The organism is Celeribacter indicus, assembly GCF_000819565.1.
Lineage (GTDB): Bacteria > Pseudomonadota > Alphaproteobacteria > Rhodobacterales > Rhodobacteraceae > Celeribacter > Celeribacter indicus.
In genome coordinates this window covers 3,723,125-3,951,208 of sequence record NZ_CP004393.1, presented here as the reverse complement: position 1 = coordinate 3,951,208, position 228,084 = coordinate 3,723,125, and the positions used below count along the sequence as shown (strand labels likewise).

At 65.8% G+C, this 228,084-nt stretch carries 210 protein-coding genes, 1 tRNA gene, 2 pseudogenes and 2 other annotated features (2 of these 215 only partly in view); of the genes and pseudogenes, 101 read left to right on the top strand and 112 right to left on the bottom strand.

Translation table 11 applies throughout. From position 1 onward, the window contains the following. Positions 1-1,212 carry the 5' portion of a protein meaA gene (locus tag P73_RS19425; protein WP_043870870.1) on the bottom strand. Its footprint begins 768 nt before the window's first position, so the window shows 1,212 of its 1,980 coding nt (coding positions 1-1,212); the start codon lies at positions 1,210-1,212; the stop codon falls past the left edge of the window. A gap of 358 nt (positions 1,213-1,570) precedes the next feature. On the opposite strand from P73_RS19425, the gene ccrA reads away from it, so the two are divergent. The 5 genes from ccrA (at position 1,571) to P73_RS19405 (ending at position 6,451) form a co-directional block, all read left to right on the top strand. Further along, entirely contained in the window at positions 1,571-2,851 is a 1,281-nt protein-coding gene (gene ccrA, locus P73_RS19420) for a crotonyl-CoA carboxylase/reductase (protein ID WP_043870869.1), read from the top strand. A gap of 328 nt (positions 2,852-3,179) precedes the next feature. Further along, positions 3,180-3,389 (top strand): hypothetical protein, encoded by a 210-nt coding sequence (locus P73_RS26035; protein WP_082033301.1) that lies wholly within the window; start codon positions 3,180-3,182, stop codon positions 3,387-3,389. Beyond that, positions 3,343-4,056 (top strand): helix-turn-helix transcriptional regulator, encoded by a 714-nt coding sequence (locus P73_RS19415; protein ID WP_043870868.1) that lies wholly within the window; start codon positions 3,343-3,345, stop codon positions 4,054-4,056. Before P73_RS26035 ends, P73_RS19415 begins: the two co-directional genes overlap by 47 nt. 169 nt (positions 4,057-4,225) lie before the next feature. Then, positions 4,226-4,864, top strand: a complete 639-nt coding sequence (locus tag P73_RS19410; RefSeq protein ID WP_043870867.1) for an acyl-homoserine-lactone synthase — start codon at positions 4,226-4,228, stop codon at positions 4,862-4,864. A 48-nt stretch (positions 4,865-4,912) separates the two neighbouring features. After that, positions 4,913-6,451: an ATP-dependent DNA helicase gene (locus P73_RS19405; protein ID WP_043870866.1), complete on the top strand. Its 1,539-nt coding sequence runs from the start codon at positions 4,913-4,915 to the stop codon at positions 6,449-6,451. Here the strand turns inward: P73_RS19405 and P73_RS19400 are convergent, their stop codons facing one another. The 10 genes from P73_RS19400 to P73_RS19355 form a co-directional block, all read right to left on the bottom strand. After that, positions 6,452-7,201: a TIGR02186 family protein gene (locus P73_RS19400; RefSeq protein WP_043870865.1), complete on the bottom strand. Its 750-nt coding sequence runs from the start codon at positions 7,199-7,201 to the stop codon at positions 6,452-6,454. Between the two features lies 1 nt (position 7,202). Further along, positions 7,203-8,111 (bottom strand): sulfite exporter TauE/SafE family protein, encoded by a 909-nt coding sequence (locus P73_RS19395; RefSeq protein ID WP_043870864.1) that lies wholly within the window; start codon positions 8,109-8,111, stop codon positions 7,203-7,205. A 125-nt stretch (positions 8,112-8,236) separates the two neighbouring features. Continuing rightward, a complete protein-coding gene (locus P73_RS19390; RefSeq protein WP_043870863.1) occupies positions 8,237-9,199 on the bottom strand; it encodes an ABC transporter permease in 963 nt (320 codons plus the stop codon). Positions 9,200-9,202: 3 nt separating this feature from the next. Continuing rightward, positions 9,203-10,303: an ABC transporter permease gene (locus P73_RS19385; RefSeq protein ID WP_043870862.1), complete on the bottom strand. Its 1,101-nt coding sequence runs from the start codon at positions 10,301-10,303 to the stop codon at positions 9,203-9,205. Continuing rightward, positions 10,300-11,886, bottom strand: coding sequence for an ABC transporter ATP-binding protein (locus tag P73_RS19380; protein ID WP_043870861.1), 1,587 nt, complete (start codon positions 11,884-11,886; stop codon positions 10,300-10,302). Before P73_RS19380 ends, P73_RS19385 begins: the two co-directional genes overlap by 4 nt. A 12-nt stretch (positions 11,887-11,898) precedes the next feature. Beyond that, positions 11,899-12,888, bottom strand: a complete 990-nt coding sequence (locus tag P73_RS19375) for a BMP family lipoprotein (protein WP_043871968.1) — start codon at positions 12,886-12,888, stop codon at positions 11,899-11,901. A gap of 218 nt (positions 12,889-13,106) precedes the next feature. After that, positions 13,107-13,538: a GNAT family N-acetyltransferase gene (locus P73_RS19370; RefSeq protein WP_052453426.1), complete on the bottom strand. Its 432-nt coding sequence runs from the start codon at positions 13,536-13,538 to the stop codon at positions 13,107-13,109. Positions 13,539-13,549: 11 nt separating this feature from the next. Then, entirely contained in the window at positions 13,550-14,113 is a 564-nt protein-coding gene (locus P73_RS19365; protein ID WP_043870859.1) for a NifU family protein, read from the bottom strand. 83 nt (positions 14,114-14,196) lie between these two features. Next, entirely contained in the window at positions 14,197-14,661 is a 465-nt protein-coding gene (locus P73_RS19360; protein ID WP_043870858.1) for a DUF2267 domain-containing protein, read from the bottom strand. A 1-nt stretch (position 14,662) separates the two neighbouring features. Beyond that, positions 14,663-15,118, bottom strand: a complete 456-nt coding sequence (locus P73_RS19355) for a universal stress protein (protein WP_043870857.1) — start codon at positions 15,116-15,118, stop codon at positions 14,663-14,665. A 388-nt stretch (positions 15,119-15,506) separates the two neighbouring features. Between P73_RS19355 and P73_RS19350 the strand changes: the two genes are divergently transcribed. Continuing rightward, positions 15,507-16,109 (top strand): L,D-transpeptidase, encoded by a 603-nt coding sequence (locus P73_RS19350; protein ID WP_043870856.1) that lies wholly within the window; start codon positions 15,507-15,509, stop codon positions 16,107-16,109. Between the two features lie 176 nt (positions 16,110-16,285). Here P73_RS19350 and trpS read toward each other — a convergent pair whose 3' ends face one another. After that, the gene (gene trpS / locus P73_RS19345; RefSeq protein WP_043870855.1) at positions 16,286-17,302 is read right to left on the bottom strand and encodes a tryptophan--tRNA ligase; all 1,017 of its coding nucleotides are present in this window, start codon (positions 17,300-17,302) and stop codon (positions 16,286-16,288) included. A 76-nt stretch (positions 17,303-17,378) separates the two neighbouring features. Here trpS and P73_RS19340 point away from each other — a divergent pair, with 76 nt between their 5' ends. Next, positions 17,379-18,077: a rhomboid family intramembrane serine protease gene (locus tag P73_RS19340; protein WP_043871967.1), complete on the top strand. Its 699-nt coding sequence runs from the start codon at positions 17,379-17,381 to the stop codon at positions 18,075-18,077. An 84-nt stretch (positions 18,078-18,161) separates the two neighbouring features. Here P73_RS19340 and murJ read toward each other — a convergent pair whose 3' ends face one another. From murJ to P73_RS19325, 3 genes are read right to left on the bottom strand one after another with little or no spacing between them, the layout of a single operon-like run. Next, positions 18,162-19,697, bottom strand: coding sequence for a murein biosynthesis integral membrane protein MurJ (gene murJ / locus P73_RS19335; protein WP_043870854.1), 1,536 nt, complete (start codon positions 19,695-19,697; stop codon positions 18,162-18,164). Further along, positions 19,694-22,516 (bottom strand): [protein-PII] uridylyltransferase, encoded by a 2,823-nt coding sequence (locus tag P73_RS19330; RefSeq protein ID WP_043870853.1) that lies wholly within the window; start codon positions 22,514-22,516, stop codon positions 19,694-19,696. Before P73_RS19330 ends, murJ begins: the two co-directional genes overlap by 4 nt. Beyond that, on the bottom strand, positions 22,476-23,654 hold the full coding sequence (locus P73_RS19325) for a penicillin-binding protein activator (protein ID WP_043870852.1): 1,179 nt from the start codon (positions 23,652-23,654) through the stop codon (positions 22,476-22,478). Before P73_RS19325 ends, P73_RS19330 begins: the two co-directional genes overlap by 41 nt. Positions 23,655-23,768: 114 nt before the next feature. On the opposite strand from P73_RS19325, the gene rsmI reads away from it, so the two are divergent. The 4 genes from rsmI (at position 23,769) to P73_RS19305 (ending at position 27,071) form a co-directional block, all read left to right on the top strand. Next, positions 23,769-24,665 (top strand): 16S rRNA (cytidine(1402)-2'-O)-methyltransferase, encoded by an 897-nt coding sequence (gene rsmI / locus P73_RS19320; protein ID WP_043870851.1) that lies wholly within the window; start codon positions 23,769-23,771, stop codon positions 24,663-24,665. 21 nt (positions 24,666-24,686) lie between these two features. Next, positions 24,687-25,094, top strand: a complete 408-nt coding sequence (locus P73_RS19315) for a YraN family protein (RefSeq protein ID WP_043870850.1) — start codon at positions 24,687-24,689, stop codon at positions 25,092-25,094. A 137-nt stretch (positions 25,095-25,231) separates the two neighbouring features. Continuing rightward, positions 25,232-26,173, top strand: coding sequence for a glutathione synthase (gshB, locus tag P73_RS19310; protein WP_043870849.1), 942 nt, complete (start codon positions 25,232-25,234; stop codon positions 26,171-26,173). A 34-nt stretch (positions 26,174-26,207) separates the two neighbouring features. Then, entirely contained in the window at positions 26,208-27,071 is an 864-nt protein-coding gene (locus tag P73_RS19305) for an alpha/beta hydrolase (RefSeq protein ID WP_052453425.1), read from the top strand. Here the strand turns inward: P73_RS19305 and P73_RS19300 are convergent. The 4 genes from P73_RS19300 to cobU all read right to left on the bottom strand — a co-directional run bounded on the left by P73_RS19300 (position 27,041) and on the right by cobU (position 30,518). Beyond that, positions 27,041-28,552 carry a YifB family Mg chelatase-like AAA ATPase gene (locus P73_RS19300; protein WP_043870848.1) on the bottom strand — a complete coding sequence of 504 codons (1,512 nt, stop codon included), beginning with the start codon at positions 28,550-28,552 and terminating at the stop codon, positions 27,041-27,043. The genes P73_RS19305 and P73_RS19300 overlap by 31 nt on opposite strands. 101 nt (positions 28,553-28,653) lie before the next feature. Next, positions 28,654-29,340, bottom strand: a complete 687-nt coding sequence (locus P73_RS19295; RefSeq protein ID WP_043870847.1) for a glutathione S-transferase — start codon at positions 29,338-29,340, stop codon at positions 28,654-28,656. A 78-nt stretch (positions 29,341-29,418) separates the two neighbouring features. Next, complete coding sequence (locus P73_RS19290) at positions 29,419-29,988, bottom strand: histidine phosphatase family protein (RefSeq protein WP_043870846.1); 570 nt, start codon at positions 29,986-29,988, stop codon at positions 29,419-29,421. Next, entirely contained in the window at positions 29,985-30,518 is a 534-nt protein-coding gene (gene cobU / locus P73_RS19285) for a bifunctional adenosylcobinamide kinase/adenosylcobinamide-phosphate guanylyltransferase (protein ID WP_052453599.1), read from the bottom strand. Before cobU ends, P73_RS19290 begins: the two co-directional genes overlap by 4 nt. A gap of 114 nt (positions 30,519-30,632) precedes the next feature. On the opposite strand from cobU, the gene P73_RS19280 reads away from it, so the two are divergent. The 5 genes from P73_RS19280 (at position 30,633) to P73_RS19260 (ending at position 36,387) form a co-directional block, all read left to right on the top strand. Further along, positions 30,633-31,514, top strand: a complete 882-nt coding sequence (locus tag P73_RS19280; protein WP_043870844.1) for an RNA polymerase factor sigma-32 — start codon at positions 30,633-30,635, stop codon at positions 31,512-31,514. Positions 31,515-31,576: 62 nt separating this feature from the next. Beyond that, a complete protein-coding gene (gene coaBC, locus P73_RS19275) occupies positions 31,577-32,776 on the top strand; it encodes a bifunctional phosphopantothenoylcysteine decarboxylase/phosphopantothenate--cysteine ligase CoaBC (RefSeq protein ID WP_043870843.1) in 1,200 nt (399 codons plus the stop codon). Between the two features lie 21 nt (positions 32,777-32,797). Then, entirely contained in the window at positions 32,798-33,265 is a 468-nt protein-coding gene (gene dut, locus P73_RS19270) for a dUTP diphosphatase (protein WP_043870842.1), read from the top strand. Continuing rightward, positions 33,262-34,314 carry a HesA/MoeB/ThiF family protein gene (locus P73_RS19265; RefSeq protein ID WP_043870841.1) on the top strand — a complete coding sequence of 351 codons (1,053 nt, stop codon included), beginning with the start codon at positions 33,262-33,264 and terminating at the stop codon, positions 34,312-34,314. The genes dut and P73_RS19265 overlap by 4 nt, the downstream gene beginning before the upstream one ends. A 51-nt stretch (positions 34,315-34,365) precedes the next feature. Beyond that, positions 34,366-36,387, top strand: a complete 2,022-nt coding sequence (locus P73_RS19260) for a M3 family metallopeptidase (protein ID WP_043870840.1) — start codon at positions 34,366-34,368, stop codon at positions 36,385-36,387. Here the strand turns inward: P73_RS19260 and P73_RS19255 are convergent. Both P73_RS19255 and P73_RS19250 read right to left on the bottom strand, forming a co-directional pair. Continuing rightward, positions 36,384-37,262 carry a cation diffusion facilitator family transporter gene (locus P73_RS19255; RefSeq protein WP_043870839.1) on the bottom strand — a complete coding sequence of 293 codons (879 nt, stop codon included), beginning with the start codon at positions 37,260-37,262 and terminating at the stop codon, positions 36,384-36,386. The two genes, P73_RS19260 and P73_RS19255, sit on opposite strands and share 4 nt — an antisense overlap. A gap of 268 nt (positions 37,263-37,530) precedes the next feature. Beyond that, positions 37,531-38,106: an SH3 domain-containing protein gene (locus P73_RS19250; RefSeq protein WP_043870838.1), complete on the bottom strand. Its 576-nt coding sequence runs from the start codon at positions 38,104-38,106 to the stop codon at positions 37,531-37,533. 203 nt (positions 38,107-38,309) lie between these two features. Between P73_RS19250 and P73_RS19245 the strand changes: the two genes are divergently transcribed. Then, on the top strand, positions 38,310-39,296 hold the full coding sequence (locus P73_RS19245; protein ID WP_043870837.1) for a 2-hydroxyacid dehydrogenase: 987 nt from the start codon (positions 38,310-38,312) through the stop codon (positions 39,294-39,296). Between the two features lie 119 nt (positions 39,297-39,415). Beyond that, positions 39,416-39,634 carry a CsbD family protein gene (locus tag P73_RS19240; RefSeq protein WP_420836123.1) on the top strand — a complete coding sequence of 73 codons (219 nt, stop codon included), beginning with the start codon at positions 39,416-39,418 and terminating at the stop codon, positions 39,632-39,634. A 57-nt stretch (positions 39,635-39,691) separates the two neighbouring features. Here the strand turns inward: P73_RS19240 and P73_RS19235 are convergent, their stop codons facing one another. The 11 genes from P73_RS19235 to xdhA all read right to left on the bottom strand — a co-directional run bounded on the left by P73_RS19235 (position 39,692) and on the right by xdhA (position 52,657). Continuing rightward, positions 39,692-40,606, bottom strand: a complete 915-nt coding sequence (locus tag P73_RS19235) for a pirin family protein (RefSeq protein ID WP_043870836.1) — start codon at positions 40,604-40,606, stop codon at positions 39,692-39,694. A gap of 369 nt (positions 40,607-40,975) precedes the next feature. After that, positions 40,976-41,800 (bottom strand): 3-methyl-2-oxobutanoate hydroxymethyltransferase, encoded by an 825-nt coding sequence (gene panB / locus P73_RS19230; protein WP_043870835.1) that lies wholly within the window; start codon positions 41,798-41,800, stop codon positions 40,976-40,978. Between the two features lie 17 nt (positions 41,801-41,817). Further along, entirely contained in the window at positions 41,818-42,666 is an 849-nt protein-coding gene (panC, locus tag P73_RS19225; RefSeq protein WP_043870834.1) for a pantoate--beta-alanine ligase, read from the bottom strand. Between the two features lie 179 nt (positions 42,667-42,845). Next, a complete protein-coding gene (locus P73_RS19220) occupies positions 42,846-43,187 on the bottom strand; it encodes a carboxymuconolactone decarboxylase family protein (RefSeq protein WP_043870833.1) in 342 nt (113 codons plus the stop codon). 165 nt (positions 43,188-43,352) lie between these two features. Further along, positions 43,353-44,435: a BMP family ABC transporter substrate-binding protein gene (locus P73_RS19215; protein WP_043870832.1), complete on the bottom strand. Its 1,083-nt coding sequence runs from the start codon at positions 44,433-44,435 to the stop codon at positions 43,353-43,355. 31 nt (positions 44,436-44,466) lie between these two features. Beyond that, positions 44,467-45,381, bottom strand: coding sequence for an ABC transporter permease (locus tag P73_RS19210; protein ID WP_043870831.1), 915 nt, complete (start codon positions 45,379-45,381; stop codon positions 44,467-44,469). Beyond that, positions 45,381-46,466 carry an ABC transporter permease gene (locus tag P73_RS19205; RefSeq protein WP_043870830.1) on the bottom strand — a complete coding sequence of 362 codons (1,086 nt, stop codon included), beginning with the start codon at positions 46,464-46,466 and terminating at the stop codon, positions 45,381-45,383. The genes P73_RS19210 and P73_RS19205 overlap by 1 nt, the downstream gene beginning before the upstream one ends. Beyond that, a complete protein-coding gene (locus P73_RS19200; RefSeq protein WP_052453424.1) occupies positions 46,463-47,977 on the bottom strand; it encodes an ABC transporter ATP-binding protein in 1,515 nt (504 codons plus the stop codon). The genes P73_RS19205 and P73_RS19200 overlap by 4 nt, the downstream gene beginning before the upstream one ends. After that, the gene (gene xdhC / locus P73_RS19195) at positions 47,974-48,888 is read right to left on the bottom strand and encodes a xanthine dehydrogenase accessory protein XdhC (RefSeq protein ID WP_043870829.1); all 915 of its coding nucleotides are present in this window, start codon (positions 48,886-48,888) and stop codon (positions 47,974-47,976) included. Before xdhC ends, P73_RS19200 begins: the two co-directional genes overlap by 4 nt. Continuing rightward, entirely contained in the window at positions 48,885-51,296 is a 2,412-nt protein-coding gene (gene xdhB, locus P73_RS19190; protein ID WP_043870828.1) for a xanthine dehydrogenase molybdopterin binding subunit, read from the bottom strand. The genes xdhC and xdhB overlap by 4 nt, the downstream gene beginning before the upstream one ends. Further along, positions 51,296-52,657, bottom strand: coding sequence for a xanthine dehydrogenase small subunit (gene xdhA / locus P73_RS19185; RefSeq protein ID WP_043870827.1), 1,362 nt, complete (start codon positions 52,655-52,657; stop codon positions 51,296-51,298). The genes xdhB and xdhA overlap by 1 nt, the downstream gene beginning before the upstream one ends. Before the next feature lie 229 nt (positions 52,658-52,886). On the opposite strand from xdhA, the gene dnaE reads away from it, so the two are divergent. Further along, positions 52,887-56,405 (top strand): DNA polymerase III subunit alpha, encoded by a 3,519-nt coding sequence (gene dnaE, locus P73_RS19180; RefSeq protein ID WP_043870826.1) that lies wholly within the window; start codon positions 52,887-52,889, stop codon positions 56,403-56,405. A gap of 7 nt (positions 56,406-56,412) precedes the next feature. On the opposite strand, the gene P73_RS19175 is transcribed toward dnaE, so the two are convergent. Next, positions 56,413-56,625: a SlyX family protein gene (locus P73_RS19175; RefSeq protein ID WP_043870825.1), complete on the bottom strand. Its 213-nt coding sequence runs from the start codon at positions 56,623-56,625 to the stop codon at positions 56,413-56,415. A 138-nt stretch (positions 56,626-56,763) separates the two neighbouring features. On the opposite strand from P73_RS19175, the gene hisS reads away from it, so the two are divergent. Genes hisS through hisG form a run of 3 tightly spaced genes read left to right on the top strand, consistent with a single transcriptional unit; the run spans position 56,764 to position 60,079 of the window. Next, entirely contained in the window at positions 56,764-58,272 is a 1,509-nt protein-coding gene (gene hisS, locus P73_RS19170) for a histidine--tRNA ligase (protein ID WP_043870824.1), read from the top strand. After that, positions 58,272-59,381: an ATP phosphoribosyltransferase regulatory subunit gene (locus P73_RS19165; RefSeq protein ID WP_043870823.1), complete on the top strand. Its 1,110-nt coding sequence runs from the start codon at positions 58,272-58,274 to the stop codon at positions 59,379-59,381. Before hisS ends, P73_RS19165 begins: the two co-directional genes overlap by 1 nt. Continuing rightward, positions 59,381-60,079, top strand: coding sequence for an ATP phosphoribosyltransferase (gene hisG, locus P73_RS19160; RefSeq protein WP_043870822.1), 699 nt, complete (start codon positions 59,381-59,383; stop codon positions 60,077-60,079). The genes P73_RS19165 and hisG overlap by 1 nt, the downstream gene beginning before the upstream one ends. A 28-nt stretch (positions 60,080-60,107) precedes the next feature. Here the strand turns inward: hisG and P73_RS19155 are convergent, their stop codons facing one another. Beyond that, a complete protein-coding gene (locus P73_RS19155) occupies positions 60,108-60,527 on the bottom strand; it encodes a DUF1489 family protein (RefSeq protein WP_043870821.1) in 420 nt (139 codons plus the stop codon). Between the two features lie 124 nt (positions 60,528-60,651). Between P73_RS19155 and P73_RS19150 the strand changes: the two genes are divergently transcribed. Both P73_RS19150 and P73_RS19145 read left to right on the top strand, forming a co-directional pair. Continuing rightward, positions 60,652-62,919 (top strand): adenosylcobalamin-dependent ribonucleoside-diphosphate reductase, encoded by a 2,268-nt coding sequence (locus tag P73_RS19150; RefSeq protein ID WP_043870820.1) that lies wholly within the window; start codon positions 60,652-60,654, stop codon positions 62,917-62,919. 316 nt (positions 62,920-63,235) lie between these two features. Beyond that, on the top strand, positions 63,236-64,333 hold the full coding sequence (locus tag P73_RS19145) for an AAA family ATPase (protein WP_052453423.1): 1,098 nt from the start codon (positions 63,236-63,238) through the stop codon (positions 64,331-64,333). 197 nt (positions 64,334-64,530) lie between these two features. Here P73_RS19145 and P73_RS25180 read toward each other — a convergent pair whose 3' ends face one another. The 6 genes from P73_RS25180 to P73_RS19115 form a co-directional block, all read right to left on the bottom strand. Further along, positions 64,531-65,316, bottom strand: coding sequence for a hypothetical protein (locus P73_RS25180; RefSeq protein ID WP_202966916.1), 786 nt, complete (start codon positions 65,314-65,316; stop codon positions 64,531-64,533). Positions 65,317-65,425: 109 nt separating this feature from the next. Next, a protein-coding gene (locus P73_RS19140; protein ID WP_420836116.1) for an IS3 family transposase occupies positions 65,426-66,648 on the bottom strand; the annotation gives its coding sequence in 2 pieces (ribosomal slippage) (positions 65,426-66,360 and positions 66,360-66,648; 1,224 coding nt in all). After that, positions 66,251-66,367 (bottom strand) — a sequence feature (AL1L pseudoknot). (Overlaps the previous gene by 117 nt.) 713 nt (positions 66,649-67,361) lie before the next feature. Further along, positions 67,362-68,612, bottom strand: coding sequence for an IS256 family transposase (locus tag P73_RS19130; RefSeq protein WP_043870819.1), 1,251 nt, complete (start codon positions 68,610-68,612; stop codon positions 67,362-67,364). A gap of 240 nt (positions 68,613-68,852) precedes the next feature. Beyond that, positions 68,853-70,046 carry an IS91 family transposase gene (locus tag P73_RS19125; RefSeq protein ID WP_043870818.1) on the bottom strand — a complete coding sequence of 398 codons (1,194 nt, stop codon included), beginning with the start codon at positions 70,044-70,046 and terminating at the stop codon, positions 68,853-68,855. Positions 70,047-70,058: 12 nt separating this feature from the next. Then, entirely contained in the window at positions 70,059-70,946 is an 888-nt protein-coding gene (locus P73_RS19120) for a tyrosine-type recombinase/integrase (protein ID WP_043870817.1), read from the bottom strand. Between the two features lie 273 nt (positions 70,947-71,219). After that, the gene (locus P73_RS19115) at positions 71,220-72,071 is read right to left on the bottom strand and encodes a cation diffusion facilitator family transporter (protein WP_007803328.1); all 852 of its coding nucleotides are present in this window, start codon (positions 72,069-72,071) and stop codon (positions 71,220-71,222) included. A 63-nt stretch (positions 72,072-72,134) separates the two neighbouring features. Here P73_RS19115 and P73_RS19110 point away from each other — a divergent pair, with 63 nt between their 5' ends. Further along, positions 72,135-72,485: an ArsR/SmtB family transcription factor gene (locus tag P73_RS19110; RefSeq protein WP_007803330.1), complete on the top strand. Its 351-nt coding sequence runs from the start codon at positions 72,135-72,137 to the stop codon at positions 72,483-72,485. A 198-nt stretch (positions 72,486-72,683) separates the two neighbouring features. Here P73_RS19110 and P73_RS19105 read toward each other — a convergent pair whose 3' ends face one another. The 9 genes from P73_RS19105 to P73_RS19065 all read right to left on the bottom strand — a co-directional run bounded on the left by P73_RS19105 (position 72,684) and on the right by P73_RS19065 (position 80,085). Beyond that, a complete protein-coding gene (locus tag P73_RS19105; RefSeq protein WP_017467736.1) occupies positions 72,684-72,950 on the bottom strand; it encodes a hypothetical protein in 267 nt (88 codons plus the stop codon). Positions 72,951-73,296: 346 nt separating this feature from the next. Next, positions 73,297-74,487 (bottom strand): MFS transporter, encoded by a 1,191-nt coding sequence (locus P73_RS19100; protein ID WP_052453422.1) that lies wholly within the window; start codon positions 74,485-74,487, stop codon positions 73,297-73,299. Next, entirely contained in the window at positions 74,484-74,786 is a 303-nt protein-coding gene (locus P73_RS19095) for an ArsR/SmtB family transcription factor (RefSeq protein WP_043870816.1), read from the bottom strand. The genes P73_RS19100 and P73_RS19095 overlap by 4 nt, the downstream gene beginning before the upstream one ends. A 58-nt stretch (positions 74,787-74,844) precedes the next feature. Then, positions 74,845-75,555: an arsenical resistance protein ArsH gene (gene arsH / locus P73_RS19090; RefSeq protein ID WP_043870815.1), complete on the bottom strand. Its 711-nt coding sequence runs from the start codon at positions 75,553-75,555 to the stop codon at positions 74,845-74,847. Then, on the bottom strand, positions 75,548-75,970 hold the full coding sequence (arsC, locus tag P73_RS19085; protein WP_043870814.1) for an arsenate reductase (glutaredoxin): 423 nt from the start codon (positions 75,968-75,970) through the stop codon (positions 75,548-75,550). Before arsC ends, arsH begins: the two co-directional genes overlap by 8 nt. Beyond that, entirely contained in the window at positions 75,967-76,986 is a 1,020-nt protein-coding gene (gene arsB, locus P73_RS19080) for an ACR3 family arsenite efflux transporter (protein WP_043870813.1), read from the bottom strand. Before arsB ends, arsC begins: the two co-directional genes overlap by 4 nt. Continuing rightward, positions 76,983-78,260: an organoarsenical effux MFS transporter ArsJ gene (gene arsJ, locus P73_RS19075; RefSeq protein WP_043870812.1), complete on the bottom strand. Its 1,278-nt coding sequence runs from the start codon at positions 78,258-78,260 to the stop codon at positions 76,983-76,985. Before arsJ ends, arsB begins: the two co-directional genes overlap by 4 nt. Further along, entirely contained in the window at positions 78,257-79,255 is a 999-nt protein-coding gene (locus tag P73_RS19070; protein ID WP_043870811.1) for an ArsJ-associated glyceraldehyde-3-phosphate dehydrogenase, read from the bottom strand. Before P73_RS19070 ends, arsJ begins: the two co-directional genes overlap by 4 nt. After that, positions 79,252-80,085, bottom strand: coding sequence for an arsenate reductase/protein-tyrosine-phosphatase family protein (locus P73_RS19065; protein WP_043870810.1), 834 nt, complete (start codon positions 80,083-80,085; stop codon positions 79,252-79,254). Before P73_RS19065 ends, P73_RS19070 begins: the two co-directional genes overlap by 4 nt. 174 nt (positions 80,086-80,259) lie before the next feature. Between P73_RS19065 and P73_RS19060 the strand changes: the two genes are divergently transcribed. After that, positions 80,260-80,730 (top strand): CYTH domain-containing protein, encoded by a 471-nt coding sequence (locus P73_RS19060; RefSeq protein ID WP_043870809.1) that lies wholly within the window; start codon positions 80,260-80,262, stop codon positions 80,728-80,730. 389 nt (positions 80,731-81,119) lie between these two features. Here the strand turns inward: P73_RS19060 and P73_RS19055 are convergent, their stop codons facing one another. The 7 genes from P73_RS19055 to P73_RS26335 form a co-directional block, all read right to left on the bottom strand. Next, positions 81,120-81,932 carry a MurR/RpiR family transcriptional regulator gene (locus P73_RS19055; RefSeq protein ID WP_217621808.1) on the bottom strand — a complete coding sequence of 271 codons (813 nt, stop codon included), beginning with the start codon at positions 81,930-81,932 and terminating at the stop codon, positions 81,120-81,122. Positions 81,933-82,044: 112 nt separating this feature from the next. Continuing rightward, a complete protein-coding gene (locus P73_RS19050) occupies positions 82,045-83,067 on the bottom strand; it encodes an ABC transporter ATP-binding protein (RefSeq protein ID WP_043870807.1) in 1,023 nt (340 codons plus the stop codon). Further along, positions 83,064-83,831, bottom strand: coding sequence for a glycerophosphodiester phosphodiesterase family protein (locus P73_RS19045; protein ID WP_043870806.1), 768 nt, complete (start codon positions 83,829-83,831; stop codon positions 83,064-83,066). Before P73_RS19045 ends, P73_RS19050 begins: the two co-directional genes overlap by 4 nt. Before the next feature lie 35 nt (positions 83,832-83,866). Next, a complete protein-coding gene (locus P73_RS19040; protein WP_043870805.1) occupies positions 83,867-84,691 on the bottom strand; it encodes a carbohydrate ABC transporter permease in 825 nt (274 codons plus the stop codon). Further along, complete coding sequence (locus tag P73_RS19035; RefSeq protein WP_043870804.1) at positions 84,681-85,550, bottom strand: carbohydrate ABC transporter permease; 870 nt, start codon at positions 85,548-85,550, stop codon at positions 84,681-84,683. The genes P73_RS19040 and P73_RS19035 overlap by 11 nt, the downstream gene beginning before the upstream one ends. Before the next feature lie 90 nt (positions 85,551-85,640). After that, positions 85,641-86,900 (bottom strand): ABC transporter substrate-binding protein, encoded by a 1,260-nt coding sequence (locus P73_RS19030; protein ID WP_217621344.1) that lies wholly within the window; start codon positions 86,898-86,900, stop codon positions 85,641-85,643. 501 nt (positions 86,901-87,401) lie between these two features. After that, positions 87,402-88,133, bottom strand: a complete 732-nt coding sequence (locus P73_RS26335) for a hypothetical protein (RefSeq protein WP_202966915.1) — start codon at positions 88,131-88,133, stop codon at positions 87,402-87,404. Between the two features lie 782 nt (positions 88,134-88,915). On the opposite strand from P73_RS26335, the gene P73_RS19020 reads away from it, so the two are divergent. After that, entirely contained in the window at positions 88,916-89,254 is a 339-nt protein-coding gene (locus tag P73_RS19020; protein ID WP_043871960.1) for a hypothetical protein, read from the top strand. A gap of 109 nt (positions 89,255-89,363) precedes the next feature. On the opposite strand, the gene P73_RS19015 is transcribed toward P73_RS19020, so the two are convergent. From P73_RS19015 to P73_RS19000, 4 genes are all read right to left on the bottom strand, one after another. Continuing rightward, complete coding sequence (locus tag P73_RS19015; RefSeq protein WP_043870802.1) at positions 89,364-90,536, bottom strand: IS5 family transposase; 1,173 nt, start codon at positions 90,534-90,536, stop codon at positions 89,364-89,366. Positions 90,537-90,694: 158 nt separating this feature from the next. Continuing rightward, positions 90,695-91,231, bottom strand: a complete 537-nt coding sequence (locus P73_RS19010) for a 7-cyano-7-deazaguanine synthase (protein ID WP_245629199.1) — start codon at positions 91,229-91,231, stop codon at positions 90,695-90,697. Between the two features lie 47 nt (positions 91,232-91,278). After that, positions 91,279-92,469: a PfkB family carbohydrate kinase gene (locus P73_RS19005; protein WP_043870800.1), complete on the bottom strand. Its 1,191-nt coding sequence runs from the start codon at positions 92,467-92,469 to the stop codon at positions 91,279-91,281. A gap of 397 nt (positions 92,470-92,866) precedes the next feature. Next, positions 92,867-93,628, bottom strand: a complete 762-nt coding sequence (locus P73_RS19000) for an 8-oxoguanine DNA glycosylase (protein ID WP_139267218.1) — start codon at positions 93,626-93,628, stop codon at positions 92,867-92,869. A gap of 20 nt (positions 93,629-93,648) precedes the next feature. Here P73_RS19000 and P73_RS26790 point away from each other — a divergent pair, with 20 nt between their 5' ends. From P73_RS26790 to P73_RS18960, 7 genes are all read left to right on the top strand, one after another. Next, entirely contained in the window at positions 93,649-93,948 is a 300-nt protein-coding gene (locus tag P73_RS26790) for a helix-turn-helix transcriptional regulator (RefSeq protein WP_043870799.1), read from the top strand. A gap of 140 nt (positions 93,949-94,088) precedes the next feature. Continuing rightward, the gene (locus P73_RS18990) at positions 94,089-94,415 is read left to right on the top strand and encodes a hypothetical protein (protein WP_043870798.1); all 327 of its coding nucleotides are present in this window, start codon (positions 94,089-94,091) and stop codon (positions 94,413-94,415) included. Between the two features lie 442 nt (positions 94,416-94,857). Continuing rightward, positions 94,858-95,484, top strand: coding sequence for a hypothetical protein (locus P73_RS18980; protein ID WP_043870796.1), 627 nt, complete (start codon positions 94,858-94,860; stop codon positions 95,482-95,484). A 130-nt stretch (positions 95,485-95,614) separates the two neighbouring features. Next, positions 95,615-95,854, top strand: a complete 240-nt coding sequence (locus tag P73_RS25760; RefSeq protein WP_139267219.1) for a hypothetical protein — start codon at positions 95,615-95,617, stop codon at positions 95,852-95,854. 251 nt (positions 95,855-96,105) lie between these two features. Beyond that, positions 96,106-96,789, top strand: coding sequence for a PDDEXK family nuclease (locus P73_RS18975; protein ID WP_043870795.1), 684 nt, complete (start codon positions 96,106-96,108; stop codon positions 96,787-96,789). After that, positions 96,786-97,010: a hypothetical protein gene (locus P73_RS18970; protein WP_043870794.1), complete on the top strand. Its 225-nt coding sequence runs from the start codon at positions 96,786-96,788 to the stop codon at positions 97,008-97,010. Before P73_RS18975 ends, P73_RS18970 begins: the two co-directional genes overlap by 4 nt. A gap of 138 nt (positions 97,011-97,148) precedes the next feature. Beyond that, positions 97,149-98,371, top strand: a protein-coding gene (locus P73_RS18960) for an IS3 family transposase (RefSeq protein ID WP_420836116.1) whose coding sequence is annotated in 2 segments (ribosomal slippage) — positions 97,149-97,437 and positions 97,437-98,371 — 1,224 coding nt in all. Because the reading frame shifts where the segments join, the coding sequence is not laid out codon by codon here. Further along, positions 97,430-97,546: a sequence feature (AL1L pseudoknot), on the top strand. It overlaps the preceding gene by 117 nt. 1 nt (position 98,372) lies before the next feature. On the opposite strand, the gene P73_RS26285 is transcribed toward P73_RS18960, so the two are convergent. Both P73_RS26285 and P73_RS26030 read right to left on the bottom strand, forming a co-directional pair. Further along, a complete protein-coding gene (locus tag P73_RS26285; RefSeq protein WP_245629290.1) occupies positions 98,373-99,371 on the bottom strand; it encodes a transposase domain-containing protein in 999 nt (332 codons plus the stop codon). Between the two features lie 56 nt (positions 99,372-99,427). After that, the gene (locus P73_RS26030; RefSeq protein WP_139267183.1) at positions 99,428-99,697 is read right to left on the bottom strand and encodes a hypothetical protein; all 270 of its coding nucleotides are present in this window, start codon (positions 99,695-99,697) and stop codon (positions 99,428-99,430) included. Positions 99,698-99,920: 223 nt separating this feature from the next. Here P73_RS26030 and P73_RS25165 point away from each other — a divergent pair, with 223 nt between their 5' ends. Further along, the gene (locus P73_RS25165) at positions 99,921-100,421 is read left to right on the top strand and encodes a helix-turn-helix domain-containing protein (protein WP_074743350.1); all 501 of its coding nucleotides are present in this window, start codon (positions 99,921-99,923) and stop codon (positions 100,419-100,421) included. Between the two features lie 963 nt (positions 100,422-101,384). Continuing rightward, the gene (locus tag P73_RS18945) at positions 101,385-101,642 is read left to right on the top strand and encodes a hypothetical protein (RefSeq protein WP_043870791.1); all 258 of its coding nucleotides are present in this window, start codon (positions 101,385-101,387) and stop codon (positions 101,640-101,642) included. A gap of 471 nt (positions 101,643-102,113) precedes the next feature. On the opposite strand, the gene P73_RS18940 is transcribed toward P73_RS18945, so the two are convergent. Beyond that, the gene (locus tag P73_RS18940; RefSeq protein ID WP_245629198.1) at positions 102,114-102,884 is read right to left on the bottom strand and encodes a GntR family transcriptional regulator; all 771 of its coding nucleotides are present in this window, start codon (positions 102,882-102,884) and stop codon (positions 102,114-102,116) included. A gap of 123 nt (positions 102,885-103,007) precedes the next feature. Here P73_RS18940 and P73_RS18935 point away from each other — a divergent pair, with 123 nt between their 5' ends. The 7 genes from P73_RS18935 (at position 103,008) to P73_RS18905 (ending at position 111,870) form a co-directional block, all read left to right on the top strand. Beyond that, positions 103,008-103,952 (top strand): ABC transporter permease, encoded by a 945-nt coding sequence (locus tag P73_RS18935; protein WP_043870790.1) that lies wholly within the window; start codon positions 103,008-103,010, stop codon positions 103,950-103,952. A gap of 6 nt (positions 103,953-103,958) precedes the next feature. Beyond that, the gene (locus tag P73_RS18930) at positions 103,959-104,858 is read left to right on the top strand and encodes an ABC transporter permease (protein ID WP_043870789.1); all 900 of its coding nucleotides are present in this window, start codon (positions 103,959-103,961) and stop codon (positions 104,856-104,858) included. Beyond that, on the top strand, positions 104,855-105,823 hold the full coding sequence (locus P73_RS18925) for an ABC transporter ATP-binding protein (RefSeq protein ID WP_043870788.1): 969 nt from the start codon (positions 104,855-104,857) through the stop codon (positions 105,821-105,823). Before P73_RS18930 ends, P73_RS18925 begins: the two co-directional genes overlap by 4 nt. After that, a complete protein-coding gene (locus P73_RS18920) occupies positions 105,820-106,875 on the top strand; it encodes an ABC transporter ATP-binding protein (RefSeq protein WP_074743352.1) in 1,056 nt (351 codons plus the stop codon). The genes P73_RS18925 and P73_RS18920 overlap by 4 nt, the downstream gene beginning before the upstream one ends. Then, positions 106,872-108,434: an ABC transporter substrate-binding protein gene (locus P73_RS18915; RefSeq protein WP_043870787.1), complete on the top strand. Its 1,563-nt coding sequence runs from the start codon at positions 106,872-106,874 to the stop codon at positions 108,432-108,434. Before P73_RS18920 ends, P73_RS18915 begins: the two co-directional genes overlap by 4 nt. A 90-nt stretch (positions 108,435-108,524) precedes the next feature. Further along, positions 108,525-109,838, top strand: coding sequence for an MFS transporter (locus P73_RS18910; RefSeq protein WP_082033299.1), 1,314 nt, complete (start codon positions 108,525-108,527; stop codon positions 109,836-109,838). A gap of 34 nt (positions 109,839-109,872) precedes the next feature. Continuing rightward, entirely contained in the window at positions 109,873-111,870 is a 1,998-nt protein-coding gene (locus P73_RS18905; RefSeq protein ID WP_043870786.1) for a CocE/NonD family hydrolase, read from the top strand. 281 nt (positions 111,871-112,151) lie between these two features. Here the strand turns inward: P73_RS18905 and P73_RS18900 are convergent, their stop codons facing one another. Next, complete coding sequence (locus tag P73_RS18900) at positions 112,152-112,601, bottom strand: Lrp/AsnC family transcriptional regulator (protein ID WP_043870785.1); 450 nt, start codon at positions 112,599-112,601, stop codon at positions 112,152-112,154. A 238-nt stretch (positions 112,602-112,839) separates the two neighbouring features. On the opposite strand from P73_RS18900, the gene P73_RS18895 reads away from it, so the two are divergent. The 4 genes from P73_RS18895 to P73_RS18880 all read left to right on the top strand — a co-directional run bounded on the left by P73_RS18895 (position 112,840) and on the right by P73_RS18880 (position 117,138). Continuing rightward, positions 112,840-114,180: an aminotransferase gene (locus tag P73_RS18895; protein ID WP_052453418.1), complete on the top strand. Its 1,341-nt coding sequence runs from the start codon at positions 112,840-112,842 to the stop codon at positions 114,178-114,180. A 123-nt stretch (positions 114,181-114,303) separates the two neighbouring features. Continuing rightward, on the top strand, positions 114,304-115,257 hold the full coding sequence (gene dctP, locus P73_RS18890) for a TRAP transporter substrate-binding protein DctP (protein WP_074743356.1): 954 nt from the start codon (positions 114,304-114,306) through the stop codon (positions 115,255-115,257). 79 nt (positions 115,258-115,336) lie between these two features. Further along, positions 115,337-115,843, top strand: a complete 507-nt coding sequence (locus tag P73_RS24575) for a TRAP transporter small permease (protein WP_158401959.1) — start codon at positions 115,337-115,339, stop codon at positions 115,841-115,843. Continuing rightward, the gene (locus P73_RS18880) at positions 115,840-117,138 is read left to right on the top strand and encodes a TRAP transporter large permease (protein WP_043870784.1); all 1,299 of its coding nucleotides are present in this window, start codon (positions 115,840-115,842) and stop codon (positions 117,136-117,138) included. The genes P73_RS24575 and P73_RS18880 overlap by 4 nt, the downstream gene beginning before the upstream one ends. A gap of 51 nt (positions 117,139-117,189) precedes the next feature. On the opposite strand, the gene P73_RS18875 is transcribed toward P73_RS18880, so the two are convergent. Together P73_RS18875 and P73_RS24570 are read right to left on the bottom strand one after the other, a co-directional pair. Continuing rightward, positions 117,190-118,914, bottom strand: a complete 1,725-nt coding sequence (locus P73_RS18875) for a thiamine pyrophosphate-binding protein (protein WP_082033297.1) — start codon at positions 118,912-118,914, stop codon at positions 117,190-117,192. Positions 118,915-119,089: 175 nt separating this feature from the next. Further along, on the bottom strand, positions 119,090-120,046 hold the full coding sequence (locus P73_RS24570) for a LysR family transcriptional regulator (RefSeq protein ID WP_158401958.1): 957 nt from the start codon (positions 120,044-120,046) through the stop codon (positions 119,090-119,092). Positions 120,047-120,388: 342 nt separating this feature from the next. On the opposite strand from P73_RS24570, the gene P73_RS18860 reads away from it, so the two are divergent. The 16 genes from P73_RS18860 (at position 120,389) to P73_RS18785 (ending at position 134,635) form a co-directional block, all read left to right on the top strand. Further along, on the top strand, positions 120,389-121,372 hold the full coding sequence (locus P73_RS18860) for a TRAP transporter substrate-binding protein (protein ID WP_043870781.1): 984 nt from the start codon (positions 120,389-120,391) through the stop codon (positions 121,370-121,372). A gap of 12 nt (positions 121,373-121,384) precedes the next feature. Next, a complete protein-coding gene (locus P73_RS18855) occupies positions 121,385-121,912 on the top strand; it encodes a TRAP transporter small permease (protein ID WP_043870780.1) in 528 nt (175 codons plus the stop codon). A gap of 9 nt (positions 121,913-121,921) precedes the next feature. Next, entirely contained in the window at positions 121,922-123,223 is a 1,302-nt protein-coding gene (locus P73_RS18850; RefSeq protein ID WP_052453414.1) for a TRAP transporter large permease, read from the top strand. A gap of 228 nt (positions 123,224-123,451) precedes the next feature. Beyond that, on the top strand, positions 123,452-124,897 hold the full coding sequence (locus P73_RS18845; protein ID WP_043870779.1) for a YfcC family protein: 1,446 nt from the start codon (positions 123,452-123,454) through the stop codon (positions 124,895-124,897). 15 nt (positions 124,898-124,912) lie between these two features. Continuing rightward, on the top strand, positions 124,913-126,142 hold the full coding sequence (locus P73_RS18840; protein ID WP_043870778.1) for an arginine deiminase: 1,230 nt from the start codon (positions 124,913-124,915) through the stop codon (positions 126,140-126,142). 12 nt (positions 126,143-126,154) lie between these two features. Further along, a complete protein-coding gene (gene argF, locus P73_RS18835; protein ID WP_043870777.1) occupies positions 126,155-127,156 on the top strand; it encodes an ornithine carbamoyltransferase in 1,002 nt (333 codons plus the stop codon). Between the two features lies 1 nt (position 127,157). Next, positions 127,158-128,072 (top strand): carbamate kinase, encoded by a 915-nt coding sequence (arcC, locus tag P73_RS18830; protein WP_043870776.1) that lies wholly within the window; start codon positions 127,158-127,160, stop codon positions 128,070-128,072. A gap of 7 nt (positions 128,073-128,079) precedes the next feature. Then, the gene (gene atpD / locus P73_RS18825; protein ID WP_043870775.1) at positions 128,080-129,468 is read left to right on the top strand and encodes a F0F1 ATP synthase subunit beta; all 1,389 of its coding nucleotides are present in this window, start codon (positions 128,080-128,082) and stop codon (positions 129,466-129,468) included. Next, a complete protein-coding gene (locus P73_RS18820) occupies positions 129,465-129,875 on the top strand; it encodes an ATPase (RefSeq protein WP_043870774.1) in 411 nt (136 codons plus the stop codon). Before atpD (P73_RS18825) ends, P73_RS18820 begins: the two co-directional genes overlap by 4 nt. Beyond that, positions 129,872-130,159, top strand: coding sequence for an AtpZ/AtpI family protein (locus P73_RS18815; RefSeq protein ID WP_043870773.1), 288 nt, complete (start codon positions 129,872-129,874; stop codon positions 130,157-130,159). The genes P73_RS18820 and P73_RS18815 overlap by 4 nt, the downstream gene beginning before the upstream one ends. Further along, on the top strand, positions 130,156-130,461 hold the full coding sequence (locus P73_RS18810; protein ID WP_052453413.1) for an N-ATPase subunit AtpR: 306 nt from the start codon (positions 130,156-130,158) through the stop codon (positions 130,459-130,461). The genes P73_RS18815 and P73_RS18810 overlap by 4 nt, the downstream gene beginning before the upstream one ends. Next, entirely contained in the window at positions 130,452-131,156 is a 705-nt protein-coding gene (locus P73_RS18805) for a F0F1 ATP synthase subunit A (protein ID WP_043870772.1), read from the top strand. Before P73_RS18810 ends, P73_RS18805 begins: the two co-directional genes overlap by 10 nt. Continuing rightward, positions 131,153-131,437, top strand: coding sequence for a F0F1 ATP synthase subunit C (locus P73_RS18800; protein WP_043870771.1), 285 nt, complete (start codon positions 131,153-131,155; stop codon positions 131,435-131,437). Before P73_RS18805 ends, P73_RS18800 begins: the two co-directional genes overlap by 4 nt. A 4-nt stretch (positions 131,438-131,441) precedes the next feature. Continuing rightward, on the top strand, positions 131,442-132,209 hold the full coding sequence (locus P73_RS18795) for a F0F1 ATP synthase subunit B family protein (protein ID WP_043870770.1): 768 nt from the start codon (positions 131,442-131,444) through the stop codon (positions 132,207-132,209). A 7-nt stretch (positions 132,210-132,216) separates the two neighbouring features. Next, entirely contained in the window at positions 132,217-133,725 is a 1,509-nt protein-coding gene (locus tag P73_RS18790; RefSeq protein ID WP_245629197.1) for a F0F1 ATP synthase subunit alpha, read from the top strand. Beyond that, positions 133,709-134,635, top strand: coding sequence for a F0F1 ATP synthase subunit gamma (locus P73_RS18785; RefSeq protein ID WP_043871950.1), 927 nt, complete (start codon positions 133,709-133,711; stop codon positions 134,633-134,635). Before P73_RS18790 ends, P73_RS18785 begins: the two co-directional genes overlap by 17 nt. An 81-nt stretch (positions 134,636-134,716) precedes the next feature. Here P73_RS18785 and P73_RS18780 read toward each other — a convergent pair whose 3' ends face one another. The 3 genes from P73_RS18780 to P73_RS18770 form a co-directional block, all read right to left on the bottom strand. Continuing rightward, positions 134,717-135,454: a Crp/Fnr family transcriptional regulator gene (locus P73_RS18780; protein ID WP_052453412.1), complete on the bottom strand. Its 738-nt coding sequence runs from the start codon at positions 135,452-135,454 to the stop codon at positions 134,717-134,719. Between the two features lie 229 nt (positions 135,455-135,683). After that, positions 135,684-136,544 (bottom strand): aldo/keto reductase, encoded by an 861-nt coding sequence (locus P73_RS18775; protein WP_043870768.1) that lies wholly within the window; start codon positions 136,542-136,544, stop codon positions 135,684-135,686. Positions 136,545-136,853: 309 nt separating this feature from the next. Next, positions 136,854-137,633 carry an IclR family transcriptional regulator gene (locus P73_RS18770; RefSeq protein ID WP_052453411.1) on the bottom strand — a complete coding sequence of 260 codons (780 nt, stop codon included), beginning with the start codon at positions 137,631-137,633 and terminating at the stop codon, positions 136,854-136,856. A gap of 176 nt (positions 137,634-137,809) precedes the next feature. Between P73_RS18770 and P73_RS18765 the strand changes: the two genes are divergently transcribed. Beyond that, entirely contained in the window at positions 137,810-139,450 is a 1,641-nt protein-coding gene (locus tag P73_RS18765) for an FAD-dependent monooxygenase (RefSeq protein ID WP_043870767.1), read from the top strand. Between the two features lie 72 nt (positions 139,451-139,522). Here P73_RS18765 and P73_RS18760 read toward each other — a convergent pair whose 3' ends face one another. From P73_RS18760 to P73_RS18750, 3 genes are all read right to left on the bottom strand, one after another. Beyond that, entirely contained in the window at positions 139,523-141,412 is a 1,890-nt protein-coding gene (locus P73_RS18760; RefSeq protein WP_052453410.1) for a TRAP transporter permease, read from the bottom strand. A gap of 134 nt (positions 141,413-141,546) precedes the next feature. Further along, on the bottom strand, positions 141,547-142,488 hold the full coding sequence (locus tag P73_RS18755) for a TAXI family TRAP transporter solute-binding subunit (RefSeq protein WP_043870766.1): 942 nt from the start codon (positions 142,486-142,488) through the stop codon (positions 141,547-141,549). 66 nt (positions 142,489-142,554) lie between these two features. Continuing rightward, positions 142,555-143,568 carry an amidohydrolase family protein gene (locus P73_RS18750; protein ID WP_043870765.1) on the bottom strand — a complete coding sequence of 338 codons (1,014 nt, stop codon included), beginning with the start codon at positions 143,566-143,568 and terminating at the stop codon, positions 142,555-142,557. A 128-nt stretch (positions 143,569-143,696) separates the two neighbouring features. On the opposite strand from P73_RS18750, the gene P73_RS18745 reads away from it, so the two are divergent. Continuing rightward, the gene (locus P73_RS18745) at positions 143,697-144,614 is read left to right on the top strand and encodes a LysR family transcriptional regulator (protein ID WP_043870764.1); all 918 of its coding nucleotides are present in this window, start codon (positions 143,697-143,699) and stop codon (positions 144,612-144,614) included. Positions 144,615-144,630: 16 nt separating this feature from the next. On the opposite strand, the gene P73_RS18740 is transcribed toward P73_RS18745, so the two are convergent. The 4 genes from P73_RS18740 to P73_RS18725 all read right to left on the bottom strand — a co-directional run bounded on the left by P73_RS18740 (position 144,631) and on the right by P73_RS18725 (position 148,704). After that, entirely contained in the window at positions 144,631-145,689 is a 1,059-nt protein-coding gene (locus P73_RS18740) for an AbrB family transcriptional regulator (RefSeq protein WP_043870763.1), read from the bottom strand. 2 nt (positions 145,690-145,691) lie between these two features. Beyond that, positions 145,692-147,206 (bottom strand): tripartite tricarboxylate transporter permease, encoded by a 1,515-nt coding sequence (locus P73_RS18735; RefSeq protein ID WP_043870762.1) that lies wholly within the window; start codon positions 147,204-147,206, stop codon positions 145,692-145,694. A 1-nt stretch (position 147,207) separates the two neighbouring features. Then, a complete protein-coding gene (locus P73_RS18730; protein ID WP_043870761.1) occupies positions 147,208-147,648 on the bottom strand; it encodes a tripartite tricarboxylate transporter TctB family protein in 441 nt (146 codons plus the stop codon). Positions 147,649-147,714: 66 nt separating this feature from the next. Then, entirely contained in the window at positions 147,715-148,704 is a 990-nt protein-coding gene (locus tag P73_RS18725) for a tripartite tricarboxylate transporter substrate binding protein (RefSeq protein WP_043870760.1), read from the bottom strand. A 176-nt stretch (positions 148,705-148,880) separates the two neighbouring features. On the opposite strand from P73_RS18725, the gene P73_RS18720 reads away from it, so the two are divergent. From P73_RS18720 to P73_RS18710, 3 genes are read left to right on the top strand one after another with little or no spacing between them, the layout of a single operon-like run. Then, positions 148,881-149,567, top strand: coding sequence for a GntR family transcriptional regulator (locus P73_RS18720; protein ID WP_043870759.1), 687 nt, complete (start codon positions 148,881-148,883; stop codon positions 149,565-149,567). Continuing rightward, entirely contained in the window at positions 149,564-150,733 is a 1,170-nt protein-coding gene (locus P73_RS18715; protein WP_043870758.1) for a 2-methylaconitate cis-trans isomerase PrpF family protein, read from the top strand. Before P73_RS18720 ends, P73_RS18715 begins: the two co-directional genes overlap by 4 nt. 16 nt (positions 150,734-150,749) lie before the next feature. After that, positions 150,750-151,622, top strand: a complete 873-nt coding sequence (locus P73_RS18710) for an isocitrate lyase/PEP mutase family protein (protein ID WP_043870757.1) — start codon at positions 150,750-150,752, stop codon at positions 151,620-151,622. A 70-nt stretch (positions 151,623-151,692) separates the two neighbouring features. Here P73_RS18710 and P73_RS26550 read toward each other — a convergent pair whose 3' ends face one another. Continuing rightward, on the bottom strand, positions 151,693-151,974 hold the full coding sequence (locus tag P73_RS26550; RefSeq protein WP_052453409.1) for an OmpA/MotB family protein: 282 nt from the start codon (positions 151,972-151,974) through the stop codon (positions 151,693-151,695). Between P73_RS26550 and P73_RS26545 the strand changes: the two genes are divergently transcribed. Beyond that, positions 151,973-152,335 (top strand): Hint domain-containing protein, encoded by a 363-nt coding sequence (locus P73_RS26545; protein ID WP_052453408.1) that lies wholly within the window; start codon positions 151,973-151,975, stop codon positions 152,333-152,335. The two genes, P73_RS26550 and P73_RS26545, sit on opposite strands and share 2 nt — an antisense overlap. A gap of 16 nt (positions 152,336-152,351) precedes the next feature. Here the strand turns inward: P73_RS26545 and P73_RS18700 are convergent, their stop codons facing one another. The 5 genes from P73_RS18700 to P73_RS18680 all read right to left on the bottom strand — a co-directional run bounded on the left by P73_RS18700 (position 152,352) and on the right by P73_RS18680 (position 158,668). Continuing rightward, entirely contained in the window at positions 152,352-153,971 is a 1,620-nt protein-coding gene (locus P73_RS18700) for a Na/Pi cotransporter family protein (protein WP_043871945.1), read from the bottom strand. 557 nt (positions 153,972-154,528) lie between these two features. Next, positions 154,529-154,603: transfer RNA gene (locus P73_RS18695), tRNA-Gln, on the bottom strand. A 145-nt stretch (positions 154,604-154,748) separates the two neighbouring features. Continuing rightward, positions 154,749-156,557 carry a KpsE/RkpR family capsule polysaccharide export protein gene (locus P73_RS18690; RefSeq protein ID WP_043870756.1) on the bottom strand — a complete coding sequence of 603 codons (1,809 nt, stop codon included), beginning with the start codon at positions 156,555-156,557 and terminating at the stop codon, positions 154,749-154,751. Beyond that, on the bottom strand, positions 156,541-157,194 hold the full coding sequence (locus tag P73_RS18685; RefSeq protein WP_043870755.1) for an ABC transporter ATP-binding protein: 654 nt from the start codon (positions 157,192-157,194) through the stop codon (positions 156,541-156,543). Before P73_RS18685 ends, P73_RS18690 begins: the two co-directional genes overlap by 17 nt. 193 nt (positions 157,195-157,387) lie before the next feature. Next, positions 157,388-158,668: a Na+/H+ antiporter NhaA gene (locus tag P73_RS18680; protein WP_043870754.1), complete on the bottom strand. Its 1,281-nt coding sequence runs from the start codon at positions 158,666-158,668 to the stop codon at positions 157,388-157,390. Between the two features lie 186 nt (positions 158,669-158,854). On the opposite strand from P73_RS18680, the gene P73_RS18675 reads away from it, so the two are divergent. Continuing rightward, the gene (locus tag P73_RS18675; protein WP_043870753.1) at positions 158,855-159,433 is read left to right on the top strand and encodes a uracil-DNA glycosylase family protein; all 579 of its coding nucleotides are present in this window, start codon (positions 158,855-158,857) and stop codon (positions 159,431-159,433) included. After that, complete coding sequence (locus P73_RS18670) at positions 159,430-160,218, top strand: hypothetical protein (protein ID WP_043870752.1); 789 nt, start codon at positions 159,430-159,432, stop codon at positions 160,216-160,218. Before P73_RS18675 ends, P73_RS18670 begins: the two co-directional genes overlap by 4 nt. Before the next feature lie 35 nt (positions 160,219-160,253). On the opposite strand, the gene P73_RS18665 is transcribed toward P73_RS18670, so the two are convergent. From P73_RS18665 to P73_RS18630, 8 genes are all read right to left on the bottom strand, one after another. Next, entirely contained in the window at positions 160,254-161,189 is a 936-nt protein-coding gene (locus P73_RS18665; protein ID WP_043870751.1) for a 2-hydroxyacid dehydrogenase, read from the bottom strand. After that, a complete protein-coding gene (gene rodA / locus P73_RS18660) occupies positions 161,186-162,334 on the bottom strand; it encodes a rod shape-determining protein RodA (RefSeq protein ID WP_043870750.1) in 1,149 nt (382 codons plus the stop codon). Before rodA ends, P73_RS18665 begins: the two co-directional genes overlap by 4 nt. Continuing rightward, positions 162,331-164,250 (bottom strand): penicillin-binding protein 2, encoded by a 1,920-nt coding sequence (gene mrdA, locus P73_RS18655; RefSeq protein WP_043870749.1) that lies wholly within the window; start codon positions 164,248-164,250, stop codon positions 162,331-162,333. The genes rodA and mrdA overlap by 4 nt, the downstream gene beginning before the upstream one ends. Next, on the bottom strand, positions 164,247-164,786 hold the full coding sequence (locus tag P73_RS18650; protein ID WP_043870748.1) for a hypothetical protein: 540 nt from the start codon (positions 164,784-164,786) through the stop codon (positions 164,247-164,249). Before P73_RS18650 ends, mrdA begins: the two co-directional genes overlap by 4 nt. Continuing rightward, a complete protein-coding gene (gene mreC / locus P73_RS18645) occupies positions 164,779-165,717 on the bottom strand; it encodes a rod shape-determining protein MreC (protein WP_043870747.1) in 939 nt (312 codons plus the stop codon). Before mreC ends, P73_RS18650 begins: the two co-directional genes overlap by 8 nt. Before the next feature lie 53 nt (positions 165,718-165,770). Then, complete coding sequence (locus P73_RS18640; protein WP_043870746.1) at positions 165,771-166,808, bottom strand: rod shape-determining protein; 1,038 nt, start codon at positions 166,806-166,808, stop codon at positions 165,771-165,773. A gap of 235 nt (positions 166,809-167,043) precedes the next feature. Further along, a complete protein-coding gene (locus P73_RS18635; protein ID WP_043870745.1) occupies positions 167,044-168,621 on the bottom strand; it encodes a 2-isopropylmalate synthase in 1,578 nt (525 codons plus the stop codon). 329 nt (positions 168,622-168,950) lie between these two features. Beyond that, positions 168,951-170,423 (bottom strand): MORN repeat-containing protein, encoded by a 1,473-nt coding sequence (locus P73_RS18630; RefSeq protein ID WP_052453598.1) that lies wholly within the window; start codon positions 170,421-170,423, stop codon positions 168,951-168,953. 297 nt (positions 170,424-170,720) lie between these two features. On the opposite strand from P73_RS18630, the pseudogene P73_RS18625 reads away from it, so the two are divergent. Continuing rightward, positions 170,721-171,332: pseudogene (locus tag P73_RS18625) on the top strand (nitrilase-related carbon-nitrogen hydrolase); the annotation flags it as partial. Between the two features lie 227 nt (positions 171,333-171,559). Here P73_RS18625 and P73_RS18620 read toward each other — a convergent pair. Then, positions 171,560-172,981 (bottom strand): IS1380 family transposase, encoded by a 1,422-nt coding sequence (locus P73_RS18620; RefSeq protein ID WP_074743528.1) that lies wholly within the window; start codon positions 172,979-172,981, stop codon positions 171,560-171,562. 104 nt (positions 172,982-173,085) lie between these two features. Here P73_RS18620 and P73_RS18615 point away from each other — a divergent pair. Then, positions 173,086-174,138, top strand: a pseudogene (locus P73_RS18615) (NAD+ synthase); the annotation flags it as partial. Positions 174,139-174,144: 6 nt separating this feature from the next. Here the strand turns inward: P73_RS18615 and P73_RS18610 are convergent. Further along, positions 174,145-174,384, bottom strand: coding sequence for a hypothetical protein (locus P73_RS18610; RefSeq protein ID WP_043870743.1), 240 nt, complete (start codon positions 174,382-174,384; stop codon positions 174,145-174,147). A 344-nt stretch (positions 174,385-174,728) separates the two neighbouring features. Here P73_RS18610 and P73_RS18605 point away from each other — a divergent pair, with 344 nt between their 5' ends. The 4 genes from P73_RS18605 to P73_RS24560 all read left to right on the top strand — a co-directional run bounded on the left by P73_RS18605 (position 174,729) and on the right by P73_RS24560 (position 178,507). Next, positions 174,729-176,828 carry a TonB-dependent receptor domain-containing protein gene (locus tag P73_RS18605; RefSeq protein WP_052453407.1) on the top strand — a complete coding sequence of 700 codons (2,100 nt, stop codon included), beginning with the start codon at positions 174,729-174,731 and terminating at the stop codon, positions 176,826-176,828. Positions 176,829-176,965: 137 nt separating this feature from the next. Continuing rightward, complete coding sequence (locus tag P73_RS18600; RefSeq protein WP_043870742.1) at positions 176,966-177,694, top strand: M48 family metallopeptidase; 729 nt, start codon at positions 176,966-176,968, stop codon at positions 177,692-177,694. Between the two features lie 234 nt (positions 177,695-177,928). Next, the gene (locus tag P73_RS18595; RefSeq protein ID WP_043870741.1) at positions 177,929-178,198 is read left to right on the top strand and encodes a DUF6455 family protein; all 270 of its coding nucleotides are present in this window, start codon (positions 177,929-177,931) and stop codon (positions 178,196-178,198) included. A 27-nt stretch (positions 178,199-178,225) separates the two neighbouring features. Continuing rightward, complete coding sequence (locus P73_RS24560) at positions 178,226-178,507, top strand: DUF6455 family protein (RefSeq protein ID WP_052453406.1); 282 nt, start codon at positions 178,226-178,228, stop codon at positions 178,505-178,507. A 72-nt stretch (positions 178,508-178,579) separates the two neighbouring features. On the opposite strand, the gene P73_RS18585 is transcribed toward P73_RS24560, so the two are convergent. Next, entirely contained in the window at positions 178,580-178,894 is a 315-nt protein-coding gene (locus P73_RS18585) for a hypothetical protein (protein ID WP_043870740.1), read from the bottom strand. Between the two features lie 135 nt (positions 178,895-179,029). Between P73_RS18585 and P73_RS18580 the strand changes: the two genes are divergently transcribed. Further along, positions 179,030-179,392: a diacylglycerol kinase gene (locus P73_RS18580; RefSeq protein ID WP_043870739.1), complete on the top strand. Its 363-nt coding sequence runs from the start codon at positions 179,030-179,032 to the stop codon at positions 179,390-179,392. 18 nt (positions 179,393-179,410) lie between these two features. Then, positions 179,411-179,761, top strand: coding sequence for a YigZ family protein (locus P73_RS18575; protein WP_043870738.1), 351 nt, complete (start codon positions 179,411-179,413; stop codon positions 179,759-179,761). Here P73_RS18575 and P73_RS18570 read toward each other — a convergent pair. The 4 genes from P73_RS18570 to ku form a co-directional block, all read right to left on the bottom strand. Next, the gene (locus P73_RS18570) at positions 179,743-180,150 is read right to left on the bottom strand and encodes a rhodanese-like domain-containing protein (RefSeq protein ID WP_043870737.1); all 408 of its coding nucleotides are present in this window, start codon (positions 180,148-180,150) and stop codon (positions 179,743-179,745) included. The genes P73_RS18575 and P73_RS18570 overlap by 19 nt on opposite strands. 85 nt (positions 180,151-180,235) lie before the next feature. After that, a complete protein-coding gene (locus P73_RS18565; protein ID WP_043870736.1) occupies positions 180,236-180,712 on the bottom strand; it encodes a DUF421 domain-containing protein in 477 nt (158 codons plus the stop codon). A gap of 119 nt (positions 180,713-180,831) precedes the next feature. Next, positions 180,832-183,270: a DNA ligase D gene (ligD, locus tag P73_RS18560; protein WP_043870735.1), complete on the bottom strand. Its 2,439-nt coding sequence runs from the start codon at positions 183,268-183,270 to the stop codon at positions 180,832-180,834. A gap of 3 nt (positions 183,271-183,273) precedes the next feature. Further along, positions 183,274-184,182 carry a non-homologous end joining protein Ku gene (ku, locus tag P73_RS18555; RefSeq protein ID WP_043870734.1) on the bottom strand — a complete coding sequence of 303 codons (909 nt, stop codon included), beginning with the start codon at positions 184,180-184,182 and terminating at the stop codon, positions 183,274-183,276. A 485-nt stretch (positions 184,183-184,667) separates the two neighbouring features. Between ku and P73_RS24555 the strand changes: the two genes are divergently transcribed. After that, on the top strand, positions 184,668-189,341 hold the full coding sequence (locus tag P73_RS24555; protein ID WP_052453405.1) for an autotransporter-associated beta strand repeat-containing protein: 4,674 nt from the start codon (positions 184,668-184,670) through the stop codon (positions 189,339-189,341). Positions 189,342-189,343: 2 nt separating this feature from the next. After that, positions 189,344-189,847 carry an invasion associated locus B family protein gene (locus P73_RS18545; protein WP_043870733.1) on the top strand — a complete coding sequence of 168 codons (504 nt, stop codon included), beginning with the start codon at positions 189,344-189,346 and terminating at the stop codon, positions 189,845-189,847. A gap of 100 nt (positions 189,848-189,947) precedes the next feature. Here the strand turns inward: P73_RS18545 and P73_RS18540 are convergent, their stop codons facing one another. Next, positions 189,948-190,343 (bottom strand): response regulator, encoded by a 396-nt coding sequence (locus tag P73_RS18540; RefSeq protein WP_043870732.1) that lies wholly within the window; start codon positions 190,341-190,343, stop codon positions 189,948-189,950. A 257-nt stretch (positions 190,344-190,600) separates the two neighbouring features. On the opposite strand from P73_RS18540, the gene P73_RS18535 reads away from it, so the two are divergent. Next, positions 190,601-191,572, top strand: a complete 972-nt coding sequence (locus P73_RS18535) for a response regulator (protein WP_082033292.1) — start codon at positions 190,601-190,603, stop codon at positions 191,570-191,572. 38 nt (positions 191,573-191,610) lie between these two features. Next, positions 191,611-191,976, top strand: coding sequence for an Hpt domain-containing protein (locus P73_RS18530; protein ID WP_043870731.1), 366 nt, complete (start codon positions 191,611-191,613; stop codon positions 191,974-191,976). Positions 191,977-191,995: 19 nt separating this feature from the next. Here the strand turns inward: P73_RS18530 and P73_RS18525 are convergent, their stop codons facing one another. The 8 genes from P73_RS18525 to P73_RS18490 form a co-directional block, all read right to left on the bottom strand. Then, a complete protein-coding gene (locus P73_RS18525) occupies positions 191,996-193,159 on the bottom strand; it encodes a sensor histidine kinase (RefSeq protein ID WP_139267125.1) in 1,164 nt (387 codons plus the stop codon). Between the two features lie 187 nt (positions 193,160-193,346). Then, positions 193,347-196,214, bottom strand: a complete 2,868-nt coding sequence (locus P73_RS18520; protein WP_043870730.1) for a sensor histidine kinase — start codon at positions 196,212-196,214, stop codon at positions 193,347-193,349. Positions 196,215-196,712: 498 nt separating this feature from the next. After that, positions 196,713-197,036 carry a hypothetical protein gene (locus tag P73_RS25755; protein ID WP_139267124.1) on the bottom strand — a complete coding sequence of 108 codons (324 nt, stop codon included), beginning with the start codon at positions 197,034-197,036 and terminating at the stop codon, positions 196,713-196,715. Positions 197,037-197,489: 453 nt separating this feature from the next. Further along, positions 197,490-198,287 carry a heme ABC transporter ATP-binding protein gene (locus P73_RS18510; RefSeq protein WP_043870729.1) on the bottom strand — a complete coding sequence of 266 codons (798 nt, stop codon included), beginning with the start codon at positions 198,285-198,287 and terminating at the stop codon, positions 197,490-197,492. Between the two features lies 1 nt (position 198,288). Then, positions 198,289-199,362: a FecCD family ABC transporter permease gene (locus tag P73_RS18505; RefSeq protein WP_043870728.1), complete on the bottom strand. Its 1,074-nt coding sequence runs from the start codon at positions 199,360-199,362 to the stop codon at positions 198,289-198,291. Between the two features lie 3 nt (positions 199,363-199,365). After that, positions 199,366-200,208 (bottom strand): heme/hemin ABC transporter substrate-binding protein, encoded by an 843-nt coding sequence (locus tag P73_RS18500; protein WP_043870727.1) that lies wholly within the window; start codon positions 200,206-200,208, stop codon positions 199,366-199,368. Continuing rightward, the gene (locus tag P73_RS18495) at positions 200,205-201,263 is read right to left on the bottom strand and encodes a hemin-degrading factor (RefSeq protein WP_043870726.1); all 1,059 of its coding nucleotides are present in this window, start codon (positions 201,261-201,263) and stop codon (positions 200,205-200,207) included. Before P73_RS18495 ends, P73_RS18500 begins: the two co-directional genes overlap by 4 nt. Positions 201,264-201,339: 76 nt before the next feature. Continuing rightward, positions 201,340-203,406 (bottom strand): TonB-dependent receptor domain-containing protein, encoded by a 2,067-nt coding sequence (locus P73_RS18490; RefSeq protein WP_043870725.1) that lies wholly within the window; start codon positions 203,404-203,406, stop codon positions 201,340-201,342. A 175-nt stretch (positions 203,407-203,581) separates the two neighbouring features. Between P73_RS18490 and P73_RS18485 the strand changes: the two genes are divergently transcribed. From P73_RS18485 to P73_RS18455, 7 genes are all read left to right on the top strand, one after another. Then, positions 203,582-204,061, top strand: coding sequence for a YbaK/EbsC family protein (locus tag P73_RS18485; protein ID WP_043870724.1), 480 nt, complete (start codon positions 203,582-203,584; stop codon positions 204,059-204,061). Positions 204,062-204,192: 131 nt separating this feature from the next. Continuing rightward, positions 204,193-205,254: a Hint domain-containing protein gene (locus P73_RS18480; protein WP_043870723.1), complete on the top strand. Its 1,062-nt coding sequence runs from the start codon at positions 204,193-204,195 to the stop codon at positions 205,252-205,254. A gap of 250 nt (positions 205,255-205,504) precedes the next feature. Next, positions 205,505-206,125, top strand: coding sequence for a 30S ribosomal protein S4 (rpsD, locus tag P73_RS18475; RefSeq protein WP_043870722.1), 621 nt, complete (start codon positions 205,505-205,507; stop codon positions 206,123-206,125). Positions 206,126-206,277: 152 nt separating this feature from the next. Then, entirely contained in the window at positions 206,278-207,309 is a 1,032-nt protein-coding gene (locus P73_RS18470) for an endonuclease/exonuclease/phosphatase family protein (protein WP_043870721.1), read from the top strand. A 112-nt stretch (positions 207,310-207,421) separates the two neighbouring features. After that, positions 207,422-208,510, top strand: a complete 1,089-nt coding sequence (gene hisC, locus P73_RS18465) for a histidinol-phosphate transaminase (RefSeq protein WP_043870720.1) — start codon at positions 207,422-207,424, stop codon at positions 208,508-208,510. A 56-nt stretch (positions 208,511-208,566) separates the two neighbouring features. After that, positions 208,567-209,430, top strand: coding sequence for a prephenate/arogenate dehydrogenase family protein (locus tag P73_RS18460; protein WP_052453597.1), 864 nt, complete (start codon positions 208,567-208,569; stop codon positions 209,428-209,430). Continuing rightward, on the top strand, positions 209,427-210,248 hold the full coding sequence (locus P73_RS18455; RefSeq protein ID WP_074743193.1) for an extensin-like domain-containing protein: 822 nt from the start codon (positions 209,427-209,429) through the stop codon (positions 210,246-210,248). The genes P73_RS18460 and P73_RS18455 overlap by 4 nt, the downstream gene beginning before the upstream one ends. Here P73_RS18455 and P73_RS24550 read toward each other — a convergent pair. Continuing rightward, positions 210,245-211,246 carry a DUF2125 domain-containing protein gene (locus P73_RS24550; RefSeq protein ID WP_052453402.1) on the bottom strand — a complete coding sequence of 334 codons (1,002 nt, stop codon included), beginning with the start codon at positions 211,244-211,246 and terminating at the stop codon, positions 210,245-210,247. The two genes, P73_RS18455 and P73_RS24550, sit on opposite strands and share 4 nt — an antisense overlap. Positions 211,247-211,316: 70 nt before the next feature. Between P73_RS24550 and P73_RS18445 the strand changes: the two genes are divergently transcribed. The 3 genes from P73_RS18445 to P73_RS18435 all read left to right on the top strand — a co-directional run bounded on the left by P73_RS18445 (position 211,317) and on the right by P73_RS18435 (position 214,767). Further along, a complete protein-coding gene (locus tag P73_RS18445; protein WP_245629196.1) occupies positions 211,317-211,889 on the top strand; it encodes a gamma-glutamylcyclotransferase in 573 nt (190 codons plus the stop codon). 85 nt (positions 211,890-211,974) lie between these two features. After that, complete coding sequence (locus tag P73_RS18440; RefSeq protein ID WP_043870718.1) at positions 211,975-213,141, top strand: hypothetical protein; 1,167 nt, start codon at positions 211,975-211,977, stop codon at positions 213,139-213,141. 3 nt (positions 213,142-213,144) lie between these two features. Continuing rightward, complete coding sequence (locus tag P73_RS18435) at positions 213,145-214,767, top strand: peptidoglycan -binding protein (protein ID WP_043870717.1); 1,623 nt, start codon at positions 213,145-213,147, stop codon at positions 214,765-214,767. A 16-nt stretch (positions 214,768-214,783) separates the two neighbouring features. Here the strand turns inward: P73_RS18435 and P73_RS18430 are convergent, their stop codons facing one another. From P73_RS18430 to gloB, 3 genes are all read right to left on the bottom strand, one after another. Then, positions 214,784-215,776 carry a M23 family metallopeptidase gene (locus P73_RS18430; protein ID WP_043870716.1) on the bottom strand — a complete coding sequence of 331 codons (993 nt, stop codon included), beginning with the start codon at positions 215,774-215,776 and terminating at the stop codon, positions 214,784-214,786. A gap of 98 nt (positions 215,777-215,874) precedes the next feature. Beyond that, the gene (clpA, locus tag P73_RS18425) at positions 215,875-218,205 is read right to left on the bottom strand and encodes an ATP-dependent Clp protease ATP-binding subunit ClpA (RefSeq protein WP_043870715.1); all 2,331 of its coding nucleotides are present in this window, start codon (positions 218,203-218,205) and stop codon (positions 215,875-215,877) included. A gap of 250 nt (positions 218,206-218,455) precedes the next feature. Continuing rightward, on the bottom strand, positions 218,456-219,226 hold the full coding sequence (gloB, locus tag P73_RS18420; protein ID WP_043870714.1) for a hydroxyacylglutathione hydrolase: 771 nt from the start codon (positions 219,224-219,226) through the stop codon (positions 218,456-218,458). A 62-nt stretch (positions 219,227-219,288) separates the two neighbouring features. On the opposite strand from gloB, the gene P73_RS18415 reads away from it, so the two are divergent. The 7 genes from P73_RS18415 (at position 219,289) to P73_RS18385 (ending at position 225,850) form a co-directional block, all read left to right on the top strand. After that, the gene (locus P73_RS18415) at positions 219,289-220,038 is read left to right on the top strand and encodes a class I SAM-dependent methyltransferase (protein WP_043870713.1); all 750 of its coding nucleotides are present in this window, start codon (positions 219,289-219,291) and stop codon (positions 220,036-220,038) included. Positions 220,039-220,420: 382 nt separating this feature from the next. Beyond that, positions 220,421-220,981 (top strand): F0F1 ATP synthase subunit delta, encoded by a 561-nt coding sequence (locus P73_RS18410; protein WP_043871933.1) that lies wholly within the window; start codon positions 220,421-220,423, stop codon positions 220,979-220,981. Next, positions 220,981-222,519 (top strand): F0F1 ATP synthase subunit alpha, encoded by a 1,539-nt coding sequence (gene atpA, locus P73_RS18405; protein WP_043870712.1) that lies wholly within the window; start codon positions 220,981-220,983, stop codon positions 222,517-222,519. The genes P73_RS18410 and atpA overlap by 1 nt, the downstream gene beginning before the upstream one ends. Before the next feature lie 17 nt (positions 222,520-222,536). After that, the gene (locus P73_RS18400; RefSeq protein WP_043870711.1) at positions 222,537-223,412 is read left to right on the top strand and encodes a F0F1 ATP synthase subunit gamma; all 876 of its coding nucleotides are present in this window, start codon (positions 222,537-222,539) and stop codon (positions 223,410-223,412) included. 18 nt (positions 223,413-223,430) lie between these two features. Next, the gene (atpD, locus tag P73_RS18395) at positions 223,431-224,855 is read left to right on the top strand and encodes a F0F1 ATP synthase subunit beta (protein WP_043870710.1); all 1,425 of its coding nucleotides are present in this window, start codon (positions 223,431-223,433) and stop codon (positions 224,853-224,855) included. Positions 224,856-224,879: 24 nt separating this feature from the next. Then, a complete protein-coding gene (locus P73_RS18390) occupies positions 224,880-225,290 on the top strand; it encodes a F0F1 ATP synthase subunit epsilon (RefSeq protein ID WP_043870709.1) in 411 nt (136 codons plus the stop codon). A gap of 212 nt (positions 225,291-225,502) precedes the next feature. After that, positions 225,503-225,850: an H-type lectin domain-containing protein gene (locus tag P73_RS18385; RefSeq protein ID WP_043870708.1), complete on the top strand. Its 348-nt coding sequence runs from the start codon at positions 225,503-225,505 to the stop codon at positions 225,848-225,850. Positions 225,851-226,004: 154 nt separating this feature from the next. Here P73_RS18385 and P73_RS18380 read toward each other — a convergent pair whose 3' ends face one another. Further along, a complete protein-coding gene (locus P73_RS18380; protein WP_043870707.1) occupies positions 226,005-227,021 on the bottom strand; it encodes a ribose-phosphate pyrophosphokinase in 1,017 nt (338 codons plus the stop codon). Between the two features lie 115 nt (positions 227,022-227,136). Here P73_RS18380 and P73_RS18375 point away from each other — a divergent pair, with 115 nt between their 5' ends. Further along, entirely contained in the window at positions 227,137-227,736 is a 600-nt protein-coding gene (locus P73_RS18375) for a 2-hydroxychromene-2-carboxylate isomerase (RefSeq protein ID WP_043870706.1), read from the top strand. A 12-nt stretch (positions 227,737-227,748) separates the two neighbouring features. Here P73_RS18375 and P73_RS18370 read toward each other — a convergent pair whose 3' ends face one another. Further along, positions 227,749-228,084, bottom strand: the 3' end of a protein-coding gene (locus tag P73_RS18370; RefSeq protein ID WP_043870705.1) for a threonine aldolase family protein. The gene runs 702 nt beyond the window's last position; only the last 336 of its 1,038 coding nucleotides appear in the window; its start codon lies off the right edge, out of view; it ends in the stop codon at positions 227,749-227,751.

Below are 228,084 nucleotides of genomic sequence, written 5' to 3'. Positions count from 1 at the left end.
CCAGCGGTTCACGCCCACGACCACGGTCTCGCCCTCCTCGATCCGGCTGATCCGCTCGGCATTCGCCTCCACGAGGCGCGATTTCATGTAGTCGATCGCGCCGATGGCCCCGCCCATCCCGTCGAGCGTGTCGAGCTCGGCGCGCGCGCCCTCCTTCAGCGCCGCGACCTTCCGCTCCACCGCCGGATTGTCCTCGAACAGGTCGTCATATTCAAGCAGGTCGGTCTCGTAGGCGAGGATCTGCTGCATCCGGAGCGACCATTGCTGATCGAAGGGGCGCGGCAGGCCCAGTGCCTCGTTCCAGGCCGGAAGCTGCACCGCGCGGGCGCGGGCGTTCTTGCTGAGCGTCACGGCGAGCATCTCGATCAGGATGCGGTAGACGTTGTTTTCCGGCTGCTGTTCGGTCAGGCCGAGGCTGTTCACCTGCACGCCGTAGCGGAAGCGGCGGAACTTCGGATCCTCGACGCCGTAGCGGTCGCGCGTGATCTCGTCCCACAGCTCGACGAAGGCGCGCATCTTGCACATTTCGGTGACGAAGCGGATGCCCGCGTTCACGAAGAAGGAGATCCGCCCGACCATGGCGGGGAAGGCCTCGGCCGGCACCTTTTTCTTGAGATCGTCGAGAACGGCGATGGCGGTGGCCAGCGCGAAGGCCAGTTCCTGCTCCGGCGTCGCGCCGGCCTCCTGCAAATGGTAGGAACAGACGTTCATCGGGTTCCATTTCGGCAGATGTTCGCGCGTATAGGCGGCAACGTCGGTGATCATCCTGAGCGAGGGGTGCGGCGGACAGACATAGGTGCCGCGCGAGAGATATTCCTTGATGATGTCGTTCTGGACCGTGCCCTGAAGTTTCGAGACATCCGCGCCCTGTTCCTCCGCCACTGCGATATAGAGCGCGAGGAGCCATGGCGCGGTCGCGTTGATCGTCATCGAGGTGTTCATCTGTTCCAGCGGGATCTCATCGAACAGCATCCGCATGTCGCCCAGATGCGCGACCGGCACGCCGACCTTGCCGACCTCGCCCCTGGCAAGCTCGTGATCGCTGTCGTAGCCGGTCTGCGTCGGCAGGTCGAAGGCCACGGACAGCCCGGTCTGCCCCTTGGACAGGTTGGTGCGATAGAGCGCGTTCGAGGCCTGTGCGGTCGAATGACCGGCATAGGTGCGGAACAGCCAGGGCTTGTCCCGTGCGATCTCCGTTTTCGCGTCCGACATGGCAGATCTCCCCAGATTGGCGAAGAAACAATATTTCTCGATTTGAGTTATGCGTAAAATATTGTGGCATTGTCAATTCGCCGCAATGCGGCGGGGGCGCTGAATGTCGGGCCGTCGGGGAATGACGCAAGGAAATTTCTGCGGGATTTTGGGATTTTTCTCTTTCCAGCCCCCCGCTTGGATAGGAATTTTGAAATCCATGAGATTATTTAATTTCAAAATATGATGAAAAATAATTGAAATATTGCGCACGAAATTATATTACCAAGCCAAGGCGACGCGATTCTGCGTCGCGGCACGGACATGACCCCAAGGCCCGGCCACTCCCGGAGCGGGGGCCGAAACGGAGGAAGACGCGATGGCGCTCGACACGAACCAGCCGGCCTACGCGGCCGAAGAAAAAGAGCTCTACGAGATCGGCGAACTGCCCCCGATGGGCTATGTGCCGCCGAAGATGTACGCCTGGGCGATCCGCCGTGAGCGGCACGGAGAGCCGGAGCAGTCCTTCCGGCAGGAGGTTGTCGACACATGGAAGATCGACAGCCATGAGGTTCTGGTGCTCGTGATGGCCGCGGGGGTCAATTACAACGGCGTCTGGGCCGGGCTCGGCAAGCCGATCTCGCCCTTCGACGTGCACAAGCAGGACTATCACATCGCGGGCTCCGACGCCTCCGGCATCGTCTGGGCCGTGGGCGACAAGGTGAAGACCTGGAAGGTCGGCGACGAGGTGGTGATCCATTGCAACCAGGACGACGGCGACGACGAGGAATGCAACGGCGGCGATCCGATGTATTCCCCGAGCCAGCGGATCTGGGGCTATGAAACCGGCGACGGCTCCTTTGCCCAGTTCGCCCGCGTCCAGGCGCAACAGCTCATGCCGCGGCCGCAGCACCTGACCTGGGAAGAAAGCGCCTGTTACACGCTGACGCTGGCGACGGCCTACCGCATGCTGTTCGGCCATGCGCCGCACGAGCTGCGTCCGGGGCAGAACGTGCTGGTCTGGGGCGCGTCGGGCGGGCTCGGCTCCTACGCGATCCAGCTTGCCAACACGGCGGGGGCGAATGCGATCGGGGTGATCTCTGACGAGAGCAAGCGGCAGTTCGTGATGGATCAGGGCGCGAAGGGCGTCATCAACCGCAAGGATTTCAACTGCTGGGGCCAGCTCCCGGTGGTCAACAGCCCGGAATACAACGCGTGGCTCAAGGAGGCGCGCAGGTTCGGCAAGGCGATCTGGGACATCACCGGCAAGGGCGTGAATGTCGACATGGTCTTCGAGCATCCGGGCGAGGCGACCTTTCCCGTCTCCACACTCGTGGTGAAGAAGGGCGGCATGGTGGTTATCTGCGCCGGCACCTCCGGGTTCAACTGCACCTTTGACGTGCGCTATATGTGGATGCACCAGAAGCGCCTCCAGGGCTCGCATTTCGCAAATCTCAAGCAGGCCGCCGCCGCGAACCGCCTGATGTGCGAAGGCCGGCTCGATCCCTGCATGTCCGAGGTGTTCGGCTGGGCGGAGATCCCGGCGGCGCATACGAAGATGCTGCGCAACGAACACAAGCCCGGCAACATGGCCGTGCTCGTGCAGGCGCCGCGCACCGGGCTGAAGACCCTCGGGGATGTGCTCGCCTCCGGCAGGTGATGCCGGCGCGGGATGCTGTCCTCGGAGGGTTTCCCGCCCATCGGACCCGCGCCGCTCTCCGGTCGGAGAGCGGTTTTTTCGTTTCTGTTGACATTATGCAACTATAGGTTGTAATCAGGCGCGCGCACTCCCGTATGAAATGACGGGCGGCGCAAAAGCGCAAGTCCATATGTGCGGGATCAATGAAATCAATGAGTTATTAGAAATCATGCAGTTGCTCTGCATGGCCTCGCCATTTATGGGGAGGGCAAAACCGCGAATTTCAAAATGCGAACCGCATGTCTAAAGTTGAAAAGGTGTCGAAAAGGACAGCGGAAAAGAGGTTTACATGCGCAACGATTGGATACTTGATGTTCTCACTGACCTGCGGTCGTTCGCTGAACAGAACGGCCTCAAGGCGAGTGCGGAGCAGTTGGGAGACACATGCCTCGTCGTCGCCGCCGAACTGGCCAATGCGGGTTCAGAAAAGAGGTCGCAGCAGGCGGAAGCGCATGACAGCGGATTTGCAGAGCTTTCTGGAGGATATCCAGCAAGTTAAGACATTCGGGGATTTCCAGGGCGCGACAGAGAAGCTGCGCGACCTGCTCGGCATTTCGCATGTGGTATATCATTGGGTGAACAGTGTGGGGGAACGGTTCGGCGCCGGAACCTATTCCTCCGAATGGGTCGACCGCTATCTCGAAAAGGATTACCTGCGCATCGACCCCGTCATCTTCGGCTGCTTCCAGCGGTTCACTCCGGTCAACTGGAAACAGCTCGACTGGTCGGGCAAGGCCGCGAAGGCCTTCTTCTTCGATGCGCTCGACCACGGCGTCGGCAATCAGGGCTACACCATCCCGATTCGGGGACCGAACGGACAGTTCGCGCTTTTCACCCTCAACGGCACGGTGCCCGATGACGCCTGGGAACGGCTGATCTCCCGCCATGAACGGGATCTCGTGATCGTCGCCCATGAGTTCAACAAGAAGGCCCTCGCCTTCGAAGCGGTGGACGAGACGACGGCGAGCCCGGCGCTGTCGCCGCGGGAGCTGTCGGCGATCACCCACGTGGCGAAGGGGCTGAGCCGCGCGCAGGCGGCGGTGGAGATGGGGATCTCGGAACACACGCTGCGGGTCTATATCGAATCAGCGCGCCACAAGCTCGGGGCGATGAACACGACTCACGCGGTGGCGCGGGCGCTGTCGATGGGGCTTATCATCGTCTGAAATGCTCAAATCTTCAACTCTCCCTGCGGGTGAGAGGCCGCGCCTCACGGTTGTGCGGTGAACGCAGGGTGAACATCCCCGAAACTGTCGCGTTCCGCTTGATCAGAACATGGTTAATACTTGCACCTTAGCGTCATCAACAGTTGACCGAAACAGGAGCTTCAGACCCATGCTACGCTACATCTACGCCGACGATCTCGCCTATTTCCCGCGCCTGCGCGACACCATGTTCCGCGACCGCGCCGACCAGTTCAAACGCCGCCTCGGATGGGAGGTGAAGGTGAACGAGGCGGGCGAGGAACGCGACGAATACGACGCGATCAACCCGCTTTATGTCATCTGGCAAAAATCCGACGGAACCCATGGCGGTTCGATGCGATTCCTGCCGACCACCGGGGACACGATGGTCAACGACCATTTCTCCCATATCAACGACGGCAAGCGCATCGAGAGTCCCTTCATCTGGGAATGTACGCGCTTCTGCCTCGCGCCCGGCGCGGATCGCCGCGTGACGGCGGCGCTGACCGTCGGGGCAGGGGAGATCATGGACGAATTCAACCTGCGGCATTTCGTGGGGGTCTTCGACCCGCGGATGGAGCGGATCTATTCGCTGATGGGGCTCAATCCCGATGTGCTCGGCCGCGTCGGAGAGGGCCGCAATACGATCGGCGTGGGCCTTTGGGAGATGCACGAGGACGTCTTCGCACCCACGCTCGAGAAGGCGGGGTTCGACCGCGCGACCTCGAAGCGGTGGTTCCGGGAAGCCTTCGATCGCTCGGTCCTCGGGGACACGCGCGCCATCGCCTGATACGCTTGCCTCTGGTCCCCGTGGCGGCGTCCCTGTAGGGTCGCCGCCATGAGCCGCACAGTCCTGTCCCTTTCCGACGATCAGGCCGAAGCCTTCGACGCCGTCAGCGAGATGCTGAGGGGCGTGGGCGTCGATCTCGACGCGGGTGTGCTCCTGCCTCCGGGGCAGGGCAAGAGCGCCGTGCGCGCGGTCATCGGCAAGGCCGGGTCGGGCAAGACGCTGCTCCTGGCGCAGCTCTACAAGGCGCTCGAGGAGGCAGGCGTCGAGGTCGTGTCCGGCGACTGGGAGGGAAAACGCCGCAAGGAACGGCGCACCCTCGCCATTCTTGCGCCGACGAACAAGGCCGCCTCGGTCCTGCGCCATCGGGGGGTGCCGGCGACGACGATCCACCGCATCCTCTATACGCCGGTCTATGACCCGCTCTACGAGGATCTCGCCGAGTGGCTCGCGGGCAACGGCGAGCGGCCGCAGATCGAGGGGCTGACCGAGGAGGCGCTCGACCGCGCCCATGCCTTCTACCAGACGCATAAATCCGTGCCGGGCGCCTTTGCCGCGGCGGGGCTCAGGGGGTCGGATTTCATCACCGGCTGGAAGCGGCGCGAGGATCCGCTCGACATCGGGTTCATCGACGAAAGCTCGATGCTCGACAAGCGCCAGTTCGAGGATCTCCAGGAGATCTTTCCGACCCTCGTGCTGTTCGGCGACCCGGCCCAGCTCGCGCCGGTCAACCAGGCCGGCGAGATGATCTTCGACGCGCTGCCGAAGGCGCAGGTCCACAGCCTGAGCCGCATCCACCGGCAGGAGGCCGACAACCCGATCCTCGACCTCGCCCATGCGCTCGCCGATCCTGAGGTCGATTTCCATCGCTTCGAGCGCATGGTGGAGGAGGCCGCGGCACGGGACGAGCGGGTGGTCTTCGCCCCGCGGGTGGAAGCGGACCTGATGGCGCGCTCGCCCGTCCTCGTGTGGCGCAACGCGACGCGGATCCGCCTTATCCAGGCATTCCGCGGCGCCTTCGACGCGCCAGCCGACGCGCTTCTGCCCGGCGAGCCGCTGATCTGCGACGGGATCGAGCTGCCGATGAAGCACCGCAAGAAGCGGCTCGACCTGGAGGCGCGGGGGCTCATCAAGGGCGCACAGGTGGTCTACAAGGGGCCGGGGCGCAAGCCGGGATTTTCGCGGCTCTACGTGATGGGGGCGGAGGATCCCGACCTGTCGGCGGCCTCCATCGTGAAGATCGAATTTCCCGGCGAGGAGGAGCCGTTCATCCCTTATGCCGCGCGGATGGGCGCGACCTTCCTGCATGGCGCGGCGGTGACGATCCACAAGGCGCAGGGCTCGCAATGGGAGAATGTTCAGGTCTTCGCCCCCGACATCTACGCCGCCGCGCGGGCGGGCCGGGTGGAGGCGGGCACGCCGCTCTGGAAGCGGCTGACCTATGTGGCGATCACGCGGGCGGAGACGCGGCTTCTCTGGGTGACGCGGGCGATGCTGGCCAAGCCGACCGCGCCGCTCTCGGTCGAGGATCTGAAGCCGAAGGTGGCCGTGCCGCTCACGCTCGAGGCGGAGGAGGACGGCTTTCTCTGATCAGCGGCGGATCAGCCGGAAGATCGCGGAGGCCCCCCAGCCGCAGAAGGCGGCGACCGCCAGCGCCATCACGCCGTAGAGGAAGGCATTGCGATAGGCGAGATTGTAGAGCCAGCGTTCGAGCCCGACCTTCTCCACGTCGATCGAGGTGCCGTAGCTGTCGATCACCTTGCCGTCGCGCAGCAGGAAGATGCGCGTGGCATAGCCGCCTTCGACGATATTGGCGGGCAGGGCGATGGAGGTGCGGAACAGCGTGTCCTCCACCAGTTCGACCTCGCCCTCGCGCGTGCGGTAGAGATCCGCGTTCCGCCGCAGCCGCAGGATCGCGTCGCGGGCGGGCAGGCCGCGCAGACCGGGCAGGATGCGCTTGTCGGCGGTGATCTTCCACAGGCTGTCGGTGAGCGGCGGGAGGATTTCGTCGAGTGCGCGGGTGGAGGCGACAGTGTAGAACACGGGCGTGTGCCCGACGACCTGCGCCTCCACGTTGATCCAGATGCCGAAACGGCGGTCCTTGCGGCGGATCGTCTCGACCTGTTCGGGGCCGGCGACGGTGACGATCACGTCGAGATTGCTGTCGCGCGGGATGGTTTCCTCGCGCTTGATTGCGCCGAAGACGAGGATCTCGGAGCCTTCGAAATTCGCGTTCACCGAAACCTGCGTCTGGCTCAGGGCGGCGACGACCTGTTCGGCGGCGCCGGGCAGGGGGGCGAGGCCGAGGGCGAGGGTGAGGAGCGCGAGGAACCGTCTCATGTCAGAACCCGATCGAATAGACTTCGCGCGGCGGGATCAGAAGGTCGATGCCGAGCTTGAGACAGACCGCGAGGACGAGCAGCGCGAGCAGGATGCGGAGTTGTTCGGCCTTGAGCTTCAGCCCGATCTGCGTGCCGATCTGCGCGCCGATGACGCCGCCCACGAGCAACAGGAAGGCGAGCAGCACGTCGACCGTGTGGTTGGTATAGGCGTGCAGCATCGTGGTGAAGCCGGCGGTGAAGATGATCTGGAACAGTGACGTGCCCACCACGACCTTCGTGGGCATGCCGAGAATGTAGATCATCGCGGGCACCATGATGAAGCCGCCGCCCACGCCCATGATCGCGCCGAGCATCCCGACCATCATGCCGACGCCCACGGGCGGAATGGCGGAGATGTAGAGGCCGGAGGCGCGGAATTTCATCTTGAAGGGCAGGGTATGGACCCAGAGGTGTTTCTTGCGCTCGGGCCGCCCGGCCGGACGGCCCCTCGCGCGCCTGATCGCCTTGAGCGACTCGATGAGCATGAGAACGCCGACGATGCCGAGGAAGACGACGTAGCAGAGCGTGACAAGCAGGTCGACCTGCCCCAGCGCCTTGAGCATGTTGAAGATCTGGATGCCGAGCGCGGAGCCGACGAGCCCGCCGGCGAGCAGGACGGCCCCCATCTTCAGATCCACTGTCCGGCGCTTGAAATGCGTCAGGACGCCCGAGACGGAGGAGGCGACGATCTGGTTGGCGGAGGTGGCGACGGCGACCGCGGGCGGAATGCCGACGAAGAACAGCAGCGGGGTGATGAGAAACCCGCCGCCGACGCCGAACATGCCGGAGAGGATGCCGACGATACCTCCGATGCCGAGGAGGATGAACGCGTTCACCGAGACTTCTGCAATGGGGAGAAATATCTGCATGTGCTGGGCTCTCGCGGCGTCTTTTCTCAGGAATGCCTTGAAACGCGGCGGGCGTCAAATGCTCTGCCGCAGGCGCGAAGGAAAAGCCGGGCCGCAGCCCCGCCGTTCCGACCGGCCGGATCGGATCACCGTTCCTTCACATAGGGCTTTCCGCCCGCGCGCGGCGGGATCGCCTTGCCCACGAACCCCGCGAGGATGATCACCGTGAGGATATAGGGCAGGGCCTGCATGAACTGCACCGGGATCACGATATCCCCGAGCGCGATCGACTGGTAACGGTTGCCGATCGCCTCCAGCAGCCCGAAGAGCAGCGTTGCCCAGAGGGCGTACCACGGCCGCCATTTTGCGAAGATGAGCGCGGCGAGGGCGATATAGCCGCGGCCGGCGGACATGTCCTTGACGAAGCCGGCGGCGAGCGAGGCGAGGTAGGTGCCCGCGAGGCCGCAGAGCACGCCCGCGATCACGAGCGCCGCATAGCGCAGCCGCACCACGGAGACGCCTGCCGTGTCGACGGCGCCGGGATTTTCCCCGACGGCGCGCAGGCGCAGGCCGAAGCGGGTGCGGTAGAGCACCCACCACGACAGCGGCACGGCCGCGAGGGCGACATAGGTGAGCGCCGTGTGGCCGGAGATCAATTCGTCATAGGCGGGACCGATGACCGGCACTCTCGCCATCGCGTCGGAAAAGGGCAGGTTCCAGGATTCGAACCGCCCGCCGCCGAACAGCGAGGGCGTGCGCCCGCCGAGGGCGAACCAGCTCTGCCCGACGACGATGGTCAGGCCGGCGGCGAGGAAGTTGAGCGCGACGCCGGAGATGAGCTGGTCGCCGTTGAAGGTGATGGAGGCGAGCCCGTGCAGCATCGAGAAGGCGAGCGATCCCGCGACGCCCGCGAGCAGCCCGAGCCAGATCGAGCCGGTGACGGCGGCCACGGCACCGGAGAGGAAGGCGGCGGCGAGGAGCTTGCCCTCGAGGCCGATGTCCACGATGCCCGCCCGTTCGGAGAAGAGCCCCGCGAGACATGTGAGCAGCAGCGGCGTCGCGAGGCGCAAGGAGCTGTCGAGGATCTGGATGACGGTGAGATAGTCCATGGCTCAGGCGTCCTTCCTGCGGCGACTGAGGGCGAGGAACAGTTTTTCGAGCGGGATCCTCACCATGTTGTCGAGCGCGCCGGTGAACAGGATGACGAGCGCCTGGATGACCACGACGAGTTCGCGCGGGATCGATTCCCAGAAGGCGAGCTCCGCCCCGCCCTGGTAGAGAAAGCCGAACAGGAGGGCGGCGAGCACGATGCCGACGGGATGGTTGCGCCCCATGAGCGCGACCGCGATCCCGATGAACCCCGCGCCCTCGACCGCGTTGTCGATCAGCCGCTCGGCCTCTCCCATCACGTTGTTGATCGCCATGAGCCCCGCGAGCGCGCCGGAGATCAGCATGGCGATGATGACGATGCGCACCGGGTTGATGCCCGCGTATTTCGCCGCCGTCTCCGACTGGCCATAGGCGCGGATCTCGTAGCCGAGCCGCGTGCGCCAGATCAGGACATAGAAGGCGATCGCGGCGAGGATCGCGACCACGAAGGAGATGTTCGCGGGCGCGTTGCGGTTGAACCCGATCCCGAAGGGGGCGAGCATCTCGTGGAAGGTCGGCAGGTGGGCGCCGGCCCCGAAGCGCGCGCTCTCGGTCGCCATGGCGCCGGGAACCTTCAGGTGGTTCAGCAGGATATAGCCGACGAGCGCGGAGGCGATGAAATTGAACATGATCGTCGTGATCACGATATGGCTGCCCCGTTTCGCCTGGAGCCAGGCCGGGATGAACGCCCAGGCGGCGCCGAACAGCGCGCCGCCGATCATCGCGCCGGGCAGGGCGAGCGTCCAGTGCGGCCAGGGCACGTTGAGGCAGACGAGCGCGACGCCGAGCCCGCCGAGCATCGCCTGGCCTTCGGAGCCGATGTTGAACAGCCCCGCGTGATAGGCCACCGCCACCGACAGGCCGGTAAAGATGAAATTCGTCGTGTAATAGAGCGTGTAGCCGAGCCCGTTTGTATTGCCGAAGGCGCCCTGAACCATCGTGCGGATCGCCATGAAGGGATCCTTGCCGATCGCCCAGATCACGAGGCCGGAAAAGAAGAAGGCCAGCAGGATGGAGATCAGCGGGATGAGGACGGCATCCGCCCATTTCGGCATTTTCGTCATTGGTCGTCCCCTCCGGTGATCCCGGCCATCAGGAGGCCGAGCTCGCCCTCACTCGTCTCCGCGGGCAGGCGCTCGCCCATGATCCGCCCGTCGAACATCACCGCGATGCGGTCCGACAGGGACAGGATCTCGTCGAGCTCGACCGAGACGAGGAGGATGGCCTTGCCCTCGTCGCGCAGTTGCACGATCTGCTGGTGGATGAATTCGATCGCCCCGATATCGACGCCGCGCGTCGGCTGGCCCACGAGGAGCAGGTCGGGATTGCGGTCGATCTCGCGCGCCAGCACGATCTTCTGCTGGTTGCCGCCGGAAAAGCTCTTGGCCTCGAGCCGCGGGTCGGGCGGGCGGACGTCGAACTTCTCCATCTGCCGCCGGGTCATCTCGCGGATGCCGGCATTGTCCATCAGGAGGCGGTTCTTCTGGTATTCCGGGGCGTGGTGATAGCCGAAGACCATGTTCTCCCAGGCCTGGAATTCGAGGATCAGCCCCTCGTCATGGCGATCCTCGGGAACGTGGGAGATGCCGCGCCTGCGCCGCGACTGGCCGTCGGAATGCGCGCCGGTGAGGTCGATCTCCTCGCCGTTCACGCGGATCGTGCCGGTGCCGGCCATGTAGCCGCCGAGCACCTCGAGCAGTTCGGTCTGGCCATTGCCCGCGACGCCCGCGATGCCGAGGATCTCGCCCGCGCGCACGCTGAGGTCGATGCCCTTCACCCGCTCCACGCCCTGGTCGTCCACGACGTGCAGGTTTTCGATCTCGAGCGTCGGCTTGCCGGGGCGCGCGGGTTTCTTGTCGACGCGCAGCAGGACCTTGCGCCCGACCATCAGCTCGGCGAGCTCCTCGGGCGATGTTTCCGCCGTCTTCACCGTCGCCGTCATCTCCCCGCGTCGCATGACCGACACGGTGTCGGTGATCTCCATGATCTCGCGCAGCTTGTGGGTGATCAGGATGATGGTCTTGCCCTCGTCCCTCAGCCCCTCGAGAATGCGGAACAGGTGGTCGGCCTCCGCAGGCGTCAGCACGCCGGTCGGTTCGTCGAGGATCAGGATGTCGGCCTGCCGGTAGAGCGCCTTCAGGATCTCGACCCGCTGCTGATGGCCGACGGAGAGATCCTCGATCAGCGCGTCCGGTTCGACCGAGAGCTCGTATTCGTCGGAGAGCTGTTTCAGCAGCCTGCGGGCCTTGGCGAGCGACGGTTTCAGGAGCCCGCCCTCCTCGGCGCCGAGGATGACGTTCTCAAGCACGGTGAAATTCTCGACCAGCTTGAAATGCTGGAAAACCATGCCGATCCCGGCGGCGATGGCCGCCTGGCTGTCGGTGATCTCCACCCTGCGCCCGTCGATCAGGATCTCCCCCGCGTCGGCCTTGTAGAACCCGTAGAGGATGGACATGAGCGTGGATTTCCCCGCGCCGTTCTCGCCGATGATCCCGTGGATGGACCCCTTGGCGACGGAGATGGAGATGTCCCTGTTGGCCTGCACCGGGCCGAACGCCTTGGAGATCCCGCGCAATTCGATCGCGGGGGCGGCGGATGCGGTGGGGGCGGCAGTTGCCTGCCGCCCCGTATCCGTCTGGGCGCTCATCGCGACACCGCCTCAGAACGCCGGGCAGGAGTCGTCGGACATGTAGTCGTGCACAACGATTTCGCCGGAGACGATCTTCTGCGTCGCCTCGTTGATCGCGGCCTGCATCTCCTCGGTGATGAGATCGGCATTGTATTCGTCCATCGCCAGCGCCACGCCCTCGTTCTCGAGCCCCATCACGATCAGCCCGGTCTGGAGTTCCTCGCCCTGGGTGAAGGCGTCATATACGGCATTGTCGACGCGCTTGACCATCGAGGTCAGCACATGGCCCGGCTGGAGATAGTTCTGGTTGCTGTCCACGCCGATGGCGAGCATGTCCTCGTCGGCCGCTGTCTGGAGCACGCCGAGGCCGGTGCCGCCCGCCGCGGCAAAGACCACCTCGGAGCCGGCCGCCTTCTGCGCGCGCGTCAGTTCGCCGCCCTTCACCGGGTCGTTCCAGGCCGCCGGCGTGGTGCCGGTCATGTTCACGATCACCCGGCCCTCGGGTTTCACCGACTTGAACCCTTCGGCATAGCCGCAGGCGAACTTGGAGATGAGCGGGATGTCCATGCCGCCGACGAAGGAGACGGTATTGCCCTCGGCCGCATAGGCCGCCGCGATCCCCGCGAGGTAGGAGCCTTCCTCCTCCTTGAAGACCACGGAGCGGACGTTCGGCGCTTCCACCGCGCCGTCGATGATGGTGAATTTCGTGTCCGGGAAGTCGGCCGCGACGGTTTCGAGCGCGCTCGCGAAGGAGAAGCCGGCCATCACGATCGGGTTGAAGCCGTTCTCGGCGAAGCGGCGCAGGGCCTGTTCGCGCTGCGCGTCGGACTGAAGCTCGACGTCGCGATAGGAGCCTCCGGTTTCCTCTTTCCAGCGTTCGGCCCCGGTGAAGGAGCTTTCATTGAAGGATTTGTCGAATTTCCCGCCGAGGTCGAAGATGATCGCCGGTTCGGCAAGGGCCGCCCCGGAAGTCAGGGCGAGGGCGGCCGCCGCGCCGAGGAAAGTCGTCTTGAGGGTCATGGTCATCTCCCGTCAGGTCCTTGTCTTGGGGCCGTCCCCACGCTCCGGCGCGTCTGCCCGAAGCCTGGTCACATGCCCATGGAGCGGGCAGTTTTTCCCGCCGATAAGAGGGATTAGGGCGTGTCGCCGCAGGAGGGTCAATAGGGTTTTTCGGGAATTTGACCGTTTGGTCGTCCGATGCGCAGAGATTGGACATCCGTGCGCGCCGTTCCGTTGGGTCACATCTCCCCGATCCGCTTTTCGAGGAGAAGCGCGTCGATCCGGTCGCCGTCGGGGGTGACGTAATAGCCGCCGCGCCGGCCGGATTCGCGATATCCGGCGGAGCGGTAGAGCGTGATCGCCGGGAGGTTGTCCTCGGCGACCTCGAGAAAGGACATGCGCGCCCCCGCCGCCTGCGCCGTCGCCTCGTAGTCGCGCAGGAGCCGCCGTCCTGCCCCCTGCCCGCGGGCGTCGGGCATCACCGCGATGGTCAGAAGTTCCGCTTCCCCAGCCACCGCGCGTCCGAGAGCAAAGCCGGGGCCGCCGCAGGTGACGAGGAACACGCCGCGCAGGGGAAGGAGTTCCGCGAAGTCCCGTTCGGACCAGGGGCGGGGCGTCGTGAAGCTGGCCGTGTGGATCTCGGCCAGGCGGGCAGGGCCGAAGGCCGACACTCCGGCGCCGGTCAGGCGGCGACGGGGCGCACTTCGAGCACTTCGGGGATGTAGTGGCGCAGCAGGTTCTCGATGCCCATCTTGAGCGTCAGGGTCGAGGAGGGGCAGCCGGCACAGGCACCCTGCATATGCAGGTAGACCACGCCGCGGTCGAAGCCGTGGAAGGTGATGTCGCCGCCGTCCTGCGCCACCGCGGGCCGCACGCGCGTATCGAGCAGTTCCTTGATCTGCTGGACGATGTCGCTGTCGGGTCCGTCATGGGCGGCATGGCCGGCGGGAACCGCGCCTTCGCCTTCCATCACCGGGGCGCCGGACTGGAAATGTTCCATGATCGCGCCGAGGATCGCAGGCTTCACATGATCCCAGTCGGTCGCCTCGTCCTTCGTCACGGTGACGAAGTCGGAGCCGAAGAACACGCCCGCGATATTGCCCACCGCGAAGATGCGGCTGGCGAGGGGAGAGGTCTTCGCGGCCTCCTCGGTCGGGAAATCGGCGGTGCCGCTGTCGAGAACCGCCTGGCCCGGCAGGAATTTCAGCGTTGCCGGGTTCGGCGTGGATTCGGTCTGGATGAACATGGCGCGTATTCCTTACTGATGAGGTCGGATATGCGCTTTCGCGCGCCGAAAGTCAAGTTTTAGAACGGTTCTAAATATTAGCCTCAGATAATCCTTTGTTCAAGCTCCTTGGCCGAAACGCCCGGAACCGTCCAGAAGGCGACGGCCTCGGGGCTGATGCCCGCGAGGACGCGTTCCAGATCGTGATGCGAAGAATGACGCCACAGCGCATAGGCCGTGGCCTCGATCACGTTCAGCGGCGTGATATTGTGGGCCTTTCGCAGCGATTGCGCTTCGCGGATCATCTCCGCGCGGGTGCCGAAGGGCAGGGGCACGGCGTCGACGCGCCAGTTATAGACGAGCATCGCCCGGAGAAGGGAGGGGATCGCATCGCCGAAAGCGATCACCTGCGGCGGGGTGAGCCGGCGCCGGAAGACCTGAAGAACGCCGTCGACCGCCGTATAGGTCATATTGTCGCTCTCCATCACATGTCCCATCCGGCCCTTCGCATCGGCAAGGAAGGACCGGAACTCCTTCTGGGCGTGGCGGTAGGTCCATGGCATGGTCATGTCAGGTCACGCTTTCGAGCTTTTCCTTCGACATCTCGCCGGGCACCAGCGTCATCGGGATCGGCAGGTAACCCGCCTGTTTCGACATGGCGTTCACGAGCGGACCGGGGCCGGATTTCTCCGTCCCGGCGCCGAGCACGAGCACGCCGATCTCGGGATCCTCGCGGATCTGGGAGAGGATTTCATGCACCGCCTCGCCCTCCCGGATCACCAGATCCGGCTCGACGCCCTGGCGGTCGCGCATCCATTTGGCGAAGACCTCGTAATGGGCGACGATCCGTTCGCGGGTCTCCTCGCGCATCAGGTCGGCCACGCCGATCCAGTGGTTGAACTCCTCTGGCGGGATGATCGACAGGATCGTCACCCCGCCGCCTGTCTTCGCCGCGCGCATGGCGGCAAAGCGCATGGCGTTGAGGCATTCGCGGCTGTCGTCGAGGATGACGAGGAACTTGCGCATGGTCGATCTGTCCTTTGTCCCGGCATTCGGGCGGGTCCGGCGCGATGATGACCGAGGCGCGCCGTCAAGGCAACAGCTTGCGCGATGTGTCGCGGGGGCCGTCCCCTCCCGGTCGCACGGGAGGGGACGGGATCTGATCCGTCGGGGAAGACGATCAGCCCGCGCGGGCGCATCTGCGCAAGGGCACTGCGCGTCAGCCGGGGGACAGGGCCGAACGGGAGGCGCCGCGGGAGGACCCTAGCGGCGCAATGAAACGCGCGTGTGACATCGCTGCCGCAATCCGCGGCGCTCTCCGTGCACGCACCTTATCGTGAATTGCGAATATGTCCGGGCGCCGCATGGTGGGCGCGACCCTGGAATGAGAACAACGCACGAGGACCGACCCGTCATGATCCCCCTGAGCAAGCGCGGCTTTCTGAAACTCGCCCTCTCCGCCCCCCTCCTTGCGACCCCCTTCCTTGCCTCCGGAGCAGGGGCGCAGGAAATCGGCCTGACCCTGCCGGAGGAATTGCAGGGGAAGAAGGAGGCGCGCCGCAACATCTCGAGCTTCCGCCGCGCGGACTGGCGCGAGCATTTCAGCGAACTCGGCCAGGGTGCGATCGTCGCCGACACGGTGAGCCGCGCGCTGCATTTCTGGAGCGGGGACGGGGCGACCTACAAGCTCTATCCGACCTCGGTTCCCATCTCCGAAGATCTGACGAAACGCGGCTATACCGAAGTGATCCGCAAGGTGGAGGGCCCGACCTGGACACCGACGCCATCGATGCGCGAACGCGATCCCTCTCTCCCGAAGGTGGTGCCCGCGGGGCCGGACAATCCGCTCGGCACCCATGCGCTCTACCTGTCCTGGCAATATTACCGCATCCACGGCACCCATGACACGCGCAAGATCGGCCGCCGGTCGTCGGACGGTTGCATCGGCCTTTACAACGAGATGATCGCGGATCTCTATCCCCGCGTCGCGCTGGGCACGCAGGTCAAGCTGATCTGAGTATTTGGGGCACAAAGGAAACGCAAAAGGGCGCCCGGCGAGGCGCCCTTTCGTGATGGGGGTTTCGGGCCGCGTCAGCGGACGAAGCCCATGTCACACCGGAGGTGTGCGGCCACTCGGACGCGTCAGCGGACGAAGCCCATGTCGCACCGGAGGTGTGCGGCCACTCGAACGCGTCAGCGGACGAAGCCCATGATGTCGAAGGTCTTCTCGAGGATCGGCTGGGCGATCTCGCGGGCCTTTTCCGCGCCCTTTTCCATGATCCGGTCGATTTCCGCCGGATCGTCCATCAGGCGCTTCATCTCGCCGGAGATCGGGGCGAGCCGTTCGACCGCGAGTTCGGCCAGGGCGGGTTTGAACCGGCCCCAGCCTTCGCCGCCATATTCCGCGAGCACGGAGTCGGCGGTCATGTTGGCAAGGCCGGCGTAGATGTTCACGAGGTTGCGCGCCTCGGGCCGGCTGTCGAGCCCGTCCATCTCCTCGGGGAGCGGTTCGGGATCGGTCTTCGCCTTCCTGAATTTCTTCGCGATGGAGTCGGCATCGTCGGTCATGTTGATGCGTTCCATGTCGCTTTCGCCCGATTTCGACATCTTCTTCGTGCCGTCGCGCAGGTTCATCACGCGCATCGCGGGGCCCTCGATCACCGGCACCGTCTCCGGGAAGAAGTCCACCTTGTAGTCGTGGTTGAACTTCGCCGCGATGTCGCGGGTCAATTCGACATGCTGTTTCTGGTCCTCGCCCACGGGGACGTGGGTGGCGTGGTAGAGCAGGATGTCGGCGGCCATGAGCGAGGGATAGGCGTAGAGGCCGAGGGAGACGTTCTCCGCGTTCTTGCCCGCCTTGTCCTTGAACTGGGTCATGCGGTTCATCCAGCCGACGCGGGCGACGCAGTTGAACAGCCAGCCGAGCTCGGCATGGCCGGAGACGCGGGACTGGTTGAACAGGATCGAGCGGTCGGGATCAATGCCGGAGGCCAGATAGCCGGCGGCGACTTCGCGGGTCGCGTGGCGCAGGTCCTCGGGGCTTTGCCAGACGGTGATCGCGTGCATATCCACCACGCAATAGATGGTTTCGAACTCACCGCCCTGCATATCCACGAAACGCTTGATCGCGCCGAGATAGTTGCCGAGGGTGAGCCCGCCCGAAGGCTTGATCCCCGAAAAGACGCGGGGCGTAAAGGCAGGCTTGTCCATCTGGAACTCCGTCACTGGATTAATGGGTGGTCATCGCTTACCTATGGCCGGCGAAAGCGTCAAGGAAAGCCCCGAAATGTCAGATCACCAGAGCGACACCCGCCCCGAACTTCCCTTCAACGCGCTGCCGCCGATGGTCGTGGCGATCGCGCTCGTGCTGGGCGGGATCGAGCTTGTCTTCCAGCTCGGCACGCTTGGGCTGATCGGCGGGGCCGATGCGGTCGGCTGGCGGATCGCGGCGATGGAGGATTACGGCTTCTTCGACGTGATCTTCGAGGCGATGCGCGCCCAGGGGCAATGGCCGCTCGAACATCTCCTGCGCTTTCTCTCCTATGCCTTCATCCACTATTCCTTCACCCATGCGCTGATGGTGCTCGTCTTCATCCTCGCGCTCGGCAAGATGGTGGGGGAGACCTTCGGCAACCTCGCCGTGCTCGTGATCTTCGCCGTCGCGACGGTTGCCGGTTCGCTCGTCTACGGGCTGGCGGTGAACACGCAGGTGCAGCTCGTCGGGGCCTATCCGGCGGCCTACGGCTTTGTCGGGGCCTATACCTTCATCCTCTGGATCGGGCTCGGGCGGATGCAGGAGAGCCGGATCCGGGCCTTCACCCTCATCGGGTTCCTGATGGGGCTCCAGCTCGTCTTCGGCCTGATGTTCGGCGGCACGCCCGACTGGATCGCCGACCTGTCGGGATTCGTGGCGGGCTTCGTCACCGCCGCGCTGCTGGTGCCGGGCGCCTTCGGGCGGATCGTCGCGCGGTTGCGCGCGCGGTGAAAAGTTGCGCGGTTGCGCGCGCGGTGAAAAGTTGCGCGGTTGCGCGTGCGGTGAAAAGTTGCGCGGTTGCGCGTGCAGAGCGGGTCAGCGCCGCACCGATCCCCTAAGCTCGGCAAAGCGGGTGGCGCCGATGGCATGGGCGATCGCGAAATAGCCGATGATGCCCACGGAGACGAGGAGCAGCGTGGCCAGGCCGCGCGAGAGCTCGAACACCGGCGCGAGGGCGAGGTTCGTGCCGTAGAGCAACAGCCCCATCAGCACCGCCGCGGCGAGGATGCGCGGGGTGCGGCGGACCAGCCGGGGATCGGCCGTCACCTCCTCGCCCATTCCGGATTTTCCGAACCACAGGAGCGCGACCATGGCCCAGGCGGCGACGGTCGTGGCGACGGCGGCGGCGAGATAGCCGATGACGAAGGCGAGGCCGATCGCGACGGCGGCGTTGATCACCATCGCGAAGACCGCGAAGCGGAACGGGGTGCGGGTGTTCTCCCGCGCGAAATAGAGCGGCTGGAGCACCTTCTGCATCACGAAGGCGGGCAGGCCGAGGCCGTAGATCATGACCGCCACCGCGGTCTTGTGGGCGTCCTCCGCGGTGAAGGCGCCGCGCTGGAACAGGAAGGAGATGAGCGGCTCCGGGATTACGACGAGCGCGACGGCGGCGGGCACGGTGAGCAGGAGCGCGAATTCGAAGGCCCGGTTGTAGGCGTCGCGCGCGCCCTTGCCGTCGCCCGCCTGGAGCCGGCGCGAGAGATCGGGCAGCAGCACGATGCCGATGGCGATGGCGACGACGCCGAGCGGGAGCTGGTAGAGCCGGTCGGCAAGGTTGAGATATTGCAGCGCGCCGTCCTGGGAAAAGGAGGCGACCTGCCGTCCGATCAGCAGGTTGATCTGCACCACGCCGCCGGCGAGCGCGGCGGGGGTCGCCAGCACGAGCAGGCGCCGGATTTCGGGCGTGAAGCGCGGGCGGTGCGGGACCAGCGGGAAGCCGGCCTTCGCGGCCGCGCGCCAGACGACGGCGAGCTGGGCGATCCCCGCGACGGGCACGGCCCAGATCAGGGCGCGCTCGACCGGAATGCCGGTCTTTGCCGCGCCGATCATGGCGAGCGACAGGATGATGTTCAGGAGCACCGGCGCCGCGGCTGCGGCGGCGAAGCGTCCGGTGGCGTTCAGCACCCCCGAGAACAGCGCGCCGAGCGAGATGAACAGCACGTAGGGAAAGGCGATGCGCCCGTAGTCGACGGCAAGGTCGAACCGTTCGTCCCCGATGAAGCCGGCGGCCATCGCCGTCACGAGCAGGGGCATGAAGATCGTCGCGACCACGGTCAGCACGAGGAGTGCGAAGGCGAGGGCGGAGAGCGTGTCCTCGGCGAAGCGGCGCGCGTTCTCCCCGGCCTCGACCTTCTTCGAGAAGATCGGCACGAAGGCGACGTTGAGAGTGCCTTCCGCGAAGAAACGGCGGAACATGTTCGGCAGCGAGAAGGCGACGACGAAGGCTTCTGCCGCAGGGCCCGCGCCGAGATAGGCGGCGACGAGGGCATCGCGGACGAAGCCCAGGAGGCGGCTCAGGAAGGTCCAGCCGCCGACGGTCACGAACCCCGTCACGAGACGTGCGGGCTTCATTCGGAGCGGGCCCTCTCGGCGCCGAGCTCGATCGCCTCGCGCAGTTTCTTTTCAAGCGCCCTGCGCTTGGGTTCGGCGTGGAGCTTCATTCCGAACATGTCCTTCACATAGAAGACGTCGACGACCTGGGCGCCGTAGGTGGCGATCTGGGCGGTGACGATGGAGATATTGTTGCCGGCGAGCACTCGCGTGAGATCGAACAGCAGCCCCGGCCGGTCGCGGGTGTCGACCTCGATGATCGTGAAGATCTCGGAGCCCTCGTTGTCGAAGATGATCGAGGTGGGCACGTTGAACTTGCTTTCGCGCTTCTTGATCTTGTCGCGGGACTTGAGCGCGTCGCGGGCGACGATCTCGCCGCGCAGGGTCTTGCCGATCATCTGGCGCAGGCGGGGCAGGCGGCTTTCCTCGTAGGGATTGCCGTCGTTGTCCTGGATCCAGAAGACCGCGGTGGCATAGCCGTCCTTGGAGGTATAGGTGCGCGCGTCCACCACGTTCGCCCCCACGAGGGCGAGCGCCCCGGCGAGGCGGGAGAAGATCCCCGGATGGTCGGAAAGGGCGAAGCAGGCGCGGGTCGCGTCGCGGTCCTCGTCGGGATGCAGGTCGATGCGGATCTCGTCGTCCCGGATGTCGCGCAGGAGCCGCGCGAAGACCTCGTGTGCGGAAAAGGGCAGGCCCTGCCAGTAGGTGCCGTAATGGCGTTGAAGCTCGGCGCGGCGGTCGGCGGGATCCCAGTCCGACAGCGCGGCGCGCAGCACCTTCTTCGCCTCGCCCTCCCGCGCGTCGCGGTTGATCTCCTCGAGCCCGTGCTCGAGCGCATGCGCGGTCTGCGCGTGCAGCGAGCGCAGGAGGACCGCCTTCCAGTTGTTCCACACGCCCGGTCCCACGCCGCGGATGTCGCAAACCGTCAGCACGGTCAGAAGATCGAGCCTTTCACGCGTCTTCACCGCCTTGGCGAAATCGCGCACCGTGCGCGGATCGGCGATGTCGCGTTTCTGCGCCATGTCCGACATCAGGAGGTGATAGCGCACGAGCCATTCCACGGTCTCGCATTCGGCGGGTTTCAGTCCCAGCCGCGGCGCGACGCGCCGCGCGATCTGGGCACCGATCACCGAATGGTCCTCGGTCCGGCCCTTGCCGATGTCGTGAAGCAGGAGCGCGACATAGAGCACCCGTCGGTTGACCCCCTGGGCGAGGATCGAGGAGGCGAGCGGCAGGTCCGCGGACAGCTCCCCGCGCTCGATCTGCGCGAGGTTGGAGATGCACTGGATCGTGTGCTCGTCCACCGTATAGCTGTGATACATGTTGAACTGCATCATTGCCACGATATGCTGGAATTCCGGGATGAAGGCGCCGAGCACGCCGAGCTCGTTCATGCGACGTAGCGAGCGTTCGGGATTGCCGTGTTTCAGCAGCAGGTCGAGGAAGATCCGCTGCGCCTCCGGATCCTCGCGCATCTCCCCGTCGATCCGGTCGAGGTTGGCGGAGATGAGCCGCATCGCATTCGGATGGATGAGATAGCCGGTGCGCAGCGCCTCCTCGAAGAGGCGCAGGATATTGACCGGATCGGACAGGAACGCCTTCGGATCGGCGATGTCGAGCCGGTTGTTGACGAGCTCGTAGGGCGCGGCAATCTTGCGGCGGCGCTTGAAGAGGCGCTGGAGCGCCGGGCCCTGCTTGACATGCTGCGCCTCGAGAGACGTGAGGAAGATGCGGGTCAGTTCCCCCACGCGGGTGGCATGGCGGAAGTAATCCTGCATGAAATGTTCCACCGCCCGGCGGCCGCCATAGTCGACATAGCCAAGGAAGTCGGCCACCTCCACCTGCATGTCGAAGGTGAGCTGGTCCATCGGACGCCCGGCGATCAGGTGAAGCGCATTGCGCACCGCGTGCAGGAAGGTCTCCGCCTCCTCGAACTGGCGGTATTCGTCGGCGGTGAAGACCCCCGCCCGCACGAGATCGGCGGTGTCGCGCACGCCGTGGACGTATTTCGCGATCCAGAACAGCGTGTGCAGGTCGCGCAAGCCGCCCTTGCCCTCTTTCACGTTCGGTTCGACCACGTAGCGCTGGCCGCCCTGCTTGCGGATCCGTTCCTCGCGCTCGGCCAGTTTCGCCTCGATGAACTCCCGCGCCGTCCCCGAGAAGAGCTCGTCGCGCAGCCTGACATGCAGATCCCTCGCGAGGCGGCGGTTGCCGGCGAGGAAGCGCAGCTCGAGCAGGGCGGTGCGGATCGTGAAATCCTCGCGGCCTAGGCGGATGCAATCCCCGATCGTGCGCGTGGAATGGCCGATCTTCAGGTGCAGGTCCCAGAACATGTAGAGCATGCTCTCGACGAGGCTTTCGATCCAGCCGGTGATCTTGTGGGGCGCGAGAAACAGCAGGTCCACGTCGGATTCGGGAGACATCTCGCCGCGCCCGTAGCCGCCGACCGCAAGCACCGCGATCCGTTCGCCCTCCGAGGGGGTCGGGTTCGGATGCAGCTTCGTCAGGGCGGTGTAGAGCACGGATGTCACGATGCAGTCGGTAAGCCAGGCATAGGCGCGCACCGCCGGACGGGCGTTGCGCGGCGCCTCGGCGATGGCGGCGGCGATCGTCTCGCGCCCCGCCTTTTGCACCGCGGCGAGTACGCCGACCGTCGCCTTGCGCAGCGCCGCCGCGTCGGTCGCCTCCGCCCATGCGGCTTCGAGTTCGGCGGCCACGGCGGCGACGTCGAAGATGGCGGTTTCGGCGCAGATCAGGGATCCCGGAGCGGCCGGGACGAAACGGGCGAGTCCGGCTTCCTCAGAAACCGAAGCCGCCGAAGGCTCTGGGTGCAGGGTCAATCTCGATAACCTGGTTGTTCTGGATCGTGGCGACCGACAGGGCGCGTTCGTTCGTGCCGTCGGACATGAGGCGGAAGACGCCGTTCACGCCGACGAAGCCGTTGCGCCGGGTCAGGGCCTGTGCGCTCAGGGTGCCGGTGTTGCCTTCGGAGGCGAGCGCGCCGATGGCCGCGATGCCGTCATAGGCGAGCCCGGCGAGCGCGTGCGGCTGGCTGCCGTAGCGGGCGGTATAGCGGGAGGAGAAACTGGCGGCGAGCTGCTGGTCGGGGATCGCGAACCAGCTGTCCTGGAGGCCCGGCAGGCTCAGGGCCGAGGGCGGGATGTTCCAGCGCTGAAGGCCGATATATTGCGGGTTGGGCGAGCGGATGCCGTTTTCCGGCAGCATCTGCGCCAGGAGCGGCATCGCCCCGTCGTTGCCGGAGGTGAAGAAGATCGCGTCCGCGCCGGAGGACCGTGCGGTGGAGGCGATCGGCTGGATCGCGCTCACCACGCCCTGCTGGCTGAGTTCGAAACTCTGCTGTCCGGCCAGGGTCGCGCCCTGCCGCGCGATGGCGCCCCTGATCGCCTCCGCTCCGGCCTGTTCCGCCGCGGCCTGGCCGTTCACGACCATGATCCGGGACTTGCCGTTGGCGCGGGCATAGGAGACGAGGCGGTTCGCCGTGTTGTCGAAGGTCGGGCCGAGGATGAAGACATTGCCCCCGGCGACGTCCGGGTTGTTGGAGAACGAGAGCACGTTCACCCCCGCGCGCCCGGCCGCGAGCCCCGCGAGCTTCGCCGAGCCGCCATAGACGGGTCCGAGGATGACCTTCGCCCCGTCCGCGACGGCCTGGGAGGCGGCAGAGGAGGCGCGTTCGGCCTGGCCGCCGGTGGGATAGACCCGCAGGTCGATCTGCGCCCCGTCGAGATCCGCGATCGCCATGCGCGCCGCGTTCTCGAGCGAGGTGGCGAGCGCGACGTCGCCGCCCTGGGTCGATTCGTAGGGCACGAGCAGCGCGACGGGGACCGGGCCTCCGCGGCTGATCGCGGGACCGCCCCCCATCTGCATCGCACCCGGATCACAGGCGGCGAGGGCCACGAAGGAAAGGCAGAGCGCAAGTTTCCCGAGGGACTTGCGGGCGGCACGGAGAACAGCGAACATGGGAAACCTCACTCCTGTCGGCGAACGTTGGGGGGCGACGCGCGTCGCGTGATTTTGCGGCGAGACTATGCGACGCGTCCGAAAGAGTAAACGCCGCAAAACCCTGAGAGAGACGTGACCCATATTCCCAAGCAGCTTCCCGCCGGCCTCTATTTCGTCGCCACCCCGATCGGGAACGCACGCGATATCACCTTGCGCGCGCTCGATATTCTTGCCTCCGCCGATGTGCTGGCCGCCGAGGACACCCGCTCGCTGCGCCGGCTCATGGAGATCCATGGCCTGCCCCTGAACGGCCGTCCTCTCATCGCCTATCACGATCACAACGGCGCCCGCATCCGGCCGAGGATCATGGCGCTGCTCGCGGAGGGAAAATCCGTCGCCTATGCCTCCGAGGCGGGGACGCCGCTCGTCGCCGATCCCGGATTCGCGCTGGGCCGGGAGGCGCTCGAGGCGGGCGTGGCCGTGACCACCGCCCCCGGCCCTTCCGCGATGATCGCGGCGCTCACCGTGTCGGGCCTGCCGTCGGACCGTTTCCTGTTCGCGGGCTTCCCGCCGGCCGCGCAGGGCGCCCGGCTCAAGACCTTCCGCGCCTTCGCCTCCGTGCCCGCCACGCTCGGCTTCTATGAGAGCCCGAAACGGATTCACCGAACGTTAAATGAACTCTGCGAGACTCTGGGGGAATCGCGGCCGGCCGCGCTCTGCCGTGAACTGACGAAGAAATTCGAGGAGGTGCGGCGCGGCACCCTGCGCGAGCTGGAGGTGGCTCTGCGGGACGCGCCGGTCAAGGGCGAGATCGTGCTGCTCGTGGGGCGCGGCGGACAGGAGGAGGTGAGCGCGCCGGATCTGGAGGCCGAGTTGCAGCGCGCGCTCGCGACGATGACGGTGAAGGACGCGGCCGCGGAGGTGGCCGCGCGCTACGGGATGAAGAAGCGCGAGGTCTATCAGAAGGCGCTCGCGATGGATGCGAAGGCACGGGACGACGAGGACCCGGAACGGGGACGGACGGGATGACGGACGGAAAGGACGCTGAACATGCCACTTGATTTTACGGACGATCTCGCAGGCGCCGGTCCGCAGGAGGCGCGGCAGGCGCGCGGGCGGCGTGCCCATGACTTCGGCCGGGCCGCGGAAGCCTCGGTCGCACGCGATTACGGGGCGCGGGGATATGCGCTCGCGGAAACGCGCTGGCGCGGCGCGGGCGGGGAGATCGACCTGATCTTTCGCGACGGGACGGGATTCGTGTTCGTGGAGGTGAAGGCGTCGAAAACCCACGCACGCGCAGCCGAAAAGCTCGGCGCGGGACAGATCGCGCGGATCTGCCGGAGCGCGGAAGACTATGTCGGCCGCCAGCCTGACGGGCTGCTGACAGACATGCGCATCGACGTGGCGCTGGTCGACGGCCAGGGGCAGGTGGCGATTCTCGAGAACGCGCTGGTCTGAACGCCCTGGCCCGAACACAACCAACCTGAACGCACCGGCCTGAACGCCCTGTGTGTGACTTCGCACAGGACATTTCCGTTGAATGCCTTCCGGGGCTGGTCCATCTAGGGAGAAACTGCCTCAGCCGGAGATGAGCCTTGCCCCTGAAAGTCGCGATCCAGATGGACCCGATCGGCCCGATCAACATCAATGCCGACAGCACGTTCCGCATCATGGAAGAGGCGCAGGCGCGCGGCCATGACCTTTTCTACTACACGCCGGAGCATCTCGCCTTCCAGGAGGGCCGGGTCACCGCGCGGGGCTGGCCGGTCGAGGTGCGCCGGGTAGAGGGCGATCACTACAGTCTCGGCGAGATGACCGAGGTCGACCTGTCCGATTACGACGTGGTCTGGCTGCGGCAGGACCCGCCCTTCGACATGGGCTATATCACCACGACCCATCTTCTCGAGCTTCTCATGCCGGGCACGCTCGTGGTGAACGATCCCTTCTGGGTGCGCAACTATCCGGAGAAACTTCTGGTCCTGCGCTTTCCCGACCTGACGCCGCCGACCGCCATCGCGCGCGACCTGTCGACGATCCGCGCCTTCAAGGAGCGGCATGGCGACATCATCCTCAAGCCGCTCTACGGCAATGGCGGGGCGGGGGTGTTCCGGCTCGACCCGAACGACCGCAACCTGTCCTCGCTGCACGAGCTGTTCACCGGCATGTCGCGCGAGCCGCTGATCGTGCAGAAATTCCTCCCCGATGTCGCGAAGGGCGACAAGCGGGTGATCCTCGTCGACGGGGAGGCGGTGGGGGCGATCAATCGCGTCCCCCAGGCGGGGGAGACGCGCTCGAACATGCATGTCGGCGGCCGGCCGGAGAAGGTCGGGCTGACGGCGCGCGACCGCGAGATCTGCGCGCGGATCGGGCCGCTCCTGCGGGAAAAGGGACAGATCTTCGTCGGGATCGACGTGATCGGCGACTATCTCACGGAAATCAACGTCACCTCGCCGACGGGCATCCAGGAGCTCGAGCGGTTCGACGGGACCAATGCCGCGGAGGCCATCTGGATCGCCATCGAGGCGAAACGCGGCTGAGATGAGCCGCCGGGCCCGCCTATTGAGCGCCTGGATGCGGTTTCACGAAAAGCCCGCGCTGGCGCAGGCGCGGTCCCTGACGCGGCAGCGCCGGCGGTTCGAGCGGCAGGCCTGGCTGTTCCAGCGCACCCGCGGCGTGGCGGAGGAGCGGATCCTCGCCGGTGGCGTGCCCTGCCTGCGCCTGCGTCCGGGGGGCCGGGCGCGCGGGCGTCTGCTGTACCTGCATGGCGGCGCCTATGTGATGGGCTCGAGCCGGACCCACCGGCCGCTTGCCCGGCGCCTCTGCGCCCTGACCGGGCTCGAGGTCGTGGTGCCGGACTATCGCCTCGCGCCCGAACATCCGTTTCCGGCCGCCTTCGAGGATGCGGAGGCGGTCTGCCGGAGCCTGGGCAGCGACCTGCCGCTGCTGCTTGGGGGGGACAGCGCGGGTGGTGCCCTGTGCCTCGCGCTGCTCTCCGGCCTCTGCGTCGCGGGACGCCCGCCGCGCGCCGCCTTCGCCTTTTCGCCCTGGACCGATCTCACGCTGACGGGTGGGACGCTGCGGAGCAATGCGCGTTGCGAGGCGCTGCTGCCGGTGGAGCGGATCGCCGAGGTGCGGGACGGGTATCTGTGCGGCGCGCCCGCCGACGATCCGCGCGCCTCGCCGCTCTTCGCGCCCTTTCCGGCCTGCCCGCCGGTTCTGTTGCAATTCGCCGGGACCGAAATCCTTGCCGACGACACCCGGCGCATGGCGGCACGGCTGGAGGCGCAGGGGGCGCAGGTGACGCTCGAGAGCTGGCCCGATCTGCCGCACGTCTGGCAGATCCTGCACGGATGGCTGCCGGAGGCGGATGACGCGCTCGAGGGCGTGCGCCGTTTTCTCGACCGTCAGTTCGGGGCGCCGGAGACGACGCGGTAGCTCAGCGCCTCGGCCACATGCGGGCGGCGCACGGCGGGGTCCTGCGCGAGATCGGCGATGGTGCGGGCGACGCGCAGCACCCGGTGATAGCCGCGGGCCGAGAGGCCGAGCTTTTCGGCGGCCTTCACGAGCAGTGCCTTGCCCTCGGCGTCGGGCTCCGCCACCTCCTCGAGCATGCGCCCCTCGATCTGGGCGTTCGTGCGCAGGCCCGTCCCCTCGAGCCGGTCGGCCTGCCGGGAGCGGGCCTGCGCGACGCGGGCGGCGACGGTTGCGGAACTGTCGCCGGAGGCCGGGAGGCCCAGGTCGAGAAACTGGACGGGCGGGACTTCGAGCCGCAGGTCGAACCGGTCCATGAGCGGACCGGAGATGCGTCCGAGGTAGTCTTCGCCGCAGAGGGGCACGCGGGCGCAGGCCCGCGCCGGATCCGGCAGATAGCCGCATTTGCACGGGTTTGCGGCCGCGACCAGCATGAACCGGGCGGGATAGCGGATATGGGCATTGGCCCGCGCGACCATCACCTCGCCCGTTTCGACCGGCTGGCGCAGGGTTTCGAGCACGGCGCGGGAAAACTCCGGCAATTCGTCGAGAAACAGCACGCCGTTATGGGCCAGGGAGATCTCGCCGGGCTGTGCACCGCGACCGCCGCCGACGATGGCCGCCATGGAGGCGGTGTGATGCGGCTCGCGGAACGGGCGGGCGCGGGAAATGCCGCCCTCGTCGAGGAGGCCCGCGAGCGAATGGATGATCGAGGTTTCGAGCGCCTCATGTGCGCCGAGCGGCGGCAGGATCGTCGGCAGGCGGGCGGCGAGCATGGATTTGCCGGAGCCGGGCGTGCCGACCATGAGGAGGTGGTGCGCGCCGGCGGCGGCGATCTCCATCGCGCGTTTGGCCCGTTCCTGTCCCTTCACGTCGCGCAGGTCGCGGTGATGCACGGGGGCTGTGACCTCGCCCGGTTCGGCTTCGTGGAGTGGACGGTCGCCGGTGAAATGGCGCAGGAGATGGGCGAGGCTGGCAGCGCCGTAGACCGGGGTGGCGCCGACCCAGGCAGCTTCGGCGCCGCAGGCGACGGGGCAGGCGAGGACGCAGCCGGTCTCGGCGGCCGTGAGCGCGGCGGGCAGCGCGCCGGTCACTCCGACGAGCGAGCCGTCGAGCGCGAGCTCCCCGAGCGAGAGCGTCTTCTCCGCCGCCTCCTCGGGAATGAGGCCGGTGGCGGCGAGGATCGCGAGGGCGATGGGAAGGTCGAAATGCGAGCCCATCTTCGGCAGGTCGGCGGGGGAGAGGTTGATCACGAGTTTCTTCGAGGGCAGCGCGATCTGCATGGCGGCGAGCGCGGCGCGGACCCTTTCGCGGGCTTCCGACACCGCCTTGTCCGGCAGGCCGACGATGGTGAATCCCGGCAGGCCCGGAGAGATGGCGCATTGCACCTCGACCCGCCGGGCCTCCACGCCTTCGAAGGCGACGGAAAAGGTCCGTGCCACCATGCCCGATATCCTTTCGCGCCCTGCGCGCGCTGATCAGCCTCCTGCCGTGCTACGACAGCGCTGGTTAGCAACCGGTTAACGGCGGCGTGCGGCGCGCCTTTTCAGGCGGGCTCCGGCCAGTCCCGGATCGGGAGGTCGCGTGCGTAGGGCATGGGATCGTAGCTCATGGCGATGCCTTCGGAGCGCCAGGAGCGGAAGGCCGGATCGGAGAGATGCGCCGCCACGTAGCGGGCGAGGCGGTCGGACACCGGCAGGTCGTAACCGGCGATGCGGGCCGCGACCGGCGCGTAGAAGGCGTCGGCGGCGCTGTAGCGCCCGAACAGCCACGGCCCCCCGTCCGAGAAGCGGGCGAGGGCCTGTCCGAGGATCTCCTCGAGCCGCGCGAGGTCGGCGGAGACCTCCGGCGTCACCTGAAAGCCCCGGTACTGGTGGAAAAGCTGCATCGGGCAGGCGGTGCGCAGCGCGGCGAAGCCGGCGTGCATCTCCGCGACGATCCACCGCGCAAGGATCCGCGCCTCCGGCTCTTCGGGCCAGAGGCCGGCGTCGGGATGGCGTTCGGCCAGCGTTTCGGCAAGCGCGATGCTCTCCCCGATCACCCAGCCCTCCGGCGTGCGCGCCGTCGGGACGAACCGGGCCGGCGCGAGCGGGAGGAGATCGTCGGAGAGCGTGCCGGAATAGAGGCCGAGCACATGCGTGCGCACCGGGATCCCGAATTTCACGAACAGGAGCCAGCCGCGGAGCGACCAGCTCGAGAAGGCCCTGTCACCGATGAAGAGGTCGTAGCTCATGCCCTTTGCTCCCGCTGCCTGTCGTGATGCTAGCGAAGGAACGGTCATCGCGACACGGAATATGCGTCATGAGATGGATCAGTAAATTTGATTGATCGCTGCCGCTCGCCAGTGCCCCTGCGCGCCGTCGGGACGCTCGATGCAGGTGCAGGAGAGCGGGTCTATGCGATGCGCCAGCGCCTCGTAGGCGGTGACGCCGAGCGCCCTTTGCAGAACGGCAAGGACCACGCCCATATGGGCGACCACGATGGTCTCGCCGTCGAGCGCGTCTATGGCGGCATGGACACGGGCGGAGAAGGCGTTCCAGCTTTCGCCCCCCGGCGGTGCGGCGCTGCCCGGCGTCTCGAACACCTCTCGTGCCAGTGCGGCGTCGGCCTGTTCGATCTGTGCCCAGCTGTGCAATTCCCACGCGCCGAAATGGGTTTCCCTCAGGCGGGGATCGTGGGCGAGGCGCGGGCGCGGGCCCTGAAGCGCGGTGGCCGTGTCCACGGCGCGCCGCAGGTCGGAGGAGATCACCGGCACCTGCGGCAGCGCGGCCTCGAGACGCGCGAGCGCGGCACGATCCGACAGATCGGCAGGCAGATCGCTCCAGCCGACGAAACAGCGGGCATGTGTCGGGCCGTGCCGGACAAGCCACAGCCGGTTCAAGCGACCCCCTCCGGCAGCGCGCCCTTGAGCGGGAAGGGCAGCCCGGCCATCACGCCGATGACGCGGGCGGCGTGTTCGGCGAGGCGGCGGTTGAGCGTGCCCTGTTCGATGCGGAACCGGCGGGCGAGCGCATTTTCCGGAACGATGCCCATGCCGGTCTCGTTCGTGACGATGACGATCTCCGCCGCGCTCCGGGCGCAGGCCGCGAGCAGGCGGTCGGTTTCCGCCGCGAGCGGATGATCCGCGAGCAGGTGGTTGGTCAGCCACATCGTCGCGCAGTCGAGCAGGAGAATTTCACCCCGGCGGGCGGCGATCACGGTCTCGTCGACACGAAAAGGTTCCTCGATCGTGCGCCAGAGCTCGCCCCGATCTGCGCGATGACGCTCAACCTTTGTGCGCGTTTCGTCGTCGAGGATCTGCGCCGTGGCCAGGTAGACGAGAGTCAAGTTACTGTTAACGCACAATTTTTCAGCAATATTCGTTTTCCCGGAAGACGCGCCGCCTATGACCAGCGTGAGATTTTTGCACATGTTCGTGAAACCAAATGTCATTCGAATTGGTTAGGCTTTCCGTAACAGGAGTAGCCGCCGCTCGCAAATGGCCGGTTTTATCGGCCGTGCAACCGAAACACCGGGAGGTTGACAATGGCACTCGATGTGACTGCATCGGAACACAGCTTGCCGCGTCGCGCCATGAAGGCAGAAATGCTCGACGCGGACACGGAAATCGCACTTGCCCGCGCCTGGAGGGATTATCGCGACGAGGCCGCCCTCCATCGTCTCGTCACCGCCTATATGCGCTTAGCTATCTCGATGGCCGCGAAATTCAAGCGCTACGGCGCACCGATGAACGACCTCATCCAGGAGGCCGGTCTCGGCCTGATGAAAGCGGCCGACAAGTTCGACCCGGATCGGGGCGTCCGGTTCTCCACCTACGCGGTGTGGTGGATCAAGGCCTCGGTCCAGGATTACGTGATGCGCAATTGGTCGCTGGTACGGACCGGCTCCACCTCCGCGCAGAAATCCCTGTTCTTCAACATGCGCCGCGTTCAGGCCCGTCTCGAACGGGAGGCGACGGCGCGGGGCGACAATCTCGACCACGCCCAGCTCCTGCAACTCATCGCGATGGATCTCGGGGTGCCGCTGCGCGATGTGGAGATGATGGACGGGCGGTTGTCGGGCTCGGATTTCTCGCTCAACGCGCAGCAGTCGACCGAGGACGAGGGCCGCGAATGGATCGACACGCTCGCCGACGAGGGCGAGACGACGGCCGAGCTCGTGGGCGAGGCGCACGATCAGCTCCAGCTTTCCGGCTGGCTCCAGGAGGCGATGGGCGAGTTGAGTGAACGCGAGCGCTTCATCCTGCGCGAACGCAAGCTCTCCGACGATCCGCGCACGCTCGAGAGCCTCGGCGAGGAGCTGTCGCTCTCCAAGGAACGTGTGCGGCAGCTCGAGGCGGGCGCATTCATGAAGATGCGCAAGTCGCTGGAACGGCACGGTGAGGCGCTGACCTCGCTTCTGAGCTAAGGCTTGAGTTCACCGGGCGCGCGCCCTACACCTTCTGCTGTCTGGAAGGCGAAGGGCGCGCGATGCTGAACGGCAAGACCATTCTTCTCATCATCGGCGGCGGGATCGCCGCCTACAAGTCGCTCGACCTGATGCGGCGGCTGCGCGATCAGGGCGCGCGGGTCGTTCCCGTGCTGACCCGTGCGGCCGAGGAGTTCGTGACGCCGCTGTCGGTCTCTGCGCTCGCCGCCGAAAAGGTGTATCGCGATCTCTTCGATCTCACCGACGAGGCGGAGATGGGGCATATCCAGCTGAGCCGCGCCGCCGATCTCGTGGTCGTCGCGCCCGCGACCGCCGATTTGCTGGCGAAGATGGCGAACGGCTTCGCGGGCGATCTTGCCTCCACGCTGCTCATGGCCACCGACACGCCCGTGCTCGTCGCGCCCGCGATGAACGTGCGGATGTGGGAACATCCGGCGATGCAGCGTAACATCGCGACGCTTCGCGGCGACGGCGTGCGCGTCGTCGGGCCGGAGGAGGGAGCGATGGCCTGCGGCGAATTCGGACCCGGACGGCTGTCGGAGGTGCCGGATATCCTCGGCGCGATCCGCGCCACGCTCGCCGAGGGGCCCCTTTCCGGCCGGCATGTCCTCGTCACTTCGGGCCCGACCCATGAGCCGATCGACCCGGTCCGCTACATCGCCAACCGTTCCTCCGGCGCGCAGGGCGCGGCGATTGCCGCCGCGCTGCGCGATCTGGGCGCGCGGGTGAGTTTCGTGACCGGCCCTGCGCGCGTGCCGCCGCCCGCGGGTGTCGAGGTGATCGCGGTGGAGACGGCACGGGAGATGAAGGCGGCGGTCGAAGCCGCGCTTCCCGCCGATGCCGCCGTCTTCGCCGCCGCCGTGGCTGACTGGCGGGTGACGGCGGAAAAGGCCGGGAAGATCAAGAAGGAGCAGGGAAAGCTCCCGGTTCTGGACTTTTCCGAGAACCCGGACATCCTCGCGCAGGTGAGCCGGATGGCGGAGGGGCGTCCGCGCCTCGTCATCGGCTTCGCCGCCGAGACCGACGATGTCATCGCCCATGCGACTGCGAAACGCGCGCGCAAGGGCTGTGACTGGATCGTCGCGAACGATGTCTCGCCCGCGACCGGGATCATGGGCGGGACGGAGAATGCGGTGACGCTGATCACCGAACGCGGCGCGGACGCCTGGCCGCGCATGACGAAGGAGCAGGTCGCGCGCCAGCTTGCGCTCCGGATCGCCGACCACCTGTCGCAACACTGACCTGACGAGCCGAGGAGCCGCATGACCGTCGCGATCAAGATCAAATGGCTGGAGGAGGCGGACCGCACCGTCGCCTTGCCCTCCTATGAGACCGCACATGCCGCGGGGGCGGATCTCCGCGCGAACCTGCCGCCCGAACTGCGTGCCGAGGGGATTGTGCTCGCGCCCGGTGCGCGGCGCCTGGTGCCGACGGGCTTCGCGATGGAAATCCCGCCGGGCTATGAGGTGCAGGTGCGCCCGCGCTCCGGCTGGGCGTTGAAACACGGCATTTCCATCCCGAACGCGCCGGGCACGATCGACGCGGATTATCGCGGTCCGGTGGGAGTCATCCTGATCAACCTCGGGAGCGAGCCTTTCCCGATCTCCCATGGCGACCGCATCGCGCAGATGGTCGTGGCGCCGGTGGTGACGGGGCGTTTCGCGGTGAGCGAGACGCTGAGCCCGACGGCGCGGGGCGGCGGCGGCTTCGGCTCGACCGGGCGGTCATGACCCTTTTCCTTCTCGTCGCCGCCGCCCTCTGGGGAACCGGCTATGCGATGGGAGCGCCTTCGCGGGCGCGATGGGCGATGATCGGCGTGCTCTACCTCGCCGTCCTGCTTGCGCTTCTTGTCCTGCCGCCGGGCAATGCGTTTCGCGCGACGCTGGGGGGCGGTGCGGGAGAATGGGCGCTGCTCGGGATCTTCGCCGCCGTGGTGGTCGCCTATCGCTTCGGCCTGCGGGCCCTGCGCGCCCGCGCGACGGAGCCGCAGGACGGGGCGGGCGCGCCTGCGCCCGGAGGTCCGTTTCGCGAGGCGGAACTCGAGCGCTACATGCGCCATATCCTCCTGCGCGAGATCGGTGGGCCGGGTCAGCGCAGCCTGAAGGAGGCGAAGGTGCTCGTGGTCGGCGCGGGCGGGCTCGGCGCGCCGGTGCTGCAATATCTCGCGGCCTCGGGCGTCGGGGTGATCGGCGTCATCGACGACGATGTGGTGGAGCCGTCGAACCTGCAACGCCAGGTGATCCACAAGGACGACAGCCTCGGCATGCCGAAGGTGTTCTCCGCCGCGGCGGCGATGCGGGCGCAGAATCCCTTCGTCGAGATCCGCCCCTACAACCGCCGCTTCGACGAAAGTTGCGCGGTGCTCCTCGACGAGTACGATCTCGTGCTCGACGGCACGGACAATTTCGATACCCGCTATCTCGTGAACCGGCTCTGCGTTGCCGCGAAAAAGCCGCTGATCGCCGCCGCGATCACACAGTGGGAAGGCCAGATCAGCACCTATAAGCCGCATGAGACCGGCCCGTGCTACCAATGCATCTTTCCCGAACGGCCCGCGCCCGGCATGGTGCCGAGCTGTGCCGAGGCGGGGGTCGCGGCGCCCCTGCCGGGCATTCTCGGCACGATGATGGCGATGGAGGCGGTGAAGGAGATCACCGGCGCGGGGCAGGGGCTGGCCGGGCGCCTGACGATCTATGACGCCCTCTATGCGGAGTGCCGGACCATCGCGGTGAAAAAGCGCGCCGATTGCCCGGTCTGCGGAATGCAAAATCACCACTGACCCTTTTCTCCGGACGGGCGCGGGCATAGCTTGGCCTCAAAGGAGACGCCGATGAGCAACGCATATCTGTCCGACTGGACGTCCGAATTTTCTCTTCCGCCCTTCGCCGATCTGGAGGATGCCGATGTCATGCCCGCGGTCGAGGCGGCCCTGACGGAGGCACGCGACAACGTGACCGCGATCGCGGAAAACCCGGAGCCGCCGAGCTTTGCCAACACGATCGAGGCGCTGGAACGGGCGGATCGCCTGTTGTCGAGGGTGCTCGGCACGTTCTACGGCATGGCCGGCGCGGATACGAACGAGGCGCGCGATGCGCTGATGCGGGATCTCTCGCCGCTGCTTGCGGCCTATTCGTCGGAAATCACCGCCAACGCCGCACTCTTCGCGCGCATCGAGACGCTCTGGCAGGCGCGCGACAGCCTCGGCCTCTCGCCCGAACAGGCCCGCGTGCTGATGCTCACCCGCCGGTCCTTCGTCCGGTCGGGGGCAAAGCTCGAGGGCGCGGAAAAGGAGCGGATGGCAGCAATCAAGTCCCGGCTCGCGAGTCTCGGCACGCAGTTCACCCAGAACCTTCTGGCCGACGAGCGCACATGGTTCATGGACCTGTCCGAAGGCGATCTCGAGGGCCTGCCGCAATTCGTCGTCGATGCGGCGCGCGCGGCCGGAGAGGAAAAGGGCGCCGCCGGGCCGGTCGTCACCCTGTCGCGGTCGCTCATCGTGCCGTTCCTGCAATTCTCCCCGCGCCGCGACCTGCGCGAACGGGCGTTCAAGGCCTGGATCGCGCGCGGCATGAACGGCGGCGAGACCGACAACCGGGAGATCGCCGCGGAGATCCTGAAGCTGCGGGAGGAACGGGCGAAGCTTCTGGGCTACGAAAGCTTCGCGGCCTACAAGCTCGAAACCGAGATGGCGAAGACCCCGGAGGCGGTGCGCGAGCTGCTGATGCGGGTCTGGGAGCCGGCGAAGGCGGCGGCGCTGCGCGATGCGGAGGTGCTGACCGACATGATGGCGCGCGACGGGATCAACGGCGCTCTGGAGCCGTGGGACTGGCGCTATTATTCAGAGAAACGGCGCAAGGCGGAACACGATCTCGACGAGGCGGAGCTGAAGCCCTACCTGCAACTCGAGCGGATGATCGAGGCGGCGTTCACCTGTGCCAACCGTCTCTTCGGTCTCGAATTCTCTCCGCTCGACGTGACCACCTATCACCCGGATGCGCGCGCCTGGAACGTGACGCGGAACGGTGCGCATGTCGCGGTCTTCATCGGCGACTATTTCGCGCGCGGCTCGAAGCGTTCGGGCGCGTGGTGCACCACGATGCGCAGCCAGCAGAAGCTCGAGGGCGACATTCGCCCGATCGTGCTCAACGTGTGCAATTTCGCCAAGCCGCCGAAGGGCGAACCGGCGCTCCTGTCCTATGACGATGCGCGCACGCTGTTCCACGAATTCGGCCACGCGCTGCACCAGATGCTGTCGGACGTGACCTACGAATCGATCTCCGGGACGTCGGTGGCACGCGATTTCGTGGAACTGCCGAGCCAGCTCTACGAGCATTGGCTCGAAGTGCCGGATGTCTTGGCGGAATTCGCCACCCATGCGAAGACCGGCGCGCCGATGCCGCGCGAGATGCTCGAGCGGCTGCTCGCCGCGCAGACCTACGATCAGGGCTTTGCGACGGTGGAATATGTCGCCTCCGCACTCGTCGATCTCGATTTCCACGACGGCGCCGCGCCCGCCGATCCGATGGCCGCGCAGGCGGAAACGCTCGGGCGGATCGGCATGCCGAAGGCGATCACGATGCGCCATGCGACCCCGCATTTCGCCCATGTCTTCTCAGGCGACGGCTACAGCGCTGGGTATTACAGCTACATGTGGTCGGAAGCGATGGATGCCGATGCGTTCGAGGCGTTCGAGGAAAAGGGCGCCTTCGACCCGGCGACGGCGCAGAGTCTCGAGGCGCATATCCTCTCGCGTGGCGGATCGGAGGATGCGGAAGATCTTTACACCGCCTTCCGTGGGCGGATGCCGGGGGTCGGCGCGCTCCTGAAGGGGCGGGGGCTTGTCGAGGCCTAATCGGCCTCGCCCGCCACGTCCTTGTGCACGATAACGTCGGCGGTGGGATAGCTGTCGAGGATCTGGCGCTTGAGGCCCGCGGAGATCGCGTGAGCCTCGCGCAGCGTCTGGTCGCCATCCACCTCGATATGGATGTTGACGAAGGGTTTCGATCCGGCCATCCGGGTTTTCAGGTCGTGATAGGCATGCACGCCCGGATATTCGGTGGCCATGCGTTCGATGTCCTGCACCATCTCCGCGGGGGCGGAGCGGTCCATGAGCGCGTCCCAGGCGGATTTCCAGATCCTGAGCGCGCCGAAGGCCATGATCGCCGCCGCACCGAGGGCCACGACGCTGTCGATCTGCGCCAGGCCAAAGGCGCGGGAGGCGAAGAGCGCGACGATGGCACCGATATTGGGAATGAGATCCCCGAGGTAATGCAGGCTGTCGGCGGAGACCACCTTCGACCCGGTGCGGCGGGCGACGCGCCGCTGCCAGAGGACGAGGCAGACGGTGAGCACGATGGAGACCCCCATGACCGCGATGCCGCCGAGTTCGCTTTCGACGCGGACCGGCGTGTCCGACAGCAGCCGCCGGGCGGAGGTGACGGCGATGATCCCCGCGGAGACGAGGATGAAGATCGACTGGCCGAGGGCGGCGAGATCCTCCGCGGAGGTATGGCCGAAGGCATGATCCTCGTCGGGAGGGCGGGAGGCGTAGAAGATTGCGAGCAGCCCGCCGAGCGACACCATGAGGTCCACGCCGCTGTCGGCAAGCGAGGCGGCGATGGAGAGCGAGCCGGTCGCGCCGAGCGCCCAGAGCTTTGCGATCACGAGCACCATTGCGACGGAGACGGAGGCGAGGCCAGCCGAGAGATTGAGGCGCGTTTCGGTCATGAGGCAAACTCCTCCTTCGGGCGGATCGGTCCGGCATCGGCTTGTCGCGGATCCGCCTCCGGGCGCGGCGGGGATTCGGGACATCGCCTTTCAAGGAGCCAGAGGTCATAGCCCGCAGAGTCGAAACTGTCCATCGTTTCCGTCCGCCGCGGGTGTCGGTGGCCGTTGCGTTCCAGGCGGCGTCGGGTCGGGTCGGGTCGGGGGAGCGGCCTCAGGTCATCGGGACGGCCGCACGCCACGGCGATGGCCTGATCTGCCCCGTCCTGCGTCACTCGAGGATTTCGTCCGCCCTGACCCCCCAGAGGGCGGATTTCAGCGCCCAGCCCTTCTCGCCGGAGGCCGTCACCTTGCACCAGGAGATGCTGCATTCCTGGAGGCGCAGGATCACGCCGCGTTCCGCCTTCGCATTGACGCGGGAGGAGGTGTCGGCGCGGGAATAGAGATCCGCTTCCTCCTCCTGCACGAGCGCGGTGCGCACGCCGGAAATCAGCGAGTAATGGAGCCATCCCGTCGCGCCCTCGACATCCCGCACGCGCCGCCAATGGCCGTATTCCGCGATGACCTCGAGCGGATAGCCGCGTTGGGTGAAGATCCAGTCGATCCGGTGCGACAGCGAGGGGCCGCGGCGCGCATTCGCCTCGTTCGCCTTCAGCGAGACGAAACGCGGCAGCGGCAGGTTGGTGACCGAGCCGCGTTTGGGCCCCGTGTAATCCGGGGCGGGCGTTTCCGGTTTCGGCGCCGGGGGCGCCGTCGGGACCGGCGCGTCCTGCGCGCGGGCGTGGCCGGCGAGCAGCGCGCACGCCAGGGCGACTGCCCCGAGGCCACAGGCAGCCTTTCGCCGCATTGACTGAAGACACGGGACTCCGCGCACCATCGTTCCGTCCGATCTGCTCCGCAGCGGTTTTTCCGGGGCCGCGCCGACCGCAGGTGTCACGTCGGTCCGCCGCGGCCATTCCGTCCGCCGTCGCGCTTTTTATCCGTTACGCCTTGCCGGGATGCAATCGGGTTTGCAGTATGCGCGGGAAAAAGAAGCCGAGAGGTGCGGGAATGGCGCAGAACCGTCTGAAGGTGGTTGTCACGCGGGCTTTGCCGGAGCCGGTCGAGACGCGGATGAAGGAATTGTTCGACGTCACGCTGAACATCGGGGACAGGAAGCTCGCGCGCGAGGACCTGGCGCGGGCGATGCAATCCTGCGATGTGCTCGTGCCCTGCATCACCGACCGGATCGACGCGGATCTTCTGGAACGGGCGGGGCCGCGGTTGAAGCTCATCGCGAACTACGGCACCGGGATGGATCATGTCGATGTGGCCGTGGCGGCGCGGCGCGGCATTCTCGTGTCGAACACGCCGAGCGTGGCGACGGAGGACACGGCCGATATCGTCATGGCCCTCGTCCTCGCCGTCACCCGCCGCATCTCCGAAGGCCAGGCGATGATGCAATCGGGGGCGTGGGAAGGCTGGGCGCCTACCGCCTTTCTCGGACGACGGCTCACCGGCAAGCGGCTCGGCATCCTCGGAATGGGCCGGATCGGACAGGCGGTGGCACGCCGGGCCCGCGCCTTCGGCCTGTCGGTGCATTACCATAACCGCACGCGCGTGGCGCCAGAGATCGAAGCGGATCTGGAGGCGACCTGGTGGGACAGTCTCGACCAGATGCTGTCGCGGGTCGACATCCTGTCGATCAACTGCCCGCATACGCCCTCCACCTATCATCAGATCAACGCCCGGCGGCTGAAGCTCATGAAACCGACGGCGGTGATCGTGAACACTTCGCGCGGCGAGGTGATCGACGAGAACGCACTTACGCGGGGGCTGCGTGCGGGGGAGATCGGCGGCGCGGGGCTCGACGTCTTCGAGGGCGGGCATCACATCAACCCGCGCCTGCGCAAGCTTCCGAACGTGGTGCTTCTGCCGCATATGGGATCGGCCACGGTCGAAGGGCGTATCGAGATGGGGGAGAAGGTCCTGCACAACATCCATGCCTTCGCACAGGGGGATCCGCTGCCGGATCTGGTCGATCCCGCGAAGCTCTGAGCGGTGGCGGGCCGGGTGGTTTTCTCCTGCGGCCACGGCTGTGATCCCGGCGGCATTTTCGCCTGTGGAGGGAACTTCCCGCCGGGGGATCGGCGTTATGTTGTCAAATCGAACTGACAATGGAGGATCCCATGGCCTGGGACGTCATCGAAGGTAAATGGAAGCAGTTCCGGGGCAAGGCCCAGGAGGAGTGGGGCAAGCTCACGGATGACGACCTCGACGTCATCAACGGCAACCGAGATCAGCTCGAGGGCAAGATCCAGGAGCACTACGGGAAGACCAAGGACGAAGCCCGTGAGGCCGTGAATTCCTGGAGCACCCGCGTCTCCGCGATGTGAACGCAGCAGAAGCAGGAGCGGATGCGGGGTCCCGACAGGGGCCCCGCATTTTTTCGTTTATTGCCGTCCGTCCCGGATGAACGTGCCGTTCCTCAACTCCTGCATCGCCTGAAGGAGCTCCTCGCGCGTGTTCATCACGATCGGCCCGTGCCAGGCGACGGGCTCCTGAAGCGGTTGACCGGAAATCAGCAGGAAGCGCAGGCCCTCGGGACCCGAATTCACCACGATCTCGTCGCCAGTGTCGAAGTTCACCAGCGTCCGATTGCCGGACATGTCGCGAATGTTCACCTCCTCGCCCTTCACCTCCTTCTCCACGCGCACGCCATAGGGGCGCGACGCGTCCCGGAAGGCGCCGCTGCCGGCAAAGATATAGGCGAAGGTATTGGCATGGGTGTCGACCGGAAGCACCTTGCGCGTGTTCGGCGGGACGGAGACGTCGAGATAGAGCGGATCGGCGGCGATGCCATCGACCGGCCCACGTTGTCCCCAGAAACTGCCTGTGATGATCTTCACGCGCGTGCCGTCGTCGTCGACGATCTCGGGAATGTCGCTGCCCTGGATGTCCTGGTAGCGCGGCGCGGTCATCTTCAGCGCGGAGGGCAGGTTCGCCCAGAGCTGAAACCCGTGCATCTGGCCCGCGGCGCTGCCGCGCGGCATCTCCTGATGCAGGATGCCCGAGCCCGCGGTCATCCACTGGACCGATCCCGCCCCGAGCACGCCCCTGTTGCCGAGGCTGTCGCCGTGCTCGACCTCGCCCTCGAGCACATAGGTGATGGTCTCGATCCCCCGGTGGGGATGCCAGGGAAACCCGCCCGCGAACTTCTCGGGGTCGTCATTGCGGAAATCGTCGAACAGCAGGAAGGGATCGAATTCGCGCGGCTTGTGAAAGCCGAAGGCGCGGTAGAGGTGAACGCCGGCGCCTTCGAGGGTGAAGTCGCCTTCGGAGAGGGACTTGACGGGTCGGAATGTCATGAGGGGTCTCCTTCGACAGGATTTCCTCCTCATGTGGGGCGCGGGGAGCTGTGCGCAAACATCCACGGACGAACGTCCTCTGTGCACTGTCGCGCAGGGCCAGGCGTCGCAGGAGTATTTTGGGCACAAAGGAAACAGGCGCGCGTTAGGAGCGCGTCAATCTTGTCATGTCATGCTGTGCCTGCGGTACAGGCTGGAGAGCCGATGACCGTGCACGAAGGAGACGCCCTGGCCCGTGGGCCTGGAACCCTTCCGGAGACGCCACAGTGCCATGCACCGGCGGCCAGGGCGCATTTCCCTCCGGGGCAGGCGCGTCCCTGTCTCCTTTGTGCCGGAAATACTCGAAAAGCGCCCCTGGGGGCGCTTTTCCTATTTCTTGTTCACGCTGTAGACATTCTCCGGCGTGGGGAAGGCGCGGGATCTGACGTCCTCGGCATATTCCGCGATGGCTTCCTCGATCGCCGCGCCGACCGCGCCGAATTTCTTCACGAATTTCGGCACCCAGTCGTTCAGGCCCAGCATGTCCTCCATCACGAGAATCTGCCCGTCGCAGCTCTTCGAGGCGCCGATGCCGATGGTGGGCACATCGATCGCCTGGGTGATCTTGTCGGCGAGCGGTTCGACGACCCCCTCGACGACCACGGCGAAGGCGCCGGCCTCGGCCACGGCCTTCGCGTCCTCGATATGGAAATACCAGCTGTCTTCCTCGCGGCCCTGCGTCTTGAACCCGCCCATGATGTTGGTCGATTGCGGGGTGAGGCCGATATGCGCCATCACCGGAATGCCGCGTTCGGTGAGGAACCTGACCGTCTCGGCCATGCGCGCGCCGCCTTCGAGCTTGACGGCCTGGCACTGCGTTTCCTTCATGATCAGGGCGGCGTTGCGGAAGGCCTGCGACGGGCTCTCCTCATAGGAGCCGAAGGGCATGTCGACCACCACGAGGGCGCGTTTCGTGCCGCGGACCACGGCCTTGCCGTGCATGATCATCAGTTCGAGCGGCACGCCGACGGTGGATTCCATCCCGTGCATCACCATGCCGAGGCTGTCGCCCACAAGCAGGAAATCGCAGTATTTCTCCGCGATGGCGGCGGTATGCGCGTGATAGGCGGTGAGCGAGACGATCGGCTCGCCGCCCTTGCGCGCGCGGATCTGCGGCACGGTCACGCGGCGGATGGTTTCGGTCTGTGTGGACATGGTTTCCTCCTTCGGCCTCAGGCCGGATTGGCGACCCGTTGGTCAATGAGTAGCACATCGCCGAAGCGCGCCGCGAGAAGGATCACCACGGGGCGGGTGATCTCCCCCGGCACGGGCTCGAGCGTCGCGGCGTCGCGCACGTCGACGCTTTCGATCGTCGCGCGTGGCTCGCGGGCGATGAAAGCGCGGATCTCCGCCTCGAGATCGGGCGCGCTGCGCCCGTCGGAGACCTCGTAGTCGGCGAAGGCCAGCGCCTTGTTCAGGACGAGTGCGGCGGTGCGGTCCTGAGGCGAGAGGCGCACGTTGCGCGAGGACATGGCGAGCCCGTCCGGCTCGCGCACGGTCGGGACGCCCTGGATCTCGACGGGCATGTCGAGATCGCGCACCATGGTCCGGATCACGAGGAGCTGCTGGTAGTCCTTTTCGCCGAAGAACGCCCGGTCGGCGCCGGTGATGTTGAAGAGCTTGGTGACGACGGTGCAGACGCCCTTGTAGTGGCCGGGGCGCAAGGCGCCCATCAGCATGGTCGCGAGATGCTCGGTCTCGACCGTCGTCTGCTTGTCTTCGTGATACATCTCCGCCACGTCGGGGGCGAAGACGGCATCGACCCCGGCCGCCTCGAGCATGGCGAAATCGCGCGCCTCATCTCGGGGATAGGCGTCGAGATCGGCCGCCTCGCCGAATTGCGTGGGATTGACGAAGATCGAGACGACCACGCGGTCGCTGCTGGCCCGCGCGGCCTGCACCAGCGTCATGTGGCCCTCGTGCAGGAAGCCCATCGTCGGGACGAGGCCGACATCCTCCCCGCCGGCATGCCAGCCACCGACCTCCGCACGGATCTCTTCCTTCGTCCGGCAGATTTTCATCGCTTCCCTCCCAGCGCCGCTCGCGAACTGGCGCGACCATACTCAGACCGCGGCGAGGCGGCAAGCGAGGCGGGCTGTGCGCCTTTGCAACGGACGGGGGCGGAGCGGCGCAGCGCCTGCACCGAAATTCCGTGGGGTTTCCGCGCTGCCGGCCGCCGGCGCGGCGGGCGGGACATGACCTATGCCACAGCCGCCAGCTCGTCCCAGCACTCGAGCGCCTTGGCTGCGTACATCAGCACGGGACCGCCGCCCATCTGGATACACATGGCGAGCATTTCGGCGAGTTCCTCGCGCGTGCCTCCCTGCCTGATCAGCGCCTCGACGTGAAAGCCGATGCAGGCTTCGCAGCGCAGGCCCACCGCGACGGCGAGGGCGACCATTTCCTTGGTCTTCCCGTCGAGGTGGTTGCCTTCCATCGCCGCCTTCGACATGGCGCCGAAGCCGGCGGGGATGCTGCGGTTGGCCTTGTTGAGGGTGCGCAGCGCCTCGCGCATCGTCTCGTTCTTTTCGACCCAGCCCATTGATGTCTCCTTCTCTCCGGTGTGCTTCGTTGCAGCTTTCCTGCCACGGGCGCGGGAGCGGGGCCTTGATCGGGATCAATGAAATCAAATTATTGAATGTATCGGTGCAACATGGGAAAGGCCCGCGGAGGGCGAGCCTTTCTCCTGAACGGTTCCCAGGGGCGCTTATTGCGGGATCTCGCCCGTCAGCCCCTCGATGTAAAAGTTCATCCCGACGAGGGTGGCGTCATCGGCCACTTCGCCCTCGGCGAGCCAGGCGGAGCCGTCCTGCTTGTTGATCGGGCCGGTGAACGGATGGTAGGAGCCGTCCGCGATGCTGTCGCGCAGGGCTTCCGCCTCGGCCTTGATGTCCTCGGGCACGGCGGAGGAAATCTCGCCGATGCCGACCATGCCGTCGCCGATTCCCGCCCAGGTGTTGTCGCTTTCCCAGGTGCCGTCGATCACGGCCTGCACGCGCTCGATGTAATAGGGCGCCCATTCGTCGATGATCGAGGAGATCCGCGGCATCGGCGCGAATTCAGCCATGTCGGCGGCCTGGCCGAAGGTATAGACGTTGCCGGCCTTCTGCGCGGTGATCTGCGGCGCGGTGGAATCGGTGTGCTGGAGCACCACATCCACGCCGTTGTCGATCAGCGCCTGCGTGGCGTCGGCCTCTTTCGCCGGGTCGAACCAGGTGTTGAGCCAGATGACGGACATCTCGACCTCGGGATTGACCTTCTTCGCATGGAGATAGGAGGCGTTGATCCCGCGGATGACCTCGGGGATCGGGAAGGAGCCGATATAGCCGATCTTGTCGCTTTCGGTCATGTGGCCCGCGAGGAAGCCCTCGACCGCGCGTCCCTCGTAGAAGCGGGCGGAATAGACGCCCACGTTCTCGGCGGTCTTGTAGCCGGTCGCGTGCTCGAATTTCACATCGGGGAATTTCTCCGCCACATTGATCGTCGCATCCATGTAGCCGAAGGAGGTGGTGAAGATGATGTCGGCCCCCGACAGGGCCATCTGGGTCATCACCCGTTCGGCATCGGGGCCTTCAGGCACGCTTTCCTGTTCGACGAGCTCGACTGCGTCGCCGAAATGCTCCTTCATCTCCATGGCGCTTTCGTGGTGGTGCTGCGACCAGCCGCCATCGTTGCGCGGGCCGACATAGATGAAGCCGACCTTCACCGGATCCTGGGCGAAGGCGGGCAGGGCTGCGCCGAGCGCGAGCGCCGAAGCGGCGGCGGCGGTCAGCAAGGTTCTGCGTTTCATGGTGTTACTCCCCTGTTGAATGAGATGCGCCTCAAGAGGCATGGAAAACCCGCCCCAGCATTGCGGGTGCGTTGGTGGCACCATGACGCCGGGCGGAAATGACGACAAGGACAAGGATGGTCGCAAGGAAGGGCGACATGGACAGAAGCTCCACCGGCACCCGCGCCCCTGCGGCCTGAAGGTTGAGTTGCAGGACGGTGATGCCGCCGAAGAGATAGGCGCCGATCAGGACGCGGCCGGCGCGCCAGCTTGCGAAGACGACGATGGCGAGGGCGATCCAGCCGATGCCGGCGGTGATCCCGTCGGTCCATTGCGGCACGCGCACCAGGCTGATGTAGGCGCCGCCGAGCCCGGCCATGGCGCCGCCGAAGCCGATCGCGGCAAGGCGCACGGCCTTGACCTTGTAGCCGAGCGCGTGGGCGGCGGCATGGTTCTCGCCCACCGCCCGCAGGATGAGGCCCGCGCGGGTGAATTTGAGGAAGGCCCAGACGGCGATCACCGAAAGGAGCGAGAGATAGACGATCGCGTCGTGGCGAAAGAGGATCGGGCCGAGGACCGGAATCGCCTCGAGCACGGGGATGTCGAGATCCGGGACGCGCGGCGGGGTGCGGCCCTGGTAGTTCTGTCCGAGCAGGGAGGCCAGTCCGGTTCCGACGAGGGTGAGCGCGAGCCCCGCGGGCACCTGCGTCGCGAGGAAGACCTGCGTGAGCAGGCCGAAAAGCATGGAAAGCGTCGCGCCGCCGAGGGCGGCGGCGAGGAAGCCGAGCGTCGGGGAGCCGGTTTCCACGGCGGCGATGAAGCCGCAGACGGCGCCGGTGATCATCATCCCCTCGACGCCGAGGTTCAGGACGCCCGATTTCTCCGTCACCATCTCTCCGAGCGCGGCGAGCAGGATCGGGGTCGAGGCGACCATGAGCACCACGATGTTGATTGAGCCGAAATCCATCACGCGGCCTTTCCCTTGCCGATCACGAGCCGGTAGTTCACGAGGATGTCCATTCCCAGGAGCGTCATCAGCAGCATGCCCTGAAACACCTGGATGGCCGAGGACGGCAGGCCGAGCATGAATTGCGCGAGTTCGCCGCCGATGAAGGTCAGCGCGAGCAGGAGCCCGGCAAGCAGGATGCCGACCGGGTGCAGCCGGCCGAGGAAGGCGACGATGATCGCGGTGAAGCCATAGCCCGCGTTGAAGTCGATGGAGATCTGGCCCGCCGGTCCCGTCACCTCGAAAAGCCCGGCGAGCCCCGCCAATGCGCCGGCGGTGCCGAGGCAGAAGACGACGAGCCGGGCGGCGTTCACGCCCGCGAAGCCCGCGGCGCGGGGGCTTTCGCCGGTGAGCCGGATCTGGAAGCCCATGAGGTGCCGGTTCAGCAGGACATAGGCCGCGACCACTGCGCCGAGCGCGGCGACGACGCCCCAGTGCGCGCCGGTGCCGGGGATCAGCTCCGGGTTCGACAGCCAGTCGATGCGCGAGAGGTTGCGCGAGCCGGGAAAGCCGTTGCCCTCCGGATTGCGCAGCAGGCCGAGGGAGGCGGAGGCGAGAAGCTGTTCGGCGACATAGACCAGCATCAGCGAGACGAGGATCTCGTTGGTGTTGAACCTGGTCTTCAGGAGCGCCGGGATCAGCGCCCAGAGAAAGCCGCCGACCGCGCCCGCGACCACCATGAGCGGAAAGATCCACCAGGCATCGAGCGGGTAGAGCGCGAGCCCGACCGAGGCGCCGGCGAGCGCGCCCATGATATATTGCCCCTCGGCCCCGATGTTCCAGATCCCCGCCTTGAACCCGAGCGACAGGCCGATGGCGATGAGGATGAGCGGGGCGGCCTTCACCAGAAGCTGCGGGCGGGAATAGCCTGCGAATTGCGGGTTGAACAGCGGATCCCAGAAGATCGTGCGGATCGCCTCCACCGGGTCCTTGCCCATCAGCGCGAAGAGGATACCGCCGAGGATCATGGTGACGATCACGGCAAGCAGCGGCGTCGCGAGCATCCAGGCGCGGGAGGGCTGCGGGCGTTTCACGAATGCGATCACGGTTCGGCAACCTCCATGTCATGCGCCCCGCCCAGCATCAGGCCGATCTCCTCCACGGTGAGCCCCGTGGTGGAGCGCGGCGGGCTCAGGCGGCCCTCGTTCAGGGCGGCGAAATGATCGGAGATCTCCATGAGCTCGTCGAGGTCCTGCGAGATGACGACAACGCCCGCGCCCCGCGCCGCGAGGTCGAACAGCGCCTGCCGGATCGCGGCGGCGGCCGCCGCGTCGACGCCCCATGTGGGCTGGTTGACGACGAGCACCTTCGGGTCCTGCAACACCTCGCGGCCGATGACGAATTTCTGGAGGTTCCCGCCCGAGAGCGACCGCGCGGCGGCCTGCGGTCCCGGCGTGCGCACGTCGAAATCCGCGATGACCTCGCGTGCGAACTCCTCGGCCCGGCGCCAGTTCAGGAACCTGTTGCGGCTGAGCCTGCGCCGGATCGTGCCGGTCAACGCGGCGTTTTCCGTGAGGCTCATGTTGGGTGCGGCGGCATGGCCGAGACGTTCCTCCGGCGCGGTGAGCAGGCCCAGCCTGCGGCGCGGGTTGGGCCCCAGGGCGCTCACATCCGTGCCGGCGAACCGCACCGAGCCCTTCGCCGTCGTCGCCTCTCCGGAGAGCACGGAAAGCAGTTCGTCCTGTCCGTTGCCCGCGACCCCGCCGATGCCGAGCACCTCGCCCGCGCGCAGGCTGAGCGAGACGCCCTTGAGCCGGGTGCCGAAGGGGTTGGCGGGCGCGAAGTCGAGCGCCCGCAGTTCCAGAAGAACCTCCCCCGCCTGCGCACTCTCGCGCGTGGGGACGTGCAGCGTCCTGCCGACCATGAGTTCCGCCATCTCGCGTGCCGTCGTCGTCTTCGGATCGCATTCGCCCACGACCTTGCCGAGGCGCAGGATCGTCGCCCCGTCGCAGAGCGCGCGGATCTCCTCGAGCTTGTGGGAAATGTAGAGGATGGAGGTGCCCTCGGACTGGAGCTTGCGCAGGGTCTCGAAAAGGATCCCGACCTCCTGCGGCGTCAGAACCGAGGTCGGCTCGTCCATGATCAGGAGTTTCGGGTTCTGGAGCAGGCAGCGGATGATCTCCACCCGCTGTCGTTCCCCCGCAGAGAGATCTCCCACGATCCGGTCGGGATCGAGGGGCAGACCGTAGGTTTCCGACACGTCGCGGATCGCGCGGGCGAGATCGCGGCGCTTCGGCGGGTTCTCCATGCCGAGGGCGACGTTCTCGGCGACGGTGAGCGCCTCGAAGAGCGAGAAATGCTGGAACACCATCGCCACGCCCGCCGCGCGCGCGGCCTGCGGGCTGGCGGGCGCATAGGGCGCGTCGTGCAGCGTCATCGTGCCCGAGTCCGGCTTTTCCAGCCCGTAGATCATCTTGACCAGGGTGGATTTTCCCGCCCCGTTCTCACCCAGGAGCGCGTGGACCTCGCCCGCGCCGATCTCGAAGGACACATCGTCATTGGCGCGCACGCCGGGATAGTCTCGGGTCAGGCCATTGACGGAGAGAAGGGCAGTCACGCGGATCTTTCCTGTGTCGCTCGGGCGCGGATCGCGCGGGTGATGAGGTCGGCCGCCACGCCGATGGCGATGGCCTGCGGGTGCTTGCCCAGGGCCGGATCGCCGATCGGGCAGGTGATACGGTCGATCTGATGCGCCGAATGGCCGAGAGAGGCAAGCCGCGATCTGAACCGCGCCCATTTCGTCTTCGACCCGATGAGGCCGGCAAAGGCGAAGTCCCGGTCCAGCAGCCGGTGGCACAATTCCAGATCGAGCGCATGCGAATAGGTCAGGATCAGGTGCTCGGCCTCCCGTGGCGCATAGGCCACGAACTCCGCCGGATTTTCCGCGATGAGCCGTGTGACGGTGTCATGGGGGAGAGGATCGGGAAAGCGTTCCGCCGCCGTGTCCACCCAGGTGATCGCGAGACCGGGCAGGGGGGCGAGCGTGGCGACGATGGCCCGGCCGACATGGCCCGCGCCCCAGACCCAGACCGGGCGCGTGGGGCGCGTGACCGGCTCGACCATCCAGTCCCCGAGGAGGCGCGGGGCGACCGTCCCTTGCCCGCGCGCCGCTGCGAGCGCCTTTTTCACCGCGAAGGGCATGGGGCCAGGTCCGCGGGCGAAGATGTCGGACGGGATCGTGTCCACGGTCTCGAAGACTTCCGTCAGAAGCGTCACGGCGCCGCCGCAGCATTGCCCCATGGCGGGGCCGAGCGGCAGGCGGCGCAATCGCGGCGCGGTGAAGGCCGTGCGCGCCGCCTCGTATTCCAGCGTGCCGCCGCCGATGGTGCCCTCCTGGCCGCCCGGCCAGACGAGCATCGCGGCGCCCGCTTCGCGGGGGGCGGAGCCGTGCACTTCCGCCACGACGATACGCGCCACACGACCGTGGGCGGCAATGGCGCGGGCAAGGGCGTCGCGATCAAAGCTCATGCGGCCTCTCCCCGCGCGCGGGCGATGGCCGCGAGGCATTCCTCGGGCGTGGCGGGCGCATTCAGGGCCGGGTAATGCGGACCGCAGGCGGCGGCCGCATCCGACAGGGCGAGGAAGGCGGAGATCCCGAGCATGAAGGGCGGTTCGCCCACGGCCTTCGAGCGATAGATCGTCTCCTCCCGGTTCTGCCCGTCCCAGAGCGTGATGTTGAACACATCGGGCGCGTCCGAGGCCGCCGGGATCTTGTAGGTGGAGGGCGCATGCGTCCTGAGCCGTCCCTTGGCGTCCCAGACGAGTTCCTCTGTGGTGAGCCAGCCCGCCCCCTGCACATAGCCGCCTTCGATCTGGCCGATGTCGATGGCGGGATTGAGGGAGTTGCCGACATCATGGAGGATGTCGGCGCGCAGGATGCGGTTCTCCCCCGTCAGCGTATCGAGGACGACTTCGCTGATCGCGATGCCATGGGCGAAGTAGAAGAACGGCCGCCCCCGCCCGGCGATCCGGTCCCATTCGATCTTTGGCGTCTTGTAATAGCCGGTGGCCGAGAGGCTCACGCGGTTCATGTAGGCGAGTTTCACGACCTCCTCGAAGCTCATGTCGTGATTGCCGAACCGGACGCGGCCGTCCTGCCATGTCACGTCGCTGTCGCCGAACCAGTCGAGCAGGAAGACCTCGAGCCGGGTGCGGATGCGGTCGCAGGCGTTCTTCACCGCCATGCCGTTCAGGTCCGAGCCGGAGGAGGCGGCGGTGGCCGAGGTGTTGGGCACCTTGCCCGTGTCCGTCGCGGTGATCTTCACCCGCTCGATCCCGATGCCGAATTCGGAGGCCGCGACCTGCGCGACCTTCTGGAACAGGCCCTGTCCCATTTCGGTGCCGCCGTGGTTGAGATGGAGGGAGCCGTCGCTGTAGACATGGACGAGCGCGCCCGCCTGGTTGAGATGGGTGAGGGTGAAGGAGATGCCGAACTTGACCGGCGAGATGCCGAGCCCCTTCTTCAGGATCGGATTGCGGGCGTTCCACTCTGCCACCTGTCTGCGCCGGGCGCTCCAGTCGGCCTGCGACAGGAGGCGTTCGGTCATGCCGTGGAGGATGAAATCCTCGACCTCCTGCCCGTAGGGGGTGAGCTTGCCGCGCGGGCTGTGCCGCCCGCCCGAGAGCCGGGCATGGCCGGTGTCGTGTTCCTCGCCGCCGCGCGACAGCGGGTCGTAGTCGACGGAGACGATATGGTCCTCGGGCACGCCCTCGCCTGCCACGGGAACCACCATCTCGTCGTAATAGTTGAGCCGCCGCACCTCCGCCGGATCGCGTCCGAGCGTATGGGCGATATGGTCGATCACACGTTCGATGCCGAGGACGCCCTGCGGCCCGCCGAAGCCGCGATAGGCGGTGTTGGACTGGGTGTTGAGCCGCAGGCGATGGCTCTCGATCCGCGCGTTCGGCAGGAAATAGGCGTTGTCGGCATGGAGCATCGCCCGGTCCGCCACCGGCAGCGTGAGGTCCATCGACCAGCCTGCGCGGGTGAGTTGCAGGAAGTCGATGCCGAGGATACGGCCCTCCCCGTCGAAACCGCAGGTGTAGGAGATGCGGAAATCGTGGCGCTTGCCGGTGACGATCATGTCGTCGTCGCGGTCATAGCGCATCTTGCAGGGGCGGCCCGTGGCGCGGGCGGCGACGGCGCAGGCGATGGCGAGCCAGTTGCCCTGGCTCTCCTTCCCGCCAAAGCCGCCGCCCATCCGCCGCGTCTCCACCCGCACGGCGTGCATCGGGACGTGGAGCGCGTGGGCGACCTTGTGCTGCACTTCGGAAGGGTGCTGTGTCGAGGAATAGACGATCATGTCGCCGCCTTCCTGCGGCAGCGCGGCGGCGGCCTGTCCCTCGAGATAGAAATGCTCCTGTCCGCCCATCTCGATCGTGCCTTCGATCCGGTGCGGCGCGCCGGCGATGGCCTTCGCCGCGTCGCCGCAGCTGTAGATGCGCGGACCGTCCTCGAAATGCGATTTCTCACGCAGCGCGGTGTCGTAGTCGAGGATCGCGGGGCGTTCGTCATAGTCGATCTTTGCGAGGCGGACGGCGCGGCGGGCGGCGAGATGCGAAGTCGCGATGACGAGGAAGACCGGCTGGCCGACGTAATGCACCACGTCGGAGGTCAGAAGCGGTTCGTCGCCGAGAGAGGGCGAGCAGTCCGGCACCTCGCCGTCGAAATCCTCCGCGGTCATCACCGCGACGACGCCCTCGGCTGCGCGCACCGCGTCGAGTTCCATCGCGGTGATGTCGCCATGGGCGACGGAGGACAGGCCGAAGGCCAGGTGCAGCGTGTTCGCGGGCATCGGGATGTCGTCGATGTAGCGCGCCTGTCCGGTGACATGCAGCTTCGCCGCATCATGGGGGAGGGGGGAACCGACCGCCATCACGCGCCCTCCCTGACGGAGAGCACCGACACGCCCTGGCCCTCGCGCTCCGCGAAATAGCGGCGCAGCATGTTGCGCGCGGCGGTCAGGCGATAGGCGCTCGAGGCGCGCATGTCCGAGAGCGGCGTGTAATCCTCGGCAAAGGCGGGGAGCGCGGCCTCGATCGCGGCCTCGCTCCAGGGCTTGCCGGTCAGCGCCGCCTCGACCGTGCGGGCGCGCAGGGGCGTTCCCGCCATGCCGCCGAAGGCGATGCGCGCCGCGGTGATCCTGCCGTCTTCCACGGTCAGGTTGAACGCGCCGCAGACCGCGGAAATGTCCTGGTCGAAGCGTTTCGAGAGCTTGTAGACCCGCAGGTCGCGCAGGCCCGCCTTCGGCACGGTGATGCGCTCGACGAATTCGGAGGGCTGGCGGTCCTGTCTGCCGTATTCGATGAAGAATGCCTCGAGCGGGAGGCTGCGCCGGTCCTCGCCCTTGCGAAGCGTCAGCGTCGCGCCCGCGGCGATCAGCGGCGGCGGGCTGTCGCCGATGGGGGAGCCGTTGGCGATATTGCCGCCGAGCGTCGCAGCGGCACGGATCTGGACGGAGGCGAAACGGCGATACATTTCCGCAAGCGAGGGGCAGAGCGGGCGGAACAGTCCGACCAGATCCCCGACCGGGGTCATGGCGCCGATCTCCAGCGTGTCCGGCGTTTCGGTCACGCCCCGCAGATCCTCGATCCCGCCGAGGAAGATGACCTCGTCGAGATCGCGCAGCTGCTTGGTGACCCAGAGCCCCACGTCGGTCGCTCCGGCGATCAGCACCGCATCCGGGCGCAGTGCGTAGATCGCGGCAAACTCGTCGGCGCTCTCGGGTCGTTCGACGATGGCCGGAGCGGAAAAGGCGACGTGGTCGAACCCCTCCGGCACCGGGTCCTTCGCTGCCTTCGCCGCCGCGCGCAGGATCGGCGCGTAGCCGGTGCAGCGGCACAGGTTGCCGGCGAGCACGTCCTCGTGGTCGGTCCGCCCCTGCGCATGGGCGGTGGCAAGCGACATGACGATTCCGGGCGTGCAGAAGCCGCATTGGCTGCCGTGCTCCTCGATCATCGCCCGTTGCACCGGGTGAAGCACCTCCCCGTCCGACAACCCTTCGACCGTGACCACCGACTTGCCGTGAAGCTGCGGCAGGAACAGGATGCAGGCGTTGAGCGGCTTCTTTCCCTGCGCATCCTCGACCATCACCGTGCAGGCGCCGCAATCGCCTTCGTTGCAGCCCTCCTTCGTGCCGGTGAGGCCGCGGGTTTCGCGCAGATGATCGAGCAGGGTACGTGTCGGCGTCTCCGTGACCGTCACGACCTCGCCGTTGAGCCGAAAGGTGATCTCCATATATCAGGCCGGCCGCTTTCTTGTCTCTTCGACCACGCCCGATGCGGCGGAAAGCGTGGTCCCTGTCCTAGAGAGCAAAGCCGCCCCGGCCTGGATTTGCAAGGGATTCTCGCAGGGCGTTTGCGCATAAATTGCCCGAATGATTAAAAATCGGGCGCGACAATCCCTGTGGAAAACGTGTTTTTCGCCCTTGGCGCGGTGCCATGGGGTGAGATAGCCTTGTCCGGCCATGAGCAGACCCGGTTTCATCCATCTTCGCGTCCATACCGAATACTCCCTTCTCGAGGGGGCGATGCGGCTCAAGAAGCTGAGCGGCATGGTTGCGGACATGGGCATGCCGGCGGTCGCCGTGACCGATACGAACAACCTGTTCTGCGCGCTCGAATTTTCCGAATATGCCAAGGGGGCGGGCATTCAGCCGGTCATCGGCTGCCAGGTCGACGTCGCCTATTGGGAGCCCGAGCCGGGCGGGAAGCCGAAGCCGCCCGCGCCGGTCGTGCTGCTTGCGCAGAACGAACAGGGCTATGAGCATCTGATGAAGCTCAATTCCTGTCTCTATATCGACAAGCACGGCGCGCTGCCGCAGGTGAGCCTCGAGGAACTGGAGCGCTATTCGGGCGGCCTGATCTGTCTCAGCGGCGGGGCGGAGGGGCCGGTCGGAAAGCTCGTGCAGGACCATCACCCGCGGGAGGCGCGCGCGCTGCTCGAGCGGCTGAAGGCGATCTATCCGAACCGGCTCTACGTCGAGCTCCAGCGCCATCCGGGCGAGGACGGAACCTATACGGTGGGGGAGCGTGCGACCGAACGGCCCTTTGTCGAATGGGCCTATGATCTCGGCCTGCCGCTCGTGGCGACGAATGACGTCTACTTTCCCAAGGCCGACATGTACGAGGCGCATGATGCGCTCATCTGCATCGCGGAGGGCGCCTATGTCGACCAGTCGGAGCCGCGCCGCCGCCTCACGCCGCAGCATTATTTCAAGAGCCCGGCCGAGATGGCCGCGCTCTTCGCCGATCTGCCGGAGGCGATCGAGACCACGGTGGAAATCGCCCGCCGCTGTGCGTTCAAGGCCTACAAGCGCGACCCGATCCTGCCGAAATTCGCCGATGACGAGGTGGAGGAACTGCGCAAGCAGGCCTGGGAGGGGCTCGAGAAGCGCCTCGCCGTGATCGAGCCCGCCGCGCCGCGCGAGGAGTACGAGGACCGGCTCAGGTTCGAGCTCGGGATCATCGAGCAGATGGGATTCCCCGGCTATTTCCTCATCGTTGCCGACTTCATCAAATGGTCGAAGGACAACGACATTCCGGTCGGGCCGGGGCGCGGTTCGGGTGCGGGGTCGCTCGTGGCCTATGTGCTTACGATCACCGACCTCGACCCGCTGCGCTATTCGCTGCTGTTCGAACGCTTCCTGAACCCCGAACGCGTGTCCATGCCGGACTTCGACATCGATTTCTGCATGGACCGGCGCGAGGAGACGATCCGCTACGTCCAGGAGAAATACGGTCGCGACAAGGTCGGACAGATCATCACCTTCGGCGCGCTCCTCTCGAAGGCCGCCGTGCGCGATATCGGGCGGGTGTTGCAGATGCCCTACGGGCAGGTGGATCGCCTGTCGAAGCTCATTCCGGTCGAGGGGGTCAAGCCCGTCTCCATCGAGCAGGCGCTGAAGGACGAGCCGAAGCTGCGCGAGGAGGCACGCAACGAGGAGGTGGTGGACCGGCTCCTGACCTACGGCCGCCAGGTCGAGGGGCTGTTGCGCAACGCCTCCACCCACGCGGCGGGCGTGGTGATCGGGGACCGGCCGCTCGACGACCTCGTGCCGCTCTACCAGGATCCGCGCTCGGACATGCCCGCCACCCAGTTCAACATGAAATGGGTGGAGCAGGCGGGGCTCGTGAAATTCGACTTCCTGGGGCTGAAGACGCTTACCGTCGTGCAATCGGCGATGAACCTGATCTTCAAGAACGGCCGCCCGCTCCATGTCGCGCCGGACGGCACGCGGCTCTACGAGCCGGCGGCGGGGGCCGAGAACCAGATCAACCTCATCCCGCTCGACGACGCGAAGACCTACAGGCTCTATTCGGACGCGAAGACGGTCGCGGTGTTCCAGGTGGAAAGCTCGGGCATGATGTCCGCGCTGCGGCAGATGAAGCCCACCTGTATCGAGGATATCGTGGCCCTCGTGGCGCTCTATCGTCCGGGGCCGATGGAGAACATCCCGACCTATTGCGACGTGAAGCACGGGCGCAAGGATCTCGAGAGCATCCATCCGACCATCGACCATATCCTCGAGGAGACACAGGGGATCATCGTCTATCAGGAACAGGTGATGCAGATTGCGCAGGTCATGGCGGGTTACACGCTTGGCGGCGCCGACCTTCTGCGCCGCGCGATGGGCAAGAAGATCAAGGAGGCGATGGACGCCGAGCGCCCGAAATTCGTCGAGGGCGCGAAGAAGAACGGTGTGGACCAGAAGAAGGCCGAGGAGGTCTTTGCCCTTCTGGAGAAATTCGCCAACTACGGCTTCAACAAATCCCATGCGGCGGCCTATGCCGTGGTGTCCTATTACACCGCTTGGCTGAAGGCGAACCACCCGGTCGAGTTCATGGCGGGGGTCATGAATTGCGATATTCATCTCACCGACAAGCTCGCGATCTATGCCGAGGAGGTGCGGCGGGGCCTCGATGTGGAGATCGTGCCGCCCTGCGTGAACCGGTCGCTCGCCACCTTCGACGTGGTGGATCAGAAGCTGGTCTACGCGCTGGGTGCCCTGAAGAACGTCGGCGGCGAGGCGATGCAGCTCATCGTGAACGCGCGCGAGGAGGGGGGCAAGCCCTTCGTGACGCTGTTCGACTTCGCCCGCCGCGTGGACCTGAAGAAGGTCGGGAAGCGTCCGCTCGAGATGCTCGCGCGCGCCGGCGCCTTCGACCAGCTCGACGGCAACCGCCGCCGCGTCTTCGACAGTCTCGAGGCGCTGGTGCAATATTCCGCGGCGATCCATGAACAGAAAGCTTCCTCCCAGGTGTCGCTCTTCGGCGATGCGGGAGAGGATCTGCCGGAGCCGCGCCTGTCCCCCGTGGGCGACTGGGTGGCCTCCGAACGGCTGATGGAGGAGCAGAAGGCCATCGGCTTCTTCCTCTCCGGCCATCCGCTCGACGACTATGCGGGCGCGCTCCGGCGCAAGAAGATCGCGACCCTCGCCGACGCCCAGGCCAGGGCAGAGGCCGAGGGCGGTGCCATCGTCAAGGTCGGCGTCATGGTCTCCGGCTTCCGTCCGATGAAATCGGGCAAGGGCACGCGCTATTTCCGCATGAACGTCTCCGACGCCACCGGACAGCTTGCCGGCATCGCGATGTTCCCCAAGAAGGACGAATATGACGCGGCCTATGCCATCTTCGAGGCACACGACAAGGTGGTGATCACGCTCGAAGGCCGGTTCAGCGACGGTCAGTTCGACCCGACGATCCGCTCCGTCGCGCCGATGGAGGCCATCGTGGCGGATGCGGGCGGGGCGGGGCTCAGGATCTTCTGCGACGATGTCATGGCGGTGACGCAGGTGAGCGAGCTTCTCGCCCGCGTCACGCGGGAGGCGCGGCAGCCCCCGCGCGGCGCGGTGTCCTTCTGCATCATGGCGCCCGACTATCCCAACGAGGTGGAGATCGACATTCCCCAGCCCTTCGTCGTCACCCCGGAGGTGAAGGGCGCGATCCGCTCCTTCGACGGGGTGGTGATGGTCGAGGATATGTAAGCACCGCTTACCAGTGCGGCGGGCGCTGGTCGACGAGCGGCACCGTGCCCTCCGTCTCCGACTGGCGCGCGGCCTCGGCCTCCATCAGCAGGCCGAGCCGGCGCTCCGCCGCCTCGATCACGCGTTCCTGCCGCGCAACCACGTCCGACAGCTCGTCCACGACCTTCGTCAGATAGGCCACCTGTTCCTCGAGTGTGACGATACGGGTTTCGTTTTCCATCTCTGCCTCCCATCGGCTGACACCGGGTTTGCCTGTCCATCATAGCGGGGATTCGCGACGCTTTCACCCGCGCGCGCTTGCCCCGCACCGCCCCTTGGGCTATGCCGCCCCCGAGTTCGAGACCAAAAGGGATCCGACATGGCCAAGCCCAAGAAGACTCCGCGCCCCAAGGCCATCACGCCCAAGGGCTTTCGCGACTATTTCGGCACCGAGGTGACCGAACGCAAGGCCATGCTCGATCGGATTGCCGAAGTCTACCATCTTTACGGCTTCGAGGCGCTGGAGACCTCTGCGGTGGAAACGGTCGAGGCGCTGGGCAAGTTCCTGCCAGATGTGGACCGCCCGAACGAGGGCGTCTTCGCCTGGCAGGAAGAGGCCGAGAGCGACCGGCCCGGCGACTGGGTCGCGCTGCGCTACGACATGACCGCGCCGCTCGCCCGCGTCGCCGCGCAATACCGCAACGACCTGCCCGCGCCCTATCGCCGCTACGCGATGGGGCCGGTCTGGCGTAACGAGAAGCCGGGTCCGGGGCGGTTCCGCCAGTTCTACCAATGCGACGCCGACACGGTGGGGGCCGCCTCCGTCGCTGCCGACGCGGAGATCTGCGCGATGCTCTCGGACACGCTCGAGGCGGTGGGCATCCCGCGCGGCGACTATATTGTGCGGGTGAACAACCGGAAGGTGCTGAACGGCGTGATGGAGGTCGCGGGCGTGCTCGACCCGGCCGACCCGTCGAAATTCGAACACGAACGCGGCATCGTGCTGCGCGCCATCGACAAGCTCGACAAGTTCGGGGAGGAGGGCGTCCGGCTCCTGCTCGGCAAGGGACGCATGGACGAGAGCGGAGATTTCACCACTGGCGCGGGCCTGTCGGAGGCGCAGGCCGACACGGTGATGGGATTCATGGCCGCGCGGCGCGACACAGGTGCCGAGACGGTCGAACGGCTGAGGACCCTCGTGCAGGGCTCGCAAACCGGCCTCGACGGTGTCGCGGAGCTCGAGACCATCGCGGATCTTCTCGCGTCCCAGGGCTACGGCCCGGACCGGATCGTCATCGACCCTTCCGTGGTGCGGGGGCTCGGCTATTACACCGGTCCCGTCTTCGAGGCGGAACTGACCTTCGAGATCCTCGACGAGAAGGGCCGTCCGCGCCAGTTCGGTTCGGTGGCGGGCGGCGGGCGCTATGACGATCTCGTCAGGCGCTTCACCGGACAGGAGGTGCCGGCGACCGGCATCTCCATCGGCGTTGACCGCCTCCTCGCCGCGCTGCGGGCGAAGGGCCGCGTCGGCGCGCCGGCGCAGGGGCCGGTGGTGGTGACGGTGATGGACCGCGACCGGATGGGCGATTACATGGATATGGTGGGTGAGCTGCGCCGGGCGGGCATCCGCGCCGAGGTCTATCTCGGCAATCCGAAGAATTTCGGCAACCAGCTCAAATATGCCGACAAGCGCGAGAGCCCCGTCGCGATCATCCAGGGCGGCGACGAGAAAGAGCGCGGCGTGGTGCAGATCAAGGATCTGGTCCTCGGGGCGAAGATCGCGGAAAACGCCTCCCTCGAGGAATGGAAGGATCGCCCGAACCAGTACGAGGTGCCGCGCGAGCAGATGGTCGCGAAGGTGCGCGAGATCCTCGGGAGCTCGTCCTGATGCCCCCGTTCAGACCCCGGAGCGATGTTCCGAAGGCCGAGGTGCGCGCGGAGGCGGCGCGCCTGCGCGCCCTGTTCGAGGAGCGCGGCGCCCTTGCCGTCGATCCGGACATCCTGTTGCCGGCGGAAGTGCTGCTCGATCTCTATGGCGAGGACATCCGCGCCCGCGCCTATGTGACGACCGATCCGGAACGCGGCGAGATGATGCTGCGCCCCGACTTCACCGTGCCCGTGGTGCAGAGCCACATGTCCAACGGCGCGGAGCCGGCGCGCTATACCTATGCGGGCGAGGTCTTCCGCAAGCAGGAAGACATGCCGGAACGGGCGAATGAATATATCCAGGTCGGCTACGAGGTGTTCGACGGCTCCGATCCGGCCGGGGCGGATGCCGAGGTCTTCGCCCTGTTTTCCGGGGCGCTCGCCGGCCATGGCCTGCATGCCGCCACGGGCGATATCGGCATTCTCAAGGCGGCCGTCGCAGGCCTCAGGACGACGGAGCGCCGCCGCGCGGCGCTTTTGCGCCACATCTGGCGGCCGCGCCGGTTCCGCGCCCTGATGAGCCGCTTTTCGGAGGCGGGGAAGGCGCTGCGCGAGCAGAACCTCGCGCGGGTGCGGGCCAACCTCGGCGAGGCGGAAGCGCCCTTTATCGGGCTGCGCACGCAGACGGAGATCGACGCCCGGATCCGCGCGCTCGAGGAGGACGCCGCCGAGCCGCCGATTTCCGGCGCGGAGATCGGGCTGCTCGACGACATCCTCTCGCTGAAGGAAACCCTGCCGCACGTCCTGTCCGCGCTGCGCGACATCGCCGTCGACCTGCCGGCGATCTCCGAGGCGGTGAGCCGCCTCGACCGGCGCTGCCAGGCGCTGTCGCGGCGGGGCGTCGATGTGGATCATCTCGATTTCGAGGCCTCCTACGGACGCACCTCGATGGAATATTACGACGGCTTCGTCTTCGGCTTCTACGCCGAGGGCCGTCCCGACCTTCCGCCCGTGGCGACCGGCGGCCGCTATGACGCGCTGACCTCGGTCCTGGGGCAGGGGCGGTCGATCCCGGCGGTGGGCGGGGTGATCCGGCCGGGGCTGATGCTGTCGCTGAAGGGAGAGGCGTGATGGCCGTCAAACTCGGCGTGCCGTCCAAGGGACGGCTGATGGACAAGACCTTCGAATGGTTCTCCGAGCGCGGCATCGTGCTGTCGCGCGCGGGGGCGGAGCGGGAATACTCCGGCGCGGTCGAGGGGATCGGCGGCATGGAACTCGTGCTCCTCTCCGCCTCGGAGATCCCGCGCGAACTCGCCGCCGGGCGCATCCACCTCGGCGTCACCGGGTCCGATCTGGTCCGCGACAAGCTGGCGGCATGGGACAGCAAGGTCTCGGAACTCGCGCGCATGGGCTTCGGCCATGCCGATCTCATCATCGCGGTGCCGAAGGTCTGGGTCGATGTGGACACGCTCGACGACCTCGACGCCGCCGCGGCCGCCTTCCGCGCGCGCCATGGCTTCCGCCTCAGGATCGCGACGAAATACCACCACCTCGTGCGCGAATATCTCAAGGCGCATGGCGTCGCGGATTACCAGCTCGTCGACAGCCAGGGCGCGACCGAGGGCACGGTGAAGAACCTCACCGCCGAGGCCATCGCGGACATCACCTCGACGGGCGAGACGCTGCGCGCCAACCACCTGAAGATCCTCGATTGCGAGCCGGTGCACCGCTCGCAGGCGACCCTCTTCAAGTCCCGCCAGGCACCCTGGACGGACGAGACGCGGGCGACGCTCGTGACACTTCGGGACATGCTGGGGCTCGGAGACTGAGCTCCCGTTTCCTTTGTGCCGGAAATACTCAGATCACGCCGATCTCCGCCAGAGCCTGCGCCAGCTCTCCGGGCAGGTCCGGCTCGTTCTCCCGCCCCTTCGGCAGGTCGGCGGGCGCGTCCTCGGGCTTGAGGTAGCGCCAGCCCTGGAACGGGCGGCGTAGCGCATTCGCGGTGCGGATCAGCGGCTTTCGGAGCAGGATGCGGCAGCGCCGCACGCCGTCGGCGCCGATCACTTCCTCGAGACCCGCGATCTCCTGCCGCGCCTGGATGACGCCCTTGATGACCCAATAGAGCGATCCGCCGTTCAGGAGCTTCTCCTCCTGCTTCGGCCACATGCGCGTGGTGTGCCCCCGCGTCTCTCCCGGCGCAGCCTCGATATAGGCCGCAAGCTGTTCGACGCTGTCCACGCCAACGCAGAGCTTCACAAGATGGATGTGGTTTGTCACAATAGCCCCCAAGGTCTTGTGCGTTACTTAGGCAGAATCTTCGCCGGATCAAGATTGCTCTCCGACGCACAGCTCTTTACAAGCCACGCTCCATTCCCTTCGTCAAACCGACTCGAGAGACGCCATGACCCGCTTTGCCGCCCCCATCGCCGAACAGATCTGGGATATGAAATACCGGCTGAAAGAGGCCGACGGCACGCCGCGGGATCTTTCCGTCGAGGACAGCTGGCGCCGGGTCGCACGATCGCTCGCTGAGGTCGAAACCGACGCGGCGGCATGGGAGGAGAAATTCTACCATGCGCTCGAGGATTTCAAATTCCTGCCCGCCGGGCGCATCCTCGCCGGCGCGGGGACGGGGCGCACGGTGACGCTGTTCAACTGTTTCGTCATGGGCACCATCCCCGACAGCATGGCGGGCATCTTCGACATGCTGAAGGAGGCCGCGCTCACCATGCAGCAGGGCGGCGGGATCGGATACGATTTCAGCACCATCCGGCCCAGGGGCGCGGATGTGACGGGCGTGGCCGCCGATGCCTCCGGCCCGCTCAGCTTCATGGATGTCTGGGACGCGATGTGCCGCACGATCATGTCGGCGGGCTCGCGCCGGGGCGCGATGATGGCCACCATGCGCTGCGACCACCCGGATATCGAGCAGTTCATCGAGGCGAAACAGGACAGCGCGCGCCTGCGCATGTTCAACCTTTCCGTGCTCGTCACCGACGCGTTCATGGACGCGGTGAAGGCCGACGGTCCCTGGGAGCTCAAGTTCGGCGAGAAGGTCTATCACACCGTGGGCGCGCGCGACCTGTGGAACCGGATCATGCGCGCGACCTATGATTATGCCGAACCGGGCGTGATCTTCATCGACCGGATCAACGAGATGAACAACCTCGCCTATTGCGAGACGATCTCGGCCACGAATCCCTGTGGCGAACAGCCGCTGCCGCCCTATGGCGCCTGTCTCCTCGGCTCGATCAACCTCGCGCGGCTGGTGACAGATCCCTTCGGCGCGGGCGCGAAGTTGGACGAGGCGGCGCTGTCCGAGCTTGTCGCCACCGCCGTGCGCATGATGGACAATGTGGTGGACGCCTCCCGCTTCCCGCTGGAACAACAGGCGCAGGAGGCGCAGGCGAAACGCCGCATCGGCCTCGGCGTCACCGGGCTCGCCGATGCGCTCCTGATGATCGGCCAGCGCTACGGTTCGGAGCAGGCCGCCGCGACCTGCGAGGCATGGCTGAAGGCGATCGCCCGCGCCGCCTATCTCGCCTCGGCGGATCTCGCGAGGGAAAAGGGCGCCTTTCCGCTCTTCGACGCGGAGAAATACCTGGCCTCCGGAGCGCTTGTCCATATGGACGAGGACGTGCGCGCGGCCATCGCCGAACACGGCATCCGTAATGCGCTTCTGACCTCCATCGCCCCGACCGGCACGATCTCGCTCTACGCGGGCAACGTGTCCTCCGGCATCGAGCCGGTCTTCGCCTATGCCTATACGCGCAAGGTCCTCCAGAAGGACGGATCGCGCACAGAGGAAGAGGTGGTCGATTACGCGGTGAAGCTCTATCGCGACAGGTTCGGCGTGGAGGCCGAGCTGCCCGAGTATTTCGTCAACGCCCAGACGCTCGCCCCGCTCGACCACGTCCGGATGCAGGCCGCCGCGCAGAAATGGGTCGACAGCTCGATTTCCAAGACGATCAACTGCCCCGAGGACATTTCTTTCGAAGCGTTCAAGGACGTCTACATGGAAGCCTACGAGACCGGGTGCAAGGGCTGCACCACCTACCGTCCCAACGACGTGACGGGCTCCGTGCTCTCCGTATCGGAGACCTCCGAGGCCGCGCCCGAACAGGACGAGGGCGCCGAGGTTGTCTATCTCTCCGAACCGCTCGACCGCCCGCAACAGCTCGAAGGCAACACCTACAAGCTCAAATGGCCCGACAGCGGGCATGCGATCTACGTGACGATCAACGACATCGTCATCGGCGGCCATCGCCGGCCCTTCGAGATCTTCATCAACTCGAAGAACATGGAGCATTTCGCCTGGACCGTCGCGCTCACGCGGATGATCTCCGCGGTGTTCCGGCGCGGCGGCGACGTCTCCTTCGTGGTCGAGGAACTCAAGGCCGTCTTCGACCCGCGCGGCGGGGCCTGGATGAAGGGCAAATACATTCCCTCCATCCTGGCGGCCATCGGCGGCGTGATCGAAACGCATCTCGTCGAGATCGGCTTCATCGCCGGCGAGGGCATGGGGCTCAAGACCGATCCCTCCGCCGAGCTTGCCGTGATGGGCGAAAAACCCCACGGCAAGGCCTGTCCCTCCTGCGGCAGCTACGACATGCGCATGATCGAAGGCTGCATGACCTGCGCCTCCTGCGGCTATTCGAAATGCGGGTGAGGGGGAGGTGTGGGGTGTAGGTGTAGGACCCACTAAAACTTGTCCATTTCCGGGGTAATTTGTCCATTCCGGCACAGGATTAATGACCATCGGCTGCGCTGCAGCCGGTGGTTTCTTTTTATATCAATGGCTTGCGCGTCTGGCTGATTTTCGACCTTTGATGCGCCGTAGCAGGGCTCCACCCTGGTGGGCGCCGTTGACGGTCAGTCGTGCTTTCGGCATCTCTCAGAGCCAATCCGGCCGGGTTCTTCCCAACCTCCCCCTCCAGCAGAGCCTCTGCCCGAGGGCATGGCGCAACGCGCCAGAAAGGACTTCCGTGACGAAGATCAAGTTCATCGATGCCCGCTTCGCCGATCCCGACGAAAACGAGTTCGCCCTCAAGCGCCGCTTCGAGTGGCATCTGCGCAAGCTCCGTGCCCTTCAGGACGGGGTGTCCCCAAAGGTTCCGGGAGACTTTGAAGATAAGTTGCGCTGGAACGAGGACCTCATCGCGGTGCATCTCTCGGAGAAGGACCGGAACAAGGTGCTGCGCCGTGCGCGCCGGGTAATGGGCGCGCGCGCCAAGGCTTCCGGGCTCAGCCATCTCAGCGCGGATGACCGGCGCGCGCTCGAGGTGTTCCGCAGCGGTGCGGATCTAGTCGGCATCGACAGCGAGCACCGCGCCGATGAGATCGCCGCGGCCATTCATGCCGAGATGCCCTGGATGGCGGCCGCCACTGACTTCCTCTGGAAGGCAATGCGCCGCTCGGTGCGGGTGGGGGAGCCTGGATTCCGTCTGCCGCCCGTGCTGCTCGACGGCCCGCCGGGGATTGGCAAGAGCGTGTGGTCACGTGAGCTCGGGCGCCATCTCGGGGTGCCGCGTTGTGGCATCGAGGGAACCGCAGAGCAGGCCTCGTTCGTCGTCAATGGCTCGCAACGCGGCTGGGGCTCGGCCTTCCCTGGGCGGCCCCTGCAGACCATCGTGCAGAGCCTCTGCGCGAACCCGATCGTGGTGATCGACGAGATCGAGAAGGCCGGGACGCCGACCTCGACCAAGGGGCAGGCCTACGGCCTAGCCGAGGGGTTGCTGCCGCTGCTGGAGCGCTCGTCTGCCGTGGCATGGAAGTGTCCCTATTATCAGGTCGGCTTCGACATGTCGTGGATCAGCTGGGTCCTGACCTCGAACAGCCTGAGGACGCTTCCGGCCCCATTCCTGAGCCGCCTGGACATCCTGCGCCTCGCCGGCCCCGGCAAGAGTGATCTCATCTCCTTCGCGGAGCGCGAGGGCGCACGACGGGGGCTATCTGATGCTGCCCTGGGCGCCATCTGCGAGGTGATCGACCAGATTGCTGAGGCGCATGAGATCAATCTGCGCCACGTGTCCAGGATGCTGGCGAGGGCGGAGGCCATGGCAAGCAGCCCGCTGTCGCATTGAGTGGTTGATGCGAGCGCGCCTTAGGTCGGCCAAGACCAAAGTAGTCGCTTGGGCTGATGGCAGCAGCTGGCGGGTGGCAGCCCAAGCGGCATTCCTGCAAGGCGCAACTTTACGTCAGGCGCCGACACGAAGGGCGGAGAGCAGGAGTTCGCTGCGAACCTCATGAATGACCGCCGTTGCGAATCCTAACGAGTTTATCAGGCTGCCGCGGTAAGCTTCACCAAGCGAGAAAACCCACCTGATCTCCGTCCCTCTCTCTCGGTCAGCGCCCTGTAATCGAGCGACAGTGAAATACAGAAATCGACCACCACGAAGGCTGTGGCGAAAAACCTCTCTAGCTCATTGCCCTCCAAAGTCGGCCTTCCCAAGTCTACGTCGCCAACTCTCCAGCCGCGTACTCTTCCAAGCAGATTTTCGAATGAAGGAGTGGCCTTTGAGAAGGGGAACCATACACCCTCCAAGGACTTGTAGTTGACTTCATTTCTAACACTTGAGAGCCAGTTCCCAGAGGGAAACTGACCTCGATTGGTCAAGGCTTCCTTCAAATCGAGGAAGTGTGCGGAGAGCTCTTGAAGGCGTTCCTGAGACGCTCGAAGTGTAAGGACCTGCTGCTCCAAGTCGGCAATTAGATCCAGAAAGCACTTCCAGAGATCCTTGTGACTTTCTCCATATCTGAAAAAATTTACATCATGCGTCTTCGGATTCGATTCGATCAGATAGTACGATGATGGGAGGCTGGGCGCATAACCCGCTTCGCTCTTGCAACGCCCACTAAGGAAGCCGACATGGCCACGCTCCAGGTGTGAGAAGGACTTTCCAAAGAAGCGCAACACGGCGTGGGCGGAGAAATATGCTGCGTAGTAGGCTTGAATTACTCGCCATGACGTAAGCTTGTCATATGCTGTTGTCTTCTCCAGCTCATGAACCGTTTGTGCGGCGTGCGATGAAAATCGAAATGCATCAAGTGAAAGGCATTTCTTCAAATCATCGCCACTCAGACAATAAAGAGAAAGATCAGGCGGAGCGTTGTTGATGTAGTAATTTCCGTCAGAATGAACCGCTCCGGGTTTGCCGGAGGCTGTTTGGTTTAAGTTATGCGGCTATGGTCTTAGTTACCAGAGCTGCGTAGAAGTTTGCCTCTGCTTCCGCTGGTGGGATGTTCCCGATGGGCTCGAGGAGGCGGCGATTGTTGAACCAGTCGACCCATTCCAGAGTGGCGTATTCCACGGCGTCCAGACTGCGCCACGGGCCACGGCGGTGGATGACCTCCGCCTTGAAGAGACCATTGATTGTCTCGGCCAAAGCGTTGTCATAGCTGTCACCGACGCTGCCGACCGAGGGTTCGATTCCTGCCTCGGCCAAGCGTTCGGTGTATTTTATCGCCAGGTATTGCGATCCGCGGTCTGAGTGATGGATCAGTCCCACACCAGGCTGCCGCTGATGAACAGCCTGTTCCAAAGCGTCGAGAACGAAGCCTGTGTGAGCCGTGCGGCTGACGCGCCACCCAACGATCCGGCGCGCGAACGTGTCGATCACGAATGCCACATAAACGAACCCTTGCCAGGTGGCGACATAGGTGAAATCGCTGACCCAGAGCATGTTCGGTGCCGGCACCCGGAATTGCCGGTTTACCTTGTCCATCGGGCACGGCTGCTTCTTGTCAGGGATCGTCGTTTTATGCGGCTTGCCCCGGATGACGCCCTGCAGGCCCAAATCCTTCATCAACCGGGCTATCGTGCATCGGGCCACATCAAATCCTTCCCGCCGCATCTGGCGCCAGACTTTGCGCACGCCATAGACCTTGTAATTCTCATCGAACACGCGCTCGATCTCGGGGCGAAGCTCGTCGTCGCGCTTGAACCGATCCGAGCGCAGATCAGGGTCGGCCCGTTTGGCCAGATGATCGTAGTATGTGGACGGGGCAATCGGCAGGTGCTTGCAGATCGGCTCGACCCCGAGCTCTCCACGATAATCGTCGATAAAGGCGATCATGACTTCGGTCGGCGGTCGAGCTCCGCCATCGCAAAATACGCCGACGCCTTCCGCAGGATCTCATTCGCCTGCTTGAGTTCGCGGTTCTCGCGCTCCAGCGCCTTCATCTTCTCGGCCATCTCGGTACTGACCCCAGCACGGTCGCCACGATCAATCTCTGCCTTTTTGACCCAGTCATTCAGCGTGTTCGTCGAACAGCCTATCTTCGCCGAGATCGATACGATCGCTTGCCAGCGGCTCTCATGCTGACCGGCGTTGTCCAAAACCATACGAACCGCTCGCTCGCGCACTTCAGGGGAATATTTGTTCGTTGTCTTGCTCATGATGCTCCATCCTACTCAAGAGTTGGAGCCTCCGGCAAACCCGGAGCGGTTCAGTAGAAACGGTGTTCTCCCTGCGTAAGCAGAACTGCTGAGTAGCTTTCTCTCGCCATCTTGTCTCCGTGTGCCAATCCTGAATTTAGTAACACTCTGTCGATTGTTTACCTTCGCTGCAAGGAGCACTTCGATCAACATAGAGCACTTCTCGTGCTCTCCTCGATTGACGAGGAGAGTTGCGTCCGTCGGCTGTAAGCCAACGCTCAAACCTGATTGGTCATCTATCTCTTCTGACCAATCTACGTAGCATCGAAGCGCCTCATCGGTCGCCCGAAATGTCGGGCGACAACTTTGCCGACAGTGGGGGTATCGTATGAGGGCCGCCCACTCGGGACTAGACCTTGCTTGAGGCCGTGCCCCAGGCCAACTGACAGGGTCGAGCTGGTTCAAAGCAGCCATCCGCTGTGCAACGCACGAACGTCAGGTTTGGTGAAGGATTTTCGACGCGGGCCGTGGTGCAACATTTCCTGGCGGTGCTTCGTCGGCCCGCGTTGGAAATCCTCCCAAGGTGGAAGCCGCGGTGGCCAGGTGCTGTCTATGGGGAAAGTGCGCTGAGGTTTCCAGCGCCGGTGCAGCGTGGTGTGCGGTTCGAAGGCTGTAGACCGTTCCCAATGGCGCCCTGATCCGCCGAGATATGCGCGAAAGTTGGTGACGCTTGATCAGGCGGCAGCTTGAATGTGGCGGACGCCGTCGCGGAACTCAACCCCGCTGATGACCTCCGGCAGGCGGTTCCGACCGTCGAGCCTCCGCCATTTCTTCTGCGCCGACATCATCAGCCGGAAGGCCATGGCGAGTCCGGTCTTTCGGCTCAGGCAGCCCTTGGTTCGCCGCGTGCGGTGCCGGACGGTGGCGAAGGTGCTCTCGATCGGATTTGACGTCCGGATATGTTTCCAGTGCTCGGCCGGATAGTCGTAGAGGGTCAGCAGCGCGTCCCGGTCCTTGACCAGCTTGGCCACCGCCTTGTCCCATTTCACGCCGTAGGTTTCGACGAAGAAGTTGAAGGCGACGTTGGCTTCGGCCTTTGTCCCGGCCTGCCAGATGTCGTGCAGGTGTCCTTTGGCCCTGGCCTGCGCCGATTTCGGCAGCGCGTTCAGCACGTTCATGGTCTTGTGCAGCCAGCACCGCTGCTCCTGCGTCGTGGGGAAGACTTCGCGCAGGGCCGTCCAGAAGCCGAGGGCACCGTCGCCGATCGCGAGCTTGGGATCCTGCGTGAGGCCGCGCCGCTTGAGATCGAGCAGCACCTCGCGCCAACTCTGGGTGCTCTCGCGGAAGCCGTCGGTCATGGCCAGCAGTTCCTTCCGGCCGTATTCATCCGCCCCGACGATGACCAGAACGCATTGCTTTTCCTCGGCCATGCGCGGCTTGAAGTAGACACCGTCGGCCCAGATGTAGAGGAACCGCCGGGTTCCGAGGTCGCGCTTTTCCCAAGCCTCGTATTCGGACCACCAGTTGGCTTTCAGGCGGGTGACGGTCTTGGCCGACAGGCCCTTGGCGTCCGGCCCCAGCAGGGCGGCCAGCGCCTCGCCGAAGTCGCCGGTGGAGACCCCCTTAAGGTAGAGCCAGGGCAGCAGTTCCTCGACCGATTTGGCCTTGCGCAGGTAGCGCGGCAGTATGCTGGGCGTGAAGGAGATCCTCTCCGCTCCCGGCTTGCGATCCCGCACCCGCGGCACCTTCACGGCGACCGGACCGATCCCGGTCAGGATTTCGCGCTCCGGCAAATGTCCGTGCCGCACCAACCTGGCCCGACCGTCATCGAGCCTTTCCTCAGCGAACGAGGCGAGGAGCGTTGCCAGCTCGGCCTCAACCGCTTGTTCGATCAGCTTGCGCGCACCCTCCCGGATGAGGTCCGTCAGCGGATCCGGCGACAACCCTGATGGATCGGGCAGCGTGCTGATGGTAGTCTCCGACATGTGGCATATCCCTTTCTCGGCTGAGAATTGACGGCGTCTGAACACCGCCATGATATGCCGCCCCTCAGGGCATCACCAACTTTAGCGCGTTACTCTGATCCGCCCAGATGATGCTGTTCGGTCTCGGATGGCGCATTCCGTCGGCGGCTCGTCGGTGCGGCGCCGCGTAGTGCAAAGCTGAGCCGGGCCGGGCCGACTGCAAGATCCGGAGTGGTGTTCGTGACAGTGACGGGCGTTTCGTCATGCGGCCTGCTCCCGAGGTGGGGCGCGCGACATCGGTTTCTGGCCGCGGCGGAAAATTTCGATGATGCGCATCGGGCCGCCGCAGCAAGGGCACGGCTCGCGCAGGGTGAGCGGCGCTGCCTCGGCGGCGGGCAGAGCATCCCGGACCGGCATGGTCTGGCCAAGCAGGGTTCGGATCCGGTCGATGTTGACCTTCCGGCTCGCGCTGGCCAGCAGGCCGTAGTGCCGGATGCGGTGGAAGCCGTCGGGGAGGACATGCATCAGGAACCGGCGGATGAACTCCGATGTCGAGAGGCGCATGACCTTCTGCCTGTTACCGGACTTGATGCGGTAGTCCTTCCATCGAAACGCCACCGTCTCGGCGTCTGCGCTGATCAGGCGATGGTTCGAGATCGCGACGCGGTGGGTGTAGCGGCTCAGGTAGGCCAGCACCGCCTCGGGGCCGCCGAAGGGCGGTTTGGCGTAGACGATCCATTCGGATCTGCGGAACGGTTTGAGCCAAGCGGCAAAGGCATCTGCCTGCGCCAATCCTTCGAGACCGCCGTAGAAAGCCAGCTCTCCGGCCCGATGCAGGGCCAGCAGGCCGTCGAGGAAAAGCCGCCGGAACAGGCGGGACAGCACGCGAACATGCAGGAAGAACCCCCGCTTGCAGGCGACCCATCGGGTGCCATCCAGCGACAGGCCTCCGCCCGGCACGATCATGTGGATGTGGGGGTGATGCGTCAGGGCCGATCCCCATGTGTGCAGCACGCTGGTCATGCCGATCCGGGCGCCGAGGCGCTTGGGATCGGCGGCGATGGTCATGACCGTTTCCGCGGACGCGCGGAACAGCAGGCCGTAGACGGCCTTCTTGTTCCAGAAGGCGATCTGCGCGATCTCGGCTGGCAGGGTGAAGACGACGTGGAAATACTCCACAGGCAGAAGGTCCTCGGCGCGGGCTTCCATCCAGTCGCGTGCCGCCGGTCCCTGGCACTTCGGGCAGTGGCGGTTCTTGCAGGAGTTGTAGGCGATGTGGTGGTGGCCACACTTGGCACAGCCCGCGACATGCCCGCCGAGCGCTTCGGTCCGGCAGGCTTCAATCGCCGACATCACCTTCAGCTGGGTCAGGCTGACATGCCCCGCATTGGCCTGCCGCCACGCGGGACCATGAGCGCGAAAGATGTCAGCGATCTCCAGCGTTGGCCGGGGCACCCCGGCGCCCCGTCACTCCAGACTTCGCTTCACCGTCTGATCCTGCAGCTTGGCCAGCATCTCGTAGGGGCTGACCGTGTCACGGATCGTCTTGGTCGCGACATGGGTGTATTGCGCCGTCGTGGTGAGCTTGGCATGGCCGAGGAGGACCTGGATCACCCGCACATCCGTGTTGGCCTCGAGCAGGTGCGTCGCAAAGCTGTGCCTGAGCGTGTGCAGTGTCGCCGGCTTGCTGATCCCGGCCATGTGCTTGGCCGAGGTGAAAGCCCGGTTCAGCTGCCGAGGCGAGATCGGATTGATCTTCGGCTTGCCCGGGAACAGCCAGCCCTCGGGACGCGCTTCGCGCCACCAGTCACGAAGCAGGTTCAGCAGGCCCGGAGAGAGCATGACCTTGCGGTCCTTCCGTCCTTTACCTTGCTCGACATGGATCAGCATGCGGTCGCTGTCGATGTCGCCGATCTTGAGATTGCAGACCTCGGCGGCGCGCAGCCCCGCACCATAGGAGATGCTGAGCGCGGCCCGATACTTCAGGCCCGGCCCGGGTGCCGCCATCAGGATGTCCGAAACCTCCTCGACGCTGAACACCACAGGCAACTTCCGCGGCTGGGTGCGGAACTGCATGTAGCGCTTCATGTCCTCGCGCCCGCAGGTCATGCCGAAGAAGAACCGCAGCGCCACGATCCTCACGTTGAACGTGCTGGCCGTGACCCCGGTGTCGGTCATGTGCAGCTGGTAGGCGCGCAACTCCTCCGGGGTGGCGGTATCAGGTGAATGCCCAAGGAATTGGGCGAAATCCTTGATTGCCCTGATGTGGGACTTCTGTGCCTTCTCGCCCATCCCCCGGATGCGCATGTCTTCGATCATCCGCGCCCGTAGCGGCGAAATCCTCTCCTCGGTCATGGGAACCTCCTGTCTGTCGATTGAGAGGCCTCAATCGTCAGGCAGGTGCCCGCATTCCCAAATGCACAGGGTGGCGATCAGCCCCGAGCGCCCGTCACGGGCGCCATTGCCGCGCGAGCGGCTTCGTCCTTGGGCCGGAAGTGACATCGCGCTGGGAAGTACCGAGGGCTGGCCCGCGCCGCGACGCCGCATGGCCGCTTTGAGCCCAGACTCACCGATGCTGCGGGGCGCGCGAATGTCGGCTTTCGTCCGGCGCGTCGCACCATGATGGAGTTAGTCAGCTTCCACCAAGTCACTCCGGGCATCGCGGATGATCATCCACGACGAATGCAGGAAAAGCCCCGCGATCGCGAACGCGACGATCAGGTCGGGCCATGCACTGCCAAGCCACGCGACCAGCCCGGCGGCGATGACCACGGCGAGGTTGCCGATGGCGTCGTTGCGAGAGAACAGCCAGACGGCTCGCATATTGGCATCACCCTTGCGGTGCTTTAGCAGCGGCAGCACCGCGAGGATGTTTACGATCAGCGCACCTACCGCGAAGGCTCCCATCAACCCGGCTTCTGGCGTGGTCTGGTTGAGGACACGCCAGAGCGTGCTGCCGACAACGCCAAGGCCCAGAAGGCCCAGAAACACGCCTTGGATCATCGCCGACCGCGCCCGCCATGTCAGGCTCCAGCCGATGGCGAGCAGGCCCAGAAACGTGATCGCACCATCGCCCAGAAAATCGAGCGCGTCTGCCTTCAGCGCCTGCGAACCGGACAAGAACCCGCCGAACATTTCGACCACGCCGTATCCGAGATTGAGCGCGACCACGATCCAGAGCGCGCGGCGATAGCTCGGGTCCTTGTAGGCCGGATCGGACGATGTATCGCCGTCCTCGATCTTCTCGAAACCGTAGCCGGTCGCGTCGAGCGCGGGCCGCACTTTCGGCAGATCGCCGTCCGCGATCCGCAATGTCATGATGTGGGTGGCGGCGGACACTTTCACGTCGCCTTCGGCCACGCCCGCAGACCGGGCCGCGCGCTCGATCTCGGCGGCATCTTTCGCGCAGTCCATGCCTTGCACCCGCATTCGGATCGGGGAGGAGGCTGTCGCCAACTTGCTGTTATCGGGCTGGCTCATGTGCGATCCTTTTTGTGGTGGCGGGCGAAAAGGTACGCTGCTAACGTATCAGTGGATAATGATATGACAGCGCAAAACATTCAAGACGATCTTTCGGCACCCGATACACTGGAACTGCGGGCAAAGCTCTTCCGGGGCCTAAGCGATCCCAGCCGTCTGACGATCCTCGATGCGCTGGTGTCGGACGAACGCAACGTGCAGGAAATCGTCGGGCATACGGGTTTGGGTCAGCCCAACGTCTCGAACCATCTGCGCTGTCTGCTGGAATGCGGGCTGGTCAGTCGCCGCAGCAAAGGCCGCTTCGTTCGGTATCGTCTGGCGGACAGGCGGGTCGCCGATCTCATCCGTGATGCAGATCAGCTACTTGCCTCGACAGCCAACGGAGTTGATGCCTGCCAAAGCTATACGGACTAACCGGCGCGACCTGCTGCAATGTCCTATCGGTGCGCCAAACCTGAAGCAGCCATCTGCGCATCCGCAGCGAATGCACCCTTTGTCCGCACTGGGGACCTTCGGGTCCCGCCAGGGTTCGCAAGTGCGGCGAATGGCAGCTTTGACGGGCGGCGATGCGGCATTCTGATCCAAGGCTGAAGGTCGGCTCTGGGCCGATCGCTACTGCCGGAACGGAATGACGTTCGAACCGCCGTTGGCGAAGGCGACCGCACCTTCACTGCGAATGGTGCTAATTGCCTCCTCGAATGCCGCTTGGTCGTCTTCGAAGAGATCATCCCAAACAATGGATGTCCCGTCTTCGGTAACGACTTCCAGAGACCAACCGTCCCCACCTTCGAGTTTGTAGATATCCACCTTGAACGGCACGCCATCCTCGACGACGCGCTGGGAGGCGCTGGAGATGACAAGGTTGGGTTCGCGTTCCATGTGAGCACCTCTTGGATCTTCCGCGGATGATAGAAGCACTGATGACGGAAGCCAATGTCCGCAAAGCGGGATGCTGTCGCAGCATCTGCAGTTACCTGCCGATGGCGGCTCTGGGCCGCGAGCGCCATATGCCCCGTCCTGGAGGCTTGCCCAGACTGCTGCACCGCCGCATGGCTACTTCGAGCCCTGAGCGGTCGGTCGTTTTCGGTCGCCAATGGAGCGTGCGCTGCAGTGCGGGACGAAACCACGGTCCCCCTTTGCCGCCGGTTATCCTGAACCGCGATCCGGCAGGATCGTGGTGAGCGTGATGGTGAAAGTGAAATTAGCACCCCGGACATTGGGCTCACTACGGGAATTCTGTGCTGCGCCGCTCCCGCATCAAGTCCAAATGGATCAAGAATGCCATCGAGAACGGGAGGATGGCCGATGCGGCGAGCAGGACCATCGTCGTTTCGGCGCCGACCTTGTCAATGAGCAATGCCCCAAGCGTTGGGGCGGCGGCGCCAGCCAACAGCATAGGGCGAGCCAAGCGACCCATTAGAGCGGCATATTGATCCGGACCGTAGAGCGCGAGCGGAAGAGCGCCGCGCGCGATGGACCAAAGGCCATTGCCTGCCCCGTAGGCGACGAGAGCAGCGGCGGCAGGCAATCCCAAGTGCAGGCCAAGGAAACCGGCGAACACGAGCATAGTCGCCGCGATCATCGTCCATATCGGATGATGTCGCCCCCCGCCCATCATTTCAATAACGCGGGCACCGACTTGGGATGGCCCGATCAAAGTACCGACCGCGATCGCTGCGGCCGTGGTGTAGCCCCCGACGGTCAGGATTGTCACCATGTGAATGGACCAGATGGTCGCGAGAAGTGTCAGCGCTACACCTGCAATGGCGATACAGAAAAACCGCATGTCGACAGCGCGGGCTGCGACATGTGGTTGCCTAGTCCGATCAGACTGCCTCGATCCCCATGCGGCAGAGGTGCGCGGCAAGGCCCACCAGCATAGCGGCAGCGTTCCGAAGATGTGGATGCCTGCATAGACCAGACAGGTCGTGCGCCAGCCGATGCCTTCGACCAGCCATGCGGAAAGCGGCCAGCACACGGTGCTGGCAAAGCCACCCCAGAGGGTCAGTTGCGTGATCGCGGATCGCGCATCACGTCCATAGGCGGCTCCCAGAACGGAGAAGGCAGCGTCGTAGAGCCCCGCAGCCATGCCGCAACCGAGGACGCTCCAAGCGAGTAGGTAGACCCATGGGGCGTGCGCCATGCTGAGAAGGAACAGACCAATGGCCATAAAGGCCGTCCCGAGGCAGAGGGTTGTTCTGCCACCGCTCCGGCCGATCCAGCGGCCGATTTTCGGTGCCGCCAAGCCTGACATGAGCAGGGCGACAGATGCCCCGGCGGAGATCAGGGCATGACCCCAGCCGGTATCTTCCGCGATCGCACCGGCCAGCGGGGCCAGCAGGTAATAGCTGCTGCCCCAGGCGAAGATCTGGATGATCCCGAGAGAAGACACGACTTTTGTGCGCGGCGGGATCATTGGCCTGTTGTGTCCTCGTCCGCGCAGCACTCGTCGACCAAGAAACCCACCAACGCCTTCATCGCAGGATATTCGGCGTGGCAATGGAGCGTGTTACCGCTGCGCTCCTGTCGGATCAGACCAACATCGAGCAGCTTTTTCAGATGATGCGACAGGGTCGATGCCGGAAGCCCAAGGGTATCCTGTACGCGACCGACCGGAGTGCCACTCTCACCGGCGCGCACCAGTGCCCGGTAGATGCACAGGCGTGTCGCGTTGCCGAGGGCGTCGAGTTGGCGGGAAGCTGTTTCGATGTTCATGGAAGTAGATGTGCGCGTGCTCTCGCAGGCGTCAACATCTATTTCCAGAGGTATCGAATTAGATTGTCTTCAGGTTCACCCGCGCCGACAGTTCGGCATGGCTTTCCTTCCGTTCGGAATAGCGGTCGACCAGATGATCGCGGATGTCGCGCGTCAGCAGGGTGAACTTCACCAGCTCCTCCATCACGTCGACGATACGGTCGTAATAGGGCGACGGTTTCATCCGCCCATCTTCCTCAAATTCGTTCCACGCCTTGGCAACCGAGGACTGGTTCGGGATGGTCAGCAGGCGCATCCAGCGCCCGAGAATGCGCAGCTGGTTGACCGTGTTGAAGCTCTGCGATCCACCAGAGACCTGCATCACCGCCAGCGTCTTGCCCTGCGTTGGGCGCACGGAGCCGAGCGAGAGCGGTATCCAGTCGATCTGCGCCTTCATGATGCTGGTCATGGCCCCGTGGCGTTCGGGGGAGGACCAGACCATGCCTTCGCACCACTGCACCAAATCGCGCAGCTCCGCCACCTTGGGGTGATCGGCTTCCACACTGTCGGGCAGCGGCAGATCACGGGGATCGAAGAACCGCGCCTCGGCCCCGAGGCGTTCGAGAACGCGCGCCGCCTCTTCGGCTGCAAGCCGCGAGAAGCTGCGCTCGCGCAGCGATCCGTAGAGCATCAGGATGCGCGGTGGGTGGGTGCAGCGGGTAGCAGGGAAAAGCGTGTCCGCGTCTGGCTGGCGTAGCAGAGTGTCGTCCAGGTTCGGCGTTTCAGGCAAGCCGTTCTCCTTCTTCGTTCAGGATCATTTCTCCGTCCTCCTTGAACAGCGGTCCGGGCGGCAACCGGTCCAGAAGGTCGAGAACGGTTTCAGAGGGGCGGCACAGGCGCACCCCCTTGGGCGTGCAGACAATGGGCCGGTTCACCAGGATCGGGTGTTCGATCATCGCATTCAGGAGCGTGTCATCAGGGACACCCGGTTCCAGAAGCCCCAGCGCCTCAGCGGGAGATTTCGTTTCCCGCAAGGCGCTGCGCGGGGTCAGCCCTGCCGCCGCGAACAGCGCCAGCAGCTGCGGGCGTGTCCAGCCTTCCTTCAGGTATTCGATGACGACCGGCTCTTCGCCGGTCGCTCGAAGGATCGCCAAGACGTTGCGGGAGGTCCCGCAATCCGGGTTGTGGTGGATGACGATGCTCATGCCGCTGGTTCGGGAAAGCGTGCGCGGGTGCGATTGGCAAAAGCCACGAGCGACAGCATCACCGGCACCTCGACCAGCACCCCTACCACCGTGGCCAGCGCCGCGCCGGAGTTCAGGCCAAAGAGCGAGATTGCTACCGCAACCGCCAGTTCGAAGAAGTTCGATGTTCCGATCAAGGCGCAGGGCGCGGCGATCCGGTGCGGCACCTTGAGGGCGAAGGCCGCGCCATAGGCCAGGGCGAAGATGCCGTAGCTCTGGATGATGATGGGCACCGCGATCAGCAAGATCACCGTCGGCTTGGCAAGGATCGTTTCCCCCTGAAGCCCGAAGAGGATGGCGACGGTTGCGATCAGCCCGACTACGGACCACGGCTTCACACGCGCCGAAAACGCATCAATCGCCGCCTTCGAGCCCAGCTTGCGACGGGTGATCAGACCGGCTGCCAAAGGCAGGACGACATAGAGCACCGTGGCCAGCACCAGCGTTTCCCACGGCACCGAAAGCTCCGTCACTCCCAGAAGAAGGGCCACGATCGGCGCGAAGGCCACCACCATGACCAGATCGTTCACCGAGACCTGCACCAGCGTGTAGGTGGCGTCGCCCTTTGTCAGCTGCGACCAGACGAAGACCATCGCCGTGCAGGGTGCGGCCCCGAGCAGGATCAGCCCCGCCGTATACTGGGCGGCATCTTCCGGGGAGATCAGCGGCGCGAAAACATGGTCAAAGAACAACACGGCCAGAAACGCCATGGTGAAAGGCTTGATCAGCCAGTTGACGGCCAGCGTAACCAAAAGCCCCTTGGGCTGGCGCGCGACACCGGCGACCGCGCCGAAGTCCACGCCCACCATCATCGGGTAGACCATGGCCCAGATCAGCACGGCCACGACAAGGTTCACGCTCGCGACCTCGGTCGCGGCAATGGCCTGCACAAGCCAGGGCGCGCCCTGACCAATCAGGACACCGGCAATCATCGCGAGCCCGACCCAGACGGTCAGGTAGCGTTCGAAAATACTCATGCAGTCACCTCGTTCGTCTGATCGGTCAACCGCCCCGAGGTCAGGGCCGCCAGGACGACCATGACCGCTGCCGTGCCCATGACGAGGGTCAACCCGCCGATCTGGTATGTCAGGCCGGAAAGAAGCGTACCGATCAGCCGACCGCCCGCATTGGCCATGTAGTAAAAGCCCACATCCATCGTGACCCGCTCAGATTTCGAGAAGGCGAGGATCAGGTAGGAGTGGAGCGAAGAATTCACGGCAAACAGCGCGCCGAAGGCCAGCAGGCCCACCACGAGCGTTACCGTCAGCCAGGTCTGCGGGGCAGGTGAGAGCGCCACGGCCACCGTTAGTGCTGCTGGCACGACGAAGAGCGCAAGCGCCCAGGCCCGGGCGGCACGGATCAGCTCGCCCTCAGGTTGGCTCGCCGCGCGCAGGATCTTCGGCGCGCTGGCCTGCACCATGCCGTAGAGGATGACCCAGACCGCCATGAAGGTGCCGATCATGAAGAAGGCGGTGCGGTTGCCATCCTCGGTGCCGTCCGAGAGCACCGCGTAAAAGTAGATCGGGATGCCCACCACGAACCAGACATCCCGCGCCCCGAACAGGAACACGCGCGCCGCCGACAGCCAGTTGACGTTGGCCGATTTCGAGAAGACCTCGGAGAACTTGGTGCCCTTCTTGCCCTTGGGCAGGCCCGCAGGCATGAACAGCACGACCGCGACGAGGATCACGCCTAGGACGGTGGCCATGCCCAGCACGGCCCAGTCGAAGCCAAGCACCGCCAGGAGCGCGGCGCCGAGCAGGAAGCCCAGCCCCTTCACGGCGTTTTTCGAGCCCGTCAGAACCGCGACCCAGCGAAACAGCCCGCCATCGCCCGAAGGGGCGAGCAGTTTTACCGCCGATTTCGAGGACATCTTGGCGAGGTCCTTGGCCACGCCCGAAAGCCCCTGGACGCACATCACGAAGGCGACCGAAGCCGCGATGCTCCAGCCCGGATCGAGTTGCGCCAGCGCAAGCAGCGCCACCACCTGCAACCCGAGCCCGGCATAGAGCGTCGATGTCAGGCCGAAACGAAGGGCGATCCAGCCAGCCGCGAGGTTGGTGATCATCCCGGCGACTTCGTAGAGGATGAATAGGTAGGCCAACTGCACCGCACTGAAGCCCAGCGTGTGGAAATGCAGCAGCACCAGCATCCTGAGCGCGCCATCGGTCAGCATGAAGGCCCAATAGGCCGCCGTGACGGCGATATAGGCGGACAGCCCTTCGGGACGGGCTTGCGCGGCGTTGCTCACAGCGAAGCCCCGACCATCAATGCCACGTCGACCAGCCGGTTGGCATAGCCCCATTCGTTGTCATACCAGGCGTATACCTTCAGCTGCGTCCCATTGATCACCATTGTCGACGGCGCGTCGATGATCGAGGAGCGCGGATCGTTGGTGTAATCGGTCGAGACCAGCGGGCGCGTCTCGTAGCCGAGGATGCCTTTCAGCGGGCCATTGGCCGCAGCCTCGAAGGCCGAGTTGACCTCTTCCGCTGTGACCTCGCGCTTCAGCTCGAAGACGCAGTCGGTCAGCGAGGCGTTGAGCAGCGGCACGCGCACGGCATGGCCGTTCAGACGGCCCTTCAGTTCCGGATAGATCAAGGTGATCGCGGTCGCCGAGCCGGTCGTCGTCGGGATCAGCGAGTTCAGCGCAGACCGCGCCCGACGCAGGTCCTTTGCCGGGCGGTCGACGATGGTTTGGGTATTGGTCACATCATGGATCGTGGTGATTGAGCCGTGCTTGATGCCGAAGGTCTCGTGAACCACCTTCACAACCGGCGCGAGGCAGTTGGTCGTGCAGGAAGCCGCGGTGACGATCCGGTGCTCGGCAGGATCATAGGTTTCGTCGTTGACGCCGTAGACGATGTTCGCGGCATTGCCGTCCTTCACCGGGGCGGAGACCACGACCTTCTTCACGCCCGCCTCGAAGTAGGGGGCAATCTTGGCCTCGGTCTTGAAAACGCCGGTGCAGTCGATCACCACATCGACGCCATCGAGCGGCAGGTCGGCAATCGCGCGTGCGCCGATGAACGTCAGGCGTGTGCCGTTGATCGTGACGCTTTCGGCGTCATGCGAGAACGCGGCATCCCAGCGTCCGTGGACCGTATCGAACTCGAGAAGATGCGCGTGCATCTCCGGATCACCCACAGCGTCGTTGATCCAGGCGATCTTGGCGCCGCTTTCGAGGAGAGGCTTGAGGGCGAGCTTGCCCATGCGACCTAGGCCATTCAGTGCGTAGGTGGTCATGCCAGTGTCTCGGGGCTGGCGCGGCCGATGTCGTCCACGGCTTTTTGCAATGCAATGCGGTCCAGGGTCTCGATCGGTAGGGCGACAAAGGCTTCGATCCGGTGCTTGAGTGCCCCGTAAGCTTGTTGGAAGGCCAGCGCTTTTTCAGCATTGGTTCCCTCGACTTTGACCGGGTCCGGCATACCCCAATGACCACTCACTGGCTGCCCCTCCCAAGCTGGGCATTCCTCGTTTGCCGCCTGATCGCAAACCGTAAAGACGAAGTCGAACTGCGGCGCATCGGAACGAGAAAACTCGGAGACATCCTTCGAGCGCAGGACGGAAGTGTCGTGCCCTTTGTCATGCAGAACCTGCACAGCGAAGGGGTTGAGCTGGGTCCCCGGCCGGGTCCCTGCAGAATACGCGATGAACCTATCGCCAGCGGCACTGCGCAGGAGAGACTCGGCGAAGATGGACCGCGCGGAGTTGCCCACGCAGATGAAGAGGACGTTGTATTTGCGGTCAGACATGGGGATGGCTCCTGTGCTGAAAGGCATGCAGATATCGGGACGGCCACGGCAGCAATCGCTGAACAGGTATCCGAACAGCCGTTGCACCGTGGTCATGTTGATCGCGTAGAGAAGCGACGTGCCCGCCCGTTGTTGCTCCACTAGCTGGTCCCGCGTTAGCGCGGACAGATAGGTGGACATCGTGCTCGCCTTGACGCCAAGCGTAGAGGCGATCTCCCCTGCCGGAACACGGTCAGGGTATCGGCGCATCAGCAGCCGGAAGATCGCCAGTCGCTGAGGGTGGCCGAGTGTGGACAGTTGGTCGGGAATCTCTTTTTCCATATTTCATGAAATAATAAAATAATGATTGCCTGCCAAGTGAAGGTTTTGTAACGGCCTGCTTCCGTCGAGGCAGCGCTCTGTTTATCGCCTCCACTTCAGTCTATGCGCATTGTGCCGTGCCCCTCGATGACCAAAGGTGATAACGGCAGACGGTATTTCGAGATCGGAACGGTTATGGCGAAGGAAATTGAACGCAAATTTCTGCTCAGCACGGATACTTGGCGCGAGCTCGCCACGCATAAGGTTGAGATCCGTGATGGCCTCTTGGCATTCCGTGATGGACGGAAAATCCGGGTGCGTTTCTGCGACGACAAGGCAACCCTCAGCGTCAAAGGTCCCAAGAAGGGTCTGACCCGCGACGAATTCGAATACGAAATTCCTGCCAGCGATGGCCTTGCCCTCTTAGAAGAGCATTGCGACGGGGCAATTCTGAAGAAGACTCGGTACTTCATCCCCCATGGTGGGTATGTCTGGACAGTTGACGAGTTTCAGGGCGTCCACACAGGCCTCGTGCTGGCCGAGATTGAACTGCCGAGCGAGGATGCTGAATTCGAGAAGCCGACATGGCTGGGGCGCGAAGTGTCGGGCAAGAGCCAGTATAGGCAGTCGTCGCTGTTCAAAAAGCACCGGCAGGCGACCAAGTAACCGCATTCACGCGAAAGTCGACGAGAGCCGCAAGGTCTCTCGGATGCAGCCTAAACCCCGCTTGCTGCGACTGCGAGCAACTCTAACGCTATGCTGCGTTTGCACCGGATGGTCGCCGAATGACCGAAAAGTCCGCCCTGCCGACCTTCATCCTCCGATGATGCTGCGCGATGGACGAATGGCCGGTCTAGTGAAGCTGCACCGCGGCGATCGGCAAGGGACTGAACGGCAGGTCAGGGCCGGTCTAGCATTCTGGGGTCAAATGGCGGCTTTTGGCTTGTCGCGGCTTGCAAATCTCCCGACGGTATATTGTACAGAATGTAATACATCCGTACGATTGGGCGCGAAAACCGCGGTTTTTCTGTGTTATCAGGTCGCTAAACTCCCGATCAATACGGCGCCAGCGTCTCCCGCATGTCGCGGAACTCGGCCAGCGCGCGCATAGTACGGCCTTCGTCAATGGTTGCCAGGTCGAGGATCACCGTGTTTGTCACCGTCATCGGCACCGCAAGGCTTTGCGACTCGCCCGCCTCGCCGCGCGACACCGCGATGTGGCGATCGGGGGGCGGGTCCAGTGCGGCGCCGCGCTTATCGGTGAGCGCCAGCGTCGTCGCGCCGCGCACGGCGGCCACCTGCATGATCCGCGCAACCGTTTCCGGCAGCTTGCGAAAGTTGATCAGCCACATCACATCGTCGCCGGTCATTCCAGCGACCTGTTCCAGCCATTGATGCTGCATCAGGGACAGGTCGACCGCGTCGTACCCCGACCGGCGCAAGCGCAGCGCAACGAGGTGGCACAGTGTGGCGGCGTGACTTTGCCCGAACATGAAGATCCGCCGCGCGCCCAGCAGCGCTTCGGAAAAGCCGCGGATTTCGGCATCGGTCACGCTGGCGCGCAAGCTTTCCAGCGCCGTGATCTCGCTGTCCAGAACCGAGGACAGAAGCCCGCTGTCCCCCGCCTTGGCCAGCCGGGCGGCGATACGGGCAGTGGGGTCCTCGAACTCGCCCTTGCCCTCGACCAGCCGCTGCTGAAGGAAGGCCCGGAACTCCGGGTATCCCTTGAACCCCAGCCGCCGTGCCAGCCTCACCGCCGAGGCGGGATGCACCCCGGCGCGAAAGCTCACCTCTTTGCCATTCTCCATCGCCGCGCGGATCGGATCGCGGACCATCACGCCAAGGATGCGGGCGTCCGCCTCGGTCAACTGGTCCGAGTGGCGGGTGATGAGGTCGTCCAGAAACGCGGAGTCGGGGTTTTGCATCGGCAGGAATGATCTCTCAAACGGGCCTTGTCGTCCAGCTCGGCAGGGTGCCGCGTCAGACGCGCGCGCCAGTTTGCATGTCGAACAGATGTGCGGCAGCTGCGTCGTATTCCAGCCAGATCCGGTCACCCGGGGCGGGAAGCTCCTGCCCGCGGTGGGCAATGGCGGACATGACACCCGACTGCGTCTGGCAGTGCAACACGACCTCTGATCCGGTCATTTCTGTCAGGGTCAGCCGAGCCTCGATGGACGCGGCGCCCGGTTTCTCGCGGTGCAGCCGCAGCGTGTCGGGGCGCAGGCCCAGCTCGACCCCGCGTCGCCCGGTCCAGCCCGTGATCGTGTCGGAGGTAACGAAGTTCATCTTCGGCGTGCCAAGGAAAGACGCAACGAAGCGGTTCACCGGATGGTCGTAGATCGCAGCCGGTGTGTCGAACTGCTGCAGGTGGCCGTCCTTCATCACCGCGATCCGGTCGGCAAGCGACAGTGCCTCTGTCTGGTCGTGGGTCACGAAGACGATGGTGGCGCCCAGCTGCTGATGGATCGTCTTGATCTCGGTCCGCATCGCGTTGCGCAGGGCGTTGTCGAGGTTCGACAGCGGCTCGTCCATCAGGAAGGTCGAGGTGTCGCGCGCCATGGCGCGGCCCATCGCCACTCGCTGGCGCTGGCCGCCGGATAGCGCGCCGGGCTTGCGGTCGAGGTAGGGTGTCAGCTGAAGCGTCTCGGCCACCTCACGGGCGCGGGCCTCGCGCGTCTTGCGGGGGACCTTGCGGAGTTCCAGGCCGAAGGCGATGTTTTCCAGCACTGACATGTGCGGATACAGCGCGTAGTTCTGAAAGATCATCGCGATGTTGCGGTCCTGCGGCGCAAGCGCGTTCGCGCGGCGACCGTCGATGATGATCTCGCCATCCTCGCAGCGTTCCAGTCCGGCAATCAGGCGCAGCAGGGTGGACTTGCCGCAGCCCGAAGGGCCGACGATGACGACGAATTCGCCGTCGCCGATGTCGAGGTCGACACCATGCAGGACCCGCGGGCCATTGGCATAGCTCTTGCGGATGTCGCGAAGGGTGATCGAGCTCATGCTGCCGTCTCCTTAAGGAATGCATCGCGGCGGGCGATGGCAAGGCTGGGGCGGTCGGTGGTGAACACCTTGGCGCCCAGACGCAGGGCGTGGTCGATCTGCGCGGCCGTATGGGCGGCCCAGCAGCCGAACTCCAGCCCCGTGCCCTGAAGGTGATCGCGCAGCGTTTCCGTGGCGGTGTCTACGTTGACGCCGATCTCGGGGATGCCATGACCCTTCGCCAGGTCCGCCACGGCGCTGGCACCAAGCTGGGTAAGCACCGGGGGGCTCACCAACCAAAGCAGGGGCCGGTCGGTGACATCGCGCAGTTCGCCGAGGGTTGGCAAGAGGAACGAGGTGAAGCCGGTTTTCGCCAGCATCCCGCAGCGTTCGATCTCGGCCACGACGCGGTGCGCGAAATCGGCATAGGCCACGCCGCCCGGTCCCGGCTTGATCTCGCAGCGCAGCGTGACGCGACTGTCTCTGTAGATGTCGCACAGCTCGGAAAGCGAGATCGGGTGCTGCCCGCCGGAATAGTCGATGACCGCGGCGCGCACTGCCGCCTCGGGCAGATCGCGGATCGCGCCCGTGCGGTCGGTGGTCCGGTCCAGCGTGGCGTCATGGTGTACCATGATCGCGCCGTCGGCGGTGGGATGGACGTCGAACTCCACCTCGTCCACGGCCATCGCGGCGGTGGTGCGGAAGCCGTGCGGCGTGCTGTCGCCGAATTCCAGCGTGCCACCCCGGTGCGAGGCGATACGGGCTACAAGGGAAAGATCAGTCATTGCGATGTCTTCTTGTTGGTGTTTCGGGGCCGCGCTCATTTCACCGCTCCCATCGTGATGCCGCGCACGAGGTGGCGCTCGACGAGGACGAAGCCCAGCAGGACCGGCAGGATGGTGATCGTCGAGGCCGCCATGACCAGCGGCCAATCGATCACGTCCTCGCCCGGGTTCACGCGGTACAGCCGCGCCAGCCCGATTTGCAGGGTGAAGAGGTCGCTTTCGCTGATCGCGACCAGCGGCCAGATGTAGTTGTTCCACTCGGCGATGAACAATTGCAGCGCCATCGAGAAGATCGCCGGCTTCGAGATCGGCACGATCACCCGCCACAGCACTTTCAGTGGCGTCGCCCCGTCCATGTAGGCCGCCTCGTCCAGCGCGCGGGGGATTCCGCGGATGTACTGGCGCAGGAAGAAGGCGGCGAAGCCCGACGATATCGCAGGCAGGATAAGGCCCGCATAGCTGTCCAGCATCCCGGCGCGCGCCAGCGTCAGATAATTCGGGATCAGCGTGATGTGGCTGGGGATCATCAGCGTCGCCACCACGGCACCGAACATCAGGTTGCCACCCGGGAATTCGAACCGGGCAAAGGCGAAGGCGGCCATCGTGGCGAACGAGATGCCCAGCAGCGTCACGATCCCCGACACGATCACCGAGTTCAGCAGATATCGGGCGAAGTTGTACTGCCCGACCGCCACGTCGTAGTTGCGCAGGGTGAAGTCGACCCCGCCGGAGTAATAGGCATCCGAAGTCTGGAAGCTCATCCAGATGGAATAGAGCACCGGCGACAGGAAGATGACGGCGGCCAGCAGCGTGAGGCCATTGATGAGCCAAAGGGCGCGGGCGGACGTTTCACGAGTCATAATGAACCCTCCGGCCGATCACGCGGGCCTTTACCAGGGCCAGCGCAATCAGGAAGATGAACAGCAGCACGGCCAGCGCAGACCCAGTGCCGATGTCGAACAGGGTAAAGCCCACGCGGTAGAGCATGTTGACGATCATGTCGGTCGCGCCCGCAGGACCGCCGCGTGTCATCACGTCGACGATGGTGAACACCTGGAACGCGTCGATCACCGAGATCACCAGCAGGAAATACGTGGTCGGCATCACCAGCGGGAAGGTCACGCGCCGGAACACATGGAACCGGCGACCGCCGTCCACCGCCGCCGCGTCGTAGTATTCCATCGAAATCGCCTGTAGCCCGGCGGTGTAGATGATGACGTCATAGCCGAGCTGTTTCCACGTGTTCACGAAGATGATGACGTACAGCGCAAGCTGCGGGTCCTGCATCCACGTCACCTTGTCGAAGCCCAGCAGGGCAATGAACCCATTGATCGCGCCGTAATCGGTCGAGAACACCCAGCTGAACACCACCGCGATTGACACGGTGGAGGTGACGGCGGGCAGGAAGATCGCGCCCCGCGAGATGCGCGACACCGCAGTCTCGCGGATCAGGAACGAGGCCACCGCCAGCGCCAGCGCCAGCCGCAGCGGCACCGAGATGAGCGCGAAGACCGCCGTGACCTTCAGCGAATTCCAGAAATCGCGCGTGGTCAGCAGCAGGCGGTAATTGTCGAGCCCGACCCACGGCTTGGTCGGCGACATGAAATCCCACTCGCGGAACGACAGGTTCACGCTTTGCAGGATCGGGTAGTAGGTGAAGACCGCCATGAAGCCCAGAAGGGGCAGCACGAACAGGTAGGGTGTCAGTTTGCGAAGCATATCGGGAAGAGTGCCTTGGGCGCGGGGACCACGGGACCGGACGGGAAAGGGGCCCCGTAGCGGGGCCCCTGACCGGTGGCTCGGGCGCGGTTACTGGCCCACGCGGCCCGCCTCGACGCGGGTGCGCTTGGCGAAGTCGGCAAGTGTGTCCTCGACGTCGCGCTGACCCAGCGCCATCGCCTGCCACATGTCGTACTCAGTGGCGCGCATCCAGGTCACGACCGGCGGGCGCGGACGGCCGCGGGCGACATCCAGCTGCTCGATCGACACCCGGATGCCCGGCTCGTTCTCAAGCGTCTCGGCTGCCAGCGGCTGGTCTGCGGTGTTGCGGTTGATCGGCATATAGCCGGTGCCCGCGAACCAGATCGCGTTCGATTCCGCCGACGCGGCGAAGCTGATGAACTCGTAAGCCGCGTCCTGCACTTCGGCGTCCGCCGTCGACAGGATACCGATGCCGGCCCCCCCGATCGGTGCGGCGCAGACCTTGTTGCAGGGCAGCGGGCGCACGATCAGATCATCGCCCAGCGACGCCTTGGACTGGCGGTAATTGCCGGTCGAATTCAGCATGATTCCGACCTTGCCCGCGAAGAACGCGTCGCGGCCGGTCTTCTCGTCGGTCACGTTGTCGGCCGAGGCGACTCCGTGCTCATGCACCAAAGACGCCATCCATTCATAGGCCTCGACGGTGTTCGGCGCATCGATCAGGACCTCGCCCGACACGCTGTCGATCAGGTCACTGTCATTGTCCATGATCAGGCCCCAGCGCGCGAACTGGCCGGGCGCCGCGATGCCATAGATGCCCTCGTCGCCCAACGCACCCTGGATCTTCTGCGCGGCGGCGAGGATCTCGTCATAGGTGGTCAGCGGCGTGTCCTCAGGCAGGCCTGCGCGCTCGAAGATGTCCTTGTTGACATAGGTGACCGGGGTCGAGCTGTTGAAGGGCACGATATAGTTCTTGCCTTCGTAGACGCCGACCTCGCGGGCGAAGTCGAACAGTTCGTCCTTGAGTGGATCGGCTTCGAGGTAATCTGTCAGGTCCATCAGCACGCCGCGATCGGCGAACAGGCCGTAGCGGGTGACTTCCATGATGACGGCATCGGGGCCACGGCCAGCGGGGATGGCGGCTTGCAGGCGAGCGACGATGTCATTGTAGTTGCCGACATGCTCGGCTTCGATGGTGATGCCGGGGTTGGCTTCTTCGAAGTTGGCGATGATCTCGGCCAGCGCGTCACCGGACGAGCCGCCGAAGCTGTGCCAGAATTCGACGGTGACCTCTGCCGCTGCAAGAGAGGTCGAGCCAAGCAGGGCAGCAAGGCCCATCCCGGCGACACGGGTAAGTTTTCTGTCCAAGGGGACCACCTTTTTGCAATTTGGGTTGCACGTTGTTTCGGTGGTCGGGATAGTCGCGCTATGTGACGGAAAATCGAACGATACGTTAAGATTTGTTGACGGCCCACCGGTGTTGGGGGGGGCATCAGGTCTGGGCGACCGGTGCTCGGCTGGCTTTGGTCGAGGCGGAGAAGTCGGCGAAAGTTCGGTTTCTGCAATCAAGTTTGCAGCTCTCCATTGGCCGGTTCGCCCCGACTTTCTTCCGTCCCGCGGCATGATACCGGCAGGGGGGGCGTCGCAATCGCGCGACGAATTTCCGATGCAATCCGGACCCAGGCAAGTCGGAGTGGGCAGGTAACGGCAGCTTTGTCCGCGGAGCTGGCCTTGGCGTGCCAGATCTTGCTGCAGGATGCCACCGATGTCCGGTTTGGCGAAGCCGCGACGCAGCGCGGGCAGCCAGACGAATGACCGCAGTGGGCCGTCTGGTGTCTGATGATTGTCGTTCCGCAGTTTCGGTGCCTGCTATCCACCTTCCATGTCATCGCCACGTACGACGCCAACCAATCTGCGGAACTCAGCGTCATCAGATGCCTGCTTCCAGAAGTTGATGAAGCGGCAGACCAACTGCAGGTTCTCCTTGGCGTAGTGCCCATTGCTGTCGATGCGGTCCAGGGAGGGCAGCATGTTGTCGTCAGTCTGTGCGCCCCGGAACTGGAACGGTAGGCCGGTGATGGCGCAGCGGTCTTCCTGGATGGTTAGCAGGTCCCGGATCAACTTGCCCAACTCCGCGTCGGACATGCGCAGCTCCTTGTTCTTGACTGTCGTCGGGACCACCTGGCCGTTGGAGTTGAAGACCGTCTTGCCCACCGAATACCTAATGTCGGCAATCCATTTCTCCAGGGCACCGAGGTAGCGCGCGTCGGCCTTTTCACCTTTTGCCAGTTCGCCTTTGGCTTCTTTACGCAACAGGGTCGAGAACAGCCACAGCAAGGAATGGGCGTCGATTAGGCGGACGTGGTCCAGTCCTGCCTGATCCGCGATTGGCTTGCGGAGGGCATTCAAGAACCGGTTGAACTGGCTGTAGTTCTCCCAAGTGCAATTGCGCAGGGTGCGGAGTTCCAGGCCGATCTCGCCGAAGACACGGTCGAAGCCGGTGGGCTGGATCGGCATGAAGCGATCCATGTCCTTGAGGAAGAACAGGTAGGCCATCAGCGGGTATTTCGCACCGGTCGCCTTGCTCAATTCGTCGAACAACGCGCCTTCGTCCCGGTCGTGTCAATCGGCCCGAAGTGTTCTGCTTGGCGATGAGGTCGACGAAGTAGTTCCCGCTGTGCAGGTTTTCGATATCCCAGACCGTTACCACGAGAGGTGCCGGCGGCGGGCAGCTTCCGACGGAGACCGACGGCATGCTCGAGATGCTATTGAGGAACGCCGTGTGCCCCACGCTCCATTCCTCGGCCGTGTTGGCGGGGACCATGATCGGGGCCTGGCCCCGGTTCGTGATGACCCGGCAGGTGCCGTGCTTGTGAGCGTGACGGACGCGCCCGGCGCGACCATCGCACCCAGCACGGCGGCCTCTTGGCCGGGGGCCATCTGGGCGCTCGATAGGAGGATGAGAGCGGCCCCGATGCCATGGGCGCTCAAGGATTGCGGGGATTTCTGGGGCATAGGGGACCTCTCGGTGTTTCGGGCTCACCTGAGATTATAAGGCAGCCCCCTGAAAACGCGCAGATGCTCGCCGGTGTGCGCTGTCGGAATTATGTTGATAACCGGGGCTCAATTAGCCTGATGGGTTGGAGGTCTATTCGAAGCTGGGAGCAATATCCTGTAGCCGGTCACTCCTAAATCATACGGGCGGCTACTTTCTGGAAAAGATCAATGTCAATTTTTCGCAATTCTCTCAAGCGGGTGGAGCATCTTTCGAAAGATGTTTCCTGTTGCGCCATCCGGAAAAGCTAGCCTACCACTGTCTCGAGGGGCAGTTCCCGAATCTGCGGGAACCTGTGGGCATTATCTATTTCACAGAAGGCGCAACCATGAACCTTTCCGACTTCGCCAAGCAACTTCCCAAGAACTTCACCGAGCAAGAATTCGTCGACCTGATGAACCAGGTGATTGACCTGAAAACAATCGCCGACCTTCCTGCGGCAGAACGAAGTGCCTTATTCAATGGCGTCCAGTATCTCGTCGACTTCATCATGTTGGCCCAAGAAGCGAACGGGGAGCTTCTCACCCATCAGGGCCATCCTGTGGTGGATTATGGAGGCCCCTTCATCCCGCATTTCCTGGTGCGGCCGGAAGGTTTCGAGATGGACCGCACAGCGCTGGAGACCTTCGGGGTTGGAGAAGCCGACAAGTATTTCGGAAATAAGTAAGCCTTTAGCAGGCCGCTGAAAAAGTCTGCCTTGAGGAAGGGTTTCCCTTGAGCAGGAGCTTGATGCGGCCTGGTTTGCGAACCGGCAGTCCGAGTAGCCGCTTGCCGGCTCAGTTGGCGAGCAGTTTCGGCAGCCTCGCGAGGTTGCAGGCCGCCATCGCCAAGGTGAAGCGGGCCCGTACGCGCTCGATGCCGCGGTACAGGGTCTGCGCCATGCCACCGATGGTTTTGGCCCAGCCGAAAGGTTCCTCGATCTTCTTCCGGCGCCGCTGTGACTTGGCGTAGCCGGGGTGCCGGGTGGTTCTGCCGTCAATGGCGGAGTGTCGAGACTTCTGGGCGACATGCGGCGTGACCACCATTTGGCGCAGCTCGGCGACGAAGTCGGCGCTGTCGTAACCGCGGTCCGCTGCCAGGGTCAGGCGCCGGGTTGATCCCGGCGAGTGGCGGTGAAGCATGTCGATGGCAGCACGCCGCTCGGCGTGGCCGTCCGCCCGCGTCAGGTCGGCCTGCACGATCAGGCCGGAGCGGTTCTCCATCATGCTGTGCCCCATGAAGCACAACATGGCGCCGGCGCCGGGGGATTTCTTGAACAGCCGGGCCTCCGGATCGGTCATCGAAGCATGGGTCGCGTTCGACCGTCGTTCGCCACGGAAGTCGACTTCGGCGTTACGGTTGCGGCGTGTGGGGCGGGTCATCGGGTCGGGCTCGGCGGTGGACTGGTCAGAGGAAGATGTGGGCGGCGCGCTGCCATCTGGCGGATCGCCGAGACCCTCGTCCCCGCCCAACGTCGCTCTTTCCTTCGGCTGGAAACTCTTCATCGACGCCCAGGCCTTCACAAGGGTGCCGTCGACCGAGAAATGGTCGTCCGACAGCAGCGGTGCCACCTCGCGATGCGCCAGAATGGCGGCCATGATCTTGCGCGACATGTCCGTCGTCAGCAGCCGGTCGCGGTTCTTCGTGAACACGGTCGGGACCCAGACAACGTCATCGATCCCAAGGCCCACGAACCAGCGGAACAGCAAGTTGTAGTCCATCTGCTCCATGAACTGCCGCTCGGACCGGATCGAGTAGAGGATTTGCAGCAGGCTGGCCCGGATCAATCGTTCCGGCGCGATCGAGGGACGGCCCTCACCCGCGTAAAGCCGGTCGAACTCTGCATCCAGGGAGCGCAATGCGTCGTTGACGACGGCCCTGATCTTGCGAAGCGGGTGTCGCACTGGAATGCGCTCCTCGAGATCGACGTAGCTGAACAGCGAGCCCGTCACCTGATCTGATCCACGCATCCCACACTCCGTCGCCATCGTAGTGGTTACGGTGAATCATGTTCCGCGACAGGCGTCGCGGCAGGAGTTTTTCAGCGGCCTGTTAGAGCTTATCAATGAAAAACAACGCGTCACAGGCGCTCGTGGTGGTCTTGGCGACGCGGCTGATGTGAGGAGTCTCATGATCGTTCTAGCGCCTCCCACAGATCGATGGTCTTGTTGCAGCCGCGGCACTGGCCGCAGGCGACAGTCGAGCGGTGGCACGAGAAGCTCCATCCCAGGATATCCATCGGAACTTGGCTTCTCTTTACAAGTTCGAGGGTGGACATGTTGAGAGCAGGGGCGGTGACTGAGGTTTGGGGTAACTCGCACTTTATCAACATGTCCAAGCGTTCGACGAATTCCGGACTACCGTCGGCATGTACACGGTCTGAGACCACGGTGCCGATCAGGATGTCCTTCAGTCCCTCACCGGCGAATTTCATGGCTGCCAATGTCACCAAGAGCTGATTGCGGAATGGCCAAGCCTCCGAAACCCTGGAGTGGCTAGCAATTGGCCTTCCCGCCATGTCTCCGGCGCCCAAGGGCGAACAATCTACTGACAGGGTTTCATGGTTCAGGCCTAGTTCTCTGGCGATGAAGGTCGCGGCCCGGAGTTCGCCTTGTGCCGGCGCTTGTCCGTAATCGATCGTGAACAGAACGTCGGGGCGCAACATGTATGCAAGCGCAGTGGATTCAACTCCGCCGGAGAACAGTAGGACTCTCATTGCCGGGCAAGCCAAGTCGCATGGTAGATAGCTGTGGTGAAGTCATCGGTAATGAAGCAGTTGGGCGATCCGGTCAGCATAGTTAGGTCACTGGATTTTGGGTTTTGCGAAAATGCTATAACCGGAATGCCGCACCGCGCAGCATAGCCCACCTCGAAGAGTGTCCCGGCATCGCAGCCGTCCAAGATGGCAAATACGGCCGATGCCCGATCCAGCCCCTTGATGTCGGCGGGTACGACCTCTGAGGGCATGCCATATCCGACCTCGTGGTAGGGGGAGAAAATAGGCATTCCCAGCCGAGCGAAGGCGTCGCATGCTTCGTTTATGAGCCAGATTTCCGCCATGGTGAATATCGGCCCTGCGACATAAACGAGCCCTTCCTGCGTCTGGTGGAGTGCTCGCCGCTCCGGTCCTTCAGCATTTGCGGTCGGTGTCCGCGTCTCGGCGTACTGGGAAACGCAACGTGAGGCAGTGTCTGCTGCGTCGAGGGCGGAACGTCCCTCCAAGGCCCACTGGGTCGCAAATGCTGCGCTGAAGACGTCACCAGTGCCGATCTTGTAGACGCGCTCGGACCAATATGGCGGCACGGTTCCTTTGAGCTCTGAACCTTCGTAAATGCGGCACCCGTCCGCGCCCGCCTTCACCAGGACAGTACAGTCCGGTGACTCTAGGGAGATATTGCGGATCGCGTCGGCCTCATTTGGGGCTTCACCATAGTGCAGGACCTCGGAATTGTTGAGAACTATCGCGAGACGCTCTGCGCCGGAACCATTTGCGCGGAATTTCTCGGGGTTGTTGTGGGACTGTGGGTCAAATACGCACGAGTGTGCGCGAACGACGACATCGCCTTCCATCATGCCGAAGCGAAGGACGTTTGTCGCCTCGACCTGAAAAGTATGGGTTCTCGGGATGATGCCCGGGAAGAACACGGGCGGGGATAGCCCATGAAGATAAGCGAAATTGACCTGTTCAGCGCATGTATGAGGGCAATGTTCCAAGCCATTCCAAGACACTGTGAGCTCTGCAGCGTCGGTGAGGTTGTCTGGGCAATAGTAATGCCACTTGACCTGGTGTCCTGCACGAGCGATTGCCAGTGCAGCTCGCCCTCCCGAACCATAGAGATCGTCGACATCCGGAAATACGCAGCGCTCTCCATAAAAGCCTCCGGCCACGACAATTTCACTCATGCATTACGGACCTGAACAATGATGGCGGAGCCATGAGCGGAAATGACGTCTGCGCTGTATAGCACTCCGGCTTGGAGGCAGGCAATTAGTGTCATTAGTTGCCTCGCGCCGGCGATGGAGCCGGCTTGAGCTCCTGCTGCCGTGAATAGGCCAACTTGGGCGAGCGCGGGGCCAGTCAGTGCGACACTCAATACTTCACCTACCGTCAGGTGATTTGCGACGCCAGGTACGGGGCCGAAAAGTGTTGTTCTGAATGTAAGCTCGCACTGATTTTCGCCTCCCCCGGGGCCTCCGGTTGATGCGCCGGCGCTGCCGCCTCCTCCCAAGCCTTTTGACGGCCCTCCTGCCGGCCCTCCACTTCCACCCATGCTCGTTCCTCCACGTTTGTGAGGAAAGGCTAAGCTGCCGTTGCTCTATTGACCAGAGTTGAGCCAAAAATTCTCATGTCCGACCACATCACGGCATCAAGCACGGAGGGGCGCACACCGAGCGATTTGGCGAAAGCAAGGAATCGGTCCTCGAGAAGATAGTAGTCGTTTGGCAGTTGGGCGCCCTGGTCAAAAAGCCCAATGAAATGGCCAGCCCGGAGAACGTGAATATCGATGATGGCGACATTGTCGGCGCCCTTCCAGTTCCTCGCAATCCAGCTGGCTGTTTTCGGGCCGATGCCGGGTAGCTCGCAGAGAGCCGCCCGGAACTCCTTGTCAGGCAGTCTCGATAGCCTGTCGACGTCGAGCTGCGACATGGCCTCCGCTATGCGTTTGGCCTTCTGCTTCGGGAAACGGTACTTTTGAGCTCTACCCTCTACTTCGATCCTCTGATCAAGGAGATTAAAAACTTCAGCTTCATCAATGTGCCGCCCATCGAAGACGCCATGGCCTTTCAGGTGCCGGAAGAATGCATCGTTGGTTTCCATCTTGATGCCAAAGCCTCCGAGCAAGCAGAAGCCAACCTCCTCCCTCAGCGAGCTCGAGCGGCTGACATAGTCATGTCCCTCCTCCTCGCCGACGTCGCAGCGCCATTTCCAGTAGGCCGGCGAGAGAACGTGATCTTCGCGACCATACGGGATGCCGGGCAGGACTTCGGCCGCCTCCGAAGGCCGGAGCTTTGCAGTTTCGGCAGAGGCGTCTTCAATGGAGTAGGGTTTCAATTTGCTCATGCATCGAGTATGCATATGTTATGCACGAGATCAAGCTAGACCAGCCACACTTTGGACTTCGGATTAGGCAAGTGCGACGCCAGAGAAATCTTTCACAGGCGGCGTTGGCGAAGCTCTTGGGTACTTCTCAGGAGTCGGTATCTCGGGTAGAAAACGGGAAGATTCGCAGCGGAAAATCAGTTGATTTGCTCCAAGACTTTCTCGCGAGGCAGGTGCTTTGTGATGATGATGTGCAAAAGTTAGTGGCCGTGATCGGAGCCTCTGAGGAGCTTCGGCTCCTGATTGTGCGCGTTGTCGAGGAGCGGAGTCGAGATGCATAAAATGCATCACATCGGCGACCGACATATTATGTGTTTCGGCGATGATCTTCGGCTACAGGGCGTTATGTCTCCCGCTGGTGCGATGATCTGGGTCCATCGCAGCGCCTAGAGTGGGGTCGACGCCTTTGCGGACCGCAGAATTGAATGCCTCTTCGAAGCCATCGGGCGCGGCATGGGTGTTGTTCTCGGCCTACGATCTCAATCCGGTGCCGACCGACATCAAGGCGCGGGTGCTGACCGCCAATATCGATCTCGACGAGGGCACCTGTTCGCTCGATCTGCTGGAAGAGGCTTCAGAATACTTCGCCCTGACGCTCGCGCAGGCGCGCGCAATCATCGAGGAGGTGGCCACAGTCACCGCCACCTGGCGAGAGGCCGCGAGGTCGGTCGGTGGGCGTTCGGCTGAGATCAATCGCATGGCCAGCGCCTTCGAATATGAAGATCTGCAGCGCGCGCTGGCGCTATGACGCGACCATGCCTCCGCGGATTTGACACGGCATCGGTCAGGGTGCAGCCTCTTGAGGGCGCGTGCCATTTGCTTGCGCCCAAGATGACCTCCAGAAAGGGAAGCCGATGATTGGTCCGTTGATCTGCATAGCTGGCATGGTGATCAGCGTCGTCGGGTCAGTCCATTGCTGGCTGGTCTACCGGGAGACTGCGCGGAGTGCCCGCGTCGACCCTGAGAGGGTCCGGCACTTTGTGGAGAGCGCACCGCTGCACCGTCTTGAGGAGCTGAAGGCGAAGCGCCCGGTGTGTCAGTGCTGTGGTGCGCCGCTCCGGCTGCAAGAAGAGTGACTGTCGGTTCTGATTTTATCCGAAGAATTATCGGAAAAACTTTTTCCCATAACTTGACGCATGAACTGTTGGGTGGCATAACGCTCCCAACGACACTTCACGAGGACAGCTCTCATGGCGACGAAAGGGGAAATGGTGCGGGCGCTTGCCCAGCGGTTCGACCTGAACCCCAACAAGGTCGACGCGATGGCGCGCGAAATGGGTCGTGCGGGTCTCCTCACACCCGGAGGGCGGGGGCGGGCCGCAACTGATATGCAGGGGGCCGACGTCATTCATCTCACGCTCCCTCTGGCCCTCGGGCTGGAAACCAAGGATGCGCCCGAGGCCGTGCGAGAACTCTCGCAGCTTCAGCTTGTGCGTGGGAACCTGTTCCTTGACGGCCATATCCAGTGGGAAGCCAACTGCGATGGGGAAGGCGGGAGCAAGCTGCTCGATGCCCTGAACCGGCTGCCTGTCGCTGGCCTGGAACTGCACCGCACCTTTGGCGCATTCTGTGGCCACTGGCTCGAGGAGGGGTTCTCTGGCGCAGACGAAGGGTTCAGCTCTGCCCCGGTCTCTGTTGAGGTCAGTTCAAACGGGCCGCATGCCGTGTTCTCGCACCGATCCGACAAGGGCAGTCTGAAGCTCTGGTTTGGGGATGCTGCCAGGGAGCTGAGAACACCGGAGTGGGAGCGGCGGACGATCCTGTCCGACAAGCTCTTCCGGCGGCTGTCGCAGCTCGCCCGCAGCGGTGCGTCCTGACCGAATCCCGGCGCCTTCCTGGCCCGGAAAGCCGAATGATTTGCCGAATTCGATTCGCGAAATCGGAGTGATTTCATGATGTGCGCCGCCGAATTGGCGTGCGTTCTCAACTATCCACAGAGTTATCCCGATGAAAATGGCCATTCAAAAATTTTCTGAAGCTCACAGCGCCCGCGTTTCGGGCGGTGCTGAAGAACTTCCGGTCATCTTTTCGCAAAATCTGCTGGATGATCTGAAAATCGGAGGCGAGCGTCTTTCCGATCTTGAGGCCGGAATTTGCGAAAATTCGGCCCCCGAAACCCCGCTCTCCCGGCGGTCTGGACAGGTGGGTCCGGTGTCTCTTATGGGCAATTCCCGAATATGCGGCTGATCTCCTGACGCGGTTCTGATCTCTCAGTTCCAGTCAGGTTACAGGCGCTCATCGGAAGAAACTGTCCAAAGAGGCTCAAACACCCAAAACCAGATATAGGCGCTTGGCGCCGAATGAACCGTGCGAAAGCCCGATCCCTGTGTTGCACCTGCCGATTAGCATGATGCTGTCGTCAGGACAAGGACGGCTCTCCGCGCATTTCCAAGATCGTCATAGCCCGAGAATGTCTATTTCTCGGGGCGGGAGAAATCATGTCTGACCTTTCCATCGGCGGCGGCGTCCGCCTGCCCGAACCCAGCCGCGGCGACCGTGCCACCCAGGTCGGTTCGACCCAACACTTCACCGGCGGTATCGTCCTGGGCTCCGGCTCTGGCTTTCGCACCGGGCTTGAGAGCCATCTCGAGGGGCAAGGGACGCTGTTGCTGGCAGCGCGGCCCGAAGTGCAGGACCTCGTTGAACAAGTCCTTTTCGAGTGGTTCGATGAAGATGGCGAAATCCACAAGCACTACATCGACCTTGTCGCCACCGAGCGCGACGGCACCGTCATCGGCTATGCCGTGCGTCCCATGGGGCAGGTGAAGGACGCCTATCTGGCGCAGCTGGCCCGCGTCAAGGAACAGGCCATCGCTCAGGGGGTTGTGGACGATTTCCGTCTCTTCACCGAACGGGATGTCTGCCCGGTCGAGCTCTTCAACGCGAAGCTTTTCCATTCGGTGCGGCGGCCGGACTGCTTCGGCGATCCCGTGGCGCGGGATGTCGTCGGCCGGATGACCGGCGTCGTCACGATCGAAAGCCTGGTCGAGCAGACCGGCCTTGATGGGATGGGCTTCCGTGCGCTCGTTCGGCTGATCCGGTCCGGGCACCTCCAGATGGTGAGTTATGAGCGTATCGAGCACTCCAGCTTGGTGTTCAAGGTGAAGGAGGTCTGCGCATGACCGTCTCTCATTCCCAAAACGCTGGTCTGGTTGCTCAGCACCGCAAGGGCTCCAAACAGGTCCCTTCCGCACCTGTCGGTCCTGTCGAGCACGACACCAGGGCTGCTTGGTGGGGTACGCCTGTTGTTCCGGCCTGGATGATCCTCGACGGAGGCACGGCTTTCCGGTGTCAGAAGGGCCTGCAGGTCGCCTCTGATCTGGCCGTAACCTCGGGCGACTGAGCCCAGGACGGCAGACGACGCCGTCCGCACCGCAATCCGCACTCACTCGACCCATCCCTCTTCCAGGCGGTGCCGTTCGGCGACCTGAACCGCTCCGGGTTTGCCGGAGGCTCCAACTCTTGAGTAGGATGGAGCATCATGAGCAAGACAACGAACAAATATTCCCCTGAAGTGCGCGAGCGAGCGGTTCGTATGGTTTTGGACAACGCCGGTCAGCATGAGAGCCGCTGGCAAGCGATCGTATCGATCTCGGCGAAGATAGGCTGTTCGACGAACACGCTGAATGACTGGGTCAAAAAGGCAGAGATTGATCGTGGCGACCGTGCTGGGGTCAGTACCGAGATGGCCGAGAAGATGAAGGCGCTGGAGCGCGAGAACCGCGAACTCAAGCAGGCGAATGAGATCCTGCGGAAGGCGTCGGCGTATTTTGCGATGGCGGAGCTCGACCGCCGACCGAAGTCATGATCGCCTTTATCGACGATTATCGTGGAGAGCTCGGGGTCGAGCCGATCTGCAAGCACCTGCCGATTGCCCCGTCCACATACTACGATCATCTGGCCAAACGGGCCGACCCTGATCTGCGCTCGGATCGGTTCAAGCGCGACGACGAGCTTCGCCCCGAGATCGAGCGCGTGTTCGATGAGAATTACAAGGTCTATGGCGTGCGCAAAGTCTGGCGCCAGATGCGGCGGGAAGGATTTGATGTGGCCCGATGCACGATAGCCCGGTTGATGAAGGATTTGGGCCTGCAGGGCGTCATCCGGGGCAAGCCGCATAAAACGACGATCCCTGACAAGAAGCAGCCGTGCCCGATGGACAAGGTAAACCGGCAATTCCGGGTGCCGGCACCGAACATGCTCTGGGTCAGCGATTTCACCTATGTCGCCACCTGGCAAGGGTTCGTTTATGTGGCATTCGTGATCGACACGTTCGCGCGCCGGATCGTTGGGTGGCGCGTCAGCCGCACGGCTCACACAGGCTTCGTTCTCGACGCTTTGGAACAGGCTGTTCATCAGCGGCAGCCTGGTGTGGGACTGATCCATCACTCAGACCGCGGATCGCAATACCTGGCGATAAAATACACCGAACGCTTGGCCGAGGCAGGAATCGAACCCTCGGTCGGCAGCGTCGGTGACAGCTATGACAACGCTTTGGCCGAGACAATCAATGGTCTCTTCAAGGCGGAGGTCATCCACCGCCGTGGCCCGTGGCGCAGTCTGGACGCCGTGGAATACGCCACTCTGGAATGGGTCGACTGGTTCAACAATCGCCGCCTCCTCGAGCCCATCGGGAACATCCCACCAGCGGAAGCAGAGGCAAACTTCTACGCAGCTCTGGTAACTAAGACCATAGCCGCATAACTTAAACCAAACAGCCTCCGGCAAACCCGGAGCGGTTCAGACCGGCAAGATAAAGCTGTTGTGCCGTCGGGCGTCGTGTCGGGTGCCCGTCCTGTGCTCTCTGTTCAATCCCATCACGGAAAATCTGTTCATAAGACCTGCCTCTTGCCCCTTGGCTCCGCCGTCCGGCTTCACGGTTATGACGAGAAATCTCCCGGGCGAGGACAGCTTTGGCACTTTCGACAGGGACCGGCACCACTTTGGGAGAAGGGCTTGCTCCGGGCGCATGACCTGCATGCGCATTACAAAACTCCGGCCCATCGTCCACAGTTCGGGAAAGCGTTGCAAATGTTCTTTCTGCAATCTTTGCCTGTCCGTTCTTTGGTAAGGCGAATTTCAAATGAATGCCCATGATCTGACAAATCCCCATGGGTTGAAGACCTTTGGGTTTGCCGTTTCTAAACCGATGCTTTGCCCCACCAGCGACCAAATGACCCGCGAAAGCGGAGCCGTTATCCGTGTAGAGCCGGTCAAAGATACCGTACTGTTCACACGTCCGTTTGATCAGTCTCACTGTGCTGGTCGCGTTTTCTGAGGGTGTGAGTTCCCAATCCAGAACCATATTGGAGGCGACATCGACTAAGGCCAGCATGACGGGGCGTGCGGCTGTTCCATCCCCCCAATCCACCCAGAAATCCAGTGTGCGCCCGTCCAGAGAAACCCATTCGAGTGGCAGAATAGAGGTTTTATCCCTATGCGCCGGAATGCTGAGCCGTTTGGCAGTGTCGTGACGCCCAAGTCTGGCATGGAGGCGTTCGGCTTCGGCCAATCCATTCCAGCGACGGTAAAAGGTGGAATATGACGGTACGGTCCAGCTCATGGCCGGTCCAGCATCCCGAACGCGCCGCCATGCTTCGCGAAGAGGCCAATCCGGTGCGGCGTCGCGGATCAACGTCATAAAGAACCGCCAAGCGTCCTCGCTCATTTCTGTTTGTTTGGCCGTGGCCTTATAATCATCCAGAAGAGCCGGGGCATAGTTGATCGGATCGACCCCTTGAACATCCCTTTGAAGCCGCCTTAAAGAGGCAACGACGTTCCTTTTGAACCAAAGTGCTCTCGGACGAGAGCAAACCGCTCACCTTCTTTTATGCCGCGTTTGCGTAAGCTGACAAGCATTCGGGCAATGGACGCCTTATATTCCGCGCGCCGCCTGCGAGATGGAGACGTCTCTGCAAAAACACGGTGTGCAGTGTCGTCATAGGCTCCGGCGGGTAAAAGGTCGCTGTCAACACCAATGCGGTTAAAGGCATTCCTCTCGGTTTCAGGTAAAGAATAGATATCGGCCAAGAAACGTTGACCATCCGATACGAGATCAATGGCATTGCGCCGTAGCCATGAAATGGCCCCGGGCTTACTGTTAGGGATACGCCCTACTCCTTGCAGATCAGATATCGGAACTTTAGGCATTAAATTCCACGTTCTTGCGTGTTAAAAGGCGGCGCAGCACACTCAACTATGCAATACCGTAACTAATTACGGATATCATTGCAATAGAAAGGTTATCCGCACTATGTCAGACAATCAAACTTCATTCGACGCGCTGGATATATCCGAGCGGCTTCGTACACTCATGAATACGCATAAGCTCACGGTCTCAGAGCTTTCTCAAAAAGCCGGTGTATCCAAGAGTGCCATGGAGAAATACTTGGCTGGCCCCAGCTCTCCTAGAGCTACCGCAATCGCTTCGCTTTGCGCATCATTGAGAGTTAGCGCTGACTGGTTGTTGTTTGGTGTCGATGATGATTTATGGAGGGTACAGAATAGCTCTTTGGCCGTGCTTCTTGCTTTACTCGAAGACTTGAAACGCGAGGGCCTGCTTTCAAAAAGATTCCAAAACCTTGAGCTCGGAAGCCAACAGTGGCGTGAATTCACGCGGGAACTAGCTTTTGAGCGAGCGGCGGAACTGCGAAACATGGTCGCCAAAAGCCGCGAGTCAGATGCCAATTCAGAAACGCAGCGTGTATTTAATGTAGTTTATTCTGATCTTCAAAATGGTAAGATAATTCCCTGAGAGTTGAGTGTTAACCGTTAAGAATATCCTTTACGGTATCAGCATATCCCCCATTGAAATCATTAGATAATTTACTGAAATTATTCGTGTCATTCCGGGGTTAAAGGCCTTCTCCTGCTAAAACCTATCAAACCCCGTGAAAACGAAAACATGCAACGTATTGATATTAAACCAATATTTTTCAAGCCACAGATCAAACCGCCTGAACGCCGTCAGCTGTGCCGGTCCCCCCCCCCCCCCCGCGTCGTAGAGGTTCGCGAGCGCCTGCAGGCTCGGGAACAGCCGTTGTGCATATAGGGCGCGCTGCGCGAGACATGGCGCAGGCTGGGATAGGCGGCTCTCCGTGCTTCTGCTTGATACAGATCATCCCGGATGGCGGCGGGCCCCGGTAATCTGCACAGGGAGCAGGTCGCGCTGAACAAACCGGACGACCCCCTCTGAAATCGGAAAAACAACAATGATCGTGGAGGCCATTTGGGCATTTTTTCTACGCACGCAGATGTTCCGCATATGAATGGGACACGCCGCAAGCACAGGGATGACAGCCATTCCATACATGTGATCCGGGGAGAGACGGTCGTGTCTCATGAGCTGCCCGGCTCCCTCAGACGCGAGGAACTCCGGCGTGGTTCCGAAATCGCCTGGTCGGAGCATGTCGAGATCTCCCAAGGCTGTCTGGGCCGGATCCTCGCGAGGCTCCACCGCATAGATCTGCGCGGCGCGGGTCGGGAGAACCGTCGAAGCCGAACGTCGAAAGCACCAGGCTCCGCCTAAACATTTTCGTTAGGATGGCTGTCCCAATGGACGGCTTTTGGGTCGGGCTATCGGTCTGATGCTCATGGTTGATCAAGCGTAAGCTTTCGAAGGTGTTGATCGAAAACGTCCTAATCGACCGGCTTCCCGCCAGACGCATCGGCACCCCTGCGGTCTTGGGCGTGATGTGTGGTTGCCTGATGTCCGACGGTGCCAGATTATATCATCGCTGCAGTCGTCAACGTCGAGGGCGGTTTGTCGTTTGGTTACATGACCCACGAGAGCAGCTCGAGCTGGTTCTTGGCCAGTCTGCAGGAGCAGATGCCACACGTAAAGTATACGGACGAGACCAGTGTCCTGAATCGGATGCAGAGGATCTTCTCGCTGAACGAGCAGGCCCAGGTTCGCACCGCCGCGCTCGCTGACATCGGGTACCAGCGGCCTGCCACGTCGCGCGACCGGGCGTGAGCGACTTTGAAATTTACGCGCGGATTATGAAGCGCAGGGCAGAACGCTCAACCATGTCTATCCGGCCAATCGCGGACCGCACAACCCGAACCACGATCACAGTGTCGGTAGCTTCGGGCCCCCCGATTCAACGTGACATCGCACAACAACACCGAGCGCGCTCAGCCTGGCATGATCTTCGTGCTGCACGCGCAATGGCTTGATCCGCTAAGCGACGGGGCAAACATCGGCGATTGCTATCTGGTTACGGGAAAATGGCTATGAAACCCTGAGCAGCCATTCGTCGCGGGAAGTCTTCAGGATTCCGGCCTGAGCCGATCACGTTCGCCTCGCCGGCGCAAGGCGCTACGGCCGGATGTCTCCCGGTCATCGTTTTGCATGAACAGGCTACCTGAGGTGCCCAGCCCCGTGCGCGGGGAAGTTGCCGTCTGAGCATTGCGACAGATGCGTGAGCCAAAGCCTCCTGATCTTTCAGAGCCGCACCCGATTGAGCAGCGACGCGTTCCCGGTAGCAGCGAGGCCTGTAAGCAGGGATTTGCGCGAGAAATCGACGTGCTTGTACATTGCCAGCTTGGCGCTTTCGGGATCCCGGTTCACGATGTGCATGAGGATCTCGTGGTGGTCGACGTAATCCGGCGCATAGGCGGCCGGTGCGTTCCACTCCAGAAAGAAGAACCGGTCATAGTCGCGGATGGCTTGGACTGCCGTGCGGTGAAGCCGGTGATTGCGTGCGGTGCGCGCGATGGTTTCATGAAAGACGTTGTTGAGATGGGCGTGGCGGCTGACAGCTTCCCGGTCGGAGCCGTCGATGGCGTCATAATGTGCCGCGGTCATGTCGGCATATGTCCGGAGCTCCTCAATGTCTCCGGGTTCGATCCGTATCGCGGCCAGTTCGGCGCAGGCGCCTTCGATGATCCGGCGATGTTCGAAAACATCCTGGATGTCGGCGACGTGGAGAGGCGTGACCTCGTAGCCCCGGCGCGGGATGGCGGACACCATGCGCTCGACCTGGAGGCGGAGCAGCGCCTCGCGGATGGGCGTCTTGCTCATCTTCAGCCGCTCTGACAGTTCCGCTTCGGTGAAGAACATGCCGGGTTCCAGGACGCAGATGACGATATCTTTCCGAATCAGGGCATAGGCCCTGTCCGTGAGGGACAGTTTTCGCTCGTCGGTCGGCGTCGCTTCCGGATCCACCGGAAAGAAAGCCGTCGGTTTTACGCTGCCTAAACTCACGTCATCCACCTTCCCGTTGGACCAAATTTCAAGCGGATCGCGCGGCGCCCATCCGTGGAACTCTTAACGTATTTAACTCGTCCCTCACGTTATACTATGTAATATATTACGTAAAGTATGAGAGGGGCTGCGATGACGAACTACCTTTTGCGACGGCTGTTTCTGGCGCTGCTCGTCCTGGTGGCGTCCCTGATGGTCTTGTTCTTGCTGATCTATGCGGTTCCGGGAGATCCTGCGACCATTGCCCTCGGACCGCGGGCGACCGAAGCGCAGAAGATCGCCTTCCGCGAGCGCATGGGATTGGATGATCCCCTCGTCATTCAGGCCATCCGGTTCGTCCTGTCGCTGATGAAGGGTGATATGGGCACCGATCTGTTCACCCAGCGTCCGGTGCTGGACCTCGTGACGGGGGCGCTGCCGAATACGGTCATGCTGGCCGTCGCCGGGCTGGGCTGGGCGGTGGTAATCGGCGTCCCCCTGGGGGTCCTGTCGGCGCTGAAATCGAACAGCTGGTTCGATCACATTGTGGGTATTCTGTCGACATCGGTTGTGGCGCTTCCGGCGTTCCTCATGGCGATTTACGGCCTCATGCTCTTTGCCGTCACGCTTCAGTGGCTGCCGGCGATCGGAGCGGGGGAGCCGGGGGATCTCGGCGACCGGATCTCCCACCTGATCCTGCCGGCCATTTCGGTCGGGATCGCCTGGATCGGCTACATTGCCCGGCTCGTGCGAGTATCCATGCTGGACGTCCTCTCCGAAAACCATGTGAAGACCTACCGTGCCTTTGGCGTGGCCGATCACCGCATCGCGCTGCGATATGTGCTGCCGATCGCGGTGGTGCCTGTGCTGTCGGTCATCGGGGTGGGCATGGGAAATTTGCTGTCCGGTGCCGTGCTGGTGGAAGTCGTCTTCTCCCGGCCGGGGCTCGGCTCTCTGGCCTATGACGCGGTCATCAGCCGCAATTTCCCGGTCCTTTTCGGAGCCGTCGTCGTGACTACCGCGCTTTATGTGGCGGCAAATTTCCTCACGGATGCTGCCGTCGCGATCCTGGATCCGCGCGTCGCGGAGAAAGGATGACCCGTCATGAGTGATCTCAGCGTCGGCGCCGAGACCGTCTCCTCCCGCAGGGTCGATGGAAGTCCCCTGGGAGCCACCTTCCGCCGGCTGCTGGCCAACCGGGTGGGAGCGTTCGCGCTTCTGTTCATTGCCGCACTCGTGTTGGCCGCCATCTTTGCACCGCTGATCGCGCCCTTTGATCCGATCGCGATTAATCCGCGGGAACGGATGCAGGCGCCGGGCTGGCAGCACCTCCTCGGAACGGATCAACTGGGCCGTGACGTGCTCAGCCGGATCATCTACGGTACGCGCACTGCGCTGCGCGTCGCATTGTCCGGGACCGGCGCGGCTCTCGTCGTGGGCATGGGGCTGGGGATGATCTCCGGCCTTGCCCCCAGATGGCTCGACAGTTGCCTCGTCCTGGTCGGCGATTCCCTGAAGGCGCTGCCGCTGGTGCTTTTCGCCTTGGCGCTGGTGTCGATCTACGGGCCCTCCATGACCATCCTGATCGTCGTGATCACGATCTCCATGGCGCCCGGTTATTTCCGGGTCGTGCGCAATCAGGTACTGGTGTTGCGGAATGCCGATTACATCATCGCGGCACAGGCCATGGGATCCTCCCGCCTGCGCCTCGGCCTGACGCATCTGTTGCCCAACATCATCGGGCCGATCCTAGTCCTGATCGCGATGGATATCCCCGCCGTCATCGGGATCGAATCTGGACTGAGCTTTCTGGGCCAAGGGGTTCAACCGCCACAGGCGAGCTGGGGAACAATGCTGTCGGAAGGCTATGCCTATCTGCGGCAGGCTCCGCATATCGCCCTCGCCGCAGGGGTCCCTATCATTCTGACGACCGTCGCATTCACCTTTTTCGGTGAGGCGCTCCGCGACGTCCTCGATCCCAGGACGAACGGAGGGCGCAAATGACGCCAATCCTCGAAATGGACCGCGTATCCATCCGCTATTCCGGCGATCCCGCCGGCGCGCCGGCCGTGCGAAATGTCTCTCTGGTCGTGAAGCCGGGGGAGACGCTGGGACTTGTCGGGGAAAGTGGCTCCGGAAAATCGACCCTCGCAGCGGCGATGATGGGGCTCCTTCCGGTTAACGGGAGGGTCGAGGGGAGGATCCTGTTCAGGGGCGACGACCTGAGCGCGCGCAGTTCGGAGGCGCGACGCCGGCTGCTCGGGTCCCGGATCGCAATGATCGCCCAGGATCCGTTCACATCCCTCAACCCGGTGGTGCGCATCGGGCGCCAGTTGATCGAATTTCAGCATTGGCGCAGCGAACTCGACCGGAAGGCCCGCTGGGATCGCGCCGTGCAGATGCTGCGCAGGGTGGGGCTGTCCGATCCGGACCTGCGGATGAAGCAGTTTCCGCATCAGCTCTCTGGCGGAATCCGGCAGCGGATCGCGATCGCGGCGGCGCTGCTCGTCGGCCCCGACCTGCTGATTGCAGACGAGCCGACGACCGCGCTCGACGCGACAACGGAGGACCAGATCATAGAGCTGATCCGCGCCTCCCGCGAGGCGATGGAGGGGGCGGTCGTCTTTATCACGCATGACATGGGCGTGGTCCGGCGCCTGTGCGACAAGGTTGCCGTGCTCTATGCCGGAGAGATGGTGGAAGCCGGATCCGTCGTGGAAGTCATGGACACCCCACAGCATCCCTACACCAAGGCGCTGCTGGCCTGCGATCCGGCGGAGATCAGCGAGGTGACACGCAACCTGCCGACGATCCCCGGCAACGTGCCGCCGCCGGACGGCCGGCCCGAAGGATGCGTCTTCGCGCCGCGATGCGTCGAGGTCCTGGACGAATGCCGCACGGTTATGCCCGAGCCCAGGCGGCTCGGAGAGGGACGCTGCGCGGCCTGTCTGCGGGTGGGAGCGGCATGATGACCCAGACGCCGATCCCCCTGCTGGAGATCAACGATCTCGAGGTCCGCTATCCGGCGGGTTCTTTCCTTAGCCGGCTGGCCGGGGGCCCGCGTGAGGTCACCATTCTGCCGGGTACAAGCCTCTCCGTGCGTCCGGGCGAAACCGTCGGCCTGATCGGCGAAAGCGGCAGCGGGAAAACCACGCTGGGGCGGGCGGCGGTGGGCCTTGCTCCCGTGTCCGGCGGCACGATCCGGATCGGTGCGGATACCATGTCGACCGAGCGCGGGCGGAGCTGGATCCGCATGCGCCGGGACGTGGGGCTGATGTTCCAGGACCCGGTGGCGGCGCTTGATCCGCGCATGCGGATCGGCACGTCGGTGACCGAGCCCTTGGTGATCCACCGGATGCTCGAGGGGAAAAGCCGCAGGGAGAAAGCCGTCGAACTTCTGCGCCAGGTGGGGCTGGGCGCCGAATTCGCCGACCGCTACCCGCATCAGGTCTCCGGCGGTCAGGCGCGCCGCGCCACGGTCGCCCGCGCGCTGGCGCTGAATCCCGAATTGGTGATCGCGGACGAACCAACGGCGGGGCTCGACCTGTCGGTGCAGGGCGAACTCCTGAATCTTCTGAACGAGTTGCAGACACGCCTCGGCATCAGCTTTCTGATGATCACGCACAACCTTGCGGTCGCGCGCCATGTCACCGACCGGATCGCCATCATGTATCTGGGACGGATCGTGGAGACCGGACGATCGCAGGACATTTTTGCACATCCCGCCCATCCCTACACCCGTGCCCTGTTGAGGGCACGCAGCGCTACCCGCGAGACCGCAGCGCCGCTCACGGGCGAGAACCCCAGCCTCGCGGCACGGCCGGACGGATGCGAGTTCCACACACGATGCCCGCTGGCCACGGATCACTGCCGCGTCGCCGCCCCGCAGGGCCGCTCGATCGGGACGGGGCATTACGTGACCTGCCATCGCGCCGAGGAGGTGCTTGCCGGGGTCGGCGTCGCCGACCCGGCGGCCGGAAAATTTCTGAGAAAATCTACCGACATGGAGACGACGACGTGACCAAGTTCAATCTGAACCGACGGCAGGTGGTGCAGGCGCTCGGAGCGGGCGGTCTCGCCCTGAGTGCCGGAAACTTCATCGGGGCCGGTGCCGCAATCGCACAGGATGGCACGACCCTGCGCATCCGCAACGACGGCGACATCCGACGCCTCGATCCTGCGACCCGCGGCGGCTGGTATGACGAGACTGTGATGTTCGCGATCTTCTCGGGGCTCGTGCGGTACAGCCCCGGCGACGAATGGGCGTGGGAGCTCGATGCCGCCGAAAGCATCGACGACAGCGATCCCCTGCATATCGGCTTCACCCTGCGTCCGGGCATCATGTTCACCGGGGACCATGGCGAAATGACCGCCGAGGACGTTAAGTTTTCCTATGAGCGTTTCCTCGACCCGGAGGTGAACGCAGTCTATGGCTCCGACTGGGCCGCGCTCGATCATGTCGAGGTGACGGACCGCTATTCGGGCATCATCCACCTGACGCGTCCTTTCGCGCCGCTTTTTACCTCGACCCTGCCACATGCCTCCGGGCTGATCATTTCGAAGGCCGCGATGGAGGCGTCGGGGGAGCCCAACATCGCTACCGATCCGCTGGCCTGCTCGGGACCCTACCAGATCGATGAATGGCGACCGCGCGAACTGATCCGCCTGACGCGCAATCCCGGCTGGAGCGGGCCGGAACCGCATTACGAGACGATCGAACTGCTTCCCATCGACGATCTGACCTCCGCGGAGACCGCGTTCGACGCAGGGGATCTCGACACTACGCAGATTGCCGTCAACTCGATCGCGACGCGCGCTTCGGAAGGCGACAATATCGTCGTGAAACCGGCGCTGGCCTACACATGGCTGGGCATGAATGTCGAAAACGAAAAGCTGCGGGACCTGCGCGTGCGCCGCGCGGTCCAGCAGGCGATCGACCCTCAGGAAGTGGTCCTGGCGACGTTTGGGGATGCGGTGACACCCGCCTATGGCGTGGTGCCGCCGCCGCTGCTCGGGGCACGCAAAACAAACACCTATGGCCATGACCCCGAGGCTTCACGGGCGCTGCTGGCCGAGGCGGGGGCAGAAGGATTGTCACTGACGCTGTTCTTCGGCGGCGATCCGGATCTGATGATTGCCGCGCAGGTCATCCAGGCGCAGCTTGCGAAGGTGGGCATCATCCTGCAGATCCGTGCGATGGACAGCTCCACGCTCACCGCGCAGCAGCAGGATAACGAAGGCGGAAGCCATCGTGAGATCGAACTCTTCTTCACCACCTTCACGACCGCGCCGGATCCGAGCTGGGTCACGGAATGGTTCACCTGCGCACAGGTCGGGGTCTGGAACTTCCAGCGGACCTGTTCGGAGGACTGGGATGCGAAGAATGCGCGGGCCGCGGAGGAGACGGATCCCGAGTCGCGGGCACAGATCTACGTGGAACTCCAGGACGAGCTGGAGGAAACTGGCGCCTACGTCTTTCTCTACCATGGCGTCAATGCCTGGATCTTCGCCCCCGACGTGGCTCCGGCCTATTCGGCGGATGCCCAATGGGCGCTACTGCGCGATTTTGGTGCGGCGTGAGCAGCATACTTGCCGGCGGCACGGTCTCGTCGCCAGCATCAGCCCCCGAGAAACCGAGCAATCCGGGCTTTTGCCGGGAAGGAGCGAAATTTGTCTGCCACCTCAGCCTCCGCGCCGGCCCTCGACCGGTGGAAGCGGGCCTCGCGCGCCCTCCGGCACTCCGCCTATCGCAGGTACTTCCTTGCCCAGATCCCGATGGTGGTCGGCAGTTGGGTCCATTCCATAGCCCTTGGATGGCTTATGTGGCGTCTTTCGGCCTCGCCCTTCATGCTGGGGGTGCTGACGGTCTGCGACCTGGGTCCGACCTTCCTGCTTGGGCCGGTTACCGGGACGATCGTGGACCGGGTTGACCGCCGGAAGCTGCTCCTCGTCCTGCTCGGATTGAATTTCGCGCTGATCTCCCTGCTGGCGGGCCTCACCATCGCCGACAGGATCACCATCGGCGTCATGCTGCTCCTGACGCCGGCGATCGGCATCGTCCAGGCCTTCGACAGCCCGACCCGCCAGGCGCTCGTGGCTGAACTCGTGCCGCCGGCAGACCTGAGGAACGCCCTGGCTCTGAACTCCCTGCTGTTCAATTCCGCGCGTCTGATCGGTCCGGCCATCGGCGGGGTGGTCGCGGCCTGGATCGGCGAGGGCTATGCCTTCCTGCTGAAGGCCCTGGCCTTCATTGCGCCCTTCTACGTCGTGGCCACGATGAAGTTGCCTCGCCGGGAGCCGAAGGCAAGGGGCAATTTCATCGCGGAGATGCGCAAAGGCGTCGCCTTTGTCCGGTCCCACGCCGAAACCGCGCGCATTCTGGTCCTCGTCGGGATCTGCAGTTTCACCTCCGTGCCCTATTTTTCCTTCCTGCCGGTTTTGGCAGGTGACATGCTGGGGGCGGATGCAAGCCTCGCCGGATTGCTCATGAGCATCTCCGGAATCGGAGCGGTGGTTGCGGGACTGACGCTGACATTCTCGGACCGTCTGGAGGGGATGCGGCGATGGCCAATCTTCTCCTCCTTCCTGCTGGGGCTCATCCTCATCGGAATGGGACTGTCCGGGACGGTGTGGGTCACGGGATGTCTCGCGCTTCCGATGGGGTTCGCTATCCTGTCGCAGAACCTGTCCAGCAACACGATGCTGCAACATTTCTCCCCTCCTGGTTTCCGCGGTCGCGTCATGGCGATCTACTCGATGATGATGCTGGGCACGGTCCCGATCGGATCGCTGCTCGCGGGATCTCTCGCCAATCTCGTAGGTATGTCCGCCGTCTTCGTCATAGGAGGGCTCCTGTGTTCGCTCACGGCTCTGGGTGCGATGCTTCACCGCGCGCGTTACCCGGAGGAGGAACTCGTCGATGACCACGAGGTGCCGGAACTCGCCGCCGACGCTGCGGCACGATCCATTCCGCCAGTCCCGTGAAACTCTTGCTTCCAACGTCGAAAGGACATCACCGATGCAGAATTATTCTGTCAGCGTGACCAGCGATACCCCGGCTCCCTACCGGCAGATCAGGATCCCCCTGTCGGACGGCACAATCTTGCATGCCCGGCTCTGGTTGCCACAGACGCCCTTGGCAGAAAAGGTGCCGCTGGTCCTCGAGTGGATTCCCTATCGTCAAAGCGATGGCACCGCCTTGGCCGACAGTATGATGCATGGCTATTTTGCCGAGAGCGGCATTGCAGCGGCGCGGGTGGATATCCGGGGCTCGGGCAATTCGGACGGATTGCTCCACGACGAATACCTCAGGCAGGAGCAGGACGACGCCTGCGAGGTCATTGCCTGGCTCGCGGCGCAGGACTGGTGCAACGGTAATGTCGGTCTGATCGGGATTTCCTGGGGCGGTTTCGCGGCATTGCAGATCGCCGCCCGCAAACCGCCGGCGTTGAAAGCCATCATCACCGCCTGTTCCACCGACAACCGCTATACCGATGATGTGCACTTCATGGGAGGCGCGCTGCTGTCCGACGGCATGCAATGGGGCAATGGGCTTTTCGCCCAGCTCGGACGCCCGGCGGATCCCGCGCATGTGGGCGAATGCTGGCGCGACATCTGGATGAACCGCCTCGAGGGCATCGAAGAGCCGCCGCTTTCGCGCTGGATGGCTCATATGGAGCAGGACGAATTCTGGAAGCACGGTTCCGTCTGCGAGAATTACGATGATATCGACTGCGCCGTCTGGGCCGTCGGAGGCTGGGTCGACGGCTATACGGACCCGATCCTGCGCCTGATGGAGAACCTCTCGTGCCCGAAAAAGGCGCTGATCGGACCTTGGACACATATGTACCCGACCTGGGGTCAGCCCGGTCCGAAGATCGGTTTCATGCAGGAATGTATGCGCTGGTGGAGGCAATGGCTGATGGGAGAGGACACCGGGATCATGGAGGAGCCGATGCTTCGGCTTTGGCTTGGCAAGGATCCTGAACCGGATACATCCGCGCCCCGGATCGGGGGCCGCTGGATCTGTCTGCCGTCTTGGCCGCCGCAGGCGCCTGACCAGGTGCTCCATGCCCGTGATCGGACCTTCGCGGAAACCCCTGGCGAGACGGAAGAGAGCATTCTCATCGACAGTCCGCTGTCGCTCGGAACATGGGGCGGCGAATGGTGCCCGCTCGATGGCGGTGGCAACGGACCGGAATTCGCCGGGGACGCGCGGTCGGACGACGGGATGTCCGTCTGTTTCCAGACCCGCCCCCTCAAGGAAAGTTTCTTTCTCGTCGGGATCCCGGTGCTGAAGGTGCGGCTGTCCTTCGAAGGTCCCCGCGCCCTGATCGTGCTGCGTCTGAACGAAGTGCTGCCCGACGGGACATCCGGGCGGGTGACATTTGCCCTGCGCCGGCTGAAACGCCCTGCGGGGGTCGCGCCGGGGGAAAGTTTCGAGGCGGAGATCCCGATGAAGGGTGTGGCACATGAATTTTCTCGCGGCAATCGCCTGCGGTTGGCGCTTTCGACGAGCTATTGGCCGATGGCATGGCCCGAGCCCGCGCTCAATGCCGTAACCGTCGCTCCGGGAACATTGGCCTTCCATCTGCCGGGACTGCCCCCGGAGACCCTGCACGAACAGCCCGAATATGGTCCGCCGGTCCATGCCTGTCCGGTGCCGAGCGAAACCCTGTCTTCGGGGTCGGTTTGCCGGGAGGTGATCACCGATCTGGCTTCGGGAGAGGTCCGGCTGGTCTCGAAAAGCAAGCGCCCGACCTGGCGCATCGATGGGCTGACCATCAGCGGGACAGGAGGGCACAGCTATGTTGTTATGCCGCGTGACGGCTCCTCGGCCCGAGCGCGGTTCGAAGGCACCCAGGCATTCCGCCGCGGCGACTGGAACGTGCGGACGGAAACATGCTCCGACGTGTTCTGGGAGGACGGCAAGCTGGTGCTGGAGGCGCGTTATGTCGCCTTCGAGGGCGACGATAAGGTCTTCGAGAAGACCTGGCACAAGGCATTTACCTATTAGAGGAAGGTGAAGCCCCGGACCTGTCGCCGTCCTTCATTCGCACGACGTCCAGGCCGGGAAGGCCAGATTATCGGGAGCCCCGCGGAGCATGGGGCAGGCCCTTCCAGATCCGGCGGAGGGCCCTCCCTTCGTGCGCCGCGAAGTGGCATGGCGCGTCTCCCTTATCCCCGCTCGATATGGCCCGTCCGGCATCCGTGCCGCTGTTGGCCGGCGTGACGACCGGGCTGTTTCGGGACCGGGTGCCATTCGCCGCCTTCCTCTGCTGCGACGGCAGCCCCGCCTCAACTCACCAGGTCCCGCCCTCCGACGACCGTCCGCACCACCGAATAGGAGATGCGGCGCGCGACATCCGGGAGGGCGGAGAGTTCCTGGTGGAAGATCTCGTTGAAATCCGCGAAATCGTTCGGGCGGAGGATCAGCAGGTAATCGAAGGGGCCGGTCACGAGATAGCAGCCGAGGACGCTGCTGCATTTTCGCACCTTCTCGTCGAAGCGCAGGAAATTCTCACGGGATTGCTTGTCGAGCGTGATCTGCACGAACATCAGCGGCGTGTCATCGGCCGGTTTCGTGACGATCGCCGAATAGCCGCGGATGACGCCGGAATGCTCGAGATTCTTCGTGCGCCGCAGGCAGGCCGATTGCGACAGCCCGATCTTTTCCGCGAGTTCCGCATTGGTGATGCGGCCGTTCCGCTGCAACTCTTGCACGATTTTCTGATCAAAACTGTCCATGCTGCGACCCGGTTGGCAGAATCTTTCACCAAGGCTCTCATTTGGCAGGATGTTGCGCGGTCAGGCAAGATCTGCCGCAGGGACCCATGATATTTTCCCCTTGCACGACAGCGGAGTCGACGCGCCCAAGCGACATTTTTGGGCAGGGCCGGCCCCTTCGTGACGCATATGCGGCGGTTCAGGAAACGCGGGGAGCGGGACAGTGCAGATACAGGCGAATTCGATCTAAGACGCGGACGTGGCAAGCTTCCTCCACCCCCAGACGAACCTGGCCCGACACCTCCGGCAGGGCCCGTTCGTGATCGACCGCGGCGAGGGGGCATGGGTCTATGACGAGCACGGGCAGGGATACATCGACGCGACCTCCGGTCTCTGGTGCGCCTCGCTGGGTTTCAGCCAGGAGCGGCTGGCCCGTGCCGCCTATGACCAGATGAGCCGGCTTGGATATTATCATACACAGGCGCATTACACGCACCCGATGGGCGCCCGGCTGGCCGAACGGCTGGTGGAGATGGCGCCCGTGCCGATGTCGAAGGCGCTCTTCCAGTGCTCCGGATCAGAGGCGAACGATGTCGCGATCAAGCTCGTGTGGCACTATCACACGATCCTCGGCAAGCCGGAAAAGCGCAAGATCATCGGTCGGCAGATGGGCTACCACGGCAGCACCTGCGCCTCGATCAGCGCCTCGGGCAAGCCCGACATGCACCGCGATTTCGGTGTGCCTCTCCAGGATTTCCTGCATGTCTCGATGCCGCATTACTACCGTTTCCACGAGGACGGGGAAAGCGAGGAAGACTATTCCGCCCGGCTCGCCGAGGAACTCGAGAACCTGATCCTCGCGGAAGGCCCCGAGACCATCGGCGGGTTCATCGCGGAACCGGTTCTCGGTGCGGGGGGTGCCGTTCCCCCGCCCGAAGGCTACTTCGCCCGCGTGCAGGATATCCTGCACAAGTACGACATCCTCTTCATCGTGGACGAGGTGATCTGCGGTTTTGCGCGCACCGGGGAGATGTGGGGATCGACCACCTACGACCTCAAACCCGACATGCTGAGCTGTGCAAAGGCGCTCTCCGCGGGCATGGCGCCGATTTCGGCGGTGCTCGTCAACGACAGGATCTTCGATGCCTTGCTGGTGCAGGCCGGTCGTGTCGGCCATTTCGCGCATAGCGCCACCTATTGCGCGCACCCGGTGGCGGCCGCGGTCGCCAACGAGGTCCTGGATATCTATGAGGAAATGGACGTCGTCGCGCGCGCCCGCGAGACCGGGGCCTATATGCAGGCGCTCGCGGAGCGCGAGGCCGGGCGCGCCATCGTCGGCGACGTGCGCGGCGTCGGCATGCTCTGCGCCATCGAGCTGACCGGGGACAAGGCGACCCGCACGCCGCTGCCCGAGATCGACCGGATGGCGGAGTTCATCGCCGAGCGGGGCAGGGCGCATGGCCTCCTGCTCCGGGCGATCGGCCCCACCCTGGCCTTCGCGCCACCGCTCAATTCGAACCGGGAGGACGTGGACGAGATCTTCACGCGCCTCGGCCGGGTTCTCGACGATGTCGAGCTTGCGCTTGCGCGGGGCCGATGAGTTCCGATCCCATCTTTTCACGCTGAACTGCAAAGGAGACGACATATGGCAACGCTCAGGGAAAACCCGAAGCCTGGTGTGGCAACACTGTTTTTGACGGCATGCCTGTCCGCAGGCAGCCTGATGTCCGCCGGTCCGGCCGCGGCCGAGAAAATCCTGCTCGCGCATCCGCAGCCCACCGACCACATCTATCATCGCCTGTCCGAGGCCTTCATCGAGAATCTCGCGGAGACGACCGGCGGCACATACACCGTGGACTACCATCCCGGCGGCGATCTCGGCGGGTTCGAAGCGCTCTACGAGCAGGTCATGGAGGGCGTGATCCCCATGGCCTTCACCAGCCCGGACAGCACGCTCGACCCGCGGCTGGACGTCATTTTCATGGGCTATCTCGCGGATGACTGGGAAAGCGCCAGGACACTCTACGGGGCGGGCGGTCCGATGGAGGATGTCCTCAACGACATCTTCCAGGAATTCGACGTGCGCAGCCTCGGCGTCGTGCCCACCGGCTTCGGCGGCATCGCGATGCGCAAGGGCGAGAGCGCGGTGCCTGTGAATTTCCCGGAAGACGCGGCGGGGCTGAAGCTGCGTGTTCCCGGCCTGCCGATCGCGCGGGTGAAATACACGGCCATGGGCTTCTCCCCCGTGCCGATCCCCTTCACCGAGGTCTATACGGCGATGCAGCTCGGAACCGTCGATGCGAGGGCCTTCGCCCCCATTCCCGAGATCTGGCAGATGCGCGATGTCATCGGGTCTTATATCCGGACCAATGAATATTTCGAGGCGACCTACTGGTTCGTGAACGACAGCTGGTGGAGCGGTCTTCCCGATGCCGATCGCGCGCAGATCCAGGAGGCCGTCGACAGGACACTCGCGGATGTCTGGGACATGGCCATCGGGATCGACGAGGAATACGAGGCGAAGGTCCGGGACGCGGGCATTGCCGTGGTCGACCTGACGCCTGAGCAGATGGACAAGGCGAAACAGGCGGTCCGGGCGGCCGAATGGCCCTATGCCGAGGAGAGCTTCGGCGCGGATCTCCTGGCCCGCGTCAATGAGGCGGCGGGGCTTCAGTAAAAGGCGACAGGTCGCAGAGAGCCGTCTCGCCCGGTGCCGGCGGCTCTCTGCGACCGGCTCCAGAACACAGGGCATGGACATGCGCGACTTCACTTCCCTCATCCGTGCCGGAGAGACGGCCATGCGCCTCATGGCCGTCTTTTCCGGCATCGCGCTCGCGGCGCTGATGATCGTCCAGACCGCGATGCGCTATTTCCTCACCTCGCCCTTCCTCGGGTTCGAGGAACTGGCGGTGCTGGCGGGGCTCTGGCTCTACGCGCTCGGGGCGGCTTTCGCCACGCGGCTGGATGCCCATGTCCGAGGCGGTTTCCTCAACAGCCTCGATCCCGGCGACGGCCGGCTGCGCATCCTGCGCGCGGGCGCGTCGCTCGTCTGTGCCGCGGTGTGCGGGGTCTATGCCTGGACCTCCGTCGCCTACACGCTGAGACAGGCGCAGATCGGCCGGGTCAGCCCCTATCTCGGATGGCCGAGATGGCTCTGGACGGCGAGCTTCGCCCTCGCCTTTTCCGTCATGGTGCTGTGGTTCCTGGTGGAGGCGCTGAGGCGTGTGCAGGGGCGGACCGCCGATCCGGCAGGTGCGGAATGATCGTCGCCTCCCTCTCGATCGTCCTGATCGTCGTTCTCCTGCTCGTCGAGGTGCCCGTCGCCTTCGCGGTCGGCGCCGGTGTCATCGTCTTCGCCCTCGCGGCGGGACAGGATCTTGCCTATCTGGCGCCCTCGGCGTTCCAGCAACTCGGCAGCTATGCGCTCCTGTCCGCGCCGCTCTTCATCATCTCCGGCACGGTGATGGCGCGCAGCGGCATATCCGAGGCGATGATCCGCGTGGTGGATGTGTTCCTCGGCGGGCGCCGCAGCGGGTTCGGGGCGGTCACGGTCATCTCCTGTGCGCTGTTCGGTGCCATTTCCGGCAGCGGTGCGGCGGCAATCGCCGGCGTGGGGTCGATCATGATCCCGCGCATGGAGGCCGCCGGCTATCCGAGATCCTACGCCACCGCCCTGGTCGGATGTTCCTCCGTCCTCGCCCTGATGATCCCGCCGAGCATTCCGATGATCGTCTTCGCGATGACGGCGAACCTGTCGGTCGCCGCCTGCTTCCTGTCCACGGTGGTGCCCGGCATTTTGCTTGCCGGGGTCTACTGCATCTACAACTGGCGCGTCGTGCGGAAATTCCCCGAAGATCCGAAAGCGGCTGTCGAATACCGCGTGCGCGCGACCGACGTGGTCGGTGCTCTGCGCAAGGGAGCCTTCGCGCTGGCGCTGCCGCCGATCATCCTCGGCGGGATCTATTCGGGGCTGACGACGCCGACCGAGGCGGCGGCGATCTCCATCCTCTATGCCGTGCCCGTCGGGATCTTCGTCTATCGCGGTCTGACGGTGAAGGAACTGGGCCGGACGCTGTTCGATGCCGTGGTGCAGACCGGCAGTTTCGTCATCATCATCTTTTTCCTCTTCAACCTGAGCCGGCTGATGATCCTGGAGGGGCTTCCGGCGTCCATCGCGGCGGGGATCGCCGATCTCTCGCAAAACCGCTACGTGGTCCTGTTGCTCATCAACCTCGTGATGCTGGTGATGGGGATGCTGGTCGACGATGTCTCCGGCTCGATTCTGGCCGCTGTCATCCTCATGCCGCTGGCGACGCAGGCGGGAGTGGACCCGATCCACTTTGCGGCAATCGTCGGAACCAACCTTGGGCTCGGCAACGTATCGCCGCCCTGCGCGCCGCTGCTGTTCGTCGCCGTCTCGGTGGGGCGGAGCTCGGTGAGGGAGGTGGCCGGACCGACGATCCGGGCGCTGCTGTGCTGCCATCTGCCGATGACGGTGATCGTGACCTTCCTGCCCGATCTGTCGCTTGCCCTGCCGCGCCTCCTGCTCGATTACTGAGCTTTCGCCGGGCGGCCCGGATCACGGGACCGCCCGGCGGTAACGCGGGATCTATTCCCCGATCACCTCGATCAGCCAGGGCCGGTTGCTCGCCTTGGCCTTCTCCAGGCTGGCGCCGAGTTCGTCCGCGGTCGTGACCCGTTCCGCCTCGAGCCCGAGACTGCGCGCGAAGCCGGTGTAGTCGATCGGCGCGCCGCCCCAGGTCCAGGCCATCGCATCCCGCGCGGCGCTTTCCGTACTGGTGCCATAGACGGCGTCCATCCCGTCCGGGACGCAGAGCCAGCCCTGGTTGTTGTTGACGATGAACACCACGGGCAGATCGTGCTGCGCGGCGCCCCAGATGCAGGTGGCGCTGAACATCAGGTTCCCGTCGCCGAGCAGCGCCACCACACGGCGGTCCGGCGCGCCCATCTGGATCCCCATCGCCGCCGGCGCGCCCCAGCCCTGGGCACTGGCCTTGCCGGACACGGCGTGGAAATTCAGCGGATCGTCGAATTCATACATCGTGTCGACATGCCAGCCGAGCGTGCTGCCGGCCTGGATGACGATCCAGTCCTTGCCGCAACGGCCATAAACCTCCCGAAGGAGCTTTTTCTGCGGCAGGGGAGACTGATCGCCCGGCATTGCCTCCGCCTCCGCGACGGCCGCCGCACGGATTTCGCGCTGCGCCGCGCAGCGCCCGAGATGCCGCGCCTTCGCATCCGCCGCGACCGGCTGCGCCTCGAGCAATTCTGCGAGGCGCCGCAGGCTCGGTCCCGGATGTCCGAGCAGCGCGAGATCCGGCCAGAGCTGCTTGGCCAGAAGCATCGGATCCGCCGACAGGGTCACGAGCCGGGCGGAGGAAGGCAGGATCGGCTTTTCGCCGAAATCCCCCTTTTCAGTGAATTCATAGCCGATGGCGAGCGCCGCATCGGCCTCCTGCAAAAGCGCCTTGTTCGCCGCCGGCGTCCCGACATATTGCGGATGGCTGGTCGGGAAGCCGAGGAAGGACGGATCCTGTTCCGAGATCACCGGCGCGCCGAGCGCCTCTGCCAGGGCGACCATTTCCTCCACGGTGCGCAGCCGGCCGACCTCGCTGCCACAGAGCAGGACCGGGCGCTGCGCGTCGCGCAGCAGCGCGGCGGCGGCGGCAAGTCCGGCCTCCTCCGCGCAGGGATCGCTGTAACATTGCAGCCGGGAAAAATCCTCCCGCGGCAGGGGGCCGCTCAACTCGACGTCGTAGAGATCCGAGGGGATCGAGATATGGACCGGTCCCATCGGCGGCGTCGAGGCGATTTCCCAGGCCCGCGCAAGGATTTCCGGAATACGCTCGGGCGTGGTGATATCGTAGGTCCACTTGCTGTATTGCGTGCTCATCTCGGTCAGGGACCGGGGCGTCGCGGCATATTGATCGCGGCCGCTCGTCATGCGCGCGCCGGTGGTCGACACGAGCACCATCGGCACGTTGTCGGCCCAGGCCGTCGTGAGCGACATCATGGCGAGCGCCGTGCCCGACGAGTGGTACACGATGCAGAACGTGGGCTTGCCGGTCTGCCGGGCATAGCCCTGCGCCATCAGGCTCAGGTTGGTCTCATTGAGATGGCCGACATAGCCGATCTCGTTGCGCCGGTTGAGGAACGCCCGCCCGAGTCCGAGCATGCCGAGGCCGACGATGTTGAAGACCTTCTCCGCGCCCAGCCTGACGAGCGTATCGACCACGAGATCGGCCCCGGTAAAGACCGCATCCGCGCCGCGGGCCGGCACCATGTCCCGCTCAGTTTTCCCAGTGTGTCCCATTGGACAATCTCCTCCCGAACAATCCGAACGGCGCGTCCGGGCCGCGGCTCCCGCCCCGAGGGACAGGGGCGCCCGCGGTCGGGAGCGCGCCCTCGGGGAGGCTACTCCCGGAGCCGTCCGTTTCTCAAATTGATTTATGGGAGGTCAAAAATCACCTGGATGAATGATGGATCCGTCATCCGGTGGCGCGCATGTCCGACAGATCCCAGGAGGTCATCGGCATGGCCCGGAACTGGTCCCGCATCCAGCTATGGCCCTTGTCCAGTTGCTGACGTCGGTGCCAGACTAGGAGGACGTGCAGCATCTCCGTCTCGAACGGCAGCCGGGCCTGCACGAGATTGGCCCGCGCACGAAGCGGCTCGATCGCCGGTCCCGGAACGGTCGCGACCAGCGTCGTGCCGGGCAGGATCCCCGACAGAACCGAGGCGTGCGGCAGGGTCAGAACGACCCTTCTCTGGCCGTTCATCTGCCGCAGGGCCATGTCGACCGGATGGCGATTGGCCGGGGTCGCCCGCGTCAGCACGTTCACATGCCGAAGCGAAAGATACAGCTCATAGGGGATGACGCTGTCCTCGGCCACGCCGATCTCCTCGGCATATTGCGCGCAAAGCAGCACCGAATAGCAGCAACTCGCGATATGCTCCCTCATGAACCTGTCGGAGATTTCCAATCGGCCGATGGCGAAATCGGCATAGCCGAATTCGAGCAGGTTCTCGTAATCCTCCAGCGGTGCCTCGAGAACCCTGATGTCGATATTCGGCGCCGAGGTCTCGAGGATTTTCATCAGCGCGGCGATATAGGTCTCCTCCCCGACATCGGTCGCCAGCATCGTGAAGCTTCGTTCGGACTCCTCCGGGCAGAAGGACATGCCCTCGAGGATCGAGGCCCCTATCTCCTTCAGCCCCTGCTGAACCGGGCCGGCGATGGACTGCGCAAGCAAGGTCGGCTCCATCCCGCTGCGTGTCCGCACGAAGAGCTGGTCGCCGAGCGCCTGTCGCAGCCGGTTCAGGGCGTTGGACGCGGCGGGCTGCGTCATGTTGAGCCTGTCGGCCGCCGCCGAAACGCTCCGCTCCCGATAGATGGCGTCGAACAGTTTCAGAAGATTGAGATCGAGGTTGTTCAGCCCGTTCATCGTCTTCTCCCCCATGATATTCATTCAGGACATAAAGGTGCCATAGAATATCAATTTGCATGGATTCATTTTATGAGCAAGATCGGGAGAGGGAGGCGCGGACGGTTCGGCCGCGAGAAGAGGAGCAGGTCTCCGAAAATACGCACACCCTCCTGAACGCTGCCATGTCGCCGTCCGCTTCCGCGGACGCCGTCGCGATGTTCAGGCGGTCGCCGACGGCCGGGAAGCCCGGCGCGTCATCCCCCGAACCGGAACTCTGCGACGGGGCGGCCCGCGCCGCCCGGATCGGATGCCCCGTCGAGGAGGACGGGGTCGCATAATGGAAAAAGGGAGGAAGCCGGAATGAACAAACTGACTGCAAGCGCGCTGGTCGCGTGCCTTTTCGGGTCGCAGGCCGTGGCGGCGGACATGAAATATTCCCTGCCGTTCAATGGCGGCAGCGAAATCTCCGCCATTGGGATCGAATGGGCGGAGGCCGTGGCCGAGGCGACCGGCGGCGAGGTGACTTTCGAGCCGGTTCTCAACGGGGCGCTGGTCGCCATTCCTGAAACGCTGGATGCCGTCGCCGACAGTGTGGTGCCGGCGGCGATGGGGGTGGCCTCGTCCATGGCGGGCACGATCCCCGCCTTCGGCTATCTCGAGCTGAACCTGAGCGTGCCGATCAACGATCCGCCTGCCGAGGAGGCGATGCTCACGATCATGCCGGCGATCGAGAAGCTGCTGGCGCAGTACGATGTGAAGGCCCTGTGGGCCATGCCTGCCTTCGGCGGCGGCATGGCCTGCACCAGCGAGATCCTCGACACCGTGGACGGATGGCAGGGCAAGAAGGTCCGGACTGCCGGCCGGTGGCAGGCCAAGCAGGCCGAAGCCGCCGGTGCAAGCCCGGTCGCGCTGCCGGCCGCGGATATCTACACCGCGCTTCAGAACAAGACGATCGACTGCGCCGTGATCTCCTCCTCCATCTACCTGTCGAGCTCCCTCTACGAAGTCGCGCCGTATTTTTCGGACTACGGCTTTGCCGGAAACTCCCTTGTCACCATCGTGGGCATGGATGTCTGGGAGGACTTGAGCGACGAGCAGAAACAGCTCGTGCAGGAGATTTCCGATGAGATGACGGTCAAGGGAACGACGATCCTGCGCGAAGTCAGCGCGAAGGAGGCGGACCAGATCGCGGAACTCGCCACCTACCACAAGGTCGGCGATGACGAACTCGCCACCCTGCTGGACCGCTGGGACCCGGTGTTCCGGGAAGCCATGGCGGAGGTCCCCGAAAGGGACGAGGTCGGGACCGAACTGGTCGAAACCCTCTATTCCCTCGGTCGATAGGCGGGACGCGAGATGGTCGAGACGCAACCTTCCGGGGCCTTTCGGCTCTTCAAGAGCGTGGTGGAGGGGGTGAACGCCCTCTTTACCGCCCTTGCCTGCATCCTCGTCGCCGCAATCGGCATCATCGTCGTGGCGGCGACGCTCGCGCGGACCTTCGGCACGCCGCAGATGTGGGCGCATGACTATGCCCAGATCGCCTTTGTCTACGTCGTCTTCCTGTCCTTCGCCCCGGCGCTGCAATCCGGCCAGCATGTCACGGTGGAATTGTTCGAGGAACTCGTTCCACAATCCGCAAGGCGATACCTGGACCATGTGGCGGCGCTCGCCTGCATCGTCTTCGGGGCCATCTTCTGCTGGTATCTCTGGCAGCTCACGGCGCGCTCCTTCGCCGACGGCCGGCTGGCCAATGCCGTGGTTCCGGTTCAGCTCAAGTGGATCCAGATCATCGGTCCGATCGGACTGATCCAGTTCCTGCTGACCGCGCTCCTGCAACTTTTCGAGGCGCAGCGGCAGTTCCGCGGGCACCCCCAGCAAGATTAAAGGATCAAGATGGAAGCCTTGCTATGGTTCGGCGCCTTCATCGGCGCACTCGTCTTCCTGCTGTCGCTGCGCATCCCCGTGGCGGTCAGCATGGGGCTCATCGGCATTCTGGGCACGGCGGTCTTCGTCTCGCCGCGCGCGGTCGTGCAGATCGCCAACATCGCCTATTCCCAGACCTGGAGCTTCGTTCTGGTCATCGTCCCGCTCTTCGTGCTGATGGGCGAGGTGATCGCCATCTCGGGCCTGGGCGCGGCGCTTTTCCGGGCCGCGGCGATCTGGCTCCGGCGATTGCCCGGCGGGCTGGCCATCGGCACCATCGCCGCCAGCGCCGGCTTCGCGTCGGTCTGCGGTTCGAGCCCGATCACCGCGGCGACGATCGGCTCGATGGCCGTGCCCGAGATGATCAAGCACGGATACGCGCGCAGCCTTGCCGCCGGCGCCACGGCGGCGGGCGGCACGCTGGGGATCCTGATCCCGCCGTCGGTGCCGATGATCCTGTTCGGGGTGATCACCGAAACCTCGATCGGCGGGCTGTTCCTCGCCGGCATCCTGCCGGGGCTGATGATGGCGACGCTGCTCTCGGCCACCGTCATCCTCCAGGTGGTGATGAACAGGTCGATGGCCCCGCCCATCGTCCGCCGGGTCAGCTTCTCCGAACGGATGCGTACCAGCGCCGAGGCCCTGCCCACCGTGCTGATCGCGCTGATGGTCATCGGCGCGCTCTATGCCGGCATCGCCTCGCCGTCCGAAACCGGGGCCTTCGGCGCCGCCGCCGCGGTCCTCGTGGCGCTGGCGATGGGACGGCTCAGGGGCGGCGTGCTCAGCCAGGCGCTGCAAAAGACCGTCCGCACCACCGGCATGTTCATGCTGCTGCTGATCGGCGGGCTGTTCAGTTCCTTCGTTCTGACCCGGCTCGGCGTGCCGCAGGACATCTCCACCTACCTGACCGGCCTCGACGTGGCGCCCTGGATGATCATCGTGATGATCAACATCCTCCTGCTGATCATGGGCATGTTCCTCGATCCGCTGAGCATCCTGGTGATCGTCGTTCCGATCTTCCTCGATACGATCGTGGGCCTCGGCTACGACCCGATCTGGTTCGGCGTGATCGTCACCATCCAGATCGAGATCGCCGCGATCACGCCGCCGGTCGGGCTGAACCTGTTCGTGCTGCGCACGGTGGTGCCCGACCTGTCCATCTCGGATACGGCGAGGGGTGCCGTCGCCTTCGTCATTCCGATGCTGGTGGGGATCGTCCTTCTGCTGCTGTTCCCCCAGATCGCCCTCTGGCTGCCCGGTCTCAGGTTCTGACATCCTCCCGAGACGGCACTCTTCCACCTGCTGTGCGGCGGGTGGGGGCGGCTGGCGAAGCCGGGAGCCCCGCGGCTCCCGGCGGAGGCGGAAGACTTGATGCAGGTTAATGCATCCCCGTTCACAGTCAGCCTAATTTTGCGGCATAGACGAGGACGACGCCGGCCTGACGCCCTGGAGTCCTCCGATATCCGCGGGCGACCGCCCGCCTTTGCCGGGAGATTTGCCATGCCGTCCGAACACGATACCGCGCCCGATCCCGAACGCGTGAGGGCCTCGCGCTTTCCCACGGCCTATACGATCCTGTTCCTCCTGATCGTCCTCATGGCGGTGCTGACCTGGATCATGCCCGCAGGGCAATACGATCAGGTGATGGACGAGGCGCTGGGCCAGGAGGCGCCGGTGCCCGGCACCTATCACACGGTGGAGCCGGATCCGCAGGGGCTGCTCGATGTGCTGATGGCACCGATCGCGGGCTTCTACGATCCCGCCGAATATGTGGCGAATGCGATCGACGTGTCGCTCTTCGTGCTGGTGATCGGGGGCTTCCTTGGCGTGGTGAATGCCACGGGCGCCGTGAGCGCCGGCATCGAACGCGCGATCGGCGGGCTGAAGGGGCGGGAAAAATGGATGATCCCCGCGCTGATGGCGCTGTTTGCCCTCGGCGGCACGACCTATGGCATGGCCGAGGAGACGCTCGCCTTCTATCCGCTGCTGATCCCGGTGGCGATCGCGGCGGGCTATGATGCGGTCACCGGCGTGGCGATCATCATGCTGGGCGCGGGCGTGGGCGTGCTCGGCTCGACCATCAACCCCTTCTCGACGGCCATCGCCTCGGACGCGGCCGGGATCCCGTTCACCCGCGGCATGGGCCTGCGCCTCGTCATCCTTGCCGTGAGCTGGCTGATCGCGGTGGTGTTCGTGATGCGCTATGCCGAACGCGTGCGCGAGGCGCCCGACAGATCGGTCGTGGCGGAGCGCAAGGCGGAGAACGAGGCGCATTTCCTCAAGGGCCACGAGGCGGCGCGCGAGGCGGTCCTGAGCGGCAGGCAGAAGATCGTCCTCATCGTCTTCGCGCTCACCTTCGTGGTGATGATCTGGGGCGTGTCCTCGCAGGGCTGGTGGATGGCCGAGATGTCGGCGCTGTTCCTCGGCTCCGCCATCGTCGTCGGTATCCTCGGCTGGATGGGGGAAAAGAAGATGACCTCCGCCTTCGTCGACGGCGCGCGCGACCTGCTGGGGGTGGCGCTGGTCATCGGCCTTGCCCGCGGGATCGTCGTGATCATGGACAAGGGCATGATCTCCGCCACGATCCTCCACTATTTCGAGGACAGGATCAGCGGCATGTCCGACATCGCCTATGTGAACGCGCTGTTCTGGATCGAGGGGCTGCTGAGCTTCGTCGTGCCCTCGACCTCCGGCCTCGCGGTCCTGTCGATGCCGATCTTCGCGCCGCTCTCGGATTTCGCGGGGGTCGGGCGCGAGCTTGCCGTGACGGCCTTCCAGACGGCCATCGGCATCACCAACCTCATCGCCCCGACCTATGCGGTCGTGGTCGGGGGGCTGGCGATCGGCCGGGTGCCCTACGAACGCTGGCTCGTCTTCATCTGGCCGCTCCTGCTGCTTCTGGTCGTCTTCGTCAGCGCGGCGCTGAGCGTGGCGGCTCTCCTCTGACCGAAGGAAAAGACCATGACCGAGCACATTCTCGGAGTCCATTCGGAGACCGGAACGCTGCGGCAGGTGATCGTGTGCCGGCCCGGTCTCGCCCACCGCCGGCTGACGCCCGCGAACTGTCAGGACCTGCTGTTCGACGATGTCTTCTGGGTCAAGCAGGCGCAGAAGGATCACGATGTCTTCGCCGGCCTGATGCGGGAGGAAGGCGTCGAGGTGCTGGACGTGAACACGCTTCTGGCGGAGACGCTGGAGCGGCCCGAAGGCCGGGCCTGGATCCTCGATCACCGGATCACGCCGGACCAGATCGGCGTCGGCATGCGCAAAGACCTCCGCGCCTGGATGGACGAGTTGCCGGGGGCGACATTGGCGGAATACCTTCTGGGCGGGCTGACGGTGGAGGATCTTCCGTTCCGTCCGGCGGGCCTCTTCGGCAGCTACCTGGGCTATCACGGGTTCATTCTGCCGCCCCTGCCCAACGCGCTGTTCACCCGCGACAATTCCGCATGGATCCATGATGGAGTCGTCGTCAATCCGATGCACTGGAGCGCGCGGCGCCCGGAGACCCTGCTCAACACCGCGATCTACAGGTTCCACCCGAAATTCGCGGGACGGGTGAGGATCCACTGGGGCGACCCGACGAAGGACCACGGTCTCGCGACGCTCGAGGGCGGCGACATCATGCCGGTGGGACGCCGCACGGTGCTGGTCGGGATGGGAGAGCGGTCCTCGCCGCAGGGCGTCGGGCAACTGTCCGAGGCCCTGTTCGCCGGGGAGGTGGTGGACCGTGTGGTCGCCTTCCGGATCCCGAAGTCCCGCGCGGCGATGCACCTCGACACGGTCTTCACCCTCTGCGGCGACGATGTGGTGACGACCTTCAAGGAGGTCGCGGATGAACTGGTCTGTTACGACATCCGCCCCGGCGAGGGCGATGCGCCGCTGTCGTTCCGGGAGGACCCGCGGCCGATCTTCGAGATCGTCGCGGAAATTCTCGGCTACAAGCGGCTCCGGATCGTGCCGACGGGCGGCGAGACCGAGGAGGAGCGGGCGCGCGAGCAATGGAACGACGGGAACAATGTCCTTGCCCTGCGCCCCGGCGTGGTGATTGGATACGACCGCAACGACGACACCAATGCCGCGCTCCGGGCCGAGGGGATCGAGGTGCTGGCAATCCCCGGCGCCGAGCTTGGCCGGGGCCGGGGCGGCGGCCATTGCATGAGCTGCCCGACGATGCGCGGCCCCGTGTGACAGGAGCATGACATGTCCTTCAACCTGAAGAACCGCCACTTCCTGAGCCTGCGCGATTTCACCCCCGCCGAGATCGCCTTCCTGCTGAAGCTCGCCTCCGATCTCAAGGCGGCGAAATACGCCGGCACCGAACAGCCCGGCCTGAAGGGCAAGGAGATCGCGCTGATCTTCGAGAAGGACAGTACGCGCACCCGCGTCGGCTTCGAGGTGGCCGCCCATGACCAGGGTGCCACCGTGACCTATCTCGGCCCGTCCGGCAGCCATATCGGCAGGAAGGAAACGGTCAGGGACACGGCCCGCGTGCTCGGGCGGATCTATGATGCCATCGAGTATCGCGGTTTCGGCCAGAAGATCGTGCAGGAGCTGGCCGATCACGCGGGCGTGCCGGTCTACAACGGGCTCACGGACGAATTCCATCCGACCCAGATCCTCGCGGATTTCCTGACCATGCAGGAACATTCCGACAAGCCGCTGCGCGAAGTCTCCTTTTGCTTCATCGGTGACGCGGGCAACAACATGGGCGACAGCCTTCTGATCGGCGGGGCCAAGATGGGCATGGAGGTGCGGCTCTGCGCGCCCCGGAGCCTCTGGCCGGAGGAGGCCATCCGGGAGGAGGCTGCCGCCATCGCCGGGGAGACCGGCGCGCGGATCACGATCACCGCGGACGTGGAGGCCGCGGTTCAGGGCGTCGACTTCATCTATACCGATGTCTGGCTCTCGATGGGGGAGGCGAAGGAGAAATGGGCCGAGCGGATCGAGCTCCTGACGCCCTATCAGGTCAATGCGGAGCTGATGGCGAAGACCGGCAACCCGCGCACCCGGTTCATGCATTGCCTTCCGGCCTTTCACAATGCCGAGACCGAGATCGGCGCGCAGATCCGCGACGACTACGGGCTCGAGGCGATGGAAGTGACCGACGAGGTCTTCGAGAGCCCCGCCTCGATCGTCTTCGATCAGGCAGAGAACCGGATGCACACGATCAAGGCGGTGCTCGTCGCCACGCTGGGAGGCTGAGATGCGCGTGGTCGCGGCATTGGGGGGCAACGCGCTGCTGCGGCGGGGCGAGCCGCTGACTGCGGAGAACCAGCGCGCCAATGCCCGCGCCGCCGCGGCGTCTCTGGCGGAGATCGTCCGGGCGGGGCATGACCTCGTCGTCACCCATGGCAACGGGCCACAGGTCGGCCTGCTGGCGTTGCAGGGGGCGGCCTACAAGCCGGAGGAGGCCTATCCGCTGGACGTGCTCGGCGCCGAAACCGGCGGCATGATCGGCTATATGCTCGAGCAGGAGCTCGAAAACGCGCTGGATCACGCGCAGCCGGTCGCAACCCTTCTGACGCAGGTGGTGGTGGATGGCAGGGACCCCGCCTTCCGCACCCCGACGAAGTTCATCGGCCCGGTCTATTCCCGCGAGGAGGCGGAGGCGCGCGCCAGCGCGGCGGGATGGCAGATCGCGCGGGATGGCGACCGCTGGCGCCGGGTCGTCGCCTCGCCCGCGCCGGTGGAGATCCCCGACATCCGGGTGCTGGAGCTGCTGCTGGGACAGGGCGTGATCGTCATCTGCACCGGCGGCGGCGGCATTCCGGTCCTGCGCCTCTCCGACGGCAGCCTGACCGGGGTGGAGGCCGTCATCGACAAGGATGCGGCGAGCGCCCTGCTCGCACGTCAACTGGACGCCGACGCGCTGTTGCTGCTGACCGATGTCGACGCGGTCTATCGCGATTTCGGCAGGGAAGGTCAGGCTGCCCTGCGGAGCCTCACCCCGGAACGGGCGCGCGGGCTGGATCTTCCCGCAGGTTCCATGGGGCCGAAGATCGCCGCGGCCGCCGCCTTTGCCGAGGCAAACGGGGGGCTGGCGGGAATCGGACGATTGGATCAGGCTGTGGCTATCCTGAACCGGACGGCGGGCACATGGGTGGCAAGAGGCGGATGACGATCCGATGACGGAAGAGCGCGACACGGCACAGCCGGAGACGGGAACCATCGTCGCGATCCGGGGCGGCGTCGTCGAGGTGGCCTTCGGCGGCACGGCCCCGCATATTCACGCGCTCCTCCGGGCGGGGGAGGTCGCGATGGAGGTGGTCTCTCTCATGGGCGGGGGCGTGGTGCGCTGCATCGCGCTCGGCTCCGTGCGCGGCCTCGGGCTCGGCATGACCGTCACGGTCAGCCCCGCGGGCATCGAGGTGCCGGTGGGAGAGGCGGTGCTGGGGCGGATGCTCGACGTCTTCGGCGCGCCGCTCGACGGGGCTCCTCCCCCGGAGGCGGTGGCGCGCCGGCCGATCCACCGGCCGCCCCCGGCGCTCTCCGACCGCGTGGTGCGCGCCGGGGTGCTCGAAACCGGGATCAAGGCCATCGACCTGCTCTCCCCGATCGAGCGGGGCGGCAAGACCGGGCTGTTCGGCGGCGCCGGCGTCGGCAAGACCGTCCTGCTCAGCGAGTTGATCAACAACACGGTGGAACATCACCACGGCGTCAGCCTCTTCTGCGGCATCGGCGAACGGTCGCGCGAGGCCGAGGAGCTTTGGCGCGACATGGGCGAGGCGGGCGTGCGCGACAGGATGGTGATGCTGTTCGGGCAGATGAACGAGGCGCCGGGCGTGCGCTTCCTGATCGGCAATTCGGCCCTGACCATGGCCGAATATTTTCGCGATGATCGCGGGCAGGACGTGCTGCTCCTGATCGACAACATCTTCCGTTTCGTGCAGGCGGGATCCGAAGTGTCGGGCCTTCTGGGCCGGATGCCGTCGCGGGTGGGATACCAGCCGACGCTGGCGACGGAGCTTGCCGCCCTCGAGGAACGGATCTCCTCGACCCGCACGGGTGCGATCACCTCGATCCAGGCCGTCTACGTTCCCGCGGACGATTTCACCGACCCGGCGGCGGCGCAGATCTTTTCGCATCTCTCGGCCTCCGTCGTCCTGTCCCGCAAGCGGGCGAGCGAGGGGCTCTATCCCGCGGTCGATCCGCTTGCCTCCACCTCCGTCATGCTGACGCCGTCCGTCGTCGGCCAGCGGCATTACGACATCGCCCGCGGCGTGCGGCGGACGCTGGCGGAATACGAGGAACTCCGCGACATCATCGCTATGCTCGGCATCGAGGAACTGTCGGCTCACGATCGCGCGGTGGTGGCGCGTGCGCGCCGGCTGGAACGCTTCCTGACCCAACCCTTCTTCACCGTGACCGCCGCGGCCGGGACCGCCGGCCGGCTGGTGCCCATCGCGGAGACGCTGGACGGCTGCGAGACGATCCTCGGGCAGACCGATTTCGACCTGCCGGAGAGCGCCTATTACATGATCGGCGGACTGTCCGATCTGAAGGAGGTCGCATGAGCATGGCATCCACCATGCAGGTCAGTCTGCGCCTGCCCACGCGCGTCCTTTTCGACGGGCCCGCCATCCGCCTGACGGCCACCGCGCAGGACGGCGGCTTCGGCATCCTTCCCAACCATGTGGATTTCGTCACGGCGCTCGTGTCCTCGGTGCTGCTGGTGACCGCGCCCGACGGGCGGGAGCGGATCTTCGGCATCGACGAGGGTCTGCTGGTCAAGAAGGGGCACGAGGTCGGGATCGTGGTGCGCCGGGGCGTGGAGAGCGACGATCTCGGAACGTTGCGCGACACGGTGGAGCAGAATTTCGCCGATATGGAGGAGGACGAACGCGTCGCGCGGGCGGCGCTGTCCCGGCTCGAAGCCGACATGGTGCGCCGCTTCGTCAGCCTCAGGAAACCCCATCCATGACCGAAGAACGCGACAGGTCTCCGGAGGACATCGGCAATCGCGCCCGCCGCATGAAGGCCGCCCGCGACAATCCGGGTCCCAGTCCGCTGCGGGGGATCGGCACGTTCGGCATGATCGGCTGGTCGATCGCGGTGCCCGCGGTCGGCGGCGCCTTCCTCGGGCTGTGGCTCGACCGGGTGGCGCCGCAGGGGTTTTCCTGGACGCTTGCGCTGATTGTCGGCGGGGTGGTGCTCGGCGCAGTCATCGCCTGGGGGTGGATCGGCAAGGAAGGAGACGGCAAATGATCGACCTCGACTGGACGCTCGTCGGGCTCGGCGCCCTCGGCGGCGCGGTGGCAGGCGTGCTGTTCTTCGCCGGTCTCGCCCTCGGCATGCGGCTCGCGCTCCGGGCGCGCCGTCCGGTGCCGGTGCTTGTGACGAGCGCGGGCCTCAGGATCGCAGCGCTTCTGGCGGCAGGCTGGCTGGTGGCGCAGGCCGGCGCGGCGGTGCTCGCCGCCTTCGCGCTGGCCTTTGTCGCGGTGCGTTTCCTCGCCGTCGCGCTCGCCCGCCCGCCGCGTGCAGAGAAGGACGCGCCCGGATGGAACTGACCCCGGACGACACCATCGTCTTCGCGATCGGCGCCCTTGCCATCAACAAGACCATCTTCAACACCTGGCTCATCATGGCGCTGCTGACCGCCGTCTCCTGGCTAGTCACGCGCAACCTGCGCCCCGAGGTGCCGCCGAGCCGGTGGCGTACCGCGCTCGAGGTGATCGTGCGCGGGATCGAGGGCCAGATCGCCGAGATCTCGCAGGCGCCCGACCGGCGGCTGCTGTATTTCAGCGGCACGCTGTTCCTGTTCATCGTCACCTCGAACCTGCTGATGGTGGTGCCGGGCTTCGATCCACCCACCGCCTCGCTGTCCACCACCGCGGCGCTGGCGCTGTCGGTGCTGGTGGCGGTGCCGATCTTCGGCATCTCCAGCCGCGGGCTCGGCGGATATCTCGCGACCTATGTCGAGCCCTCGGTCGTCATGCTGCCGTTCAACGTCATCAGCGAATTCTCTCGGGGGATTTCCCTGGCCATCCGGCTCTACGGCAATATCATGAGCGGGGCGGTGATCGCAGCGATCCTCCTCGGCGTCGCCCCGTTCTTCTTCCCGGTGGTGATGGACATGCTGGGCCTGCTGACCGGCATCATCCAGGCCTATATCTTCGCCATCCTCGCCACCGTCTACATCTCGTCGGCCACGGCCGCCCCGCCGGACCGAGACACCCCGGAACCTGCAAAGGACCAGACATGACAGATCTTTCCCTCGTCGCCGCCATTTCCATCTTTACCGCCGGGATGACCGTTTCCTTCGGCGCGCTCGGGCCGGCGCTGGGCGAAGGACGCGCCGCCTCCACCGCGCTCAACGCCATCGCACAGCAGCCCGACGCGGCCTCGACCATCTCCCGGACGCTCTTCGTCAGCCTGGCGATGATCGAATCCACCGCGATCTACTGTTTCGTCGTGGCCATGATCCTGGTCTTCGCGAACCCCTTCTGGAACGCGATCGCCGCGGCGAGCGGCGTGGGCAGCTAGGATCATGTCGATCGACTGGATCACGGTCGCGGCACAGATTGTCAACTTTCTGGTTCTGGTCTGGTTGCTGAAACGCTTTCTCTACCGTCCGATCCTCGACGGCATCGACGCGCGCGAGAACGGGATCGCCGCCCGCATGGGCGAGGCCGCGAAGATCCGCGAGGCGGCCGAGGCCGTCCGCGCCGAATACGAAGCCAAGGTCGCGGCCCTGGGCGCAAGCGAGGCGCAGACGATCGAGGAGGCGCGCGGCCGTGCCGAGGCGGAACGCGACGCGATACTGGCCGAGGCCCGCAAGCGCGTGGCAAGGGAACAGGCCGAGCGCGAGAGCCAGCGCGCCGAGGAGGCGCGGCGCTACACCGCGGATCTGCACCGGCGCGGTGCCTCCGCCCTCCTCGCCCTGACCCGCAAGGCGCTGGCCGATCTGGCGGGCGAGACGCTGGAGCAGCGGATCGTGGCCCATGCCGCCGACCGGTTCGACGACATGGCCGAGCACCTGCGCAAGGCGGCGGGCAGCAGCCGCACCGCCGTGGTGACGACCCGCGATCCGCTGCCGCCGGACGTGCGCCAGACCCTCGACAGCGACCTGAGCGCCCGGCTGCCCGGCGTCGCCGTCGAATTTCGCACCGATCCCGCGACGGCGCCCGGCCTGACGCTCCGTCTCGGCGGGGCGCAGGTCGCCTGGACGGTGGACAGCTATCTCGACGGGCTGGAGGATCTTCTCGATCAGGGCTCCGGTCCGGCCGCAAGGAAGGGACGGGCCGATGTCGCCTGAAACGCCCATGGCCGACACCGAGGCGCTCCTGAAGGCGCTGCTCGACAGCCCGGCGCCGCCGCCGAAGCTCAGCGAGATCGGTCGCGTGGCGGAGGTGGGCGACGGCATTGCCATCGTGACCGGGCTCGCGCGGGCGCTGTCGGACGAATTGCTCGAATTCGCCTCCGGCGTCCGCGGGATCGTGTTCGATCTCGAGCCGGAGCGGCTGGGGGTGGTGTTGCTCGGCCCGTCCGAGGAGGTCGCGCTCGGCGAGACCGTGCACCGCACCGGCGAGGTGGTGAGCGTCCCGGTCGGCCCGGCGCTTCTTGGCCGCGTGGTCGATCCGCTCGGCCGGCCGCGCGACGACAGGGGGCCGGTGGAGGCCGCCGTCCGGCAGCCGATCGAGGCGGAGGCGCCCCTGATCCTGGACAGATCCGCGGTCTCGCGCCCGCTTGCCACGGGGGTGAAGGCGGTGGATGCGGCTGTGCCGGTGGGGCTCGGCCAGCGCCAGCTCATCATCGGTGACCGCCAGACCGGCAAGACCTCTGTCGCGGTCGACACGATCCTGAACCAGCGCGACACCGGCGTGATCTGCATCTATTGCGCCATCGGCCAGCGCGGCGATGCGGTGGCGAAGGTGATCGCGGCCCTGCGTGCCGGGCAGGTGATGGACAGCACCGTCGTGATCGCCGCCGGAGACGAGGATGCGCCGGGCCTCGCCTATATCGCGCCCTACGGGGCGATGTCGGTCGCCGAAGCCTTTGCCGCACAGGGCCGCGACGTGCTCGTGGTGATGGACGACCTGACGCATCATGCCCATGCGTATCGCGAGCTGTCGCTCCTGCTGCGCCGTCCGCCCGGTCGTGAGGCCTTTCCCGGCGACATCTTCTATGTCCATGCGCGGCTTCTCGAGCGGGCGGGCCAGTTTGCCGAACGCGTGGGCGGCGGCTCCATCACGGCCCTGCCGATCGTCCAGACGCAGGCGGAAAACCTCTCGGCCTATATTCCGACCAATCTCATCTCCATCACCGACGGGCAGATCTACCTGTCGCCGCGGCTCGTGCGCAAGAACCAGTTCCCTGCGGTCGATCTCGGCGTCTCCGTGTCGCGCGTCGGCGGCAAGGCGCAGTCGCGTGCCTTCCGCGAGGTGGCGGGCAACCTGCGGGTCACCCTGTCGCAATTCGAGGAGCTCGAGGATTTCGCCCGCTTCGGCACGCGGCTGGACGACCAGACCAGGGCCCGCCTCAAACGCGGCGCGGCGGTGCGCGCGGCCCTGCGGCAGCCCGAACGCGATCCGGTGGCGGCGCCGGTCCAGCTTGCGGTGCTCGTGGTGGCGATGGACGGCCTGTTCGACGGGATGGACGAGGCGACCATGACAGGGGCGATGGCGGCGATCCGCGCGGCGATGGAGGAGGACGACGCGGGCCTCGGCGTCCGGATCGCGGAGAACGAAAAACTGACGGAGGAGGACCGGGCGCGAGTCCTGGCGCGGGCGCGTGCGGCGGTCGAGGGGGCGGACCGTGGCGCAGTCACTTGAGGTTCTCGCCCACCACACCGAAACCCTGCACTCCATCCGGGGCATCGTGCGGACGATGAAGACCATGTCGGCCATCAATGCGCTTCCCTACGAACAGGCCGCCACCGCCATCGAAGCCTATCGGAACACCGTGCTGGACGGGTTCCATGCCTTCCTGCACCGCAACGGTCCGCTGCCGCGGGACCGGGCGCCCGCCGGCGCGCCCGTCGTCATCGCCTTCGGCTCGGATCACGGGCTCTGCGGCAATTACAACGAGCTGATCGCCGCAGAGGTCGACCGGACTGTCGAGGCCTCCCGCCTGATCTGCGTCGGGGCACAGTTGGAGGATGCGCTGGCGGGGCAGGGGCTCGGTGTTGCGGCGACGCTGTTTCCGCCGGCGACGGCCGACGGTTTGGGGCGGCTTGCCGGCCGTCTCATCACCCGGCTCGACGCGATGCGCCATGAGGCCGCGCCCGGTGACATCGCGGTGTCTCTGGTGTTCATGCAGCGCGCGGCGCATGGCCAGCAGGCGCCGGTCTCCCGCCGCCTGTTGCCGCTCGATCCCGAACTGATGGCCGAGCTCGCCGTGCGGCCCTGGACATCGCGGAGCCTGCCGCATTTGACCCTGACGCCCGACGCCCTGCTGGCCGCGCTGATCCGCAGCTACCTGTTCGCCGAGATCTTCCGCGCCGCCGCCGAGGCGCTCGTGACCGAGAATGCCTCCCGGCTCGCGCGCATGCAACAGGCCGAACAATCGGTCGACGAACGGCTGGAAGAGCTGACGGCGGAGACACGGTCGGTGCGGCAAAGCGAGATCACGACGGAACTTCTCGACGTGGTGATCGGGTTCGAGGCGCTGAAGGACCGTGACAAGCGCCGGCAGGGGGAGCCGCCCGCGGACCCGTCGGCCGGGGAGGACGGGACCGGGTGACAGAGGCATCGGCGTCCGTCGGCGCAGGCGGGAAGGACGGACTTGGCCCGTTCATGATCCGCCGCGGATGGCGCCACCGCGTCAGAACGCGCCCCTTATCAGGATCTTGCTCCGCAACTGGTCCAGGTTGACGCCGGCCAGCGTGCAAAGCGCATGGATGTCGTGGAGCGCGATATCCGTCCCGTGGCGATGCGCGACGATCCCGTCCTGCTCGAAACGCCGCAGCGTCCGGCAGACGTGAACGTTCGACAGCCCCGTGAACTGGCCGATGTCCTGCTGGGTCATCGGCAGGGCGAAGGAGGTCTCCCACGTCATCCCCACGGCCTGAAGCCTGACGTAGAGTTCCAGGAGGGCATAGGCGATGCGGCTGGCGGCGCTGCCCCGTCCCGACCTGAGAAGATGCTCCGCGACGCGCGCCTGGGCCGTCGACAGCGTCGCGACCAGTCGCCGGCGGATCGCCGCATCCTCCGCATCGGTTCCGCCGAGAATCTCCTCGCCGAGGGTTACGAATTTCGCATGGGTCAGGGCTTCGACCGAGCAGGCGGAGATCGGAGCGCGCTGCGCGGCGATCAGCGCGGAATCGCCGGGAAGAAGCAGGTCGATGATCTGCGTCTCCCCGTCCGGAAGCGCCTTGGTGAGGGCGACCCAGCCGTCCAGCAAGAGCAGGAGAAAGGTGGCGACATCGCCTTCGTGGCTTATGAAACTGCGTTTTTCGGCGGTTCGGACCTGCGGACCGGAGCCGCGCCTTTTCAATTTGACATCAAGGGCCGGGCTGACCTCGAATCCGTCTGCTTCAATCTGCTTCTTATGGAAATGCATGCTTCCAGCTCCCGGAAATGGCAGGGATCCGCAAAGTCCATAATGGCAGAGCGAAAAGGTCGCACAAGCTTGGGTTGTGGGCGTCAGCCGTTTTTCGCCGATTGCCTTGCGTCACGGCGGAAAACCCGGTGCGGATCGCGGCCCATGACAACGCCGCCTCCCGGCGAACCGCGAGGGCGCGCCGGGCCGCATGAGCCGCCGGCCGGGAGCGGGGCCGGCGGCTGGCGGATCAGTTCTTGGCGTAGACGGGGAACACGCTTGCGTCGCCGTAATCCCGGATCGGCTCGACGGCCTTCAGCGTCTCCATATCCGTCTCCGAGATTTCGAAGTCGACGGCGGCATTGCTGCGCATATGGTCGGGGTTTGCCGTCTTGGGCAGCGGCAGCAGGCCGAGTTGCAGGCAGTAGCGGATGCCGAGCTGCGGGACGCCGACGCCGTATTTCTCCGCCATCGCCCCGATCTCCGGGTTGTTCAGGATCTTGCCGTGTCCGACCGGGGAATAGGCTTCCACCACCATGCCCTTGCTCTTCGTGTAGTCGATAAGCTCGAAGGGCGTGTTGCTGATATGGGCGAGGATCTGGTTGAGCATCGGCTTCACGGACACGTTCCCGAGCAGGTTGTCGAGATCGGCCTGCTGGAAGTTGGACACGCCGATCGCGCGGAGCTTGCCGGCCTGATAGGCTTCTTCCAGCGCACGCCACGCCTCGAGGTTGCCTTCGAAGAAGCGGTCGTCGCTGCCGAATTCACCCCAGGGTTGCGGGCTGTGAATGATCATCAGGTCGATGTGATCCAGCCCGAGGGTTTCGAGCGAGCCGTCGATCGCGGTCTTCGCATTGGCATAGTCCTTGATACCGGCCTCCAGCTTGGTCGTCACGAATAGCTCGTCGCGGGCCACGCCGGAGGTACGAATGCCTTCGCCCACGCCGCGTTCGTTCGCATAGGCCTGCGCGGTGTCGACGTGGCGGTAGCCCATGGCGGTCGCGGCCTTCACGGCCTCGGCGACCTTGCTGTCGTCGATCATCCAGGTGCCGAGCCCCAGTTTCGGGATTTCGACACCGTTGGACAGTGTAAAGCTCTCTTCCAGAATCATTCGATCATCTTTCGTTTGAGGTTTCTTCGCGCCGCATGCGCTGTCGCGCGACCGGACGGAGGTCCATGCCGCCCCGCCGGACGGGAACCGGTCCCGGATCCCTTGCGCGGTCCAGTCTCGCCCCGGCACCGGCGGAAAGCGCCCTGCGGAGCGGATGCGGCAGGAGTCGTGGTCCCGATCCTAGCGCAGTCGGACCCTCCGGATAATCCGGGGAAAGTTGAACGCACTCATGAACTCCCGACATGAATGCGCCGAGTGATGCGGTTCCCTGGCCGGCCTCGCGGTCCGGGGTGAGGCCGGTGCGGTGTCTCACCGGCGCGGGACGGGGGTATCCTTCGCAGGTCGTGGCTCCTCGCGGAGTGCCATGCCGACCCGCCCCGCCGCATCGGAAAGCCGCCGCCCGATCTCCGCGATCTCCTCGTCGCGCAGGTCCGTCCGCGGAAAGGTCAGGCTCAGACTGCCCGTCACCTCGTCCTGCGCATCGAACAGCGCGGTCGCGACACCGGTCACGCCGGGGGTCACCGCCGCGACGGTGTGATGCCAGCCCCTGTGCCGCATCTCCTTGAGCCTGGCGCGGACCGCGGACAGGCTCTCACCGAGCCCGGCCTCGGCGAAAGCGGCGGGAGATTCCTCGTAAAGACGCGAAAGCTGATAGGGGGAAAGATGGGCGAGGATGACCTGCGACGCCGCGCCCTTCAGCAACGGCCGCGACCGGCCCCGTTCGAAATTGGAGCGCACCTCGTCGGTGCTGCTTTCCTGATGGACGCAGAGCACCCCCTGACGATACCGGCGGCAGAGCAGGCCCACGCTGCGATATTCTCCGGTCAATGCCTGCATCACCGGGCGCGCTGCGCGGATCAGGGGGTCGCTGACGATGATCTGATAGTCCATCTGGATGATCCGCGGGCCGAGACTGTAGCCGCGTCCCGGAAAGGAAGACAGCAATCCCGCATCGGTCAGGACCTTGAGATAGCGGTAGAGGGTCGAGCGGCTGAACCCCAAGCGGCCGAGCATCGCGTCGAACTCCCATTCCGGGCGTTCCTCGTCGAAAAGGTCCAGAATGCCCAAGAGTTTTTCGTGGCTCTGCATGTCGCGTCCCGTGTCTCCGCCTGCGGTCCCTCGCGGGACAGTAGGAGAGGGGAGGGAAGGTGCCAAGTCCGGGAGCCTGTTTTTATAGAAATCCTACAATGTGAGATAATTTGTTGACTTGGGCGACAGCCCTCCGTAGCCCTTGATCCTGTGAAGGAGAACCAAGGGAGAAAAGAATGGACACCCAAGTCACCATTGTCGGGGCGGGGCCCGTGGGGCTGACCCTCGCGGTCGATCTCGGTCTGCAAGGCATCACATGCACATTGGTCGAAAAGAAACCGCAGCCGGAATTCCTGCCGAAGATGGAACGCTGCAATGCCCGCACCATGGAAATTTTCCGGCGTATGGGATTGGCCGAACGGATAAGGGAGGCGGGGCTGGATGGCGATGTGCCGATGGACGTGTTCGTCGTCACGAAGATGACGGAAAAGCCCCTGCTGCATCTGGAATATCCATCGGTGAACGAGGCCCGCGCCATTTGTGAAGCCTCGGAGGATACGTCCGAGCCGGCCGAGCCGTATCAGTTGATTTCCCAGTATACCGTGGAGCCGCTGCTGAAATCCGTGGCGGAGAAACTGCCCACGGTCACCCTGGCCTACGATACGGAATTCGTCGATTTCAAACAGGATGCCCGCTCCGTCGTCACCACCTTGCGCCGTGGGGACGGACACACCTACGAACTGCGCTCCGACTATATGGTCGGCTGTGACGGCGGCGCGAGCCCGGTGCGCAAGACGCTCGGTATTCGTCTGCGTGGTGAAGGCAACCTGATGCAACTGCGTCAGGCGCTCTACCGTTGCGACGATCTGTTCGACCGTCTTCCGCTGGGCGAGGGGCCGGGACACGGGCGGCATTACCATGTCGCGGACAATCAGGCCTCCTTCCTCATCATGCAGGACTCGACCAAACACTGGACCCTGCACGCCGTCGTCGAAAGCGACGCGGCAATGGCCAGCCAGTTCGAAAAGGTCGTGGGCGCGGATGTCGATTACGACATGCTCTATGTCGGGGAATGGAAACAGAACCTGCTGCTGGCCGACCGCTACGGGCACGGTCGGGTTTTCCTCGCCGGGGATGCCGTCCATCTGGTGATCCCGACCGGCGGCCTCGGCATGAACACCGGCGTGGGGGATGCCATCGACCTGTCGTGGAAACTGGCCGCGACGCTTCAGGGCTGGGCCGGGCCGAACCTGTTGCGCTCCTACGAGGTCGAGCGCCGCCAGATCGGCGACCGCAACATCGGCGCGTCACGCTATGCCTCGCAAGGCCGCCGCAAATGGCGCGGGCAATGGCGACCCGGCTTCAACGACGACACGGCGGAGGGGCAGGCCCTGCGGGACAATCTTGCGCAGGTTGCAGACGTCGAACAGCGCAAGACCAACGAAATGATCGGCGCCGAGCTTGGCTATCGCTATGTGGACAGCCCGGTGATCTGGGACGAGCCCGGCGGGCCGGAGCATCTGTTCCGCAGCTACAACCCGACCGCCTGGACAGGCGTGCGGATGCCGCATGTCTGGCTCGCTCCCGGACAGTCGATCAACGACGGATTCGACCGCGGCTATTCCCTTGTCCGGTTCTCCGACAAGACCGATGCGGTGAGCGAACTTGCTGCCGCGTTCAAGCGGATCGGAGCGCCGTTCCGGGTGGTCGACCTGCCGGACCCGAAACTGCGCGAGCTTTATGGCCGGGACCTGTTCCTGCTGCGCCCCGATCTTCACATCGTGTGGCGTGGCAATGCCCTGCCGCAGGAGCCGATGACACTGGCGCTTCTGGCCACCGGCTATCCGGTCGAGGGAATGGGACGGCATCACCTCTGACCTGTCGGCCGCCGGACACGAAAAGCCCCCGGTTCCTGCGAACCGGGGGCTTTTGTGTCATGGTGGACAGGATCAGTGCGCGGGCGCCTTTTGCGGCAGGCCGAACCGACGCCAGACCCAGACAGCCCCGAGCACCAGCCCCGCCAGTTCGATCCAGAGGCCGAATGCTCCCACGTCCGCCGGGATCAGCAACATCAGACCCGCCGCCGCGACCCAGAGGCGTTCCGCGACCCCGAGCCGGGCGCGACAGAAGCCGACCATCGCGACGGACACCAGAAAGATGCCCGCCGAGGCCGACGCCACCGCCAGAACGATCCCCGGCCAGTCCCCCTGCATCAGCAGCGAGGGCGAGAAGACGAAGAGGAACGGCACGATGAAGGCCGGCCAGCCCACGCGCACCGAGGTCAGCGCGGTCTGCATCGCACTTGCCCCGGAAATGCTTGCGGCGGCGAAGGCGGCCACGGCGACCGGCGGCGAGATCATCGACATCATTCCGAAATAGAAGATGAAGAAATGCGCGGCGATCGGCATCACGTCGAGTTGCAACAGCGGCGGGGCCGCCAGCGTTGCCACCAACAGGTAGATGCCGGTGGTGGGCATCCCCATGCCGAGGAGGATGCACACGACGGCCGTCGCCAGCAGCAACAGCAGGAGGCTGTTCTGTCCGAGGCTGACGAGCAGGTAAGTCAGGCCGAACCCGAGGCCCGTCGTCTGGAGGACGCCGATCACGATCCCGGCGATGGCCCCGATCAGCACGATCTCCACCGATCCCCGGCCGGTGGTCAGGAGGGCCTCCCAGAGCTCTCGCGCCCGGACCCGCTGTCCCTTGTACCCGAAGACCAGGTTGAAGGCGATGACCGCCACGATGGCCCAGAACGCGGCCTCCGTCGGGGATTTGTTCTCGCTGAACAGAAGCCAGATCAGCACCGCGAAGGGCAACGGAAAATACCATCCCGCGCGGAGAACATCGGCAAGCCGCGGGATCATCTCCTCGGGCACGGGCGGAATGCGTTTCACCCCGGCCTCGAGATCGGCCTGCACGAGCACGGCAAGGAAGAAGAGGAAGGAAGGGATGATCGCGGCGACCACGACGGTCGCATAGGAGGTCTGCAACAGCTCCGCCATGAGGAAGGCCGCAGCCCCCATGACCGGGGGCATGAGCTGTCCGCCGGTGGAAGCCACCGCCTCCAGAGAGGCGGCCATGCGGGGGCTGTACCCGCCCCGTTTCATCAGCGGAATGGTGATGACGCCGGTGGAGGCGACATTGGCCACGGCACTGCCGGAAATGGAGCCGAACAGGGCGGAGGAGACGATCGCCATCTTGGCCGCGCCGCCGCGACGGCGACCGACGAGGGCTGTGGCGAGGTCGGTGAACCAATGCGCCCCGCCCGTCGCCTGCAAGACCGCTCCGAACAGGATGTAGATGACCACGATGGTTGCCACGATCTTGATCGGCGAGCTCATCATCGCGGTTGAGTCGATGGTGAGATATCCCAGCAGTTCGTCCAGCGGGCTGGCCCGCCCGCCCAGAGCGCCCGGCACCTTGTCGGCCAGAAGCGCGTAGACGAGGAAGACCAGCACCACCGCAACGAGGCTGAACCCCGCCTTGCGTCTCAACGCCTCGAGCAGGAGCGGGATCAGCCCCATGCCGATCCAGGAGATTTCCTGTTCGTAGCGGAAGAAATTGGTGGAGATCAGCGGATAGCGCCAGGCGGTCCAGAGGCAGATCCCGAGTCCGGCAGCGGCCAGAAGGAAGTCGACCCAGCGCGGATAGACCTGCTTCGGTGTCGATATGTAGGACGATCCGATGGCGCAGCCCAGGATGAGGAACAGGAGCTGTTCCTGAAAGACGGAGACCCCGAAACGGGAGGCGATATTTCCCCCGAGAACGAGGGCGAAGAAAGTGATGCCGAGACCGAGGGCCCGGTCCAGCGCCGTGACCGGCTTTGACATAATGTGCATGTGCGTGTCCTGTCCGTGTGCAGGAAGGGAAGCGCGGACATCGGGGAGTTTTCGTTGCTGACGCTCAACCGGGCGTCTCCCGCGTCCGTCGTCATCTCGCGCCCGCCCCTGTCCGGGGCGGACACGTGGCAGGTTCACCGAGCGTCGAGCCCGGCCTCCTCGTAATAGCGCAGCGCGCCGGGGTGGTAGTCCATGCCGAAATCCGTGTGAAGCCGTTCCGTGCTGTAGTCTGCCCAGAGCGGACCGGAGGCATGAAGTGCCGCCTCGTTTTCGGCCAGTGCACGGGTCACGGCGTAGACGACATCCTCCGGCACATCCTTATGCGCGAAAAGGACGGTTTCGTAGACATGCAGCCCCGTCGGTTCCTCGATCCCGTCCAGCCCCTCGGCCGGTTCCACCACCTCGATCCGGGTTTTCGGGAGAGCGGCCATCATCTCCTCGTCCGGCTCCAGCGGGACATAGCGGATCCCGCCGTCGATCGTTGCATCCATTTCCCGAACCGCGGCGGAGCCGGCGGCCGCGATCACCGCATCCACCTGCCCCTCCCGGAAAGCCTGCCAGCTGTTGGGCAGCGAGGTGACAGGGACGCCCGTGACATCGTCGCGGCTCATTCCCGACCCGGCCAGAAAGGCGTCCCAGAAATATTCGAACAGCGGAGAGGCGTTGTAGCCGGACGGAATGCGTTTTCCTTTCAGCTCGGCCACGGTGCTCACGCCGCTTTCGTTGGAGACGATCACACCTTGCACAAAGGGCGCGAGGGTGGCGACGATGCGGAGATTCTCATGCGGCTGCCCTTCCGACAGCATCGTGCCCGTGACGCCCATGTAATATTGCATGGAATTGGAAATGCCGAAGTCGATCCGGCCCATATCCACGCCCGTCATGTATTGCTGTGTCCCGGCCATTGCCTGCGGACGCATCTGATGGTCCGACTGTGACGACACGACGTTCGACACGGCCGCGCCGAGCTGCGCCACCGCGCCGCCTTCGGTCGTCCCGACACTGAGAACCTGTGCCGAAGCCGCCGTGGCCAGAGACATGGCCAGTCCGGCCACCAATCCCGTGATCTTGAGCATCTTCTCCTCCCTGTGATGCGATTTGGTGGTCAGGCAGCAGGTGTCCGGCTGCCTGACCCTGCGGTATCAGTCCTTCTTCAGCCCGAAAAAATCCTGTGCGTTGCGATAGGAGATCTTTTCGCGGGCTTCCGGAGACATCTCGATGGATTCCAGAACCTTGATCGTGTCACGGATATAGCCCGGCCCGCGTTCCGGATCGAACGGGCTGTCCGAGGCGAAGAGCACCTTGTCCTCGCCGTAGAATTCCAGCCCGCAAAGCGTCGCGGCCCGCGAACCGAACACGGCGGTGTCGGCGTAGAAATCCTTGAAATAGTCCAGCGGGCGCTTCTTGAGGCTCTTGAGCACGAGGCTCAGATCCTCGTCGGTTGTGCGTTTGCCGAGCTGGTCCATCCCCGGCCCGACGCGCCCCTCGAAATAGGGGACCATGGCGCCGAGATGGTGCCCCAGCACCTTCAGGTCCGGCAACCGGTCCATCATGCCCGAGAACACCAGCCGCGCCATGGCCGCGCTGGTTTCGTAAGGCCAGCCGAAGGTCCACCAGATCTCGTATTTGGATTTCTCCTCGTCGATGTAGTCCGGCATGTTGGAACCGCGCGACGGGTGCAGGAGCACCGGCTTGCCATGCCTTTCCGCCATCTCGAAAACCGCGAAATATTCGTCGTTGTCGAGCGCGCGGCCGTTCACGTTGGTATGGATCTGCAACCCGTTGGCGCCCAGATCGGTGAAGGCCCGTTCCGCCTCGACCGCGGCATTGGGGGAATTCATCGGCAGCGAGGCGATGAACCCGGCGAAGCGGTCGGGATGACGGTCGACCAGGTCGGCCATGCCATCGTTGGCCAGACGCGCATATTCCTCCGTCTCCGCCGGGGCGCCGAGGCTTTCGAGCGGCGGCATGCCCAGCGAAAGTATCTGGGTGTAATCGTCGAACTGGTCCATCACGCGGAAGCGTTCTTCCAGATCGTAGATCGCCGGAATGCCCCGCATCCTCTGGCCGATATCGCGGATCGTCCCTTCGGAGGTCTGCATCTTGTCCCACAACGGTTTGGGAAAGAAATGGTTGAAGGCGTCGATGTATCTCACTCTTTGTCCTCCTTGAGATCGTTCCAGGCAAGGCTACGAAGCCAGGGGAAATGTGACAAAGACCGTTTGCCTCTTAATGATATAAGAAATACTTCTATCTTATCCGGAGAAGGCAGGAGGAGCCGCGGATGAATCTCAAGCAACTTCGCTATTTTGCCGAGGTCGCCCGGTGCGGAAGCCAGACATCCGCGGCGCAACGGCTGAATGTGTCCCAGCCGGCGCTGGGGCTCCAGATCCGCGAACTGGAGGCGGATCTGGGCGTGCGCCTCTTCCATCGCCGCAGCCGGGGCATGGAGCTGACCGCCGCGGGAAAGGAACTCCTCGGCCGGACCGACCGGGTCCTGCGCCAGATGGAGGAGATGCGGCAGGCCATGCGCGCCTTTGCGGAGGTTCCCCGCCGGAGGCTGAGCCTCGGCACGCCGCCCACGCCGGGAAAGTTGCTGGTGCCGCCGCTGCTGCGGGCCCTCGCGAGCCAGGAGGCGGTCACGCTGGCGCTTCACGAAGGACTGTCCTCGGACCTGGCGGCCCATATCAGGAGCGGAGACCTCGATCTCGCCCTGACCTACGATCCGGTGCCGGACGCGACCCGGCCAAGTGCCGTCCTCGCTCATGACGACCTCATTCTGGTCGGCCCTCCGGGACGGCTGGGCGGCGGGGAAGAAGCCGTCAGCTTTCGCGCGCTCGGGGCCTTTCCCATGGTGATGGACAGCCCGAAGCAGATCACGCGGCGCCTCCTCGACAAGATGGCGCATCAGGAAAATGTCGAGCTTCAGGTCGTGCTCGAGGTGGATTCCGTCAATCTCAAACGCGAGGTCATCCTCTCTCAGGGCTGTTTCGCCATCGTCCCGCGCGGCCTGTTCGTGGAAGCCCTCACGGAGGGGCGTTTCGCCTGGGCGCCGATCGCCGATCCCTGCATCACCCGCACGCTCTACCTGATGGCGCGCCGGGCATTGCCCGAGGAGGATTTCGCGCTGATCCTCGAGACCCTGTCCCCCATCGTCGCGGACTACATCCGCAGTGCCGAGGTCAACTGGCGTCGGCCATAGGCGCCGGCAGACCGGATCAGCCGGGATCGTTCGCCGCCGCGAGGCGGCCGGCAAGGGCGGGAAGGGCGGCGACGATCAGGAATACCCGCAGGACGTGATGCGCCGCGACCATCGCCGGGTCGATCATCAGGGCCAGGGCCACGACCCCCAGTTCCGGCGCGCCGCCCGGCAGGTAGGACAGGAAGAGCGGCGCGGTCCCGACGCCGGTGAGCGGCGCGACCACGCTGGCCCCGGCGAGCGATCCCAGCGCGAGGACGATGCCGACGAGGGCGGCGAGCCAGCCGTCCCGGACGATCTGGCGCAGCGTGTAATTGGCGAAGCGCGCCCCCACGCCGGAGCCGATGACCACCTGTGCGAGGATCGACAGCAGCGGCGGGACATGCACCGTCACGAGCCCGGTCGCATGCAGCAGCGCCGAGACGAGCAGGGGCACCAGCAGCATTCCCGACGGAAGGCGGACGCGCGAGGCGACGAACCAGCTTCCCACCGCGGCAAGGGCCAGAAGCCCGTGGCGCAGCGGGTCGAGCGCCTCGGCGCCGTGGAAGGCGGTGCGGTTGGCGGCGGCGAGGTCGATGCCGGAGATCTGCTGGATCACGATGGGTGCCGTGACGAGAAGGACGATGAGCCTCGCGCTGTGGCAGAGGACGACGCGGTTCACCTCGGTCTTGTGCTCTTCGGCCAGCATGGTGACCACCGACAGCCCGCCGGGCATCGCGGCGAACATCGCCGTGGTGCGGTCCATGTTGCCCCAGCGGCGGAAGACGCCATAGGCGAAGAGCGCGAAGGCCAGAGACAGGAGCGACATGGCGAGCAGGCTCGCGCCCCAGCGGCCGGACTGGGCGACCACCTCCTGCGTGAAGCCGGTGCCGAGCATCGTTCCGATCGCCACCATGGCATAGCTGCGCCAGTTGGAGGGAAGGCCGGAGCGGAATTCCGTGGCCTGCGCGGTCAGGGCGGTGGCCGTCAGGCTTCCCAGCACCCAGGGCAGGGGCAGGGACAGCAGGTTGAACGTGAGCCCGCCCGCTGCGCCGATGGCCATGGTCAGGGCGCCGCGGCGGACGGGGGAAAGGGACATGCTCACCCCTCCGGCCGCGCGGTCTTGCGCCGGCGCAGCGACTTGAGAAGCGGCGCGCCGACAAGCACCAGCAGCATGATGACGAAGAGGGTCAGGGCGATGGGACGTTCCATCAGATAGGCGAGCGGATGCCCGTTCGAGATTTGCAGCGTGCGCACCAGTTCTCCTTCCATCATGCGGCCGAGCAGCAGGCCGATGACCGTTGCCGCGACCGGATAGTCGCTGCGGCGCATCAGCCATCCCAGCCCGGAGAAGGCGGCGACGGTGAGCGGTCCGGCGACGGTTCCGGTGATCCCATACCCGCCCCAGGCGCACATGGCCAGCACGCTCGGTACGAGATAGGCCAGCGGGACCCGCACCACCATGCCGAGGATCCTCAGCATCAGCAGGCCGATCACCGCCAGCAGCACGACCTGCCCAAGGTTGCCGAGGATGATCGAATAGACGATGTCGGTCTGGTTGCGGATGAAGGATGGCCCGCCGATGATGTTGTGGAAGGAAAAGGCGGCCAGCAGGACCGCCGTCGCCGCACCGCCCGGAATGCCGAGCGCGAGAAGCGCGGTCATCGAGCCGCCCTCGGAACTGCTGTTGGCCGATTCCGCGGCGATCAGCCCTTCGGGGGCGCCCTTGCCGAAGGCTTCGGGGGTTTTCGAGCTGCGCCGGGCCTCGCCGTAGGAGACGAGGTTGGCGACGGAGGAGCCCACGCCGGGGATCGCGCCGATCACCGCGCCGATCAGGCTACCGCGGATCAGCACCGCCGGATAGCGGAAGGTCTGCCCGACGCCTTTCAGGATCTTCGGAATGGAGATGTCCCGCTGGCTTTCGTCCTGCACGAGATAGCTGTTGCCGCGCAGGCGCAGAAGCTCGGAGGCGGCGAAGATGCCGATCATCGCCGGCACCACCGGGATGCCGTCGAGCAGGTGCGGGTTGCCCACGGTGGTGCGCATGATGCCGGTGGTGGACATGCCGATCTGGCTGAGCATCAGGCCGAAGGTGCCGGCCATCAGCCCCTTGGCGAGGCTCGACTCGTTCAGCGTGGCGATCAGGGTGAGGCCCCAGAGCACGACGATGACCATTTCCGAAGGGCCGATCTTGAGCACGAAGGCGGCCAGCGGCTCGATCAGCATCAGCAGCAGGACATATCCGACGAAGGTGCCGATGACGGAGGCGGCAAGCCCGAGGCCGAGCGCCTCGTTGTGCTTGCCCTGCCGGGCCATCGGATAACCGTCGAAGGCGGTCGCGATGGAGGAGGACGAGCCGGGAATGTTCATCAGGATCGCCGTCACCCCGCCGCCATAGGCGCCACCGGTGAAGATCGAGGTCAGGAAGAGCATCGCCTGGAGGAAGTCCATGCCGAAGGTGACCGGAAGGAAGACGGCCATGGCCATGGAAATCTGGAGGCCGGGGATCGAGCCGAAGATGAGTCCGATCAGGAGGCCGGGAATGACCCAGAGCCAAGGGGAAAGGCTGCTGAACAGCAGGTCGATGGCCTGCATCATGGCAAATTGGTCGATCATGTCAGAGCACCAGCGTCAGCATGGGGTAGGGGAAGAGGGAGCCGAACCCCTTGACGAGAAGGATGGTGAACAGCGCGGCGAAGAGCGGCGGTTGCCACCAGCCCTTGCCGCCGCTCATCACCACGCCGCCCCAGATGAAGAGGAAGGTCGCGACGTCGAAGCCGATCCCGGTCAGGGCAAGGCAGAATACGGCGAAGCCCGCGAGCAGCATGAGATCGCCCCGGACGGAGCCGGTGTCTTCCGTTGCCTCCGCGGCTGGCCTGCGGAAGGCGGCGATCACGATCACCAGCGTCAGGACGGCCATGGCGATGGCGACCGGGACGACGACGATCAGGTTGTTGAGGCGGGAGGAGGCGGAAACGGCGCTCCATGTGATGAACCCTGCGATGCTCAGCATGAGGCCGAGCAAGACGGCATGGGATGCGGAAAATTTGCGGGTCACCTGGTGTCCTCCCCGTTTGGCGTGTGCTGTGGGTGGCGCGGAGGGCGAGCCTCCGCGCCGGCCGGATCACTCCTGCGTCTCGAAACGCTTCAGGATGTCGAAGTTGGACTGGATGATCTCGGTGGTCCGTTCCGGCCCGAGCCATTCCGTGCCGATTTCCTGCGCCTGGAGGGAGGCGACGAACTCCTCGTCCTCGAGCACCGCCTTGTAGGCGTCGACCATCTGCTGAAAGGCTTCCGGGTGCTCTTCCTTGAAGGCGGCATGGGCGGCAAGGCCGCGCATCGAGCCGGCGAGCACCGGCACGCTTTCATGGCCGGCATCGGCCAGCGCCGCGTTGAGCGTGGGCGCGTCCCAGTTCGGATCCTGCGCGTCGGCGGCGATGGCCAGCGGACGCACATATTCCTCGATCGACAGGGTGCCGTCGGCGGCGAGCACCGTCATGTCCACCTGGCCGCCGGCCACGGCCGTGCGCGCAGCGCCGCCGGATTCGTAGGTCACGACGCGGACGGCGCTCCCGTCGAGGCCGAAGGCTTCGAGCGCCAGCTCCAGGTTGATCGCGCCGGTCGAGCCGGGGACGACCGAGACCTTCAGCGTGCCGGGATTCTCCGCGGCCGCGGCCATGAACTCGGCGAGCGTGGTATAGGGCGTGTCGGCATTGACCGCGAACAGGTCGTAGTCGTTCCACTGGCCGTTGATGAAGGCGAAATCGTCGAGCGTGTAATCCGCGTCGAACCGCAGGATGGCGTTGGTGATATAGGGGTGAATCGAGCTCGCGAGGAAATAGCTCCCGTCGGTCGGCATCTGCGTGAAATAGGTGTGGCCGACATGCCCGCCGCCGCCTTCCTGGTTGATGACCGAAATCGGCACGCCGATCTCGTCCTGGAGGCGCTGGGCGAGCGCGCGGGCGGTGCGGTCCGCCGAGCCGCCCGGTCCGAGCGCGACGACGAAGGTGATCTTGCGCGGCGGCCAGTTGTCCTGCGCGGCCGCGGCGAGCGGCGTCAGCGCGGTGGCCAGCGACAGGCCGAGCAGGCCGGCGGTAAACAGACGTCTTTTCATGATCGAGGTTCCTCCCTGAGATCTGCGACTAAAATTGTATTACAATACTTGTTATCGTTTCGATGGTTTTTTTGTCAATAGCGGGGAATTCGTTGACACATGTCCTTTCTATTCTGTATTTTGAGGGAAATTGTAAGGCAAACTCCCGGACGTGCCGGAGTGTTTGGAGGCTTGGATTGTCAACAAAACAGGAAGATTCGCGCGGCCTCGTCTCTGAGCGACTCGCATCCGAACTGCGCAGGGACATTCTCGACGGGCGCCTGGCGCCCGGCACGCGGCTGGGAGAGGTTGCCCTGGCCGAGCGGTTCGATGTGAGCCGCGGACCGGTGCGCGCGGCTCTCAATCTCCTGAACGAGATCGGCATTGTGACCATCGTGCCCAACAGCGGGGCGCGCGTGCGCGTCATCGGGCGCGAGGATGCGCAGGCGCTCTACGAGGTGCGCGCGGCACTCGAGGGCGAGGTGGCGATGCTGGCCGCGCAAAAGGCGGGTGCCGAGACGGCGCGCCGCCTGAGGGACCTTCTCGGCCAGCACGCGGGGGAGATCCGGGCGCGTCCCGACGGGGCCTATCTCCAGACCGGCGGAGACCGGGATTTCCACCTGGTGATTGCGGAGATGGCCGCGAATCCGATCCTCGAGCGCTACCTGTCGCGGGATCTCTATCCCCAGCTCGCGCTTCTGCGGGTCAAGCATCGCAACGTGAGGGGGCGCGGGGCCGAGGCCCTGCGCGAACACGAACGGATCGCGGCGGCGATCGCGGACGGCGACCCGGAAGTCGCCGGCCTGCTGATGCGCCGTCACATCCGCAACAGCTGGACGGCGCTGGAAGCGCAGCTGTCCGAGACGGAGGAAGATCGCACATGAAACAGCATCGTATCCCCGCCGTGTTCATGCGCGGCGGCACGTCCAAGGCCGTCGTCCTGAAACGGTCCGACCTGCCCGCGGAGGAGGCGGACTGGCCCGCACTCTTCGCCGCCATTCTCGGCAGTCCCGATCCGCACAAGCGTCAGCTCGACGGCATGGGGGGCGGGATTTCCTCTCTCAGCAAGATCTGCGTGATCGGCCCGTCCACGCGGCCCGACGCGGATATCGACTACACCTTCGCGCAGGTGGGGGTCGTGGACGAGACGGTGGATTTCAGCGGCAACTGCGGCAACATGAGCTCCGCCATGGGGCCTTTCGCCTATGACGAGGGGCTGGTCGCCGGGCCGCGGGACGGCGAGGCCGTGGTGAGGATCCACAACACCAATTCCGGCAAGGTCATCGTGTCGCGCTTCCCCGTCGCGGAGGGAGAGGCCGAGGTCAGCGGCGATTTCGCCATTCCGGGCGTGCACGGGACGGGGGCGCCGGTGGCGCTCGATTTCCTCGATCCCTCGGACACGTTCGGGCGGGGCGCGCTGCCGAGCGGGCATCCCGTGGACCGGCTGGAGCTGTCGGACGGGCGTTCGGTGCGGGTGACGATGATCGACGCCGCCGTACCCTCCGTCTTCGTGGCGGCGGCGGATGTGGGCGGGAATACCTGTGTCCACCCGGAGGAGATCGACGCGGACGACGCGCTGATGGCGCGGCTCGAGGAGATCCGCCAGCGCGCCTCCGTCGCGATGGGGCTGACGCCGGATCGCGACGCCGCCGCGCGCCGCATCGCCACGCCGAAGGTGGCGATGGTGGGGCCGGCCGCTGACTATGCCGACCTGTCCGGGGAATGCCATGCCGCCGCGACGCAGGACTTGCAGATCCGCATGATCTCCGCGGGACAGGCCCACCGTGCCGTGCCGATCACCGGCGCGCTGGCGCTGGCCAGCGCCGCACTGACCGGGGAAACGGTGGTGGCCGGATGTGTCTCGGAAGGGGCGGATCCGCTGAATTTGCGGATCGGCACCCCGAGCGGGATCGTCACCGTCGGTGCGACGCGCGACCCGGATGACGGGAAGATCGCTTCCGCCCGCATCCTTCGAACCCAGAGGCGCCTGATGGAAGGGCAGGTCCATGTCCCGGCAGACCGCCTTTCACCTTCCGCCCCCACCGCATGAAGAAAGAGAAGAATCCATGCTCAATCACGAGATCAATCGCACTTTCAAACACCGTCTCCTGACCGGAGGCCCTGTATTGATGCCCGGTGCGGCCAATGCGCTGGCGGCGCGGATCATCGAGGACCAGGGGTTCGAGGCGGTCTATCTCTCCGGCGCGGGACTGACCAATACCTATCTCGGCATGCCGGACCTGGGGTTCGTGAACCTGACCGAGATCGCGCAGCACACCTCGACCATCCGGGACGCGACCGAGCTGCCGATCGTGGTCGATGCCGACAACGGCTTCGGCAATGCGCTGAACGTGCGCCACACCATCCGCACGCTGGAGCGCGCCGGGGCAAGCGCGGTGCAGCTCGAGGACCAGAAGACGCCCAAGCGCTGCGGGCATTTCTCGGGCAAGGAGGTCGTGCCGCTCGACGAGGCGCGCTCGCGCATCCGCGCGGCGGTGGATGCGCGCCAGGACGAAAACATGCTGATCGTGGCGCGGACCGACGCGCGCGCCACCGACGGGTATAACGAGGCGCTGGACCGCGCCGCGGCCTTCGTCGAGGACGGGGCGGACATCACCTTCGTCGAGGCGCCGCAGAGCGTGGAGGAATTGCGGGGCATCCCCGCCGCGCTGAAGGACACGCCGCAGCTGGTCAACCTCGTGGTCGGGGGCAGGACGCCGATCCTCGACGCTTCGGAACTGGGGGAGATGGGCTTTTCGCTCATCCTCTATGCCAATGTGGCGTTGCAGGCCGCGGTCCACGGCATGCAGAAGGCCCTGGGCCAGCTCAGGGAAAACGGCCGGATGGACGAGGACGGCCCGGTCGCGAGCTTCCTCGAACGTCAGCGCATGGTGCGCAAGGATCTCTTCGACGAACTGGAACAGCGCTACGCGGTCTGAATTTCGCACGCCGGACCGCCCGGTGGCGGAGATCTTGGGGGGATGATCCGCTCCGCGGACCTCTCCGATCTCACCGGGCATAGGTGATGTCGATCTCGATCCGCCGGTTTCTGGCGCGGCCCTCCTCTGTCGTGTTGTCCGCGATCGGGCTGCTTTCGCCGCGGCTTGCGGTCAGCACGCTGGCGGGGTCGACGCCGCGGGAGACGAGGGCGCGTGTCACCGCGCCGGCGCGGGCCGCGGCGAGGCCGAGGTTGTCGCCATAGGGGCCGCCGGCAAGGGGAATGTCGTCGGTATGGCCGGTGACGACGATCTGGCGGTCGGGGCGGTTGCTGGCGGTTGCGATACGTTCCATGACCGCGCGGGCGTCCGCCGACAGCTCGGCAGAGCCCGAGGCGAAGGACCTCTGCGGGTGTGCGGGCATCGCCCAGTCGGCCAGCGGAACGCCCCTCGAATACTGGCACATCGCCTTCGCGCGCCACGAGATCGTCCTTGCCGAAGGGGTCGAGGCCGAAAGCCTCCATTTCGGCCCGGAGGCGCTCAGAACGCTGCACCCGGACGGGATCGAGGAGCTGCGTTGCCTCTTCGGGGCGCGCGATTTCGGCGCGGGGCGGGGGCTCGCCCGAAGGGAGGTCCGCGGATCGCGGGCGCGCAGGCTCGTCGAGCGGATCACCATGAACGGGCATGCGTTGCAGGACCATGCCGCACTGCGCTAGCGCGGGGCGCGGGGCGTCAGTCGAGCGCCACGTCGACGCGCGTTTCCTTCTCCTGCGGGACCGCTTCCGTCCGGGGAGTTGCGATCGCGTTCTGGTGAAGGCGGATGCGCCAGAGATGATAGGCGACGCGGTGGAGCCACCGGAGCGCGTCGAGCCGGGCGAGCGCGATCTCGTCTGAGATCCGTCCGAAGACGGCATCCTCGACGATCCGGTCGCGGGGATGTTTGCGCTGATCGTGAAGAAGCCGCCGGAGCCGGTCGAGCATCTCCTCCGTTGCCGGATCGTCCGGGGACCGCGCCTGCCGCGCCGCCGCGGACACGATGAGACCGCGCAGGCGGCGCAGGCGCGGCGTGTCGCCGAGCGCGGAGATCCGGCGCCTCTGGTCGCACCGGTAGAGGAGCCGCAGCAGATGATCGAGCGCGTGAAAGCATTCCGCGACCGTCGCCGCGAGATCGGGACGGTCGGCGGGAAGCCTGATGCGGTCGAGATAGTCGCGCAGCTCGATCAGGGCGGCCTCGATCTCCGCGCGGGCGGGAAGTCTCGCATCGGGCGGGAGATCGGCGCCGAGACTGCGGCAGAGATGGTCGCAGACCGCCGTGTTCAGCCGCGCGAGCGTCGCCACGGCAAGCTCCGCGGCGATGTTCGGGACGCCCAGAACGGCGGGGTCGAGCCCTCGGGTCAGGGGTGAGCCGCGCTCGGGGACGAGCCATTCCACCAGCCGCGCGAACTGGCGCGTGACCGGCAGCATGAGGGCGACGCCGGCCCCGTTGAAGAAGCTGTGAAACCCGACGAGCGCGATCTGCCCGCTTCCCTCCGCGATCCACGGCGCCGCGACGGCGGTGAACGGGCCGAGAAGGAAAAATGCGATGAGGCCGGTCATCAGGTTGAAGAGCACATGGGCAAGGCCGGTCCGCCGCGCCATCGTCCCGCCGCCGACCGTCGCGAGAAGCGCGGTGAAGGTCGTGCCGACATTCATGCCGATGACGAGCGCCGCGGCCTGCGGGAAATTGATCGCCCCGGCGCCGAGTGCGGCGAGCGCGGTCGCGACGCCCGCGCTCGAGGATTGGGTCACGAGGGTGATCGCGATGCCGATCGCGACGAGTTCGAGCCGGCCGATGATCGTGTCGGGCGGAAAATCCGAGGGCGTGAGCACGCCGCTGAAGGCGGCGAGACCGTCCTTGAGATAGTCGATCCCGACGAACAGGAGGCTGAACCCCGTCACGGCCTGCCCCAGCAGCACGAGCCGCGCCCGGCCCGACAGCTGGAGGAGCGCGCCGGCAAGGATCAGCGGCAGCGCCAGTTCGCCGAGATCGAGCTTGAAACCGAGCGTCGCCACGAGCCAGCCGGTGATCGTCGTGCCGATATTCGCGCCGAAGATGATCCCGAGGGCCTGTGAGAAGGTGAGCATGCCGGAGGCGACGAAGCCGACAGCCGCGACGGTGGTGACGCTGGAGGACTGGACCACGGCCGTGGTCAGCGCCCCCGTGATCGCCCCGCTGAGCGGTGTGCGGGTGAACCGGACGAGCAGCGCACGCGTCTGTCCCCCCGCGAGCCCCTTGAGGCCGGAGGTCAGAAGCAGCATCCCGACAAGAAACATGCCGATGCCGCCGAATGCGGAGAGCGTTTCGCGGATCATGACCTGCAATACCACGCCACGGGATGAGGGCAATCGGGCTTGTCTGCCAGCCGGGCGCGGGCGATCCTGGGGGCGGGAGACACCGGACCTGTCCCGCGGGCCCTTGCGGGGTCGCCGAAATCCCGCGGCCGGCGCCCGGATCGGTGACGACGAGGCGGGGGCGGGGATGCGCGGCGTGCGTGCGATCCTCGTGAACGTGCCCGATATTCCCGGCGGTGCAAGACGCGCGTAGGGGCCGACGCGCGCAGACGGCATGAACAGGTCGGATGGAGAAGGCGACATGGATCATCCGCCGCGCCCATGGACAAGCCCGGACAGGCGCCGGGCCACGCCGCGCGGGCAGGCCGGGTGGAGAGGCGGCGGCACCCGAAAGGGCGGTCGTGATGCGAAAGGGCAAAGGGCCGGCTGTCGGCTCGGGGAGCCGGACTCCCTTCCGTTCCCGAGCCTTGTGGCGAGTTCGCCACCTGTCGGCTACAGCAGGTCAGCGGAGCCTCCGGGAACGCCATTCCCGGTCCGCCTGCCGCCGGGATGTCCTGTGCTGCGCCTTCCGGGAAATGTGGCTGGGGTGGTAGGATTCGAACCTACGGTACGCGGTACCAAAAACCGTTGCCTTACCACTTGGCTACACCCCAACGTGGGGGGCTAATTAGACCGAGTGCGCGCGGGGCGCAAGCCCTTTTTCGCGAAATATTCCACCGGCGGAGACCTGCCGGGCGCGGGGTCCGTCGGCGGCGGGAAACGGGGCGGGGCGGGCGGTGTCGGCCGCCCCTGCCGAGCTCAGGAGGAGACCTGCTCGCGCAGCACGGCGGCGGTCAGGGAGGCCATGAGATAGATGCCCGCGAAGATCAGCAGCGAGAGCATCGTGTTCTCGAACTTGCGCGGATAGGTGGGTTCGTCCGGGGCGACCGGGCGGGAAGAAAGCGACAGGTAGCGCACCTGGCGGTTGGCCTCGATCCGGGCGGCCTCGAGCGACTGGATCGCCTGCTGCGCCATCGCCTGCCGGGTGGCGAGATCGACCTCCGCCATGCGCAGCTCGGCACTGACGCGGGCGAGCGAGTTGGAGCTGCCCTGCGCCTGCGTCAGCTGCGAGCGCAGGTTGGCGATCAGCGCCTCGAGCCGCCGGATGTCGCCCTGCGCCCCATCCACGCGCGCCTGGTTCGGGCGCGGGTTGTCGAGGAGCTGCTGCAATTCGAGCCGCTTCTGCTGCAACTGGGTCTCGAAGGAGGAGACCTGGCCCATGATCGAGGCGGTTTCGGCATCGGGGGAGATGATGCCGAGCTGTTCCTGAAGCGCGACCACGCGCTCCTGCGCGTCGGTCATCTTCTGTTCGGCATCGTCGAGACTGTCGCGCGCGCCCTTCATCTGGTCCTCGCGCAGCCTCTGGGTCAGGTGGTCCACCTGTTCCTCGGCATAGTCGATGAGCAGTTCGGAGAAGCGCTGCGAGGTCTCGGGATCGGCCGCGATCACCTCCATGCGCAACAGCCCCTCGGTCGGGTCGTAGCCGATGCTGATCTTGTTGCGATAGACCTTGTAGGCCTGTTCGTTGGTCGGGTTTTCCGGCAGGCGCTGGATCGCGTCGATGGCCTCGGAGGAGAAATGCGCCTTGAACCCCGCGTCGGCGTCGAGCCGCAGCATCGCATCGCGCGAGTTGAGGAAATCCTGCACCGCGATCGAGTCCTGCGAGGTGGCGAAGGAGGTGCCCGACAGAAGCCCACCGAGCCCGCCGCCGCCCATGCTCGGCGCCTCGGCCTGCTGGATGACGAAGGCGGACTTGGTCGCGTACATGGGCGAGGCGATGGTGTAGAAATAGATGCCGGCAAGGAGCGTCGGAATCCCGACGAAGACGGCGAGCCGGGCCACGAGAAGCAGCATCTTGCGCCGGCGGCGCCGGGCGATGTCCTGCTGGATCGCGGAGATCTCCGAATCGCGGCTGAGCCGGTCGAGGATGTCGGGCGAGGGCAGCTTCGGCGCCGGGTCCACCGTCTTCGGCAGCGCCGGTCCGGGGGTGGTGGTGAGCGCACGCGACTGCGGTGCCCCCTCCGTCGAGACGAGCTCGAGCATGGCGGCGCGCTGGAACGGGTCGATCCCCTGCTTGCGCAGCAGCCGGACCGCATCGAAATCCGAGGTCGCCGCGATCCCGTGCTTCTTCGCGACGCGCCGCGCCATGCGGAGCTGCCGCCCGGTCAGGCCCTCGCGGCGGATCTCGTCGATCTCGGCGTCGATGCCGGTTTCGTCGGCGGGCGTCACGTCGCCGGTCTTCGCCTCCTCCGTCTCGGGGGCGTCGAGCGTTTTGGCGACGGCGCCGCGTCCGCGCCTGCGCGGGGCGGTGTCCTGTTCCGGGGCCGCGCTATCCTCGGCGCCTTCCGCGGCGGCGGAGCCGGGAAAGGGCGCATCGCCGAACCCGTCCGCCCCCGCGTCGTTGTCGAAAAGGCGGTCGGGGTCGGGGGCGGCGGGACGCTCCTGCCGCGGGCCGTTCTCCCCGCGCGGGAGCGGCGCATCGGCACCGGCCTCCGGCGCGGCGGAGGCGCTGGCGGCACGCGGGGCACGGCGGACACGAAACTTCTGCGCTTTAACCTTGGTAGTCATAAAGTGCTTTCGCCTCTTCCAGAGTGTCGAACATGTGCAACTTTCCGTTGCGCAGCACCGCGGCCGAGCGGCAGAATTTCTCGAGCGTCGCCGCCTGGTGCGATACCACGACGACGGTCGACCGTTCGAGCCGCTCGCGCAGGATCCCGCCGGCCTTGCGGTTGAAGTTCACGTCCGCGGTCGACGGCATCCCCTCGTCAATGAGATAGATATCGAAATCGAGCGCGAGCAGCAGCGCGAAGGACAGCCGCGAGCGCATCCCCGCCGAAAAGGTCGAGACCGGCATCTCGAAATATTCCTCGAGATCGCAGAGCCAGCGGCAGAACGCCTCGACATAATCCGGATCGAGATCGTAGAGTTCCGCGATGAAACGGACGTTCTCGCGCGCCGTGTGCTTGCCGATGAGCCCGCCCATGAACCCGAGCGGAAAGGACACGCGGCAGCCGCGGCGGATCTCTCCCTCGTCAGGCTTCTCGAGGCCCGACATCATGTTGATGATCGTCGTCTTGCCCGCGCCGTTCGGGGCGAGGATGCCGAGCGAATTGCCGAGTTCGATGCGAAAAGAGGCGCGGTCAAGGATCACCTTGCGCTGTTTCCCGGTCCAGAAGGACTTGCTGACATTGTCGAACTCGAGCATCGGTCTCTGCCCTGAAACTGCCTGATCCCCGCGCGCGGGTCTGCCGAAGGGTCTTTACATAGTCTGCCTTTCAGACGGCATTATGTCGTCGCTTCCCCCCTAAATCCATCTCAGAACGTGCAATTGTGGCCACAATGAGGCCCGATCGCGTGGATTTGGCCTCATCGCGCATACAGTGCACCCCGGAGGGGATCTAGTGGTGCCGTTTCTGGACGCGACACAGTTTCCCCGCCACGATGGAGACGATCGCCGCCGCGAAGGAGAAGAGCGCGCCCATCTTCGCCGCGGCCTGCACCGGGGTCTCGCCGAGCATGGTGCCCGCGTCGAAGGCGACGGAGGCGATGAAGAGCGAGACGGTGAAGCCGATGGCGGCGACGCAGCCGATCACCAGCAGGTCGATCGTGCGCATCCCCTTGGGCAGCCCGAGCCGCAGCACATGCGCCGCGAGCATGCCCATGAGCAGGATCCCGACCGGCTTGCCGATCAGCAGGCCCGCCAGCACGAGCCAGGTCGGCTCGCCGATCGCGTTGAACTCGACGCCCGCATTCAGCAGCCCGAAGAAGAAGAGGATGACCTCCACCGGCATTTTCAGCTTGTGCTCGATGTCGTTGAGAAGGTCCGACAGATGTTCTTCGGCCTCCGCGAAGATCCCGAAGGCGCGGTCGGCATGGGGGATCGTCGGCACGATCGGCAGAAGCCCGAGCGCCGGGTGGATGCCCGCCCGCATGAACCCGTACCAGGAAATGCAGCCGGCGATCAGATAGGGCCAGAAGGAGAGGTTCTTGCGCACCCAGGTGGAATTCGGGCGCAACTGGTTGCCGGCATCGAGCTTGCGCGGCAGCCAGTTGACCAGAACGAAGACGAGCGCCGCCACGCCGAGCGACAGGAGCAGCCATTCCGGCGCCAGCTCGCCGGTGGGATAGAAGATCGCGAGGATCACGAGCCCCGCCGCATCGTCCGCGATCGCGAGGAGCAGCAGGAAGCGCACCGCCGGATGACCCGCGCCGAAGACCACGCGGCCGACGAGATAGGAGAACGCGATGTCGGTCGCGGTGGGCACGGCCCAGCCGTGTTTCACGGCGTCGAACGTGTCCGAGCCCAGGACCAGCGCGAGGCCGAGGTAGACGGCGATCGGGCCGATCATGCCGCCCGCGGTGGCGATGAGCGGCGTCGCCGCCTTCTTGCCGCGCAGGCTGCCGTTCCTGAGGATCACTGCCTCCCAGACCTCCTTCGCGGCGATGGCGAAGAAGAAGGCCATGAGCACGTCGTTGAACAGGTAGTGCATGGTCAGAGTGCGGTGGACATGGCCGGCCTCGTCGGCATGGGGATGGCCGATGAAGAAGTTTTCGGCGAGCGGAAACTCGACGAAGGCATGATAGGACTGTGCGTCAACATTCGCCCAGATCAGCGCGCTGATCGCGCCGAAAATGAGGAGAAGCGAATAGTTGGAGATGAAATTCCAGACTCGATACATGCCTGCCCTCCGGTCCCTGCTTGTTCAATCTTTCGGGGGGAATAGTGCATGGGGTCGGGCAGGGCAAGCGAGGGGAGCCTGGGCGGAGCGGATTTTCTTCGTGTCTGCGCGGGGTTTCAGCAAGAATTGATCGGGTTCCGATGCCGCCGCGGTTGTCCTTTCCCGCAGGGCGGGTATTGAGGCGCCATGAGTCTCGTCGACGACATCCGGGCCTGCCGCCTCTGCACTGCGCGTTTCGCCGCGACCCGGACCGGCCATGCCCCGCGACCCGTGGTCTGGTTCCGTCCCGGCGCGCGCATCCTCATCGCCGGTCAGGCGCCGGGGGCGCGGGTGCACGAGAGCGGCCGCCCCTTCACCGACGCCTCGGGCGAGCGGTTGCGCGAGTGGCTCGGGATCGACGCGGAAACCTTCTACGACCGCGACCGGATCGCCATCGTGCCCATGGGCTTCTGCTTTCCGGGATATGATGCGAAAGGCGCGGACATCCCGCCGCCGCCGCTCTGCCGGGCGACATGGCACGACCGGGTGATGGCGGAGCTCGGACAGGTCGAGCTGATCCTGCCCGTCGGGTTGCACGCGATCCGGTATCACCTCGGGCACAGGGGCAGCCTCACCGCGGCGGTGGCCGGCTGGCGCGATCACGCGCCGCGCGTCTTTCCCTTGCCTCACCCGTCCTGGCGCAATACGGGATGGCTGAGGAAAAACCCGTGGTTCGAGGCGGACTGCCTGCCCGTGCTGCGCGCCCGCGTGAAGGAGCTGCTATGACAGAGGAGACGCCGATCGACCGCGCCCATGCGGCGATGGAGGCTGCGCCGGGGGACGATACCGCGCGGCTGAGGTATTTCGAGCGCGTGGCGGATGGCGAATGGTTCCTGCTGCTCGAGGAGGAACACGCGGGCGACGGCCCGATCACCCCGCGGGTCTTTCCGGTGGAGGAGGACAGCTTCGTGCTGGCCTTCGACCGCGAGCAGCGGCTGGCGGAGTTCGCCGGCGGCGCGCCCTATGCGGCAATGTCGGGGCGGGTGCTTGCCGGGATGCTTGCGGGCTCGGGCTTCGGCCTCGGGCTGAACCTCTCGGTCGCGCCCTCCGAAATGCTCCTGCCGGCGCAGGCGGTCGACTGGCTGCACGCGACGCTCGGCACTGCGCCGGCGGAGGCGCATGGCCGCGCCGAGGAGATCTTTCCGCCGCACGGGCTGCCGGAGGCGCTGGTGGTCGCGCTCGACCAGAAGCTCGCCATTGCTGGGGGGCTGGCGAAACTCGCCTATCTCGCGGGCGTCGCCTATGAGGACGGGGTGCGCTCGCACCTTCTGGCCTTCGTCGACCAGGTGCCGGGCTCGGAACAGGCGCTGGCGCGGCTCGTTTCCGAGGCGCTGATCTTTTCGGGCGTGGAAGCGGGGGCGCTGGACGTGGCCTTCTTCCGGGCCTCCGATCCGCTCTGCGCGCCGCTCGCGCGCTACGGGCTGCGCTTCGACCTGCCGGCGCCGGAGCCGGTTTCCACCGGGCCCGCCGCGCCCGGCATGGATCCGGATGCGCCGCCGAAACTGCGGTGACGTGAGTATTTTCAGCAGCAAAAAGGCCTGTGGCGTCAGTAGCCTGCCGCCCGGTCCACGAGATGCAGGAAGGGCTCTCCGGCCTCGCCGCGGCGGATGTTTTCCGCGATGACGTCCGAAGCGGTGTCGGGCCGGGTGTCGGCGGCGACATGCGGCGTGACGGTGACGCGCGGGTGCGACCAGTAGCGATGGCCGGGGGGCAGGGGCTCGGTGCGGAAGACGTCGAGCGTCGCATGGGCCACATGGCCGCTGTCGAGCGCGGCGAGGAGGGCGTCGTCGTCGACCAGCGTGCCGCGTCCGGGATTGACGAGGCACGCGCCCTGCGGAAGCGCCGCGAGCCTGTCGGCATTCAGTATGCTTCGCGTCGGACTTGTGTCGGGCAACAGCAGCACGAGGATCTCCGCCGCTCCGAGCGCCGCGGAGAGGGCGTCGGGGCCTGCGAGGCAGGCGATGCCGGGCAGATCCTTCGGGCGTCTCGACCAGCCCGTGACCCGGAAGCCGAGACCCGCGAGCGCCGCGGCACAGGTCGCGCCGAGTTCGCCGAGGCCGAGGACAGTCACCTTGCGGTCGCGGGCGAGCGGGGGCACGACCCGCTCCCAGGTGTCGCGGGGGCCGGCGACGTAGCGGTCAGTGCCGAGGTGGTAGCGCATCACATGGCCGACGACATAGTCGCGCATCCCGAGCGCGAGCCCCGGCTCCACCATGCGGCAGAGCGGTTGGGTCAGCGTCGGGTCGGCGGCGATCTTCTCGACGCCGGCCCAGAGCGACAGCACCGCCTTCGTCCGGGTGAAGGGAGTGAAATCCCGCAGCGCATCGTTCGGCGCGTAGACGATGTAGTCGACCGTGTCCGGCGCGGCCTCGCGGGTCAGCCGCGCGCCCGCGATCCCTGCACGGGCGAGGGCGGCGGGCAGGGCGGTCGCGTAGGCGGGCCAGAGCCGGTCGGGGGCGGAGAAGAGGACGGTGGGGCTCACCGCCTGCCCCGCGGCTTGTGGATATGCGCCGACTGGACGATGCCGAAAGCCGCGAGCAGCACGATCATCGCCGAGCCGCCGTAGGAGACGAGCGGCAGCGGCACGCCGACGACGGGGGCGAGGCCCATCACCATCGACATGTTGACCGCGAAGAACAGGAAGAAGGTCGTCGCGATCCCGATCGTGACGAGCGCGCCGAAGCGGTCCTTGTTGTTCATCGCCGAGACCAGGCAGAAGACGATGATGCCGGCATAGAGCGCGAGCAGGGAGATCCCGCCGACGAAGCCGAATTCCTCCGCCAGGGTGGTGAAGATGAAGTCGGTGTGCTTCTCCGGCAGGAAGTTGAGCTTCGACTGGGTGCCCTGCATGAAGCCGCGGCCGGTCCAGCCGCCGGAGCCGAGGGCGATCTTCGACTGGGTGATGTGATAGCCCGCGCCGAGCGGGTCGGAGGAGGGATCGAGGAAGGTGTCGATCCGGCGGAACTGGTAATCCTTCAGGAGCTGCCAGGGCGTCCCGCGCGAGGAGAGGACGGTGGTCACGGCGCCGATGCCCATCGCGATCACCACGCCGAAATACCACCAGGACACGCCGGCGGCGAACATCACGATCGCGCCCCCGGCCATGAGGAGGATGGCCGTGCCGAGGTCGGGCTGCTTGAGCACGAGGACGGTGGGCAGAAGGATCAGGAGCACCGGGATGAGCACCCAGAGCGGGCGGGAGGCCTTTTCGACCGGGAGCCAGTCGTAATAGGCCGCGAGCAGCATCACGAGCGAGATCTTCATGAGTTCGGAGGGCTGGAGGCTCAGCGGGCCGAGGTCGATCCAGCGCTGTGCGCCCATGCCGACCTCCCCGAAGAATTCGACGAAGACCAGCAGGAGGAAGGAGCCGATATAGGCCACGCCCGCGATGTTGCGCCAGAACCAGATCGGCACCATGCCGATCATCAGCATGGCGATCATGCCGACCGCGAAACGCTTCATCTGCGGTTCGGCCCAAGGCTGGAACGAGCCGCCCGCGTTCGAATAGAGCATCAGGAAGCCGACGGCGGCCACCGCCGCGAGCAGCAGCACGAGCGGCCAGTTGACGTAGAGCACCTTTCGCAGCCCGGTCGGGATGGTCTTGAGATTGCTTTCGAGGTAGCTCATGCGCGGCTCTTCTCCGTGCCGTCCGCGATCCGGTCGCGCAGGGGCAGGGCGCGGAAGCGTTCGCTCACCGCGTTCTGGTCTGCCCTGGGATAGGCGGAGAGGGGCGGCACCGCCCCGTGCAGCGCGTAGAGCATCAGGTCGCGCGCCACCGGGGCCGCCACGGCGGAGCCGCCGCCGCCATGTTCGACGATCACGGAGACGGCGTAGCGCGGGCGTTCCATCGGGGCGAAGGCGACGAAGAGCGCGTGGTCGCGCTGGTCCCAGGGCACGTTCTTGTTGTCGACGACGGTGGAGCGGACCTGGGAGGTGCCGGTCTTGCCCGCCATGCGCATCGCGTCGTCGGCGACGCGCGAGGCATAGGCGGTGCCGCGGTTGGAGTTCAGCACCTCGAACATGCCCTGGCGCACGGCGCGGAGCTGGTTCTCGTTGAGGCCGAGCGGTCCGCCGCCCTTCACCGGCTGCTCGACGCCGTCGACGGATTTCAGGAGCCTCGGCTGGATTTCGCGGTTGGTCGCGATCCGCGCGGTCATCACCGCGAGCTGAAGCGGGGTGGCGAGCACGAATCCCTGGCCGATGGCCGCGTTGAGGCTGTCGCCCACGACCCATTCGGCGCCGCGCTTGGACAGTTTCCATTCCTTGTCGGGCATGAGTCCGGTGTTCATGCCGGGCAGGGGAATGTCATAGGTCTGCCCGAGGCCGAGCCGGCGGCCCATCGCGGCGATATTGTCGATGCCGGTGCGCTGGGCCATCTCGTAGTAATAGACGTCGCAGGAATGGCGCAGCGAGCCGACGAGGTTGAGGTTGCCGTGCCCGACCCGTTTCCAGCAGTGAAAGCGGCGTCCGCCGACCTCGGTATGGCCGAGGCAGCGCACGGTTTCGTCGGGCGTGACCACGCCGGCCTCGAGCGCGGCCAGGGCGGTCACCATCTTGAAGGTGGAGCCGGGCGGATAGGCGCCCTGCACCGCCTTCGAGGGCAGCGGCCGGTGGTCGTTTTCGAGCAGTTCCTTGTAGGCGGCGACGGAGATGCCGCGCACGAAGAGGTTCGGATCGAAGGCCGGGGTCGAACCGGCGGCGAGGATGTCGCCCGTCTCCACGTCGAGGATGACGGCGGAGGCGCTGTCGCCGCCGAGCCGGGCCTGGACGAATTCCTGCATCTTCAGGTCGAGCGTGAGCTGGAGGTTGGCGCCGGGATCGCCCTCGCGGCGGTCGAGTTCGCGGATGATCCGGCCATGGGCGTTCTGTTCGACGCGCAGGGTGCCCGCCTTGCCGCGCAGCACCTCCTCGAGCTGGCTTTCGACGCCGGATTTGCCGAGCTGGAATTTCGGGATGCGGTAGAGCGGGTCGATCGTCTCCATCTTCGACAGGTCGTAATCGGAGACCGGGCCGACATAGCCGACGAGATGGGCGAAATCGCCCTGCTGCGGGTAGTGGCGCGACAGGCCCACCTCCGGCGTGACGCCCGGCAGGGCGGGGCCGTTGGCGGAGACGGCGGAGAAGGCTTCCCAGCTCAGCCGGTCCGCGATCGTCACGGGGGCGGAGGGCCCGGCCTTGCGCAGTTCGTCGCGCACGCGCTCCTGCTCCTCGGGCGGCAGGCCGATGAGGCGTTCGAGTTCGACGAGGACCTGGTCGAGTTCGCTGGCGTCTTCCTTGCGGATCACGATGCGGAAGGTCTGTTCGTTCTCCGCGAGAAGCGCGCCGTTGCGGTCGTAGATCAGGCCGCGGGCGGGGGGCAGGAGCCGCATCTTGATCCGGTTCTCCTCGGCCAGGAGGCGGAACTGGTCGGCCTGGTCGACCTGCATGTAGCGCATGCGCAGGCCAAGCACCCCCATGAAGGCGACCTGGGCACCGCCGAGGAACAGCGCGCGGCGGGAGATCCTGCGGGCGGAGGTCGCGGTTTCCTGCGGGGAACGTCTCATCGCACATACCTCATCTCATCGGCCTCGGCGGGCGAGATCTTGGTGATTCCGAGCACCGAGCGGGAAAACAGGACAATGACAGGATAGGCGAGCAGGGTCGAGATCTGTCCGAGGATCGTGAGGCCCAGCGAGGTGCGGTCGACCATGAATGTGCCAAGCGCGAGGCGGTAGAGCACCGCCATGGCGAGCATGACGCCCGCAACCATGGCCCATTCCACGGCGAAGGGCATGTCGCGCGAGGTGGCCTCCCGGCGGCGGAGGAATTCGAGCCCGAGGATGGTGAGCGCGGACCACAGGCCAGGCGGGCGCAGGAAGATGAAATCCGCGGTCAGCATGACGGTGGCGACGAGCCAGACCGGCACGTAGTCGGGCCGGCGCAGCACCCAGGCGAAGGCGAAGCCCAGCAGCAGGTCCGGCCCCGGCCAGTGGCCGGAGCCGACGCGCACCGGCAGCAGGTAGACGAAGACGACAATGGCCGACAGCGCGAGAAAGCCCGCCCGATAGCTCCAGCGGCGCAGGGTGCGCGGATCAACCATCGGCCGCCCCTTCCTCCCCGGCGGTCCGGTCCGGCCCGGCCGGTTCGGTTTCGACGAAGGGGGTGAGCGGCCGCTCCGGCAGGATCAGCCCGCCGGGATCGGTGATCTGTTCGCTGACATGGGTGCGCAGCACGCGCAGGTAGTCGAGCCGCTCGTAATCCGCGGCGAGGATCACCCGGAGCCGCCGGTCCGGCCCCATCGCCACCTGCCCGATGAGGATGTCCGCGGGAAAGACGCCGCCGTCGCCCGAGGAAACGACCCGGTCGCCGGGGCGCACCAGTTCGGGGCTCTCGATGAATTCGAGCGGCGGGCGCGCGGTGTTGTCGCCCGAGAGGATCGCGCGCTGGCCGGAAGGCTGGATCGTCACCGGCAGGCGCGAGTTCGAATCGGTCAGCAGGATCACGCGCGAGGAGGTCTCGCCGACGCCGGAGATCCGGCCGACGAGCCCGATCCCGTCCATCGTCGCCCATCCGTCGCGGATCCCGTCGCGCGCGCCGACGTTCATCAGCACGGACTGGCGGAAGGGGGAGCCGCTGTCGGCGGTCACCACCCCCGTCACATAGGTGTATTTCGGGTCGAGCCGCACGTTGTTGAGATCGAGCAGCTTGGCGTTCTTCTGCTCGAGCTGGAGCGCGGCTTCCTTCCACGCCTGCATCTGCCGCAACTCGTTGCGCAGCTCCTGGTTCTGCTCGTAGAGGCGCTGGTAGCTCTGGAAGTTCTCGAGCATGCCGATCGTCTTCGTCACCGGCACGAGCGCCCATTCGAAGGAGGGGACGACCCGGTCGACGAGCTGGGCGCGCATCCGCTCCACCCGCGGGCTGTCGATGCGCCAGAGCACGAAGATCCCGATGCACAGCAGAAGAAAGATCCCGGCCAGCAGGCGCTGGATCGGGCGGACATAGGTCTCCGCATTGCCTCTGTCTCTGGCCACGTCCGTCTTTCCCGGATCAGGTCGGCCGGTGCCGCGCGCGGCGGCAGGCAGCCTCAGCTGTCGTAATCAATAACGTGCCGGAGTTGCTTTTCATACTCCAGCGCCTTGCCGGTGCCGAGCGCCACACAATTCAGTGATTCGTCGGCGACCGAGATCGCAAGGCCGGTCTGTTCGCGCAGCGCGAGGTCGAGCTCGCCCAGAAGCGCGCCGCCGCCGGTGAGCATGACGCCCCGGTCGACGATGTCGGCGGCGAGGTCGGGCGGCGTCGTCTCGAGCGCGGTCATCACCGCCTCGCAGATCGCCTGCACGGGTTCGGCGAGCGCCTCGGCGACCTGCGCCTGGCTGATCTCGATCTCCTTCGGCACGCCATTGAGCAGGTCGCGCCCGCGGATCGTGAGCACCGAGCCGCGCCCGTCGTCGGGCATGCGCGCGGTGCCGATCGAGGTCTTGATCCGCTCCGCCGTGCCCTCGCCGATCAGAAGGTTCTGCTGGCGGCGCAGGTAGTTGATGATCGCGTCGTCCATCCGGTCGCCGCCGACCCGCACCGAACGCGCATAGACGATGTCGCCCAGCGACAGGACCGCCACCTCGGTGGTGCCGCCGCCGATGTCGACGACCATGTTGCCGGTCGGGTCGGTGATCGGCATCCCCGCGCCGATGGCCGCCGCGATCGGTTCCGCGATCAGCCCGGCCTTGCGCGCGCCGGCGGAAAGCACGGACTGGCGGATCGCGCGTTTCTCCACCGGGGTCGCGCCATGGGGGACGCAGACGATGATCTTCGGCTTGGAGAAGGTCGTGCGCTTGTGCACCTTGCGGATGAAATGCTTGATCATCTCCTCGGCGGTATCGAAATCGGCGATCACGCCCTCGCGCATCGGGCGGATGGCCTCGATTGAGCCGGGGGTCTTGCCGAGCATGTGCTTGGCATCCTCCCCGACCGCGAGCACCTGCTTGCGCCCGTCCTTGACGTGATAGGCGACGACGGAGGGTTCATTGAGGATGACGCCCTTGCCCTTGACATAGACGAGCGTGTTCGCCGTGCCGAGGTCGATTGCCATGTCCGAAGAAAAAAGTCCGTTAAGTCCCGCCATCTTGTTCCTGATGCCCCGTCCTGCGCGCAAATTTGGAGAATCCCCCGTAACGGCGACTTATAGGGGGTGGCGGGGGTGTGGAAAAGGGGCGCGTGGCCGCGCTGTGGCGAAGTCTCGCCAAGCCGGCCCGCCGCGGCCCCGTCTCCGCTCCCGGATTTTGCAGCTTTCGTATAAATAAACGGCAAGACGCCCCCGAAGGAGCGCCTTTTCCGTTCGAATCGGACAAGTTCCGAAATCAGACCGTATCGGTGTATTTCACCGTCTTCACATCCGAATCCGGGGCCGATTTCTCGCGCCGCACCAGCAGGCGGTTCAGCGCGTTGACATAAGCCTTCGCGGAGGCGACGACCGTATCCGTGTCGGAGGACTGGCCGGTGACGATCTTCCCGTCCTCCTCGAGCCGCACGGAAACGGTGGCCTGCGCGTCGGTGCCCTCGGTCACCGCATGCACCTGATAGAGCTGCAACCGCGCCGTGGTCGGGAAAAGCGCCTTGATCGCCTTGAAGGTCGCATCCACCGGTCCGTCGCCCTGGCAGGTCTCGCGCGTCTCGACACCGTCGATCTCGAGGATCAGGTCGGCTGATTGCGGCGCCTCCGTGCCGCAGACGACGCGCAGGAATTTCACCTTGATGCGCTCGTTCTGGTCGGCCGCGCCCGCGTCGCGCAACAGCGCGATGAGGTCGTCGTCATAGACTTCCTTCTTGCGGTCGGCGAGGGACTTGAACCGGACGAAAACGTCCTTGAGCTGGTTGTCGCCCATCTCGTAGCCCATGTCCCGGAGCTTCGCGCGCAGCGCGGCGCGCCCGGAATGCTTGCCCAGCGGCAGGGAGGTGCCGGACAGGCCGATGTCCTGCGGGCGCATGATCTCGAAGGTCTCGGAATTCTTCAGCATCCCGTCCTGGTGGATGCCGCTTTCATGGGCGAAGGCGTTCTTGCCGACGATCGCCTTGTTGTATTGCACCGGGAAGCCGGACACCTGCGAAACGCGGCGGGAGATGTTCATGATCTTCGTCGTGTCGATGCCGGTGGCGAAGGGCATGATGTCGTTGCGCACGCGCAGCGCCATCACCACCTCCTCGAGCGCGGTGTTGCCCGCGCGCTCGCCCAGCCCGTTGATCGTGCATTCGATCTGCCGCGCGCCGGCCTCGACCGCCGCCAGCGAGTTCGCCGTCGCCATGCCCAGGTCGTTGTGGCAATGGGTCGAGAAGATCACGGTATCCGCACCCGGCACCCGCTCGATCAGCATGCGGATGAGTTCGGCGCTCTCGCGCGGCGCGGTGTAGCCCACCGTGTCGGGAATGTTGATCGTCGTGGCGCCGGCCCTGATGGCGATCTCGACGACGCGGCAGAGGTAGTCGTGCTCGGTCCGCGTCGCGTCCATCGGCGACCACTGCACATCCTCGCAGAGGTTGCGCGCATGGGTCACCGTCTCGTGGATGCGCTCGGCCATCTCGTCCATCGTGAGGTTCGGAATGGCGCGGTGCAGCGGCGAGGTGCCGATGAAGGTGTGGATGCGCGGCCGGGGGGCGTGTTTCACCGCCTCCCAGGCGCGTTCGATATCGGGGATCTGCGCGCGCGACAGGCCGCAGATCACGGAATTCTTCGCATTCTTCGCGATCTCGCTCACCGCCTCGAAATCACCCTCGGAGGCGATGGGGAAGCCCGCCTCGATGATGTCGACGCCCATCTCGTCGAGCAGGGCGGCGATCTCGAGCTTTTCGGTATGGCTCATCGTCGCGCCGGGGGACTGCTCGCCGTCGCGCAGCGTCGTGTCGAAAATCAGGACGCGGTCCTGTTCTGAAGTGTCGGTCATCTCTGAAATCTCTCTTTAGGTCCTTAGCGTATGGGGTCGGCGCATCCGGTCACCTCTGAGCCTCGCGCCGGCGGCACGCTCAGAGGCAGCTAAGGAGAAGAAGGCCATGACGACGCTCTGCGCGGGCGCAGCGGGGCAGAGCGGAGAGGGAAACACGGATCGTCATGGGGGTGGAATATACTGCGCGGCCTTGCGTTGAAAACCCCGAAAATGAAATTTTCCGTCCTCCCCGGCCAGAGGCGCGCCGCCCGCAGACGAAAAAGGCGGCCGGTGTCCCGACCGCCTCCCCGCCGTGCGGACCGCCCAGGGCTTTTTGCTGTGAGAAATACTCAGTCCCCGGCGGCCGCCTCCGCATCCTCCTCCGGGGCGGGCTCCGGTTCCGCCTCGCCCTCCGCGGGCGCGGCCTCCGCCTCGCCCTCCTGCGCGGCGGGTGTCTCCACCTCGTTCACCAGCGCGCCGTCGACCCAGTCGCCCGTCACCTGGCGCCCGTCGGCATAGGTGATCGTGCCGCGCCCGTTCGACTTGCCGGAGACGAATTCGCCCTCGTAGACATCGCCGTTGGGATAGGTGGCCTTGCCCTGGCCCTGGATCTCGCCATCCTGCCATGCGCCGGTATAGGTGAAGCCCGAGGGCATCACGATCGTGCCGGTTCCCGCGCGCTGGCCGCCGGCATAGCCGCCCTCGTAGGTCGTGCCGTCGGCATAGGTGGCCTTGCCCTGGCCCTCGCGCTGGCCCTCGACCCAGTCGCCGTCATAGACGAAGCCGTCGGGGTAGGTCATCTTTCCCTTGCCGTGGTTCTGCGCATTCTTGAACGCGCCTTCATAGACGAGCCCGTTGGCATAGCGCGCCACGCCCTCGCCCTCGATCACGCCATATTGCCAGCCGCCCTCGTAGGTCGTGCCGTCGGGATAGGTGATCTTGCCCTGGCCGTGGGACAGGTCGTCGAGGAAATCGCCCTCGTAGACCGAGCCGTCGGGATAGGTCACCTTGCCCTTGCCCTCGATCCGGCCCTCGGTCCACTGGCCGGCATAGACATAGCCGTCCGCGCCGGTGAAGCTGCCCTGGCCGTGGCGCTTGTCGTCGGCGAATTCGCCTTCGTAGACATCGCCGTTGGCATAGGTCACCTTGCCCTCGCCCGCACGCTGCCCGTCCGCCAGGTCGCCCACGTAGACATCGCCGTTCGGCTGGGTGATCGTGCCCTGGCCGTTGCACTGGTTGTCGACCCAGGTGCAGTCGAGCGTGAGCCCGTCCCCGGTCACCAGAACGCCCTGGCCGTTGCGCATGTCGCGCGCCATCTCGCCCTCGTAGCTCGCGCCCTCGGGATAGGTGATCGTGGCCTTGCCCTCCTTCACCCCGTTGACCCAGCCGCCTTCGTAGACATAGCCGGAGGGGCTTTCCATCCGGCCCTGCCCGTGATGTTTCGCGGCGAGGAAGCCGCCCTCGTATTTCACGCCATTGGCATAGACGGCGACGCCCGATCCGGTGGCCTCGCCCTCGACCCAGTCGCCCTCGTAGGTGCCGCCGTCGGCATAGGTGATCTTGCCGTAGCCATGCGGCTTGCCCTTCTCGAAGGCGCCCTCGTAGACGGAGCCGTCGGTGAACCGCGCGATGCCCTGGCCGCGGATCTCGCCATCGACCCATTCGCCGGTGTATTCATAGCCGTTCGGCAGGCTGTAGGTGCCCACGCCGTCCTGCTTGCCGTTCCTGAAGGTGCCCTCGTAGATGCCGCCTTCCTCGAACTGGTGGGTCACCACCTCGCCGTCTTCCTGCGCGGCCGCCGCAGCCGGCAGCAGCCCCGCCATCAGAAGGGCAAATGCCGGCGTCGCAAAATGCTTCAATGTCACGTTCGTCTTCCCATCCCCTGTCCCGCGGGTGTGTTCGTGGGGCCTGCCTATCGCGCGGGCCGGGGTGTCCGGCGGTCCTCGCGGCACGTTCGGTGGCCTGATGCCTCCCGACGCGCACCCCTGCCGGAGCGCACGCCATCGCGCGCAACCCTAGGGACTCGCGCCGGTGTCTTCAAATGTTTTTGCCGTGATCGGCTTTCCCTCGCCAGTCATTCTGCTACACGCTTGACCCGCACAGGACAGGATCCCACGCGCATGACCGACCGTTTCCGCCTCACCCTGGCCCAGCTCGATCCGACCGTGGGGGCGATCGACGCCAATGCGGCGGCCGTGCGCCGCGCCCATGCGGAGGCTCGGGCGGCGGCGGCGGACATGGTCGTCTTCCCCGAGATGTTCCTGACCGGCTACCAGCCGCAGGACCTGGTGCGCAGGCCGGCGTTCCTGCGCGCGGCGACGGCGAAGATGGAGGAGCTGGCCGCGCTGACGGCGGAGGGCCCGGCGATCGGTCTCGGCGGACCGTATGCGTCCGCGGAGGGGCTGCACAACGGGTACTGGATCCTCGCCGGCGGCCGGGTGAAACAGGTGCTGCGCAAGCATCACCTGCCGAACGACACCGTGTTCGACGAAAGGCGCGTCTATTCTCCCGGACCGCTCGAAGGCCCCTATGCCATCGGTCCGCTGCGCATCGGCTCTCCGATCTGCGAGGACGCCTGGTCCGAGGACGTGGCCGAGGCGCAGGTGGAAAGCGGGGCGGAGATCCTCGTGGTGCCGAACGGCTCGCCCTATCACCGCGGCAAGTTCGACATCCGGCTGAGCCACATGGTCGCCCGCGTCACGGAAAACGACGTTCCGCTCGTCTATCTCAACCCGCATTATTCGCCGAGCCGGCTCGGCGGCGCGCTGGAGGCGGGTTGAAGCCGTTCTTGCCGGCTTCTGGGCACCAGCATGTTGCCGATGAGAGCTACGCATCCCGGTTTGGTTGAGAGAGTGGACGAGACGACATCCTTTGGATGATTTCGCCCTTTGGATCGGCCACGACTTCTGGCCGCCCCTGGGCGTTCATTCTGTCGGCGGCATCTGCAACTTGCTCGCGATTATGGGTCGGCCCCGCGTAGCATCTGGATCTGCGGCCAGATGGCGGCCCAGTAGGGCGCGGCCGTTGCGGCAAGTATCAAGGTCATGCGCCGGGCTGAGATGATGAGACGAGCGCCGGCGCGCAGCACGCGTTCCCGCAGGCGGCGCAGGCTCCAAGGGGCTTTCGTGGCGCGCGCCATGGCCCGGCGCGCCACGTGCATGATCTGGTAGGCGAGCATGGCGACGAGCAACCGGACTTCGTTGCAGGCGAAGGCATCGATGGGGGGCGTGACCGATTTCGGCTTCTTGCCGCGCAGATGGGTCTTGGCGCGATTGGTGGAGGACAGCGCTGGAGACAGCACGTCCATCAGCTCGCCCATGTGGCCTTCTGCTTTGCCGCGCTGGCGATAATGGTCCAGCAGGGCCTGCCCCTTCATCTGGAAGCGCGAGATCGAGGTGACGAGGAAGAAGCGGTCGAGCAGCAGATCGCCCTCGCGCTCCTTGACCACCAGCACCACACGGCGGGGCTCGTCCCAGCCCTGCGCCTGGTATTCCAGCTCATGCGTCCAAAGCCGCGGTTCCGTCGGCCGTCGTCCCGGCGGTCGCTTCATGTGCGGCGCCGCGAGCCTGTCGAGGGCTGCGTTCGCCCGCAGGCGGGCGACGTGGTGGATGCCGCGCCCCTCCAGGCCCGACAGGAGCGCGCCAGAGGGGAAGCCTGCATCGATGCGCACGGTCGTGATCTTGCACAGGCTGGCCTCGGCCCGATCGACGACGTCGAGAATGACGTCCAGCGCACCGTCGGCAGTGCCGACATTGCCGGGGCGTAAACGCGCGTCGAGCATGTCGCCGGTCTCGGCGATGGAGGTGACCAGCGGGTGATAGACCCGGGTCCGGTAGTGCCCGTTCCACTCGGCCTTCGGTTGATGGCCATGCACCTCGATGGGCAGACTGTCGACGTCCAGCGTCATGCGAGTGCGCCGCTGCCCGCCATTCTCGGCGCGCAGGTTCCGACCGGCGAGTTCGAGGGCAGCCTCCCGCAGAACCTTCAGGTTGCCTGGCTCCGCCAGCATCGCTGTGCAACGCGAAAGCGTGGGCTGAGAGGCCAGCCCAGGGTGCCCAGTCAGCGGCGTCAGCCCGGCCGACGAGGCGGCCGCCACACGCATCGCTGGATCATGCCGCAGGGCATCCGCATCGTCGTGGTCCTGCCAACCCTGAGCAACCAGGAGCACCATGGTCCGCAAGAGCGACGGCAGGTCATGCACGACATCGGCTTGGCGGCGGCTGTCCTTCATCCGCGCCGCCATCCAGCCGATAATCCCGGTCGCGTCGAGAGCTTCTCGCAGCAGTACTGCGCCAGGATCGCCCGTCAGGCGCTCGGCGCGAGTTTCGATCGAAAGAGAGCGGTTGAATCCGGCCGTGACCGGCCGTAGCGTTTCACCCATGCGTGCGTCCGAAGCTGCTGGCGGATTTTGGTGTAGCAACTTGATTCTACGGCGCTTTCAGGCGCACGCAACCTGCCCCCATCGATTTGGATGAATAAACCGGGCTCAACATGGTCGGCGGGCAGGACGACCAGGTGTTCGACGGCGGGTCCTTCGTGCTCAACCGCCACGGCCGGCCCGCCCATGTGCTGCCGGTCTTCGGGGAGTGCCTGCGCCATGTCGATTTCCTCCGGGAGGAGGGGCGCTGGATCGCCGCGGAGGGGGAGATCTGTTCCCATCCCGACGCCTGGGAACAGGAGTACCGCGCCATGGTCGAGGCGACGCGCGGCTACCTGCGCAAGTCCGGCTTCGAAAAGGTGGTGCTGGGCCTGTCGGGCGGCATCGACAGCGCCCTCGTGGCGACGGTCGCGACCGATGCGCTGGGTGCGGAGAACGTGCATTGCGTGATGCTGCCTTCCGACGACACCTCCCAGGGATCGCTCGACGACGCGGGCGGGATCGCGCGGCGCCTCGGTTGCCGCTACGATGTCGTGCCGATCGCCGAAGGGCGCGCCGCGATCGCGCGCAGCCTCGCGCCGCTGTTCGAGGGGCTCGGGGCCGATCTCACCGAGGAGAACATCCAGTCGCGCCTGCGCGGCCTCCTGCTCATGGCGCTGTCCAACAAGTTCGGCGCCATGCTCCTGACGACGGGCAACAAGTCCGAACTCGCCGTCGGCTATGCCACGATCTACGGCGACATGAACGGCGGCTACAATCCGATCAGGGATCTCTACAAGACCCGCGTCTTCGGCCAGTGCCGCTGGCGCAACGCCCACCACCGGCCCTGGATGAAGGGGCCCGCGGGGGAGGTGATCCCGGTCGCGGTCATCGACAAGCCGCCCTCGGCGGAGCTGCGCCCGGATCAGAAGGACGAGGACAGCCTGCCGCCCTACGAGGTGCTCGACGCGATCCTCGAGGGGCTGGTGGACCGGGAGCAGAGCGTGGCCGAACTCGTCGCGCAGGGCCATGAGCGGGAGGTGGTGAAGACGGTCGAGCACCTGATCTATCTCTCGGAATACAAACGCTTCCAGTCCGCGCCGGGGCCGCGCCTGACGCCGCGGGCCTTCTGGCTCGACCGGCGCTATCCCATCGTCAACCGCTGGCGCGATCCGGGGTGAGGGCGCTCACTCCTTCACGGGGGTGAGCCGGTAGGCCCCTTCGGGCAGGTCGAGCGCGGCGGCGAGGTCGCGCACCTGCTGGATCGACAGCGTGATCTTCTGCACCCGGTCCGTGCGCGGATCGAGCTGTTCGAGGTTGATACATTCGGCAAAGGCCGAGATCGTCACGTCCTCCTGCAAGGGCGCAGCGCCTTCGTCGATGAGCGTGACGACCGTCGCGTCGAAATCGTGTTCGATGGTAAACATGCCAAGGATGCTAGCGGGCCCGCTGCCGAAGGCAAGGGCGAAGCGGCGGGCAGGGCGCGCGGGACCTTCACAGGAACACCTGTGGCAGCTCTGCAACGATTGTTCCTTAGATAAACAGTCAGGCTTTCTCGTGATTGCCGCCGCTCCCGCAACCGGCTCTATAGGCCACAGCAAGCATGAGGCAAGCCAGATGCGACCGGGACGGTTGCGACGGGGGAGGTGTCAGGACCGGACAGTTCGCCGCCCTTTCCATGCGCGAGGCCCTTGATTTCAGGGCGGCGCGCCACCGGCCAGTCCCCGCGATCGCTTACCCAGACTGATTGATTGACTGATCGGAGAGGCACATGTCATTTATCCGCCCCACCCCGGCGCCCGTCCTGCGCGGGTTGCTTTATACCACCGCCCTCGGGCTTTGCCCGGCCGTCCTTTCGGCGCAGGAGATGACCGAGATCACGCTCGATCCGATCGTCGTGACCGCCGCCGGCATCGAGCAGAGCGTCAAGGAAGCCCCGGCAAGCATCACCGTCGTGACCGGCGAGGAGCTCGAGAAGGGCAGCTTCACCTCGCTCACCGATGCGCTGCGCGAGGTCCAGGGTGTCGCCGTCACCGGCACGGCGGGCGAGGAAGACATCTTCATGCGCGGCCTGCCCGGCCAGTATACGCTGATCCTGGTCGACGGCCGGCGCCAGTCCACGCGCGACGCGCGCACCAACGGCTCGTCGGGGTACGAGCAGAGCTTCATCCCGCCGATCTCCGCCATCGAGCGGATCGAGGTCGTGCGCGGCCCGATGTCCTCGCTCTACGGCTCCGACGCCATGGGCGGGGTGATCAACATCATCACGAAGCCGGTCTCCTCGGTCTGGAGCGGCGAGGTGAGCGCGGAAATGTCCGTGCCGACCGACGATGACGTGGACGGCACGAAGAGCCAGGTCTCGACCTATCTGAGCGGCCCGATCGTGGCCGACAGGCTGGGCCTGTCGCTCTGGTCGCGCTATCTCGACCGGGCGGAGCGCGAGGATCGCGACACCACGGACGGAACCGATGACGGGCGCGATGCGCGGACCGAGCGGGAGGTCGGGCTGCGCTTTACCTGGACGCCGACCGACACGCAGGAATTCGAGCTGTCCTACACGGATACGAAGGTGGAGACGGAGACGGACGATTTCGCCGCAGGCAGCGATTTCGAGCACACCCGCCGTGCCCTCGCGCTGACCCACACGGGCGACTGGTCCTTCGGGACGAGCGAGCTGTCGCTGTCGCGCGAGATCGGGGAGCGCACCTCCTTCGCCGCGGATGGCGAGAACCCGCGCTCGCCCGAGGTCACCAACACCGTGCTGGATCTCAAATTCGCCCAGCCCGGCATGTTCGGCGGGGCGCACAGCCTCGTCTATGGCGGCCAGTATATCGAGACGAAGCTCGACGACCAGAACCCCGGCATGGGCGACGGCATCGACTACACGTTCAAGAACGAGCAATGGGCGCTGTTCATCGAGGACGAGATCGCGATCACCGACACGTTCAGCCTCACGGCCGGGCTGCGCTACAACAAGCACAGCGAATATGACGGCCACTGGACCCCGCGGCTCTACGGTGTCTGGCAGGCGACCGACGCGCTCACCGTGAAGGGCGGCTATTCCGAGGGCTTCCGCGCGCCGGACATCCGTACGACCACGCCGGATTACGCCTATACCTCCGGCGGGCGGAACTGCGCGAACAACGATCCCTCCGTCATCACCAGCCGTTGCGCGGTGATCCTCGGCGATCCCGACCTGAAGCCCGAGAAGACCCGCAACTTCGAACTCGGCGCCTTCTACGACGCGGGGATCTACAACGTGAGCGCGACGGTCTTCCACACGCGGTTCGACGACAAGCTCACCCAGCTCTCGAGCGAGGATGAATGGACCGACGGGCCGACCTACACCTCCAACTTTGACGGCAACGACTACTACCGCCGGATCATCTACAACCGCAACGTGGACAAGGCGAAGATCTCCGGCCTCGAACTGACCGGGCAATGGTTCGCGACCGATCAGCTCGCGATCCGCGGCACCTATACCTACACGGACTCCGAGCAGCTTTCGGGTGAGTACGAGGGCGCGCCGATCGACCGCACGCCCGAGCACATGGCGAGCCTGCGCCTGGATTACACCGACGCGCTGCCCGCACTGGATCTCTGGGGCGCGGTCACCTATCACGGCGAGGAAAAGAACGCCGGTCTGCGCATCGGCGACCAGGGCTCGCCGGTCGACTTCGGCAACGGGGTGACGGGCTACAAGTACGACGCCTACACCACCGTCGACATCGGCGCGAATTACGACGTGAGCGAGAATGCCTCGGTCGGGCTCGCGATCTACAACGTGACGGACACGGTCGTGGATTTCGACGAGTCGCGCACCTCGATCGACGGGCGCATGGTCTGGCTCGGGCTGACCACGCGCTTCTGAACCGGCCCGCACGGGACCGGCGGGATCAGGGGCCGGGCGCGAAAGCGTCCGGCCCGTCGCGTGTCCTGCGCGGGGGCTGGTCAAGCCTGCCGCGACCGGCTAGATTCCGCGAAAAATCCAGCATCAGGTTTGCAGGCATGCGTCGCGCATCACTTTCCCTCCTCGCCGGTCTCGCCCTCGCAGGCTGTGTCGAGACCACCCCCCCCTATCCGGCCGGCAGCGGTCCTTCCCCCGTGCCCTCCGCGGCGCCCTCCTCCGGCGGTCCCTCGCGCGCCGGATCGGTGAGCGTGTCGGATTTCGCCGCCGTGGTCTCCCGCATCGAACCCGTGGCCGAACAGGAATGCCGCACCCGCGCGCGCGGGGCGAATTGCGATTTCCAGTTCGTCGTGGACCGCGATCCCTCCGCACCCTCGAACGCCTATCAGTCGCTCGGCCCGGACGGGCGCCCGGTGCTGACCGTGAACGCTGCGCTGATCGCGGATGTCTACAACACGGACGAGCTGGCCTTCGTGCTCGGCCACGAGGCGGCGCATCACATCTCCGGCCATATCGCGCGCACGCAGGAAACCGCGATGACCGGCGCGCTGCTCGGCGGGGTGCTGATCGCGGCGATCGGCGGCGATCCGAATTCCGTGCGCACCGCGCAGGACATCGGGGCCTCCGTGGGGGCGCGGACCTATTCGAAATCCTACGAGCTCGAGGCCGACCAGCTCGGCACGATCATCGCCTATCGCGCGGGCTACGATCCGCTGCGGGGCGCGGAGTTCTTCACCCGCATCCCCGATCCGGGCGACCGCTTCCTCGGGTCGCACCCGCCGAACACTCAGCGGATCGAGACGGTGCGGCGCACCATGAGCACGCTCTGACCGCCGGCGCTGCGGGTGAGTCGCCCCGGCATTTCACAATCGCGCGCGGCAGTTTCGGAAAATCCGTAAACATTGCCTCAATTTTGCGCGGATCTCGGCCAAATTCCGCCCCGCCGCCCGCCAGGGCCTGTCCTTGACATGGATCAAGGAGCGGGTTCTCGGGGCCATGGTCTGCTGTCCACAGGTTTCCCCGGTTTGCCAGGGACCGCGGGATTACATCCATCGGAGGCTGCCATGACGAAATTCGGAACATTCGACACCCATGCCGGGCTGGTGGAGCGGATGGCTTCCGCCCTCGGCGCCGATCTCGAGGAGGCGCGCCAGCGCGGCGACGGCCCCACCGAGGAGGAGGCACGCGCGCGCGTCTATCGCTGCATCAGCTGCACCGAGCCGGAGCTTTGCGTGAAATTCCTCGACGCGATGCGGGAGACGGGCGTACCGGCCCGCGCCGCGCCGCCCTATTGCCGCAACAAGACCGATCTGGAGCGGCTCGCCTCCGGGTGAGCCACAGGTCGTGCGGAGGATGAGACGATGACCCATATGACGCTCCCGCGGCCGGGAGAGGCCTGCCTCATGCACGGGATGGCCGAACGGATCGGCGCCGATGTCGAGCGCGCCGCGCTTCAGGGCGAGATCTCCGACGGCGAGCGGGCCGACATGGTCGCCCGCTGCGCGCAATGCACTTGCCATGACGCCTGCATCCTGTGGATGCTCGAGCATCAGGGCCCGCAGGAGGCGCCGCCGGCCTATTGCCTCAACACGCAGGAGCTTCTCTACCTGCGGGCGGTGCAGCGCGATCTGCGCGCGGAATAGGACGCGCGCCGTTCCGGCGGGGCAGGGCATCTGTCCCCGGCTGCCGCCGGGCCCCGCCCGCAGCGCGGCGCATCACTCGGCAGCGTCGCCGCCCGACCTGCCCGTGCCGCTTGCCGCCCCCAGAGGGGCGACGCGGATCTCTCCCGCCGTGTCGAGGAGCGGCCGGAGCGCGGCCAGAATCTCCTCCGCACCGGGGCCATGCGCCACCCCGCCGCGGGCGGAGGAGGTGCCGGACAGGACACCGGCGCCGAGCATCGCGCCCATGCCGAGCGCGAGGAGCGCGACGGCGAGCGGCCGTCCGACACGGTCCCGGCCACACCGTCGCGACCGGTTCACGGCGGAGGCGGCAAGGGTGAGCGGGCGAGTGCAGGTGCGAAACAGGGTCATGGCATGCCTCCCGGACCGGATCGTGTTCCTTCAACGGGCACGGCGGCGCTTTCCGTCGCGCCTCTTGCCCCGGCCGCCGCTCTCGATCATCCTGCGCCGACCCCGGAGGGGACACGGCAGCCACGCGGAGGAGCGATGCGGGAAAAACTGGTCTACACCGGCAGGCGCCTCGTCCTGCGCTGGGTCTGGAGTGTCGCGGGGCTGCGCTATGCCTGGCGGACGGAACATTCCTTCCGCACCTGGGTCTGGGCCAATCTCGTCTCCGTGCTCTTCGCGCTCGGCCTCGACCTGACCGCCGCCGAACGGGCGCTCGTCATCGCGCTCGGGCTCCTGATCCTCGCGGCCGAACTCCTCAACACGGCGATTGAGGACGCGGTGGATTACGTCTCCGCCGCCGATCATCCGCTGGCGAAATGTGCCAAGGATGCGGGCTCCGCCGGCGTCACCGTGACCGCCGTCGCGGCGGGCCTTGCCTGGCTGGTGGTGCTCTGGGGCTGAGGCGGCTATACCCGGCCCATGCAGGTCTTCGACGGCATCATCTCCGACCGCGGGTCGAAATACGCGGTCTCCGGCGGCCCCTGCGACGGGGAGGCGGAGGCGAAGGCGTTTGTGAAATCCCTCTGCCGGCGGAAGAAATTTGCGAAGGCCACGCATAACAGCTGGGGCGTGATCCTGCCCGACGGTACGCCGCTGAAGAACGACGACGGCGAGAGCGGCGCGGGGATGGTCATCCTCAGGATGCTGGAGCGGGCGGGCGTGACCGGGCAGATCGTCGTTGTCACCCGCTGGTATGGCGGAAAGCATCTGGGCGGCGACCGGTTCCGCCATGTGCAGGACGCGGTGCGCCATTATCTCGACCGGCTCTGACGTGGCCCGACGTGTTCGACCGCTCCGCCCTGCATCTTCCAGGCCGAAAACCCGCCGGCGATATGGGCGACATTGGTGACTCCCATCTCCAGACAGGTTTTCGTCGCCAGCGCGGAGCGCCATGCGGAGGCGCAGTAGAACAGGAATTTCCGGTCCTCTCCGAAGACGGGCTTGTGATAGGGGCTCTCCGGGTCGATCCAGAATTCCAGCATCCCGCGCGGGCAATGGAACGCGCCGGGAATGCAGCCCTCGCGCTCGAGCTCCCGGCGGTCGCGCAGGTCGATGAAGCGGATGCCCTCGTCACGGAGCAGGCCGATGGCGGTCTCCGTCGGAACCGTCTCGATGACGGCATGGGCTTCGGCGAGCAGATCCTTGTAGGTCTTGAGCATGGGGCCCTCCCGGTTCGGAGGGATTTCACCCCCTCCGCCGCGGCAGGTCAAGGTGAAGGCGCCGGCGCCGCGGCCCTCGGGGCGGTCAGCGCGGAATCACGCTGATCGTGCCGTCGGTTTCCAGCACGACCGAGCGGATCCCGGCAAGCTCGCTCCGGCCGATCTCCCGCATCGCGGCGTCGATCTCCTCCCGCGTCACCCGCTGCCGGCGCAGCGCCGTCTCGAGATAGCGCCCGTCATGCACGAGCAGGGTGGGTTCGGCCTTGACGAGCGACCGGACCCGCTCCGAGCGCACGGAGAGCCAGGTGATCGCATATTGCAGGCAGATCAGCAGCGCCAGCGCCGCGACGCCCTCGGCCAGCGGCACGCGCGCGTTCAGCAGCACCGTGGCGAGGGTCGAGCCGAGCGCCACCGTCACCACGAGGTCGAAGGCATTCATCTTGCCCAGCGTGCGCTTGCCGGACGTGCGCAGCATGAGGATCAGCGCGGCATAGGCGGCCGTCCCGATCACCAGGACGCGCAGCACGCCTGACCAGCTGTCGAAGAAGGCGGATGCGGGCATGTCGCTGTCTCTCTCTTTACTCCCGGACGATCCCTCCCAACCCCGGCGCGGCGTGAAAGTTCGTCGGCGCCGCGAAAAAGCCGCGAAGGGGCGGCCGCGCGCGCCGCGTCAGGTTCCCGTCACCTCGCGCCGGAGCCCAGCCAGGCCTCGAGCTTCGCCACGCGGCCCTGCGACAGCCCCACCGCGGCGGGCACCTTAAGTGCCGACCAGTCGCGCTCCTGCGCCGCCGCGAGGCCGAAGGCATCGGCGCCAGACAGCCTCCCGAGCTCTTCCCACGACACCGGCACGGCCACGGTCGCGCCCGGACGCGCGCGCAGCGAGAAGGGCGCGATCGCCGTGGCGCCGCGCTCGTTGCGCAGCCAGTCGATGAAGATGCGCCCCTTGCGCTTCGCCTTCGACATGGTCGCGGTGAAGCGGTCGGACTCCGCCTCCGCCAGCCCGGTGGCGAAGAGCCGGGCATAGAGCTTTACCGTCTCCCAAGCCGCGATGCGGCGGAGCGGCACGACGACATGGACGCCCTTGCCGCCGGTGACCAGGGGCCAGGAGGGCAGGTCGAGCGCGGCGAGCCGGTCGCGGATGTCATATGCGGCGGAGATCACTTCGGAGAACCCCAGCCCCTCGTCCGGGTCGAGGTCGAAGACCATGCGGTCCGGCCGGTCGGGATCGTCCCGCCGCGCCCCCCAGATGTGGAATTCGAGCGCGCCCATCTGCGCCGCCCCGACGAGACCCGCGGCGGTCGAGACATAGATATACTCCGCCACCTTGCCGTCCGCCTCCGTCACCGGCACGGATTTCACCGCCTCGGGAAATCCCCGGCCCGCGTGCTTCTGGAAGAACCGCTCGCCGCGCAGCCCCTCGGGCAGCCGCACGAGGGACAGCGGACGGTCGGCGGCGGTGGCGAGGATGCGATCCGCCATCGCCTCGTAATATCGCGCCACCTCGAGCTTCGTCACCCCGGCCTCCGGGTAGACGACCCGGTCCGGGTGGCTGATGCCGATCCCGGCGACATTCACGCGCCCCTGGACCTCCTGTGTCATGCGATCCTCCCCGATCCTCACGCTCTGCGCGGGCTTGTCCTCCCGCAACCCGACGAAGACGGCCTGCCGCAGCCGTCCCTCCGCCGTCGTCTCGGCATATTTCACCTCCGCCACGAGCTCCGGCCTGACCCAGCGCAGGCCCGCCGCATCGGGGCCGGGCACATCGGCGGGCGGCGTCCGGCACGCGCGCGCCGCCATGGCGCGGGCAAGCTCCGCCATCGTCTCCGTGTCGAACCCGGTGCCGACCTTGCCCACATAGGTGAGCGCGCCGTCGCGATAGGCGCCGAGGGCGAGGGAGGCGAAGGGCCGCGTGCGGCTGTCGCTCTTCTGCCAGCCGAGGATCACGAACTCGTCGCGCCGTCCGCATTTGACCTTGAGCCAGCTCCGCGTGCGCCGGCCGCGATAGGGCAGGTCGCGCCGCTTGGAGATGATGCCCTCGCCGCCCGCTGCGCAGATCGTCGCGAGCGCCTCGGCGGCATCGCCCCGGATCACCGGCGACAGCTCGGCAAGGCCGAGAGGCGGGGCCGGGGCGAACAGCGTTTCGAGCGCCGCACGCCGGTCCTCGAGCGGGGCGCCGGTCAGATCCCGCCCGTCGAGCCGCAAGAGGTCGAAGCCGTAGAAGCGGAACGGACCGCCCGCCTTGATCGCCTTTTGCAGGGCGGAGAAACCCTCGAGCCCGGCGCCCGCGACGATCTCCCCGTCGATCAGCGCGGAGGAGCAGTCGAGCGCATCGAAGGCCGGGAGCAGCGCGGCGAAGCGGTCGCTCCAGTCATGGCCGTTGCGGGTAAAGACGCGCGGCCCGCCGCGGCCGAGGGCCACGAGGGCGCGATACCCGTCGAATTTCACCTCGTGCCACCATTCGTCTCCCGAGGGGCGCTCCTCCACGAGGGTCGCGAGCTGCGGCTTGTGAAACCGCGGCAGCGGACCCTCCGGCCCGGCGGGAACCGGCGCCTTTCCCGCGGCGATCTCGCGGAAGCTGCGGTTGGTGATCGCGCTGCGGCTGTAGCGGGCCACGGGATCGCGCCGCCCCGCCGCCTCGTCCTCGTCCTTGATGAGCAGCCAGTTGTCCCGGCCCGCGTCGCCCGCGCGCCCGCCCCGCATCCGCACGAGGTGCCAGCCCCCGGTCAGCCGCCGCCCGTGCAGCCGGAACCTGATCTGCCCGGCCTTCAGCGCCGCCTCCACCGGCTCGAGCGGCTGCCAATGCCCGATGTCGAAAAGCATGACCGTGCCCGCCCCGTAATTGCCCTTCGGGATCGGTCCCTCGAAGGCGAGGTAGCTCAGCGGGTGGTCCTCCGTCCGCACCGCAAGCCGCTTGTCGGCCGGGCGGAGCGAGGGCCCGCGCGTCACCGCCCAGCTCAGCAGCACGTCGTCCCATTCGAGCCGCAGGTCGAAATGGGTGCGTGTCGCCTCGTGTTTCTGCATGCTGTAGCGCAGCCCGAGCTGCGAGGCCCGGCCCGCCTCCCGCGGTTCGGGCGTCGCGGCGAAGTCGCGCTTCTCGAGATATCGCTCGAGCCGCCCCACCGCTCAGGCCGATTTCTTCGAACCGGAGGATTTCGTCCCGGTCCCGGAGGATTTCGACGCCGTGCGGCCGGAGGATTTCGCGCCGCCCGCGCGCGACGTCTTCTTCGCCGTGCCGCCGCCGTCCTTCTTCAAGCTCTCCCGCAGCGCCGCCATCAGGTCGACGACATTCTCGCCACCGCCCGCACCGCGCTCCTCCTCCCCAAGGCTCGCGCGCGGCGTCTTGCGGTTCTTGCGCTTGCGTTCGATCAACTCGCGCAGCGCGCTGTCGTAATGATCCTCGAAGACCTCCGCCTCGAAGGGCCTGGTCTTGCGGTCGATCAGCTCCGTCGCGACCGACAACAGGTCCTTGTCCGCCGGATCGTCCTCGATCGAGGAGAACAGCGGGTCCGCCTTGCGGATCTCGTCGGCATAGTGCAGCGTCTCGAGCAGGATGCCGTCGCCACAGGCACGGATCGCGCAGAGATATTCCTTGCCCCGCATCGTGAGTTGCCCGAGCCCGACCTTCTCGGAGGCGCGCAGGGCGTCGCGCACGACGCGATAGGCATCCTCCGCCAGATCGTCGGTCGGCACCACGTAATAGGGCTTGTCGAAATAGAGCGGCGGGATCTCGCAGGCGCCGACGAATTGCACGAGTTCGAGCGTCTTCTTCGTCTCCAGCCGGATCGCGTCGAGCTCCTCGGGCTCGAGCAGGAGATATTCGTCATCGCCGAGCTCGTAGCCCTTCAGGATGTCCTCGCTCTTCACCGGCCCGACGCCGGGCACCGTCTTCTGGTAGCGCACCCGCTTGCGCGACGGCCCGTGGATCTGCCGGAAGGAGACACGCGCCCCGGACTGCGTGGCGGAATGAAGCTCCACCGGGATCGAGACGAGCGAAAGCCGAAGCTGACCCTTCCAGACTGCACGAGATGCCATGGTCCCCTCCTGGGTTCATCACGACTCCAACTCGCGTATTGCGAAATTGTTCACCCGCGGGAGGCGGCACGCGTCCGGACGGCTTCCGGCAAATTTCTGCCGGTCCGGGCGAGAGGAGAGGGCGCGCGCCCCTCGCGGCGAGCGGTGATCGGCGCTCGCGGGAAGGGGATTCGGCGTGTCGGGACAAAGTTGCGATTCGTGCGAAAACAATGCGAAAACAAGATGTATTTCGCAAATTCATGTGGCGATTTTGTGTTTAGTTGACAAACTTTTGCCTTGATTGTCGCAATATGTGGCGTTTGCACCACGGGTCAATGATATTTCTGTATAAGCGCGAAATCCTGCCATCCCTTTCTTGACCGCTTGGCTGAGGCGGCGGTACCGCTCCCTTAGAGGTTGCGCATCATTATTGTCCCGCAACCCTCTCTTTCACGATGGCAAGTGGGTGCGGTCGTGAGAGCGCTTTTTCAGGGTGAGGATCCAGCGTGCATAGAAGAAAAACGGCCAGAGGCCTTCTCATACTCCTTTCGACCACCGCGCATATCGCATACGGCACGGCGCTCTATGCCGAGCCGGCGGTGTTTTTCAATCCGGATCTCGATGCAGGGCGGAACCGGTTCTCCACCGTTGTCAACAGCACGGTCTCCGGCACCGACACCGTGGAGCTCTTCACGCTCAACCTCGCGACCGCGACGGCGTCCAACAATCTCTACGCCGTTCAGGGCTCCGGCAACACGACCGTCTATGTCCGCCTGTCGGCCAACGGCGCGGTCCTGAACCAGAACAGCTTCCGCTCCTCGGACGGCATCTATTCCACCAGCGTCTCGATCGGCACCTCCGGCGCGGCGGCCTGGAACGAGGCGGTGGACGAAGGCTTTAAGGTCGAATTCTTCTCCGACGCGAGCGCCTCCACGCCCGTCTCGATGAACGCGCTCGGGATCGAGGTCAACGACTGGGGCACCTGCTGCTTTGCGAGCACCGGCCCCGACGGAACCTCGAGCGCGGCAACCTCGGTCTATGCCGTGTTCGATCCCGACTCCAACCCCTCCGGCTCCGACTCGAGGATCAACCACATCGGCTCCATCACCAACGGCTCCGAACGCGGCACCTTCGCCGGGACGCTCGCCAACGGAAGCCCCAGCAACTACAACAACCATTTCGTCGCCGCGATCAACGACACCAACACGTTCAACACGATCTCCATCGTCCCGAACGGCAGCGGCGAAGCCTTCGGCTACGGCGGCATCCTCTATTTCTCCCAGGTCGCGATCGGTTCCGTTCCGCCCGGCTCCTCCGAGGTCGTCATCGGCGCAAAGACCGACATCGTCGACCCGAGCTCCAGCCAGGCCGACCTGGGCGACTCGCTGAACTACGCCTTCGACGGCGGCGAATTGCTCGTCGACACGGATTCCTCCGCCGATTTCGAACTGAAATCCGGCGGCGGCACGATGACCACGCAGGACACCGACGTGACCTTCTCCGGCGAATTCACCGGCACCGGCGGGCTCACGAAAGCCGGCGAAGGCACGCTGACCCTGACCGGCGCGAATGACTACACCGGCGGGACGGTCGTCTCCGAAGGCATCCTCTCGACCGCGGGCGGCGGCACGCTGGCCGACGGCGGCGCGCTGACGATTGCCGAGGGCGCGGGCTTTGTCGCCGGCACGGCGGACACGGTGGGCGCGGTGGACAACGCCGGCACGCTCGACGTGGACGCGGCGCTGACGGTCGCCTCGCTCGACAACAGCGGCACGGTGACGGTCGACGCGGCGCTCACCTCCGAAGCCGGGATCATCAACCAGGCCGACGGCGAGATCGCGATGGCGGCGGACATCACCGCGGCGGGCGAGGTCGCGCATGACGGCACGCTGACGGTGACCGGCGAGCGCACCCTGACCACCGCCGGGCTGACCGGGACGGGCGACGTGACGCTCGACGGCACGCTGACCGTGGCGCAGAGCGGCGACACCGGCTTCGGCGGGGCGATCACCGGCACCGGCGGGCTCACGAAAGCCGGCGAAGGCACGCTGATCCTGACCGGCGCGAACGACTACACCGGCGGGACGGTCGTCTCCGAAGGCATCCTCTCGACCGCGGGCGGCGGCACGCTGGCCGACGACGGCGCGCTGACGATTGCCGAGGGCGCGGGCTTTGTCGCCGGCACGGCGGACACGGTGGGCGCGGTGGACAACGCCGGCACGCTCGACGTGGACGCGGCGCTGACGGTCGCCTCGCTCGACAACAGCGGCACGGTGACGGTCGATGCGGCGCTGACCTCCGAAGCCGGGATCATCAACCAGGCCGACGGCGAGATCGCCATGGCGGCGGATATCACCGCGGCGGGCGAGGTCGCGCATGACGGCACGCTGACGGTGACGGGCGAGCGCACCCTGACCACCGCCGGGCTGACCGGGACGGGCGACGTGACGCTCGACGGCACGCTGACCGTGGCGCAGAGCGGCGACACCGGCTTCGGCGGGGCGATCACCGGCACCGGCGGGCTCACGAAAGCCGGCGAAGGCACGCTGATCCTGACCGGCGCGAACGACTACACCGGCGGGACGGTCGTTTCCGAAGGCATCCTCTCGACCGCGGGCGGCGGCACGCTGGCCGACGACGGCGCGCTGACGATTGCCGAGGGCGCGGGCTTTGTCGCCGGCACGGCGGACACGGTGGGCGCGGTGGACAACGCCGGCACGCTCGACGTGGACGCGGCGCTGACGGTCGCCTCGCTCGACAACAGCGGCACGGTGACGGTCGATGCGGCGCTGACCTCCGAAGCCGGGATCATCAACCAGGCCGACGGCGAGATCGCCATGGCGGCGGATATCACCGCGGCGGGCGAGGTCGCGCATGACGGCACGCTGACGGTGACCGGCGAGCGCACCCTGACCACCGCCGGGCTGACCGGGACGGGCGACGTGACGCTCGACGGCACGCTGACCGTGGCGCAGAGCGGCGACACCGGCTTCGGCGGGGCGATCACCGGCACCGGTGGCCTCACGAAAGCCGGCGAAGGCACGCTGATCCTGACCGGGGCGAACGACTACACCGGCGGGACGGTCGTTTCCGAAGGCATCCTCTCGACCGCGGGCGGCGGCACGCTGGCCGACGGCGGCGCGCTGACGATTGCCGAGGGCGCGGGCTTCGTCGCCGGCACGGCGGACACGGTGGGCGCGGTGGACAACGCCGGTACGCTCGACGTGGACGCGGCGCTGACGGTCGCTTCGCTCGACAACAGCGGCACGGTGACGGTCGACGCGGCGCTCACCTCCGACGCTGGCATCATCAACCAGGCCGACGGCGAGATCGCGATGGCCGCGGACATCGCCGCAGGCACCTTCTACGCGGCCTTCGGGACCACCACCGTTCTTGCGGATGCGAAATTGTCTGCTGACAATTTCGGCGGGACCGGGGCGTTCGACATCGACGGGGGCGCGGCTCTCACCCTCGATATCGCGCAGGATGCGCTGTTCGAGGGGACGTTCGAGGGCGACGGCGATCTCGTGAAGGCGGGCGGCAACACGCTCGTGCTGACCGGCGATCATTCCGTCGGCAGCACCCGCGTGGCCGACGGGGCGCTCCAGATCCTCGGCACGGTCGCAGGCGAGCGCATGGATGTCGATGCCGGGGCGCGGCTGTTCGGTTCGGGCGCCATCGCCGGCGGGCTTTACGTCGACGGCATCCTCGCGGCGGGCGACGGCATCGGCACGATGACCGTGGCCGGCAACGTGACCTTCGGCGGCTCGGGCCTCTTCGAGGTGGATATCGACGGGCGCAGCTTCGACGCGGCCGGCGGTGCGGGCAGCTATGACCGGCTGGTGGTGACCGGCTCGGGCTCTGTCGTCCAGGCCGGCGGAACCATCGCGCCCTTCCTGCGCGGCATTCCGGCGCCGGCGACCAATGCCTTCGTCCCGGTGGTGGGCGACGTGTTCCGCGTGATCGAGACCGTGGACAACGCGAGCGGGATTTCCGGCCGGTTCGACACGCTGGTGTCGATGCCCGACGGGATCGCCAACGGCACGCGCTTCAGCGTGGTCTATGGCGAGAATTACATCGATCTCGCCATCATCCCGGACGATTTCGGCCTCTTCGCCTCGGCCTATGACTACGAGAACATGGTGGAAGCCGGGCGTGCCTTTGAACGGATCTACGATCCGCAGGTCTCGGCGAGCGAATTCCTCAACGGGTTGAACGGGCTGGCGAGCGACCAGTTGGCCCTCGCGATCCTCCAGGCATCGGGCGAGATCCATGCCTTCTCGCTTGCCAGCGTGCGCCAGTCGAGCCGCAGCATGGGCCGGGCCGCCCTGTCGAAGATCTCGGATCTGCCCGAGGGCGAACGGCTCTGGACGGATGTCGCCGGGTTCACCGCCGATTACGACGCGGACGAGACGGCCTCCACCTATGGCTCGGACAGCTACCATGCCTGGATCGGCCTCGATCTCGTGCAGACGGCGAACGAGCGCGCGGGTGCGGCGATCGGCTATTCCGGCGGTTCCGTCGATGCGGAGTTCAGCGGGGATGCGGACTACGAGGGCGTGAACGCTGCGGTCTACTACCGCCGCGACATGGGCGCGCTCAGGTTCGCCTCGATTGCGGGGGTGAGCTTCGTCGACGTGGAGACCGACCGCAGCGTCGGCCTCTCAACCGGCGAGACCGCCAACACCTCGGACAGCGACATGCATGTCGCCTTCGTCGAGGCGCGCCTGAGCTACGAACAGGCGCTCGGCGCGGGGCTGGCCGGGACGGCCTGGGGCAATCTGCGCCGCGACGTGACGCGGGCCGAGGGCTTCACCGAGGAGGGCTCCGACCTGACGGCGGTGAGCGCCGGGCAGGAAACGACCGTGGCGACGGTGGTCTCGGCGGGCTACAGCCTCAGCGGCGCGATGGCCTTCGCGGGGACCGACAGCCTCTGGAACGTCGGGATCGGGGCCACCCACAGCCCGGACGGCGACCGCTTCATGTCGCGCGATCTCGCGATGCACGACACCGGCTGGACCGTGGCCTCGCCGGAGGCGGACGATCTCACCGGCTTCGTGGAAGCGGGCGTCCGGGTGCCGCTCGGGGCTGCGAGCCGGCTGAGCCTGTCCGTCCAGGCGGCGGGAGGCGACAGCTTCGAAGCCTATGGCGCGTCCTTCAACTTCAGCACGCGGTGGTAAGCATGACCCGTCTTCTCACGACCCTTCGCACCTCCCTCCTTCTCCCGGCCATCTTCCTGGCCGGGGGAGCGGGGGCGGCCCTTGCACAGGCGGCGCCGAGCGCCTGGAATTCGCAGTGCATCTCGCCCTCGCGCAAGGTGGAGGGGATCTGCACCGCGTCTCACAGGGTGTCGATCCAGGAAACCGGGCAGACCCTTTTCATGATCGAGCTACGGACCCGGCCGGACACGGAAGTCACGGATTTCATCCTGACCGGCCCCACGGGCTTCTACCTGCCCGACGGGATCGGGCTCGCGGTGGACGGCACCGGGATCTCCACGCCGGAGGTGACGCGCTGCGATCCGAACAGCTGCTATGCCCAGGTCGACCTGACGGCGGAAGATGTGGCGGCGATGAAGAAGGGGAAGGCGCTCCAGCTCCGCTTCTCCCCCTCGCGCGGCAACAGCCAGACGATCGAGATCTCGCTCGCCGGCTTCACCGCCGCCTATGACGGGATCGCGCGCTGAGCGAGGATCCCCGAAGGCGAAAGAGACCCCCGGAGCCGGGCTTCGGGGGTTTTCGCTGTCTGGCGGCGGGGGAGCCGGACCGCGAGGGCAGCGGCGCGCCTCAGCCGGCGGCGGGGGTGCCGCGGTTCCAGATGTCCCTGATCTGGTCGGGCAGGCTCATCGGATCGAAGGGCTTGAGGATGATGTCCGTCGCGCCGAGATCCCTCAGCCGGCCGAAATCGGCGCGGGAGGCCTTGGCGGTGACGAAGACGACGGGGACGTCCCTGTAGGCGCTGCGCTCGCGCAGGCGCATGTAGGTCTCCATCCCGTCCATTCCGGGCATCATCACGTCGAGAAGGATGATGTCGGGCGCGATCTCCGGCGCGTTCTCGACCGCGTCGAGGCCGCAGTCGTACTGGATCACCTCGAAACCGCCCACGAGTTCAAGGGACATTCGCGCGATCTGCCGAATATCCGGGTCGTCCTCGACATGCATGATGCGCTTCAATTCGGCCATGGCAGATTACTACGGTTTTGCCGCGGAAAAGCAACCGCGTTTTGCGTTCGCGGAGGCGCGCAAAAAATGTTTCGCATTGTGGAAAAACACGGCGGGTGAAACAATTGTATTTTGGGTGAATTCCCTAACTTCGCCTTAATTTGGCCTGAAACACTCGAAATTATCGCTCTTAAGTTGAGCGTTTCGCCGTCTTTGTTTACGGATTTACTGTGACAGGAGCGAATGATCCGCTTTGTCGAAGATTTGGAGACCGAAACATGACGCTACTTGTGGTTGATGACGACCCGAACATCCTGCGTCTCATGGAAGGCATCCTGAGCTCGCTGGGCCACAGCGACGTGGTCTTCGCGGGCAGCGGCGAGGAGGCGCTCGAGATCGTCGTGCGCTCGGCCTATGAGTTCTCCACCTTCTTTCTCGACATCGAGATGCCGGGGCTGAGCGGCGTCGACCTGTGCGGCGCGATCCGCGCGCTGCCCGCGCATCGCCATACGCCGATCATCATGCTCACGGCGATGACGGCGAAATCCTATGTCGACGGCGCCTTCCTCAAGGGCGCGACGGATTACCTGACCAAGCCCATCGACGTGCGCGAGCTCGGTGCGCGTCTCAGGGTCGCGCAGATGCTCTATCACGAGCAGCGCCGCGCCGCCGACGCGCGCCGCAAGGCCGACACGCTGCGCCTCGAATTCAGCGGCGGACTGCCGGCGCCGGACAGTTTCCAGCTCGCCGATCCGATCCGGATCTACGACGTCCCGCATGTGCTCGACGCGGTGGCCATGGAAAACTACCTCTACCGCATGAACCGCCTGAAGCGGTTCATGTTCGGCGCCGTGGGGTTCAAGATCCGCAAGGTCGAATCGCTCTTCGCGCTGACCACGCCCGTGGAGTTCCACGGCATCGTCACCGATGTGGCGGAGGCGATCTTCGAGAACCTGCGCGGGCAGGACATCATGATTTCCTATTACGGCACGGGGCAGTTCGCGGCGCTCCTGCCGCGCAATTCCAGTTTCGACCGCGACGAATTCGAGACCGCGCTCGGGCTGACGCTCAACGAATTCGGCCTGACCCAGGAGGACGGCCTCCCGATGGACGTCTCCGTCGCGGTCGGCGAGCACGTCCAGATCTCCATGTTCGACACCAATCCTCAAAAATTGATCGCGAAGGCGCTGGAAAGAGTAAACTCCGGCCGCCGTCCGTGGCATTCTGCGTCCAGTATTCTCAACGTCTGAACGCCGAGTCGGCCGTTCGGAGTCAGGAAAAGGAAGCCATGACCACGACCATGCCCATTGCCGAGAACATGCCGCCGGAGCTTGCCAGCGCCCTGCGTCAGGTGCGGGAGCGTTTCGTGACGGGACTGGCGCCGCTGATCCTCGAGATCGAGGCGCTTCATGAGCAGATCGCGGAGGGGCGCAGCCCGGACGCGGCGGCGACCCGCATGGCCTTTGTCGCCCACCGGATCCGGGGCCTCGCCGGCACGGTCGGGATCGGCACGCTGGGCAGCCGGGCCTCTGCGGTCGAGGACCAGGCGCGGGCGATCCTGCGTCACGGGATCTGCACGGATCCCGAGGGGTTCGAGGCGACGGTGGAGGCGCTGCTCGACGAGATGGAAGACGCGGTGGTGGATTTCTCCTGAGCCGGGCGTGCGCGGGCGGTCAGCCCGCGCCGGGGGTCTCCGCCAGCGCGAAGGAGACGCGGAAGGTCGTGCCCTTGCCGGCCTCCGTTTCGAACCGGATCCGTCCGTTCTGTTTCGTCACCAGCGTCTTGACGATGTTGAGGCCGAGCCCGGAGCTCGCGATGCCGGAGCGGCCGCCCGCCGCCTCGGATCGCGAAAACCGGTCGAAAAGCGTCATGTGCAGCTCCTCCGGGATGCCCGGACCGTGGTCGCGGACGGAGATCACCGCCTCCGGCCCCTCGCGCCGGGCGCCGATCTCCACCTTGCCGCCCCGCGGCGACACTTTCGCGGCATTCGACAGCAGGTTGGAGAGGATCTGCGACAGGCGGAGCGGATCGACCCTCACGAACAGGTCCGGCGCGATCGCCCCCGCCTCCAGCGTCACGCCGAGATGGGCGGCATAGCCCTGATGCGTCTCCACCGCCGCGTCGATCAGCGGCGCGAGCGCGACCGTGCGGGCGTTGATCGCCGGTCCGCTCTGCCGCGTCTCCTCGAGCAGCAGGATCTCCCGGATCAGGTCGAGCATGCGCGTGCTGTTGGAGATCGCGATGCCGACGAGCGACTGCGCCTTTTCCGCGAGCGGACCGGCGGTCCCGGACTGGAGAAGCTCGAGCGCGCCCTTGATGCTGGTGAGCGGTGTGCGCAGCTCGTGGGTGATGACCGAGAGCATCTGCTCACGTTCCCGCTCCCCCTCCGCCGTGTCGCGGCGCAGCAGCAGGACGACGAGCGCGCCGCCATCCTCTCCGGGCGCAAGCCGCGCGGAACAGACGAAGTCTTCGCCGCCGATCTCGACGGGATGCCTGTCCCCGTCGCCCGCCAGGACGCGCTCGACGAGCCGTCCGCGGACCTCCGCGGAGGCGAAAAGACCGCATGTCTCCACGGTCTGCGCCGCCCCGGCGCGCGGAGCGAGCGCTTCCCGCGCGGCACGGTTCATGAAACGGATCTCCCCCGTCGCCGGATCGAAGGCCAGCGCAGCCTCGGGAAGCGCGTCGAAGACGGCGCCGAGCATGACCGCACCACCCGCGCCGGATGTCCCGGTGCGGTCCGTGCGACGGGTGGCGACGTCTGCGACGGCAGACCGGTCCCGGAGCTGCGCGGCAGCCGGGCCGGAGACGGGGGGCGTTCCGGGAAGAATCTTGACCACTCTCTGAGCCTCACCAAAACCAATGCGGACACGTCCCCTCACGGCGCGCCGTCGCCGAGCGCCGTCGGACAGGTGCAGTATGCGGGCTGTCGCGCTCGCTGCAAGTCTCGCGGGGGAATGGTGCAAGACTAAGGCGGATTTCGCCCATTGTTGTGATTACAGGCGGTTTTTCGCGGCATTCCGCGGATCAGGACACCGCCTCGGCCTCCTCGCAGGCGCCCTCGCAGAGCGGCAGGGCGAAGATGAACCGCGATCCCTGGCCGATCTCGCTCTCCACCCGGATCCAGCCGTTCTGGAGCTTGAGCAGGTCCTTGCAGATCGCGAGGCCGAGGCCGACGCCCTGGTTCCTGCGTTTCGTGCCCGATTCCGCCTGCGCGAACCGGTCGAAGACGAGGTCGAGATGGTCGGCGGCGATCCCGATGCCGGTATCGGCCACCTCGAAGACCACCATGTCGTTTTTCACCTGGCTGGAGATCGAGATCGTGCCGGCATCGGTGAACTTGCAGGCATTACCGAGCAAGTTGGTGAGCACCTGCCGGAAGCGCGTCTCGTCCGCGCGGATCCGCACGTCTGCGAGATCGGTCTTGAGCGTGAGCCCCTTCTCATCGATCAGCGCGGACATCTGGTCCGCGACGGAGCGGATGACGGCCCTGCTGTCCACCGGGCCGGGTTCGAGGCGGATGGTGTTCGCCTCGATCCGCGCGAGGTCGAGCATGTCGTCGATCAGCGCGCGCAGCTGGTATCCCGCCGCCTGGATGCGGCCGGAGAATTTCTGGATCTCTCCGCCGAAGGCCTCGAAGGCGGCGGCGACGGCCTCCCGGTCGTCGCTCTCGAGCGCGGCCCGCACCGCCTTGTAGGAGGGCAGGGTGGCCGCGTTGGCAAGGAAGCTGTTGAAGCCGAGCACCGCCGTGAGCGGGGTACGCAGCTCATGGCTGATGACGTTGAGGAACTGGGTCTTCGCCTCGTCCGCCTGTTCCGCCTCGCGCAGGGCGGTATAGAAGGGCGTCACATCCTCCGCGGTGCCGACATAGCCGCGGAACGTCCCGTCCTCGTCATAGGACGGCTTGCCGCTGATCTTGATCCAGGTTTCCTTTTCGGGAACGAAGCTGAAGTTCACCACGATATCGTGGAAGGTCTCGCGGGCGCGCATCTTGGCGAAGACGCGGGCGAACTCCTCGGCCTCGGTGCCCCGGAAATCCATCAGGTTCCCCTGGAAACGCCCGATGAATTCGGACGGGTCGAGATCCATCGTGCGCCGGAAGCCTTCGGAGAGATAGGTGATGCGCAGGGAGTCGTCCTGTTCCCAGAACCATTCCGAGCTGATGTCCGCGACGTCGCGGAAGCGGGTCTCGGCCCGGTCGCGCTCGAACAGCGCCGCGCGGAGCTCCTGGTTGGCGTCCTCCAGGCGCTGCTGGTGCTGGCGCAGGTCGGAGATGTCGACGCGGAACACCACCAGCCCGCCTTCGGAGGTGCGCCGGGTGAAATACTTGAACCAGAGGTTTTCGGCGAAGCAGACCTCGAGTTCGGAGGTCTCGTTGGCGATCTCGAGGATGGCCTGGTCGGGATCCTCGACGGCGGCTTCGCCGATGCGCACCTCTTCGGCGATCTCGAACCGGCGCCGGGTGAGCTCGTGCAGGTCCCGCCCGAGCGTGAGCTCGCGCCGCCAGCCGGCGAGCTTCTCTCCCGCGACCTTGTTGAACATCACGAGCCGGTCCGACCTGTCGAACAGCCAGAACCCCACGGGGAGCGCGTCGATGGCGTCATGCAGGCGCTGCTCGGCAAGCTCGGCGCGGCTGCGGCTCGACAGGATCTCCGTGATGTCGTTGAGGATCGCGACCCGCCCGCCGTCGGGGGTCTTGCGCTCGATCACCTGCTGGCAGCGCCCGTTCGCGAATTCGACGTTGAACTGCACGCCCGTCTCCGAGGGCGGCACGAGATAGCGGCGCAGCCATTCCTCCTCGTTGCCGATCGCGTCCTCGTAGACCCCCTTTTGGAGGCCCGCCCGCAGGAAGTCCTCGAAGGTCACGCCCTTTTGCACGATCTGCGGCGCGTCGGCGCCGTAGAGCTCCCTGAAGCGCGTGTTGCAGATCTCGAGCCGGTCCTGCGCGTCGAACATCACCAGCGCGGAGGGGGCGGCGTTGATCGCGGTGGAGAGCCGGGTGGCGATGCGATAGTTGTCGCGCCGGAGCCGGTGCAGATACCACGAGATCGCAAGCATCGTGAGGCAGACGACGAGGATCGTGAACCGGATCGCGGGAATGTTCGCCGGGGCGGCGATCGCGCCGGCGAGCGGGGCGACGGCGATCTCCCAGCGCGAGGCCGGCAGGTGCAGGACCTGCGCCTCGACCCCTTGCCTGAAGGCGGCCCGGTTCCCGAAGATCATGCCGTCGCCGTCGGTGAAGGGGCTGTTGGTGCGGATCGCGATGTCGAAACGGGGCGTGAAATCGGCGATCTCGATCTGGTCGAGAAACCGTTCCGTCGAGAACACGACCGAGGCGATGGCATAGATCGCCTCGTGGTCGGCCTCGTCCTGCGCCAGCGAGATCGGCTCGCGGATGACGAAGCCCTCGTAGCCCTGGAGCAGGATGCCCGGCCCCTCGAGGATCGTGCGGCCGGTCTCGGTGATGTTGCTCAGCACCTCCATCTGCCGCGGCAGCCCGCTCAGGTCCCGGCCCAGGAACTCCCGGTTCTGGTCATAGGGAAAGACATGGGTGACGATGTTGTTGCGCACCAGCGCCATGTTGATGACGGCGGGATCCTCGGTGCGGATGCCCTCCGCGAGGCGGGAGAACTCGCTCTCCGAGAGATCGGGCGACAGCGCGATGGCGCCGGCGAGGCCGCGCGCGAAGAGGAATTTCTTGTTGAGCGATTCCTGGATCCGCTCGGCGAGGATCGACTGGGTGCGCAGGACCGACACCGTCTGTTCCTCTCCCGCGCGCAGATGCGCAACCCGCTCGAGCGTGGCGCCGAGGATGAAGAAAAAGCCGATGATGACCGCATAGACGATATATTCGATCAGCGTATGCGTCCGCGTCAGATAGTTCCTGTCAGGCATGTCGCTCACTTTCCCGCAGGGGGTGTGCCGGTCCCGTATTCCGCTCATCCAAGATGCGTACAACCCTGACGAGCAGACACCAAGATCTACGTCTCGTCCTGCATCACCGCACAGGCGACGTGTCTATTTCGCAACAGATTTGTTGCGGTGCGGCATCGGCCGCCCGCCGGGGCATATTGCGAGCCCTGCGTCAATCATATCTTGTTTCGTGTAATATCCGTTCGCCAGAGTTGTGCTCTGCCCTAGGAGAGAACCGGCACCAAAATCGTCAAGCTGAACGCCAGATCCATAACCAAATTCCATAACTTGCTGTTGAGGCATTTGGACGGTTACAACTGGGTTGTTCTTGTGATTAAGTGATACCACTGCATCGTATGACGTGTCAGACGGTCGATATGGCTGACCGTATACAATCAAGTTGTTGGCCGTGGTCATATTGAGGCGTCGTACTCACTGGCCAGTCAGGTTCCATTGTTTAGATCACGCGTCCAAGTCATTCTAGTCTCCCCCTCTCAGCAGGATTAGCTTTCTTTGTTGGTCGATGGTGGTGAAAATTATCAAAGTATCAGCATGAGATAACGGTTTCGAAAACTCTGTTATCCCTCCTACTCGCAGTTCTGTTCCTGGAACGCCCCCGAACAGTTGTTCAATCATATCTGTACTTGGGTATCTTTCATCGAAAGCTCTGTAGCATTCGTCAAAATTTAAAGTGTAAAAATATGCTTCTTGATAAAAAACGCCTTCAAGTGAAGAAATCCAAGGAGAGAACTTACTTTCCAAATCTAGTGGTAGAGAGCCTAAAGTTAGCACTGTGTCACCCACAGGCGAGTATACTTCAATCTGACACCCATGCCAAAATCCAACGTACCTGAACTCTGGCTCTGATGCTTGAAGTAGTGGTGCCGATAGGTAGTTTAAGCCCGCTCGTTTGAACGGCCTTGGATAAATTGTAACTAAGAACAAAGCCAATAAACCAACAAAAAAATCAAGTAAATTCTGTATTTTTTCACTATTTACCCCTCATGTGCGCCCAGAAGCCTTCGGATCGCTTTCGAAGTCATCTCAGCCCGCCTTGCTTTTTACAATACGCCACAAAGGCAGCGCCTGTGTTTTTGGGTGGGTTACCTTTGCTCGCTTCGACCTTGGCGAACGCCAGCCAATCAGAGCGTAGTACGTAGTAGTCTCGGCCCTTCTCCCTGGCGATAGCCCTTGCCTTGTCCTCGGCCCATTCCGGTATGTCGGAAACGGGTGCCCGGAGCCGCCGGGGGCGCGGGATCAGTGCGCCGCGCTCGAGGCCTGGGGCAGGATCCACGGCCCGCCGGAGGGCGGCGGCGTGTTGATGCGCACCCGGCAGCCGTAGCAGGCCGACAGCGCCTCGTCCTGGAACACGTCGACGGGACGGCCCTCGCCGCGCACCCGCCCGGACTGGAGAAGCGTCACCCGGTCCGCGAACATCGAGGTGAGGTTGAGATCGTGCATCACCGCGATCACCCCGCCGCCGCGCGCGGCATAGTCGCGGGCGATCTCCATCACCGTGAGCTGGTGGCCGATGTCGAGGGCGGAGACGGGTTCGTCGAGGAACAGCCAGCGCGGCCGATCGTCGAGCACCGGCTCCCAGATCTGGACGAGCACGCGGGCGAGCTGGGCGCGCTGGCGCTCGCCGCCCGACAGCTCCTGGACCATCCGGCCCTCGAAGCCCTGGAGCCCGACGCGGGCGAGCGCCTGCTGCGGCAGGTGGTCGAGCCCGGCCGCACGCCCCGTCGAGAGGCCGGAGGTCAGGCCGAGGCGCACGAGTTCGAGCACGGTGAAGGGAAAGGCGATGTTGCCCGACTGGGGCAGCACCGCGCGGCGTTCCGCCAGGTCGAGCGGGGACAGCCGCGACAGCGGCGTGCCGTCGAGGGCGACGGTGCCGTCGTGTTCCTGCTCGCCGGTCATGGCGCGCAGGAGCGTCGTCTTGCCCGATCCGTTCGGCCCGACGATGGCGGTGAGTTCCCCCGCCCGCGCGGTGAAGGTCACGCCGTCGAGCACCTTGCGCGGACCGAAGCGGACGGTGATGTCTGTGGCGGTGAGCATGTCAGACCTCGAGCAGCGCGCGGTTCTTCAGGAGGATCCAGAGGAAGAACGGCCCGCCGAGCGTGGCGGTGACGATCCCGATGGGAAGCTCCGCCGGTGTGACCGCGACGCGGGAGATCATGTCCGCGAGCAGCAGCGTGATCGCCCCGAGCAGCGCGGCGTTCGGCAGCAGGAAGCGATGCTCCGGCCCCTGGACGAGGCGCAACAGATGCGGCACCACGATCCCGATGAAACCGATGCCGCCGGTGATCGCCACCGAGGCGCCGACCGAGCCGGCGACGGAGAGGATCGCGATCCGCTTCATCTTCTGCGTGTCGATGCCCATGTGCCGCGCGACGGGTTCCCCGAGGGCGAGCGCGTCGAGGGCGCGGGCGAGGAACGGGGCGGCGAGCAGGGCGAGCGCGATCACCGGACCGGCGGTCAGCAGCTTCGCCCAGGTCGCCCCGGCGACGGAGCCCATGCCCCAGAAGGTGAGATCGCGCAGTTGCTCGTCATTGGCGCGATAGACGATAAAGCCGGTGACCGCCCCGGTCAGCGCGCCGAGGGCGATGCCCGCGAGCAGCATCGTCGCGACCGAGGTGCGCCCGCCGCGCGTCGCGATGCGATAGAGGAGCAGGGTGGAGATCCAGCCGCCCCCGAAGGCCGCGAGCGGCACGAGATAGGCTCCGACGATTTCGCGCAGGGCGAGCGGGAGGAGCCCGCCGAGCACGATCGCCGCCACCGCGCCGAAGCCCGCGCCGGCGGAGACGCCGACGAGGCCCGGATCGGCCAGCGGATTGCGGAACAGGCCCTGCATCACCGCGCCTGCCACCGCGAGCGCCGCCCCGACCAGCGCCCCGGTGAGCACCCGCGGCATGCGGATGTCCCAGACGATCGTGGTGTCGCGCACGGACGCCTCGCCGATCCCGAACCGGGCAAGGAGCGCGCCGGTCACATCCGTGTCCCCCGCCGCGCCCCAGCCGAGGCCGAGGAGCATGGTGAGCACGAGTGCCGCCAGCAGGAGGACGCGGACGCGCCGCGCCTTGGTCCGCCGGTCGCCGGCAAGCGGCAGGGTGGGGGCATCTGCCATGGCCATGGCTCAGCCCCCGACCGCCGCGTCGAGCGCCGCGTTCAGTTCGCGCGCGAAATCCGCGGTGCGCGGACCGAAGGACAGCGCCGCGGGATCGACGGTCACGAAGGCGCCGTTCTGCCCGGCGGGGGTCTGGGCGATGGCCGGCAGCGACAGGATCTGGCCGCGCCGCGCCTCGTGTTCCTCCTCGCCGGTCATCATCACGACCACGTCCGGTGCGGCGGCGATGATCGCCTCGTCGGACATGATCTTGTAGCCCTTGTAATCCGCGGCCATCACGTTTTCCGCGCCTGCGAGCGCGAGGATGCCGTTCGCGCCGGTGTCGTCGCCGGCGACGTTGAGCCGCCCGCCCTGGTTGGAGAGGATGAACATCACCCGCGGCGGGTCGGCCCGGTGCAGGTCCCCGAGTTCCGCGAAGTCGTCGGCCACCGTCCCGGCGAGGCGTTCGGCCTCTGCCTCCACGCCGAGCGCGGTGCCGATGGTGCGGATCGCGGCGAGGACCGTGTCCTCGGTATAGCCGTCGGGCACGCCGACCACCGGGATCGAGGCGGCCTCGAGCTGGTCGATCACCTCCGGCGGGCCGGCGGTGTCGCGGGTGACGATGAGATCCGGCCCGACCGAGAGCACACCCTCCGCCGAGAGCTGGCGCATGTAACCCACGTCCGGCAGTTCCTCCACCTCCGGCGGATAGAGCGAGGTGGTGTCGCGCGCGATGATGCGGTCGCCTTCCCCGAGCGCGTAGATGATTTCCGTCACCGGGCCGCCGATGGAGACGATCGCATCGGCTTCGGGATAGCTCTGGGCGAAGACCGGCGCGGCGGCGAGACAGGCGAGGCAGGCAAGGGTCTTCATTCCGCCGCCTCCCGCAGGTCGGGCAGGTCCGCGAGGATGCCGTGCCATGTGGCAAGCGCGTCGTCGTCGCTCTCGCGCTGGCCGAAGCACTGGAAGATCAGCGATCCCTCCGCGTCGAAGGCTTCGATGGAGACGGCGGGCCCGCGCTTCGTCGGCTTGTCCACCACGTAGACCTCCGCGACATGGTCGCCGCGCAGGTGCAGGTTGAAGCGCGGGTCGAGCACGTTGAGCCAGGGCCCCATCGGCTTCACGGTGTCGAGCGTGCCCCAGTGGATCTGGATATTGCCGCGGTTGCCGACGAAGAGGATCACCTTCTGCCGCGCCGCGGAGGTGGCCTCGAGAAAGCCCGCCACCGCCTCGGGCGCGACGCGGCGCACGAGGGGCGCGCCGGCAAGGCGATAGGCGCCGAGGCGATTCATGCCGAGTTTCGCGGTGAGCCGGTTGAACTGGTGCGTGTCGGTCATCCGCTGCCATTCGGAGAGCAGGATGTCGCGCTTGTCGGCGTTGATCTTCGCCCCCTCGGGAGCCTCGCGCGGGGCGACGGCGATCCCGGTCGACTGGTCGGGCAGGCGCAGGCGGTCGACGAGCGGCGCCCAGGCCTCGTGGTTGGAGCCCTCGCGCAGGAAGATCTTCTGGAGCGCATCGCCCGCCGGATCGAAGAATTGCAGCGTGCGGCGGATGCCCGTGTCGGTCCCGTTCTCGATGGCAAAGCCGTAGGCCCAGTGTTTCGGGAAGATCCGCGTGTCGATCTCCTTGCCCAGCACCATCGCGGCATGGGCGCCGGAGCGGTACTCCTCGAAGGTGCCGACGCGCTCGTGGACGCAGGAGGCGTTGCGTGTGAGCGACATCACCTCCCCCAGCGCGGTCATGAGCGGCATCACCGTGTCGGGCGCATGGGCGATGCGGGTCACGGTCATCCCGTCACGCGCCCCGGTATGGGCGGCGACGAGCTCGGCCTCGGAAATGCCGAGCATGTCGGCGAGGTCGCGGTCGCGTTTCTGCGCATGCTCGACCTTGGCGGCGCGGATGTCTGCGGCGGTGAGGGGCTTGGTCATGGCTGGCTCCTTGAATATTCATCTGAGGCGCGCGCGGGGCACGAAGGAAAAACCCCGCGCGCGCCGTCGCGTCAGGTCAGAAGACCTTCGCGATGGACAGTTTCAGGTTGCGCCCCGACGAATTGCGCGAGGACAGGTAGGGGCTGTAGGTCTCGTCGAAGATGTTCTCCACCGAAGCGCGCAGCTCGACCCCGGCAAGCGGCCCGGCCTCCGGCGTATAGCCCGCATGCAGCGCGACGGTCGTCCAGTCGTCCGAGGGCGCGGTCGCGGAACTGCCTTCGGTGCGCGACTGGCTCCAGGCATGGGTGGCGCCGACCGAAAGGTCGAGCTGCTCGTCGAGGAAACGCTTGCCGAGCGTGAGCTGCACCTTGTCGGCGGGCACGAAGTCGAAGGGCGTGTTGCTGTCGTTGATCGTGCCGCGGGTGCGCGCCCCGTTGAAGTCCACGTAGAAGTCCGGGTGGACATAGGAGAGTTCCAGTTCGAAGCCGTCGAGATCCACATCGCTCACCCCGCTGTAGGTGGTGACGTCCCAGATCCGTGTCTGGAACCCGGTGATCTTCGCCCGGAGCGCATCGCTTCCCGCGAAGACGTCGAGCGCATCATAGGACAGCCCGAGCTCATGCGTCACGCCCTTTTCGGAGACGGTGATGTTGGCGCTGCGCAGATCGTCGAGGATCGGCAGGTTTTCGTTATAGGCGACCGTGCCGAAGACCGCGAAGGCATCGGTGAGCGCATAGCGCGCAGAGAAGGCGCCGGTCACCGCGTCCTTCTCATAGGAGGTGCCGTCGGGAATGGGCGTGCTCGGGATACACGCGTTTCCGAAACATTGCTGCGCATCGCCATTCTTTTCCGAAATCAGCTTCTGATGCTCGTAGCGCAGTTGCGGGGTCAGCGTCAGGCGCTCGCCGATCTCCATCCGGTCGGCGAGATAGACCGCGATGCTCTTGTCCGTGCCGCCGGGCGCCGAAGGATCGTTCTGCCCGACGCCGTTGACGGCGTTCGGCAGCAGGATCGCCCTGCGCTCGCGCTCCTTGTATTCGATCCCGGTCGTCACCGCATGGGCGATGGCCCCGCTCGCGAACAGCGCCTCGTTCTCGAGCCGCAGGCCCCATGTGGTCGTGTCGTGGTCGGCGTTGAAGATCCCGCTGGCGCTGTCCGGCGCGCTCGAGGAGATCTTCATCTCCTCGTGCTTGTAGGTCAGCCGGGCCTCGAAATTGACCAGGTCGTTGTCCGCGGGATCGTAGCGATAGGCGAGATAGGCGGTGGTGTCCGCCGTGTCGCGGTCGACGAAGGTCTCGTCCCAGGTCGGATCGAAGGCGTCGTAGGGCACGTCCTCCTCCGGGATCTCGTTATAGGCATAGGAGAAGGTCAGCGTGCTGTCGGGGGTGATGCGGTAATTCGCCTTCAGAAGCGCGGAGGGCTGGTCGAACCCGGTCGCGTCCTGGGACACCCCGTCGCCATCCTCGCGCTCGTCGATGGTGCGGTAGCCGACAAAGGCGAGCACGTCGAAGCGGTCGTCGGGCGCGAAGGCGAGGATCGAGCTGGTGAGCAGGCCGTCGCCGTTGCTCTCGTAGCCGAATTTCTGGCGGAAGGCGAAACTGTCGCCCGGCGTGAGGAAATCGCTCGCGTCCTTGGTCTGCGCCTCGATCGTGCCGCCCATCGCGCCGGAGGAGAAGCGGAAGCCTTCGCCCGGACCGCGCGTCACCGTCACCTGGCGGAACAGCTCGGGTTCCAGCGCGAGCATCCCGCCGTTGCGATAGATCTCCTCGGCCCCGCTCGCCACGCCGTCCACCACCACGGCCACCTTGCCGTCGCTGCCATAGGTGCCGGCATAGGTGCCGAGCCCGCGGATCGAGACGGCGGCGCCCTGCGGCTGGCTGCCGTTGATGAGCGAGACGTTCGGCACCGTGTCCACGAGTTCGGCCATGGAGCTCGCCTGCCGCGCCTCGAGCTCCTCCTGGGCGATCACCGTCTCGCTCGTCGCGGTGTCGGTCTGCACGCCGCGCTGGCTCGTCGCGACGGTGATCGCGTCGAGCTCGATCGGCTCGCCGGTGGAAAGGTCTTGTGCGAATGTGGCGGCAGGCAGGAGCGCCCCGGCTCCCAAGAGGGCCGCACTGGCCAGTAGATGCGTGCGAATGGTCATGATGGTCCCAGCAATGGAGTGTTTTTCCGTGCTGGCTGCCACGACGGGAGCTTGCCGTTTGCCCTGCCGAATATGATTCCTGACAGATTTAGTCAAGTTAAAAGCGGCCCTCTGGACAGGTCCGGTTTCCTCCGTCAGGCTGGTCTGCGCATTCCTTTGGCAGGCGGAGGACAGGATGAGCACGGCGACCCCGGCGACACGCTATCTCGACAAGGCGGGGCTCGCCTATGCGCGGCTTGAATACGAGTACGTTCCGGGGCAGGACCGGATCGCGGAACAGGCCGCCCGCGCCATCGGCCTGCCGCCCGGACGGGTGCTGAAAACGCTGATGGTGGAGGTCGACGGGACCCCCGCCTGCGCCGTCATCCCCGCCGACCTCAGCCTGTCGATGAAGAAGGTGGCGAAGGCCTTCGGCGGCAAGTCCGCGCAGATGATGGACCCGGCGAAGGCGGAGCGGCTCACCGGCTTCCACACCGGCGGGATCAGCCCCTTCGGCCAGAAAAGGCCCGTGCCGGTCGCCTTCGAGGCCGCCGCCGTCGCGGCGGGGGAGGAGGTCGCGCTCAATGGTGGCAGGCGCGGGCTGATGCTGCGTCTCGATCCTGCCGGCGCGCTCGCCACGCTCGGGGCGACGGCCGCCGCGCTCTGCGCGCCGTGACCGGGGCCGGACCTCCTGCGACATTTTCGCAAAGACGGAAGCGACAAAAATATTAACATATGACGATGCCTGTGGTAGCGTCGCGCCAACAAACAAAGAAAACCGGCAGGCAATACAAGGCAATACAGGCAATGAGAACGGGCTATTCCGGCACGTTTGTCATCGCGTGGACGCAGGGGGAGCTCGATGGCCTTCCCAATGCGCCGCTGTCCGCCCTCGCGGTCGGCGCCACCTGGCGCTGGAGCGGAGAGGCGGTCTGCGTCGATGGCGCGCGCGATGTCTATGTCCTCGAAGGGGCGATCGGGCAGGCGGAACTGCATCAGCGGGCCGCGCAATCGGTGCGGCGTCTGATCGGCACCGCGGTGGCCGGCGCGCCGGTCTATCGCGACGAGTTGCTGCGCGAACGGCTGTTCGACGGCGGCTTCGACGTCACCGACGGGACGCGGCGCTACGAGATCACCGTCATCGACACGCCCGGCCTGGGCGTGCCGCTGCTGATGTTCCTGGGCGAGATGCCGCCCGCCGACACCGATCTCTGGATCGTCTCGACGCGGGTCGCCGCGGTCGGCCGGGCGCAGGCGGAGGCGCCCGGCGCGGTGATCTGCTTCACGCCCGGCACGCGGATCCTCACGCCCTCGGGGCCGCGCCCGGTGGAGGCGCTCGTCGAGGGCGATCTCGTCCAGACGAAGGACAACGGTCCCCAGCCCCTGCGCTGGATCGGCGGCCGCCGGGTGACGGGAGCGCGGCTGTATGCGATGCCGCATCTGCGCCCGATCCGGCTGCGCGCCGATGCGCTGGGCATGGGCCGGCCCGACGGCGATCTTCTGGTCTCGCCGCAGCACCGGATGCTGGTGACCGGCGCGCCGGCGCGGGACCTGTTCAACGCCGAGGAGGTGCTGGTCGCGGCGAAGGATCTGGTCGACGGGCTGGCGGTGAGCATCGACCGCTGGGCGCGGGAGGTGCGCTATGTCCACCTGCTGTTCGACAGCCACCAGGTGATCTTCGCCAACGGGTTGGAGACCGAAAGCTTCCATCCCGGCCTCGCAGGCTTCGGGGAGATCGCGGAGGACCAGCGCGCCGCGCTCCTCGCCCGCTTCCCCGGCCTGGCGCGGGACAGCGGCGAATACGGCCCGGCCGCGCGGCGGCTCCTGAGCGCGGCGGAAGCGGCGATCCTGATGCACGCGGTCGCCTGAGCGGCGCGGCGGCTTGCGTGGGATCTGCCTGACGCAAGTCTGGCGGAAGACCGACAGCCCGCCGCGGTCCCGGCGGAGGGGTGTTGACTCTCCGCCGCGCGCCTGTATAAGCCCGCCATCCGGTGTGCAGCGATGCGCGCCGGCGACTTATTTGGTGTTGGTGGCCCCCGCAAGGGGATGCCTGTCGCCCGAAGGAATGATCCGGAGGGAAAGGACAGCACCTTTCAAGACCGTTGAAAGGATCCAGTTCGTGACCAAACGCACGTCTGCCAAGTATAAAATCGACCGCCGCATGGGCGAAAACATCTGGGGCCGCCCGAAATCCCCGGTCAACCGCCGCGAATACGGCCCCGGCCAGCACGGCCAGCGCCGCAAGGGCAAACTCTCCGATTTCGGCCTCCAGCTCCGCGCCAAGCAGAAGCTGAAGGGCTATTACGGCGACCTGACCGAGAAACAGTTCCGCCGCATCTTCTCCGACGCCGAGCGCCAGCGCGGCGACACCGGCGAGCTGCTCATCGGCCTGCTGGAGCGCCGCCTCGACGCCGTCGTCTACCGCGCGAAATTCGTGCCCACGATCTTCGCCGCGCGCCAGTTCGTGAACCACGGCCATGTGCTCGTGAACGGCCAGCGTGTGAACATCCCCTCCTACCGCGTGAAGGAAGGCGACGTGATCGAGGTGCGCGACAGGTCGAAGCAACTCGCCATCGTGCTCGAGGCCGTCGGCCTCGCCGAGCGTGACGTGCCCGACTATCTCGACGTCGACCACAACAAGATGACCGCGACCTTCGTGCGCACGCCGGGCCTGTCCGACGTGCCCTATCCGGTGATCATGGAACCGAACCTCGTCATCGAATTCTACGCTCAGAACTGATCTGAGCCGACCTCGACCCGATCGCGAAGGCCGTCCCTCCGGGGGCGGCCTTTCCGCTTGCCGGGGCGGGGCGGAAGACCGGGCCTGAGGCGAATCCCCGATCCGTGCTAGGCTCCGGGTCGAACCGGAACCGGACCGGGAGGGGAGAGACCATGGCCGCGCGGGATATTTCATTCGCCTCGTTCAACCTTCTCAACCTGCAACGCCCCGGTGCGCCGATGTATTCGGGCAGCGCATGGAGCGAGGATCAATACGAGGCAAAGCTGTTCTACACCGGCGCGGTGCTGAGCCGGCTCGCACCCGACGTGACCGGGTTTCAGGAGCTCTGGGACGGCGCGGCGCTCACCGAGGCGCTCGACATCGCGGGGATGGCGGAAAGCCATGTGGCGCTGGTGCCGCCGGATCACGGCGGCGACCGCATCGCCTGCGCCGGCGCGGTGCGGGCCGACATGCTCGTGGGGGAGCCGGAATGGATCGTGGCCTTTCCCGCCGGGATGGCGCTCGCCTCCGGCGGCGACGATCCGCAGCAGGACCGCATCGCGGTGGAGCTTGGCTCCTTCTCGCGTCCGGTGCTCCATGTCACGGTGCGCCCGCATGAGGAGACGCCGGTGATCCACGTCTTCGTCTGCCATTTCAAGTCGCGCCGCCCGACGGAGCTGTGGCGCGAGGGCTGGTACGACCGCGAGACCCACGCGCCGCACCTCACCGCGCTCGGCTACGCAATCTCCACGATCCGGCGCACGGCGGAGGCGGCGGCGCTGAGGATGATCCTCACCGATCTCATGAAGGGATCGAACACGCCCGTGGTGGTGATCGGCGACATGAACGACGGCAAGCTGTCGAACACGCTCAACATCCTGACAGAGCAGCCGCAATATCTCACCGGCCTGTCCGAAGGCGGCGGCGACAACGCGCTCTACACCGCGCAGGTGCTTCAGGAATACCGCTCCACCCGCGACGTCTATTACACCCATGTCTACAGGAAGGAGCGCGAGAGCCTCGATCACATCCTCGTCTCCCAGGAGTTCTACGATCATTCGCGCCGGCGGCTCTGGGCCTTCGACGAGATGGTGGTGGAGAACGATCACCTGAACCGCAACGACCACGACAGCTCGGGGACGAGCGATCACGGCGTGATCCGCGCCGGCTTCCGCTGGCGTCCGGCGGAAGGGGCATCGGTCTGACACGCCCCCGACCGACGCGCGGGGGCAACAGGCGGTCCTTGCCTGCTCATCGCGCTTTCAAAGACCCGCAAGCGAGGCTATGAGAGGCGGGCAAATGAGAACGAGTGGACCCATGACCCGTGTGATCGAACCGCAACCCGGCATTCTCGACATCGCGCTCTACCAGGGCGGGGCGAGCCATGTTCCGGGCGTCGAGAATGTGATCAAGCTCTCGTCGAATGAAAACCCCTTCGGCGCGCCGGAAAGCGCGAAGGCGGCATTCGCCAAGGCCGCGCACAATCTGCATCGCTATCCCAACACCGACCATTACGCGCTGCGCAAGGCGATTGCGGATGTGCACGGGCTCGATCCCGACTGCGTGATCTGCGGCGTCGGCTCGGACGAGATCATCACCTTCCTCTGCCAGGCCTATGCCGGCGTCGGCGACGAGGTGATCTATACCGAGCACGGCTTCGGCATGTACAAGATCTCCGCCAAGGCGGCGGGGGCGACCCCGGTCTGCGTGCCCGAGCGCGAGCGCGTGGTGGATGTCGACGCGATCCTCGCGGCCTGCACCGAACGCACGAAGCTCGTCTTCATCGCCAATCCCGCGAACCCGACCGGCACGATGATCGGCCAGCGCGATATCGCCCGGCTTGCGGCGGGGCTTCCCGGCCAGGCCATCCTCGTGCTCGACGGCGCCTATGCGGAATTCGTCGAGGGGTTCGACGGCGGTTCGGCACTGGTCGAGGCGCGCGACAACGTGGTGATGACGCGCACCTTCTCCAAGATCTACGGACTCGGCGGCGTGCGCGTCGGCTGGGGCTACGGTCCGCGGGAGATCATCGACGTGCTGAACCGCGTGCGCGGGCCGTTCAACCTGTCCGAGCCGCAGCTCGCCGCCGCCGAAGCCGCGGTCAGGGACCGCGACTGGGTCGAGAAATGCCGGGAGGACAACACCCGCCTGCGCGCCTGGCTCGCGGAGGCGCTGATGGAGCTCGGCGTGCCGTCGGACACGTCCTGCGCCAATTTCATCCTCGCCCGCTTCACCGACCAGGAGGAGGCGGAGGCCTGCGACGAATTCCTCAAGGCGAACGGCATCATCGTGCGCCGCGTGGGCGGCTACGGCCTGCCCAACTGCCTGCGCATCACCGTGGGTGACGAGGCCTCCTGCCGCCGCGTCGTGCATGTGATCGGTCAGTTCATGGAGCAGAAGCGGTGAACGACGTCATCTTCGACCGCGTCGCCCTCATCGGCCTTGGCCTCATCGCGGGGTCCATGTCGCTGGCGATGCGGCGTGCGGGCGTGGCGCGGGAGATCACCGGCTATGCCCGTTCGCAGGCCACCCGCGATACCGCGCGCGAGATCGGTCTGGTGGACCGGGTCTGCGACAGCGCGGCCGCGGCGGCCGAGGGTGCCGATCTCGTCGTCCTTGCCGTGCCCGTGGGCGCGATGGGCGCGGTGGCGGCGGAGATCGCACCGGTGCTGAAACCCGGCGCGGTGGTGACCGATGTCGGCTCGGTGAAGCGCAGCGTGCTCGAGGCGGTCCTGCCGCAGATCCCGGAGGGCGTGCAGTTCGTCGGCAGTCACCCGATGGCCGGGACCGAGCATTCGGGCCCGCGTTCGGGCTTTGCCGAGCTCTTCGACAACCGCTGGTGCCTGATCGTCCCGCCCGAGCAGGCCGACGAGGGCGAGGTGAGGCGGCTCGAGGCGTTCTGGGCCGCGCTCGGGGCCACGACCGAGCGGATGGATCCCGACCATCACGACATCGTCTGTGCCGTCGTCTCCCATGTGCCGCACCTCATCGCCTATACGATGGTGGGCGTGGCCGACGACCTGCGCCGGGTGACCGACCAGGAGGTCATCAAGTTCTCCGCCGCGGGGTTCCGCGACTTCACCCGGATCGCCGCCTCCGATCCGACGATGTGGCGCGACGTCTTCCTCACGAACAAGGACGCGGCGCTGGAAATCCTCGGGCGCTTCACCGAGGAGCTCTTTGCGCTTCAGCGCGCGATCCGCACCGGCGACGGCGACACGCTGCACGATTATTTCACCCGCACCCGCGCGATCCGTCGCGGGATCATCGAGGCGGGGCAGGACACGGACGCACCGGATTTCGGGCGCGCCAAAAAGAGCGTATGACGCGCGGCGCGGCGATAGTCCTCGCGCTGGCGGGGGTGTTGTGTTCGGCCGCCGGGGCAGGTGCCCAGGTCGAGAGTTCGCCGATCCCCGAGCCGCGTCCCGGTGCCGGTGCGAATTACTCGGTCGACGATCTCGGCGGGGTCTCTCCCCAGGCCTCGGTCGGTCCGGTCCGGCCGGAGGCCGCCGCCTCCGCGCCGCCCGTCGCCCGCTCTCCCCGGCCCGAACCGCGCCCCGACGGGCTCGCCGAACGCGCGCAGGCGGTGATCGCCGCAACCCGCGTGAGCCGCGGCGTCGCCGGCTCCGTCTGCGGCGTGGCCGCGATCCGCGGCCGCGCGCTCAGCGCCATTCCGGGGCGGGTCAAGGGCTGCGGCGTGGAGGCGCCGGTCGAGGTGACGGAGATGGGCGGCGTGCAGTTCTCGACCCCCGCCACCATCGACTGCCCGACCGCGCGGGCGCTCTACACCTGGCTCGAGACCGGGGCGAAACCAGCGGTGGGACGGTACGGCGGCGGCATCTCGACCCTCACCATCGCGGCGAGCTATGTCTGCCGTCCACGCAACAACCAGTCCGGCGCGAAGATTTCCGAACACGGGCGCGGCCGTGCGGTGGATGTTGCAGCCATCGGCCTCGCGGATGGCGGGCAGATCTCGCTGCTCGAGGACTGGGGACGCGGCCGGGAAGGCCGGATGCTGCGCGCGATGCACAAGGCGGCCTGCGGCCCCTTCGGCACGGTGCTCGGCCCGGAGTCCGACGGCTACCACCATGATCACCTGCATTTCGACACGGCGCGCTATCGCTCCGGCAGCTATTGCCGCTAACGGATCGTGAGGCGCGGCGCCGGTCCGATCGGGATGAATCCCAGCGTGATCATCCCGTCCCTGAGGGTCAGCTCCGCGTCGATCGTGTCCTTGCGCCCCGACATGCCGGCGAGCATGCCGCCGGCGCGCAGGGCGATCTTTTCCATCTGCTCGGGGATCGCGCCCATGGCGGTGGCGATCTCGATCATCTCGCGCCAGTTCTCCGCCTTCACCGCGACCGTGCCCTCGGGATAGCCGCGCGGGTCGACGTCGAAGGCGCCGGTCAGGCGCAGTTTCAGCGGTCCCCATTGCGCGGCGAGCCCGGTGAGGTCGACATGCGTCGGCTGTGGCCGCGGTCCCTCGAGCGCGTGGATATCCCATGGCGCATCGAACCGCGTGCGCATGTCGAGTTCGAACGTATCGAAACGGTCGGTCAGCCGCCCCTCGGGATCGAGGCTGTCCATCATCCCCTCCGCGGGCTCGAGGCCATGCGCGGTGAGGGTGATGCGATGGGTGAGGGGATCGGCGGCATCGCGCTGCGTCACGAACCGTCCGGTGTCGAGCGTCACGCCCCAGCCGAGCGAGGAGGTCACCGCGAGATCCTCGAGCGTAGCCGAGGAATGGTCGAGCGTCAGGCTCGGGCCGGCCGCGACGAAGAGCTCGGCCTCGGCGCGCGTCTGCGTGACGTCGATGCGCTGGTAGGGCGTGGCGAACCGGGCCTCGTCCGCCGCGCGCGCGGTAAAGCGGGTGGGCCGGGTGCTCTGGCTCAGGATCTCGATCCGCGGCGTGGAAAAGGCGACGCCGCTGCGCGGATCGGCAAGCTGCGGCTCGCGGATGACCGTGTCGAAGCGGGTCGGGAAACCGCGGGTCTTCACGTCCGAATATTCGGCCTGCCAGCCCTCGGCGGCGCGGGCGGCGATCCAGGATTCGATCGCCTTCTCGGTCCCGCGGGCGCCGATCACCCAATAGCCGGCGTAAAGGATCGCGGCGATCGGGATGAGCCAGAGGAATCTGCGCATGGGAGGTCCTTTTCATTCCGCGTCACGCCGTGTTTAACGGGGGGCAGGCGACGAGAAAAGAGGACATCGCATGGCGGAGGATCACGAGGACGCGCGCGGCGACATGGCAAGGGGCTTCTGGGTTTTCGGCTATGGCTCCCTCATCTGGAATCCGGGCTTCGAACCGGTCGAGCGGGTGCCGGCGACCCTGTCGGGCTTCGCGCGCTCCTTCTGCATGTGGTCGATCCATCATCGCGGCACGCCCGACCTGCCGGGGCTGGTGCTCGCGCTCGACGCCGCCGAGGGCGGACGCTGCCGCGGCATCGCCTTTCGCGTCGGGCCGGAGAGGGCCGCGGCCACGCTGGCCGAGCTGCGTGAACGCGAACTCGTCTCCTCGGCCTATCTCGAACGCCGCGTGCCCCTGGCGCTCGACGACGGGCGGGTGGTGCCGGCGCTCGCCTATGTGGTCGATCCCGCGCATGTGCAATATACCGGCCCGCTCAGCCTCGAGCGGCAGGCCGAGGTGATCGCCGCGGCGACGGGCGGGCGCGGGCCGAATGCCGACTATCTCTTCAACACCGCCTCCCACCTTGCCGAGATCGGGATGGAGGATGCCGAACTGACCGAACTGGCGGCACGGGTGCGGACCCGTCTCGGCCTGTGACAGGCACGAAATCGCGTGTTGGCAGCGGCGCTGCGCTCCCCTATCGTGGCCGGGACAGTCAATGAAAGGTCAGGACAGGGTCGCTATGGACCAACCCGATCGCGAGGCCCGGTACCACTATTTCTCCCAGCCCGTGCGCCAGATCACCCTCATGGTGATCGTGCTCGGGCTCGTGAGCTTCGGTTTCTACATCGCGCTTCCGCGCGTGATGCCGGTGTTCTTCGCCAATCTCTATCTCAACGGTTTCATCGCGGTCGTCTTCGTGATCGGGATCCTCGCCTGTTTCTGGCAGGTGGTGACGCTCGTTTCCTCGGTCAACTGGATCGAACGTTTCACCGGACAGCGCCCCGACGAGCCGGACAGGGACGCGCCCTCGCTCCTGGCGCCGCTCGCCGCGCTCCTGCGCGGTCGGAGCCGGCGCACGCAGATCTCCGCGACCTCGGCGCGGTCGATCCTCGATTCCGTGGCCACCCGGATCGACGAGGCGCGCGACATCACGCGCTACATCGCCAACCTTCTGATCTTCCTCGGCCTCCTCGGCACGTTCTACGGGCTCGCGACGACGGTCCCGGCGGTGGTGGACACGATCCGCGCCCTGGCGCCGACCGGCGACGAGAGCGCCGCGGACATCTTCTCCCGGCTCATGACCGGGCTCGAGAGCCAGCTTGGCGGCATGGGCACCGCCTTCGCCTCCTCGCTTCTGGGGCTGGCGGGGTCGCTGGTGATCGGAATGCTCGAACTCTTCGCCTCCCACGGCCAGAACCGCTTTTTCCGCGAGCTCGAGGACTGGCTCTCGACGATCACGCGGATCGGTTTTGCCGGGGAGGGCGAGGGCGGCGAGATGTCGGGTGCGGTCGCGGTCCTCGATCACATGAGCCAGCAGATGGATATGCTGCATGACATCTTCGCACGCTCCGACGCCTCGCGCGCCGCACTCGACGCGCGGCTCGGCCGGGTGGCGGACACGATGGACCGGATGATCGGACGCCTCGAGGGCGAGAGCGACACGACGAGGGTGCTTGTGCGGGTCGCGGAGGGGCAGGAACGGCTGGTCGGCGTGATCGCGGCGCGCGAGGAACGGGATCAGGACGCCCTCGATGCGGAGGCGCGGATGCGGTTGCGCTCGATCGACGTGCAGCTCCTGCGCATTCTGGAGGAACTGTCGGCCGGCCGTCAGGAAAGCGTGTCCGAGCTGCGCGCCGAGATCGCCATGCTCACGCGGACCCTGCGCGATCTCGGGGAACAGGCCTGAGCCATGGCTGCTCTGCGCCGTTCCTCACACCGCATGTCCGGCTCGATCTGGCCGGGGTTCGTCGATGCGATGACCGCGCTGCTGCTGGTGCTGATGTTCGTCCTGACCATCTTCATGGTCGTCCAGTCGATGCTGCGCGACACGATTTCGGGACAGGCGCATGAACTCGACGCGCTGAACGCGGAGGTCGCCGCCCTCGCGAATGCGCTCGGGCTCGAGCAGCAGAAAAGCGCGACCCTCCAGGACCAGATCGGCAACCTGCGCGCGACGCTGACGGCGGCGCGGGAAACGGCGGAGGAACAGGCGGCGACCATTGCCGGGCTCGAGGCGCAGAATGCCGAACAGGCGGGGCGGATCGCGTCGTTCGAAGAGCAGGTTGCAAGCCTTCTGGCCGCCCGCGATCAGGCGCTGGCGCGCGGCACCGAGCTTGCCGCGCAGATCGACGACCTGGAGGCGGCGCAGGCGCGGCTCGTTTCCGAACAGGAGGCGATGCAGCTCGCGCTGGCAAGCGCGCGCGAGGAGATCGACGCGGCCACCGAACAGGCCCGTCTCGCCGCGGCCCGGCGCGAAGCGCTGGAGGCGCTGATCGCGGACCTGCGCGCGGAGGCGGAGACCCGCGACACGGCGCTGTCGGAGGCGCAGACGGAACTCTCCGAGAGCGAGGAGGCCCGGCTCGCCGATGCGGCGGCGCTCCAGGCGCTGCGCGACCGGCTCGCGAATTCGGAGACGGAGCTTTCCGCAATGACGCTCGCGCTCGAGGAAGCGCGGCAGGAGGCCGAGGACACGCTGACGCTTCTGGCTGCCGCCGAGGCGGCGCGCGACCGGCTCCAGCAGGAGGCCGAGGGCGACATGAGCGCGGCGGAGCGGCAGGCGGCGCTGCTCGCCCAGGCACGCGAGGCCCTGTCGGAGGAGGAGGCACGCTCGGCGGAAAGCGAGCGCCGCGTCGCGCTGCTCAACCAGCAGGTCGCGGAACTGCGCCGGCAGCTTTCCGTGCTCCAGTCCACGCTCGACGACCGGGCGGCGCGCGACGCCGAGGCGGAGGTGCAGATCGACACGCTGACCTCGCGGCTCAACGCGGCGCTGGCGCAGGTCGCGGCGGAGGAGCGGCGGCGGGCGGAGCTCGAGGCGGCGGAGCGCCGGAGGCTCGAGGAGGAGGCGAAATCGCTCGAGAATTACCGGTCCGAATTCTTCGGCCGGCTGCGCGCGATCCTCGGGGACCGCGAGGGGGTGCGGATCGTCGGCGACCGCTTCGTGTTCTCCTCAGAGGTGCTGTTCGAACCGGCCTCCGCCGATCTCGGTGCCGAGGGCCGTGCACAGATCGCGCGGGTCACGGGCACGCTGGCGGAGATCGCCAGGGAGATCCCGCCGGAGATCAACTGGATCATCCGGGTGGACGGCCACACCGACAAGACGCCGCTGTCGGGGCTTGGCGAATATGCCGACAACTGGGAATTGTCGCAGGCACGGGCGCTGTCCGTGGTGCGCTACATGTCGGAGGATCTCGGTTTCCCGGCGGACCGGCTGGTTGCGGCGGGGTTCGGGGAATATCAGCCGATCGCGAGTGGCGACAGCCTGGCGGCGCTGGCGCAGAACCGGCGGATCGAGCTGAAGCTCACGGAGAAATAGGCACCCGGACGGCGGCTTACCGGGCGTCGTCCACGAGCATATCGGCGGTCATCCTGTCGATCACGCGCCCGTCGCGGAGCAGCGCGACGGAGGCGCGATAGCCGCCGGGGTGCCAGGTGCCGGGGCTGGCCTTGCCGACCGCCCGGAATACCTGGGCCTGCGGCGTGTCGAGCGGGGCGTCCCGGCTCACGATCTCGCCCTCGGGACCGGCGAGCGAGAGGCGCAGGACGTCGCCCGCCCGGCTGCCATAGGCGAAGCCGTAGACCACGAGCGCCGGTGCGGCAGTGGTAAGGGCGGTGGCCGCCGCGGTGCCTGCCTTGACCTGATCGAACGCGGGGATCCGCGTGGCGATGCCGACGGAGAGCAGCCCGCCCGGCCGATAGGAGATCTCCTGCGACCAGAGCGTGCCGCCGCGGGGCGGACCTTCGCCGCAGGCGACGACGCCGCCCGGATTGAACGGGTCGATCACCGCCCCGTCCCGGCGCAGGACGAAATGCAGATGGGGAAATTCCGTCGCCCCCGATAGCCCGACCTGTCCCAGCACCGTCGCGGCGCCGACGCGCTGGCCGGTCCTGACCGCGACGGACCCCTTCCGAAGGTGGCAATACTGGCTGGTCCAGCCGCCGCCGTGGTCGATCACCACGCCGTTGCCGCATTCCTTTCCCGTGACGTCCGGCGCGTCCCCGTTCCCCTGGGAAACGTCCTCCTCCCCGTCGCGGATGGCGCGCACGGTGCCGGGCGCGGTGGCGAAGACGTCGACGCCCGTCCAGACGTCCCCCATCGCGGGCAGGGCGAAGTCCGTGCCCTTGTGACCGTCATAGGACAGCGGGCCGCAGGTGAAATCGGCCGCGCCGGGGCCGGGGTCGGTATCGACGTAATTCTGGATGTAGCAGCTTTCGCCCGGTGTGCAGTCGAGCGGCAGGGACAGCACCGGATCGCGGGCGAGGGCGGGTGCGGCGAGGATCGGAGCGGCGAGGACGAGGAGAGGCAGAAGGCTGGCGCGGCGCATGGGGGTCCTCCGGTCATTGGTCGCAGGCTCGCGCAGCGAAAAGGCCCCGTCAAGGTGACGGGGCCTTTCGATCCTGTTTGTCCGTGTGTCCCGGCCGGTCAGTCGGCGGTCAGAAGCGGCGGCTTCTTCGACCGGCCGAGGCGGGGGGCACCCGGTTCCTCGACCTTGAGGTCGATTTCGCCGTCCTTGACGCCGACCCTGACGACGCCACCCTTCGCGAGCTTGCCGAAGAGAAGCTCCTCGGCGAGCGGCTTCTTGATGTGCTCCTGGATCACGCGGCCGAGCGGACGCGCGCCCATCTTGTCGTCATAGCCCTTTTCGGCCAGCCATTCGGCAGCGGGGCGGGTGAGTTCGATGGAGACGTTGCGGTCCATGAGCTGCGCCTCGAGTTGCAGCACGAACTTCTCGACCACCTGGAGGATGACCTCCTTCGGCAGCGGCTGGAAGGACACGACCGCGTCGAGGCGGTTGCGGAATTCCGGCGTGAAGGTGCGCTCGATCGCCGCCGTGTCCTCGCCCTCGCGGCGGTCACGGCCGAAGCCGATGGCCTCTTTCGCCTGTTCGGTCGCCCCCGCGTTCGAGGTCATGATCAGGATCACGTTGCGGAAATCGACGGTCCGGCCGTTGTGATCGGTGAGCTTGCCGTTGTCCATCACCTGAAGCAGGATGTTGTAGACATCCGGGTGTGCCTTTTCGATCTCGTCGAGCAGCAGCACGCAATGCGGATGCTGGTCCACGCTGTCGGTCAGCAGACCGCCCTGATCGAAGCCGACATAGCCCGGAGGCGCACCGATGAGCCGGGAGACCGCGTGTTTCTCCATGTATTCCGACATGTCGAAGCGCAGAAGCTCCACGCCGAGGCTCGAGGCGAGCTGGTTGGCCACTTCGGTCTTGCCGACGCCGGTGGGGCCAGCGAAGAGGTAGTTGCCGATCGGCTTCTGCGGTTCGCGCAGACCCGCGCGGGCGAGCTTGATCGCAGAGGACAGCGTCTCGATGGCCTTGTCCTGACCGAACACGACCCGCTTGAGCGTCGCTTCGAGATCCTTGAGCACCTCCGCGTCGTCCTTGGAGACGTTCTTCGGCGGGATGCGCGCGATCTTCGCCACGACCGCCTCGATCTCCTTCGGAGAGATCGTCTTGCGACGGCGGCTCTCGGCCACGAGATGCTGGGCCGCGCCCGCCTCGTCGATCACGTCGATCGCCTTGTCGGGAAGCTTGCGGTCATGGATGTAGCGCGCGGAGAGTTCCACGGCCGTCTTGATCGCCTCGTTGGTGTAGCGGATGTCGTGATGCTCCTCGAAATAGGGCTTGAGGCCCTGGAGGATCTTCACCGTGTCATCCACCGACGGCTCGTTCACGTCGATTTTCTGGAACCGGCGGCTGAGCGCGCGGTCCTTCTCGAAATGCTGGCGGAACTCCTTGTAGGTGGTGGAGCCCATGCAGCGCAGCTTGCCGCCCTGCAACGCGGGCTTGAGCAGGTTGGAAGCATCCATCGCCCCGCCGGAGGTCGCACCCGCGCCGATCACGGTGTGGATCTCGTCGATGAAGAGGATGGCGTCGGGATGCTCCTCGAGCTCCTTCACCACGGCTTTCAGCCGCTCCTCGAAATCGCCGCGATAGCGCGTGCCGGCGAGCAGCGCGCCCATGTCGAGCGAGAAGATGGTGGAATGGGCGAGCACCTCGGGCGTCTCACCGTCGACGATCTTCTTGGCAAGGCCTTCGGCGATGGCGGTCTTGCCCACGCCGGGATCGCCCACGAGAAGCGGGTTGTTCTTGCGCCGGCGGCAGAGCACCTGGATGCAGCGCTCGACCTCGTGGGCGCGGCCGATCAGCGGATCGACATCGCCCTTCTTGGCCTTCTTGTTGAGGTCGACGCAATATTTGGCGAGCGCGGATTCCTTGTCCTCGCCCGGCGCCTGCGCCTGTTGCGCCTGCGCCTCCTCCTCGTGGTCGGCGCCGGTGATCGGGCGCTGTTCACCGAAGGCGGGATCCTTGGCGACGCCATGGGCGATGAAATTCACCGCGTCATAGCGCGTCATGTCCTGTTCCTGGAGGAAATAGGCGGCGTTCGATTCGCGTTCGGCGAAGATCGCGACGAGCACGTTGGCGCCGGTCACCTCGGTGCGGCCGGAGGACTGGACGTGGATCGCCGCGCGCTGGATCACGCGCTGGAAGGAGGCTGTGGGCACGGCCTCCGACCCCTCCACATCCGTGACGAGGGTCGAGAGATCGTCCTCGATGTAATCCAGAAGGGTTTTCCGAAGGTCCTCGAGATCGACGTTGCACGCCTGCATCACGCGCGCCGCGTCGGGCTCGTCGACCAGGGCCAGAAGGAGGTGTTCCAGCGTTGCGAGTTCGTGGCGCCGGGCGTTGGCCAGCGCCAGAGCGGCATGGATGGCCTGCTCAAGGGTGTTCGAAAATGACGGCACTTCGTATGTGCTCCTTCGCATTCGGGGTCTGGAGGGGACGTCTATGGCCCCGCACCCAACCGTGGCCTCATACTCTTAAACTTCGATTGAAAGCCGCGCGCTTCAAGGAAAAAAGTGGCTGACACCGGTAAATTTTCGTGAGGCGCCAAGTTTTGTGCGGTTTGACAGGGGTGGTTCCCTCTTCGGGTAGGGTTCATGTATGGTCCGCGGGCGGTGTTTCAAGGGGCACGGAGAGGGGCCGGGCGCGGCGTCAGAACCGGTCCTTCCGGGCCCGGATCTCCGCGAAGACGGCGACATCGGGTGCATCGGCCATGTCGAGGGCCGATTTCACGGAGGCCGTGTCGGCGCGCAGGAACGGATTCGTGTCGCATTCGAGGCCGAGGGACGAGGGAACGGTCGGTTTTCCCTCGGCGCGCAGGCTCTCGACCTCGGCGATCCTGGCCTTGAGCGCGGCGTTGCCGGGTTCGATCGTCGCGGCGAAACGTGCATTGCCGAGCGTGTATTCATGGCCGGAATAGACCATCGTCTCGCGGGGCAGGGCCCGCAGCCGGGTGAGGCTCGTCCACATTTCCTCCGCCGTGCCCTCGATCAGCCGGCCGCAGCCGAGCGCCATCAGGCTGTCGCCGGAGAACAGCGCGTCGGCGGACGGGATGTAGAAGGCGATATGGCCATTGGCATGCCCCGGCACATGCAGCACCTGCACCTCATGCGCGCCGAAGCGGAAGCTGCCCTCCTGCGGCAGGTCCTCGTCGAGCGGCGGCATGTTCGGCGCCGCGTGGCGCGTGCCCCTGACCCGTGCCGCGGTCTCCGCCTTCAACCCCGCGACGCCGCCGACATGATCCCAGTGGTGATGCGTGATCCAGATCTCGTCGAGATCCCAGCCCCGCGCCTCCAGCGCCGCGAGCACCGGAGCCGCGCCGCCGCAGTCCACGGCGGCCGTCTTTCCGGTGTCCGTGTCGCGGATCAGGAAATAATAGTTGTCGAAAACCTCCAGGGCGGGGACTGTGACGATCTCAAGCATGGTGTTTTCTCCGGCTTTGGGTCATTGTCCTTTCAAGTTTTGGGGAAAGCGCGCGGATTGCAATGCATCTCGACGTCGTTGAGCTGAGAAATTTCTACTACCGCACCGGGCTGGGGCGGGCCGCGCAGCGCGCGATCCGCGACCAGGTGGTGAATTTCTGGCCCGATGCCGAGCGGCAGACGGTGGCGGGCTTCGGCTTTGCCGTGCCGCTGCTGCGTCCCTTCCTGAACGATGCGCGCCGGGTCGTGGGGCTGATGCCCGACCAGCAGGGGGTGATGCACTGGCCTGCCGGCCTGCCGAACGTCTCCGTGCTCTGTCCGGAGACGCGCTGGCCGATCCAGACCGGCTTTGTCGACAAGCTCGTGGTCATGCACGGGCTCGAGACCTCCGACAATGCCGGCGCGCTGCTCGAGGAATGCTGGCGCGTGCTCGGGCCGGGCGGGCGTGTGCTGTTCGTCGTTCCGAACCGCGGCGGGCTCTGGTCGCGTTCGGACAACACGCCTTTCGGTCACGGGCGCCCCTATTCGCTCGGCCAGCTCGAGGCGCAGCTCCGGCAGGCGGGGTTCATCCCCGAACGCCACGCCGCCGTGCTGTTCCAGCCGCCGTCGCATCGCCGCTTCTGGCTGCGCTGGGGGCCGGTCTGGGAACGGTTCGCGCGGCGGCTGTCGGGATCGCTGGTCGGGGGCGTGATCATGATCGAGGCCTCCAAGCAGGTCTATGCGCAGACCGGCTCCGGCTCCCCCGAGGCGGTGCGCCGTCCCTCCCGCGTGCTCGAGGGCCTGCGCCCCGTGCCGGAGGCGAAGCCGGTGTGAGGCGCGGGCCTCCGGCGCCTGGGTGAAGCCCCGTTCCGCGGCCATCCCAGGGCGGGTTCCGGAGGGACCGGAGCCGGGGTGCCGCGGGCCGGAAAGGAGGGAATCGCACGAATCCGTGAAGGTGACATCCGGCGTGGGAAAACTAATTTTTCCGGGTAGGACGCCGATTTGCCTAATGCCCTGAAAATTAACGGCGGCAAGTTTCGCGCTGTTGGCGCTAAAGTGGCGCAACAAGGTTGCGGCATGGGGGCTGCTCTGATACATCCACGCTGATTTTGCCGCCCGCGCATCCTGCACGGGTCAATCAAGCTGCCCATTCCCGCGTGAGATCCCATTGGCAAGGGGCAGAGGGGACGGGCCCTAAGACATCGGAAGGGTGGACGTGTCCGAACCAGCTTCGATCTCCCGCGGCATCGCCGCAAGATACGCAACGGCCATTTTCGAACTGGCCAAAGAAGGCAATTCCGTCAAGGCGCTCGAAGCCGACGTGGCGACGCTTGCGGCTGCCCTGTCCGAAAGCGACGACCTGCGGGCGCTGGTGACGTCCCCGATCTATTCGCGCGACGAGCTCGAGACGGCGATCACCGCGATTGCCGCCAGGGCCGGCCTCTCCGGGGTCGTGACGAACACGCTCGCGCTGATGGCGCGGAACCGCCGCCTCTTCGTCCTGCCGCAACTCGTCGACGCGCTCCAGGCGATGCTCGCCGAGGAGCGCGGCGAAGTCGTGGCCGAGGTCGTGTCCGCCAAGGCGCTGACCCAGGCACAGACCACCAAGCTCGCCGGCACGCTTTCCGAGACCTTCGGCAAGCAGGTGACCGTGAATGCGACCGTCGATGAGAGCCTCATCGGCGGTCTTATAGTCAAGGTGGGCTCGAAGATGATCGACACCTCGATCGCCTCGAAGCTCAACTCCCTCCAGAATGCAATGAAAGAGGTCGGATAATGGGAATCCAGGCAGCTGAAATTTCTGCGATCCTTAAGGAGCAGATCAAGAACTTCGGCCAGGAGGCCGAGGTCGCTGAAGTGGGCCGCGTGCTCTCTGTCGGGGACGGGATCGCCCGCGTCTATGGCCTCGACAACGTGCAGGCCGGCGAGATGGTCGAGTTTCCGGGCGGGATCCGCGGCATGGCGCTCAACCTCGAGGCCGACAACGTCGGTGTCGTGATCTTCGGCTCCGACCGCGACATCAAGGAAGGCGACACCGTCAAGCGCACCAATTCCATCGTGGACGTGCCCGCCGGCGACGCGCTTCTCGGCCGCGTCGTGGACGGTCTCGGCAACCCGATCGACGGCAAGGGCGCGATCGCGGCCGCCGAACGCCGCATCGCGGATGTGAAGGCGCCGGGCATCATCCCGCGCAAATCCGTGCACGAACCGATGGCGACCGGCCTCAAATCCGTCGACGCCATGATCCCGATCGGCCGCGGCCAGCGCGAGCTGATCATCGGCGACCGCCAGACCGGCAAGACCGCCGTGGCGCTCGATGCGATCCTCAACCAGAAATCCTACAACGACGCCGCCGGCGACGACGAGAGCAAGAAGCTCTACTGCATCTACGTCGCCATCGGCCAGAAGCGTTCGACCGTGGCCCAGCTCGTGAAGAAGCTCGAGGAAACCGGCGCGATCGAATACACCACCGTCGTGGCCGCGACCGCGTCCGACCCGGCGCCGATGCAGTTCATGGCGCCCTATGCCGCGACCGCGATGGCGGAATATTTCCGCGACAACGGCCGCCACGCGCTCATCATCTACGATGACCTTTCGAAACAGGCCGTGGCCTATCGCCAGATGTCGCTGCTGCTGCGCCGTCCGCCGGGGCGCGAAGCCTATCCGGGCGACGTGTTCTACCTCCATTCGCGCCTGCTCGAGCGCTCCGCGAAGCTCAACGAGGATTTCGGCGCGGGCTCGCTGACGGCCCTGCCGATCATCGAAACCCAGGGCGGCGACGTGTCGGCCTTCATCCCGACCAACGTGATCTCGATCACCGACGGCCAGATCTTCCTCGAGACCGAGCTGTTCTATCAGGGCATCCGCCCGGCCGTGAACACCGGTCTGTCCGTGTCCCGCGTGGGCTCCTCGGCGCAGACGAAGGCGATGTCCTCGGTCGCCGGTCCGGTGAAACTGTCGCTCGCGCAATATCGCGAGATGGCCGCGTTTGCCCAGTTCGGCTCCGACCTCGACGCCGCGACCCAGCGCCTGCTGAACCGCGGCGCGCGCCTCACCGAGCTGATGAAACAGCCGCAGTACTCGCCGCTCACCAATGCCGAAATCGTCGTGGTGATCTTCGCGGGCACCAACGGCTATCTCGACAGGATTCCGGTGTCGGAAGTCGGCAAGTACGAAGCCGCACTTCTCGAGTTCATGCGCAACCAGAAGCGCGACGTGCTCGACTGGATCACCAGCGAGGATCCGAAGATCAAGGGCGAGCCGGCCGACAAGCTCAAAGCGGTTCTGGACGAATTCGCCAAAACCTACGCTTAATCCTGAAGGACGCTTGAATGCCCAGCCTCAAGGATCTCAAAAACCGGATCTCCTCGGTCAAGTCGACCCGGAAGATCACGAAGGCCATGCAGATGGTGGCCGCCGCGAAACTGCGGCGGGCACAGGATGCGGCCGAGGCCGCCCGGCCCTATGCGGAGCGTTTCAACGCTGTGCTCGGGGCGCTGTCGGCATCGGCCGGTGGCTCCGATACCGCGCCCCGGCTTCTGGCCGGGACCGGCAGGGACGACGTGCACCTGCTCGTCGTCATGACGTCCGAGAAAGGTCTCTGCGGCGGCTTCAACACGAATATCGTGAAGCTCGCCAAGACCCGCATCGCCGAGCTCAGGGCCGCCGGCAAGACGGTGAAGATCATCACCGTCGGCAAGAAGGGCCGTGAACAGCTGAAGCGGGAATATGCGGACCTGTTCGTGGCGCATGTGGACCTCACCGAGGTCAAGAAGGTCGGCTACGCGAACGCGCAGGAGATCGCCCGCGACATTCTCGCCCGCTTCGACGCGGGGGAGTTCGACGTGGCCACGATCTTCTACGCGAAGTTCCAGAACGTCGTGACGCAGGTCCCGACCGCCCAGCAGATCATCCCCGCGGCCTACGAGGCCGGGGAGGGCGAAGGCGGCGGTGCGCTCTACGATTACGAGCCCTCCGAGGAAGGCATTCTCGCCGACCTCCTGCCGCGTGGCGTCGCCACGCAGATCTTTGCGGCTCTCCTGGAAAACGCGGCCTCCGAACAGGGCGCGCGGATGTCCGCCATGGACAATGCGACGCGCAACGCAGGCGACATGATCGACAAGCTGACGATCGAATACAACCGGTCGCGTCAGGCCGTCATCACCAACGAGCTCATCGAAATCATCTCGGGCGCTGAGGCGCTCTAAGACCCGGAGTAACGACACATGGCACAAAACAAAGGCAAGATCACGCAGGTGATTGGCGCCGTTGTCGACGTTCAGTTCGACGGCGCGCTCCCGGCCATTCTCAACGCGCTCGAATGCGACAACAACGGCACGCGCCTCGTTCTGGAGGTGGCCCAGCACCTCGGCGAGAACGAAGTGCGCACCATCGCGATGGACTCGACCGAAGGTCTCGTGCGCGGCCAGGGCGTGAGCGACACCGGCGGCCCGATCACCATTCCGGTGGGCAACGCGACGCTCGGCCGCATCCTCAACGTCATCGGTGAGCCGGTGGACGAAAAGGGCCCGGTCGAGACGACCGAGACCCGCGCGATCCACCAGCCCGCGCCCGAATTCGACGAACAGGCCACCGAGACCTCGATCCTCGTCACCGGCATCAAGGTCATCGACCTGCTGGCCCCCTATTCCAAGGGCGGCAAGATCGGCCTGTTCGGCGGCGCCGGCGTGGGCAAGACCGTGCTCATCATGGAACTCATCAACAACATCGCGAAGGTGCACTCGGGCTTCTCCGTCTTCGCAGGTGTGGGGGAGCGGACCCGTGAAGGCAACGACCTCTATCACGAGATGATCGAATCCAACGTCATCAAGCCCGACAACCTCTCCGAGAGCCAGGTGGCGCTGGTCTACGGCCAGATGAACGAACCGCCGGGAGCCCGTGCCCGCGTCGCCCTGACGGGGCTGACGCTCGCCGAGCAATTCCGCGACCAGTCCGGGACCGACGTTCTGTTCTTCGTCGACAACATCTTCCGCTTCACGCAGGCGGGGTCCGAAGTGTCCGCGCTTCTCGGCCGGATCCCCTCCGCCGTGGGCTATCAGCCGACGCTCGCGACCGACATGGGCGCGATGCAGGAGCGGATCACCTCCACGAAGAACGGCTCGATCACCTCGATCCAGGCCGTCTACGTGCCCGCGGACGACCTCACCGACCCGGCTCCGGCCACGACCTTCGCCCACCTCGACGCGACGACGGTTCTCAACCGCGCGATCTCCGAGCTCGGCATCTACCCGGCCGTGGACCCGCTCGAGAGCTCCTCGCGGATCCTCGATCCGCAGATCGTCGGCGAAGAGCATTACCAGGTCGCGCGTGACGTCCAGACCATCCTCCAGCGCTACAAGTCGCTTCAGGACATCATTGCCATCCTCGGCATGGACGAACTCAGCGAAGAGGACAAGCTGGCCGTGGCCCGCGCCCGGAAGATCCAGCGTTTCCTCTCCCAGCCGTTCGACGTGGCGAAGGTGTTCACCGGCTCCGACGGGGTGCAGGTGCCGCTCGAGGACACGATCAAGTCGTTCAAGGCGGTTGTCGCCGGCGAATACGACCACCTGCCGGAAGCGGCCTTCTACATGGTGGGCGGCATCGACGAAGTGCTCGCGAAAGCCGAGAAACTCGCCGCCGAAGCCGCCTAATCGCAACCCGGAAGGAGGCCTTCGATGGCTGACAAAGTCCAATTCGATCTCGTCTCTCCTGAGCGCAAACTCGCGTCTCTCGAAGTGGAGCAGGTCCAGATACCGGGTTCCGAAGGACGTCTGACCGCGATGGCGGGCCATGAGCCCACCATCCTCACGCTGCGCCCCGGCCGCCTCGTGGCGACCGGGCCGGAGGGCGAGATGGAGTTCATCGTGACGGGCGGGTTTGCCGAGCTGTCTCCGACGCATATCTCCGTGCTGGCCGAGGTCGCTCTGCCGCGCGGGGAGATGTCGCAGGAGATCGTCACGGACCTGATCACACAGGCCCGTGCGGAACACGACAAGGCGACCGTGGAAGACAAGGCGGACACGCATTCCTTCCTCGCCGATCTCGTGCATATCGCCGAGGATCTGGGGTTCCACACCAACCTCTGAGCCGGTGTGGCAATGATCGCGAAAGGGCCCCGCATGAGCCGTGCCGGGGCCTTTTTCATGTCCGGAGCCGAGTGGGCGACCGGCTGCGGCGGTGAGGCGAGGGGCCGGACAGGGCCCGGCGGCGCAGACAGCACCGCTCCCGTTCCTTTTGCTCTTTCCTTTTCGCGCGGCTTCGCGACAATCGCCGCATGGGGACGGGATCAATCGACACGATGCTCAGACTGAACAATCATCAACTCGCGATCGCGCAGGGGTCCCTTCTGCTCTTTTCCGATTTCCAGGACGGGGGCGAGATGTGGACCGGCAAGGGGCGGCGCGAGCTGCGCCGGGGCGTGAGTTTCGAGGCGGGCTTTGCCCGGCCTCCCGTCGTGCAGGTCAGCCTTTCCATGCTGGACATCGACCAATCCACCAACCACCGCGTCGATATCTCGGCCGACAAGGTCACGGACAGCGGTTTCGTCATCGTCTTCCGCACCTGGGGCGATACGAAGATCGCCCGCGCGCGGGTCGACTGGACGGCCTTCGGACCCGTGCGGCACGAGGAGGACTGGGACGTATAGGCGGCGTTCGGGGGGATCCGTGAGACTCGGGCGCGCGTGCCGTCCACTGGCCGCATGTCGGTCGGTCCCGCCCGGCGAGGACATGGTCGCGGAGCGCGCATGAAAAAAGGCGCGGGGACCGGATTCCGCGCGCCTTTCCGGTCTGCCCGACGGTTCAGGCGTGATAGGTGCCCTCGTAGAGCGGCACGAGCGTCTTGTCTTCGAACAGCGAGGACACGGAGGTGCCGTTCCAGGTGTTGATGATCGCCTGCGCGAACAGCGGCGCGGTCGGCACGATGCGGATGTTCGGGCAACGGTGCACCTCCGAGGAGGCCTCGATCGAGTCGGTGATGACGAGGGAGGAGAGCTTCGAATTCGTGACGCGCTCCACCGCCGGGCCGGAGAGGACGCCGTGGGAAATATAGGCATGCACCTCCGCCGCGCCGTGGTCCATCAGCAGGTCGGCCGCCTTGCACAGCGTTCCGGCCGTGTCCACGAGGTCGTCCACGATGACGCATTTCTTGCCTTCGACGGAGCCGATCACGGTCATCTCGGCCACCTCGCCGGGCTTCTCGCGGCGCTTGTCGACGATGGAGAGCGGGGCGTTGATCCGCTTGGCGAGTTCGCGGGCACGGGCCACGCCGCCGACATCGGGGGAGACGACCATGATGTCGTCCATCCCCTCCTTGAAATGATGCTTGATGTCGAGCGCGAAGACCGGCGAGGCGTAGAGGTTGTCCACCGGAATGTCGAAGAAGCCCTGGATCTGCGTCGCATGCAGGTCGAGCGTCAGAACCCGCTCGATGCCGGCCTCGACCATCATGTTGGCCACGAGCTTGGCCGTGATCGGCGTGCGCGCCTTGGTGCGGCGGTCCTGGCGGGCATAGCCGAAATAGGGCACGACGGCGGTGATCCGGCCCGCGGAGGAGCGGCGCAGCGCATCGGTGATGATCAGCAGTTCCATGAGATTGTCGTTGGCCGGGTTCGACGTCGGCTGAACGATGAACATGTCCTCCCCGCGCACGTTCTCGTAGACCTCGACGAAGATCTCCCCGTCGTTGAACCGTTCGACGCGGGCGTCGCAAAGGTCGATCGACATGCCGCGATGCATGGACAGGCGGCGGGCGATGGCGTTGGCGAGGGTGCGGTTGGCGTTACCGGCAATGAGCTTGGGCTCGTTGGTCAGGGGCATGGCAGCAGGTTCCCGAGGTGATGTTCGGCGGAGATCGTCACGGAATCGTAACGTTGACACCGCTTACCACCCCGCTACGGTCTTGCAAACACGCCAGCCGCAGGGGAGGGGCCGAGTGGGACATATCGACTACTATTTCTCGCTTTTGTCGTCATTTACTTATCTCGCGGGCGACCGGTTCCGGGAGATCGCGGACCGGCACGGCGCCACGGTGCGCTACAAGCCCTTCGACATCCTCGCCATGTTCGACCGGCTCGGTGCGCCGCGCCCGTCGGACCGCTCCGAGGCGCGCAAGCTCTACCGCATGCAGGAGCTGAAACGCTGGGCCGCCCGGCTGGGCAAGCCGATGCGGTTCCAGCCCGCCTTCTGGCCGACCAATGCCGCACCGGCCTCCTATGCGGTGATCGCGGCGCAGGAGGCGGGGGGTGGCGATCTCGACGGGCTGGTGCAGCGGCTTCTCAAGGCGGTCTGGGAAGAGGATCGCGATATTGCCGAGGATGCGGTGATCACCGCGGCGCTGGAGGCGTCGGGCTTCGATCCGATGCTGTCGATGACCGGCCTGCTCAACGGGGCGGAGATCTATGCCCGGAACCTCGAGGACGGGCTGAACGCGGGGATCTTCGGTGCGCCTTTCTACATCGTGACCGGCACGGACGAACGGTTCTGGGGGCAGGACCGGCTGGAGATGCTCGACGCCTATCTGGGCACGCTGTGAGGCGGGGGCAGGTCAGTCGCTGAAGGCGGCGAGCAGCGCATCCACATCCGCCTCGGTGGTCGACCAGCTCGCCACGAAGCGCGCGAGCAGCGGCTCCGTCGGATCGCCCGTGTGGAGATCGCCCGCGCCCCAAAGGTGATAGACCGCGCCGCGCGCCTTTGCCGTCAGGTGCAGCGACCGGGGCAGCCGCGCGAAGACGAGATTGCCCGCCGCCTCATGCGAGAGCGTCGCGCCGATCTCCGTCAGTCCCTGTGCAAGCCGCGCCCCCATGGCATTGGCCTGCGTCGCGAGTTCGAGCCAGAGATCGTCCTCGAGCCAGGCCAGGAGTTGCGCCGAGACGTAGCGCGC

Bases quoted from the DNA above. Each gene is read 5' to 3' on its own strand.
- P73_RS19060 (WP_043870809.1), top strand. From the start codon at position 80,260: ATGGCGAAGGAAATTGAACGCAAATTTCTGCTCAGCACGGATACTTGG.
- P73_RS19415 (WP_043870868.1), top strand. From the start codon at position 3,343: ATGACAGCGGATTTGCAGAGCTTTCTGGAGGATATCCAGCAAGTTAAG.
- P73_RS18670 (WP_043870752.1), top strand. From the start codon at position 159,430: ATGACAGAGGAGACGCCGATCGACCGCGCCCATGCGGCGATGGAGGCT.
- arsC (WP_043870814.1), bottom strand. From the start codon at position 75,970: ATGAGCATCGTCATCCACCACAACCCGGATTGCGGGACCTCCCGCAAC.
- P73_RS18675 (WP_043870753.1), top strand. From the start codon at position 158,855: ATGAGTCTCGTCGACGACATCCGGGCCTGCCGCCTCTGCACTGCGCGT.
- arsB (WP_043870813.1), bottom strand. From the start codon at position 76,986: ATGAGTATTTTCGAACGCTACCTGACCGTCTGGGTCGGGCTCGCGATG.
- xdhA (WP_043870827.1), bottom strand. From the start codon at position 52,657: ATGGAGATCACCTTTCGGCTCAACGGCGAGGTCGTGACGGTCACGGAG.
- P73_RS18620 (WP_074743528.1), bottom strand. From the start codon at position 172,981: ATGGGTGAAACGCTACGGCCGGTCACGGCCGGATTCAACCGCTCTCTT.
- P73_RS19095 (WP_043870816.1), bottom strand. From the start codon at position 74,786: ATGAACATCGAAACAGCTTCCCGCCAACTCGACGCCCTCGGCAACGCG.
- P73_RS18780 (WP_052453412.1), bottom strand. From the start codon at position 135,454: ATGCATTTCCATAAGAAGCAGATTGAAGCAGACGGATTCGAGGTCAGC.
- P73_RS19035 (WP_043870804.1), bottom strand. From the start codon at position 85,550: ATGCTTCGCAAACTGACACCCTACCTGTTCGTGCTGCCCCTTCTGGGC.
- P73_RS18585 (WP_043870740.1), bottom strand. From the start codon at position 178,894: ATGACCCTGTTTCGCACCTGCACTCGCCCGCTCACCCTTGCCGCCTCC.
- P73_RS19050 (WP_043870807.1), bottom strand. From the start codon at position 83,067: ATGAGCTCGATCACCCTTCGCGACATCCGCAAGAGCTATGCCAATGGC.
- atpA (WP_043870712.1), top strand. From the start codon at position 220,981: ATGGGAATCCAGGCAGCTGAAATTTCTGCGATCCTTAAGGAGCAGATC.
- P73_RS19120 (WP_043870817.1), bottom strand. From the start codon at position 70,946: ATGACCGAGGAGAGGATTTCGCCGCTACGGGCGCGGATGATCGAAGAC.
- P73_RS19295 (WP_043870847.1), bottom strand. From the start codon at position 29,340: ATGAGCTACGACCTCTTCATCGGTGACAGGGCCTTCTCGAGCTGGTCG.
- atpD (WP_043870710.1), top strand. From the start codon at position 223,431: ATGGCACAAAACAAAGGCAAGATCACGCAGGTGATTGGCGCCGTTGTC.
- P73_RS18860 (WP_043870781.1), top strand. From the start codon at position 120,389: ATGAACAAACTGACTGCAAGCGCGCTGGTCGCGTGCCTTTTCGGGTCG.
- gloB (WP_043870714.1), bottom strand. From the start codon at position 219,226: ATGCTTGAGATCGTCACAGTCCCCGCCCTGGAGGTTTTCGACAACTAT.
- P73_RS18820 (WP_043870774.1), top strand. From the start codon at position 129,465: ATGAGCATGGCATCCACCATGCAGGTCAGTCTGCGCCTGCCCACGCGC.
- P73_RS19315 (WP_043870850.1), top strand. From the start codon at position 24,687: ATGCCACTTGATTTTACGGACGATCTCGCAGGCGCCGGTCCGCAGGAG.
- P73_RS19065 (WP_043870810.1), bottom strand. From the start codon at position 80,085: ATGGAAAAAGAGATTCCCGACCAACTGTCCACACTCGGCCACCCTCAG.
- P73_RS19070 (WP_043870811.1), bottom strand. From the start codon at position 79,255: ATGACCACCTACGCACTGAATGGCCTAGGTCGCATGGGCAAGCTCGCC.
- cobU (WP_052453599.1), bottom strand. From the start codon at position 30,518: ATGTGCAAAAATCTCACGCTGGTCATAGGCGGCGCGTCTTCCGGGAAA.
- P73_RS18805 (WP_043870772.1), top strand. From the start codon at position 130,452: ATGGAACTGACCCCGGACGACACCATCGTCTTCGCGATCGGCGCCCTT.
- P73_RS19375 (WP_043871968.1), bottom strand. From the start codon at position 12,888: ATGACCCTCAAGACGACTTTCCTCGGCGCGGCGGCCGCCCTCGCCCTG.
- P73_RS18535 (WP_082033292.1), top strand. From the start codon at position 190,601: ATGACGCTACTTGTGGTTGATGACGACCCGAACATCCTGCGTCTCATG.
- P73_RS19020 (WP_043871960.1), top strand. From the start codon at position 88,916: ATGAACCTTTCCGACTTCGCCAAGCAACTTCCCAAGAACTTCACCGAG.
- P73_RS26035 (WP_082033301.1), top strand. From the start codon at position 3,180: ATGCGCAACGATTGGATACTTGATGTTCTCACTGACCTGCGGTCGTTC.
- P73_RS19390 (WP_043870863.1), bottom strand. From the start codon at position 9,199: ATGGACTATCTCACCGTCATCCAGATCCTCGACAGCTCCTTGCGCCTC.
- P73_RS18810 (WP_052453413.1), top strand. From the start codon at position 130,156: ATGATCGACCTCGACTGGACGCTCGTCGGGCTCGGCGCCCTCGGCGGC.
- P73_RS19215 (WP_043870832.1), bottom strand. From the start codon at position 44,435: ATGAAACGCAGAACCTTGCTGACCGCCGCCGCCGCTTCGGCGCTCGCG.
- P73_RS19000 (WP_139267218.1), bottom strand. From the start codon at position 93,628: ATGAGCAAATTGAAACCCTACTCCATTGAAGACGCCTCTGCCGAAACT.
- P73_RS25165 (WP_074743350.1), top strand. From the start codon at position 99,921: ATGTCAGACAATCAAACTTCATTCGACGCGCTGGATATATCCGAGCGG.
- P73_RS19385 (WP_043870862.1), bottom strand. From the start codon at position 10,303: ATGACGAAAATGCCGAAATGGGCGGATGCCGTCCTCATCCCGCTGATC.
- P73_RS18530 (WP_043870731.1), top strand. From the start codon at position 191,611: ATGACCACGACCATGCCCATTGCCGAGAACATGCCGCCGGAGCTTGCC.
- P73_RS18510 (WP_043870729.1), bottom strand. From the start codon at position 198,287: ATGCTCACCGCCACAGACATCACCGTCCGCTTCGGTCCGCGCAAGGTG.
- P73_RS19220 (WP_043870833.1), bottom strand. From the start codon at position 43,187: ATGGGCTGGGTCGAAAAGAACGAGACGATGCGCGAGGCGCTGCGCACC.
- P73_RS18470 (WP_043870721.1), top strand. From the start codon at position 206,278: ATGGCCGCGCGGGATATTTCATTCGCCTCGTTCAACCTTCTCAACCTG.
- P73_RS19255 (WP_043870839.1), bottom strand. From the start codon at position 37,262: ATGACCGAAACGCGCCTCAATCTCTCGGCTGGCCTCGCCTCCGTCTCC.
- P73_RS19100 (WP_052453422.1), bottom strand. From the start codon at position 74,487: ATGATCCCGCCGCGCACAAAAGTCGTGTCTTCTCTCGGGATCATCCAG.
- P73_RS18815 (WP_043870773.1), top strand. From the start codon at position 129,872: ATGACCGAAGAACGCGACAGGTCTCCGGAGGACATCGGCAATCGCGCC.
- P73_RS18400 (WP_043870711.1), top strand. From the start codon at position 222,537: ATGCCCAGCCTCAAGGATCTCAAAAACCGGATCTCCTCGGTCAAGTCG.
- P73_RS19010 (WP_245629199.1), bottom strand. From the start codon at position 91,231: ATGTTGCGCCCCGACGTTCTGTTCACGATCGATTACGGACAAGCGCCG.
- hisC (WP_043870720.1), top strand. From the start codon at position 207,422: ATGACCCGTGTGATCGAACCGCAACCCGGCATTCTCGACATCGCGCTC.
- murJ (WP_043870854.1), bottom strand. From the start codon at position 19,697: ATGAAGCCCGCACGTCTCGTGACGGGGTTCGTGACCGTCGGCGGCTGG.
- P73_RS19340 (WP_043871967.1), top strand. From the start codon at position 17,379: ATGTCAGATCACCAGAGCGACACCCGCCCCGAACTTCCCTTCAACGCG.
- xdhB (WP_043870828.1), bottom strand. From the start codon at position 51,296: ATGGCGGTCGGTTCCCCCCTCCCCCATGATGCGGCGAAGCTGCATGTC.
- P73_RS19150 (WP_043870820.1), top strand. From the start codon at position 60,652: ATGACCCGCTTTGCCGCCCCCATCGCCGAACAGATCTGGGATATGAAA.
- P73_RS18800 (WP_043870771.1), top strand. From the start codon at position 131,153: ATGACAGATCTTTCCCTCGTCGCCGCCATTTCCATCTTTACCGCCGGG.
- P73_RS18725 (WP_043870760.1), bottom strand. From the start codon at position 148,704: ATGAAAAGACGTCTGTTTACCGCCGGCCTGCTCGGCCTGTCGCTGGCC.
- P73_RS25760 (WP_139267219.1), top strand. From the start codon at position 95,615: ATGAAAATGGCCATTCAAAAATTTTCTGAAGCTCACAGCGCCCGCGTT.
- P73_RS18735 (WP_043870762.1), bottom strand. From the start codon at position 147,206: ATGATCGACCAATTTGCCATGATGCAGGCCATCGACCTGCTGTTCAGC.
- ku (WP_043870734.1), bottom strand. From the start codon at position 184,182: ATGGCATCTCGTGCAGTCTGGAAGGGTCAGCTTCGGCTTTCGCTCGTC.
- P73_RS18920 (WP_074743352.1), top strand. From the start codon at position 105,820: ATGATGACCCAGACGCCGATCCCCCTGCTGGAGATCAACGATCTCGAG.
- P73_RS18480 (WP_043870723.1), top strand. From the start codon at position 204,193: ATGAGAACGGGCTATTCCGGCACGTTTGTCATCGCGTGGACGCAGGGG.
- P73_RS18685 (WP_043870755.1), bottom strand. From the start codon at position 157,194: ATGCTCGAGTTCGACAATGTCAGCAAGTCCTTCTGGACCGGGAAACAG.
- P73_RS19210 (WP_043870831.1), bottom strand. From the start codon at position 45,381: ATGGATTTCGGCTCAATCAACATCGTGGTGCTCATGGTCGCCTCGACC.
- P73_RS19365 (WP_043870859.1), bottom strand. From the start codon at position 14,113: ATGTTCATCCAGACCGAATCCACGCCGAACCCGGCAACGCTGAAATTC.
- P73_RS19015 (WP_043870802.1), bottom strand. From the start codon at position 90,536: ATGCGTGGATCAGATCAGGTGACGGGCTCGCTGTTCAGCTACGTCGAT.
- P73_RS19130 (WP_043870819.1), bottom strand. From the start codon at position 68,612: ATGTCGGAGACTACCATCAGCACGCTGCCCGATCCATCAGGGTTGTCG.
- P73_RS19395 (WP_043870864.1), bottom strand. From the start codon at position 8,111: ATGCAGATATTTCTCCCCATTGCAGAAGTCTCGGTGAACGCGTTCATC.
- P73_RS19380 (WP_043870861.1), bottom strand. From the start codon at position 11,886: ATGAGCGCCCAGACGGATACGGGGCGGCAGGCAACTGCCGCCCCCACC.
- P73_RS26550 (WP_052453409.1), bottom strand. From the start codon at position 151,974: ATGGAACGTATCGCAACCGCCAGCAACCGCCCCGACCGCCAGATCGTC.
- xdhC (WP_043870829.1), bottom strand. From the start codon at position 48,888: ATGAGCTTTGATCGCGACGCCCTTGCCCGCGCCATTGCCGCCCACGGT.
- P73_RS18440 (WP_043870718.1), top strand. From the start codon at position 211,975: ATGGACCAACCCGATCGCGAGGCCCGGTACCACTATTTCTCCCAGCCC.
- P73_RS18925 (WP_043870788.1), top strand. From the start codon at position 104,855: ATGACGCCAATCCTCGAAATGGACCGCGTATCCATCCGCTATTCCGGC.
- P73_RS19260 (WP_043870840.1), top strand. From the start codon at position 34,366: ATGAGCAACGCATATCTGTCCGACTGGACGTCCGAATTTTCTCTTCCG.
- P73_RS19405 (WP_043870866.1), top strand. From the start codon at position 4,913: ATGAGCCGCACAGTCCTGTCCCTTTCCGACGATCAGGCCGAAGCCTTC.
- P73_RS19300 (WP_043870848.1), bottom strand. From the start codon at position 28,552: ATGGTGGCACGGACCTTTTCCGTCGCCTTCGAAGGCGTGGAGGCCCGG.
- P73_RS18745 (WP_043870764.1), top strand. From the start codon at position 143,697: ATGAATCTCAAGCAACTTCGCTATTTTGCCGAGGTCGCCCGGTGCGGA.
- P73_RS19325 (WP_043870852.1), bottom strand. From the start codon at position 23,654: ATGTTCGCTGTTCTCCGTGCCGCCCGCAAGTCCCTCGGGAAACTTGCG.
- P73_RS18840 (WP_043870778.1), top strand. From the start codon at position 124,913: ATGACCGAGCACATTCTCGGAGTCCATTCGGAGACCGGAACGCTGCGG.
- P73_RS18455 (WP_074743193.1), top strand. From the start codon at position 209,427: ATGACGCGCGGCGCGGCGATAGTCCTCGCGCTGGCGGGGGTGTTGTGT.
- coaBC (WP_043870843.1), top strand. From the start codon at position 31,577: ATGCTGAACGGCAAGACCATTCTTCTCATCATCGGCGGCGGGATCGCC.
- P73_RS19280 (WP_043870844.1), top strand. From the start codon at position 30,633: ATGGCACTCGATGTGACTGCATCGGAACACAGCTTGCCGCGTCGCGCC.
- P73_RS19115 (WP_007803328.1), bottom strand. From the start codon at position 72,071: ATGAGCCAGCCCGATAACAGCAAGTTGGCGACAGCCTCCTCCCCGATC.
- P73_RS18715 (WP_043870758.1), top strand. From the start codon at position 149,564: ATGAAACAGCATCGTATCCCCGCCGTGTTCATGCGCGGCGGCACGTCC.
- P73_RS18445 (WP_245629196.1), top strand. From the start codon at position 211,317: ATGGCGGAGGATCACGAGGACGCGCGCGGCGACATGGCAAGGGGCTTC.
- P73_RS19355 (WP_043870857.1), bottom strand. From the start codon at position 15,118: ATGCGCAAGTTCCTCGTCATCCTCGACGACAGCCGCGAATGCCTCAAC.
- rodA (WP_043870750.1), bottom strand. From the start codon at position 162,334: ATGAGCTACCTCGAAAGCAATCTCAAGACCATCCCGACCGGGCTGCGA.
- P73_RS19250 (WP_043870838.1), bottom strand. From the start codon at position 38,106: ATGCGGCGAAAGGCTGCCTGTGGCCTCGGGGCAGTCGCCCTGGCGTGC.
- P73_RS19045 (WP_043870806.1), bottom strand. From the start codon at position 83,831: ATGACTGATCTTTCCCTTGTAGCCCGTATCGCCTCGCACCGGGGTGGC.
- P73_RS26790 (WP_043870799.1), top strand. From the start codon at position 93,649: ATGCACGAGATCAAGCTAGACCAGCCACACTTTGGACTTCGGATTAGG.
- P73_RS18875 (WP_082033297.1), bottom strand. From the start codon at position 118,914: ATGGGACACACTGGGAAAACTGAGCGGGACATGGTGCCGGCCCGCGGC.
- P73_RS18640 (WP_043870746.1), bottom strand. From the start codon at position 166,808: ATGGCGGGACTTAACGGACTTTTTTCTTCGGACATGGCAATCGACCTC.
- trpS (WP_043870855.1), bottom strand. From the start codon at position 17,302: ATGGACAAGCCTGCCTTTACGCCCCGCGTCTTTTCGGGGATCAAGCCT.
- P73_RS18540 (WP_043870732.1), bottom strand. From the start codon at position 190,343: ATGGCCGAATTGAAGCGCATCATGCATGTCGAGGACGACCCGGATATT.
- P73_RS18880 (WP_043870784.1), top strand. From the start codon at position 115,840: ATGATCGTCGCCTCCCTCTCGATCGTCCTGATCGTCGTTCTCCTGCTC.
- P73_RS19105 (WP_017467736.1), bottom strand. From the start codon at position 72,950: ATGGAACGCGAACCCAACCTTGTCATCTCCAGCGCCTCCCAGCGCGTC.
- P73_RS19040 (WP_043870805.1), bottom strand. From the start codon at position 84,691: ATGACTCGTGAAACGTCCGCCCGCGCCCTTTGGCTCATCAATGGCCTC.
- P73_RS18900 (WP_043870785.1), bottom strand. From the start codon at position 112,601: ATGGACAGTTTTGATCAGAAAATCGTGCAAGAGTTGCAGCGGAACGGC.
- P73_RS18980 (WP_043870796.1), top strand. From the start codon at position 94,858: ATGGCGACGAAAGGGGAAATGGTGCGGGCGCTTGCCCAGCGGTTCGAC.
- P73_RS18570 (WP_043870737.1), bottom strand. From the start codon at position 180,150: ATGCTCAAGACCTACAAGGATCTGCTCGCCGAAGCCCATGCCGTCATC.
- P73_RS19175 (WP_043870825.1), bottom strand. From the start codon at position 56,625: ATGGAAAACGAAACCCGTATCGTCACACTCGAGGAACAGGTGGCCTAT.
- P73_RS18700 (WP_043871945.1), bottom strand. From the start codon at position 153,971: ATGATCCGCGAAACGCTCTCCGCATTCGGCGGCATCGGCATGTTTCTT.
- P73_RS18545 (WP_043870733.1), top strand. From the start codon at position 189,344: ATGACCCGTCTTCTCACGACCCTTCGCACCTCCCTCCTTCTCCCGGCC.
- P73_RS19400 (WP_043870865.1), bottom strand. From the start codon at position 7,201: ATGAGACGGTTCCTCGCGCTCCTCACCCTCGCCCTCGGCCTCGCCCCC.
- dut (WP_043870842.1), top strand. From the start codon at position 32,798: ATGACCGTCGCGATCAAGATCAAATGGCTGGAGGAGGCGGACCGCACC.
- P73_RS19005 (WP_043870800.1), bottom strand. From the start codon at position 92,469: ATGAGTGAAATTGTCGTGGCCGGAGGCTTTTATGGAGAGCGCTGCGTA.
- P73_RS18765 (WP_043870767.1), top strand. From the start codon at position 137,810: ATGGACACCCAAGTCACCATTGTCGGGGCGGGGCCCGTGGGGCTGACC.
- P73_RS24560 (WP_052453406.1), top strand. From the start codon at position 178,226: ATGACCCATATGACGCTCCCGCGGCCGGGAGAGGCCTGCCTCATGCAC.
- panC (WP_043870834.1), bottom strand. From the start codon at position 42,666: ATGAAAATCTGCCGGACGAAGGAAGAGATCCGTGCGGAGGTCGGTGGC.
- ccrA (WP_043870869.1), top strand. From the start codon at position 1,571: ATGGCGCTCGACACGAACCAGCCGGCCTACGCGGCCGAAGAAAAAGAG.
- P73_RS18415 (WP_043870713.1), top strand. From the start codon at position 219,289: ATGCATCTCGACGTCGTTGAGCTGAGAAATTTCTACTACCGCACCGGG.
- P73_RS24575 (WP_158401959.1), top strand. From the start codon at position 115,337: ATGCGCGACTTCACTTCCCTCATCCGTGCCGGAGAGACGGCCATGCGC.
- P73_RS18460 (WP_052453597.1), top strand. From the start codon at position 208,567: ATGTCGCTGGCGATGCGGCGTGCGGGCGTGGCGCGGGAGATCACCGGC.
- P73_RS24550 (WP_052453402.1), bottom strand. From the start codon at position 211,246: ATGCGCAGATTCCTCTGGCTCATCCCGATCGCCGCGATCCTTTACGCC.
- dnaE (WP_043870826.1), top strand. From the start codon at position 52,887: ATGAGCAGACCCGGTTTCATCCATCTTCGCGTCCATACCGAATACTCC.
- P73_RS18485 (WP_043870724.1), top strand. From the start codon at position 203,582: ATGAGCACGGCGACCCCGGCGACACGCTATCTCGACAAGGCGGGGCTC.
- P73_RS18380 (WP_043870707.1), bottom strand. From the start codon at position 227,021: ATGCCCCTGACCAACGAGCCCAAGCTCATTGCCGGTAACGCCAACCGC.
- P73_RS19265 (WP_043870841.1), top strand. From the start codon at position 33,262: ATGACCCTTTTCCTTCTCGTCGCCGCCGCCCTCTGGGGAACCGGCTAT.
- P73_RS18710 (WP_043870757.1), top strand. From the start codon at position 150,750: ATGCTCAATCACGAGATCAATCGCACTTTCAAACACCGTCTCCTGACC.
- P73_RS19165 (WP_043870823.1), top strand. From the start codon at position 58,272: ATGCCCCCGTTCAGACCCCGGAGCGATGTTCCGAAGGCCGAGGTGCGC.
- P73_RS18520 (WP_043870730.1), bottom strand. From the start codon at position 196,214: ATGCCTGACAGGAACTATCTGACGCGGACGCATACGCTGATCGAATAT.
- panB (WP_043870835.1), bottom strand. From the start codon at position 41,800: ATGTCCACACAGACCGAAACCATCCGCCGCGTGACCGTGCCGCAGATC.
- dctP (WP_074743356.1), top strand. From the start codon at position 114,304: ATGTCCGCCGGTCCGGCCGCGGCCGAGAAAATCCTGCTCGCGCATCCG.
- argF (WP_043870777.1), top strand. From the start codon at position 126,155: ATGTCCTTCAACCTGAAGAACCGCCACTTCCTGAGCCTGCGCGATTTC.
- P73_RS18755 (WP_043870766.1), bottom strand. From the start codon at position 142,488: ATGCTCAAGATCACGGGATTGGTGGCCGGACTGGCCATGTCTCTGGCC.
- P73_RS24570 (WP_158401958.1), bottom strand. From the start codon at position 120,046: ATGAACGGGCTGAACAACCTCGATCTCAATCTTCTGAAACTGTTCGAC.
- P73_RS18935 (WP_043870790.1), top strand. From the start codon at position 103,008: ATGACGAACTACCTTTTGCGACGGCTGTTTCTGGCGCTGCTCGTCCTG.
- P73_RS18690 (WP_043870756.1), bottom strand. From the start codon at position 156,557: ATGACTACCAAGGTTAAAGCGCAGAAGTTTCGTGTCCGCCGTGCCCCG.
- P73_RS19235 (WP_043870836.1), bottom strand. From the start codon at position 40,606: ATGACATTCCGACCCGTCAAGTCCCTCTCCGAAGGCGACTTCACCCTC.
- P73_RS18435 (WP_043870717.1), top strand. From the start codon at position 213,145: ATGGCTGCTCTGCGCCGTTCCTCACACCGCATGTCCGGCTCGATCTGG.
- P73_RS18975 (WP_043870795.1), top strand. From the start codon at position 96,106: ATGTCTGACCTTTCCATCGGCGGCGGCGTCCGCCTGCCCGAACCCAGC.
- P73_RS18845 (WP_043870779.1), top strand. From the start codon at position 123,452: ATGCCGTCCGAACACGATACCGCGCCCGATCCCGAACGCGTGAGGGCC.
- P73_RS18610 (WP_043870743.1), bottom strand. From the start codon at position 174,384: ATGTTTACCATCGAACACGATTTCGACGCGACGGTCGTCACGCTCATC.
- P73_RS18580 (WP_043870739.1), top strand. From the start codon at position 179,030: ATGCGGGAAAAACTGGTCTACACCGGCAGGCGCCTCGTCCTGCGCTGG.
- P73_RS18500 (WP_043870727.1), bottom strand. From the start codon at position 200,208: ATGAAGACCCTTGCCTGCCTCGCCTGTCTCGCCGCCGCGCCGGTCTTC.
- P73_RS18430 (WP_043870716.1), bottom strand. From the start codon at position 215,776: ATGCGCCGCGCCAGCCTTCTGCCTCTCCTCGTCCTCGCCGCTCCGATC.
- P73_RS18385 (WP_043870708.1), top strand. From the start codon at position 225,503: ATGCTCAGACTGAACAATCATCAACTCGCGATCGCGCAGGGGTCCCTT.
- P73_RS26545 (WP_052453408.1), top strand. From the start codon at position 151,973: ATGACCGCGCGGGCGTCCGCCGACAGCTCGGCAGAGCCCGAGGCGAAG.
- P73_RS19245 (WP_043870837.1), top strand. From the start codon at position 38,310: ATGGCGCAGAACCGTCTGAAGGTGGTTGTCACGCGGGCTTTGCCGGAG.
- P73_RS18855 (WP_043870780.1), top strand. From the start codon at position 121,385: ATGGTCGAGACGCAACCTTCCGGGGCCTTTCGGCTCTTCAAGAGCGTG.
- P73_RS18490 (WP_043870725.1), bottom strand. From the start codon at position 203,406: ATGACCATTCGCACGCATCTACTGGCCAGTGCGGCCCTCTTGGGAGCC.
- arcC (WP_043870776.1), top strand. From the start codon at position 127,158: ATGCGCGTGGTCGCGGCATTGGGGGGCAACGCGCTGCTGCGGCGGGGC.
- P73_RS18635 (WP_043870745.1), bottom strand. From the start codon at position 168,621: ATGACCGACACTTCAGAACAGGACCGCGTCCTGATTTTCGACACGACG.
- atpD (WP_043870775.1), top strand. From the start codon at position 128,080: ATGACGGAAGAGCGCGACACGGCACAGCCGGAGACGGGAACCATCGTC.
- P73_RS18905 (WP_043870786.1), top strand. From the start codon at position 109,873: ATGCAGAATTATTCTGTCAGCGTGACCAGCGATACCCCGGCTCCCTAC.
- P73_RS18605 (WP_052453407.1), top strand. From the start codon at position 174,729: ATGTCATTTATCCGCCCCACCCCGGCGCCCGTCCTGCGCGGGTTGCTT.
- P73_RS18760 (WP_052453410.1), bottom strand. From the start codon at position 141,412: ATGCACATTATGTCAAAGCCGGTCACGGCGCTGGACCGGGCCCTCGGT.
- P73_RS18630 (WP_052453598.1), bottom strand. From the start codon at position 170,423: ATGGCGGGGCTGCTGCCGGCTGCGGCGGCCGCGCAGGAAGACGGCGAG.
- P73_RS18740 (WP_043870763.1), bottom strand. From the start codon at position 145,689: ATGTCCCTTTCCCCCGTCCGCCGCGGCGCCCTGACCATGGCCATCGGC.
- P73_RS18775 (WP_043870768.1), bottom strand. From the start codon at position 136,544: ATGATTCTGGAAGAGAGCTTTACACTGTCCAACGGTGTCGAAATCCCG.
- P73_RS18495 (WP_043870726.1), bottom strand. From the start codon at position 201,263: ATGACCAAGCCCCTCACCGCCGCAGACATCCGCGCCGCCAAGGTCGAG.
- P73_RS18600 (WP_043870742.1), top strand. From the start codon at position 176,966: ATGCGTCGCGCATCACTTTCCCTCCTCGCCGGTCTCGCCCTCGCAGGC.
- P73_RS19360 (WP_043870858.1), bottom strand. From the start codon at position 14,661: ATGACCATGCCATGGACCTACCGCCACGCCCAGAAGGAGTTCCGGTCC.
- P73_RS18595 (WP_043870741.1), top strand. From the start codon at position 177,929: ATGACGAAATTCGGAACATTCGACACCCATGCCGGGCTGGTGGAGCGG.
- mrdA (WP_043870749.1), bottom strand. From the start codon at position 164,250: ATGAGACGTTCCCCGCAGGAAACCGCGACCTCCGCCCGCAGGATCTCC.
- P73_RS19305 (WP_052453425.1), top strand. From the start codon at position 26,208: ATGCGGTTTCACGAAAAGCCCGCGCTGGCGCAGGCGCGGTCCCTGACG.
- P73_RS18795 (WP_043870770.1), top strand. From the start codon at position 131,442: ATGTCGATCGACTGGATCACGGTCGCGGCACAGATTGTCAACTTTCTG.
- P73_RS18650 (WP_043870748.1), bottom strand. From the start codon at position 164,786: ATGGTTGATCCGCGCACCCTGCGCCGCTGGAGCTATCGGGCGGGCTTT.
- P73_RS18850 (WP_052453414.1), top strand. From the start codon at position 121,922: ATGGAAGCCTTGCTATGGTTCGGCGCCTTCATCGGCGCACTCGTCTTC.
- hisG (WP_043870822.1), top strand. From the start codon at position 59,381: ATGGCCGTCAAACTCGGCGTGCCGTCCAAGGGACGGCTGATGGACAAG.
- P73_RS18930 (WP_043870789.1), top strand. From the start codon at position 103,959: ATGAGTGATCTCAGCGTCGGCGCCGAGACCGTCTCCTCCCGCAGGGTC.
- P73_RS19350 (WP_043870856.1), top strand. From the start codon at position 15,507: ATGATCCCCCTGAGCAAGCGCGGCTTTCTGAAACTCGCCCTCTCCGCC.
- P73_RS18970 (WP_043870794.1), top strand. From the start codon at position 96,786: ATGACCGTCTCTCATTCCCAAAACGCTGGTCTGGTTGCTCAGCACCGC.
- P73_RS18565 (WP_043870736.1), bottom strand. From the start codon at position 180,712: ATGCCCGCATCCGCCTTCTTCGACAGCTGGTCAGGCGTGCTGCGCGTC.
- P73_RS18575 (WP_043870738.1), top strand. From the start codon at position 179,411: ATGCAGGTCTTCGACGGCATCATCTCCGACCGCGGGTCGAAATACGCG.
- hisS (WP_043870824.1), top strand. From the start codon at position 56,764: ATGGCCAAGCCCAAGAAGACTCCGCGCCCCAAGGCCATCACGCCCAAG.
- P73_RS18680 (WP_043870754.1), bottom strand. From the start codon at position 158,668: ATGTATCGAGTCTGGAATTTCATCTCCAACTATTCGCTTCTCCTCATT.
- P73_RS19410 (WP_043870867.1), top strand. From the start codon at position 4,226: ATGCTACGCTACATCTACGCCGACGATCTCGCCTATTTCCCGCGCCTG.
- P73_RS18505 (WP_043870728.1), bottom strand. From the start codon at position 199,362: ATGGCCATGGCAGATGCCCCCACCCTGCCGCTTGCCGGCGACCGGCGG.
- P73_RS18790 (WP_245629197.1), top strand. From the start codon at position 132,217: ATGGCCGACACCGAGGCGCTCCTGAAGGCGCTGCTCGACAGCCCGGCG.
- P73_RS19240 (WP_420836123.1), top strand. From the start codon at position 39,416: ATGGAGGATCCCATGGCCTGGGACGTCATCGAAGGTAAATGGAAGCAG.
- P73_RS18390 (WP_043870709.1), top strand. From the start codon at position 224,880: ATGGCTGACAAAGTCCAATTCGATCTCGTCTCTCCTGAGCGCAAACTC.
- P73_RS19110 (WP_007803330.1), top strand. From the start codon at position 72,135: ATGACAGCGCAAAACATTCAAGACGATCTTTCGGCACCCGATACACTG.
- P73_RS18770 (WP_052453411.1), bottom strand. From the start codon at position 137,633: ATGCAGAGCCACGAAAAACTCTTGGGCATTCTGGACCTTTTCGACGAG.